This window comes from Streptomyces sp. NBC_00090 (assembly GCF_045160815.1).
Lineage (GTDB): Bacteria > Actinomycetota > Actinomycetes > Streptomycetales > Streptomycetaceae > Streptomyces.
In genome coordinates, this window is the sequence record NZ_CP108224.1 from 4,736,321 (window position 1) to 4,964,791 (window position 228,471).

Sequence of the window (228,471 nt, forward strand, 5' to 3'; positions counted from 1 at the left end):
TCCCGCACCAGACGAAGCCCGCGATCGCCGAGGCGCTCGCCGCGACCCGGCAGCTGCCGATCCCGGAGCGCGCCGCGGCGCTCGTCGATCTGCTGGGCCCGGCCGGGCCGGGGGCCCCCGACCACCCGCTGCTCGGCAAGCTGCGGATGCGTCTGAGCTTCCACGCCGCGATGAACACGTGGCGGCCCACCGGGCAGGTGCCGCGGCTGACGATGTGCCTGCCCGAGGTCGTCACGGCGGGCCACGAGAAGGCCCCCGAGGGCTGGCGTCCGCTGGGCGCCACCGTGACCGTCACCACGATCCCAGGAGACCACGTCAGCATGCTCAGCGCCGGTGAACTCAGCCAGGCCGTCAACCCCCAGCGCGACGGGGAGGGTTCGTGACCACGACACCCGAGGTCCGCGCCCTGCGCCCCGGCATCTGGCCCACGACGGCCGAACAGGGCCCGGACGGGGTGCTGAGCATCGGCGGCGTACCGGTGACGGAACTCGCCGAGCGGTACGGAACACCCGCGTACGTCTTCGACGAGGCCGACTTCCGGGAGCGCTGCACCACCTTCCGTGAGGCGTTCCACGACTTCGACGTCTACTACGCGAGCAAGGCGTTCCTCACCCTCACCAGCGCCCGCGTCGTCGAGGAAACCGGCCTCAGCCTGGACGTCTGCACGGAGGGCGAACTCGCCTACGCCAAGGCCGTGGACTTCCCGGCCGAGCGCATCCTGCTGCACGGCAACAACAAGTCCGAGGCGGACCTGGCCGCGGCCCTCGCGTACGGGGTCGGGCGCATCGTCGTCGACTCCACCGAGGAACTCGACCGGCTCGAGGAACTGGTGCCGCGCTTTCCCGGCAGCAGGCCCGGGGTGCTGCTGCGGGTCACGGTGGGCGTGCAGGCCGACACCCACGCGCACATCGCCACCGCGCACGAGGACCAGAAGTTCGGTTTCTCACTGGTCAGCGGAGAGGCCGAACGGGCGGTGCGCCGGGTGGCCGACAGCGGGCTGCTCGAACTGCGCGGCCTGCACAGCCACATCGGCTCGCAGATCCTCGGCACGGCAGGCTTCGAGGCGGCCGCCAAGCGGCTCGTCGAGCTGCGGGCCAAGCTCGCCGGGGACGGCATCGAGCTGCCCGAGCTGGATCTCGGTGGCGGGTTCGGCATCGCCTACACCGAGCACGACGCCCCCACGCCGGCCAAGGAGATGGCCGACATTCTGCGGACCGTCGTGGAAAAGGAGTGCGCCGCACTCGGGGTTCCGGTGCCCCGCCTGGCGATCGAGCCGGGCCGCGCCATCGCCGGGCCCGCGGGGGTGACGCTCTACCGCGTCGGCGCGGTCAAGCACCGTGAGGGCATCCGTACCTTCGTCGCGGTCGACGGCGGCATGAGCGACAACGTGCGCACCGCGCTGTACGACGCCACGTACTCCGTCCAGCTCGCGGGGCGCGTCTCGGACGCGCCCCCCGCACTGGTCCGCGTCGTCGGCAAGCACTGCGACGCCGGGGACGTGGTGGTGCGTGAGGACCACCTGCCGTCCGACGTCCGGGCCGGCGACCTGCTCGCGGTGCCGGGCACCGGCGCGTACTGCCGCAGCCTCGCGCACAACTACAACCAGATCCCGAGACCGCCCGTGATCGCGGTGGCCGAGGGGCGAGCGCGCGAGATCGTGCGCCGCGAGACGATCGAGGACCTGATGCGCTTCGACGTCGGCTGATCGCCAACCCGCCACGGCGGCCCCCCCGGCCGCCGTGGCGGCAGCCACTGCCCCAGTCGTGCCGGCAAGGAGCCACGATGACCAAACAGCGTCCCCAGGATGCGTACACCAACAGCATCGAGTCGCCGACGTACCAGAGCGCCTCCTACTACTTCAACAACGCGGACCACGTGAAGGACGGCCTGCACGACAGGTCCGTGCCCGCGGGACGCTACGGCCGCTACTCCAACCCCACCTGGGTCGAGGTGGAGAACAAGCTGAGCGAGCTCAGCGGCGCCGAGAGCTCCCTGGTCTTCGCCTCCGGCATGGCCGCGCACGTCACCGCGTTCCTCGCGCTGCTCGAGGCGGGCGACGAAGTGGTGCTGCCGTCCGAGTCGTACCGGCAGGTGCGCAACGTCTTCCACCAGATCCTGCCGAAGTTCGGCGTCGTGGTGCACGAGTTCTCCATCCGGGACCCGGAGGCGTTCATCGAGAACGTCGCGGCGCTGCGCGGCCGGATCAAGCTCGTGCACCTGGAGATGCCGTCCTCGCCGCACATGTACCTGATCGACGTGGCTCGGGTGCGGGCGGCCGTCGGGCCGGACGTGATCCTCACCCTGGACAGCTCGTTCTCGCCGCCGCCGAACTACTACGCGCTGCAGTGGGGCGTGGACCTGGTGCTGTTCAGCGCCACCAAGTACCTCAGCGGGCACGGCGACATCGTGGCCGGGGTGGCCTCGGGCCGCGAGGAGCTGATCGAGAAGCTGCGCTGGTACCGGGACACGACCGGACCGATCATCGACGGCAACTCGGCCTTCCTGCTGCGCCGCAGCCTCTACACGCTGCAACTGCGCATGGAGCGGGTCAATGCCATGGGCCTGGAGGTCGCGCAATTCCTGGAGGGGCACCCGGCCGTCGACCGCGTCTACTACAACGGCCTCGAGTCGCACCCGCATTTCAAGCTGGCGCAGGAGTACCTGAACGGCTTCGGCGGGGTCATCACCTTCGAGCTCAGGATGAGCGAGGAGCAGACCGCGAAGGTCGTCGACCGCCTGCGCGTGCCCTTCATGGCCTCGAACTTCGGCGCTCCGCACACGCTCGTCGAACAGAGCACGTTCTTCACCTACTTCGAGTACTCCGAGGACGAGCTGGTGAGCATCGGGGTCCCGCGCGGCACGGTGCGGCTGGCCCTCGGCTACAGCAACGACGTCGCGGACATCATCAAGGACCTCGACCAGGCGCTCTCCCACGTGCTGTCCCTGGCAGAGGATTCCGTCGACTCCTGAGCCGTCGACCGCCGGCGCCGACCCGTTCCGACGGTCCGCGCCGGCGCGGCGGTCGGTGCCAGCCGCAGGAGGTTCGGGTGCGGGGCAATTCGCCGCCCAGCGGGCGAACGTGTGCAGTGCGGTACCATCTCGTATGGCGTAATGGAAGTCAGCGCCTGTGCAGCACCGTGCAGGTTGGGTCTGTGGTTACCTCGCTGTCGATTCGGCCGCGCGCGAGCACTTGTCACGCCCGGTGTGCCCGCTCTCAGGATTTCCGAAGAGCGCATTCTTCCGACTGTGCGCTACCGGGTGGCGACAATCTGCACTGCCCGCACGAGCCTCGCCAATTTGACCGGTAGTGGTTTGCAGGCTCCTTTCTGGAGACGACGTGAAAATCCTCCCTGAGATCTCTCGCACGCTGAGTGAATACCTCCTCATCCCCGGCCTGACCACAGAGGCCTGCACGCCGGACAATGTGGATCTCGGGGCGCCGCTGGTGCGTCACCGAGTCGGCGAGGAGTCGGCCGTTCGGATCGCCACGCCCATGGTGAGCGCCGTCATGCAGGCGGTGTCGTCGCCGAAGCTGGCGGTGGCCCTGGCGCAGGTCGGCGGGCTGTCGTTCATCCACCAGAACCAGCCGATCGAGGACCAGGCCGCGGACGTGCTGGCGGTCAAGCGGCACAAGGCCGGCTTCCGCACCAGCGAGGTCACCGTGGCGCCGGGGACGCCTCTCGGCGAGGTCGCCCGCCGGCTCTCGAAGGCGGAGCAGGGCGTGGCCGTGGTCACGCAGAGCGGTGAAGCGGACGGCGAGTTCCTCGGCGTCATCAGCCTCGACGACTTCCACCTGGAGCGTCACGGGGCCACGGAGAGCGCCGGCAACCGCATGCGGACCCGCGACAACCTGGTCACCGCTCCCGCCTCCGTCTCGCTGTCCGAGGCCAATGAGCTCATCTGGCAGCACCATCTGGACGTGCTGCCGGTGCTCGAGGACGGCCGGGTGTCCTCCCTGGTCCTCAAGCGGGACTACCAGGCCCACAAGACGTACAACCGTGCGACGGTGGACGGCGAAAAGCGTCTGCGCGTGGGTGCCGGCATCAATTCGCGTGACTTCAAGGACCGTATTCCCGCCCTGGTGGAGGCCGGCGCGGACGTGCTGTGCCTGGACTCCTCCGACGGCTATTCCGTGTACCAGGCGAAGACCCTCGAATTCGCCCGGGAAAAGTACGGGGACGATGTCTTCGTCGGTGCGGGGAACGTCGTCGACGGCCGGGCGTTCCGTTACCTGGCCGACGCGGGCGCGGCGTTCGTGAAGGTGGGAATCGGCGGCGGTGCCATCTGCACCACGCGGGCGCAGAAGGGCATCGGCCGCGGTCAGGCCTCCGCGCTGCTCGCCGTGGTCGAGGCGCGCGACGCCTACGCCCAGGAGACCGGCGTGTACGTGCCGCTGTGCTGCGACGGCGGTCTGCTCAACGACTCGCACATGGCGATGGCCCTGGCGATGGGCACGGACTTCATCATGCTCGGCCGCTACTTCGCCCGGCTCGACGAGAGCCCGTCGCGCAAGCTGCAGATCGGCGGCCAGTGGTACAAGGAGTACTGGGGTGAGGGCTCGCGGCGCGCGCAGAACGCGGACCGCTACGGCCAGCGCGGCCAGATGGTCTTCGAGGAGGGCGTCGACGGCTACGTCCCGTACGCGGGCAGCCTGTACGACAACGTGGAGCGCACCCGCGCGAAGCTGATCTCCACCATGATCAGCTGCGGGTCGACGACCCTGCGGGACTTCCACCGGGACGCGGTACTGGTCCCGGTGTCGGCGGAGTCGTTCAAGCAGACCGGCGCCGAGATCGAGGTACGCCGGCCCGCCATCGACGCCGGGGAGTAAGCCGGTCGACCGGACGGCCCCGCGCCCTCGGCCTCAGTGCCGAAGGCGCGGGGCCGTCCGCCGTCTACTCGGCGGGCCGCAGCAGGCGCGTGGCGTACGCCTGGGCGGCCGGCGGGACGGCGAGGGCGGGATGGAGTGCCGCCGTGCTGGCGTCCCGCCACAGCCGCGACAGCGCGCCGGTGCCGCTGGTGGCGCGTACCCCCGCGCTGTGGAAGAGGGTCTGGACGGCTCCGTTCAGGAGCCCGGCGGCGGTGGCGTGGTCGCGGCGGCAGCGGGCGGCGAGCAGTGCGGTGAGCGCATCGGGCTCGTCGCAGGTACGGGCCGCCCGGCGCAGCAGGAGGTCCGCGGCGTCGATCTTCCCGGAGGCGGTCGCCAGCGCCGCGTCGCTGTCGCGCAGCGAGCCCGCCGACGGGTTCCGGCTCGCGGCGGCGGTCCACGCGGTCAGCGCCGCGCGCGCGGTACCGAGCAGCGGAACGGCGAAGAAGAGGCCGCTGATCGCCTCGTGCGGTACGCGGTAGCAGTCCCCGTCCGCGGGCGGGTCCGCGGCCGTGAACAGCTGCTCGCGGGTGAAGGAGTGGTCCTCGGGGACGAACACCTCGGTGTCGAGGACGAGGGTGTCGCTGCCGGTGCCGCGCAGGCCGACCGCACCGCTCCAGGTCGGCTCGGTGGTCCACGCCGAGCGGGGCACGAGCAGGAACCGCGGGCCGGGGGCCCCCTCGGGCACGGCGGACAGCAGGGCCCACCGGGCATGGTGGACCCCGCTGCAGTAGGGCCACCGCCCGGACAGCAGCCATCCGCCGGGGGTGGGCGTGGCGGTGCCGGCCGGCTGCAGGGTGCCGGCGAGGGACACGTGGGGGCCGTGCGCCCACACGGCCTGCTGCCCGGCGGCGGGCAGGTAGGCGGCCATCCGGCTCATGGAGGCCATGATCGCGGCGCACCATCCGGCGGACGGGTCGGCCTCGGCCAGGCGGAGCAGCGCGGGCAGGCAGTCGTCGAACCGTCCCGCGGCGCCGCCGAAGGCTCGGGGGACGAAGTGGGCGAGCAGACCGGTGCCGGTGAGGGCCTCGGCGACGGCGTCGGGCAGCCGGCCCGCCCTGTCGGTATGGGGGGCGTGCTCGGCGGCGGACAGCGCGGCGGCCTCGACCTCGAGCACGGGCGGGGAGGGCATGAGCGTCATGTGGGCAGGCCTGGAGGGGTTCGGGTGACGGTGCACACGGGGCGAGGTCAGGACTGTGGCCGGAGGATGACGGTCGGGATCGGGCGCCGGGTCGACTGCTGGTACGTGTCGTACGCGGGCCACAGGCCGGTCATCAGCTTCCACAGGAGCACGTGCTCCTCGCCGGTGGCGGTGCGGGCCTGCACGGTGAACTGCTGGTCGCGGACCTGGATGAGGGCCGTGTCGTGCTGCTGGAGGTTGAGGTACCAGTCCGGGTGGTTGTCGGCGCCGAGATTGGAGGCGACGACGACGTAGGCGTCCTCGTGGCGGCCGTAGATGACGACGGTGCGGCGCGACAGACCGCTGCGACGGCCGATGGTGGTCAGCAGCAGGGTCTCGGCGCCCTGCCAGTCGTGGCCCTCGGCTCCGGCAGTGGCGGCGTACTGGCGGGCGTGGTTGGCGATCCCGTTGACGCGGCTGTCGGTGGGGGCGATGGCGAACGGGTCCGGGGCGGTCACGCAGGCACGCTTCCTTCTTCTCTGTGGCTTCAACGCGGCAGGAATCCGGGGCACTTCGGACGATGCCCGCCCCACCGGGTGCGGAAAGTTCGGCGGCCGCACGACCGCCGCAGCCATCGGCCGATGAATTCGCTTCGACGAGTGGCTGATTGACGACGCATCAGGGCATTGCGGCCGACACCGGAATGCACCGGGAAGCGGAATGTAAAGTCAGCCCGTATTGCTCCGCCCGACTGCGGCAAACCATGAGCCTGCACTGCGAGTTGAGCCGATTCCAACCCCGCTCAGCTGTGATGATCATCACAGGTGGGGTATGGCGCTCGCGGGATGATCATGGTGTTAGCTGGCAACCCACTAGACCTATGGCCGTACAAATACCGGGGACTTGAGGGCGAAATCGGGGGATACCCGGGAATGGGGATTCCCGGACGCCGCCGAGGGGCGAGCCTTTCCTCATCCGGGTCGCCGCGCTTCAGCCGCGCCGGGTTCTCATGGCGGGCACTGCCCACACCGGGACCGAATGCTCCGGCGGTGAGCTCGCAACCGGCACCGCCCTGACCAGAGCCCCGTCTTCCGGCCGACGCTGCACTGGAAGGTTCGACATCATGACCTCGCGCCTACGTCCCCTGTTCGTCGGGGTCGACCGCTACGTTCTGCGAGCCTGCGGCATGCGCGGCATCCCCGCAGTCGTCGTCTACGGCCCGTACTGGAGGGACAGCGGGCTCCCGGACCTCCCGGACTGCGTCACTCCCGTCTTCGTGGAGAACGAGTGCAGTGCCGAGGCGGTGCTGACCGCACTCACCCGGGCCGGCCTCGGCGAGGAACGCTTCGCCTCCGTGACCACCACGAACGAGTACGCGCTCATCAACGTCGCCGTCCTCGCGCAGGCTCTCGGCTGTCCGGGGATCTCGCCGGCCGTGGCGGTCCGCTTCCGCGACAAGCACCTTCAGAAGGAGGCCGTGCGGGCCCGGGGCATCCCGACCGCCCGGTCCATCGTCCTGGAGGACATCCACGACGACGAGATCCCCGAGCTGCCGTTCGAGGCGGGCGTCATCAAGCCCGTCACCGGAGCCGCGACACGGCAGACGGCCACGGTGCGCAGTACGGACGAGTTGCGCCAGGCCGTGCGCCGTTTCCGGTCGGAGGGAGGCTCCGCGCGCACCTTCGTGGTGGAGGAGTTCCAGCAGGGGGACGAGTGGCTGGTCGACGGTGTCGTACACGACGGAGAGATCCGCTTCCTGTCCGTCGCGGAGTACACCCACACCTGTCTGAGCGTGGTCGAGTCGCAAGCGACGATGCAGGACCGCCGGTTCGACTCCGCGACGGAGGCGTGGGCGTTCCGGCTGGCGGAGCCCGTGGTCCGCGCGGCGCTGGAGGCGCTCGACCTGACCGACGGCATCTTCCACATGGAGCTGTTCCACCACGAGGGTGAGGTGTCCTTCAGCGAGTGTGCCGCGCGACGAGGCGGTTTCGTGCAGGAGCAGGTCGAGTGCAAGTTCGGCGTCGACCTCGGCGATGCCGCGCTGTCGCTGGCGCTCGGTGAAGCACCGGACGTGACGGTCAGGGAGCGCCCCGGGATCGTGGGTGGCACGTACATCACGTCGCCCCCGGGCGTTCTCTTCGGAGTACCGTCGCAGGACGAGGTCATGAGCCTTCCCAACGTCGAGTACGTGCTGCTCGGCCACCTGGTGGGGGCTTCGCTGCCGGTGTCGACCTCCGACACCACCAAGCGCGTCGGCGAGGTCGTGATCACGACCGAGACGCTCGAGGAGTTCCACAAGCGGTCGGAGGAGGTCCTGGCCTGGTTCGCCGACCGCATCACGGTCATCCCGGCCGGCACGAAGGGCAGGGATCTGCACAGGATGCAGTCCGCCCTCGGGTACGACACCCGGCTCATGTCGACCTACCGGCGCGAGGACGGCTGACGGCCGCACGGCTGACGGCCGCACGGCCGCCGGCCGTCCGGTAGTCGCCGGACGCGGCGGCCGCCGCAGCGGACACGAGAGGTGCCGGGGCGTCGCCCCGCCACCCTCCTGCCGTGCAACGCCCGCGCACGGCCCGGGAAACGACGCGGCCCCGGTCCGACCGAGGCCCGACCCGGCGCCGTGCGGCAGGCCGGTCTCCGTATCGGCCCTGATCGCCGCCCGGTTCGCCGTCGGACGAGTGGGCACCGCGTCCTCTCCGGCAAGGACCTCGGACCGACTGCGCCTCTCCGCCCCCTGTAACCCACTCATCTGCCGCGGAGCAGCGCCCCTGCACCCCGGCGCGCCACTTCGAAGAGCGAGAAGACCCCTTTGTCGACCACCGACACGCCTCAGACCCGGACGGCCACCCCTCGGCGCCTCCTGATGTGCCCGCCGCAGCATTTCCACGTGACGTACTCGATCAACCCGTGGATGGACCCGGCCAAGCCGGTGGACAGTTCGCTCGCCCACGCCCAGTGGTCGGAACTCAAGAACCTCTACGAGAGCCTGGGCCACACCGTCGAGGTGATCGATCCGCTTCCCGGTCTCCCCGACATGGTGTTCGCGGCGAACGGTGCGACCGTGATCGACGGCCGCGTGCTCGCGGCCAGGTTCCGGCACGTGGAGCGCACCGCGGAAGGCCCGGCGTACCTGTCCTGGTTCGTCGAGCACGGCTACGGCGACGTCCACTGGCCCGAGCACATCAACGAAGGCGAAGGCGACTACCTGCTGGTCGGGCGCACGGTGCTGGCCGGCACCGGCTTCCGGACCGACCCCCGCTCGCACGCCGAGGCCCAGGAGTTCTTCGGGCTTCCGGTGATCGGGCTGACCCTGGTGAACCCCGAGTTCTACCACCTGGACACCGCACTGGCCGTTCTCTCCGACACCGAGATCATGTACTACCCCGAGGCGTTCACCCCTGGCAGCCGGAGCGTCCTGCGCGAGCTGTTCCCCGACGCCATCCTCGCCACGGCCGAGGACGCCGCGGTCTTCGGCCTCAACGCGCTTTCCGACGGCCGCCACGTCCTTCTCCCGGACGCCGCCGTGCACCTCAAGCAGCGTCTGAGGGAACGCGGATTCGAGCCGATCGGAGTCGACCTCAGCGAACTCCTCAAGGCCGGCGGCAGCGTCAAGTGCTGCACGCTCGTCCTTCGCTGACCCGAACAGTGCCGGAGCCCCGGGCCGTCGGCTCGGGGCTCCCACACGCGTGTGCGCTCTGACGGGTGCAGGCCAGGCGGCGACTGCCGGCCCTGCTCCCGCTCACAGCGTCGACCACGACATCGGCTACCGGTGGCGGAAGGTTGTCACATGCTCCTGAGGGCGGGTTCGAGGTCGGGCTTGCCGGCCGGCGGCTGGGGGACGTCGTGATGCCTGAACAGTTTGCTGGGCCACCACATCCATCGACCCACGTCCAGGGTCAGCGCGGTGACCAGCACCGAGCGGACGATCATGGTGTCCAGCAGCACGCCGAACGCCACGGCGAACCCGAGCTCGGCCGCGAACACCAGCGGCAGCGAGGCCATCGCCGCGAAGGTGCCGGCCAGCACCAGACCCGCTGAGGTGATCACACCCCCGGTGGTGGACAGGCCCAGCAGCGCGCCGCGCCGGGTGCCGTGCAGCAGCGCCACTTCGCGCACCCGGGTGACCAGGAAGATGTTGTAGTCGATGCCCAGGGCGACCAGGAACACGAACGTCAGGAGCGGGAAGGAGGCTTCTGCGCCGGCGAAGTCGAACACGTGGTTGAACACCAGGCTGCTCACGCCGAGGGCCGCTCCGAACGACAGCACCACCGTTGCCATGAGCAACAGCGGCGCGACGATCGCCCGCATCAGCAGCGCGAGGACGAGGAGTACCACCACCAGCACGATGGGGATGATCACCTCGGAGTCGCGGGCGGCCGCTTCCCGCGTGTCGAGCATGATCGCCGTGCTGCCGCCGACCTGGGCATCCGCGCCCTCGATCTTGTGGACCGCGATTCTGACCTGCTCGACGGTGCGGATCGCGGTCTTGCCGCTGGGGTCGTCCTCGAGTTCCCCGAGCATGATGACCTCGCCGTCCTTGACCATCGGCGTCGAGACACCGACGACTCCCGGTACGCCGGACAGCGCGGTCCTCACCTGCTCCGCCGAAGCGGCCTTGGCCACGACGACGACGGGGTCGCCCGACCCGGCCGGGAAATGCTCGGACTGGATCTTCTCGCCGACGGCCATCTGCGGTGTGCCGGTGAACTGGTCCTTGTTGGACAGTCCGTCGGCCTTGAGCCCGAGCATCCCGATCGCCATGACGCCGAGGACGAGCGTGGTGCCGATCCACACGATCCGCGGCCGGCGGGAGACGGCGGTGCCGACCCGGGTCCAGATGCCTTCCTTGGCCGACTCGGCCGATCCGTACGACGGCTTCACCGGCCAGAAGATCCAGCGGCCGCAGATGACCAGCAGGGCCGGCATCAGGGTGACCATGGCGAGCAGCCCGACGAGGATGCCGACGGCACAGGCCGGCCCGAGCCCCTGGGTGGAGCTGAGAGTGGCCAGCGTCAGCAGCATCAGGCTGACCGCGACGGTCGCGGCGCTGGCGATGATCGCGGGACTGGAGCGGTACAAGGCCTCTGCCATCGCCTCGTGCCGGTCCTCGTGCCGCAGCAACTCTTCCCGGTACCGCGAGATGAGCAGGAGTGCGTAGTCGGTGGCGGCGCCGAACACCAACACTGTCAGGATGAAACTCGTCTGCTTGTTGACGACGAGTCCGGCATTCTTCGCCAACAGGTAGATCACCGCCTCCGACGTGACCAGGGCGACGCCCACGGTCAGCAGTGGCAGCAGTGGCAGCAACGGGCTGCGGTAGGTGAGCAGCAGCATCACGACGACCACCAACGCGGTGATCGTTGTCAGGGCGCCCCCTCCGCTGAATGCCTTGATCGAGTCGGACGCGTAACCGCCCGGTCCGGTGACGTGGAAGCCGAGACCGTCGGCGTTCTCCTCGCCGACCTTGATCATCGCGTCGACGGTCCTGCCGATCCTTTCCCAGCCCGTCTTGTCCTTGTGGAGCTGGACCACGGTCTGGATGGCCCTGCCGTCCTGGGCCTTCAGCGGTCCCTGTGGCTGCCCCACAACGTTTTCCATGCCCTTGAAGGCTTCGGCGTCGGCTTGGGCCTCGGCCATGTCGGCAGCGGTGACGCCCTCGGGCCGGTCGTAGATCACGATCGCGGGCACGGTATCGGCACGTCGGAAGTTCTCGGCCCGGTCCACGACCTTGGTCGACTCCGCGTTACCGGGCAGCCAAGCCGAATTGTCGTTCTCCTCGACGTCGCCGAGCCGGCCGGCCAGCATCAGGACCGGGATCAGCAGGGCCGCCCAGAGCGCGAGGACGACCCACTTCCCCACTCTTCCACCGGGCAACGAAGCCAGTCTTCGCATCATGTTGATTCCTCAGTGCTCAGTGTTCGGTCGACGTGAGAGCTGGCCGGGATGGGCGAAGGTGCAGACCCGAGCGGGGTGGGTCAGGCGGGGTGGGGGACATCGTGGGCTCTCCCGTCGCGGATGCATTCCGCACTACGAGCGATTCAGAGCCCAGGAATGTGAGGCCCGCTCCCCGGAATGTGATCCACGCCTCATCGGCGAGCGCACCGCCACCGGCTGACCGACTGCAGCCACGGAACGCGAAGAGCCCCGCTGTAAGCAGCGGGGCCGGCGAAACGCGGCTGGACGACAGAACGCAGAAGACCCCGGCCGGTTTCCCGGTCGGGGTCTTCAAGTGCCCGGTGAGGCACTGGCGGAGGATACGAGATTCGAACTCGTGAGGGGTTGCCCCCAACACGCTTTCCAAATGTTCGTACGGGGGTCCGGTGGGGGTCGTGGGTGTCCTGACCTGCGGCGGAGCGTTCGGGGTGGGCCCGTCCGGACGGGCCCGGACAGGGGTGAATGAGACCAGGACTGAGACCGTGAAGGTCACTTGCCGACGTCAGGCCCGTACCACTGGAGGGCTTGCCCGGTGACGGCGGCGATGCACTCGAAGTCGCGGTCGCGGTGCAGGAGCGTGAGGCCCTGGAGCTCGGCGGTGGCAGCTACCACCAGGTCGACCGCCCCTGCGCTGCGGTGCTGACCTCTTTTGGTCAGGGCTTCCTGGACCTGCCAGGCCCGGCTGTATGCCCGGTCGTCCACGGGGACCCACCCGAAGAGGGGACGCAGGTTCTCGATTCCCTGCGCGCGGTCGTCGGCGGAGCGGGCGCTGTAGAAGAACTCGAGTTCGGTGATCGGGCAGGTCGCGATGAGACCCGCCGCTGCGGCCTGGTCCCATCCGTACTGCTCGGCGTCACCGCGCAAGAGCCGGGCGAGGGCGCTGGTGTCGATGAGGAACTGGGCCGAGTTCACCGACGGTAGTTTCTCTTGTCTTCGAAGAGCTCAAGATCGAAGGCCCCCTCGCCTGCTGCCGCACGGAGGCGCGTGAGTGCGAGTGCTCTGCGCCGGTTCTCCAGTACCTCGCGCAAGGCGGTGTTGACGGTCTCCTTCTTGGTGCCCGTGCCGAGGGCTCTGGCCACCTCGGCCAGCAGTTCGTCGTCGAGATCGATCACTGTGCGACTCATCGGTGCACCTCGCTGTATATCTATAGGTGCACCTAGTATATCAATGGTGATGCATGAAGGTGGCGGGAAAGGGAACGCCCAACAGCGACGCTCCCACCGAGCGCTACGCGCCCCGGGGCTTCAGCCATGCCCCACTGGCATGACCTCATGGATGCGCGAGAGGGTGAAGGCACGCTCGGCGTCCCGAAGGTGGCACCAGGCTTCGAGGTAGGGCGGGTCGAGGTCGAGGCGGCTGAGGGTACGGACGGTGGGGCTTCCCGAGGCGGCGACGTAGGCGACCCGGATGGCCGTACCGGCATCGATGGCGTGGGCGAGTTGGCGGACATCGGTGTACGTCAACTGCTTCGCGTACCCGGCGACAATCTCTTCGGTGTCCGTATGGAAGGGGCCCCCGGTCCCGAAGGGGTCGGGCTCCGGAGCCGTCAGCGGGGCGGTCAGCAGCCGGGCGGCCATGGCGCACGAGTCGACGGCTGCCGATGCTTCCGCCGCTCGGTGCGCCGTGCGTTCGGGGCCCGTTCGCCCCCTGGTCTTCCGCAGGGCCGGAATGGCGGCGGCCCTTTGGGGCGGGACCTTCTCGATGCGTACGGTTCCGTCAGCGGCCTCGGCGACGGGGGCATAGCCCTGGGCCCGTAGCGCGGCGAGGGTCTGGTCGGGCGGGCTGCCGCTGACGAGCACGGTCGGGGCGAGTTGCCGCAACCCGAGCGCGGCAAGCCCCCGGTGGGCGGCGAGTTCGGCCAGGAGGGCCGGTTCCTCGCCGTGGACGACGCAGGCGGCGGGGGCGATGCGCACGTGGCCGTGTCGGCGAGCCGTGTCGGCGATGAGATAGGACAGAGGCTGCGGCAGGGCCCCGCCGGCGATGGCGGTCAGCTCGGCCGAGATCTCGTCCGCTGTGCGGCCGGCGTCCAGGGCCAGGCGGACGCTGTCCGCGCTGAACCGCCACACGGAAGCTGTTCCGCTGACCTCCCGGTCGGCGGTCGAATCCAGGAGTTCGGCGACACGTACGGACGGCATGCCGGCGATGACGGCCGTGAGGTCGCCGCCGAACCGGGCCGTTCCGGTGGCCTCGGGCAGCAGCCGCCGGCAGGCGGTGGTCAGCCCTTCCGTGTCATCGGCCAGCAGAGCGGCACCGAGGGGAGAGAGTGCGCCTCGGGCGATGACACCGAGCAACTCGGCCTCGCGGATCGCCGCGGCGAACGGTGTCTCGTCCTGGGTGGACGGGTGGGCGAGCGGACGGTGCCATGTCACCAGCGGGACCAGGTCTGTGGCGACCTTCACGCCCTGTCCTTCCGGGAGCATCGCCGCCGCGGCGAGCAGCCCGTGTCGAGCCTGCAGGCAGCCGTCGCAGGGAGGCGTCCCGACCACCGCCGGCAGCGCCTTGTCGTCCTCGTCGCGGGCCTGGGAAGGGGTGAGTCCCAAGCTCCACCATGCCTGAAGCAGCTCCGCGAACCGTTCCGCGGGTTCCTGCGCCGTCCAGGTGTCGTATTCCTCGGTGGGTGCGACGCGGTCGCCGTCGACCGCCAGCAGCCCGGCCGAGTACGCCGTCTCCAGGGTGATGCGTACGACAGCGCCGTCGGCCTGCGCCGCCTTGGCGATTCTGGCCAGTTCACGTGCGCCGATCCCACCGGACTTGAGCTTGGCCGGCGGAGCGGACGAGGAGGCGGACAGGACCGAGGCAGCCTGTGCCGCGAACGCCGCAGCCGCCGCCATCGACTCCCGGTCCACCTCCACGGCGGTGACGGACACCGGCTCCGCGACGGGCGGGAAGGGCTCGAACGGGGCCGACCAGCCGGGCCCGCGCAGCGCGAGTGTCACCTCGGCGGGCATACGGGCCTGCCCGTACCCATGGCGGTTCCGGACCAGGAGTCCCCGGTCCAGGGCCCATCGCTCGCCCGGGGAGTCGGCCCCGGGGGCTCCGAACACGACGAACTCCGTGTGTCGCGGTGCGGACTTCGCCCGGCGCTCAAGCAGCCGGCGGGTGGCCGAAGGAGCCTTGGCGATCACTGCGGCGACGCGTTGCTGATCGCCATGGTGTTCCAGGACGGCGGTCGTGCGCTGTTGCCGCGTGCCGGGCGGCTTGATGCCCAGTGCCACGAGCATGCCGCGCAGCTCCTCGGAGGTCACACCCTCCAGCAGCTCGTCCAATGGAGCGTCAAGACCCAGTGGCGCGTCCCACGCCTGCCGCAGCGGTGCGGCCATGGCGAGCTTCCCATCGCCGTCCGGCCAGACCAGAGCGTGATCGGCCAGAGCCACCAGCACGCCGTCCAGCGCCCGAGCGACGGTGGGCGCCGTCGCTCCCAGCGCCCTCGCCAGGTCGCCGCGCGACAAGGGCGTTCCCAAGGCGGCCAGGGCCTCGGCCACCTGGAGGTACGGCAGGGCCAGCTGCGGCAGGACGAGCGCGACCGAGCCGGGCCGCAGAAGGCGTTCCGCCAGCTCCTCCATGGAACGTGGCTCCGGTGGCGCCACGGCGTCCTTCCGTATCCCGAGTACGCGTGCCAGCCGCGGGGCGTCGAGGCCGGCCAGCCAGGCCGTCAGCGTGGATCGGGACGTCATGGGGAACACCTCGCGAGGCCGGGAACACGGCTCGGGCCGGAGCAGGCCCGGGCGGAGCCAAGGATGGCGCATTCGACGGGTTCTCCGTCGGCACTCGGTGGGGAGTTCACCCACGGAGACCGAGCTGCTGATGAGCCGGATCGCGCATGACCCCGGCACGGTGCGCGAAATGTCGCGAATGCCGGAGATGAACGAGACTGCAAATGAGACCAGGGCATGCCGAAGAACCCGGCCGCTGGAGCGGTCCGGGTTCTTCGTTTCGCCTGTTCAGGCGGCTGCGGAGGATACGAGATTCGAACTCGTGAGGGGTTGCCCCCAACACGCTTTCCAAATGTTCGTACGGGGGTCCGGCGGGGGCCGTAGGCGTCCTGACCTGCGGCGGAGTGCTCAGGGTGGTGCCGTCTGGACGGGGCCGGACGGGGGCGAATGAGACCAGAACTGAGACCGGGCTGGTAGGGGTTCGCCCGGATCCGGCCTGCTTGATGGCCGGCCACTCTGGGCTTGTCCCCAGGTATGGGCCCGCGGACCGCTTCGTGGAGGAGCCGATCATGAGTACTGCCCCGAACATTCCGCTCCCGCCCCGTCGGCCTGAAGATCCACATCCGCTGCGGACGATTCGGGAGATTCGGGAGTCCTTGCCCGAGCAGCAGCTCGGGCATTTCGACGCCGAACTCGCCGACACCGACATCGATGCCCTTCCGGAGATGCTTCATCGCTGGGCCACCCTCGGCAGTGACGGATTCCTTGAGCGGCTTGCGTCAGCCCCGTTCGAGGGTCTGGAGTTCGGGCAGCGCTCGTACGATGACGCGGCGGGTGGCGAGTGATCTATCTTCTCGACACCAACGTGGTCGCCGAGATCACCACTCGGCCGAAGCCCGCTCCAGCCGTTGTCGCCTGGGCCCGTTCGGTCCCGGCCACCGGCCTCTACCTGAGTGTCATCACGATCGCGGAGATCGAGGCGGGCATTGCGCAGACAGCGGACCTGGTGCGGCGTGCCGCTTTCGAGCGGGCGCTCGACGGCATCCGCGATGACTGCAGCGCCCGGATCGCGGCCATCGGAGAACGCGAGGCCCTTGCCCACCTCTCCCTGCATCGGAAGCTGAAGAGCGCCGGGACCAGCATCGATCCACCGGATGCGCTGATCGCCGCCACCGCCTTGGCGAACGGGTGGACTCTGGTGAGCCGGAACATCAAGCACCTGGCCCGGACCGGCGTGCTCTTGCTCAACCCGTGGGAGTTCGGGGGCTGAGCCGAGGCCGGGTGTGCGTGCCCTCTTGAGGTCTGGCTCGGGGAAGATCCGCGCCGGGGCGCGGGGTGCCGCGGAAGACCTGGCTGGTGTGCCAGGAGCGGTGGGCCTTCGCCACGGGGCGGACGCCCCGCTGTGGGCCGATGAGGGGGCGCCCCGCGAGTGCTATGACGTGCTCGCGGGCTACGGGGCTGCGGCCGACGAAGTGCTGCGAGACGAGGATGCGGTGGCCGTCACCTACACCGAGGACACCCCTGTCGAAGAGCTTGTGGTGCAGCGAGCACAGGCAAAGGCCGTTGTCGACGTCATCCGGGCCGCCGAACGCCCACCATCGCACGTGCGCGGCCTCCAGCCCGACCGGCACCGCCCCGATCCGTCCGTCGTAACCGCAGAAGGCGCACTGGTACTCGTAAGCCGTCAGCACCTGCTCCCGCATCCTCCGGTCCCTCTGCCGCTGCACGGACGACAGCCGCCCGGACTCCGCCGGCTCCAGCTCCAGGCCGATCGCCTCGCACAGTTCGCCGTGGAGGGAGGGCGGGAAGTGCAGGTCGAGCAGTACGTGCGCCATCCGCCCCAACAGCGACGGCTCCCGCCGCAGGGCTGCCCGCAGCTCCGGCGCAAGCCGCCCCGAAGCCCCGGCCGCCCGGAGCTCCCGCACCGCGCTTCCGGGACTGCCGGGTCCGCGGTTGGTGCGCACTTCCCACACCCCATCGCTGACCAGGTGGTGGAAAGGGTAGGCGGGCGTCGTCTTGTTGGGTGGACCGTACTCGGCCAGCAGCTGCTTCAGGTCCTCCTCCACCGCGCTGTAGACCAGCTCGCCGTCGCCATCCTGCTGAAACCGGCTGAGGGCGTACAGGAAGAGCAGCGGCTTGTGCGGAGCCCGCGCCCCGCCCTGGGTCCACTGCCTCAACGTTGCGGTCCGCTCCAGCCAGTCCATGACCGGCGATCGTAGTGACCGCTGACCCGGACGTGCGCGCACATGCGCCCGAAGCCTTGCCGACATGGTTGTGGATGATTAGTAAGCGAATGTCCGAAGTAAACGAGACTCCAACTGAGACCACGGAACGCAGAAGACCCCGGCCGGTTTCCCGGTCGGGGTCTTCAAGTGCCCGGTGAGGCACTGGCGGAGGATACGAGATTCGAACTCGTGAGGGGTTGCCCCCAACACGCTTTCCAAGCGTGCGCCCTAGGCCACTAGGCGAATCCTCCGGTCGGAACATTACATGACCGAGGAGGGTGCTCGCGAACTCGCTTCGATCGAGGTCCGGGGGAGGGCCGATCGGGGTCGGAGCGGATGACGGCCCCGAGGGGGAGTGGGTCGAGGGGGTCCCGGCATCGGGTACGCTGGGCGGAGCCCCTCACGCGGCGCTATCTGACTGAACTCCCCCAGGGCCGGAAGGCAGCAAGGGTAGGTTGGCTCTGGCGGGTGCGTGGGGGGCGCTTGCGTTCCCGGGTGGCGTCGCGATGTGCCGCCCTCTCCGGTGGCGCCGCGACGTGCCGCTTCTGCTCGGCCCCGGCCCTCCGGCTTGGCCCCCGGCCGGTCCCGCCGCCTCCGCCCGGCCCGTTCCGGCATCCCCCGGCCCGTTCCGGCTGCGCTTCGGTCCGGTTCGACCCGGCCCCGGTCCGGTTCGACCCGGTCCCGGCCCGGTGGTTTTTCCCGGGTTGTCGGTGGGCGCCTATAACCTCGTATACGTGTCGTCTCTCGCGCTCTACCGCCGCTATCGTCCCGAGTCCTTCGCCGAGGTCATCGGGCAGGAGCATGTCACCGACCCGTTGCAGCAGGCCCTGCGGAACAACCGGGTCAATCACGCGTACCTGTTCAGCGGGCCCCGTGGGTGCGGGAAGACGACCAGCGCGCGGATCCTGGCCCGGTGCCTGAACTGCGAGCAGGGTCCGACCCCGACGCCCTGCGGGGAGTGCCAGTCCTGCCGCGACCTCGCGCGGAACGGGCCGGGTTCGATCGACGTCATCGAGATCGACGCCGCGTCCCACGGTGGTGTGGACGACGCCCGTGACCTGCGGGAGAAGGCCTTCTTCGGGCCCGCCTCCAGCCGGTACAAGATCTACATCATCGACGAGGCCCACATGGTCACCCCGGCGGGCTTCAACGCCCTCCTGAAGGTGGTCGAGGAGCCGCCGGAGCACCTCAAGTTCATCTTCGCCACGACCGAGCCCGAGAAGGTCATCGGGACCATCCGGTCGCGGACCCACCACTACCCCTTCCGGCTCGTGCCGCCCGGCACCCTGCGGGGCTACCTGGGCCAGGTCTGCGGGCAGGAGGGCATCCCCGTCGCGGACGGCGTGCTGCCGCTCGTCGTGCGCGCCGGCGCCGGGTCCGTGCGTGACTCCATGTCCGTCATGGACCAGCTGCTCGCCGGCGCCGCCGACGACGGTGTGACATACGCCATGGCGACGTCCCTTCTCGGTTACACGGACGGGTCCCTGCTCGACTCGGTGGTCGACGCCTTCGCGTCCGGGGACGGCGCGGCCGCGTTCGAGGTCGTCGACCGGGTCATCGAGGGCGGCAACGACCCCCGGCGGTTCGTCGCCGACCTCCTGGAGCGGCTGCGCGACCTGGTGATCCTGGCCGCCGTGCCGGACGCCGCCGAGAAGGGGCTCATCGACGCCCCCGTCGACGTCATCGAGCGCATGCAGGCCCAGGCGTCCGTCTTCGGCGCCGCCGAGCTCAGCCGCGCCGCCGACCTCGTCAACGCCGGCCTGACCGAGATGCGCGGCGCCACCTCGCCCCGGCTCCAGCTGGAGCTGATCTGCGCGCGCGTGCTGCTGCCCGCCGCCTTCGACGACGAGCGTTCGTTCCAGGCGCGCCTCGACCGGCTGGAGCGGGGGGTGGCCGCCGGGTCCGGGCCCGCGCCCGTCTACACGCCCGGACCGCCCGCGCCCGCCCTGGGGTACGTGCCCGGGCCCGAGGCCCACACGCCGATGGCCCCGCCGCCGCCCGCCCCCGCCCCCGTACAGCAGCCCGCTCCGGCACCCGTCCAGCACGCCCCCGCCCCACAGGCCCCGGCGCCCGACTCCGTACAGGCCCAGCCCGCCCCGCAGGCGCCCGCCTCGCCCCGGCCGGGGGCCTGGCCCGGAGCCGCCGCGCCCGGCAGTGGCGCACCCGGCGCCTGGCCCGGTGCGGCCGCCCCGGCGGCCCCGGCCGCGCAGTCCGCTCCGGCCGCCCCCGCGCCCGTACACGCGCAGCCCGCGCCGCAGGCCCCGGCTCCCGCCACCGGTGGCGGGGGTGACACGGCGCAGGTGCGGAACCTGTGGCCGCAGATCCTCGACGCCGTCAAGAACCGGCGCCGCTTCACCTGGATCCTGCTCAGTCAGAACGCGCAGGTGGCGGGCTTCGACGGCACCACCCTCCAGCTCGGCTTCCTCAACGCCGGCGCCCGGGACAACTTCGCGAGCAGCGGCAGCGAGGAGGTCCTGAAGCAGGCCCTCGCCGAGCAGTTCAACGTGCAGTGGAAGGTCGAGGCGATCATCGACCCCTCGGGCGGCGCCTCGCCGCCGCCCGCCGCCGCCAACTTCGGCGGTGGCCGCCCGGCCGCCCCCGCCTTCCAGCAGAGCCCCGCCCCGGCCTTCCAGCAGGCCCCGCCGGCCGGCTCCGCACCGACGCAGTCCGCCCCGCCCCCCGCCTTCCCGCAGGCGTCCGCCCCCGCTCCGGCGCAGGCCCCCGCCCAGGCGTACGCGCCGCCCGCGCCGCAGCCCGTGGCGCCCGAGGACGACGTGCCGGAGGAGGACGATCCCGACCTCGTCGACTCGGCCCTCTCGGGGCACGACCTGATCGTGCGCGAGCTCGGAGCCACCGTTGTGGAGGAATACACGAACGACTAGGGCCGTCTCGCTCGGTGGCCCGCACAAGGGGCATCCCGCCCCGCGGGCTACTCTGGCTGGCGTGAAGGTCCTCGTCATCGGCGGCGGCGCCCGCGAACACGCCCTGTGCCGCTCTCTCTCCCTCGATCCCGACGTCACCGCTCTGCACTGCGCGCCCGGCAACGCCGGAATCGCGGAGGTCGCCGAGCTGCACCCCGTCGACCAGCTGGACGGCGACGCCGTCGCGCGCCTCGCCACCGAGCTCGGCGCCGAACTGGTCGTCGTCGGCCCGGAGGCCCCGCTGGTCGCCGGCGTCGCCGACGCCGTCCGCGCGGTCGGCATCCCCGTCTTCGGCCCGTCGCGGGAAGCGGCGCAGCTGGAGGGCTCCAAGGCGTTCGCGAAGGACGTCATGGCGGGCGCCGGGGTGCCCACCGCCCGCAGCTACGTCTGCACCACCCCCGAGGAGATCGACGAGGCGCTCGACGCCTTCGGCGCTCCGTACGTCGTCAAGGACGACGGCCTCGCCGCCGGCAAGGGCGTCGTGGTCACCGAGGACGTCGAGCAGGCCCGGGCGCACGCCCTCGCCTGCGACCGCGTCGTCATCGAGGAGTACCTCGACGGCCCCGAGGTCTCCCTCTTCGCGATCACCGACGGCGTCACCGTCCTCCCGCTCCGGCCCGCGCAGGACTTCAAGCGCGCGCTCGACGGCGACGAGGGCCCGAACACCGGTGGCATGGGCGCCTACTCGCCGCTGCCCTGGGCCGACCCCAAGCTGGTCGACGAGGTCATGGACACCGTCCTCCAGCCCACGGTCGACGAGCTGCGCCGCCGCGGCACGCCGTTCTCCGGTCTGCTGTACGCGGGTCTGGCGATCACCGGTCGCGGTGTCCGGGTCATCGAGTTCAACGCCCGCTTCGGCGACCCCGAGACCCAGGTGGTCCTGGCCCGTCTCCGGACCCCGCTCGCGGGCGTCCTGCTGAACTCCGCCAACGGCACCCTGGACGACCAGGCGCCGCTGAGCTGGAGCGACGACGCCGCGGTCACCGTGGTCGTCGCCTCGCACAACTACCCGGACACCCCGCGGACCGGCGACCCCATCGAGGGTCTGGACGAGATCGCGGAGCAGGACGCCCCGCACGCGTACGTCCTCCACGCCGGCACGAAGCGGGACGGCGACGCGATCCTGAGCGCGGGCGGCCGCGTCCTCTCGGTCACCGCGACCGGAACGGACCTGGCCGAGGCCCGCGAGCGCGCGTACGCGGCGGTCGGCCGTATCCGCCTCGACGGTTCCCAGCACCGTACGGACATCGCGCGGAAGGCCGCCGAGGCCTGATTCCCCGCGGCGACACGCCGTTCTTCGTGCGGCCGTGCGGTGAACCGTACGGCCGCACGAGCGCCATCACCTTTGCCCAAAGCCATTCCATCGAGTGACGGCTCGGCCATCCGGATGACGGCCGCCACCGCCCCAACTAGGGTGCGGCGGAGGCGTTCCGGCACTTGGCCCACCGGCATTGCGATGTCTGTGGCGGGTGCCACAGTGGGGGAGTGAGCAACACCGCCACAGGCAGTCCCGACGAGGGCAGGAGGGGGTGATGTACGGCGTGTCCGGTACTGGTGCCGTTGTCGGCGAGGAGTGGGGTGCGCGCGCCGCGCGCTCCCGGGCCCTCGCCGTTCTCCGTGTCCGCGGCAGGGCCCTGGGTCTGGCGGTGCTTCCCGCCGCGGTGGCCGTCGTCCTGTACGCGGGCGGGGTCACCGACCACTTCACCGGGTCCGGCTGGGACACCGCCCGCTGGGTGGTGACCGTCCTCGCGGTCCTCGTCCTCCTCGCCGCCGCGGCCGTCGCCCTCGTCGTCGCCCGTGCCCGCCCGGCCGCCACACCCACCGTGGAGCTCTCCGAGACCGCGGCCCCCGATCTGTACCGGCTCGTGCGGGACCTGGCCGACCGCCTCGACGTCCCCGCTCCCTCCGCGATAGCCCTGACGCCGGACTGCGACAGCTGGCTGGAGGACCGCACCCACCGGGCCCACCGCAGGCACGGCGCGCACGGCGTGCACGGCGCCCGCGGCGCCCGCCCGGACTCCGACGAGGGCGGCGCTCCCGTCCTCGTCATAGGCTCGCCCTTCCTGTGGTGGATGCGGGTCGCCGAACTGCGCGCGGTCCTCGCCCCCGTCGTCGCGGGCACGGGACCGGCCGCGCACCCGGACATAGCCGCCGCCCGCCGCTTCGTGCGCGGTCTCGACGCCGCCGTCGCCGTGCCCGAGACGCCCGGCCTCGACCCGCTCCGCCGGCTCGGCGCGCACGGCGTCGGGCAGGTCGCCCGGGTCCTGCTGCGTGCCTGCCGCGGACACGCCGCCGAGATGGAGCGCGGGGTCGCCGTCGCCGGCTCGGAGCGCGCCCAGGCCGTGGACTACGGCGTACGGATCGTCGCCCAAGAGCAGGTCGGCCTGGCCTACGCGGGCTGGGACCGGCTCCTGACCCGGGTCGCGCTGCCCGCCTGGCGCATGGGCCGCTGGCCCGCCAAGCTCGACGCGGGTGTGGTCTCCGCCCTGACCGAGCTCTCCCGCCGCGACCGGCTCGCGGACGCCTTCTCCTCGCGGCTCGGCGAGCGACCGGCCTGCGACCTCCTGGAGGAGCCGGGCGCGGTCGACGAGGCCACCTCGCTGCTCGCCGCCCGCCTCTTCCACGGCGGCCCGGCCGAGCCCGGCCCGGACTGGTCCCCGGTGGAGTGGAGCCAGTACCCGGAGGAGGTCGTCGACCGGAAGTGGCGCACGGACGCGGCCCGTCTCCACGAGGTCCTCGACCGGCTGGGGGTGGCCGAGTCGGCCACCGGCTCCTCGTCCGCCTCCGGGGGCCCGACCCTGACCCGGGTGATCGCCCACCTGTCCGCCGCCCCGACGACCCCCGACGCCGTCCTGCCGGAGGCCCTGGAGTCCCCGGAGTCTCGGGAAGCCCCGGGGGCCCCGGATGCCCCGGAGTCCCTGAACGGCCCGGAGGCGACCGAGCTCCCCGCGGCCCCCGTCGACTTGGACCCCGGTGACGTGGACCCTGCCGACTTGGATCCCGACGACTTGGATCCCGACGACATGGATCCCGACGACGTGGACGCCGTCGGCAATCCCGCCGCCGAGGCCCTGGCCGCCGTGCTCAGTGCCCGGGTCGCTCGCGACGAGGCCGAGCGGGAGGGGCGCGTCGCCGCCGCTGCCGAGAGCGCCCGGGGCCGGAAGGCCGACTCCGCCCCGGACCCGGCCGCCCCGCACGTGGCCGTCAGCGGCCCCGACGGCCCCCTGCCGCTCTTCCCGCTCCAGCCGCCCCGTACCGGCCGCGACCTGCTCGCCGACCACGTGACCGCGATGGTCTGCTGCGCGGCCGTGGACAGCGCCGAGGCCACCCCCGGCCTCGACTGGCTCGACGGCCCCGTCCTGTTCGTCGGCGGAGCGCGCGCGGCGGACCTCGGCCCCGGGGTCCTCGCCCTCGTCGAGGACGGCGACCCGGAGCCCCTGCGCGCCTGGCTCGCCCGCACCGGGGTCCGCCCGGAGAAGCCCGTACGCCTGGTCTGAACGAGCCCGGAACCGTCGCGGAACCCGCCCAGGAACCGTCGCGGAACCCGCCCAAGAACCGCTCCCGAACCCACCCCGGAACGGCCCCGGAACCGCCCCGTCCCGGAGCCCCGGCTTCCACTCTCGCCAATTCACGACGAACGGTGACGGAGTGAGTGCGTTATGTGATGTGCTGGAGACCGTCACTGACAAAGGCAAGAACCAGAGGCACCGAGCCAGCCGACCGGGGGAGTCGAGGGAGGGGCGCAGCATGGGGGCCGAGCAGATCAGACGGTGGGAGTCCGGCGCGCTGGCGCACGCCGTGAGCGATCCCTTCGGTCAGGGCCCGCTGCCCTGGCTCCGCGGCTCGGAGAACTACTTCGACGACACGGGGCAGGTGGTCCCCTGGTACGCCGACGAGGTCCTGGCCCGCGGCGGCAGCGGCGGCCCGCGCACGGCCGACGACGTCCGCCGTCAGATCAAGGGCTTCGCCTCTGCCGGGGCCGTCGCACCGGGCGAGTCGATCGACTTCCACATCACCGTGGACCCGCCGCAGCAGTTCCTGGTCGACGTCTACCGGATCGGCCACTACGGCGGCGACGGCGCCGCGAAGATCACCACGAGCCCGCGGCTCTCGGGGATCGTCCAGCCCGCCCCGCTCACCGCCGACCGCACGGTCTCCTGTCACCACTGGTGGCAGTCCTGGCGCCTGCAGGTCCCGTCGTACTGGTCGATCGGCGCGTACGTCGCCGTCCTCACCACCGCCGACGGCTACCGCTCCCACATCCCCTTCACGGTCCGCGACGGTCACCCGGCGGACCTCCTCCTCGTCCTCCCGGACGTGACCTGGCAGGCGTACAACCTCTACCCGGAGGACGGCCGCACCGGCGCCAGCCTCTACCACGCATGGGACGAGGAGGGCCGGCTGCTGGGCGAGGAGGACGCGGCCGTCACCGTCTCCTTCGACCGCCCCTACGCGGGCGCGGGGCTGCCCCTGCACGTCGGCCACGCCTACGACTTCATCCGCTGGGCCGAGCGGTACGGCTACGACCTGGCCTACGCGGAGACCCGCGACCTGCACGCGGGCCGGGTCGACCCGAGCCGCTACCGGGGCCTGGTCTTCCCGGGGCACGACGAGTACTGGTCGGCGCCGATGCGGCGGACCGCCGAGCTCGCCCGCGACCAGGGCACGTCCCTCGTCTTCCTCTCCGCCAACACCATGTACTGGCAGGTGGAGTTGGGCCCGTCCCCGTCCGGGGTGCCGGACCGCCTCCTCACCTGCCGCAAGCGGCGCGGCCCCGGCCGCCCCGCCCTCTGGCGCGAGGTCGACCGGCCCGAGCAGCGCCTCCTCGGCATCCAGTACGCGGGCCGGGTGCCCGAACCGCACCCGCTGGTCGTGCGGAACGCCGAGCACTGGCTGTGGGAGGCCACCGGAGCCGGCGACGGCGACGAGCTCCCGGGTCTGGTCGCGGGCGAGGCCGACCGCTACTTCCCGCGCACGGCGCTCCCCGAGCACGAGGGCCGCATCCTGCTCGCCCACTCGCCCTACCGGGACGGCGACGGGGTGGTGCGCCACCAGGAGACCTCGCTCTACAGGGCGCCGTCCGGGGCCTGGGTCTTCGCCTCCGGCACCTTCGCCTGGTCTCCGGCGCTGGACCGGCCGGGCCATGTCGACGCCAGGGTCCAGCGCGCCACCGCGAACCTCCTCGACCGGATCTGTAAGAGGGACTAGGGGCGTCTTACCCCCAAGGGCAAGACACCCGAGGCAAGACACCCTGAGGGCCGCCGCGGGGCCCGGCGTCGAACCCGTGTCCCCGTGCGAGAGAATCGGACACGCTCCTGGATCAACCTACGCGGAGGAACCGTGTCCGGATTCGTAGAAAAGCCCGAGCCTGTCCAGGTCCCGGGCCTCACCCATCTCCACACGGGCAAGGTCCGCGACCTGTACCGGAACGAGGACGGGGACCTCGTCATGGTGGCGAGCGACCGCATGTCCGCGTACGACTGGGTCCTGCCGACCGAGATCCCCGACAAGGGCCGGGTCCTCACCCAGCTCTCCCTGTGGTGGTTCGACCGGCTCTCCGACCTGGTCCCGCACCACGTCCTCTCCACCGAGCTCCCGGCCGGCGCCCCCGCCGACTGGGCCGGCCGCACCCTCGTCTGCAAGTCGCTGAACATGGTCCCGGTCGAGTGCGTCGCCCGCGGCTACCTCACGGGCTCCGGCCTCGTCGAGTACGACGAGTCCCGCACGGTCTGCGGCCTCGCGCTCCCCGAGGGGCTCAGCGACGGCTCCGAGCTGCCCGCCCCGATCTTCACCCCGGCCACCAAGGCCGCCGTCGGCGACCACGACGAGAACGTCTCGTACGAGGAGGTCGCCCGCCAGGTCGGCGCCGAGACGGCGGCGCTGCTGCGCCAGACGACTCTCGCCGTGTACGGCCGGGCCCGTGACATCGCCCGCGACCGCGGGATCATCCTGGCCGACACGAAGTTCGAGTTCGGCTTCGAGAGCACCCCGGACGGCGACCGTCTCGTCCTCGCCGACGAGGTCCTCACCCCGGACTCCTCGCGCTTCTGGCCGGCCGACCAGTGGCAGCCGGGCCGCGCCCAGCCCTCGTACGACAAGCAGTTCGTCCGGAACTGGCTGACCTCCCCGGCCTCGGGCTGGGACCGCAAGAGCGAGACGCCGCCGCCGCTGCTCCCGCAGGAGATCGTCGAAGCGACGCGCGCCAAGTACCTGGAGGCGTACGAGCTGCTGACCGGCAGGACCTGGTCCGACAGCTTCTAGGGCACGAGAAAGCCCCCCGGTCGGATCGACCGGGGGGCTTCTTCATGGAGCGGACGACGAGATTCGAACTCGCGACCCTCACCTTGGCAAGGTGATGCTCTACCAACTGAGCCACGTCCGCATGCGCCGTAGCGCGGGGCCAACTATACCCAACCTTTCGCCTGTGCGAGACGCACCGCCGTGTGACGGTTCTCGGCGCCGAGTTTCGCGGCGGCCGAGGAGAGGTAGTTCCGGACCGTCCCGGGGGAGAGCGAGGCGCGCCGGGCGATCTCCGCGACCGGCGCCCCGTCGGCGGAGAGTTCGAGGACCTCGGCCTCCCGGGCGGTCAGCGGGGAGTCCCCCGCGGCGATCGCGTCGGACGCCAACTCCGGGTCCACGTAACGGTTTCCGGCGTGCACGGTACGGATGATCTCGGCGAGCCGCTGGGCGCTGACGGTCTTCGGGACGAAGCCGCGGACGCCGGCGGAGAGGGCCCGCTTGAGGTGCCCCGGCCGGCCGTGACCGGTCACGATCATGGTGCGGCAGTCGGGCAGTTCGTCCCGCAGGAGCGTGGCGACCGTCACACCGTCCGCGCCCGGCATCTGCAGATCGAGCACCGCGACGTCGGGGCGGTGGGCCCGGGCCATGGCGAGCGCCTCGGGTCCGGTCGCGGCCTCGGCGACGACGACGAGGTCGTCCTCCAGGCCGAGCAGCGCGGCGAGCGCGCCGCGGATCAGATGCTCGTCGTCGGCGAGCAGGACGCGTACGCGGACGGGCACGGTCACCGGTTCGCCTCCGTACGGGAGGCGGGGGAGGCGGGGGACACGGGGGAAGCGAGGGACACGGGGGAAACGAGGGACGTACGGGGCATGGCGGACGTACGGGACCCGGGGACCCGGGCCGTCACCCGGAACGTACCGCCGTCACCCGGCCCCGCCTCCAGCGTCCCGCCGACGGCCGCGAGCCGCTCCCGAAGCCCGGCCAGCCCCGACCCGGGCGCGCCGCCGGGTCCGGAAGGGCTCCCCACCCCGTCGTTCTCCACGGTCAGCAGCACCGCACCCTCCTCCTCGCGTACGGCGATCGCGCAGCTCCGCGCGTCCCCGTGCCTCAGTACGTTCGTCGTGGTCTCCCGAACCACCCATCCAAGCGCCGACTGCACCTCGTCGGGCAGTACGAGCCCGGGGGAGCCGAAGGGGGAGTCGACGGCGCAGTCGATCCCGGCCGCGTCGAGGACACCCCGCGCGCCTTCCAGCTCCACCCGCAGGTCCGCCTCGCGGTAGCCGCGTACGACGTCCCGTACTTCTCGCTGGGACTCCCGGGCGATGCGCTGCACCTCGATCATCTGGTCGACGGCCTCCGGGCGTTCGCGCCGGGCGAGCTGCACGGCGAGCTCGCTCTTGAGGGCGATCACCGAGAGGTTGCGGCCCATGACGTCGTGCAGGTCGCGGCCGAAGCGGAGCCTTTCCTCGGCGACCGCGAGCCGGGCCTTCAGGTCGCGGGAGCGCTCCAGCTCCCAGACGATCTTCATCAGCCAGGCGGAGAAGCCGCAGGCGGCGGCGAGGCCACCACCACTCAGGGTGATCCCGATCGCGTAGCCGAGGCCTTCGCCCGGGTGGAGGCCCATCGCCACGACGGCGCCGCCGGTCGCGAGCCCGGCGGCCGGGACGACGTACAGCATGCGCCGGGGCCTGCTCGCGCAGAGCACGAGGCCGCCCATGGCGAAGGTGACCAGGCCGGTGACGACGGCGGCGGCGATCGAGGGGTCGTCCAGCACGCCCGTGGCCCGCAGCGCGAGCACCGTCAGCGAACCGCTCGCGGTCAGGAGGATCATCGCGGTCGCGAGCCTGACCGGCCGGTCACGCCGGTCCAGGGCCCAGTCCAGGGCGCGTGAGGAGAGCACGGCGTTCAGCACGGCGTGCGCGCAGACCAGCAGCGTCAGCGCGAGCCCGAGGGGGGTGGCGAGCGGGTTGTACCGGGAGTTCGAGACCGGTACCAGGCCGATGGCGGCGATCTCGATCACCATGAAGAGGTGGAAGCTCCACCGGGTGTACAGCTCGACCTTGGCCGCACTGTCGCGCCGGCTCCACCACCCCGTCAGCCTGGACACGCGCCCGGACTCCCTTCCGTCCCTCATTCACCTGCGGGGTTCCCAGCGGAACCACTTGCGGACAGCAAACACGGTGAGGACGCCCCAGGCCAGAGTGGTGAGCGCGGCGGTCATGAGGTCCCTGGTGTCGCCGGCGCCGAGCCACCCGGCCCGGACGAACTCCATGACTCCGCTGAGCGGCAGCAGTCGGGCGATGTTCGCGACCGGGTCCGGAAGGACGTCGAGCGGGACCATCAGCCCCGAGCCGATGGCCGAGATCAGGAAGAACGGCAGGGTGGTGAGGCCCGCGCTCTCGACGTTCCGCGTGATGGCGGTGGTCGCGGCGGCCAGTCCGGCGAGCAGGATGATCGCGGCGAGCAGGCCGAGTACGAGCAGGTCCGGCCGCTGCGGCGCGGGGACGTCGAGGACGAGGGAGCCGCCGACGGTGAGGACGGCGCACTGGATGAGCGCGATGGCGGCGGAGGGGAGTGCGGCGCCGCCGAGGATCTCCAGGTCGGTCGCCTCGCCCGTGCGCAGCCGCTTGAGGACGAGTTCCTCGCGCCGGGCCACGAGGGCGGAGACGAGGCCCATGTAGACGACGAGGACGAGGACCAGCCCCGTCCCGCCGATGAGGGTGGTTCCCGCCATGCCGCCGGGCAGCTCGTCCGCACCCATCTGTCCGAGCGAGGACCGCAGCGCGAAGATCATCATCAGCGGCATCAGGAGGGCGATGAAGAGATTGTTCTTGTTCCGCCCGAGGAGGGTGAGCTCGGCCCGTCCGAGCGAGGTCATCCGGCGTGCGGTCGCGTTCATCGGGCGGTCTCCAGGTCCACGTTCCGGTCCGTGTCCAGGTCCGGGGTGTCGTCGGTGCGGGAGGCGATCTCCAGGAAGGCCTCTTCGAGGGAGGCGGACCGGGCGTCGAGCCCGTCGAGCCGTACGTCGTTCTCCCGCGCCCAGCCGAGGAGCGCGGTGAGGTCGTCCTGGAGGGATTCGGTACGGATCTCCACCCGCCCGGAGTCCTCGGCGGCCCGCAGGTGGAGCGGGAGGCGCCCGGCGGGGACGCCCGCGGGGAGGGTGAAGCGGATGCGGGCGGGCCGGGCGGCGGTGACCTGGGCCGGGGTGCCGGAGAGGACGATCCGGCCGGCGTGCATGATCGCGAGCCGGTCGGCGAGCGTCTCGGCCTCCTCCAGGTAGTGCGTGGTGAGCAGCACGGTGGTGCCGCCGTCGCGGAGGGCCCGGACGAGTTCCCAGGTGTCGCGGCGGCCCTCGGCGTCGAGGCCGGTGGTCGGTTCGTCGAGGAAGAGGACCTCGGGGCGGCCGAGGAGGGCGAGCGCGAGGTCGAGCCGGCGCCGTTCGCCGCCGGACAGCTGCTTGACCCGTACCCGTTCGCGGCCGGTGAGGCCGGTGGCGGCGAGGGCTTCTCCGGCGGGGCGGGCGTTGCTGGTGCAGCCCGCCCACATCCGTACGGTTTCGGCCACGGTCAGATCGCCGGCGAAGCCGCCCTCCTGGAGCATCACACCGATGCGGGGGCGGACGGCGGACCGTTCGCGGTACGGGTCGTGGCCGAGGACGCGGGCGGTTCCGGAGCTGGGGGCGGCGAGACCCTCCAGGAGTTCGACGGTGGAGGTCTTGCCGGCGCCGTTGGTGCCGAGCAGGGCGAAGATCTCGCCGCGGGGGACGGTGAAGGAGATGCCGCGCACGGCCTCGAAGCCGCCGGAGTAGTCGCGGCGCAGGCCTTCCGCTTCGATCGCGTTGGTCATGTGTCCAGGCTTCCGCCGGACCGGGCGGTCCGGCAGTGCGCGCTGTCATCGCCGCGTCTGACAAATGTCATGGGCGCGGGCCCCGGGCGGGTCTGCGCGGACAAGGGCCTGCGCGGACACGGGTGTACGGGAACACGACGAAGGCCCCGGTTCCAGAGAACCGGGGCCTTCGACTTCCTGAGCGGACGACGAGATTCGAACTCGCGACCCTCACCTTGGCAAGGTGATGCTCTACCAACTGAGCCACGTCCGCATGCTGCCGACCGACTTTCATCGGGCGGTGCGAGCACCACTCTACCTGATGCACCGGAGTGCTCGGTAATGCGATGCAGAGCGGGTGACAGGAATTGCACACTGCGCCTTCCCCCTGGAAGGGGGATGTTCTACTACTGAACTACACCCGCACGCTGCGTGAGGTTCGGCCCTGCGGCCTCGCCCCTCGGCGTGTTCCAGACTCTATCGGATCATGGGGGGTGGAATGCAAATCGGCTCAGCTCGCGGCGCGGAAGGCCTCGTAGACCCGCTTCGGGATGCGGCCCCGGGCGGGCACGTCCATCTTGTTGGACTGGGCCCAGGCGCGGACCGCCGCCGGGTCGGGTGCGAGCGAGGTGTGGGTGTACGTCGCGGCCGAGGGGCGCCGGGCCGACCCGATGCCCGACCCGATCGAGGCCCCGCCTCCGGTCGCCGCTCCGCCCCTGGCTCCGGCCGACCGCTTGCGGCCGGCGGCGAGGTAGGGGGCGAGGGCCTTGCGGAGTTTCTTTGCATTGGCAGCATTCAGGTCGATCTCGTACATCTTCCCGTCGAGACCGAACGCCACCGTTTCAGCCGCTACTCCGCCGTCGATGTCGTCGGAGAGGGTGACCACCACACGCTGAGCCACGGATATCGGTCCTTTCCTGCGGCCGCCGGGGTCGTGAGGGCGCTTGTGACGCCTCTGACGTGCGACGATGCCGAACTTACGGCTGTGTCGGGGCAATGCTGTTTTCCTCTGCATTCCTTTGTACAGCGATAGGCGCCGCATTGTGAAGCCCCGGCAATTGTTTCAGCGTGTCCCGGCGGATTGGGCGCCGCAATATTTCGCTGGAATTTTGTCCTCACGTGTGCGTGTGGGGTGGTTGCGGTGTTCGCGGCCCGTTCGTGGTCCGTTCACGGGTCTTTGGAGGATCCTTCAGATCTCTACCCGCGTAGAATTTGGAGGCAGGTACGCTGAGGGGACCGCCCACGCAACACACCACCGGGAGTGCCAGTGGCACGCGTCGTAGTCGACGTCATGCTCAAGCCGGAGATCCTCGACCCTCAGGGGCAGGCGGTGCAGCGTGCACTGCCCCGCCTGGGATTCGCCGGAATCGCCGACGTCCGTCAGGGGAAGCGCTTCGAGCTGGAGGTGGAGGGGCCGGTCGACGACGCCGCCCTCGCCCGCATCCACGAGATGGCCGAAACCTTCCTTGCAAACACCGTGATCGAAGACTTCGTCGTGAAGGTGGAGTCGTGACCGCACGCATCGGCGTCGTCACGTTCCCCGGAACGCTCGACGACCAGGACGCGCTGCGCGCAGCCCGCCTCGCGGGCGCCGAGCCCGTATCTCTCTGGCACCGCGACAAGGACCTCAAGCAGGTCGACGCCGTGGTCCTGGCCGGTGGCTTCTCCTACGGCGACTACCTGCGGGCCGGAGCCATCTCCCGCTTCTCGCCGGTGATGGAGACGATCATCGAGCAGGCGAAGGCGGGCATGCCCGTCCTCGGCATCTGCAACGGCTTCCAGATCCTCACCGAGGCCCATCTGCTGCCGGGCGCGATGCTGCGCAACAACCACCTCCACTTCATCTGCCGCGACCAGAAGCTGCGGGTGGAGAACGCGGAGACCGCCTGGACCTCCGACTACGAGCGGGGCCAGGAGATCGAGGTCCCGCTCAAGAACATGGACGGCCGGTACGTCGCCGACGAGCACACGCTCGACGAGCTCGAGGCCGAGGGGCGGGTGGCCTTCCGCTACCTGGACGTCAACCCCAACGGCTCGCTGCGCGACATCGCGGGCATCACCAACGCCGCGGGCAACGTGGTCGGCCTCATGCCGCACCCGGAGCACGCCGTCGAGCCGCTGATCGGCACCGGCAAGACGGACGGCCTCGGTTTCTTCACCTCGATCCTCAAGAAGCTGGTCAACGCCTGATGAGCCTCGACACCGTCAAGCACGCGAGCGAGACGCCGGACAGCGAGCAGCCCTGGAAGGAGCTCGGCCTCAAGGAGGACGAGTACGCGCGCATCCGCGAGATCCTGGGCCGCCGTCCCACCGGCGCCGAGCTCGCCATGTACTCCGTCATGTGGTCCGAGCACTGCTCCTACAAGAGCAGCAAGGTCCACCTGAAGCAGTTCGGCGAGAAGGTCCCGGAGAACGACGCCATGCTCGTCGGCATCGGCGAGAACGCCGGCGTCGTCGACGTGGGCCAGGGGTACGCGGTCACCTTCAAGGTCGAGTCGCACAACCACCCCTCGTACATCGAGCCCTACCAGGGCGCGGCCACCGGCGTCGGCGGCATCGTCCGCGACATCCTCGCCATGGGTGCCCGCCCCGTCGCGGTCGTCGACCCGCTGCGCTTCGGCGCCGCCGACCACCCCGACACCAAGCGCGTGCTGCCCGGTGTCGTCGCCGGCATCGGCGGCTACGGCAACTGCCTCGGCCTGCCGAACATCGGCGGCGAGGTCGTCTTCGACTCCTGCTACCAGGGCAACCCCCTCGTCAACGCCGGCTGTATCGGCGTGATGAAGCACGAGGACATCCACCTCGCCAAGGCCTCCGGCCCGGGCAACAAGGTCATCCTCTACGGCGCCCGCACGGGTGGCGACGGCATCGGCGGCGTCTCGGTCCTCGCGTCCGAGACCTTCGACGACACCAAGCCCACCAAGCGCCCCGCCGTGCAGGTCGGTGACCCCTTCCAGGAGAAGCTCCTCATCGAGTGCACCCTGGAGATCTTCAAGGAGAAGCTGGTCGCGGGCATCCAGGACCTCGGCGGCGCCGGGCTCTCCTGCGCCACGTCCGAGCTCGCCTCCGCGGGCTCCGGCGGCATGCACGTCGACCTCGAGAAGGTCCACCTGCGCGACGCCACGCTCTCGCCCGAGGAAATCCTCATGAGCGAGTCGCAGGAGCGCATGTGCGCGATCGTCGAGCCGCAGCACGTCGACCGCTTCCTGGAGATCTGCGAGAAGTGGGACGTCATCGCCACCGTCATCGGTGAGGTGACCGAGGGCGAGCGCCTGGAGATCTTCTGGCACGGCGAGCAGATCGTCGACGTGCCGCCGCGCTCCGTCGCCCACGAGGGCCCGACCTACCACCGGCCGTACGCCCGCCCGGAGTGGCAGGACGCGCTCCAGGCCGACGACGCCGGCAAGCTGCCCCGGCCGCAGGACGGCGCCGAGCTGAAGGACCAGGTCCTGAAGCTGGTCTCGTCCCCGAACCAGGCCTCGAAGTCCTGGATCACGGACCAGTACGACCGGTTCGTGCAGGGCAACACGGTCCTGGCGCAGCCCGAGGACGCGGGCATGGTCCGGATCGACGCGGAGACCAACCTCGGCGTGGCCATGGCGACCGACGGCAACGGCCGGTACGCGAAGCTCGACCCGTACACGGGTGCGCAGCTCGCGCTGGCGGAGGCGTACCGCAACGTCGCCGCCTCCGGTGCCAAGCCGCTCGCCATCTCGGACTGCCTGAACTTCGGTTCGCCCGAGGACCCGGCCGTGATGTGGCAGTTCGCCGAGGCCACCCGTGGTCTCGCGGACGGCTGCCTCCAGCTGGGCACCCCGGTCACCGGCGGCAACGTCTCGCTGTACAACCAGACGGGCGAGACCGCGATCCACCCGACGCCGGTCGTGGCCGTGCTCGGTGTGATCGACGACGTCAACCGCCGTACGCCGATCGCCTTCGCGGAAGAGGGCCAGCTCCTCTACCTGCTCGGCGACACGCGTGAGGAGTTCGGCGGCTCGGCCTGGTCCGAGGTGATCCACCAGCACCTCGGTGGCATGCCGCCGGCCGTGGACCTCGACCGGGAGAAGCTGCTCGGCGACATCCTGATCTCGGCCTCCCGCGACGGCATGATCGACGCGGCGCACGACCTGTCCGACGGCGGTCTCGTCCAGGCGGTCGTCGAGTCCTGCCTGCGCGGCGGGAACGGCGCGCGCCTGGTCGTCCCGGAGGGTCTGGACGCCTTCACCTTCCTCTTCAGCGAGTCGGCCGGCCGTGCGGTCGTCGCCGTCCCGCGCAGCGAGGAGCTCCGCTTCACCGACATGTGCGGTGCGCGGGGTCTGCCGGCGGCCCGGATCGGTGTCGTCGACGGTGACGCGGTCGACGTCCAGGGCGAGTTCGCGCTCTCCCTCGAGGAGCTGCGCACGGCCCACGAGGCGACGATCCCGGCCCTGCTGGCCTGATCCGACGTTCTCCGGGAAAGCCCCCGCCCCTTCCGGGCGGGGGCTTTCCCGTTTCCTGCTTGCACGAGATCGGCCCCTGGCTCGCCGTGACGCGGCAACCGGCACTACCGGCGAACGGCGAGAGGTTCACCGCGTGCGGTCACCCGGCCTGACCCCAGAAGGCGTCGGACTGTTCGATGTCCTCGACGCACTCGTCGATGTCGGTGATCTTGCCGCCCATGATCGTGAAGATCAGCGCACCCTTCATCTCGATGCCCCGGTCTCCCCGCTCGGCGTAGAACTTGTTCGCCGCCACGGCGTGCCCGCGGCCGTCGACGGAGACGCTGTCGAGTTCCACCCGCATCTTGCCGCCGGTGAGTTCGAACATCTTGCCGTACATGGCGATGATGTTGTCCCGGCCCTTGAAGTGCCCGGATATCTGGCTGCTGCCGGGCGAGTGGTGCGTACAGTCCGCCGTCATCAGAGAGCCGACTGTCTCCATGTCTCCGCTGGTCCAAGCCTCGAAACCGCGGCGGACCAAGGCGATGTCAGGGTGTTCGGCCATGGCTGCTCGACCCCTCTCGTACGCGTCGGGTTGTGTGCGGGAAGCCCTCCCCCTCCAGTCTCCGGCTACCCTCGCCCCCATGCCACCGGCCAAGAAGCGCGCCCGCAGTTACGACTCCGCCAGGACCCGGGCAGCCGTGCTCGCGCAGTTCCGGAACGTACGGGACGGGGTGGCCGCGCTCACGCCCGAGCAGCTCGACGGGCCGACCCGGCTGGGGCCGTGGACCGTGCGGGAGCTGGCGGCCCACGTGACCATGGCCGTCGGGGCCGTCGCGCGGTACCTCGACGAGCCCGAGCCGGCGAAGCAGGAGGTCGGCCTCCTCGACTGGCCGTCGGCCACCGCCACGGCCTCGGCGCGGATCGACGAGGACACCCGCGCGATCGACGCGGCCGACCTGCCGGGACTGTACGAGCGGACGGCCGCCGGGTACGAGGAACGGGTCGCGGGCGCCGCCGACGGCCGGCTGGTCCCGACCCGCTTCGGCGCCATGACCCTCGCCGACTTCCTGGTGACCCGGACCGTCGAACTCGTCGTCCACACCGACGACCTGAACGCGGCGACCGGCGCCGACATCCCGTACGACCGGCAGGCCCTCGCCGCCTGCACCCGGCTGCTCGCCGACGCCCTCGCGGCGAAGGCCCCCGGCGGCGCCGTCGAGCTGCGGATCCCGCCGTTCGCGGTCGTGCAGTGCGTGGAGGGCCCCCGGCACACCCGGGGCACTCCGCCCAACGTCGTCGAGACGGACCCGCTGACCTGGATCAGGCTCGCGACCGGGCGCGCGGAGTGGGCGGCGGAGCGGGAGGCGGCCCGGGTCGGCGCGAGCGGCGAGCGCGCGGACCTGGAGGCCCTGCTGCCGGTCCTCTCCTAGGCCTCTTCTCAAGCCCTCTTCTCAAGGCCTCTCACAGGCCTCGCGGAACCGGACGGCGGGCCCGCCCGTCCCACCTCCATGCCGAAGCCACGCGTCCTCGCCGCCCTGGTCCCGCTCCTTCTCCTCACCGCCACCGCCTGCGGCACCGAGCAGGGTCCCGGCGCCGCGCCGGCCGGGACCGTCGACCCCGGCCTGCCCGTCAGCGGTACGCACTGGTCGATCAAGGCGGTGACGGTCGACGGGCGCAGGTCCACCGCCCCCACCGACGCGCGCGTGGAGTTCAAGGAGAACGGCCGCGCCCAGGGGAACACCGGCTGCAACCACTTCGGCGCCACCGTCGCGGTGAAGGGCGACACCCTCACCGTCACCCCGCAGGAGATCACCGAGATCGGCTGTCCCGCCGACCGGCAGCGCTTCGAGAAGGAGCTGATCAAGGCCTTCTCGGGTCCGCTCAAGGGAACGATCAAGGGGGAGCGGTTCACCCTCGCCTCGACCGACGGCCGGAACGGCCTCGAACTGACCTCGGAGCCGGGCGCCCCGCTGCGCGGCACCACCTGGAAGGTCGACTCCCTCGTCTCCGGCGGGACGGCCGCCTCGCTGCCCGCCGGCAGCGGGGGCAAGGCGCGCTTCGTCCTCGGCGAGGACGGCAAGGTCACGGGGAACCTCGGCTGCAACAACTTCGCCGCCACCGCCAGGACCGAAGGAACCACCCTTACGGTCGAAGGCCCGGCGGCGACCACCCGCATGATGTGCACGAGCCCGCAGATGGAGCTGGAGACGAAGCTCTACGAGCTCCTCGACGGCCCGCTCACCTACCGCCTCGACCACCGCACCCTCACCCTCACCGACCCCTCGGGCGAGGGCCTCACCGCGACGGCGGAGCGGTAGCGCGGGAGCCTTCACCCCCGGGCCCGGCGAGTGAGCCGAAGGGGCGCGCCGGGGGAGCGGGGACGAGCGCGCGGAGCCTCCCGAGGAACGAGGGAGGCGAGCACGGTCGGCCCCGCGAGCCCGGCTGGAGCGCCCCGGAGGTGAACCGAGCCTGGAAAAGAGGTGCACTCCGTCACATCGCGGAGCTCGTCCGGGCCTGGTACGAGCGTCCGCTCGCCGGGGTCCCGTGGCCGGAATCCCTTCCCCCGTCTGCCTTGTAGGCCTCTCCAAGCCAGAGATGATCATTTCGTGCGATCGCACGAGTGGCAGGGGTCCCGCTTTTCTTCAATTCGGACCAGTGGTCGAGCCCGTCTACACTCGGAAACGTGCCACGTGGTGACGGTCGACTCAATCACGACTTGCTCCCCGGAGAGAAAGGCCCCCAGGACGCTTGTGGCGTCTTCGGTGTCTGGGCTCCGGGTGAAGAGGTCGCAAAGCTCACGTACTTCGGGCTCTACGCCCTCCAGCATCGGGGCCAGGAATCCGCGGGTATCGCGGTAAGCAACGGCTCCCAGATCCTCGTCTTCAAGGACATGGGCCTCGTGTCCCAGGTCTTCGACGAGACCTCTCTCGGATCCCTCCAAGGTCATATCGCGGTCGGTCACGCCCGCTACTCGACCACCGGTGCCTCCGTGTGGGAGAACGCGCAGCCGACGTTCCGGGCAACCGCCCACGGCTCGATCGCGCTCGGCCACAACGGCAACCTGGTGAACACGGCGCAGCTCGCCGAGATGGTCGCCGACCTGCCCAAGAAGGAAGGCCGTACCACTCGCGTGGCGGCCACCAACGACACCGACCTCCTCACGGCGCTCCTCGCCGCGCAGGTCGACGAGGACGGTACGCCGCTCACCATCGAGCAGGCCGCCGCGAAGGTCCTCCCCGATGTCCGGGGCGCCTTCTCCCTCGTCTTCATGGACGAGCACACGCTCTACGCGGCCCGTGACCCGCAGGGCATCCGCCCGCTGGTCCTCGGCCGTCTGGAGCGCGGCTGGGTGGTCGCGTCCGAGTCCGCCGCCCTCGACATCTGCGGCGCCAGCTACGTCCGCGAGGTCGAGCCGGGCGAGCTGATCGCGATCGACGAGAACGGCATCCGTACCTCGCGATTCGCGGAAGCGAAGCCCAAGGGCTGTGTCTTCGAGTACGTGTACCTGGCTCGCCCCGACACCGACATCGCCGGGCGGAACGTGTACCTCTCCCGCGTGGAGATGGGCCGCCGCCTCGCGAAGGAGGCGCCGGTCGAGGCCGACCTGGTGATAGCGACTCCGGAGTCCGGTACCCCGGCCGCCATCGGCTACGCCGAGGCCTCGGGGATCCCCTTCGGCGCGGGGCTGGTGAAGAACGCCTACGTCGGGCGCACCTTCATCCAGCCCTCCCAGACCATTCGCCAGCTGGGCATCCGGCTGAAGCTGAACCCGCTCAAGGAAGTCATCAAGGGCAAGCGCCTGGTGGTCGTCGACGACTCGATCGTCCGCGGCAACACCCAGCGCGCGCTGGTCAGGATGCTCCGCGAGGCCGGCGCGGCCGAGATCCACATCCGGATCTCCTCGCCGCCGGTGAAGTGGCCCTGCTTCTTCGGCATCGACTTCGCCACTCGCGCGGAGCTGATCGCCAACGGCATGTCGATCGACGAGATCGGCAAGTCGCTCGGTGCGGACTCGCTCTCGTACATCTCCCTGGAGGGGATGATCGAGGCGACCACGATCCAGAAGCCGAACCTCTGCCGTGCCTGCTTCGACGGCGAGTACCCGATGGAGCTCCCGGACCCCGAGCTCCTCGGCAAGCAGCTCCTGGAGACCGAGCTGGCCGCCGGCCCGGCCGCCACCGCGGCTTCCGACGCCCTGCGTCGCCCGTAAGACCCCGCTGCAAACCCCGCAGTACGACACGAAAGTTCTTCAGCATGTCTGAGTCCACCAGTGCCGGAAGCGGCGCCAGCTACGCGAGCGCGGGCGTCGACATCGAGGCGGGCGACCGCGCCGTCGAGCTCATGAAGGAGTGGGTGAAGAAGACGCAGCGCCCCGAGGTCCTCGGCGGCCTGGGCGGTTTCGCCGGTCTCTTCGACGCCTCCGCCCTCAAGCGCTACGAGCGTCCGCTGCTCGCCTCCGCGACCGACGGTGTCGGCACGAAGGTCGACATCGCCCGCCAGATGGGCGTGTACGACACGATCGGCCACGACCTGGTCGCGATGGTCATGGACGACATCGTCGTCTGCGGCGCCGAGCCGCTCTTCATGACCGACTACATCTGCGTCGGCAAGGTCCACCCGGAGCGGGTCGCCGCCATCGTCAAGGGCATCGCCGAGGGCTGCGTCCTGGCCGGCTGCGCCCTGGTCGGCGGCGAGACCGCGGAGCACCCGGGCCTCCTCGGCCCGGACGACTTCGACGTCGCCGGCGCGGGCACGGGTGTCGTGGAGCACGACCGGCTGCTCGGCGCCGATCGCATCCGTACGGGGGACGTGGTCATCGCCATGGCGTCCTCGGGTCTTCACTCGAACGGGTACTCGCTCGTCCGGCACGTGGTCTTCGACCGCGCCGGCATGACCCTGGACCAGCGGGTCGAGGAGCTCGGCCGGACCCTCGGCGAGGAGCTCCTGGAGCCCACCAAGATCTACTCGCTGGACTGCCTGGCCCTCACCCGGACCACGGACGTCCACGCGTACAGCCACATCACGGGCGGCGGCCTCGCCGCCAACCTGGCCCGGGTGATCCCGGACGGCCTGCACGCCACGGTCGACCGCTCCACCTGGACCCCGGGCGCGATCTTCGACCTCGTCGGCAAGGCCGGCCAGGTGGAGCGCCTGGAGCTGGAGAAGACCCTGAACATGGGTGTCGGCATGATGGCCGTCGTCCCGGCCGAGTCCGTGGACGTGGCCCTGACGACCCTCGCGGACCGCGGGGTCGAGTCCTGGGTCGCGGGCGAGATCACCGAGCGCGGCGCGCACACGACCGGCGCGGAGCTGGTCGGCGACTACGCGAACTGAGCAGACGTACGGAAGCGGCCCGGCAGCGCCCCTCAGGGGTGTGCTGCCGGGCCGCTCCCCTATGTCCGTATGTCCGTATGTCCGTACGGACCGGGACAGCACAGAAACCCGGCCGGGTGTACCGGACCGGGTTTCGGTGATTCAGAAGGTCAAGCGCGACGCGGGGACGACGCGGGACCGGACTCGTCGTCCTCGTCCTCGTCATCGTCGTTGTAGAGATCCGCGTACTGCGCGTACGGGTCGTCTTCCTCGTCGTCGTCTTCGAACGGCTCGCCATTCGGCGGCTGGTTCGAAGTCGAAGCGCCCAGCTCATTGGCCAGACGCGACAGGTCAGTCCCGCCGCTGCTGTACTTCAGCTGGCGGGCGACCTTGGTCTGCTTGGCCTTTGCCCGGCCGCGCCCCATGGCTCGACCCCCTCGGTGACGGGGCTCGATGGCCCCAGAGTCTTGACACGCGTTCATGATTCGGAACGGACTCTCGACAGAGAGACCGGCCCGTAGGGCTTCAACGGTACCTGTTTCCTCGGGTCTACGGTACGCCGTGCGCATCACATACCTCGGTACAGAACCTTCGAGGCGCCCTCTCCTCGCTGGTCAATCGCGATTTTAACCTCTTCTGGAGGTACGACCCGCCGAGGGGGGTGAGCGAAGTCTCCCGGGTGTCCCCCCGGTGCCCCTCCGATCTCCCCCGTGACGGGTCGATCCTCCGTACGGCCGTGCCCGGCCTCGGGCGCGCCGGACCGGCCGCGCCCGGGCTTCGGCGGCGTCGGCTCAGCCGCGCCGGGCCTCCGACATCCGCTGCTCGGCGATCCGGTCGGCCGCGGCGGCCGGCGGAATTCCATCCGCCTTCGCACGTGCGAATATGGCCAGCGTGGTGTCGAAGATCTTCGTGGCCTTCGCCTTGCACCGGTCGAAGTCGAAGCCGTGCAGCTCGTCGGCGACCTGGATCACGCCACCGGCGTTGATCACGTAGTCGGGCGCGTAGAGGATCCCGCGGTCCGACAGGTCCTTCTCGACACCGGGGTGCGCGAGCTGGTTGTTGGCCGCACCGCAGACGATCTTCGCGGTGAGGACCGGCACGGTCTCGTCGTTCAGGGCGCCGCCGAGCGCGCAGGGCGCGTAGATGTCCAGGCCCTCGACGCGGATCAGCGCGTCCGTGTCGGCGACGACGGTGACCTGCGGGTGCTTGTCGGTGATCCGGCGCACCGACTCCTCGCGCACATCGGTGATCACGACCTCGGCGCCGTCCTTCAGGAGGTGCTCGACGAGGTAGTGGCCGACCTTGCCGACTCCCGCGACGCCGACCTTGCGGCCGCGCAGGGTCGGGTCGCCCCACAGGGTCTGCGCGGAGGCGCGCATGCCCTGGAAGACGCCGAAGGCGGTGAGGACCGAGGAGTCGCCGGCGCCGCCGTTCTCGGGGGAGCGGCCGGTGGTCCACGTGTTCTCGCGGGCGACGACGTCCATGTCGGCGACGTAGGTGCCGACGTCGCAGGCCGTCACGTAGCGGCCGCCGAGGGAGGCCACCATGCGCCCGTAGGCGAGCAGCAGCTCGTCCGTCTTGATCTTCTCCGGGTCCCCGATGATGACGGCCTTGCCGCCGCCGTGGTCGAGGCCGGCCATGGCGTTCTTGTACGACATGCCGCGCGAGAGGTTGAGCGCGTCGGCGATCGCCTCGGCCTCGGTGGCGTAGGGGTAGAAGCGGGTCCCGCCGAGGGCCGGGCCCAGGGCGGTGGAGTGGATGGCGATGACGGCCTTGAGGCCGGTGGCGCGGTCCTGGCAGAGCACGACTTGCTCGTGGCCACCCTGCTCCGAGTGGAACAAGGTGTGCAGCACGTCTGCGGGAACGACAGGAACGCCGGTCACATCGGTCACGGTGGTGACTCCCAAGTACGAAGCGGCGGTTTCGGCCCTCCCTGCGGGTGGGGGAGGACCAGTTCGGCAAGAGAGTAAGTCCTACCTGGGCGTAGATCAGCCGCAGTGCTCAGGATCACCCCCTCTCGTTCGGGAACACCCCCTCCCGGAGTACCCCCGTGGAAGGATTCGCGGCATGACGGTCGCCTCCTCGGTCCTCGTCCCCTACGCGTCCTACCTGCGGGTGTACGAGCCGCTGGCCGCGTTCCCCGAGCCGGAGCGGAGCCACTGGGCCAGGTACGCCCGCCGGCCCCGTACGCCCGGCGCGCAGGAGGAACTGCGGCGCTCGCTCGCCGACCTGCTGCCCACGCCGCCGGTGCCGGTGCCGGTCCACGAGAGCGGGGAGGCCTTCGTCGCGCACCTGGACGGGGTGGTGGTGATCTGCCCGTGGCGCACCCGGCTGCGGGGGTGGCTGGCCCTGGAGGAGCTGGTGGCCGGCCCGTACCCGGAGCCGGTGCTCGACGCGATGCTGCCGCCCGTCGTGCGTGAGCAGGTGGCCGGCGACTACGAGCGGTGGCTGGCGCGGAACCCGGACGCGCGGCCGTGGATCCGGACGGCGCTCTGGCAGGTGCCGCTGCGCTGGTTCGCGCTCTTCGGGGACGAGGACCGGCGGTACGAGCCGGGGGAGCCGGCGGGCGAGGGGGGCACGGGGCCGGGCCGGGCGCCGGTGCTGCGCTACCGGACGACGATGGCGCAGGCGCGGCGGCGGCTCGCGCGGGCGCTGCGGGCCCTGCGGGAGTCGATCGAGGAGGGCCCGATGACGGAGGGCCTGGTCGACGTGGGCCGCTGGCTGGAGGAGTTCCATCCGCGGGCGCTCGTGGAGCTGGACTTCGGCGGCCTGGTGCACGCGGTCCCGGCGGAGTGGCTGGCCTCGGAGCGGTCGGCGGCGGACATGGCGGAGGGGATCGCCGCGCTGCGTGCGGGGGACGGTGAGCTGGCGAGCGAGGTGTACGGGCGTCTCGCGGAGCGCTGGCGGCGCGTCAGGGACCTGCAGGGCGCGAATTGACATCAGTCGGGCATCTTCGTCAGGTCGCCATCGACAAGACATGTCCGGCTGGGGTAAATGATCTTCATGCATCCGGACCGCTGGGCTCCGGGTCAACAGGCGTCACTTCCGCGACGGGGTCTTTCGGCTCTCGTCCGGTGGGGACGTTGGTCCCGATCCGGGCCTTTGGCTCAAGCGTGACGGACAGCACTTAATGCACCCTTGCGCCCATCACCCACCCTCGTGCCAAAATAGGACAAGGAGTCCGGGGAGGGTTCCTTCCGTCCAAGTATGGGCGGAACGCTCAGCATTGCACTCTATGGGGGGTCTGAGGACTCCTGATCGCTCTGTGACTGATCGTTACAGGCGCGTGACTGTCCGTTATGGCATGGTCCATCGACTTCCGCCGCTGATGAACACCTGCGAGGGCAATTCCATCGGTTTGGCCGACGTGGCTGGACGGATGGTGTAGTTGTAGTGCCGAGGACAAGCCGTTCGTCCTATAACCGACTCGGCCCGCTTCTGCCATTTCGGGCAACGCGGGTCAAGGTGCAGAATTTAGAGGAAAGAACCGAGATGGTTCGGTTCTCCCGAGGAGGCCGCTCATGACCGCTCGCACCCCTGATGCCGAGCCGCTGCTGACCCCCGCCGAGGTTGCCACGATGTTCCGTGTGGACCCGAAGACGGTTACCCGTTGGGCGAAGGCCGGCAAGCTCACGTCCATCCGCACGCTGGGTGGACACCGCCGGTACCGCGAGGCCGAGGTTCGCGCACTGCTTGCGGGTATTCCGCAGCAGCGCAGCGAAGCCTGAGGCTCGCTCAACACCCCGCAACACCCTGTAACACCGGGCCCGTCCGGATCCCCCAATCCGGTCGCCCACCTCTAGTACTGCCGACGGAAACCTGCCCCAACAGGACTTCGTCAACGATCGCGCTGGACTCCGCCGGGTCTGGCGCGATCTTTTTTGTGCCCTGCGCCACTCTGCGGAGGGCGGTGCAATTGCACATATTAAATCGGGCCGGTGTAGGCAGGGTGTAAGTGAAGCGGTTTCTGAAACTGGTTCAGTGACTCCCGTCACACTGGCGAACTCTTGCCAATCAACAGCCTCCCACTTCCGGGATCGCCCTCAACCCGCCGTTGGTCATGGGCCGGTGGGACTTTCGTCCTCCGTTGCCGAGGACGTCGCCGGCTCGCGCTCCGGCTCCTGCTCCTCGTGCTCGGGGAGCTCCATGACGAGCCGCAGGAGGCGATGGCAGACCACGCAGTGGCGAGTGAGGTGTCCGTAGCGGGAAGCGGCCGCCAGATGGGCACGCAGCAGCGCCCGTGTGTCGTGTCGTGCAGCCGAAGCCGAGGCCATGCGCGACCACCTCCGGTGTGGGCCCCCGATTCCCTGACTCCGGGGTACCGGCGGCACGTGGCCCCGTCAATACACGGGAACACAACGAAGGCCCGCATCTCACGATGCGGGCCTTCGGTAAAGCGAACCTGACGGGACTTGAACCCGCGACCTCCACCTTGACAGGGTGGCGAGCTAACCAACTGCTCCACAGGTCCTTGGCTGCAGCCCCTCGTAAGTGGCTGCGAGGAACACTGTACAGCAGGTCAGCGGTCCGGTCGAACGCGCCGGCGCCCGGGGCACAGCGACGCCGCTCAGGGCGCCGCCGCGTCGATCGCCTTCACGATCCGCTTGTCCGAGACCGGGTACGCCGTGCCCAGCGCGTGCGCGAAGTAGCTCACCCGCAGCTCCTCGATCATCCAGCGGATGTCGGTGACCTCGGTCGGCACCGGGCGGCCCTTCGGGAGCTGTTCGAGCAGCCACGCGTACTCGTCCAGCATCTCGTGGACCTTCTCCATCCGGGTGGTGTCCCGCTGGACCCCGGTCGCCATCTGCTGGAGTCGCCGGTCCACCGCCACCAGATAGCGCATCAGGTCCGGGAGCCGCTTGAGGCCCGTACGGGTGACGAAGCCCGCCGGCACCAGCCAGGCCAGCTGCTCGCGCACGTCCGTCAGGTTGTTGATCAGGGCCAGGCTGTTGGTGGACTTGAGCCGGCGCTGGCAGGCCTGCCAGGCCGCCAGGATCTGCTGGACCTGCCCCACCGTCCGCACCGTCGTGTCCACGAGGTCCGCGCGGACCTTGTCGTACAGCTTCCGGAAGGACTCCTCGTCCCAGGCCGGGCCGCCGTGGTCCGCGATCAGCCTGTCGGCCGCGGCGGTGGCGCAGTCGTCGAAGAGGGCCTGGATCGAGCCGTGCGGGTTCGAGGACAGGGCCAGCTTCTGCTGGTTGGTCAGCTTGTCCGAGGCGAACTTCGCCGGGTTCACCGGGATGTTCAGCATGATCAGCTTCCGGGTGCCCCGCCACATCGCCTGGGCCTGCTCGGCCTCCGTGTCGAAGAGCCGTACGGCGACGGTCGCGCCCTCGTCCACGAGCGCCGGGTACGCCTTGACCGGCTGGCCGGCCCGCCGGGTCTCGAAGACCTTCGTGAGGGTGCCGATCGTCCATCCCGTGAGCCCTGTGCGCTCCAGGGACGGGCCGGAGCCGTCCGGGCCGCCCGTGGCCGCCGCGGCGGCCTGGGAGAGCGCCTGACGGGCCTTGGGGCGCAGCTTCAGCCGCAGCGTCTCCAGGTCCTTGTCCTCGGCCAGCTTGCGGCGCCGCTCGTCGACGATCCGGAAGGTGACCTTGAGGTGGTCGGGGACCTTCGCCCAGTCGAAGTCCTCGGCCGTGACCGGGACGCCGACCATCCGCTGGAGCTCGCGGGCGAGCGCGCCCGCCAGCGGCTCCTGCACGGGGACGACGGCGTCGAGGAAGCGGGTCGAGAAGTTCGGCGCGGGCACGTAGTGGCGGCGGATCGGCTTCGGCAGGGAGCGGATCAGCTCCGTCACGACCTCCCCGCGCAGACCCGGGATCTGCCACTCGAAGCCCTCGTCCGTCACCTGGTTGAGCACCTGGAGCGGGATGTGGACGGTCACGCCGTCCGCGTCCGCGCCCGGCTCGAACTGGTACGTCACCCGGAACTTCAGCGGGCCCTGCCGCCAGGAGTCCGGATAGTCGTCCTTGGTGACCGCCCCCGCCTTCTCGTTGATGAGCATCTCGCGCTCGAAGTCGAGGAACTCCGCCGCAGCGCCTCCTTCGTGGAGCTTGTGCTTCCACCAGGAGTCGAAGTGGGCGCCGGACACGACGTGCTCGGGGACGCGCTTGTCGTAGAAGTCGAAGAGCGTCTCGTCGTCGACGAGGATGTCCCGGCGCCGGGCGCGGTGCTCCAGCTCCTCGACCTCGGTGAGGAGCTTGCGGTTGTCGGCGAAGAACTTGTGGTGGGTGCGCCAGTCGCCCTCGACCAGGGCGTTCCGGATGAACAGGTCCCGGGAGACCTCCGGGTCGATCCGGCCGTAGTTCACCTTGCGGTCGGCGACGATCGGCACGCCGTACAGCGTCACCTTCTCGAAGGCCATCACGGCCGCCTGGTCCTTCTCCCAGTGCGGTTCGCTGTACGTCTTCTTCGTCAGGTGCTCGGCGAGCGGCTCGATCCACTCGGGCTCGATCCGGGCGTTCACCCGGGCCCAGAGGCGCGAGGTCTCCACGAGCTCCGCCGACATGACGAAGCGCGGGGGCTTCTTGAAGAGCGCGGAGCCGGGGAAGATCGCGAACTTGGCGCTGCGGGCGCCGAGGTAGTCGTTCTTCGCGCCGTCCTTCACGTCCTTGAGACCGATGTGGCTCAGGAGACCCGCAAGGAGGGAGACGTGCACGGACTGCTCCGGCGCGTCCTCCTCGCTCAGGTGGATTCCCATCTGCTTGGCGACCGTCCGCAGCTGGGCGTAGATGTCCTGCCACTCGCGGATGCGCAGGAAGTTCAGGTACTCCTGCTTGCACATCCGGCGGAAGGAGCTGGATCCCCGCTCCTTCTGCTGCTCGCGGACGTACCGCCAGAGGTTCAGGTAGGCGAGGAAGTCGCTCGTCTCGTCCTTGAAGCGGGCGTGCTGCTGATCGGCCTGCGTCTGCTTCTCGGCCGGCCGCTCGCGCGGGTCCTGGATGGAGAGCGCCGCCGCGATCACCATGACCTCGCGGACACAGCCGTTCTTGTCCGCCTCCAGGACCATGCGGGCGAGCCGCGGGTCCACGGGCAGCTGGGAGAGCTTCCGGCCCTGCGGGGTGAGGCGCTTCTTCGGGTCCTTCTCCGCCGGGTCGATCGCCCCGAGCTCCTGGAGGAGCTGCACGCCGTCCCGGATGTTGCGGTGGTCCGGCGGGTCGATGAAGGGGAACTTCTCGATGTCGCCGAGGCCGGCCGCGGTCATCTGGAGGATGACGGAGGCGAGGTTCGTACGGAGGATCTCCGGGTCCGTGAACTCCGGCCGCGACAGGAAGTCGTCCTCCGAGTACAGCCGGATGCAGATGCCGTCGGACGTACGGCCGCAACGGCCCTTGCGCTGGTTGGCGCTGGCCTGGCTGACCGGCTCGATCGGCAGGCGCTGGACCTTGGTCCGGTGCGAGTAGCGCGAGATGCGGGCGGTGCCCGGATCGATCACGTACTTGATGCCGGGGACGGTGAGGGAGGTCTCGGCGACGTTCGTGGAGAGCACGATCCGGCGGCCGGAGTGCGCCTGGAAGACGCGGTGCTGCTCGGCGTGGCTCAGGCGGGCGTAGAGGGGGAGGACCTCGGTGTTGCGGAGGTTCCGCTTGAGGAGCGCGTCCGCGGTGTCCCGGATCTCGCGCTCGCCGGAGAGGAAGACGAGGACGTCGCCGGGGCCCTCGGCCTTGAGCTCGTCCACGGCGTCGCAGATCGCGGTGATCTGGTCCCGGTCCGACTCTTCGCTGTCCTCTTCGAGGAGCGGGCGGTACCGGACCTCGACCGGGTACGTACGGCCGCTGACCTCGACGATCGGGGCGTCGCGGAAGTGGCGGGAGAAGCGCTCCGGGTCGATCGTCGCGGAGGTGATGACGACCTTGAGGTCGGGGCGCTTCGGCAGCAGCTGGGCCAGGTAGCCGAGCAGGAAGTCGATGTTGAGGGACCGCTCGTGGGCCTCGTCGATGATGATCGTGTCGTAGGCGCGCAGCTCGCGGTCGGTCTGGATCTCGGCGAGCAGGATGCCGTCCGTCATCAGCTTCACGAAGGTCGCGTCGGGGTTCACCTGGTCGGTGAAGCGGACCTTCCAGCCGACGGCCTCGCCCAGCGGGGTCCGCAGCTCCTCGGCGACCCGCTCGGCGACCGTGCGGGCGGCGATCCTGCGGGGCTGCGTGTGCCCGATCATGCCCCGGACGCCCCGGCCGAGCTCCAGGCAGATCTTCGGGATCTGGGTGGTCTTTCCGGAACCCGTCTCACCGGCGACGATCACGACCTGGTGGTCGCGTATCGCCTCGAGGATCTCGCCCTTCTTCTGTGAGACGGGCAGCTGCTCGGGGTACGTGACCGGGGGCACGCGAGAGGCGCGCCCGTCGACGCGCTCCTTGGCCTTGGCCGCCTCGGCGGCGATCTCGTCCAGGACGGCCTCGCGGGCCTCGGGCTTGCGGATGCGGCGGGCGCCTTCGAGACGGCGGCCGAGCCGGTGGGAGTCCCGCAGCGAGACCTCGGCCAGGACGGACTGGAGGGCGGCGAAGGAAGTAGACATACGGATCCCAGGATCGCACCTGCGGCCGAGAAGCGGCGAACCCATTTACGAGCGGGACGTTCCCCGGGGGTGCGTACTATTTCGGGCACGTCGACCGGACCCGAGAGGTTTCGCATGATCCGCACCACCCGCGCCCCGGCGGCCCTCGCCGTGCTGACGGCGCTGGTGCTGGGTCTCCTGGTGTGCGGGGCGACGGTGAGTACGCCTCCGGGTGCGCCGGTGGCCGCCCCGGTCGCCGCCTCCCCGATGGCCGTCGTGGGCGCCGCCGTGCCGGGGTGCGACCCGGGTCACGGGCCCGACGCGGGCGCCTCGCGTCCCGTCGTACCGCCGCGCTCCGGCGGCTTCGCGGAGCTGCTGCCCGCGCTCGCCGCCGACCGGACGCCGTGCGCGGTCCGGCACGGGGAGCCGGACGGGCGGGGGACGGCGCCGGGACGGGAGCCGCCCGAGCGCGTACCGCCGTCTCCGGTGGAGTTGTCGATCCTGATGAGGGTGTAGGCGGACGGCCGCCCTCCGCCGTCCTCTCTTCCCTCTTTCCTCCGCAGGAGCGCTTCCGCATGTCCAAGTCCAGGCCGATCATGATCGTCTCCGGGGTGGCGGCCGCCGCCGTGCTGCTCGGCGTCGTCTCGTACACCGCCACCAGGCCGTCCTCCGGCGACGGCGGCGCGGGCGGCTCGTCCGCCGTCGCCGAGGTCTCCGCCGATCCCTCCGCCGGCGTCTACCCCGAGCTGGAGGCGTACGCCCGCCGCGACGCCTCCGACAAGCTGGCCCTCGGCCGGGCCGACGCGCCCGTCGTCCTCATCGAGTACGCCGACTTCAAGTGCGGCTACTGCGGGAAGTTCGCCCGGGACACCGAGCCGGTCCTCGTGAAGAAGTACGTGGACGAGGGCACCCTGCGCATCGAGTGGCGGAACTTCCCGATCTTCGGCGAGGAGTCGGAGGCCGTCGCCCGCGCCTCCTGGGCGGCCGGGCAGCAGGGCCGGTTCTGGGAGTTCCACAAGGCCGCCTACGCCGAGGGGGCCAAGGAGAAGGGCTTCGGCAAGGACCGGCTCGCGGCCCTCGCGAAGGAGGCGGGCGTCCCCGACGCGGCCCGGTTCGCGAAGGACACCGACGGGGCGGCGGCCCGCGAGGCCGTCCGCGAGGACCAGGAGCAGGGGTACGCGCTCGGCGCGACCTCCACCCCGTCCTTCCTCGTCAACGGCCGCCCGATCGCGGGCGCGCAGCCCCTGGAGACCTTCACCGAGGCCATCGAGGCGGCGGCGAAGGCCGCGAAGTCCGAGAAGCCGGCGAGGTCGGAGAAGACGCCGGGCGCCGCACGGTGACCTCCGGCATCGGCTACTTCGCGGCCTTCCTCGGCGGCCTGCTCGCCCTCCTCAGCCCGTGCAGCGCCCTGCTCCTGCCCGCCTTCTTCGCGTACTCGATCGACACGCGCGCGAAGCTGGTGGCCAGGACCGGGATCCTCTACGCGGGTCTGGCCACCACCCTCGTCCCGCTCGGCGCGGCCGGCTCCTTCGCGGGCCGGTTCTTCTACGGCAACCGGGACCTCCTGGTCACCGTCGGCGGCTGGCTGATCGTCGGGCTCGGCGTCCTCCAGCTCCTCGGCCTGGGCTTCGCCTCCCGCCGCATCGCCGAGGCGAGCGGCCGCATCCGGCCCACGTCGGCGCTCTCCGTCTACGCCCTGGGCCTCGTCTACGGCCTCGCGGGCTTCTGCGCGGGCCCGATCCTGGGCAGCGTCCTGACGGTGGCGGCGCTGAGCGGCAGCCCGGCGTACGGAGGCCTGCTCCTCGCCGTGTACGCGCTGGGCATGGCGGTCCCGCTCTTCGTCCTCGCCCTGCTCTGGGAGCGGTACGACCTGGGCCGGCGGCGCTGGCTGCGCGGCCGGCCGCTCCGGGTCGGCCCGCTCACGCTCCACTCGACCTCGCTGCTCTCGGGCCTGTTCTTCATCGCCCTCGGCACGCTCTTCCTGGTCTTCGACGGGACGACCGCGCTGCCGGGGCTGCTCTCGGTGGACGAGTCGTTCGCGGTGGAGGAGCGGGTGGCGGAGCTGGGCCGGTCGGTGCCGGACTGGGCGCTGCTCGTCGCGGTGGTGGCCGTGGTGGCGGTGGTGCTCGCGGTCCGGGGCCGGCGGGGGAGCCGGACGCGGGAGCGCGAGGAGGCGTGACCGCACGCGGGGAAGGGGCGCGGGCCCCTTCCCCGTACGGGCTTTCCGGGTGCTTCGGGGAAACGAAGAAGGCCCCGTTCTTTCGAACGGGGCCTTCTGTTTGTGGCTGGGGCCGGGGTCGAACCGGCGACCTATCGCTTTTCAGGCGATCGCTCGTACCAACTGAGCTACCCAGCCACGAGACTGTTTCCAGCCTCAGCGACTCTGACGGGACTTGAACCCGCGACCTCCACCTTGACAGGGTGGCGAGCTAACCAACTGCTCCACAGAGCCTTGCAATGTGCGAGACAAGTCTCGCACACGTTAATGCGTACCCCCAACGGGATTCGAACCCGTGCTACCGCCTTGAAAGGGCGGCGTCCTGGGCCACTAGACGATGAGGGCTAAGGGCCCGCCGGGGCGCTTCTCAGCGCGTCGGGGACGTGAGAAGCATATGGGATGTCGGCCGGGATCGCCAAAACGGTTTCCGCCGACCCGCGGAGAGTCCCTCCGGCAGGGGGACAATGGGCGCGTGCTGGAGATGACGCGCGAGGAGTTCGAGGAACTTGTCGCCGAGGCCCTGGACCGGATCCCACCGGAACTCGCCCGGCTGATGGACAACGTCGCGGTGTTCGTGGAGGACGAGCCCGCCCCGGACGATCCCGAGCTGCTCGGGCTGTACGAGGGGACGCCGCTGACCGAGCGCGGCGAGTGGTACGCCGGCGTGCTGCCGGACCGGATCACGATCTACCGGGGCCCGACGCTGCGGATGTGCGAGTCGCGCGAGGACGTGGTCGCGGAGACCGAGATCACGGTGGTGCACGAGATCGCCCATCACTTCGGGATCGACGACGAGCGGCTGCACGCGCTGGGCTACGGCTGAGCCGGGTCGTGCCGTGAGGCGGCCGGGTCGTGCGGTGAGGCACGTGTGAGGCGCACGCCCGCGGTGTCCCGGGCGTGTCCCTTGTGGCGCAAAGGGAGTTGGGCAGGGTGACGCGTTCCTTCCCTGCCTGTTGTGTCCTGGAGGTGCCCCCGTGCGCCATTTGCCCACCCGTGTGCGATGGGCCGCCGCCGCGCTGGCCGTCGCGGCCTGCGCCGGCCTGAGCGGCTGTATGAGTGTGAGTGACGAGGGGGCGAAGCCGGCGCCCGGTGCGTCCGGGGGGAAGCGCGGAGTGGCGGCCGAGTCCGACGGCGGGACCGGTCTCCCGGGCGGGGGCGGCGGCTCCTGGAACGGCCGGCCGGAGAAGGGCGGGCCGGACGTGGCCGGCGGGGGCGCGAAGTCCCTGGTGCCGAGCGGCTCGCCCACGGCGTCCGCGGAGCCCTCGACGGGTGTCCTGCTGCCGGTGGAGGGTTCGCCAGGACCCGGCGGCTCCCCGAAGCCCCGGCCGACGGGCGGCAACGGCGGTGCCGCCGGCGGCGGCGAGGGGCCGGGCGGGGGCCCCGTGGACGGCGGGAGCGGCGGGAGCGGCGGCGGGAACAGTGGCGGCAACGGCGACGGCGGTGGCGGCGCGGGCAGCGGCGACAACGGGGGAGGGGCCGGGGGTCCGGGTGGCGGCGGGGTGACGCCGTCGCCGGAGCCGACCGTACCGACCCCGGAACCGACGCCGGAGCCGACCGTGCCCACCCCGGAACCGACGCCGGAGCCGACCTCGAATCCGACCGATCCGCCGTCCTCCGGACCCGAGCCCCAGCTGGGTGCGATGCGGGCGGCGGACGGGCCGGGGGCGCCTCCGGAGCCGGTGGCATCACCGCAGGTCGGACCGGTGTGACGGAGTCCGGTTTGCCATAGGTGGGGGAGAGTGCGTATGGTGGTAGATCGTTTGATCCCATTGCCCGGCGCCGACACAGAAGAGCGCCGTGTGGCGCGTACTCTCCCTAGCCGTGACTGACCGCATTGAGGCGGTCGATTTGCGAATTCACGGAGTTGACGGGCGCGTGCCGAGACTCCGGAAGGTTTCGCATTTCGCATGTCCATTTTCAGTTCTGACCACGCCGTCATGCCCGAGAACGACGAGATCGTCGAGGCCGTAGAGGCCACCGAAACCGTCGTCACCGAGGCTGCGGCCCCCGCCGAGACTCTCGCCGAGGCCGTCATCGACACCACCGACTCCGACGAGGCCATCGAGGCCTTCGAGGCCGACATCGAGGCCGACGAGGAGCCCGCCGAGCCCGGCATCACCTTCGGCGACCTCGGTCTGCCCGAGGGCGTCGTGCGCAAGCTCGCGCAGAACGGCGTCACGAGCCCCTTCCCGATCCAGGCGGCGACCATCCCGGACGCCCTGGCCGGCAAGGACATCCTCGGCCGTGGCCGTACCGGCTCCGGCAAGACCCTCTCCTTCGGTCTCCCGCTGCTCGCCACGCTGGCCGGCGGTCACACCGAGAAGAAGAAGCCCCGCGGCATCATCCTCACGCCGACCCGTGAGCTCGCGATGCAGGTCGCGGACGCCCTCCAGCCGTACGGCGACGTGCTCGGCCTCAAGATGAAGGTCGTCTGCGGCGGTACGTCCATGAGCAACCAGATCTACGCCCTGGAGCGCGGTGTCGACATCCTCGTCGCCACCCCGGGCCGTCTGCGCGACATCATCAACCGCGGCGCCTGCTCCCTGGAGCAGGTCGCGATCGCGGTCCTCGACGAGGCCGACCAGATGGCCGACCTGGGCTTCCTGCCCGAGGTCACCGAGCTGCTCGACCAGATCCCCGGCGGCGGCCAGCGCATGCTCTTCTCCGCCACCATGGAGAACGAGATCGGCACCCTGGTCAAGCGCTACCTGACCGACCCCGTCACGCACGAGGTCGACAGCGCGCAGGGCAACGTCACGACCATGACCCACCACGTCCTCGTCGTGAAGCCGAAGGACAAGGCCCCGGTCACCGCGGCGATCGCCGCCCGCAAGGGCCGCACGATCATCTTCGTCCGCACCCAGCTGGGCGCCGACCGCATCGCCGAGCAGCTGCAGGACACCGGCGTCAAGGCCGACGCCCTGCACGGTGGCATGACGCAGGGCGCCCGTACGCGCGTCCTCGACGACTTCAAGAAGGGCTACGTCAACGCGCTCGTCGCGACCGACGTCGCCGCCCGAGGCATCCACGTCGACGGCATCGACCTGGTCCTGAACGTGGACCCGGCCGGCGACCACAAGGACTACCTGCACCGCTCGGGCCGTACCGCCCGTGCCGGCCGCTCCGGTGTCGTGGTCTCCCTGGCCCTGCCGCACCAGCGCCGTCAGATCTTCCGCCTGATGGAGGACGCGGGCGTCGACGCCTCGCGCCACATCGTCGGCGGTGCCGGCGCCTTCGACCCCGAGGTCGCCGAGATCACCGGCGCCCGTTCGCTGACCGAGGTCCAGGCCGACTCGGCGAACAACTCGGCCAAGCAGGCCGAGCGCGAGGTCGTCGACCTGGCCAAGCAGCTTGAGCGCCTGCAGCGCCGTGCCGTCGAGCTCCGCGAGGAGGCCGACCGCCTGGTGGCCCGTGCCGCCCGTGAGCGCGGCGAGGACCCGGAGGCCGCTGTCGCCGAGGTGACCGAGGCCGCCGAGGCCGAGGTCGCTGCGGCTGCCGTGGAGGCCGAGCGTGCCGCGCGCGCCGAGGAGCAGCGTCGTGAGGAGCGCCCGGCGTTCCGCGACGACCGGGGCAACTACGAGCGCCGTGACCGCGGTGGCGACCGTGGCGGCGACCGCGGTGGTGACCGTGGTGGCTTCCGTCGGGACAACGACCGTCCGTCCGGTGGCTTCCGCCGGGACAACGACCGTCCGTCCGGTGGCTTCCGCCGCGATGACCGTCCGTCGGGTGGCTTCAACCGTGACGACCGCGGTGGCGACCGTGGTGGCTTCCGTCGCGACAACGACCGTCCGTCCGGTGGCTTCCGTCGTGATGACCGTCCGTCGGGTGGCTTCAACCGTGACGACCGCGGTGGCGACCGTGGTGGCTTCCGTCGCGACAACGACCGTCCGTCCGGTGGCTTCCGTCGTGACGACCGTCCGTCGGGTGGCTTCAACCGTGACGACCGCGGTGGCGACCGTGGTGGCTTCCGTCGCGACAACGACCGTCCGTCCGGTGGCTTCCGTCGTGACGACCGTCCGTCCGGTGGCTTCAACCGTGACGACCGTCCGTCGGGCGGCTTCAACCGCGACGACCGCGGCGGCCGTCCCTTCGAGCGTCGCGACAACGACCGTCCCGCCGGCGGCCACCGTGGCAGCGACCGTCCGTTCAACCGCGACCGTCGCGACGACCGCCCCTCCGGCGGCTTCCGCTCCGGTGGCGGCGACCGCCCGCACGGCCGTCGTGACGACCACCGCGGCACCGGTTCGACCGGTTCGACCGGCGGCTCCTTCGGCCGTCGCGACGACAAGCCGCGCTGGAAGCGCAACGGCTGACCTGCCGTGATCGGCTGAGCGAGCCCCAGGGCCCGTACGAGCACTTCGGTGCTGGTACGGGCCCTGACTCGTATCGCCGTTCGACCGGATACGCTCAGCCGGTCGACAGGGGTGGGAAGAGCCGCCAGGGGGGCCCGGCGGAGGCTTCTTCCCGCCATCCGCACACCGGGTTTCCTGGGGAGGGACCTTCTTGTCTCGTCACTCACGCGCGCGGCGCCCCCGTGCGCGTATCGCCGTCCTCGCCACCGCGCTCCTCGCCTCCGCGGTCGGCCTCTCGCCCGCCGTGACCGCGCAGGCCTCTCCCGTCGTCGGGATCGACCAGCTGGACATCACGCCGAACTGGCGGGGCGTGCCGCGTCAGGAGACCGTCACCGCGGTCGGCACCACGGGCTACGCGCACGAGACGGAGGACTCCGACGCGTCCTTCGGCGGACAGCTGGAGTGGACCGACTTCGCGAGCGGCGAGAGCGTCCCCGTCGGGTACGACAAGGGGTACCTGCCCTTCGCCGAGTCCGGCACCGGCGGACGGTACCTGTACGTCCAGCGGGGCATCGGCGTCCACGCCCTCCGCGACCTGGAGACCGGCACCGAGCAGCCGCTCGACATGCCGGCGGACGCGAGCTACCGGGGGCTGCTCGGCTCCACACTGCTCTTCCAGCGGTACGCGTCGGCCGAGGACTCCTCCACGACCACCGGCTACTACCTCCGGCGCGCCGACGACCTCGCCGCGGCCCCGATCCCGGTGACCGGCTGGCCCGCGGGGGCGAACCTGCACCTGGCGCGGCTCGCCGCGGGCGACGACTCCGTGGCCGTGGTCCGCTTCGGCCGCTCCGCCGACCCGTACGCGTACGACTACTCCGACCTCGGCGTGATCGATCTGAGCACCGGCCGGATGACGGTCGTCGAGGCGCCCACCCCGACCGGGAGCGTGCTCGTCGCGCCGGTGGCCGTGAGCCCCGACCGGATCGCCTGGGTGGACCGGAACCGCACGGTGCACGTGCGGGAGCGGGCCGCCCTGACCGGCGCCGAGCGGACCCTCGTCCTCCCCGCGGGGCTGAGCACCGCCCGTATCGCCCTGGTCGGCGACTGGGTCCTGGCGCTGGGCGAGGCCTCCGGCACCGACGCCTCGCTGAAGCGGCGGCTCGTGGCGCTGTACCCGGACGGGCGTTCGCAGACGCTCCTGGCGAGCGCCGAGGCGGAGTTGAACCAGATCGGCGGCGGGGGAGCGGCCGTCGTGGGCGGTACGTCCGCCGCCGACTGGTCCCTCCTCAAGGCCGTCCCGGGCAAGGGGGACGGCGCCCCCGTCCTGGAGAAGCTGCGCCGGGTGGAGCCGCTGCCGGCGAGGGTCGACTCGCTCGCGCTCGGCGCGGGCCGGCTGTCCACGCTGGAGCCGGACGCGGGCAAGGGCGGCTTCTACGGGCGCACCCTGCCGGTCGGCCCGATGCACACCGGCCAGTCCGCGCCCGCGTGGGCGGGTGCGGAGACGGGACGCCTGCAGAGCGCCACGCCGCTGTTCGACAGCGGTGACGGGCGCACGGTCTACCTGGCCGGTACCGGCACCGGCGCCCTTGAGGTCGTCGGCCGCCGCTCCTCCGGGCAGACGGTCCGCGTCGCCACGGGGAAGACCGAGGGCCGGCTCGCCGACGCCTTCGGCCGGTGGGCCGTCTTCCAGGAGGGCCGTACGAGCGCCCCCGGCCAGCTGGTGAGCGGCGGCATGTCCGTCGTCGACCTGGACGCCGGGAAGACCGTCCTGACGAGGACGACGCAGGCGGCGGCCGCGCTGTGGGGCGACACGCTGTACGCGGGTACGACCACGGACCTGGTCACGCGGACGGACCTGGCCACCGGCAAGGAGCTCGCCAAGGTCGACACCGATGCCCCCTGCCAGGTGACGGAGCTCCAGACGGCGGGCCGCTGGCTGTACTGGGCCTGTTCGCAGTTCACGAAGCAGGGCGTCGTCGACCTGCGTACGGGCAAGAGGATCGCTCTGCCGGCCGGGGTCGCCACGGGCGCCCTGCTCGGTGACGGCTATCTGATGGAGCGGTCCTTCGACGGCTACCTCCGGCTCACCGACTTCCACGCGGGCACCGTCGAGGCGGCCCGTACGCTCGTCGACTCCACTCCGGTCCCGGGCGCGCGGCGCGAGGCGTGGACGGTGGACCGCTTCGGCGGGGCCGTCGCGTACAAGGACCGCGAGAACCTCGTCCACACGGTGTGGACGGGCGTGCCCACCTCCGATCTGACGGCCGCCTCGGCGAGCGCTCCGACGACCATGCGGTCGAAGGACGGCTGGAAGGGCTCCTGGGCGCTCTCGAAGCCGGCGTCGAACTGGGAGCTGACGATCCGGCACTACTACTCCTGGTCCCTGATCCGCTCCTACGGGGGCGGCGAGACCCGGGGCCGGGTCAATGCGGCCTGGGACGGCCGGACGGCGGCGGGGAAGGCGGTTCCGAACGGGCCGTACGCCTGGGACCTGACGGTGCGCTCGGCGGACGGGCAGGGCCAGGACCTGGTGATCTCCGGGATGATCGCGGTCTCCGGCGGCCGGCCGGCGTGGCGCGACCTCGCGGGGACCGACGGCCAGGGCGATCTGCTGGTGATGGACACGGCGGGCCTGGTGTCGATGTACCGGGGCAACGGCTGGGGCGGCCTGTCGGCGCGGATCGCGGGCACGGGCGCCAAGTTCGCGACGACGTCCGTCCCGGTGCCGTTCGGCGACGTGAACGCCGACGGGTGCCTGGACGTGCTCGTGCGCGTCGGGGACCAGTTGCGGGCGTACCGGCCGGGGTGCGGGAAGGTCGTGTCGGCCTCGTCGCCGTACACGCCGATCGGTTCGGGCTGGGGACAGTACGACGTGCTGACGTCCCCGGGCGACGTGAACAACGACGGGTTCGACGACCTGGTCGCACGTCAGACGACGACGGGCGACATGTACTTCTACGCGGGGACGGCGGACCACCGGCTGAAGTCCCGGGTCCGGATCGGCACGAACTGGAAGCTGTACAAGAGGATCACCGGCGCCGGTGACCTGAACGGCGACGGACGGGCCGACCTGGTGGCCGTGGACGCGTCGGGCGGGCTGTGGCGGTACTACGGCACGGCGACCGGCGGGGTGACCACGCGCGCGCAGATCGGCCACGGCTGGGGCGTGTACTCCACGCTGACGGGCATCGGCGACATCTCGGGCGACGGATGCGCGGACCTCGCCGCGCGCGACACGGCGGGCAGGCTCTACGCCTACAACGGCACCTGCACCGGCGGGTACGGCTCCCGCGTGCTGATCGGCACGGGCGGGTGGAACGCCTTCAAGGGTCTCTACTGAGCCCTGTCGGAGTCCGTCCGACCCCCGCGGCCCCCTGAGGGGCCCGGCCACCACCGGCCGGGCCCCTCTACGCGTTCGTCAGGGACGGCGCCAGGGACGGCGTCACGTGCCGCGCCACGTGCCGCGCCCCGTGCAGCGCCACGTGCCACGCCTCGTGTCGGATACCCGATCGGTTCCGGGGATCTCTAGGGCTATGCTGCATGGGTGTGCTTGTCCATGGGCCGTTAGCTCAATTGGCAGAGCAGCGGACTTTTAATCCGTTGGTTGTGGGTTCGAGTCCCACACGGCCTACGTGTGGCGGGGGGAAGGGAAACCTTCAGACCTGCCGGGGAGCGCCCCGATCGGTTCGTCCGGTCGGGGCGCTTCGGCGTTTCGTGAACTCAGCGGGTGGTGTTCAGGAGTTCGCGGCCGGCGAGTTCGTTCACCTCGCGCCAGGCCTGGACGCGGCGCGGGGTGATGCGGAACCAGCGGTACGGAGTGGTCAGCGTGCGCGGGTCGAAGCCGGTGCGTTCGGCGAAGCGGTCTCCCCGGTCCCTCGGCAGCGCCTCGATCTCCAGGACCTCGACGTCGCCGTCGATCATGGACACGTCGCGGGTGTGGCCGAGGCCCAGCCGGGCGAGCCGGGTGGCGGCCAGGTTCCGGCCGGTCGGGCTGTTCGCCGGGGTGGCCACGAGGAGGGCCTCGCCGTCCCAGTCGAAGGAGAGCGGCACCAGGTACGGCGCGCCGTCCGGCGAGGCGGTGGCCACCCAGACGTCGACGTCATGGGCGAGCCGGTGCTCGGTGTCGCGGCGGCGCTGGGCGCGGGAGCGGGGTGCGGCGGTCATCGGTCGCTCAGTTGTCCTGCAGCAGGCCGATGAGGTTCCCGTCGGGGTCGACGACCGTGGCCACCAGGCGGCCGCCGCCGACGTCGTGCGCGGCGTCCTTCACGGTGGCGCCCGCGGCGGTCACCTCGGCGACCTTCGCCTCGATGTCCGGCACGTGCCAGTAGGCGAGCGACGAGGTCAGACCCTGCGGGCCGCCGCCCGGCAGCAGGCCGATGTGCTGGCCGCCGGCCTCGAAGCCCACGTAGTAGGACTCGTCGGTCTGCGGCTCGACGCCGAGCAGCGCGGCGTACACGGCCTTGGCCTTCGCCAGGTCGGACACGGGGTGCAGCACCGTCTTGATTCCCTGGGTGGAGGTGGAGGCGGAGGTGGCGGTCATGGTGGGTCACTCCTGTGGTCGTTCGGTGGTTTCCGTCCGGCTCGTTCGCCGTGGTCACAGCTTGCTCCGGCGGGGGTACGGGGCGCCTCCGTGCTCACCACGGAAAGGACCACGGAGCGGGCTGCGGATCGGACCACGGAACGGGCTGGGGATCCGACCACGGAACGGACTGCTCAAGTCGGTTGGAGCGAACGGATAATGAGGTGGTGTCCACTCCAGTGATCTCGTCCAGGGAAGCCGACGTGCTCGCGCTCCTCGGGGAACACCTCAGCAACGCGGAGATCGCCGCGCGGCTGTTCATCTCCGTACGGACGGTCGAGTCGCACGTCTCCTCGCTGCTGCGCAAGCTGGAGTCGCCGGACCGGCGGGCGCTCTCCCGGCGCGCGGCCGAGCACGCTCCCGCCGAACCGTCGGGCTCGGCCCCCGTCCTCCCCGCATCGCCCCTCCCCGCCCCGCTGACGGCGTTCGTCGGCCGTGTGCGCGAGCGCGGGGAGCTGGCCGATGCCGTGAAGACACACCGGCAGGTGACCGCGGTCGGTCCCGGCGGCGTGGGGAAGACGCGGCTCGCGCTGGCGGTCGCGGCGGAGCTGGCAGGCGACTTCGCCGACGGGGTGTGGTTCGTCGACCTCGCCCCGGTCACCGACCCCGGGCGATTGGGGGCGGCGGTCGCGGCGGCCGTCGGCGTGGGCGAGCAGCCCGGGCGGGACATCGACGACGCGGTCCTCGCCGTGCTGGCGGACCGTCAGGCGCTGCTGGTGTGGGACAACTGCGAGCAGGTACGCGACGGAGTGGCGCTGTTCCTGGAGCGGCTGCTCGCGGCCTGCCCTCGCCTGCGGGTGCTCGTCACCAGCCGGGCGCGGCTGATGGTGCCCTTCGAGCGGGTCTACCCGGTGCCGCCGCTGTCGCGGGCCGGGGGCGGCGATTCGGATGCCGTGGCGCTCTTCCTCGACCGGGCCGCGGCGGTCGGACCGGCGCCGGATCCGGCGGTACGCGACACGGTCGTGGCCCTCTGCGAACGCCTCGACGGCATGGCGCTGGCCATCGAGCTCGCGGCGGCGCGCTGGCCCACGCTCGGTCTCGACGGCCTCGTGGCCGGTCTCTCCGACCAGTTGAGGATCCTGGCCGGCGGACCCCGCGCCGCCGACCGGCACCGGTCGGTACGGGCGGTCCTCGACTGGAGCCACGACCTGCTGGAGCCGGAGGACCGGGCGCTGCTGCGCCGGGTCTCGGTGTTCGTGGTGCCCTTCACGGCCGAGGCGGCCGCCGAGGTCGCCGGGTTCGCCCCGCTGGAGCCCGGCGCGGTCGCCGACGGGCTCGGCAGACTGGCCGAGCAGAGCCTCCTCGCCGTGACACCGTCCGCCGGCGGCACCCGCTACCGGGCCCTGGAGACCATCCGCCAGTACGGGACCGAGCGGCTCGCCGCCGCCGACGAGCTGACGGCCGTCCGTACACGTCACCTGGGGTGGTGCCTGGCCGGTGCGGAGGTCCTCGCCGACTCGGGCGGGGCGGACTGGCGCGCCCGGTTCGACGCCGTGGCGGAGGACCTCAGGGCCGCCCTCGCCTGGGCCGCCGAGCAGCCGGAACTGCGCGCGGACGCCTGCCGCCTCGCCCTCGCCCTCGCCGGACCGGCCTTCACCCGCAACCTGCTCGGCGAGGCCCAACAGCGGTACGAGCAGGCGGCCGTGCTCACCGAATCCGCCGCGGAGGCCGGGGAGGCGCTGCGGCACGCCGCCGCGGTGGCCGGGTGCCGGCGGCTCGGCGACGACATGTACCGCCTGCACCGCGCCGCGGGGGAGGCCGCCCGCCGGGCCGGGGACCTCGCCGGTGCGGGCCGCGACCTGGCGGCCGCAGCCACCGTCGCGTACCGCTTCTCCAGTGAGTTCACGCGGATTCCCCCGGTGGAGGAGGTGACGGTTCTGCTGGCGTCGGCCCGGGAGCTGTCGGGGGTCGGCCCTGGCCTTGGCCCCGGTGTGGGCGGGGGCGTGATCCCCGGTGGTCCCGCCGATCCGTCCGCCGATCCGTCCGCAGTCGCGGCCGTCGCGCTGGCCGAGGCGGCGGTGGTCGCGGACGCGTTCGGCGCGGTCCAGGGCGCCACGGACAACACCGTGGAGGAGACGGTCGCCCTCGCCGCGCGGGCCGTCGAGCTCGCGCGGCGCGCCGGTGACCCGGTGGCGGAGTCGGCCGCCCTCGACGCGCTCTCCGGTGCCCGCAGCTGGGCCGGCGACGCCTTCGGCGCCGTTGCCGCCGCGCGCCGCCGGATCGACCTCCTGGCCGTCGTACCGCGTACCCCCGCCGGTACCCACGAGCTCCTGGACGCCCTCGCCATGGCCGCCGGAACCGCCCTCGGCGTGGGCGCGCTGCCGGAGGCCCGCCGGTGGGGCCGGCAGCTCTCCGACCATCCGCTCCTCGCCGAGGTGGGCCACCACGCCTCCTCCTGGCTCCTGGTCGCGGACGCGTTCGCCGGCCGGGTCGACGAGGTGCTGACCGGCAGCGGGAGGTTCCTCGACGCGTGGGAGCGGACCGGCCGTCAGCAGTCGTTCTCCCTCGGTCCCGCCGCCGCGTCCGTCGCCATGGTCCACGGCCTGCGCGGCGACGACGGGGCGCGGGCGGAGTGGCTCGCGATCGTCGACCGGGCGGGCACCGCGGAGGAGTACCGCCACGGCTACGGCGCGATCCTCGACGCCGTGGTCCTGCTCCACCGCGGGGACGCGGACGCGGCCCTCGACCGGGTCGCACCGGAGCCGGAACGGGTGTGGAAGTGGGTCACCTGGATCTGGCTCCACTGGTACGTGGCCCTCAGGGCGGAGGCGTCGGTGCTCGCCGGGCACCCGGACGCCCGGGCCCGGATCGCCGGAGCCAGGACCGTGATCACCGGCAACCCGGTCGCCACCGCGCAGGTGGACCGGGCGGAGGCGCTGCTCGACGGCGACCTGCCGCGACTCCTCGCCGCCGCCGGGGCGTTCGAAGCGGCCGGCTGCCCCTACCAGGCGGCGCGCACGCTGCTGCTCGCCGGGGGCGAGCACGTCGCCCCCGGCACGGCCGCCCTCGCCGCACTGGGTGTGCGCCCGGGGGCGTGGGCATGAGGACAGGCCCTCCGGGATTCTCCCCGCCCGAAGATCTTTTTCCTCCGAACGGGTCTTCCCGGGGAGCGTGGTGGGGGACCGTGGAGGAATGTGGATCCGGACGTGGAGGTGGGGTCGGTGACGGCAAGCGGTTCGGGTGATCCTGGGAGGGGGGCCCAGCGGCTGGCCCGGTGCGCGCTGCTGGCCGCGGCGGCCGCGGTGGTGGCGCTCCTGACGGCCCTGGCCAGTGGGTTGTTGATCCTGCTGATCGGGCTCGCGGGGCTCGTCGGCTCGGCCATGGGCATCTGGTGGTTCCTCGCCCATCGCGGGCCGCTGCGGGTACTCGGCGGGATGCTCGCCGTGGGCGGGCCGATCGCGGTCCTGGTCCTGTACGTCATCGGCGGCGTCTGGGGCAACGCGCTCGTCGCCCTCGCGCTGTGGGGTGTCGCGCTCGCCTGCGCGCGGACCGCCCTGCGCCGCCCGGACCGGGAATGGAACGCGGTGATGCGCGGCGCGCCCGCGTCCCGCCCCCGACGGCCCGTCCTGATCATGAACCCGAAGTCCGGGGGCGGGAAGGTCGGCCGCTTCCGGCTCGTCGAGCGCGCGGAGGCGCTGGGCGCGCGGGTGATCCTGCTCGACCTGTCCGCCCAGACCGATGTCGGCGCGCTCGCCCGGAAGGCCGTGGCCGACGGCGCCGACCTCCTCGGCGTGGCCGGCGGCGACGGCACCCAGGCGCTGGTCGCCGAGGTGGCCGCTGAGCACGACCTGCCGTTCCTCGTCATCTCGGCCGGCACCCGCAACCACTTCGCGATGGACCTGGGCCTCGACCGCACCGACCCGGCGACCTGCCTGGACGCGCTGACCGACGGCGAGGAGCTCCGGGTCGACCTGGGATCGGTCGCCGGGCGGCCCTTCGTCAACACCGTCTCCTTCGGGGTGTACGCGGACGTCGTCCAGCGCCCCGAGTACCGCGACGCGAAGGCGGGCACCGCGGTCGACGTCCTGCCCGACCTGCTCCAGGGCGGCGAGGGAGCGCGTCTCGACGCGACGGTCGGGACCGTCAAGACCCGCCGGCTTCCCGCGCAGCAGGCGCTCCTCGTCAGCAACAACCCCTATGCCGCGCCCGATCCCTTCGGGGTCGCCACCGCCCACCGGCCGCGCCTCGACCGGGGGGAGCTCGGGGTGATCGGCATCCGGGTGGACGGCGCCGCACAGGCCGCGGAGCTGGCGGTACTGGGAACCCAGGCGACCGGTCTGAACGTTCTGACGGCTCGTAGGGTCGAGGTCGTGGAGAACCCCGACAACGGAAACAACGGGCACAACGGAAACAACGGGAACGGGAACGGAGGGAACTGGGGGAGTGAGCACCGGACCATCTCCGTCGCCGTGGACGGCGAGGCGCTGACCCTGCCCACCCCGGTCGTCTGCACCCTCCGCCCCGGCGCCCTGAGGGTCCTCGTCCCCCGTGACCGGCCGGGCTCCGTGCCTCCTCTGCCGCCTCTCGACTGGCGGCGGATCACGGAGCTCGCCTTCCACACCCCGCACACCTCCCACGACTCCCACACCCGCACACCTCTCACACCCCCTGAACCTCCAAGGAGCGGCGCATGACGGACATGACAGCGGAGACGGCGGAGACGGGGACCCTCCCCGCGGTCCTGCACGACCTCCGGGCCGTCGACGGCGCCGTGTACGCCGCCGTGGCCGCCACCCCCACGCCCACCCTCGACACGGGGCTGCGCCGGCTCTCCACGGCGGCGAACCACTCCAAGATCTCGCTCGCCGTCGCGGCCGCGCTCGCCCTCGTACCGGGCCGTCCCCGCCGGGCCGCGCTCGCGGGCGCCGGGGCGATCGCCATCGCCTCGGCCTCGTCCAATCTGCTGGGCAAGCGGCTGGTCCGCCGGGCGAGGCCGGACCGGGAGGCTGCCCGCGTGGTGGTGGGCCGTCACGTCCCCATGCCCGACTCGGCCTCGTTCCCCTCCGGGCACACCGCGTCGGCCGTCGCCTTCGCGACCGCCGTGGGGGTCGTTCTGCCCGTCGCCGCCGTGCCCCTGGGGGCGCTGGCGGTGGCCGTGGGCTACTCCCGCGTGCACACCGGGGTGCACTACCCGGGTGACGTCGCCGCGGGCGCCGTCCTCGGCGTCGCGAGCGCCGCCGTCTCCCTGGCGGCCGTGACCTGGGTGGCCACCGGGGAGCGGTGACCCGGGAGGGGCGGTCCCCGTCACTTGGCGAAGGTGAGGAGCGGTCCTCCGTCAGTCGGCGACAGCGAGGAGGTGTCCCCCGTCAGTCGGCGACGGTGAGGGGCGGGAGCCGCCAGCTGCCGTCGAGGACGGAGGGTTCGGGTCCGTACATCCGGACGACGACGGTGAAGGGACCGTCGGGGGCCGGCAGCCAGTTCGACGCCTGCTTCGGGTCGGCCGGGCGGTCCTTCCGTACGTACAGGGTGAGGCCGCCGTCGTCGTCGTACACGAGCCCCGGGGTGCGGTCGCCGATCGAGTACCGGTCGAGCTCGTTGTCGACGAGCAGCCGCTCGGGCAGCCGGTAGGGGGTGGCCGACCAGAAGTAGCGGGCCGGGGGCAGTTGGCCGGCGGGGAAGTGGACGACGTGGTCGTGGTCGGCGGCGTTCGGCGGGTGGTTGCCGCGGTCGTCCGCCCCCCAGCCGCCGTACCAGGCCTCGGCCGAGGGGAGTCCGTACAGCCCCATCGACGCGGCGATGGACCGGCCGAGGTGGTCGGCGCCCAGCTCGGCGCGGGTGCCGAAGAGACGGGTGGAGTCCGTCGTGGTGGCCTCGGCCTCCTCCAACCGGGCGCGGCCGTCGGCGATGCCCTGCTCGACGGCCGTACGGAGCTCGGGGCTCAGCGCGGACGGCTCGAACTCGCCCGAGCCGGAGACGCCGAGCGTCGCGAGCCGGTCGCGCAGCCCGCGGTCCTCCTCCAGGGCCGGGAAGAACTGGAGCAGGAAGTCGAGGAGCGTGAAGAACTCGACGTTCTCCAGGTCCTCCTCGCGCCAGACCGGCCAGACCGGTTCGTCGGCGGGGTGCGGCGCGGCCGTGTCCGTGTACGTGGAGAGGGGGCGCAGCAGGTACTGCTCCTGGATCGCGCGCAGGGCGGGTACGTCCTCGGGCCCGGCCAGATAGGTGCGGCCGACGACGCCGACGAGGAAGGTGTCGGCGCGCAGCACGCCCGTGACGCCCTCCGGGACGGTGCCGCTCCAGCCGGGGCCCGCCAGCAGGTAGTGGCCCGGGCCCTGGCCGGTCGTCCGGGCGCCGATGTAGCCGACGTACGCGGTGTCGAGGTCGTGGAACGGCAGCACGTAGTAGCGGTCGACGGCCGGGACGGAGACCACGACGGGCTCGGCGCGCAGATCGAGCCAGGCCCAGGAGTACGGGGTGTCGTTGTTCGGGGTCACGACATCGGTGTTGGCGGCGGTGAACGGCTCCGAGTAGTGCCGGAAGCACCCGAATCCGCCCACGTACCGCGGGTCGTCGGCGTCGATCGCCTGCGGGTACATCGTGCGGTAGTTCTCGAGGAGCGGGTAGCCCCAGATCCAGGCGTCGGCCGCCGTACGGCGGGCCTCCTCGGGGGTCAGCTGCACAGCGGCCACCTTTGCGGGTTCGCGGGCGGGAGGGGACCTTTCGTACAAAATCGCACGAAAGGTCCCCTCCCGCATGCGGTGCGCCGGGTGGGACGGAGCCTCAGAAGGCCGCGCGGGCCAGGTCCTCCTCCGAGAGGTCGAGCGCGGCGAGCCGCTCCGGGTCGGCCAGGACCTGGAGCCCGACGATCCGGTCCCCGGCGATCGTGAACGCCATGAGCACGGACGGGCGGCCGTCGGCGACCGCCAGGTACGCGGGCGCGCCGTTGACCACGACGGGCAGGGACGCCTGGCGGAACTTCGCGTACATGAGGGCCTGCGAGATGACGGCCTCGGCGCCCCGCACCACCTTGGAGGCGGCCGCGAGGACCCTGCCGCCGTCCGCCCGGAGCACGACGTCGGGGTCGAGGACCGCGAGCAGGCCCTCGAAGTCGCCGCCGTTCGCGGCGGCGAGGAACGCTTCGGCGATCTCCCGCTGGCGGCGCGCGTCCGGCCCCGCGGCGGGGGTGGAGTCCTGCACGCGGCGGCGCGCCCGGCTGGCGAGCTGACGGGTCGCGGCCGGGGTGCGGTCCACGATCCGCGCGATCTCGTCGAAGGAGACGGCGAACATGTCGTGCAGCACGAACGCGAGCCGCTCGGCAGGGGACAGGGTCTCCAGGACGACGAGGAGCGCGAGGCCGACGGACTCGGTCAGCTCCGCCGCCTGCTCCGGGTCGGTGGTGTCGGGGAGGCGGACGACCGGGTCGGGGACGTAGTACTCGAGCGGGTCCTCGCGGCGCGAGCCGCGGGAGCGCAGCATGTCGAGGCAGACGCGGCCGACGACCGTGGTCAGCCAGCCGCTGAGGTTCTCCACCGCGCTGACATCGGTGCGGCTGAGCTTGAACCAGGCCTCCTGGACGGCGTCCTCCGCCTCGCTGAGCGAGCCCAGCATCCGGTAGGCCACGGCCCGCAGGTGGCCCCGGTCGGCCTCGAAGCGCCGGGCCAGAAGCTCCTTGTCGCCGTTCGGGCCGCCGGCTCCGCGCCCGTTCAGGTCGCCGCCCCCGCTCCCGCCCCCGCTCCCGTTCACGTCACCGTTCGCGTCGCCGATCACGTCGCCGTCCACTCGTCGATCTCCCCCTTCGCGTCCCGTCATGCCCTCATGACGGATGGAACCCTGCCGATGTGACACGAGCGGCGGCGGTCGAGCGGCCCGAACGGTCCCGTTGCGTGAGATCCCCGCCGCCCCACGGCGAACGCCCGGGATTCCCCGGCCGAAGCCCCCGACCGCCGTGAATCCTCACTTCAGCGGGACGATCACCCTCCGTAGATTGATCACCATGACGACGACAACGACGCAGGTCAACCCCGTACTCCGCACCCCGCCGGCCTCTCCCGCCGCCGCTGCCGCGTACTTCTCCGCCAGCCTCGCCTTCCACGCCGACGTCTCCGACGTGGCCTCCGTGCTGGCCACCGCGACCGCCGAGGGCACGGACCCCGGCTTCGTCGTGATCGACTCGCGCTCCACCGCCTCCTGGGACCAGGGGCACGTCCCCGGCGCGCTCCACCTCCCGACCGCGCTCATCCCCGAGCAGGCCGAGCAGCTGCTCGACAAGTCCGTCCCGGTCGTCACGTACTGCTGGGGGCCGGGCTGCAACGGCGCCACGCGCGCCGCGCTGGCCCTCGCGGAGCTGGGCTTCCAGGTGAAGGAGATGCTGGGCGGCTTCGAGTACTGGGTGCGCGAGGGCTTCGCGTACGAGACGTGGGAGGGGCCCGCGGAGAAGGCCGCGGACCCGCTCACGGCGCCGGTGGATTCCGACGATTGCGGCTGCTGAGAAACCGATTTCACGATTGCCCCGGTCATGACGTAGAGTCGTGTTTACCGACGCGGGGTGGAGCAGCTCGGTAGCTCGCTGGGCTCATAACCCAGAGGTCGCAGGTTCAAATCCTGTCCCCGCTACTCAGTAGCAAACGAAGACCCGGATCCTCATGGATCCGGGTCTTCGTCGTTTCCCGCAGGGTCGCGGCGAAGTCCGCTTGACCTTGACGCGACGTCAAGATTTAGCGTTGTCGGCATGGAGTGGTCGATCCAGGAGATCGCCAGGAAGGCCGGCACCACCAGCCGCACGCTCCGCCACTACGGCGAGCGGGGACTGCTGGAGCCGAGCCGGATCGGCGCGAACGGTTACCGGTACTACGACCAGGCGGCGCTCGTACGTCTGCAGCGCATCCTGCTGCTGCGCGAGCTGGGGCTCTCGCTGCCCGCGATCGCCGAGGTCCTGAAGGGGCAGCGCGACCCGTCCGCCGCGCTCCGCACCCATCTGCTCCTCCTGGAGCAGGAGCGGGAGCGCATCGGCCGGCAGATCGAGGCCGTCCGCACCACTCTCCACAAGACCGAGAAGGGAGAAGAGCTCATGGCAGAGGAAGTCTTCGACGGCTTCGACCACACGCGGTACGAGGAGGAGGTCACCGAGCGCTGGGGCCGCGCGGCGTACGAGAAGGGCGACCGCTGGTGGCGCTCGCTCGACGCGGAGGGGAAGAAGGCGTTCCTGGACGAGCAGGCCGGCATCGCCCGCGACTTCGGGCAGGCGGTACGGGACGGCCTGGCCGCCGACAGCGACGAGGTGCAGGCGATCACGCGGCGCCAGATCGCGTGGCTGTCGGCCACCACGACCCCGACCAAGGAGTACGTGATCGGCCTCGGCCGCATGTACGTCGACGACCCGCGCTTCACCGTGAACTACGACAAGCACGGCGAGGGCACCGCGCTCCTCGTCCGGGACGCGATGGCGGTCTACGCGGAGCGGAACCTGTAGTCACCGCCGCCGGAAGCGCACGGAAGTAGTCGGAAGTAAACGGTGGCCAAAACCGCGCCCGTCGCTTTGCCGGTGCGTGACACCCCACCGTAGTCTCACGCGCACCATGGGTGACGATTACGTGCGGGTGAGTGATGTGCGACGGCGGGCGCCCGCCGTCCTCGTCCTGCTCGCGCTCCTCGCCCTCCTGGCGAGCGTCTGCCACGGAGCGCACGGGCACCTGCTGCCCTCCTCCGGCACCACGACGACCGTCTCCGCCCCCGCGCTGCCGCACGGCTGCGAGCGGTCGGGGGAGGCATGGTCCTTCGACGCCCACCTCCCCGCGCAGGGCGCCGCCTCACAGCTCGCCGCACCGGACGCCGGCGGGGCCGTGACCCTGTCGTCGTACGCGGCGGACCTCCGCACCGATCCCCGCGCGCGCTGCGTCCGGGGCAGGGCGGGACCCGGCCCCGAGCCGGGCCGCCTGCTGATCGCCCTCGGAGTGGACCGGAACTGAGCCGGGTCCAGGGCTGCTCCAGCCCTCCCCGACCAGGCTCCTTTCGGCGTACCACCTCAAGGACGTATCTCCCATGAACAGTCTCCTGTTCGGCAAGACGCTGCCCGGCGACGGGCGGCAGACCGTCGGCAACACCCCCGTCCTCTGGACGGACGACGGCTACTGGGCCAAGCTCGAAGGCTTCAACTTCGGCGGCATCAAGGACCGCGCCGCCCTCTACATGGTCGAGCAGGCCCGCCGCCGCGGTGAGCTGCGGCCCGGCGCGCCGATCGTCGAGTCGACCTCCGGGACGCTCGGTCTCGGGCTCGCCCTCGCGGGCGTGCTCCACGGCCACCCGGTCCACGTCGTCACCGACCCCGGTCTCGAACCGATCGTCGAGCGGATGCTCGTCGCCCACGGCGCGCGCGTCCACGTCGCCGCCGAGCCCAGCCCGCGGGGCGGCTGGCAGCAGGCCAGGATGGACCTGGTCGCCGAGCTGCTGGTGGATCTCGACGGGGCCTGGTGGCCCAACCAGTACGGGAACCCCGACAACTGCGACGCCTACACCGGGCTCGCCGCCGAGCTGTCCGAACAGCTCGACCGGATCGACGTCCTCGTCTGCGCGGTCGGCACCGGAGGGCACTCGGCCGGGATCTCCCGCGCGCTGCGCGCCACCGGCAGCCCCGCCCTGGAGCTGGTCGGCGTCGACTCGGTCAACTCCACCGTCTTCGGCCTGCCGGCGGGGGAGCGGCTGATGCGCGGGCTCGGCTCCTCCATCCACCCGGCCAACGTGGACCACGGCGCCTTCGACGAGGTGCACTGGGTCGGCCCCGCGGAGGCGGTACGGGCGGCACGCCGCCTGGCCTCGCGTCAGTTCGCCACCGGTGGCTGGAGCGTGGGCGCGGTCGCGCTGGTCGCCGGGTGGCTGGCCCGCACCCGGCCGCGCGGGACCAGGATCGCGGCCGTCTTCCCCGACGGGCCGCAGCGGTACTTCGACACGGTCTTCAACGACGAGTTCTGCGCGGCCCACGGGCTCCTCGACGGGCCGGTGCGCGAGGACCCGGCCGCGTACGAGGAGGACACACCGGTCGTCGGCTGGACCCGCAGGGTCCTGGACCGCGAGCCGGGGTACGGCGAGCCCGGGTACGTCGGGCCTGGGTACGGCGCGCCTGGGTACGGCGGGCCTGGGTATGGGCCTGGGTATGGCGGTCCCGGGTACGGCCGCCCCGGGGCCCGGGCGGAGCGGGTGCGTTGAGCGCCACGGCGGCGCCTCCCGCGGGAGGCGTCTGGAAGCAGAGCCGTACCTTCGACCCGGCCGTCCGGCTGCTCTTCCTCAACCAGCTCACCATCAACCTCGGCTTCTACATGCTGATGCCGTACCTGGCCGCGCACCTCGCGGACGGGCTCGGGATGGCGGCCTGGTCGGTCGGTCTCGTCCTCGGCGCCCGCAACCTCTCCCAGCAGGGCCTGTTCCTGGTCGGCGGGGCGCTCGCCGACCGGCTCGGCTTCAAGCCGCTGATCGTGGCCGGCTGCGCGCTGCGGACCGTCGGCTTCGGGGCGCTCGCCTTCGCGCAGTCGCTGCCGATGCTGATCGCCGCCTCGCTCGCGACCGGGCTCGCGGGGGCGCTGTTCAACCCTGCCGTGCGGGCCTGCCTCGCGGCGGAGGCCGGGGAGGAACGGCGGGTGCAGGCCTTCGCGCTGTTCAACGCGTACTACCAGGCGGGCATCCTGCTCGGGCCGCTCGTGGGGGTGGCGCTCACCGGGGTGTCGTTCCGGCTCACGTGCGTGGTGGCGGCCGTCCTGTTCGCCGGTCTGACCCTTGTACAGCTCCGGCATCTGCCCGTAAGGGGCGGGGCGGCCCCCTCGGTGGGGAAGGGCGAGCGGGGGCAGTTCCGTACGGTCCTCTCCCACCGCACCTTCTGGCTCTTCTCGCTCGCGATGACCGGCTCGTACGTGCTGTCCTTCCAGGTCTACCTGGCGCTGCCGCTCGCGGCGGAGGGCACGGGGCTCACGACGGCGCTGTTCGTCGTCTCGGCGCTGGTCGCGCTCGCCGGGCAGCTGCGGATCACGGCCTGGTGCCGGCGCCGCCTCGACCGCGAGCGGTGCCTGGTCCTCGGGCTCGCGCTGATGGGCGGGGCCTTCCTGGTCCCGGCGGCCCTGGGCCGGGGCGTGGCGGGGCTGCTGCTCTGCGCGGCTGTCCTGGCCGTGGCGAACGCGGTGCTCTACCCGTACGAGATGGACACCGTCGTCGCCCTGTCCCGGGGGCGGTGGGTGGCCACCCACTACGGGCTCTACAACACGGTCTGCGGGATCGGGATCACCCTCGGGAACCTGGGGACGGGCGCGCTGCTCGACGTCACGGGGTGGTCGGCGGTGCCGTGGCTGGCGCTGTGCGCGGTGGGCCTGGTGTGCGCGGCGGCCGTGGCCCTCCTCGCCCGCGGCGGACGCCTCGCGACGGCGGCTCCGGAGACGGAGGCGGAGACGGAGACGGAGAGGACGACGGGCTGAGCGTCCTTCCGGCCGACTGGCGTACGCCGTGCGGGCGTCCGCCAGTCGGCCCCGTGGGGGTCGCCGCCGGGTGCGGTCGCGGCGACCCTGGGAGGGCGCGGTACGGACACCGTGGCCGCTACGGACCGGGGCAGGAGAGCACAGGTGGGGCACCCCTTAGGAGCAGCGGGCGGTGGGCGGCGGGGCGGTGACGGCCGCCGCCCGTACGGAGGAGCCCGGAGCTTTCTCCGTGTGCTGCCTCCGCTGATCATCGTGGGCGGTGTCGCCTTCGACGTGTCGACACCGCCCTCGTACACCGCCGCGCCGCTCTTCTCCGCCGCTCCGCTGATCGCCGCGCCGTTCTTCTCCACCCTCACGACCCTGCTCACGGGGATCGCCGCAGTCCTCGCCGCCGTCGGGTTGCGCCTCTACAACGGCACCTTGGCGGAGGTCCCCTCCCTCACCGAGATGCTGACCATCGTGACCGTCGCCGCGCTGGCGCTGCTCGTCAACCGGGTCGTACGGCGCAGCGGGGAGCGGCTGGCCTCGGCGCGGGTCATCGCGGAGACCGCGCAGAAGGCGGTACTGCCGACGCCCGCCGAGCGGATCGGCGGTCTGCAGTGCGCGGCGCGGTACGAGGCGGCGCAGGCGGACGCGTTCATCGGCGGCGACCTGTTCGCCGTACAGGACACCCCGTACGGGGTGCGGCTCGTCGTCGGGGACGTCCGGGGCAAGGGGATGGAGGCGGTCGAGGCCGTCGCCGTCGTGATCGGGGCGTTCCGGGAGGCGGCCGAGCAGGAGCGGAGTCTGGAGGGCGTGGCGCAGCGGCTGGAGCGGGCGCTGGCCCGGGAGGGCACCCGCCGGGACGGGCTCGACGCCTTCGAGGGGTTCACCACGGCGGTCCTGGCCGAGATCCCGCGCGCCGGATCGGGGGAGCCGTCGGGCGGCGGACCGGGCACGGGACCGGGTGCGGGACAGGGTGCGGGACAGGGCGTGGGACTGGGCGCCGGGAGCGTACGGGTCGTCAACCGAGGTCATCCGCCCCCGCTGCTGCTGTACGCGGACGGGCGCCTGGAGGTGCTGGATCCGGCGGAGCCGGCGCTGCCGCTCGGCATGGGCGAGCTGGCGGCGTGGCCGGACCGGGCGGAGGAGCGGCCGTACCCGCCGGGCGCGACGCTCCTCTTCTACACCGACGGCCTCTCGGAGGCGCGGAACGCGGAGGGCGCCTTCTACGACCCGGCGTCACGCCTCGCCGGGCGGATCTTCCCGGGACCCGAGGAACTGCTCGACGTGCTGGTGGACGACGTACGGCTGCACACGGGTGGCGGGGCGACGGACGACATGGCGCTGCTCGCGGTGAGCAGGCCGGCGGCGGGGCAGCCGGACCGGCGCCGGACGATGCCCGTGGTGCCCCCGGGCGAGCCCGGTCACCAGGCGTAGTCGAGGGGTGTCACTGCGATAACAATTGACATAACGTCAGATCTCGAGGGTTTGACCAGTCCTTGCTGAAGGGGGGTCAACTCGGGCGATTCTCCACCAATTCAATGAATGATCAAGAGGAACGGCTTGGAATCGGGACCCCCTGTCTATTAACGTTCGATAACGCAGCGCGGTCGTTTCAGCCGCCGCAAGAGGCGGCACCGTGCGCACGCGCCGAATCCTGAAAAGGAACCGGGGAACCACCAATTGGGGTGAATCGGGCCCTTCGCACTCGTGCGACCGTGCCCGTAGGAGACCTTCCTGCTCCGAACCCGTCAGCTAACCCGGTAGGCGAGAAGGAAGGAAAGGAGCGCGCCTCCGTGGCGTCCAACACCCCCGCACCCGAAGCCCCCTTCGATGCCTTCGGTGGCGGTGCGGGTCCTGCCGCCCCGGACACCGAGTGGAACCCCACCGAGGGCTCCCTCCGCGCCGAGAGCCGCTCCGGCGGCCGGCATCGGGTCGTCAAGCAGCGCTCCAACTTCGCCCGCTCCTCCACCGTCCTCGGCGTCGGCGTCATCGCGGCCGTCGGCGCGGGCGGCCTCGCCACCGCGCAGGAGAAGCCGCCGGTGGCGATCTCGCTCCCCGACCTCCCGGACCTCGACCTCCCCGAGGCCAAGGACCTCCCCGGCGTGGGCGAGTTCTTCGCCGACGACAGCGACCAGCAGGACCGGGGCACGGTCGAGGCGACCGGCGGCAACCCGAACCCGCTCACCGCCGCCACCTACGCCACCGCCGACCGGACGACCGGCGGCGCCACCCGGGCCGCTCAGGCCGGCTACACGCAGCAGACCGCGACCGCCGAGCGGACCGAGGCCCGCGCCGTCGACGCGGGCGAGGTCCTGCGCGCCCGCATCCTCCAGCAGGCCGAGCAGCAGCAGGCCTCCGCGGACGCCGCCGAGATGGCCGCCGCGGAGAAGGCGGCGGCGGAGAAGGCGGCCGCCGAGGCGGAGGCCAAGGCCGAAGCCGCGGAGGCGGCGGCGGAGAAGGCGGCCGCCGAGGCGAAGGCGAAGGCCGAGGCGGAAGCCAAGGCGGAGGCCGAGCGGGTGGCCGCGGAGAAGGCGGAGGCCGAGCGCCTCGCCCAGCTCGCCGCCAGCTACTCGATGCCCCTCTCCTCGTACAGCATCAGCGCCACCTACATGCAGTCCGGCTCGATGTGGTCCTCCGGCTACCACACCGGTCTCGACTTCGCCGCCCCCACGGGCACCCCGCTCAAGGCGGTCCACAGCGGCACCGTCAAGTCGGCGGGCTGGTCCGGCTCGTACGGCTACCGGGTCGTCCTGGAGATGGAGGACGGCACCGAGATCTGGTACGCCCACCTCTCCTCCATGACCGTCAGCGCCGGCCAGACCGTGACCACCGGCGAGACGATCGGCCGCGTCGGCGCCACCGGCAACGTCACGGGCGCCCACCTCCACATGGAGGTCCACACCGCGGGCGGCGACGGCATCGACCCGGCGGCCTGGCTCCGCTCCAAGGGCCTGTCGATCTGATCCCCCCGGGTCCGGCTCCGCACGGAGCCGGTTCCCACGGAACGGAATAGGCCCGGCGGCGCGGAGGGTTGATCAGCCCATGACTTCTCTCCGCACGCTGGGCTCTTCCGACCTGCACGTCTTCCCGCTCGCCCTGGGCGGCAACGTCTTCGGCTGGACCGCCGACGAGGCGCAGTCCTTCGCCGTCCTCGACGCCTACGCCGCCGCCGGCGGCAACTTCGTCGACACCGCGGACATGTACTCCGCCTGGGCCGAGGGCAACGAGGGCGGCGAGTCCGAGACCGTCATCGGCCGCTGGCTCGCCTCCCGCGGCAACCGCGCCGACATCGTCGTCGCCACCAAGGTCGGCGCCCACCCCCACTTCAAGGGGCTCTCCGCCACCACCATCAAGGCCGCCGTGGAGGAGTCGCTGCGCCGCCTCGGCACCGACCACATCGACCTGTACTACACGCACTTCGACGACGAGTCGGTCCCGGTCGAGGAGATCGTCACCGCGCTCGACCAGCTCGTGAAGGACGGAAAGGTGCGGGCCGTCGCCGCCTCCAACATCTCCCCGGAGCGGCTGCGCGCCTCCCTCGACTTCGCCGAGTCCGAGGGCCTCGCCCGGTACGTCGCCCTCCAGCCGCACTACAACCTGGTCTCGCGCGAGACCTACGAGGGCCCGCTCCTGGAGACCGTCGAGAGCGCCGGGCTCGCCGCCCTCCCGTACTTCGGGCTCGCCTCCGGCTTCCTCACCGGCAAGTACCGCCCCGGCACCACCGTCGACAGCGTCCGCGCCTCCGGAGCCGGCGGGCACCTGGACACCGAGCGGGGGCGGGCCGTGCTCTCCGCGCTCGACGCGGTCGCCGAGGCCCACGAGGCCGAGCTCGCCACCGTCGCCCTCGCCTGGCTCGCCGCCCGGCCGACCGTCGCCGCGCCGATCGCCTCGGCCCGTACGGTCGAACAGCTCCCGGCCCTGGTCGCGTCCGCGGACCTCACCCTCACCGAGGCCGAGCTGACCCTCCTGACGGAGGCGTCGGCCGTCTGAGGCGGGCGGGAGCGTGGCCCGGTCCGGGCATGCGGCGCGCTGGAGACGGGCCCGGTCCGGGCCTGGGCAGGGACGGAGACGCCCCCGGACCGGCGGGTGCCGGGCCGGTGCTGCTCAGCTTCGGTACGGGTTGTAGCCGCCGTAGTCCAGGTACTGGGGCGGCGCCCACACCCGGCCCGTCGCCCGCGCCGCGTACGTGAGCGCGGGCGAGGCGACCTCCCGGCGCTGCCAGAGGTGGTGCAGCAGCTCCTGCTCCCGGGCCGGGAAGTCCGGCCCGGCCGTGCCGCGCCGGGCCCGGTCGCGGAGGAACGCGAGGGTCGTCGCGAAGGACTCGTACTCGCCGACCGCCCGGGCCGCGGGAGCACCGTACGTCCGGGCGGCGAAGGCGCGGGCCAGTTGGCGGGCGCGCATCGAGGAGAGGGCGAGCGGCTCGGCGGGGGAGAGCCAGCCGGCCGCCGCGTATGCCGGGAGCTCCCCGGATATCGTGCGCAGCTCGCGCTGCCGACTCCACACCGCGAGCCAGGTCAGCAGGCCGAAGGCGGGGACCATGAAGCAGCCGTACACCGCGTAGAAGGCCAGGGGGCCGCCGAAGGTGGCGGCGCCGTTCCAGGCGGCGTGCATGCCCATGGCGAGCAGCAGTCCGGCGATCGGCAGCAGCACCCGCCGGATCCGCTTCCCGCGCGGCGCGAGCGCGGCGAAGCCGAAGCCGATGCCGGTCAGCACGGTGAAGAGCGGATGCGCGAACGGCGACATCACGACCCGTACGAAGAAGGTTCCGGCGGTCACCGAGCCGATGCCGGCGGAGCCGAACGCCTGGTCCTCGCCGAAGGCGTTGCCGAGGTAGAGGATGTTCTCGGTGAAGGCGAAGCCGGTCGCGGTGAAACCGGCGATGACGACCCCGTCGACGAGTCCGCCGAAGTGCCGTCGGCGGAAGAGGAAGAGCAGCAGGATCGCGGCGGCCTTCGCGCTCTCCTCCACGACCGGCGCGATCACCGTGGCGCCGAGGGTGTCGGCCGAATCGGGGTCGGCGGTGGCCGTCGCGATCCAGCGGACCGCGAAGGAGTTCGCCAGGATCGCGACCAGCGCGGCGGCGAAGGCACCCCACGCGAAGGCGAAGAGCAGGTTCTTCCAGGGGCCTGGCTCGACCCGGTCGAGCCAGCGGAACGCGGCCATGAGCAGCGGTACGGGAAGCACCGCGAGGCCCAGGCCGACGAGGAAGCCCTCTGTGCCGGTCTGCTCGCGGACCAGCGCCAGGATGACCAGGGCGCAGAGCGCGAGCAGGGTGATCACGGCGACCGCCCGGACCAGCCGGCTGCGCCAGAAGGCGCGGCGGGGCCGGTAGCGCCACTGGGACCGGTCGGCGGCGGCGGGAAAGGCCGGCTCCTCGGTGTCCCGGTGCGGGACGGGAGCGGTCGCGCCGTGGACTTCGGCGCCGACACGGACTTCGGCTCGGGCCTGGGCGTCCGCTCGGGCCTGGGCTTCGGCTCGGGCGTCGGCTTCGGCTCGGGCGTCGGCGTCGGCTTCGGCTTGGGCTTCGGCGGGGACGGGGTTCGACACGTGAGCGACCCTAACGACCCCCACCGACACCGGGCGACGGAGTTACGTACTCCGTGTCACGTTCCCCGTGCCACGCCCCCCGTGCCACGCCCCCCGTGTCGCCTTCCCGTGTCACCTTCTCCGGAAGAGGAGATCGTGCACGACGTGACCCTTGTCGAGGCCCTGCCCCTCGAAGCGGGTGACGGGCCGGAAGTCCGGGCGGGGCGAGAAGCCGCCGTCGGCACGGGTGTTCTCGAAGTCCGGATGCGCGGAGAGCACCTCCAGCATCTGCTCGGCGTACGACTCCCAGTCGGTGGCGCAGTGCAGCACGCCGCCGGGCTTGAGCCGGGTCGCGAGCAGGCTGAGGAACTCGGGCTGGATGAGGCGCCGCTTGTGGTGGCGGGCCTTGGGCCACGGGTCCGGGAAGTAGACGCGGCAGCCGTCGAGGGAGTCCTTCTCCAGCATCTCGCGGAGCAGGATGATCGCGTCGCCGTTGGCGACCCGGACGTTGGTGAGGCCGTTGCGGTCGGCGAGACCGAGCAGATTGCCCTGGCCGGGGGTGTGGACGTCCACGGCGAGGATGCCGGTGCCGGGATCGGCGGCGGCCATCTGCGCGGTCGCCTCGCCCATGCCGAAGCCGATCTCCAGGACGACCGGAAGCCCGTCGAACATCTCGCCCAGGTCGAGGACCCGCTTGCCGTCGATGTCGAGCCCCCAGTCGGGCCACCGCTTCAGCATGGCCTCGGCCTGCCCGTAGGTGACGCGGCTGCGGCGCGGCTGGAAGCTCCGGATCCGCCGCTCGTGATGGGCCCCGGCGGGATCGGGGAGGGGCCCCTCACCGGGGGCGAACATCCGACTGCCCCGCCGCGCGACGGGCTGGGGGGCGGGGTCGGCGACGGGCTGCACGGTGTTCTCAGGCTGCTCAGACACAATGCCCCCGATTCTACGGCGGCCCACGCCCACCCGACTTCCGAGCCCGGAGAGCCGGAGCCGGCGCGGTGCCGCCGCCATGGGGGTCCGGGGCGAAGCCCCCCCGGCTACAACCGGGGAGCTCCTCCCACCGGCTACAACCGCGCCAGCGCCCGTCGCGCCACCTCGCGCCCGATCGGCAGCGACGCCGTCGCCGCCGGCGAAGGCGCGTTCAGCACGTGGACCGTCCGCGTCGCCTCCCGGATCAGGAAGTCGTCGACCAGCGTCCCGTCCCGCAGCACCGCCTGCGCCCGCACCCCCGGCGCCGCGCGCCGCAGGTCGGACTCCTCCACCACCGGCAGCAGTCTCCGTACCGCCTCGGTGAAGGCCCGCTTGGACAGCGAGCGGTGCAGCTCGCCCGCCCCGTACCGCCAGTGGGCGCGCGCGATGGACCAGGAGCCGGGCCAGGCCAGGGTGGAGGCCAGCTCGCGCGGGCGGACGACGGACCAGCCGTACCCCTCCCGGGCGAGCGCCGGTACCGCGTTGGGTCCGATGTGGACGCCGCCGTCGATGCCCCGGGTCAGGTGCACCCCGAGGAACGGGAACGCCGGGTCGGGGACCGGATAGACCAGGCCCCGCACCAGCGAAGGGTCGGCCAGCTCGTAGTACTCCCCGCGGAAGGGGACGATCCGCATGCCCGGGTCGTCGCCCGCGAGCCGCGCGATCCGGTCGCAGTACAGCCCGGCGCAGTTCACCAGGACCCGCGCCCGCACGACCCGCCCGTCCGCCGTCCGCACGGCGACGCCCCACGGGCGCCGGTCGATCACGGTGACTTCCGCCCCGTAGAGGATCCGCGCCCCCGAGGCCTCGGCGAGCCGTCCGGCGACGGCCGTGTAGTCGCAGATGCCGGTCGTGCCGACGTGGATCGCGGCCAGTCCCCGCACCCGCGGCTCGTACTCGCTGATCTGTGCCGGGCCGAGCTCCCGCACCGGGATGCCGTTCTCCCTGCCGCGCTGTACGAGCGCGTGCAGCCGGGGCAGCTCCTCGCGCGAGGTGGCGACGACGAGCTTGCCCGTCACCTCGTACGGAATGTCCCACTCCGCGCAGAACTTGACCATCTCGGCCGCGCCCTCGACCGCGAACCGCGCCTTGAGCGAACCGGGCCGGTAGTAGATCCCGCTGTGGATCACCCCGCTGTTGCGTCCGGTCTGGTGCCGCGCGTGGGCGTGCTCCTTCTCCAGGACCGTGACCCGGGTGCCGGGGGCGGCGCGCGTCAGCGCGTACGCCGTCGACAGACCGACGATCCCACCGCCGATCACGAGCACGTCACAGTCAAACACCAGCGCCACCTCCCACCCCCGATAGTGCACTGGCCCACTGACAATCCCGCGAAACCTCGCGCGAGCTCACGAGACACAGGTCACGCGGATCCGGCGGGTCACGGCGGGTCCGGAGACCCCGGAGACCCCGGAGACCCCGGAGACCCCGGCGGGCCCGCCGGGTCACGCCGTGGACAGGTCTCACACCGGCGCGGACGGGCCTCACACCGGCGCGGACCATCTCACGCCCGCGCCGACAGGTCTCACACCGGCGCGACGAGCAGCGGCCGGGCCCGCTCCCGCAGCTCCATGACGCGCGGCTCGTCCCCGTACGGTTCGAGCCGGTGCAGCAGGTCCCGTACGTACTCGGTCGTCCGCGCCGAGGAGATCCGCCCCGCCACCTCCACCGCGCGCGTGCCCGCCGCGCAGGCCGCGTCGAGGTTGCCCGACTCCAGCTCGGCGACGGCTGAGACGACGAGCCGCAGCCCGTGCGAGCGGACGAACTCCTCGGTCGGCCGGGACAGCGCCTGCTCGGTGAAGCGGCGCACCTCGCGGGGCGCCTTCAGGTCCCGGTAGCACTCGGCGGCGTCGGCACAGAACCGGTCGTACGAGTAGAAGCCCAGCCAGGTCGGGTCCGCGTCGCCCGCCCGGGAGCGCTCCAGCCACCCCTCGGCGGCCTTCAGCGCGGCCGCGGCGGCGACGCCGTCCCCGGCCTTGGCGTGCGCGCGGGCCTCGACGAGCCGGAAGAAGGACATGGTGCGGGCGGTGGCGAGCCCCCGGTTCCGTTCGAGGGCGGCCTGGGCGAGGTCGACGCCCTCGTCGGCGAAGCCCCGGTAGGTGGCCTGGAGGGACATGGAGGCGAGGACGTACCCGCCGAGGGGCACGTCCGCGGCGGCGCGGGCGAGCCGCAGGGCCTGGATGTAGTAGCGCTGGGCGGCCTCCTGCTGCCCGGTGTCGAAGGCCATCCAGCCGGCCAGGCGGGTGAGTTCGGCGGTCGCCCCGAAGAGGGCGCGGCCGACCTCGTCCGAGTACGAGCCGAGCAGCAGCGGCGCGGCGTCCACACGTAAGCACTCGGGGACCATCGACGAACGCCAGTCCCCGCCGCCGTACTTGGAGTCCCAGCGGCGCGCGTCCTCGGCGGCCTCGCGGAGCTTGGCGACATCGCTGTGACCCACGCGCGCGTGCTCCGCGGCCGCCGCGACGGCAGCACCCACGCCCTCCCCCGGGCGGGGTGCCTCGCGCTCCACCGACGGGTCGGCGGGGGTTATCAGCCAGCGGGAGGCGGGGGTCGCGTACGCGCTCACGGCGAAGGATCCGGCCAGCGACTGCCAGATGCCGCCGCCACCGGCCCGCCGCCCGGCGAGATCCAGCCGGTACAGGTCGGTGGCCGAGCGGACCGCCTCGCCCACGTCGCGCGGGAAGGCGAGCCCCACCTCGGGCGCCGGGTCGGCGTCCGCGAGCCCGATCTCGTGCAGCGGCACGGGCCGGCCGAGCTTCTGTCCGATCGCGGCGGCGATCAGATGCGGGGCGGCGCCCTGCGGCACCATGCCCTTCGACACCCAGCGGGCCACCGACGTCTTGTCGTAACGTAGCGTCAGACCCCGTTGCGCACCGAGGTCGTTGACGCGCCGGGCGAGCCCGGCGTTGCTGATTCCCGCGAGGGCGAGAACCGTGCCGAGCTTTTCGTTCGGCCCGCGTTGCTCCCTGGACATGACGCCACCCCTCGACAACCCAGACGGCCGCCACGACGCCGGGCATAGGCGTGCGGCATTCGTAAACACAGCGTAGTTCGCCGCATCCCTACCGTTAAGGGGCGGTGTTCCGTATGGCGAGATTGTTGTGTGAACAGTCCGCGGGAGGGGGCGCCGGTTCGGCTCGTGCTCCCGCCGTGTGGCCGTGCGCCCGGCCGTGCGCTCTCGTCCGGCCGGCGGGGGGAGCGCTTCCATGGGTGGTGCGTGGGTCGGCCCGCTCGGCCGGGAACGGTGTCCCGGACCAGTGGGCTGGGGGACACCGCCGCCCCATTCCCCGCGGGCGGCGGACGGCGCCGGGAGGCGGGAGCGCCTCCCGGGCTGCCGGAGACGTATGAGGGCCGGGGGTGGGCCGGGCCGTGCCCCGGACGCCTTCGGGACCCTCCGGGGAGGGTCGATATTTGGCCGAATGACGCCGGTGTCCAACTGGCCCATGCCAGGGGCGCATTCGGCTTTCGTACGCGTGCACCCGGACTCCGCCCCGTGCGCCGTTGTCGTGGCAGCATGTCTCCCACCGAAACGGACGTGGAGGCGCCGATGCGATGGCTGGTGGGCTGGAGCAGTGTCGCCGCGAGCTTCGCAACGACCGCCGGAGCGCGGGCGGGAGCGGTGTACGGCGGATACGACTCCACCGCGGGATACGGCTCGGGCGGGAGCGGCTACGCATCCGGTACGAGCGGATATACGTCCGGCGGGAGCGGCTACACGCCCGGCCACCAGTCCGGCTACACGTCCGGCCACCAGTCCGGCTACACGTCCGCCGGCGGGAGCGGCTACACCTCCGGCGCCGCGCACTCCGGCCCGGCGGCCGAGGGGCGCACGGTGCAACCGGTGGGCGCACAACTCCTCTGGGGCGACCCCGATCCCCTGTGGGCGGTCGGCGACTGGCGCCCCGACGAGGTGCGCGTGGTGGCCGTCGACGACCACACCCGCCTCGCCGTGCTCGGCTGCTGCGCCGCCACCGACGAGGAGCTGCGCGTCGGCCTGCTCACCGCGCGCGGGGGCGCACTGAGGCACCTGACGGCGTGGCCCGGCAGCTACACCGTCGTCGTCAAGGCCGGCCGCCGCGTCACCGTCACCGGTGATCTCGCGGGCGCCCGGCCGGTGTTCCACACCCCGTGGGCCGGCGGCACCGCCTTCGCGACCGCCGCCCTGCCGCTCGCCGACCTCGTCGAGGCCCAGCTCGACATCGGCCACCTGGCCGCCCTGCTCGCCTGCCCCGAGACCCCGGAGGCGCTGCGCGACTCCACCCCGTACGAAGGGGTGCGGCGGGTGCCGCCCGGCCACGCGCTGATCCTGCGGGAGGGCTCGCGCGAGATCACCGGGTACGAGCAGGTGGCCTCGCTCGCGGTCGCGGCGCCCGAGGCCGACGCCCGGCAGTCCGTGGAGGGGGTGCGGGACGCCCTGGTCGAGGCCGTGCGCGCCCGGCTCACCGCGCCCCGGCACGCGCCCGAGGCCCCGCTGCCCGACCCGGGCCCGGTCCCCGGGATGGGGCCCGCCGACCGGCGCGCGGCCCGCGGCGGCGGCCCGACGCCCGGGATCGGCGCCGACCTGTCCGGCGGCAGCGCCTCCGGCACGCTCGCGCTCCTGGCGGCGGGGCTGCCGGGGGTGCCGGGCACGATCCTCGGACACGGCGCGGGCGCGGGGGAGCGGCTGCTCGCGGTCACCTTCAACGACCTGGCGACCCGGGCCGGTTCGGGCCGTGAGGACGAGCTGAAGCGGGCCGGGGAGATCGCGGCCGACCCGCGCCTGCACCACGTGGTCGTCGCGGCGGGCGAGGAGGCGCTCCCGTACGCCGCCCTGGACGGGCCGCTCACGGACGAGCCGGGACCCTCGCTCGTCACCGCCGAGCGCCATCGGAGGCGGCTCGCGGGCGGCAGCGCCGACCACTTCACGGGCATGGGCGCCAAGCAGGTCCTGGACGCGCACCCGGCGCGCCTCGCCGACCTCCTGATGGACCGCAGGCGCCGCTCCCTGGTGCGCCCGGTGACGGCGCTCGCCAAGGCCTCGGGCCCGTCGGCGGGGGCGCTCCTGGTGCCGCTGACCGTGTACCGGGCGGCGCGGAAGCTGGCCCGTACCCCGTACCGGACGGGTCTGGAGGCGGCGGCGCGGCGGGTCCTGGAGGCGAACCGCACGGCCCCGGACGGCTTCGGTCCCCTGGAGGCCTCGCTCTCGGCCCTGACCTGGTCGAGGCCGGGGCCCGCGGCGCGCTGGCTGACGGGGGAGGCATTGGCTGAAGTATCGGTTCGCCTGAACCGTGCGGCGACGCTTCCCACCTCCGTACAGCGCCCCGGCGAGGCACGCGCGCGTGCCGCCCTGGCCCGGGCCGCGGCCGACCACCGGGTCCTGGAGCAGGCGGCGGAGATCCGCGGCCAGCGGCTGCACGCCCCCTTCCTCGACAACCAGGTGGTACGGGCCTGCCGCGCGCTCCCCGAATCGCTCCGGGTCCAGCCGGACGCCCGGGCCGGCGTCCTGCGCACGGTCCTCTCGGGCGCCGGCATCCACGACCTCCCCGCGGGCTGGGGCGCACCCCACCCGGCGGTCCCGGCCGCCGCCACGCGCGCGGGGCTGCGCGCCGCGCTCCCCCACCTCCTGGCCCTCTTCGACGCCCCGCTCCTCGCGGACGCGGGCCTGATCGAGGCCCGCGTCGTGCGGGAGGCCCTGCGCGCGGCCGCCGACGGCGAACCCGTCCCCCTGGACGGCCTCGCCGACCTCGTCTCCACGGAACTCTGGCTCCGCCGCCTCCTCGCCCGCCGCGGCTCCTGCTGGACGAACACCACGGAGCCGCGCGCCCACCGGGCGGTCCAGGGCCCCCTGATCCCGGCGTCGAGGTCACTGCCCGCGTGAGGTCGGGCGGCGGCCTTCGGGTGAAACGTCACAGCACGCTCGTTCGAGTGAAGCGTTCCGGACCCCGCCGAGATGACCGGCCTAAGCTGAGAGCGTCGCACCGATCGAAGGAGGTCCGGCATGGCGATGCCGGTTCCGGAGAACGTGTTCTCCGAGGAGCTGCCCGACCGTGAGGGTGCGAGTGTGCAGGAGACCTTCGAGCTGTTCAGCGCCATGGCCCCCAAGGGCTGGCGCGTGGAGCTGATCGAAGGGGAGATCTGCGTGGTACCTCCGGCCAACGGCGAGCACGGGGAGATCGTCTCGGAGCTGAACGGTCAGGTCCGAGATCACGACAAGGGCGTCGGGCGCTACACGGGCATCGGCCTCAGCCTCCCCGGTGCCACCGACACCGTGCGTGTCATCCCCGACCTCGTCATCGCTCCCAAGGGCAGCTTCGACGACCAGCAGGAGTGGCACGCCCCCGACCCGGTCCTTCTCGTCGCCGAAGTCACCTCCTCCTCCACCGCGAGCCGCGACCGCGTCCAGAAGATCAGGGCCTACGCCCGCGCCGGAATCCCGCTCTACCTGCTGATCGACCGGGAGGCGGACGAGGCCGTCGTCTGCTCCGATCCGTCCGGCGACGACTACGCCCACAAATCCGTCCACAAGCTGGGGAAACTCGTTCCGCTCCCCGCCCCCCTCGGCTTCACCCTGGACACGGCCGCGTTCTGAGCCCGGTCCGGCTCCGGGTCCCACCCGGGTAAACCCCGAGGCGTACCCCGAGGCCACCGGCCACAATGAGCCGGTGCGGTATCTCATCCTCGGCACCACCGAGGCCCTCGACCCCCGCGGCACCCCCCTCCCCCTCGGCGGCGCCCGGTTGCGCGCGCTCCTCGCCGCGCTCGCGCTGCGCGGCGGACGGGCCGCCTCCGCCACCGAGCTCGCCGACGACGTGTACGGGGACGACCCGCCGCAGGACGCTCCCGCCGCCCTCCAGGCCCTGGTCGGCCGCCTCCGCCGGGTCCTCGGCGCGGAGGCCGTCGTCTCCACCGCCGGCCCCGGCTACCGGCTCGTCGCCGGTCCCGACGACATCGACCTGTACGTCTTCGAGCGCCGGGTCAGGGACGCGGGCGCCCGTCTCGACGCCGACGACCCCGACACCGCCGCCGCCCTCCTCCGGGACGCCCTGGCCCTCTTCCGAGGCCCCGCCCTCGCCGACCTGCCCGACCCGGCGGGCGTTCGGACCGAGGCCCAGCGGCTCGCGGCCCTGCGCCGGCGCGTCGAGGCCGACCTGCGCCGGGGCGCCACCGACGGACTCGTCCCGGAGCTGACCGAGCTCACCACCACGTACCCGTACGACGAGGCCTTCCACGCCCACCTCATCCGCGCCCTGCGGGCCGAGGGCCGCCACGCCGACGCCCTCGCGGCCTACGAGTCGGCGCGCCGCACCCTCGCGGACGCCCTCGGCGCCGACCCGGGGCCCGAACTCGCCGCGCTCCACCACGTACTCCTCACGGGCGGTGCGGGTGGTGTGGGTGGTGCAGGCAGTACGAGCGGTACGAGCGGTACGGCCGGACCGCCCCCGGCGGGCGGCGCGACGGCGGCCCGGCCCGCCACCCGGCAGCACCCGGAAACGGACCGCCGCTCCCGGTCACAGCACCCGGACCCACATCCCGAGCCGCGCCCTCGGCCGAAGCAGCACCAGGCATCCGCCACCCCCACAGACCCCACCGGCCCCGCCCCCGCCCCCACCGGCCCCGCCCCCGGCAACATCCGCCCCCGTCTCACCTCCTTCGTCGGGCGCGAGCCCGAGATCGCCGCCCTCCAGGACGACCTGGCCCGCTCCCGACTCGTGACCCTCACCGGGCCCGGCGGCTCCGGGAAGACCCGGCTCGCCGAGGTGGCCGCGGTGCGCGCCGTCGGCCCCGCCGCCTGGATCGCCGAGCTCGCACCCCTCGACGACCCCGAGGCGCTCCCCGGCGCCGTGCTCAACGCGCTCCGCCTCCGCGAGATCAACCTCCTCAACCGCGAAGGCCTGCCCCTCCAGGACCCCACCGCCCACCTCGTGGAGCACCTCGCCGGCCGCCCCTTCCTCCTCGTCCTCGACAACTGCGAGCACGTGATCGGCGCGGCCGCCGCCCTCGCCGAGACCCTCCTCACCCACTGCCCGCAGCTCCGCATCCTCGCCACCAGCCGCGAACCCCTCGGCGTCCCCGGCGAATCGGTCCGCCCCGTCGAGCCGCTGCCGCCCGACCCCGCCCACCGCCTCTTCGCCGAACGCGCCCGCGCCGTACGCCCCTCCTTCGACCCGGCCGGGGACGCCGGCGCCGTCGACGAGATCTGCCGCCGACTCGACGGCCTGCCGCTCGCCATCGAACTGGCCGCCGCCCGGCTCCGGCTGCTCACCCCGCGCCAGATCGCCGACCGCCTCGACGACCGGTTCCGGCTGCTCACCTCCGGCTCGCGCACGGTCCTGCCCCGTCAGCAGACCCTCCGCGCGGTCGTCGACTGGTCCTGGGACCTGCTCGAACCCGCCGAACGGAGCCTGCTCCGCCAGGTCTCCGTCTTCGCCGGCGGTTGGGACCTCGCCGCCGCCGAGGCCCTGACACCGGGCGCGGCCGACACCCTCGGCGCGCTCGTCGACAAGTCCCTGGTCGTGGCCACCCCCACGGACGAGGGCGAGATGCGCTACCGCCTCCTGGAGACCATCCACGAGTACGCCGCCGAGCGGGCCGCCGAGACCCCCGCGCTCCGCGCCGCCGCCGAGGCCGCCCACACCGCCCACTTCACGGCCCTCGCCGAGGAGGCCGAGCCCAAGCTGCGCTCGCACGAGCAGCTTCCCTGGATCGAGCGGATCGAGCGGGACCTCGACAACATCCGCGCCGCCCTCCACCGGGTCGGCCTCGCCGCCCCCGACGAGGCCGCCGCCCACCGGCTCGTCTTCGCCATGGGCTGGTTCTGGTGGCTGCGCAACTACCGTCCCGAGGGCCTGGCCTGGGCGGAGCGGGCCATCGCTCTCGGCGAGGACCCGGCCGACCCGGCCGACCCCCGCTACTGGCCGCGTATGCATCTGCGGATGCTCCACTTCTTCCTCGCCGTCGAGAACCACACCGCCGCTCACCTCCGCGACGACCCCGAGACCGTCGCCCTGGTCGGCCGGGTGCGTGCCGCGTTCGGTACGGACCCCGGCCCCGAGGCCGCCCGTTTCCCCGGTCTGCTCTGGCCGTTCACCGCGTACCTCACCGAGGAACCGCTGCGGATCCGTGCCCTGCTCGACGTGGCCGTCGCCAACTGCCGTCGCCACGGCGGCGACTGGGAGGTCGGCGTCAGCCTGATGTTCCGTACGCACCTGGTCGTCGACATGCCCGGCGGCATGGCCGGAGTCGACGAGGACCTGACCGAACTCCGCGTCCTCTCCCGCCGCGTCGGGGACCGGTGGATGGGGGCCCAGATCGCGAGCGCCGCCGCCGAGGCCAACATGATGCGCGGCCGCTACGCGGAGGCCGGCGAGGCCTACGAGGAGGCCCTCGGCCTCGCCCGCGAAGTCGGCGCCCACGCCGAGAGCCCCTTCCTCCTCGCCCGCCTCGCCGAACTCTCCTACCGCTCCGGCGACATGGAGGCCGCCGGGAAGGGGCTCGAAGAGGCCTCGGCGGAGGCCGAGCGCTACCACGTGCAGGACACCCTGACGTTCGTGTGCTTCCTGCGCGCCTCCATCGCCATCCACCTGGGCGAGGTCGAGGAGGCCCGCGCCCAGCTGGAGGTGGCGGGTCGTCTGGTCGCGACCGGAACCCCGCCACCGCACTTCCTGGCCGTGGTGACCGGGCTCACCGCCCGCGTCGACGCCTACGGGGGCGGGGGAGCCGCGGCCGTGGCCTCCGCCGCGTTCGCGCTGCGCACCGCGCGGGACTCCCAGTGCGCGGACCCCATCTCCACGGCTCTCGGCCAGGGCCTCGCGGTCACCCTGTCCAAGGCGGGCGAACCCGCGCTCGCCGTCATGGTCCTCGCCGCCGTCGACGTCTGGCGCCACGAGATGCCCCGCTCGGTCCCGGAGCTGCACGAGGCCGAGTCGGTGACGGCGGAGGCGCTCGCCGCGCTCGGCGCGTCCGGCCTCGCCGCCGCCCGCGCGGCCGGCACGGGCCTCGGCCTCGACGACGTCCTGGCGCTCGCCGAGACCTACGCCGCCACGTCGGCGGACGGGGTCAGGAGCAGCTGATCCGGGAATCCGCCCAGTCGGCGACCGCGGCACGGCCGAAGGGCGTGTGCTCCTCCACCACGAGCCGGAGCGTGGAGCGGCCCGTGATGTCGACGTGCACCGGGAGCGGCGGGTCGCCCGCCCGGACCACGTCGGAGCGCCAGAGCCGCTCCCCGTCGCCGTAGACGGAGAAGCGGACGCCGCCGGAGCCGAGCAGGGCGCTCAGGTCGTCGATGCCGACGATCGCGTCGTAGTTCCCGCACTGCCGGTTGAGGTGGACGAGCAGCGAGGACGGCGCGTGCACGCTCACCCCGTACGCGTACCGGGTGCCACCGATCGACAGGCCGTTCCGCGGCCACATCCAGCTGCTGTCGGAGAGCGAGAGCTCGGGCTTGGTGCCGTCGCCGAAGATGCCGTACTCCAGCTCGTTGACCCGGTAGACGGTGGGCGGCGCGGGCGGAGCCGGCTTCGGCGAGGTCGTCTCCGGGCTCGGCGTCGGGGTCGGAGCGGGCGTCGGTGTCGGCTTCGGGCCGGGCGGCGGAGTGGGGGTGGGGGTCGGCTTCGGCGTGGGGCTCGGCTTCGGGGACGGCTTCTCCGGGCTCGGGGTCGGGCTCGGAGTCGGCGTGGGCGTGGGCGTCGGCGTCGGAGCTTCGGCCGTTACGGGTGGGGGCGGGGGTACGGGCTTCGGCGTCGGCTTCGCCGGGGGAGCGGGCTCCGGCGGTACGACGGGGGTGACGACCGGCTGGGTGGGCCGGGGCGTCGCCGCGGGCTGCGGGTCCCCGGCCATGGCCCAGACGAGCCCGGCGGCAGCGGCGACGGCCATGGCGGCCGCGAGTCCGGCCTTCGCGGGCATGCCGAGGCCCTCGGCGGCGGCACCGCCCGAGGCCGTGCCGCCGGCGGCCCCGCCGGACGCACCGGAGGCCGCGGCCGCCGCGCCCGCTCCGGCGGCGCCGACGGCACCGCCCGCGACGACACCGGCCGCCTTGAGCGAGTACCCGGCGGCGAACCAGCCGATGACGGCGACCGGCAGCAGCGCGGGGATCCCGGCGTTGACATGGGCCAGTTCGCCGGCGGCGAGCCGACACTTGGCGCACTCGTCCAGGTGCTTGCGCAGCCCGCGCTCGGCCCGGATCCGCAGCCCGCCGCGCGCGTAGGCGCCGAGCCGGTCCGCGTACCGGGCGCAGTCGCCGCCCGAGGTCAGGGACTGGCTGACGTGGGCCTGGAGATAGGCCTGCTTGAGCCCTTCGCGGGCCCGGCTGGCGAGCACGGCCGTGGCGTTGGCGGTCAGTCCGAAGAGCGGGGCGACCTCGCTCGGCGACTCCTCCTCGACGGTGGTGTGCCACAGCACGGCCTGCCAGCGCTCGGGCAGCGACCGGAAGGCCTGCATGGCGAGCGACTGCTCGGCCTCGTGCATGGCCCGGACGTCCGCGCCCAGGTCGAGCGTGTCCTGGTCGGAGACCTCGGAGGAGCGGGACGCCTCCGCCGCGAACACGGCGAAGTCCTCGACGAGGTGCTCCCGCTTCTGGGTCCTGGCCCAGTTCGCCGCGACCCGTCGGACGGTGGTCATCAGATAGGCGCGCACGGCCTGTTCGGGCCCGGCCCCGCCCCGTACCGCCTGGAGGGTGCGGGCGAAGACCTCGGCGGTGAGGTCGTCGGCGGTGTGCGCGTCCCGGCAGCAGGTCCTGGCGTATCGCCGCACGGCCTCGGAGTGGCGCCGGAACAGCTCCTCGTACGCGGAGTCGTCGCCGTCCCGCATGAGCTGGACGAGATCGGCGTCGGAGGGCGGCAGATCCACGGGCGGCGGAAGGACGCCGTCGGACTCGTCTCCGTCATCGGCACCGACGCCGGTGAGCCCGTCCCCGCGCGCGTCCGTCCCGGCGGTCGCCCCCGCGGCGCCCCCGACACGCGACCCGGGTCCGGTACCCGACCCGGGCGCGGCCTTGCCCTCGCGCTGCTGCGGGACGCTCGGATCGACCGTCTGCGGGCCGCTCGGCGGTGAGCTCACGGGTGTACCGGAGACGCCTCCCGGGCCGCCCTGGCTCGGCACCTGCTGTGGGGGTAGTCCTCCGGTCTCCGCGGCGCCGCCGTTGCCCAGCGGATCGTCCCGACCGTCACCGCTCATCGCGGAAGCCCCCGTACGCACGCCCAGACCAGAACACCGGCCAAGACTGCCACAGAGCGCGGGTACGCCGAAGCGCCGCGTCCACTTACCACTCGTCCGGGGCGACTTCCCGTATCCGGGCGTAACCGCTCACACGTTCGTGCGAAGCCCGTTGACCCGCCCGGAGGACACCGGAGCACCCGGGAGCACACCGGAGCCCACCGCAACAGCCCACAACGAGGACACCGGAGCCCGCCGCCACACCCCACAACACGGCAGTACTCCGGAGCGCGGACGCGGACGCGCACGAGCCCCGGAGCCGGATCGCGGAAGCGCCGTCCCCCGCCGTCCTACCGGGAGCGCAGGCCCTCGAGCAGGATGTCCAGGAGCCGCGTCGAGGCCGCGGCCTGCTGCGCCGCGTCCGGCAGGGCCGGGGCCGCGGTGGCTATCACGAGCAGGACGTCGGCCACGGTCACGTCGGCCCGCAGCTCACCCGCCTCACGCGCCCGCTCGACGAGCCGGCCGACGACGTCGAGCAGCTCGGCCGCCCCCGCGTCGTCCCGCTCCTCGGCCGGCACCACGCGCGGCGCGACCACCCGAGCGTCGGACTCGACGATGCCTCGCTGGCTCGGCACACGGGCAGCGTCGTCACCGGCTTCGGCGCCGACCGACCCCGAGGGGTCGTCCACGCCCACCCGCAGGATCTGCGGCGGCAGCAGCCGCCCCGCGCCCGAGGCCACCGAGGTCCGCAGGAACCGGGAGAGCGCCGACCACGGCTCCTCCTCCTGGCCCAGCGCGGCCCGCGCCTGCTCGGTCAGCCGGGAGGTCTCCTCCTCGGCTATCCGCCGCACCAGCACGTCCTTGCTGGGGAAGCGCCGGTAGACCGTGCCGACCCCGACACGGGCGCGGCGCGCCACGTCCTCCATCGGAGCCCCGTAGCCGAGCTCGCCGAAGACCTCGCGCGCGGCGCGCAGCACGTGCTCCAGATTGCGCTGGGCGTCCACTCGGAGCGGAGCGGACCTGCTGCCCCCCATCGGAGCCACCGTCCCGTTGCGCAGCTCGCCGGCACCGCCCTGGGACATCGTCCCGAGGCCCTGGCCCTGGCCGTCGTCGGCGGTCGCCGTCCCGACGACCGACTGCCACCGTGAATCCTGAATCTGCATAAGCGTTCCCCCGCTCATGATGTCTCCCCCCGGAGACTCCCCGCCCTGACACGGGGCTCCCGGTCGACGAGCGCTTCGGTCCACGCGCTCCCATCCGACACCCCGACGAAGTACGAACATAGTTGAGTCCGGGTCAATTCAGAAGGGGGAGTTCCGTACGGTGCGCCCCCCGATCGGAGCAAGGCCCGGAACACTCCCGATTCCAACCCCCCACCCCACCCGTCACGCCCGCTGTGACCTGCGACTTTTCCCCCGTACCCCCCTCGCGCGCCACCCCACGCCTCCGTACCCCTCCGGTCACACAATTTGTCGAGCCTGTGGACAAACCACGGACGGCGTTGCGTCATGGGACAGTGACCGAACCTGCGCGCATTCTCGTGGTCGGCGGTGGCTACGTCGGCATGTACACCGCGCTGCGCCTTCAGCGGCAGCTCAGGGCCGAGCTCAGAGCCGGCGCCGTCGAGATCGTCGTGGTCACCCCCGAGCCGTACATGACGTACCAGCCGTTCCTGCCCGAGGCGGCCGCCGGCTCCATCTCACCGCGCCATGTCGTCGTCCCGCTCCGCCGGGTCCTCGACCGCTGCCGGGTGCTCATCGGCGAGGTCCGCTCCATCGACCACGCCAAGCGGACCGCGGCCCTGTCCACCCTCGCCTCCGAGGAGGAGGGCACCGGCGGCATGGAGCTGACCTACGACGAGCTGGTCCTCGCCCCGGGCTCGGTCTCCCGGACCCTCCCGGTCCCCGGCCTCGCCGACCACGGCATCGGCTTCAAGACCGTCGAGGAGGCCATCGGCCTGCGCAACCACGTCATCGAGCAGATGGACATCGCCTCCTCCACCCGTGACCCCGGGCTCCGCGACGCCGCCCTCACCTTCGTCTTCGTCGGCGGTGGCTACGCGGGCGTGGAGGCCCTCGCCGAGCTGGAGGACATGGCCCGCTACACCGCGCGGTACTACCACAACGTCAAGCCCGAGGACCTGAGATGGGTCCTCGTCGAGGCCTCGGACCGGATCCTCCCCGAGGTGGGCGGGGCGATGGGCAAGTACGCCATCCGCGAGCTCCGCGGCCGCAACATCGACGTCCGCCTGGGGACCCGCCTCGAATCCTGCGAGGACCGGGTCGCCGTCCTCAGCGACGGCACCCGCCTGCCCACCCGTACCGTCGTCTGGACCGCGGGCGTCAAGCCCGCCCCCGTCCTCGCCGCCACCGACCTGCCGCTGAACGAGCGGGGCCGGCTCCGCTGCACCGCGCACCTCGCGGTCGAAGGCGTCGCGCACGCCTGGGCGGCGGGCGACGCCGCAGCCGTCCCCGACGTCACCTCCGGGGCACCCGGCAGGGAGTGCGCCCCCAACGCCCAGCACGCCGTCCGCCAGGCCAAGGTCCTCGCGGAGAACATCGCCGCCTCCCTGAACGGCCGCCCGCTCAAGCAGTACGCGCACGCGTACACGGGGTCCGTCGCCTCCCTCGGGCTGCACAAGGGAGTGGCCCACGTCTACGGACGTAAAATCAAGGGCTATCCGGCCTGGTTCATGCACCGCGCCTATCACCTCAGCCGGGTCCCCACCTTCAACCGCAAGGCCCGCGTCCTCGCCGAATGGACCCTGTCAGGCCTGTTCAAGCGGGAAATCGTCTCCCTCGGCTCGCTGGAACACCCGCGTGCCGAATTCGAACTCGCCGCCGCACCGCCACCCGACCATGGCGACAAGCCGTCGTCCTGACATCACTGTCAGTGCACTCGTCCACACTGGACGTGTGACCATAGGTGGGCTCACACCTGCACAGCGTGACTCTGCACGGCACCGACACCACGAGGCATACAGATCCGTGAACTTCACCCGTTGGAGCGCCCGGCTCCCCGGCACGCAGCGCCGAGCGGCGCGGGGGCCAGAAGGCTCCGTGCCCGCCGCCCGCGGTGAGTACGGGCAGCAGCTGGAGCAGCTCGGCACCGCCGCCGACACCGCCGCCGACGTCCCCGCCCTGGAGGACTTCTCCGTACGGGAGCTCCTCGGCCGTCTCCCCGGCCTGGTCGCGCTCGTGTACGGCCCGGAGCACCGCATCGCGTACGTCAACGACGCCTACGCCGCCGCGTTCGGCCCCCGCCCCGCGGGCGCCACCGTCGCCGACACCTGCCCGGAGGCCGAGGACCTCGGCCTGCTGCCCCTCATGGACCAGGTGCTGCGCAGCGGCAAGCCCCGTACGGTCAAGTCCCGCCGCACCCAGGACGGCGGCTCGTACACGGTCACCTGCCTGCCCGTCGACAGCCACCACCTCGACGGCGGTGGGGTCCTCGTCCACGCCGCCGACGTCACCGACCACGCCGAGGCCGCCGAGCGGCTCCGCGCCAGCGAGCGCCGGCACCGCGAGACCGCCGTCACCCTCCAGCGCTCCCTGCTCCCGCAGGAGCTGGAGCAGCCCGACGACCTGCGGATCGCCGCCACCTACCAGCCCGGCGGCACGGACGCGGCCGTCGGCGGCGACTGGTACGACGTGATCACCCTCGGGGCCGGACGCACCGCGCTCGTCATCGGCGACGTGATGGGCCGCGGCGTGCGCGCCGCCGCCGTCATGGGCCAGCTCCGCACCGCGGTCAGGGCGTACGCGCGCCTGGACCTGCCCCCGCACGAGGTGCTCCAGCTCCTCGACGGCCTCGCCGCCGAGATCGACGCCAGCCAGATCGCCACCTGCGTCTACGCGATCCACGACCCGAACGAGGGCAAGCTCGTCTACGCCTCCGCCGGCCACCTCCCGATCCTCGTACGGGACGAGGACGGCACCGTCCGGCGCGCCGAGGACCCCACGGGCCCGCCGCTCGGCACCGGCGGCTGGCTGCACACCTCGGGCTCCATCGCCCTCCCGCCCGGTTCCACCGCCGTCCTCTACACCGACGGCCTGGTCGAGCGCCGCCGCGAGGACATCGACGAGGGCGTCGCCGCCCTGGCCCGCGCCCTCTCCGGCGCGAGCGGCACCCCGCAGGTCGTCTGCGACCGGCTGCTCCGCGCCCTGGGGGTCACCGCCGAGCACGACGACGACGTGGCCGTCCTCGTCGTCCAGCACCCCTCCCGCAAGGGAGCCAACGCCGAGCTCTTCCACAACGCGGCCCTGGAGCTCCTCGGCGGAGTGGAGGCCGCTCCCCGCGCGCGTGCCTTCGCCTCCGGGGTCCTGGCGTCCTGGCGCTTCCCGATCGAGCTGCGGGACCTGGGCGTCCTCGCCACCAGCGAGCTGGTGGCGAACTCCCTCCAGCACGGCACCCCGCCCATGCGGCTGCGCCTCCGCCGCACGGACCGGCGACTGATCATCGAGGTGACGGACGGAGACGACCACCTGCCGCGCCGCCGCAGGGCGGAAACGGAGGACGAGGCGGGTCGCGGGATCTCGATCATCGCGACGATCGCCTCGTCCTGGGGCAGCCGCCGCACGCCGGGCGGCGGCAAAGCGGTCTGGTGCGAGTTCGCCCTGCCGGACCGCGCGGACTAGGTCCGACCGGGTCCGTTCTAGGCGGAGGCCTCGACCCGCTGCTCCGCCTGCTCGGGCCGGTGGCTCGCGACCACCTTCGAGGGCTTGGCGGCGAGCGAGGGCTGGTTCTGCTCGGGGGTGAGCTGCCGGCCGAGCCGGACCGCGAGGAACGTGATGCCGAGCGAGAAGAGCACGAAGGTCACGATGTACGGACCGTGCAGCGCGGCCCCCATGGGCCCGCCCACGGCCGGACCGACCGCCAGCGCGAGCTGCTTGACCAGCGCGAAGGCCGAGTTGTACTGACCGACCATCGACTCCGGCGCCAGATCGGCCACCAGCGGCGCCACGGTCGGCGACAGCATCGCCTCGCCGAGCCCGAAGAGGGCGTACGTGGAGACGAACGCCGCGGTCGCCATGGCCTGGCTGCCGTGCCCGAGCCCCGCGTACCCGGCGATGAGCCACGCCACGGTCCAGATCAGACCGACGGCCGCGATCACCCGGGTCCGCTTGCGGCGCTCGACGAACTTCAGCACCAGGAACTGGGCGGCCACGATGACCGCCGTGTTGGCGGCCAGCGCCATCCCGAGCGTCGACGGCTGGATCCCGGCGGCCTCCGTGCCGTACGCGGCGAGGCCCGACTCGAACTGTCCGTAGCAGGCGAAGAAGAGGACGAAGCCGAGGACGCACAGCTGCACCATCGCCTTGTGCCCGAGCAGCGCGCGGACACCGCCACCCTTCCCGCCCTCGGAGGGACGGGTGTCCCGGAGCGCGGGGGAGCCCGGCATCCGGACGGTCCCCACGACCGCGGCGAGCACCAGGAACATCGCCGCCTCGATCGAGAACAGCAGGATGAAGCTGCCCGGCCGGCTCGTGTCGACCAGCAGGCCACCGATCAGACCACCGACACCGAGGCCGAGGTTCTGCAGGAAGAACTGCATGGCGAACGCACGGGTGCGGCCCACCGGCGTCGAGCACCAGACGATCATCGTGGCGAGCGCCGGCTGGAGCACCGCCGTACCGGCGCCGAGCAGCGCCGCGGCCCCCACGGCCGCCGGCACGCTGGACGCGAAGCCCATGCCCACGGCGCCCATGGCCGCCACGACGGAGGCCACGAGGAGCACGGGCACCGGCCCGCGCCGGTCGATGGCCCGCCCGCTGAAGGGCAGCACCACGAGCGCGGCCATGGCGAAGACGGCGAGAACGATGCCCGCGGTCGCCGCGCCCAGATCCCGCACCTGAGCGACGTACACATAGAGGTACGGCACGGTGAAGCCGAGTCCGAACGCGCTCAGCGCGCTGCCTGCCTGAATCCGGCGCATCGCAGCGCCCCTCGCCTTGGTCACACTCACCCACTTCGGTCGCAGGTTCAGAGATGTAGCCCTGAGCCTTGAAGACTTAAACCCTAAAGTTAACGCCTTAACAGTACACACCGAAGGACTTCAACGCCAACGAGGCCCGTGGAATACTTTCGGCATGTCCGACACCCCCGAGCGACCCGGCCCGCAGCCCCTCCAGGAGCCGAGCCTCGACGAGCAGATCGCCGCCTATCAGCGCGAGTACCGCGACCTCGACCCCCAGGTGGAGAAGGTCGTCTCCGCCCTCGGCCGGCTGAACCGCCGGATGAACGTGGCGTACGGCCGCCAGCTCGCCGACCTCGGCATCAGCAACGCGGAGTGGGAGGTCCTCAAGACCCTCGTACTCGCGGGAGCGCCCTACCGGCTCGGCCCGGGCGAGCTGGCCAAGCGGCTGGGCCTCACCCCGGCCGCCATGACCCACCGCATCGACCGCATGGCGGGCGAGGGCCTGGTCACCCGCGACCGCGACGAGAACAACCGGGTCCGCGTGATCGTCGAACTCACTGACGAGGGTCGTTCGAAGTGGCTGGAGGCCATGCGCATGGCCACGGACTTCGAGGAGGAGCTCCTCCAGGACCTCACGACGGAGGAGAGGGGAGTCCTCGGCGAGGTGCTCATCCGCCTCCTGCGCCGCGTGGAGCTCACCCAGCCGGACGCCGGCGGCCGCCTGAAGGACCTGGACTGAGGCCACCGCCGCCGCCACCGGCCGGGGGTTGACACGCCCCCGCCGGATGCGTAATGTTCTCCGAGTTGTCACGGAGCCGGAACGGTTCTTCGACAGCCACTCCCGCCGCTGATGCGGCACCTCTACTCAGCACGATCTCCCCACCGGGAAGAATTTCGGCATGCCGAAATTCAATTCGAAAGACTCGATTATGAGTTGACGGGGGAATCCGCTAGAGTTTGAGACGTCGGAACGGCCCAACAGCCGGAAAGACAAACCCCCCTGACTGGGAATCAGACGCCGAAAGGATCTGATAGAGTCGGAACCGCCGGAAGGGCCCGGAGCGAAAGCGAACGGGACCGGAAAGCACCGAGGAAATCGGATCGGAAAGATCTGATAGAGTCGGAAACGCAAGAACGAAGGGAAGCCCGGAGGAAAGCCCGAGAGGGTGAGTACAAAGGAAGCGTCCGTTCCTTGAGAACTCAACAGCGTGCCAAAAATCAACGCCAGATTAGTTGATACCCCGTCCATCTTCGGATGGTCGAGGTTCCTTTGAAAAAGTCCACCCCTAGCCGGGTGGCACACAGCGAGGACGCTGTGAACGATCGGTCTTATTCCGACTCGATCGTTCCGCTCTCGTGGTGTCGACCCGATTACGGGTAAACATTCACGGAGAGTTTGATCCTGGCTCAGGACGAACGCTGGCGGCGTGCTTAACACATGCAAGTCGAACGATGAAGCCCTTCGGGGTGGATTAGTGGCGAACGGGTGAGTAACACGTGGGCAATCTGCCCTTCACTCTGGGACAAGCCCTGGAAACGGGGTCTAATACCGGATAACACCGGCCTCTGCATGGAGGCTGGTTAAAAGCTCCGGCGGTGAAGGATGAGCCCGCGGCCTATCAGCTTGTTGGTGGGGTAATGGCCTACCAAGGCGACGACGGGTAGCCGGCCTGAGAGGGCGACCGGCCACACTGGGACTGAGACACGGCCCAGACTCCTACGGGAGGCAGCAGTGGGGAATATTGCACAATGGGCGAAAGCCTGATGCAGCGACGCCGCGTGAGGGATGACGGCCTTCGGGTTGTAAACCTCTTTCAGCAGGGAAGAAGCGAAAGTGACGGTACCTGCAGAAGAAGCGCCGGCTAACTACGTGCCAGCAGCCGCGGTAATACGTAGGGCGCAAGCGTTGTCCGGAATTATTGGGCGTAAAGAGCTCGTAGGCGGCTTGTCACGTCGGGTGTGAAAGCCCGGGGCTTAACCCCGGGTCTGCATCCGATACGGGCAGGCTAGAGTGTGGTAGGGGAGATCGGAATTCCTGGTGTAGCGGTGAAATGCGCAGATATCAGGAGGAACACCGGTGGCGAAGGCGGATCTCTGGGCCATTACTGACGCTGAGGAGCGAAAGCGTGGGGAGCGAACAGGATTAGATACCCTGGTAGTCCACGCCGTAAACGTTGGGAACTAGGTGTTGGCGACATTCCACGTCGTCGGTGCCGCAGCTAACGCATTAAGTTCCCCGCCTGGGGAGTACGGCCGCAAGGCTAAAACTCAAAGGAATTGACGGGGGCCCGCACAAGCAGCGGAGCATGTGGCTTAATTCGACGCAACGCGAAGAACCTTACCAAGGCTTGACATATACCGGAAAGCATTAGAGATAGTGCCCCCCTTGTGGTCGGTATACAGGTGGTGCATGGCTGTCGTCAGCTCGTGTCGTGAGATGTTGGGTTAAGTCCCGCAACGAGCGCAACCCTTGTCCTGTGTTGCCAGCATGCCCTTCGGGGTGATGGGGACTCACAGGAGACCGCCGGGGTCAACTCGGAGGAAGGTGGGGACGACGTCAAGTCATCATGCCCCTTATGTCTTGGGCTGCACACGTGCTACAATGGCCGGTACAAAGAGCTGCGATGCCGTGAGGCGGAGCGAATCTCAAAAAGCCGGTCTCAGTTCGGATTGGGGTCTGCAACTCGACCCCATGAAGTCGGAGTTGCTAGTAATCGCAGATCAGCATTGCTGCGGTGAATACGTTCCCGGGCCTTGTACACACCGCCCGTCACGTCACGAAAGTCGGTAACACCCGAAGCCGGTGGCCCAACCCCTTGTGGGAGGGAGCTGTCGAAGGTGGGACTGGCGATTGGGACGAAGTCGTAACAAGGTAGCCGTACCGGAAGGTGCGGCTGGATCACCTCCTTTCTAAGGAGCACAGTACCGATTGCAGGCAAATGTTCTGCACGGTCAGCTCATGGGTGGAACGTTGATTAGTTGGCGTGAGTGAACCTGATGGTTCTTCGAGTACTGCTTCGGCGTGGAAAGAAGAGTCCGGTGGGTGGCTCACGCTTGGCACGTTGTTGGGTATCTGAGGGTGCGGCCGTATGGTCGTTGCCTTCGTGATGCCGGCCCCAGTGAACTCATCGGCTTGTCCGGTGGGGTGATGGGTGGCTGGTCGTTGTTTGAGAACTACACAGTGGACGCGAGCATCTGTGGCCAAGTTTTTAAGGGCGCACGGTGGATGCCTTGGCACCAGGAACCGATGAAGGACGTGGGAGGCCACGATAGTCCCCGGGGAGCCGTCAACCAGGCTTTGATCCGGGGGTTTCCGAATGGGGAAACCCGGCAGTCGTCATGGGCTGTCACCCATGCCTGAACACATAGGGCATGTGGAGGGAACGAGGGGAAGTGAAACATCTCAGTACCCTCAGGAAGAGAAAACAACCGTGATTCCGGGAGTAGTGGCGAGCGAAACCGGATGAGGCCAAACCGTATGCGTGTGATACCCGGCAGGGGTTGCGCATGCGGGGTTGTGGGATCTCTCTTTCACAGTCTGCCGGCTGTGAGACGAGTCAGAAACCGTATGGATAGGCGAAGGACATGCGAAAGGTCCGGCGTAGAGGGTAAGACCCCCGTAGCTGAAATTCATGCGGCTCGTTTGAGAGACACCCAAGTAGCACGGGGCCCGAGAAATCCCGTGTGAATCTGGCGGGACCACCCGCTAAGCCTAAATATTCCCTGGTGACCGATAGCGGATAGTACCGTGAGGGAATGGTGAAAAGTACCGCGGGAGCGGAGTGAAATAGTACCTGAAACCGTGTGCCTACAAGCCGTGGGAGCGTCGCTCATTGGGTTTACCCAATGGGTCGTGACTGCGTGCCTTTTGAAGAATGAGCCTGCGAGTTTGCGGTGTGTTGCGAGGTTAACCCGTGTGGGGAAGCCGTAGCGAAAGCGAGTCCGAATAGGGCGATTCAGTAGCACGCTCAAGACCCGAAGCGGAGTGATCTAGCCATGGGCAGGTTGAAGCGGAGGTAAGACTTCGTGGAGGACCGAACCCACCAGGGTTGAAAACCTGGGGGATGACCTGTGGTTAGGGGTGAAAGGCCAATCAAACTCCGTGATAGCTGGTTCTCCCCGAAATGCATTTAGGTGCAGCGTCGTGTGTTTCTTGCCGGAGGTAGAGCACTGGATAGGCGATGGGCCCTACCGGGTTACTGACCTTAGCCAAACTCCGAATGCCGGTAAGTGAGAGCACGGCAGTGAGACTGTGGGGGATAAGCTCCATGGTCGAGAGGGAAACAGCCCAGAGCATCGACTAAGGCCCCTAAGCGTACGCTAAGTGGGAAAGGATGTGGAGTCGCAGAGACAACCAGGAGGTTGGCTTAGAAGCAGCCACCCTTGAAAGAGTGCGTAATAGCTCACTGGTCAAGTGATTCCGCGCCGACAATGTAGCGGGGCTCAAGCGTACCGCCGAAGTCGTGTCATTGCAGCGTATAGCCCCAACGGGTGTTGTGATGGGTAGGGGAGCGTCGTGTGCCGGGTGAAGCAGCCGCGGAAGCGAGTTGTGGACGGTTCACGAGTGAGAATGCAGGCATGAGTAGCGATACACACGTGAGAAACGTGTGCGCCGATTGACTAAGGGTTCCTGGGTCAAGCTGATCTGCCCAGGGTAAGTCGGGACCTAAGGCGAGGCCGACAGGCGTAGTCGATGGACAACCGGTTGATATTCCGGTACCCGCTTTGAAACGCCCAATATCGAGCCCATTAATGCTAAGGCCGTGAAGCCGTTCCGGACCCTTCGGGGAAAGGAAAGTGGTGGAGCCGTCGATCCAAGGTGGTAGTAGGTAAGCGATGGGGTGACGCAGGAAGGTAGTCCAGCCCGGGCGGTGGTAGTCCCGGGGTAAGGGTGTAGGGCGTGTGATAGGCAAATCCGTCACGCATTAAGCCTGAGACCTGATGCCGAGCCGATTGTGGTGAAGTGGATGATCCTATGCTGTCGAGAAAAGCCTCTAGCGAGTTTCATGGCGGCCCGTACCCTAAACCGACTCAGGTGGTCAGGTAGAGAATACCGAGGCGTTCGGGTGAACTATGGTTAAGGAACTCGGCAAAATGCCCCCGTAACTTCGGGAGAAGGGGGGCCATCACTGGTGATCGGATTTACTCCGTGAGCTGGGGGTGGCCGCAGAGACCAGCGAGAAGCGACTGTTTACTAAAAACACAGGTCCGTGCGAAGCCGTAAGGCGATGTATACGGACTGACGCCTGCCCGGTGCTGGAACGTTAAGGGGACCGGTTAGTCACATTTCGGTGTGGCGAAGCTGAGAACTTAAGCGCCAGTAAACGGCGGTGGTAACTATAACCATCCTAAGGTAGCGAAATTCCTTGTCGGGTAAGTTCCGACCTGCACGAATGGCGTAACGACTTCTCGACTGTCTCAACCATAGGCCCGGTGAAATTGCACTACGAGTAAAGATGCTCGTTTCGCGCAGCAGGACGGAAAGACCCCGGGACCTTTACTACAGTTTGATATTGGTGTTCGGTTCGGCTTGTGTAGGATAGGTGGGAGACTTTGAAGCCGTGACGCCAGTCATGGTGGAGTCGCCGTTGAAATACCACTCTGGTCGTGCTGGATGTCTAACCTCGGTCCGTGATCCGGATCAGGGACAGTGTCTGATGGGTAGTTTAACTGGGGCGGTTGCCTCCCAAAGGGTAACGGAGGCGCCCAAAGGTTCCCTCAGCCTGGTTGGCAATCAGGTGTTGAGTGTAAGTGCACAAGGGAGCTTGACTGTGAGACCGACGGGTCGAGCAGGGACGAAAGTCGGGACTAGTGATCCGGCGGTGGCTTGTGGAAGCGCCGTCGCTCAACGGATAAAAGGTACCCCGGGGATAACAGGCTGATCTTCCCCAAGAGTCCATATCGACGGGATGGTTTGGCACCTCGATGTCGGCTCGTCGCATCCTGGGGCTGGAGTCGGTCCCAAGGGTTGGGCTGTTCGCCCATTAAAGCGGTACGCGAGCTGGGTTTAGAACGTCGTGAGACAGTTCGGTCCCTATCCGCTGCGCGCGCAGGAATATTGAGAAGGGCTGTCCCTAGTACGAGAGGACCGGGACGGACGAACCTCTGGTGTGCCAGTTGTCCTGCCAAGGGCATGGCTGGTTGGCTACGTTCGGGAGGGATAACCGCTGAAAGCATCTAAGCGGGAAGCCTGCTTCGAGATGAGTATTCCCACCTCCTTGAGAGGGTAAGGCTCCCAGTAGACGACTGGGTTGATAGGCCGGATGTGGAAGCCCAGTAATGGGTGGAGCTGACCGGTACTAATAGGCCGAGGGCTTGTCCTCAGTTGCTCGCGTCCACTGTGTTAGTTCTGAAGTAACGAACACGCCCCCCTCTTGTGGGTGGTGCGGCGGTTCATATCTTCATAGTGTTTCGGTGGTCATAGCGTTAGGGAAACGCCCGGTTACATTCCGAACCCGGAAGCTAAGCCTTTCAGCGCCGATGGTACTGCAGGGGGGACCCTGTGGGAGAGTAGGACGCCGCCGAACAATCATTGTGGGAAAGCCCCGCACCTTATGGTGCGGGGCTTTTCTGCGTTCCGGGGCCGGAATCTTTCGCGGGCCTCGCGGCCCGCTGGTTCGTCGCCGTCCGTCCGTCAGTCAGTCCGTCAGTCCGTCGGCCGGTCAGGCCGGCGAGACCAGGCCCGTGTCGTAGGCCAGGATGACCGCCTGGACGCGGTCGCGGGCGCCCGTCTTCGCCAGCACGTGGCCGACGTGGGTCTTCACCGTCGATTCCGCGAGGTGGAGCCGTTCGGCGATCTCCGTGTTCGTCCAGCCCTGGCCGACGACCGTGAGGATCTCGCGCTCCCGTTCCGTGAGGGAGGAGAGACGCGGGTCCTCCTCGGGCGGGGCGGCCGCCGCGGCCGGCTGCGGCAGGTGGTGGATGTAGGCGTCCAGGAGGCGCCGGGTCAGGCTCGGGGCGACGACCGCGTCGCCGCTCGCGACCGCGCGGATGCCCGCGAGGAGCTCCTCCGGCTGGGCGTCCTTCACCAGGAAGCCGCTCGCGCCGGCGCGCAGGCCCTCGTACGCGTACTCGTCGAGGTCGAAGGTCGTGACGATCAGGATCCGGGTGCGGTCGCCGTTCGCGACGATACGACGGGTGGCCTCGATGCCGTCCAGGCCCGGCATCCGGATGTCCATCAGGACGACGTCGGGGCGGTGGCGGTCGACCAGGCGGATCGCCTCGGTGCCGTTCGAGGCCTCGCCGACGACCGTCATGTCGTCCTGGCTCTCCAGCAGCATGCGGAAGCCGAAGCGCTGCATCGGCTGGTCGTCCACGATGAGTACGGTCGTCACGAGGGGGAGTCCTCCAGGGGGAGTCGGAGACGGACGCGCCAGCCGCCGGCCGGCAGGGGGCCGCAGGAGACGTGGCCGTCGTAGAGTGCCGCGCGTTCGCGCATGCCGGTGAGGCCCTGGCCCTGGCCCCGGTGGGGTTCGGCGGTCGTCGGAGTGCCCGTGTCGACCACCTCCACCAGGAGTTGCTTCGGGGAGTAGGCCAGGAGAACGGTGGTCCGCGCCGAGGGGCCCGCGTGCTTGAGGGTGTTCGTCAGGGCTTCCTGGATCACCCGGTAGACCGTCAGCTGGGCGCCCGGCGCGAGCGGTTGCGTCGTCGGCTCGTCGCGGAGGTCGAGCCGTACCGCGAGGCCCGCCTTCCGTACGCCGGCGAGGAGGGTGTCGAGGTCGGCCAGGGTGGGCTGGGGATCACGGACCGCCTCCTGCTCGTCGTCGCGCAGGACGCCGAGGAGGCGGCGCAGGTCGTCGAGGGCCTGACGGCTCGTCGTACCGATGGCGTCGAGGGCCTGGGCGGCGCGCTCCGGGCTCTTGGCCGCCGCGTAACGGCCGCCGTCCGCGAGGCCGGTGATGACCGAGAGGTTGTGGCCGATGATGTCGTGCATCTCGCGGGCGATCCTGGTGCGTTCGGCCGCGGCGGCGAGCCGTATCTCCTGGTCGCGTTCGATCTCCAGGCGGCGGGCCCGGTCGACGAGTCCGGCGGTGTGGTCCCGGCGGGAGCGGACCACGATGCCGAGGAGGGCGACGAGGGCGTACGCCCACAGGATGGGGACGACGCGCTGGTCCCAGGTCTCCTGCGGGAAGCGGACCGCGCCCGTCACGAGCGGCGGAAGGATGAGGGCGAAGGACCACAGGAGCGCTCGGGGCGGGCGGGTGAGCGCGATGTGGAAGACCGGGATCGTCTGGAGGTATCCGGCCTGGAGGAAGGCCCCGGAGGCGTCGCTGACGAGCGCGGCGCAGGCCATCACGGCGAGCGCCGTCATGGGCCGGCGGCGGCGCCAGTAGAGCGGCAGGGTGAGGGCCAGACTGAGGACGACCACGAGCCCGACCGGTACCGACGGGTCCCGGGCGGTGTTCCGCCAGCCGCCGGCCGCGTCCACGAGGGCCGCCGCGGTCCAGGAGAGGGTCAGCGTGGCGTCCCACACCCAGGGGTGCCGGGCGTCGAAGGCCCGCGTCCGGGTCAGCAGGCGCTGGATGTGCCTGCTGAGACCCGTCGCCCCGACCGTGGGTGGTGTCTCCTCCGTGATCATCCGGTCATCATCCTCATACGTCCCGGCGCTTGAGCAACAGGGCGGGGACGGCGAGTGCCGCGGCCGCCCACAGGAACAGGGCGAGGAGTGCGGCGCCGGGGGAGGCCGCGCCGGGCATCGGGGTGGCGGAGCCGAGGGCTCCGGCCGCCTGGGTGGGGAAGTACCGGACGGCCGTGTCCATCGCCTCGTACGGGAGCATCCCGAGGATCTCGGGCACGATCAGGACGCCTCCGACGAAGGCGCCGATGGCGCCCGGCACCGAGCGGAGGGCGGCGCCGAGACCGAGGGCGATGACGCCGAGGAGGGTGACGCCGGCGGCGTTGCCCGCGAGGGCGGCGAGGACGCCGTCGTCGGTGAGGGAGGCGGCCTGGTCGGTGTCGGAGAGGAAGACCTGGGCGGTGAGGAAGGTGAGGACGGCGGTGACGAGGGAGAGCGTGGAGACGACGGCGGTGTAGACGGCGGCCTTCGCCCACAGGACGGGGAGGCGGCGCGGGACGGCGGTGAGGGAGGCGCGGACCATGCCCGTCGGGTACTCGCCCGCGGTGACGAGGATGCCGAGGACGGCGAGGGCGATGCCGCCGAGCTGGGAGCCGTAGAGGCTGAGGACGACGGTGTCGACGTCGGAGTCGCCGCCGTCCGAGGTGTACGTGGCGCCCATGAGGATGCCGACGCCGAGGAGGAACGCCGCGGCGGCGCCGACGGTGATCCAGGTGGAGCGGACCGTCCGGAGCTTGTGCCATTCGGAGCGGATGATCCGGAGGGGGGTGAGGCCGTAGGGGGTGGTGGGGACCGTGGTGTTGGGGACGTGAGCGGTGGGGACGTTGGCGGTGGTGGTCATGCGGGGGCTCCCTGGTACTCGACGGCGTCGCGGGTGAGGTGCATGAAGGCCTGCTCCAGGGAGGGGGCCTGCGGGGTGAGTTCGTGGAGGGGGAGGCCGTGGGCGGCTGCCGCGCGGCCGATCTCCGGGGCGTCGAGGCCGGTGACGAGGAGGGTGTCGGGGGCCTCCGCGGTGAACCGTGCGCCGGGGAGGAGCCCGCGCAGGCGGTCCGCCTCCGGGGTGACGACCTTGATGGAGGCGCCGCCGGAGGTCCGTACGAGCTCGTCGACGGTGGTGTCGGCGAGGAGCCGGCCCTTGCCGATGACGATCAGGTGGTCGGCGGTGAGGGCCATCTCGCTCATCAGGTGGGAGGAGACGAGGACGGTACGGCCCTCGGCTGCCAGGGACTTGAGGAGGGTGCGGATCCAGAGCACGCCCTCGGGGTCGAGGCCGTTGACCGGTTCGTCGAGGACGACGGTGGCCGGGTCGCCGAGGAGCGCGGCGGCGATGCCGAGGCGCTGTCCCATGCCCAGCGAGAAGCCCTTCACGCGCTTGCGGGCGACGTGGGTGAGGCCGGTGAGGGCGAGGACCCGCTCCACGCGCGCGTGGGGGATGCCGTGGGTGTGGGCGAGGGCCATCAGGTGGTGGTAGGCGGAGCGGCCCGGGTGGAGGGAGCGGGCTTCGAGGAGGGCGCCGACCCGGGTGAGCGGGGCGCGGTGGTCGGCGTAGGGGCGGCCGTCGACGGTGGCGTGGCCGCGGGTGGGGGCGTCGAGGCCGAGGATCATGCGGAGCGTGGTGGACTTGCCGGCGCCGTTGGGGCCGAGGAAGCCGGTGACTGCGCCGGGGCGGACGGTGAAACTGAGGTCCTGGACGACGGTCGTGTCCCCGTACCGCTTGGTGAGGTTCTCTGCTCGGATCATGGCGTCGACGCTACGGAGGGGGTGGCGGTCGGACGTCGGACCGCGGGAGTGGACCGGGCCACGGGCGTAGTACCGGGGTACGACGGTGGAAAAGACCTTGTCAGGGGCGTGGAGCGATGGCGAGGATCGTCGTCATGGACTATTCGATACGTACGATCCGCGCCGACGAGTGGGAGCGGACTCGCGAGATCCGGCTGGCCGCGCTCCAGGACCCGGTCGCGCACCTCGCGTTCCTCGACACCTACGAGGCCGCCGTGGAGCGCCCGGACGCCTTCTGGCAGGAGCGGGCCGAGGGGGCTTCCGAGAGCGGCGGCGGGAGCGTGCGGCAGTTCGTGGCCGAGGCGCCGGACGGGAGCTGGGCGGGCACGATCACGCTGCTCGTGGAGCGGCCCTCGGACGAGGTGCGCTTCGGCGAGGCGGCGAAGGTCGAGCAGACGCACATCGTCGGGGTGTACGTACGCCCCGGGGCGCGGGGGAGCGGTGTGATCGACGCGCTGTTCCGGGCGGGTGTGGAGTGGTCGTGGACGCTGTCGGAGCCGCCGGTCGCGCGGGTGCGGCTGTACGTCCACGAGGAGAACGCGCGGGCCGCCGCCTTCTACCGCCGCTTCGGGTTCGTGGCGACGGGTGAGCGGGTGCCGGTGCCGGGGAGCGAGACGGCGCAGGAGCTGGAGTACGAGCTGCTGCGGCCCGCCGCCGGCTAGGGGCGGCCGTTCAGGGGGGGCGGGTGTGTCGCTCGGGGCGGAGGTTGTGGCTCGGGGCGGCGGGCGTGCGCTCAGAGGCTGAGGGAGCTCTCCGGCCAGGTCTCGGGCCAGTTCTCCGGCCAGCGGGCGCGGGCCTGTTCGCGGGAGCGGAGGAGCGCCAGGGTCGGGAGGCCCTGGTCGTGGCCGGTGGCGAGGAGCTCCGGGAGGTGCGGGAGCGGGGCCACGGCGGCGACGTCGTCGAGGACGAGCGTCAGTGGTGGGTCGAGCCGACCGTCGGATGACCGTGCGGCCATGCGGCGGCCGTGCTCGACCACGCTTGCGGCGAGGGCCGTGCGGAGCGGCATCGCGCCGGGGTGGGTCCGGGGGTCCTCGATCGGTTCGCCCACCAGGTAGAGGGTGCCCCCCTCGGGGAGGAAAGATGCGAGCGCCAGCGAATCCGTTCGATTCGGTACGCAGGCCTCGCGGATGTGGATCGAGGACAGGGCGGCGAGCGCACGGGCCGTCAGTTCCTGGGCGAGGCGGCGGCTTTCCGGGTGGGCGGTGAGCGCCGATTCGAGGAGGCCGGCGAGGCCGGAGGCGGCCTTGGGGTGGCTGCGGAGGATGCGTACCGGCTCGTGGGCGCCGGCGCCCTGGGCCCAGCGGTGGACCTGGCGGAAGGGGCGGCCGTCGACGGCCGCGGCGTGCAGCCAGCAGCGCAGGAGCGTTTCGGCGGTGTCGGCGGTGGCCGCGTCGAGGCGGGAGTGCGGGCGTACGGGGGCGAGCAGGGAGACCGCCCGTTGCTGGGCGACGGCCGGGTCCTCGCAGTGCTCGGACGGCGACCAGTGGAGCCGGGCGGGGGTGTCGCAGAGGTGGCCGGGGTCGTGGACGAGGACCGGGCCGAGCTTTCCGCGCGCGTCCTTCGTCGACGACCAGACGGTGGGGTCGGAGGTGATGACCAGTACGGGTCCCTCGGCGTCCCTGATCGCCTGGACGGCAACGGGGCCGCGGGCCTCCGGAGGGCCGTAGAGGATGCGGGGGTTGGCCGAGTGTGCGGGCGAGGGGGTGGCCGGCGGGAGCGGTTCCGTCGGGCGCGTGTCCGTCGGGTGCGTGTCCGTCGGGCGGCGCGGGGCGGGCGGGGCGGGGGCGGGCTCCCGGAGGGGCGCGGGCTCGTCCCGTACGGGCAGGGGCTCGTCCCGTACGGGTTCCCCCAGCGGGTCCCGTACCGGCTCCCGTACGGGTGGGGACTTGCGGGCTGCTGCCGGAGCCGTAGCCGTGTCGTACGCGCCGGTCCTGCGGTTGGCGCGGACCGCGCGCCAGCGGGCGATCGTGCCGAGCGCGAAGACGGCGAGGACCATCAGGATCATCGCCTCCCCGATCAGCAGGCCCCAGAACAGCCCGTACCCCGAGAGCTGACCCGCGGGGGTGCCCGGCCAGGCCGACGCGAGGTCGGTCGGGGCGGCCGCCAGGGAGCGCAGGGCCGCGGGGGTCCGCGTCAGGGCGACCCCCTCCGGCCAGGCGCCGTGGGCGAGGAGACCGCCCAGACCGGTGGCCGTCCAGACCAGGCCCGTGAGACAGAGGAGGAGGGCGAACAGGCTGAGCAGCAGCCCGTCGGAGATCCCCCCTCCCTTCCGTGCGTTCTCCATCTACGCCACCGTCGACTGCGAGGAGCCGTTCATCTGCTGCTCGATGAGGACCGCCCGCTGCTCCGCCTCCCACTCGGCGGCCCGGAGGTCCTCCGGCAGGTCGTCCGGGAGATCGTCCGGGAGGGAGGCCTCGGTCATGGCGCGGTCGGTGTAGACGAGGGGGCGTTCGCGTTCGGTGATGAGGTGTTTGACCACCTGCACGTTGCCGTTGACGTCCCAGACCGCGATGCCGGGGGTGAGGGTCGGGATGATCTCGACCGCCCAGCGTGGCAGGCCGAGGACCCGGCCCGTGTTGCGTGCCTCGTCGGCCTTCTGGGCGTAGATGGTCCGGGTGGAGGCCATCTTGAGGATCGCCGCGGCCTCCTTGGCCGCCGCTCCGTCGACGACGTCGGAGAGGTGGTGGACGACGGCGACGAAGCTCAGACCCAGACGGCGGCCGAACTTGAGCAGGCGCTGGAACAGCTGGGCCACGAAGGGGCTGTTGATGATGTGCCAGGCCTCCTCGACGAGGAAGATGCGCTTCTTCCGGTCGGGGCGGATCCAGGTGTGCTCCAGCCAGACGCCGACGATCGCCATGAGGATCGGCATGGCGATGGAGTTGCGGTCGATGTGGGAGAGGTCGAAGACGATGAGGGGTGCGTCGAGGTCGATGCCGACGGTCGTCGGGCCGTCGAACATGCCCCGGAGGTCACCGTCGACCAGCCGGTCCAGGACGAGGGCGACGTCCAGGCCCCAGGCCCGTACGTCGTCTATGTCGACGTTCATCGCCTCCGCCGATTCGGCCTCGGGGTGGCGGAGCCGCTCGACGATGTCGGTGAGGATCGGCTGGCGGTCGGTGGTGTGGTCGGTGACGTAGGCGTGGGCGACCTTGAGCGCGAAGCCGGCGCGCTCGTCGAGGCCGTGGCCCATCGCCACCTCGATGATCGTGCGGAGCAGGGCGAGCTGTCCCGTGGTGGTGATCGAGGGGTCGAGGGGGTTGAGGCGGATGCCGGAGTCGTTGGCGACCATTGGGTCGAGCCGGATGGGAGTTATTCCCAGCTCCTGCGCGATGAGGTTCCATTCGCCGACGCCGTCCTCGCCCTGGGCGTCGAGGACGACGACCTGACGGTCGCGGAAGCGGAGCTGGCGGAGCACGTACGTCTTCTCGAGCGCCGACTTGCCGTTTCCGGACTCGCCGAGGACCAGCCAGTGCGGGGCGGGGAGCTGCTGCCCGTACAGCTGGAAGGGGTCGTAGATGTATCCCTTGCCGCTGTAGACCTCCCGGCCGATGATCACGCCGGAGTCGCCGAGGCCGGGGGCGGCGGTCGGCAGGTAGACGGCCTGGGCCTGTCCGGTGGAGGTGCGGACGGGCAGGCGGGTCGTCTCCACCTTGCCGAGGACGAAGGAGGTGAAGGCGTCGGTCAGGACGGACAGCGGATCTCGCATCGGTCGGTGCCCCTTCGGCCTTAGCGGCGGATGCCGGTCGCGAACGGCAGGGTGTTCACAAAGGCCCTGTGGTGCTCGCGGTCGCACCACTCCAGCTTCAGGTACGACTTGCCGGCGGAGGCCCTGATCGTGCGCTTGTCCCGGGCGAGGGCTTCGGGTGAACGCGACGACACCGTGATGTACCCGACGAGGTTCACTCCTGCCGCGCCACTGGCGAGATCTTCACCCCGCTGGTCGAGCCGGCCGTGGGCGGCGATGTCGCGCGGGTCGACGGTGCGGTTCATCTTGGCGGCGCGGCTGGCGTCGGCCTCGTCGTTGGTCTTCTCGGTGAGCATGCGCTCGATGGCGACCTCGGTGGGCTCCAGGTCCATGGTGACGGCGACCGTGCGGATCACGTCCGGGGTGTGGACGAGGAGCGGGGCGAGGAAGTTGACGCCGACCGGGGTCATGGGCCACTCCTTCACCCAGGCGGTGGCGTGGCACCAGGGGGCGCGGGTGGAGGACTCGCGGGTCTTGGCCTGGAGGTACGTCGGTTCCATCGCGTCCAGTTCCGCGGGCCAAGCGTTTCGTTTCGTCATGGCCTGGATGTGGTCGATGGGGTGGTCAGGGTCGTACATGGAGTGGACGAGCGAGGCCAGCCGGGACTGGCCGAGGGGCTGGCGTACGCGGATGTCGGCCTCGGCGAGGCGGGCGCAGATGTCGGTGAGCTCGCGGGCCATGACGACGGCGAGGCCGGCGTCGCGGTCGAGCTTGCGGGCGCCGGAGGCGTGGCGGGCGGCGCGGGCCATGGCGTTGGCCTCGGCGGCGAGTTCGCGCGTGTAGTGCATGCAGGCGACGAGGTAGGCGCGGTGCTGCTCGCTGGAGGTGGAGACCATCGACTGGAGCTGCTCGTACGACTCCTTGAGCCAGGCGGGCGCGGCCGAGTCGCCGCGCTGGCCGACGTCCTTGGCGTGCGCGTCGGGGTCGGCGGGGAGGGTGCGGGCCAGCATCTGGAGGCGGGTCACGAAGCCGTCGCCGTTGGCGACGTGCTTCAGGAGGGTGCCGAACCGGTCGACCAGGGCCTCCTGGTCCTCGCTGTCGCGCAGGCCGACGCCGGGGCCCTCGATCTCGATGGCGGCGGTGACGGTGCGGCGGTCGGCGTGGAGGAGGACGGCGATCTCGTCGGGGCCGAAGGGGGCGGCGAGCCAGCCGACGCGGCCGATGCCGGGGGGCGGGCCGACCTCGACCTCGCGGCCGTCGAGGCGGGTGCCGGACTCGGCGGCGACGGAGCGGTAGGCCGTACCGCGCTTGAGCATGCGCTTGTAGCTGCGGTTGATCTCGAACCACTTGTAGAACGTGCGGTGCTTGTACGGGAGGTACACGGCGGCGATCGCGAGCATGGGCAGGCCGGCGAGGAGCGCGATCCGGAGGGGGAGGAGGGGGACGAGGAGTCCGCTCATCATGCCGAAGAAGGCGCCGACGATGATCAGGGCGATCTCGCCCGTCTCACGGTTCTTGCCGACGATCGCGTTGGGCCGGGCTCGGCCGACGAGATACGTGCGGCGGGGCGCGACCGGCTGGGACTGGGTCGTCAACGCCCTCCACCTCCAGAGTGCTTGCGGTTGCTGTGCGGGGTTCCCGCGGTGGGACTGCTGCTACGGGGTGCGGGTGGAGGCGTGGCTCCGCCCCGGCTGTCGCCACCGCGGCTGCTGTGGGCGGCGACGCCGCCGGCGAGGGGGTTGGCGGGGCGGGCCTGGGAGCCCTGGCCGCCGCCTCCGCCGCTGTCGCGGGTGCTGTGGGTCTTGATGCCCTGGGAGACGAGGGAGGCGGGGGAGGAGATGACGGCTGCGGCCGTGTTCTCGCCGGCGCGGTGGAGGCGGTTGTTGCGGGAGGCGACGATCTCGTCGCCGAAGCCGGGGACGAAGCGGTAGATCATCGCGGAGGCGAAGATGGCGAGCAGGATGATCGCGAGTCCGGAGACGACGGCGGAGAACGAGTTCGGGCCGGTGCCGGAGGAGAGCGCCCCGGCCAGGCCGAGGACGATGACGATGACCGGCTTGACCAGGATCACCGCGATCATGATGCCGGCCCAGCGGCGGACGTGGCCCCACATGTTCTTGTCGACGAGACCGGAGTAGACGACGACGCCGAGGAGGGCGCCGACGTAGAGCATGACGGCGCGGAGGAACAGCTCCAGGAAGAGCACGCCGGCGGCGAGCACGGTCACCAGCGACACGATGATCAGCATGATGGGGCCGCCACCGATGCTGTCGCCCTTCTGGAGGGCCTGTTTGAAGCTGCCGAAGAAGATGTCGGTCTGCTGGCCGGTGCCGGAGGCGATGACCTCGGTGACGGCGTCGGTGGCGTTGACGACGGTGTAGAGGATGAGCGGGGTGAAGGCGGAGGCGAGGACCGTCAGCCAGAGGAAGCCGATGGCCTCGGAGAGGGCGGTGGTGAGGGGGACGCCTCGCATGGCGCGCTTGGCGACGGCGAGGAGCCAGAGGAGGAGGGTGAGGAAGGTGGCGGCGGCGAAGACGATGGCGTAGCGGCCGAGGAAGGCCATGTTGGTGAAGTCGACGTCGGCGGTCGTCTTGACGGCCTGGGAGAGCTCGTCGATGACCTTGATGGCGGCGTCGGCGCAGCCGCGGGCGAGGGCGGCGAGGGGGTCGAGGGCGGCGGTGGGGTCGGTGAGGGGGGTTTTGCTCGTGCCGCCACCGCTGGGGCGACCGTTCTCGCAGTAGTCCCTGGCGGGGCCACGAATGAGGTCGCAGGGGTTGTTGCTGCCGCTGGGGCTCGGGGTGGGTGTGGGTGCCGCGAAGGCACGGCCGGCGAAGAGCATGATGGCTGTCTGCGCCGCGCCGAGTGCCGCAGCGATCTTCACGCCGCGAGGGAGGCGCTTACCGGGCATAGGTGAAGCCTCCGAACTGGCCGACGGCGTCCGCCATCTCCTGCGCCGTGGACGCCCTCTGGTCACGCCCGACGGGTACCGGGCCGTCCTTCTGGCTGAAGTCGGTGACCTTCCAGTCACCGTTGACCCACTGCAGCTCGTACGAGCTGGTGTACCAGGCTTCGGAAACGGGGTTCTTGGAGCCCTCACCGGCCAGCCCGAACAGTGACGAGTACCAGACGGACACGGTGGCCCTGTCGTCGGCGTAGCTCTCGACCTTCGATCCCACCGGAATGACGCGGGAGATGAACGTCAGCCCTTGCGGCGTGGTGCCGTCCTCCTGGAGACCGATCCGGCTCAGGAAGCCCTTGTCGGCGTACACCTTGTTGAGATCGCCCTGACGGGCAGTGACCGCGGCCGGTGTATAGACCGCCTGAACGATCTCGTTCCGCGTAGAGGTCTGGAACATCTCGGCCGAGCCGAGCGCCACCGCGTAGTTCGTCGCCGCGCTCTGGGCGCCCTGGTCCGTGTGGGCGAAGCCTGTGGGGAGTTGGCCGTTCTTGCCGGTGACCGGGCGGATGCCCGTCGCCGCCGTGGGGGCCGTCTTGCCCGGGGTGCCCGAGGAGGGTGCCGCCGCGTCCGCCGGGTCGCCCTCGCCGCGGTTGGCGAAGGCGATGGCCGCGATGAGGAGGACCACCACGCCCACGACCGTGATCAGGGAGCGGGAGCTGCGCACGGGGCGGCGGGCGCCGCCGTAGACGTCGCCGCTGTTGCCCTCGGGCAGGCGGGTCCGGGTCTGGCCCGAGCCGCCCACGCCGCCGAAGCCGTCGTGCTCGTCGCCGAGACTCATGCCGGGTACGCCCCCTCACTCGTTCGCGGGTACGACAGTGCTGCAACATGACTGGGCATCAGGGAACGCAACATCAGCAGGCCTCAGGAGGATGGAGTCCGACGGGGAATCAGACGGCCATCCCGTACACGATGGTGAACAGCGTCCCCAGCGATCCGATGATGAAGACACCGGTGAGGCCGGCCACGATGAGGCCCTTGCCCTGTTCCGCGCTGAACGTGTCGCGGAGCGCGGTCGCGCCGATGCGCTGCTTGGCCGCTCCCCAGATGGCGATGCCGAGGCAGAGCAGGATGGCTACGGCCATCACGACCTCGATCATGATCTTGGCCTCGGCGCCCAGGCTGCCGAAAGGGCCCCAGTTCGGGGCGATTCCACCGATGATGGTGGTGATGTCGCCCTTTTCTGCCGCCAGGTACATGTAACTCACCGCCCCTGTTGGGTAGTTAACTGCCCCTGCCGGACGGCATGGGTCATCGCCCTATCTTCGCTGATGAAACCGCTCGCGTGTGACGCCTTGACGGGTCTCTTTACCCGATCACCGCACACTTGACCGGTCTGACCGTCTTGACCTGCGGTGGTGTGGCCGGTTTCTATGCGAAGAAGCGTATGGTCACTCTGTGTATCACGGAGGGTGACTCCGGGCAATGATTGTCGTTGTTCCACTCTTGGGGCGCCGTCGCGCGGCGGTCAGACGTACGAGGCGACCAGCCGCGACAGATGACGGCCCGCCAGGAGGAGCGGGTCCTCGCTGCGGGTGACCTGGGCGGTCACTTCCGCGCCTTCGAGCGTGTTGATGACGGTGGCGGCCAGTTCGCGGGCCTCGGGGGAGGGGAGTCCGCAGCCGAGGAGCTTGTCGGCGACCAGGTTCTGCCAGGCGTGCAGGGCGTCGGCGCAGGCCTGCTGGATGGGGCTGTCGGGGCCGAGGGTCTCCAGGGCGGCGGCGGTGACGGGGCAGCCGTCGATCCAGTCGGAGGCGCGGAGTTCGCGGGCCAGTAGGCGCGCGCAGGCGTCGACGGCCTCGGCGGGGTCGTCCGCGCCGTCCAGGGCGGTGCGCAGGACGTCGGCGAACTCGTCGCGGCCGTGCGCGATCGCCGCGACCGCGACGGCTTCCTTCCCGCCGGGGAAGAAGTGGTAGACGGAGCCGAGGGTGGCCTCCGCCTCCTTCGCGATCTGCTTGATGCCCGTTCCGACGTAGCCCTGGCGCTGGATGAGGCGTGCGGCGGCGACGACGATCCGGTCGCGGGTGTTGCTGGTCTGCATGGGGCGAGTCTAGTCGGTGGAGTGAGTAGAGCGTTCGTTTTAGAGCGTGCTACGGTCAGGCCCAGTCGCTGAATAGAGCGTTCGTTTTAGCTCGCCCAACGATGGGGGACACCTGTGAAGAACGACCTTTCCGTCACCGTCATCGGCCTCGGCCCCATGGGCCGCGCCATGGCCGGCGCCTATCTCGACCGGGGGTACGAGGTCACCCTCTGGAACCGCACCCCGAGCCGCGCCGCCGAGCTCGTGCGGCGCGGGGCCGTCCTCGCCGCGAGCCCCGACGAGGCCGTCGCCGCCAACGGGCTCGTCGTCCTCAGCCTCACCGACTACGACGCCTTCTACGCCGTCCTCGACGCGGTCGACCCCGCCACCCTGGCCGGCCGGGTCCTGGTCAACCTCAGTTCCGACACCCCGCAACGGGCCCGGGAGGCCGCCGCCTGGGCGGCGGAGCGCGGCGCCGTCCAGCTCACCGGCGGCATCCTCGTACCGCCGTCCGGCGTGGGCGACCCGGCCGCCACCGCCTTCTACAGCGGACCCCGGGACGTCTTCGACGCCCACCGGGCCACCCTCTCCGTGCTCACCGGCACCGACTACCGCGGCGAGGACCCGGGGCTCGCCGCGCTCTTCTACCAGCTCAACATGGTCATGTTCTGGACGGCGCTCACCAGTTACTGGCAGGCCGTCGCCCTTGCGGGCGCGCACGGCATCACGGCCGGCGAACTCCTGCCGTACGCACGGAACGCGCTCGACCTCGGCCAGTTCCTCGACTTCTACACGCCCCGGATCGACGCCGGACACCACGGCGGTGACGTCGACCGCCTCACCATGGGACTCGCCAGCGCGGAACACGTCCTGCACACCGTCACCGACGCCGGCGTGGACGGCGCCCTGCCGGCCGCGATCGTCGACCTCTTCCGGCGCGGCGTGGAGGCCGGACGCGGGGACGACAGCGCCTCCAGCCTCGTGGAGGTGCTCAAGAAGGGCTGAGGGGTGAGGGGTGAGGGGGATGGGGGGAGTGGGGCCGGTGGGAGCGGTTCGGTCGGACCTGACGGGCTATTGGTCCGTGTCGAGCCCCATCCGACCCCTCGCCGCCTAGACTGGCCCGGGGCGTACTGCCATGAACCGAGGGGTGGTTGACGGTGCGTAGGGCTGGCAAGGCGTGGCTGGTGGCCGGCGGGGCCCTCGGGGTCTGCCTCAGCTTCGTCGCACTGGTCGTCGTCGGTACGTACTCCGCCGCCGCCGGACTCATCGGCGGCGCGGGCAGCTCCAAGAACGGCACCGTCGCCCTGGCCAAGGGCTCCGTCCCCGCCCTCTACCAGGGGCTCGTACAGCGGTGGGGCAATCTCTGCCCCGCGATCAACCCCGCCCTGCTCGCCGCCCAGCTCTACCAGGAGAGCGGCTGGAACCCGCGGGCCGTCTCCTCCGCCGACGCCCGGGGCATCGCCCAGTTCATCCCCAGCACCTGGGCCGGTCACGGCGTCGACGGCGACGGGGACGGCGACCGGGACATCTGGGACCCCCAGGACGCGATCCCCTCGGCCGCCTCGTACGACTGCGAGCTCGCCGGCTACGTGAAGAACGTGCCCGGGGACCCGGCGAACAACATGCTGGCCGCCTACAACGCGGGCGCGTACCGGGTGATCAAGCACGGCGGGGTGCCGCCCATCAGCGAGACCCGGAACTACGTGCGGATCATCCGCTCCCTGGAGAAGAGCTTCGCCCGGCCCGTGGGCCGCGTCGAGCCCTCCAAGCAGGCCGCGGGCGCCATCTACTACGCGCAGCAGAAGCTCGGCACCCCCTACCTCTGGGGCGGTACGGGCACGGCGGCGCAGAATGGCCGGTTCGACTGCTCCGGGCTGACCCAGGCCGCGTACGAGAGCGTCGGCATCGAGCTGCCGCGCGTCGCCAACGACCAGTACAACGCCGGGCCGCACCCCTCGCGCGACGAGCTGCTCCCCGGGGACCTCGTCTTCTTCTCCGACGACCTGACCAACTCGCGGGCCATCCGTCACGTCGGCATCTACGTCGGCGGCGGGTACATGATCGACGCCCCGCGCACCGGGGCCGTGATCCGCTTCGACAGGATCGACACCCCGGACTACTTCGGCGCGACCCGGGTCACCGCGGAGGGCGCGGCGGCGCTGCCCACCCATCTCCCGCAGACGTAGGTACAGGAGACGGACCGTCGGGTCGTATGGGACATGGCCGGAACTCTCCGTCATGCGCTGGCCCTGAGCTGCGGGGCGCCATCACTCTTCGATAACGTCGTCATGATCCACCGGAGAGAGCGGAACGCGCGCCTCAGGCAGTTCGTTCCCTGATCCGAACGCTCTGACCACGGGGGTGGGAAGACAGACACGAGAAGCAAGGGGCCGCAGCAGATGGCTGGACTCGCATCGGACGGTTCCAACCCCGATGTCAGCCTGCTCTACGACATCAACGGGCTGGCGAAGGCCGCTCCGCCGTGGTTCGACCGCGTCATGGAGTTCGTCGGCGAGTACGGGATCATGCTCGGGATGGTCCTGGTCGTGCTCTGGTGCTGGTGGAGCGTCCGTCGCGCCGGCACCCTCGGTGACTCCGTCTCCGCCGTCGCCGGGATCGTCTGGGCCCCCCTGGCCGCCGGTATCGCGCTCCTGGTCAACATCCCCATCCGGGGCTTCGTCGAGCGCCCCAGGCCCTTCAACGACCACCAGGGTCTCGACGTCCTCGTCGAGGGGAAGACCGACTTCTCCTTCGTCAGCGACCACGCGACCATGGCGATGGCCCTCGGCGTCGGCCTCTTCGTCGCCCACCGGAAGTTCGGCCTCGCCGCCATCGGCCTCGCCCTCGCCGAGGGCTTCGCGCGGGTCTACATGGGCGTGCACTACCCGACCGACGTGATCGGCGGCTTCGCCCTCGGGACGGCGGTGGCGCTGCTCCTCGCGCCCGTCGCGCTCGCCCTGCTGACGCCCGTCGTCTCCGCCGTCGCCCGCTCCCGCCGCGGCGCCCGTCTCGTCCGCTCGCGGCGCGTCGAGGGACCGCGACGCCCGGAGGCCGTCGACATCCCCGAGCCCCGGCTCGGCGGCCCGGCCACCGGGACCGACCAGAACGACCTCGCCGCTTAGGGCCCGTCCGGCGTCCTCAACCCGTCGACGCGGACGTCGACGTACGCAGGTGTTCCGAGGCGTCCGTACGTGCTCTCTCCCGCGATCTGCGGGCCGGGCCCGCCCAGCCGCAGCTGCAGCGTGCCAGCGCGAACGAGCCGCGCTCCGTCATGGTGGTCGTGTGGGGGGAGGACTCCGCGTGCACACAACCACCGTACTGCGCGTGACGGCTCGCCTGGGCCGTCGTTATGCGGATCGGGTGTCCCCTGGACCCGCGGGGACCGGGGGACGTGCGGTCCCGGGCAAACAGCGGTGAGGCGTTGGGGGTTGGCAGGCGATGGTGGTGCAGCGGTACGGGCGGCCGCACGGTCGCGGGAGCGGGGCGGTCGCCGTCACCGCAGCCCTCTTCGGCTCCCTCGTGGGGGTCCCGGCGGTCGCGGGGTGCGCCGCCCCCGAGGACCCCAAGCCCGCGGTGGACCCGCTCCTGGCCGTGCGGAACGCCGCCGACGCGCTGACGAGGGCCGGCACCTCCAAGGCGAGCACCTCCATGGAGATGGCCGCCGGCGGGACCCGGGTCACCATCCGGGGCGAGGGCGGCTACGACTTCCGCCGCCGCACCGGCCGGCTCCAGGTGCTGCTGCCCAAGGACGCGGCGGGGGCCGACGAGCACCGGCCCATCACCGAGCTCCTCACCCCCGGCGCGCTCTACATGAAGAACCGGGGCGCCGGAGTGCCCGCCGACAAGTGGGTCCGCGTCGACACCACCACCCTCGACGACGGGAACCTCGTCACGGGCGGGGCCACCGACCCGGCCGCCGCGGCGGAGCTGCTGCGGGGCGCCCGGCAGGTCACGTACCTCGGCCAGGTCGATCTGGCCGGGGTGAAGGTGGCCCACTACCGGGGCGTCGCCGACATCGCCCACGCCGCCCGGGTCGCCTCGCCGCAGGTGCGGGGGGCGCTCGCCGCGGCGGCGAAAGGGTTCGCCAGGGACACCGTGCCCTTCGACGCGTATCTGGACGGGGAAGGCAGGCTGCGGAAGGTCCGCCACCAGTTCAGCTTCAGCAACCAGGGCCGTACGGTCGCGGTCGCGTCGACGACCCTGCTCTACGGCTTCGGGGTCCGCGTCCAGGTGGTGCTGCCGGACCGGCGGGACATCTACGCCGGGAAGATCAAGGCCTGAGCGGGGGCGGGCCCCGGGCTCCGGTCCCGGTCCTGCCCCGGCCCCCGGGCCCGGGTGGTTTGGACCATCGCCAAATGGTCCGGACGTGTCATGCGCGCTGCGTGGCGTCCTCCCTACGCTGGGAGACCGCTGGGATTCAGACACCGGCAGGAAGAGGTGACCGCACGTGGCTCCGCCCGGTACAGCGACCGTGCCCGCAGACCTGGACTGTGTCGCCCTCGCCGAGATCGAACTGTGCGGCGAACTGATCATCGCGGCCTCCGCCGCCGACGGGGAGCGCCTCAGCGCCGACCGGATCGACGAGGTGCTGAGAGTGGCCGCCGAGCGGGCCGTACGGGAACGCTGACCGTACGGCCCTCCGCCCCGGGCATGGGGCGCATGGTGAACGGGGAGTACGCGGAGTGCGGGGATCCGGCTCAGGTGCGCATCATGCGGGCGATGGCCTTCGTGGCCTCCTCGACCTTGGCGTCGATGCCCTCCCCGCCCTTGGCGGCCGCGTCCGCGACGCAGTGCCGCAGGTGCTCCTCCAGGAGCTGGAGGGCGAAGGACTGCAGCGCCTTCGTCGACGCCGAGACCTGCGTGAGTATGTCGATGCAGTAGACGTCCTCGTCGACCATCCGCTGGAGGCCGCGGATCTGGCCCTCGATCCGGCGGAGTCGCTTGAGGTGCTCGTCCTTCTGCTTGTGGTAGCCGTGCACGCCGTGGTCGTGACCGGCAGGCTCGACGCCCTCGACAGCCTCGACGGTCGCGGGGGTGACCTGGTCCGCCTCGGTGGTCGTCATCGCGTCCTCCCGTTGTCCAGAAAGGGGGTGTATACCCCTCGTGGGTATATGGTACCGACCCCTGCCGATCCGGGCGGGGGCCCGTGCAGTTCACTGTGCCTGATGGGCGACACTGAGAGGACGCCGGTTAGCCGTGGCCGGATGATGCGCCTAGCATCAGCCTGACCGAAACCCAGCACCCCGAGGACCTCACGTGCGATTTCGTCTGACCCCCAGGGAGACGAGCTTCTACGACATGTTCGCCGCGTCCGCGGACAACATCGTCACGGGCTCCAAGCTCCTGATGGAACTGCTCGGGGCGGAACCTTCCGCCCGGGCCGAGATCGCGGAGCGGATGCGGGCAGCGGAGCACGCCGGCGATGACGCTACCCACGCGATCTTCCATCAGCTGAACTCCTCTTTCATCACGCCCTTCGACCGCGAGGACATCTACAACCTCGCTTCCTCCCTCGACGACATCATGGACTTCATGGAGGAGGCCGTCGACCTGGTCGTCCTCTACAACGTCGAGGAGCTCCCCAAGGGTGTCGAGCAGCAGATCGAGGTCCTCGCCCGGGCTGCCGAGCTGACCGCCGAGGCCATGCCGAACCTGCGGACGATGGCCAACCTCACCGAGTACTGGATCGAGGTCAACCGGCTGGAGAACCAGGCCGACCAGATCCACCGCAAGCTGCTCGCGCAGCTCTTCAACGGCAAGTACGACGCCATCGAGGTGCTCAAGCTCAAGCAGATCGTCGACGTGCTGGAAGAGGCGGCCGACGCCTTCGAGCACGTGGCCAACACGGTGGAGACCATCGCGGTCAAGGAGTCCTGAGGCTTCGTGGACACCTTCGCTCTGATCGTGACCATCGGTGTCGCGCTCGGCTTCACGTATACGAACGGATTCCACGACTCCGCCAACGCCATCGCCACCTCGGTGTCGACCCGGGCGCTGACCCCCCGGGCGGCGCTGGCGATGGCGGCGGTCATGAACCTCGCGGGTGCCTTCATGGGCAGCGGGGTCGCCAAGACCGTCAGTGAGGGGATCATCGAGACCCCGACCGGCGACCAGGGGATGGGCATCCTCTTCGCCGCGCTGGTGGGCGCGATCATCTGGAACCTGGTCACCTGGTACTTCGGTCTGCCGTCCTCCTCCTCGCACGCGCTGTTCGGCGGCATGGTGGGCGCGGCGCTGGCCGGTGGCACCGAGGTGCTCTGGGGCGGCGTCCTCGACAAGGTCGTCATCCCGATGTTCATCTCGCCGGTCGTCGGTCTGGTCGCCGGTTACCTGGTCATGTGCGCGATCATGTGGATGTTCCGCAAGGCCAACCCGCACAAGGCCAAGCGCGGCTTCCGTATCGCGCAGACGGTGTCGGCGGCCGGCATGGCGCTCGGCCACGGTCTGCAGGACGCCCAGAAGACGATGGGCATCGTGGTGATGGCCCTGGTCATCGCAGATGTGCAGCAGTCCGGCGACGACATTCCGGTGTGGGTGAAGATCGCCTGTGCCGTGATGCTCTCGCTGGGTACGTACGCGGGTGGCTGGCGCATCATGCGGACGCTCGGACGCAAGATCATCGAGCTGGACCCGCCGCAGGGTTTCGCGGCGGAGACGACGGGTGCGTCGATCATGTTCGGCTCGGCGTTCCTGTTCCACGCGCCGATCTCGACGACGCACGTCATCACCTCCGCGATCATGGGTGTCGGCGCGACGAAGCGCGTCAACGCGGTGCGGTGGGGTGTCGCCAAGAACATCATCCTGGGCTGGTTCATCACCATGCCCGCGGCGGCGATCGTGGCGGCCGCGAGCTACTACGTGGTGAAACTGTTCTTCGGCTGACGGCCGGCCGTTCGATCGGTGGCCGGAAATGGTTGGGCCCGGCTCCCCTGTGGGGGAGCCGGGCCCTTCGTCTTGCGGTGGCACCGCCATGCAGCACCGCAGACGTACTTGCCCCGCACGTGGTCACCCTGGGCCGGGGGCGTTGTCGCTGCCCCCGGTGGTGGGTTCACACGGGCTGGACGTCTTATCCGAAGCGGCCGGAGATGTAGTCCTCGGTCGCCTGGACGCTCGGGTTGGAGAAGATGCGCTCGGTGTCGTCCAGCTCGATCAGCTTGCCGGGCTGGCCGACGGCCGCCAGGTTGAAGAAGGCCGTGCGGTCCGAGACGCGGGCGGCCTGCTGCATGTTGTGCGTCACGATGACGATCGTGAAGCGCTCCTTCAGCTCGCCGATCAGGTCCTCGATGGCGAGGGTGGAGATCGGGTCGAGCGCGGAGCACGGCTCGTCCATGAGGAGGACGTCCGGCTCGACGGCGATGGCCCGCGCGATGCACAGACGCTGCTGCTGACCGCCGGAGAGGCCGGAGCCCGGCTTGTTGAGGCGGTCCTTGACCTCGTTCCAGAGGTTCGCGCCCTTGAGGGACTTCTCGACGATGTCGTTGAGCGCGGACTTCTTGTACTTGCCGTTGAGGCGCAGGCCCGCCGCCACGTTGTCGAAGATCGACATGGTGGGGAAGGGGTTGGGGCGCTGGAAGACCATGCCGACCGTGCGGCGCACGGCGACCGGGTCGACGTTCGAGCCGTAGAGGTTCTCGTCGTCCAGCATCACCTTGCCCTCGACGCGGCCACCGGGGGTGACCTCGTGCATGCGGTTCAGGGTGCGCAGGAAGGTGGACTTGCCGCAGCCGGAGGGGCCGATGAAGGCCGTCACCGAGCGGGGTTCGACGGTCATCGAGATGTCGTCGATCGCCTTGTGGGCGCCGTAGTAGGCGGAGAGGCCGCTGACGTCGATTCGCTTGGCCATGTGAATCACTTCCAATGAGCCGCGGTTAGCGGCCGGTCTTCGGGGCCTTCCAGCGGGCGATGCCGCGGGCCACCAGATTGAGGATCATGACGAAGGCGATCAGGACGAGCGCGGCGGCCCAGGCGCGGGCCACGGCGGCGTCGGTGCCGACCGCGTACTGCTCGTACACGTAGAGCGGCAGCGAGGACTGGGCGCCTTCGAAGGGGTTCGGGTTGATGAGCTTCGTACCGAACACGAGGAGCAGGACGGGGGCCGTCTCACCGGTGATGCGGGCGACCGCGAGCATGACGCCCGTGGTGATGCCGCCGATCGCGGTGGGCAGGACCACCTTCAGGATCGTGCGCCACTTGGGGATGCCGAGGGCGAGGGAGGCCTCGCGGAGCTCGTTCGGGACGAGCTTGAGCATCTCCTCGGTGGAGCGGACGACGACCGGCATCATCAGGATGGCGAGGGCCATCGCGCCGGCGAAACCGGAGGGGCCGAAGCCCAGCATCAGGTTCCAGGTGGCGAGGATGAAGAGGCCGGCGACGATCGACGGGATGCCCGTCATGACGTCGACGAAGAAGGTGACGGCCTGGGCGAGCTTCCCGCCGCCGTACTCGACGAGGTAGACCGCCGTCAGCAGACCGATCGGCGCGGCGATCAGGGTCGCGATGCCGACCTGCTCGATGGTGCCGAGCAGCGCGTGGTAGACGCCGCCGCCGGCCTCGACGTCGAGGACGCCGTTCATCGAGTGGGTCAGGAAGTAGCCGTCGAGGACTTCCATGCCCTTGCTGATCGTGACCCAGGCGAGGGAGAGCAGCGGGACGACGGCGAGGACGAAGCAGACCCAGACGAGGCTGGTGGCGACGCGGTCCTTGGCCTGGCGGCTGCCTTCGACCTTGGTGGTGACGGCGTACGTCAGGAGGACGAAGAGCAGGGCGGCGAGCATGCCCCACTGCACCTTGCTGTGCCAGCCGGCGGCGAGGCCGATGCCGATGCCGGCGGCGATGGAGGCGGCGGCGACGGCCGCCGGGGTCCAGCGCGGGAGGCGGGCGTGGGAGAGGGATCCGCGGGGCGGTGCCACCGAGACCGGACGTTCCTGTATGGCGTGGCTCATGCCGCGGCCCCCGAGTACTCCTTGCGGCGGCCGATGATCCAGCGGGCGGCGCCGTTGACCAGCAGGGTGATGACGAAGAGGACGAGACCGGAGGCGATCAGGGCGTCCCGGCCGAACTCGTTGGCCTCGTTGAACTTGGCGGCGATGTTCTGGGCGAAGGTGCCGCCGCCCGGGTCGAGGAGGTGGCCCGAGATGAGGAAGCTGGGGGAGAGGACCACGGCGACGGCCATGGTCTCGCCGAGTGCGCGGCCGAGGCCCAGCATGGAGGCGGAGATGATGCCGGAGCGGCCGAAGGGCAGCACCGACATGCGGATGACCTCCCAGCGCGTGGCGCCGAGGGCGAGGGCGGCCTCTTCGTGCATCTTCGGGGCCTGGAGGAAGACCTCGCGGGTGACGTTGGTGATGATCGGCAGGATCATGATCGCCAGCAGGATGCCCACGGTGAAGAGGTTGCGGGCGACGCCGTCGCTGGACTTGTCGAAGATGTACGTCCAGCCCAGGTACTCGTCGAGCCACTGGTTGAGGCCGTCCAGGTACGGGACGAGGAAGATCGCGCCCCAGAGGCCGTAGATGATGCTGGGCACGGCGGCGAGCAGGTCGACGACGTACGCGAGCGGCTTGGCCAGCTTGCGCGGCGCGTAGTGCGAGATGAAGAGCGCGATGCCGATCGCGACGGGCACGGCGATGAGCATCGCGATGATCGAGGAGACGATCGTGCCGAAGGCGAGGACGGCGATGCCGAAGACCGGCGGGTTGCCGGCCGGGTTCCACTCGAAGGTGGTGAAGAAGTTCGTGCTGTCCTTCGAGATCGCGAGGACGGCGCGGTAGGTGAGGAAGCCGGCGATCGCGGCCATGATCACGAGCAGGGTGATGCCGGAGCCTCGGGACAGACCGCTGAAGATGCGGTCCCCGGGGCGGGACGCGTTCTTGGCGCGCCGGCTCCTCTGTATGTCTGGTGTGGTGGTAGCCATCTGCTTCTCCGGTCTGCGGCGCCCGTACGGGTGTGCGGGCTCCTGGCGGCGGTGCACCGGATGCCGGGTCCGGCCCCCCAAGGGAGGGGCCGGACCCGGCCGGGGGTCAGGACAGGGTGGGGACGATCGCGCGGACCTTGGCCGCGATCTCCGCCGGGAGCGGGGCGTAGCCGGCCTCGGCGAGGACCTTCTGGCCCTCCTCGCTCACGGTGTAGTTGAGGAATGCCTTCAGGGTAGGCAGGGTCTCCGGCTTGTTGCCCTTGTCGCAGGCGATCTCGTACGTGACGAGGACGATCGGGTAGGCGCCCTCGGCCTTGGTCGCGTAGTCGAGGGAGAGGGCGACGTCGTTGCCCGTGCCCTTGATCTTGGCGGCGGCGATGGCCTTGGAGGCGTTCTCCGAGGTGGCGGCGACCGGGGCGGCGGCGCCGGTGTTGATGCTGACCGTGGAGATCTTGTTCGCGGAGGCGTACGAGAGCTCGAAGTAGCTGATGGAGCCCTCGGTGTCCTTGACCGCGGTGGCGACGCCGGAGGAGCCGTTGGCGGCCTGGCCGCCCTGGGCGGGCCACGACTTCGCCTTCGGGTCGTGCTTCCAGTCGGCCGCGGCGGCGGTCGAGAGGTACTTGCCCAGGTTCTGGGTGGTGCCCGACTCGTCGGAGCGGTGGAAGGCCTGGATGGTGGAGTCGGGAAGCTTGGCGCCCGGGTTCAGCTTGGCGATCGCCGGGTCGTTCCACTTGGTGATCTTGTTGTCGAAGATCTTGGCGATGGTGGAGGCGTCCAGGACGAGGTTGTCCACGCCGTCCAGCTTGTAGCCGATGGCGATGGGGCCGCCGACCATCGGGAGGTTGACGCCCTTGCCGGTCTTGCAGATCTTCTGCGACTCGGCGACTTCCTCTTCCTTCAGGGCGGAGTCGGAGCCCGCGAAGGCGACCTGGCCCTGGTTGAACTTGGTGATGCCGCCACCGGAGCCGATGCCCTGGTAGTTGATCTCGACGCCCTCACAGGCGGCCTGGAAGTTCTTGACCCACAGGTCCATCGCGTTCCTCTGCGCGCTGGAACCGGCGGCGAGCAGCTTGCCCTTGGCACCCTCGCACGCGATGTCCGACGCGGCGGCGGACGTCTGGGAGGCGCCGCCCTCCTTCGCCGGGGTCTCCGTGTTGTTGTCCGAGCCACACGCCGAGAGGACCAGGGCGCCGGAGACGACGAGGGCACCGATCGCGGAGGCGCGAAGCCCGTTCTTGCGCGAAAGCTTCACTTTCGGGTGTTCCTTCCAGAAGCCGCCTTGTCGCGGACCCGTTGTCCTGACCGTTCTACGGCGGCGTGTGTCGGTTGGTGGGTGCATCGCTGTGCTCCGTGCACCGTCACGTCCGAAATTAGGCAGAACAGGTGAAGCGGTCGACCGAAGAGAGTGAACGGGAAGTGAACCGTGCCGTAAGCCCGGGTGCGGACCCCCCGGTCGTGGACAGCGGGTGCCGGACCTCGAGCGCGGCCCCGGGCGCTGACCCCGCGGGCCGGGGACTCAGGTGCGGGAGGCCGCCACGGCCGCGTCCAGGAGCTCGCGGTCCCGCAGCTGGGTGAGGCGGGTGCGGGCCGCGGCCGGGGGGAGCCAGAGCAGGGCGTCGACCTCGCGGCTCGCGGTGAAGGTGCCGCCGAGGGCTCGGCCCACCCAGTAGTCGACCTCCTTGGGGCGGCCGTCCACCGCGTAGCGGACCGTCGGCAGCCGGGGGCCGAGCGAGCAGCTCTGGCCCGTCTCCTCCAGGACCTCGCGGAGCGCGCAGGCCTCGGCCGACTCGGCGCGCTTCCGCTTGCCCTTCGGGTGGGACCAGTCGTTCCACTTCGGCCGGTGGACGAGGGCGATCTCGATGCCGTGGCCGGAAAGTGCCGGGCGCCAGAGCACGCACCCGGCGGCACGGATCGGATCCTGTGCGGGACCGTGCGCCGGGTCCTGTGCGGGACCGTGCTCCGGGCCCCGCGCCGGACCGTGCGCAGGGCCCCGCGTCGGGTCCCGCGCCGGGTCCTTGGCGGTCAGGCCGTTCATGCCGTTCATGGCACCGGGGCCGTCGCTCTCCGCCAGGCGTGCTGGAAGGCGAAGCGGGCCGCCTCGACCTCGTGGCGCTGGTCGGCGTGGAGGACCCCGAGGGCGTACGCCGTCGCCGGGGCGATCCGCGGGGTGCGGGCGGCGGTGGCGGCGGCCGTCGCGGCCTCGGCCGCGTCCCGGTGCCGGTCCAGGGCCCGGGCGGACTCGAACAGCACCGGGTCGGGTTCGCCGCCGGTGTGCAGGACCTCGGAGGCGTACCGGTGCAGGCGCAGCAGGTGCCGGGTCCGGTGCCAGGGCGCGTCCTGGGCCTCGCCGGCGGCGAGGGCCAGCGCGTCGGCGTTGTACGGGTGGGCGGCCCGGGCCAGCGGGAGCGCGGCCACCGATTCGAGGAGGCGGCGCTCGGCGACCGCGGCGGGCGCGTCCACGACCTCGACGGCGGGGGCGCCGCCCGCCGGGCCGAGCGGCACGTCGGAGGCGAGGAGGGCGACCGCGTCGGCGACCGCGTGGAAGCGGGAGGAGCCGAGGGCCTGGAGGGCCGCCGAATGGGCTCGCGTACGGGCCAGGGTCAGCTGGCGTTCCAGGAGGGCGCCGGCCCGGGCGGCGCCCACGGTGAGCCCCGCCCCCTCGCCGCCGCGGGCGGCCGGCACCGGACCGCTGCCGCTCGACAGGCGGGACAGCGAGTCCACCAGCCGGACGAGCCGGGAGGTGCAGGCGTGCTCCAGGGCCAGCGTGCCGGAGAGCCAGGCGAGCTCGGTGCGCAGCTGGTCGGCCCAGGCCGGGTCGAGCAGCGGCCGGAAGGTGTGGAGGGTGCCGCTGATCCGGCGGGCCGCGCTCCGCAGCGTACGGGCGGCCTCCTCCGCCCCGGCCGAGTCCGAGCCGCTCTCGCCGTGGATCCGCAGGCCGCGGAGGAAGTCCGCGGCCCGGGCGTGGAGATAGGGGGCCACGACCTCCCCCGCCGTGACGTCCCGCAGGGGGTCAAGGTTGTGCACGCCGGCGCCTCCGCGCGTCGATGAGCATCTCCTGGACGTGCCGCAGGGGGCGGCCCTCGGGGTCGGTCGCGTGCCGCGTCCAGTTCCCGTCGGGGCCGAGGTGCCAGGAGGAGGTGGTGTCGGACATCCCGGTCTCCAGGAGCCGGGTCAGCGCAGCCCGGTGGGCCGGGTCGGAGACCCGTACGAGGGCCTCGATCCGGCGGTCCAGGTTGCGGTGCATCATGTCGGCGCTGCCGAACCAGACCTCGGGCTCGCCGCCGTTGCCGAAGGCGAAGACCCGGGAGTGCTCCAGGAAGCGGCCGAGGATCGAGCGGACCCGGATGTTCTCGGAGAGGCCGGTGACCCCGGGGCGCACGGCGCAGATGCCGCGGACCCAGATGTCGACCGGCACCCCGGCCCGGGAGGCCTGGTAGCAGGCGTCGATGATCGCCTCGTCGACCATCGAGTTGACCTTGATCCGCACGTACGCGGGCCGGCCGGCCCGGTGGTGGGCGATCTCCTTGGTGATCCGGGAGACCAGACCGTCCCGCAGCGACTTCGGGGCCGTCAGCAGGCGCCGGTACGTCTCGCGGCGCGAGTAGCCGGAGAGCCGGTTGAACAGGTCGGAGAGGTCCGCGCCGACCTGCGGGTCCGCGGTGAGCAGACCGAGGTCCTCGTAGAGGCGGGCCGTCTTGGGGTGGTAGTTGCCGGTGCCGACGTGCGAGTAGCGGCGCAGCAGCTCGCCCTCCTGACGGACGACCAGCGACAGCTTGCAGTGGGTCTTCAGGCCGACGAGGCCGTAGACGACGTGGCAGCCGGACTCCTCCAGCTTCCGCGCCCACTTGATGTTGGCCTGCTCGTCGAAGCGGGCCTTGATCTCGACGAGGACGAGGACCTGCTTGCCGGACTCGGCGGCGTCGATGAGGGCGTCCACTATCGGCGAGTCGCCGGAGGTCCGGTACAGCGTCTGCTTGATCGCGAGGACGTCCGGGTCGGCCGCCGCCTGCTCCAGGAACGCCTGGACGGAGGTGGAGAACGAGTCGTACGGGTGGTGCAGCAGCACGTCCCGCTCGCGCAGCGCCGCGAAGATGTCCGGCGCGGACGCCGACTCGACCTCGGCCAGGTCCCGGTGCGTGCCCGCGACGAACTTCGGGAACTTCAGCTCCGGCCGGTCCTGCCCGGCGATCCCGAAGAGACCCGTCAGGTCGAGCGGGCCGGGCAGCGGGTACACCTCGGCGTCGGAGACCTTCAACTCGCGCACGAGGAGGTCGAGGACGTACGGGTCGATGGACTCCTCGACCTCCAGGCGGACCGGCGGGCCGAAGCGGCGCCGCATGAGCTCCTTCTCCAGGGCCTGGAGCAGGTTCTCGGCGTCGTCCTCCTCGACCTCCAGGTCCTCGTTCCGCGTCACCCGGAACATGTGGTGCGCCAGCACCTCCATGCCGGGGAACAGCTCCTCCAGGTGCGCCGCGATCACGTCCTCCAGGGGCACGTACCGCTGCGGGGAGGCCTCCAGGAAGCGGGAGAGCAGCGGCGGCACCTTCACGCGCGCGAAGTGGCGGTGGCCGCTGACCGGATTGCGTACGACGACGGCGAGGTTGAGCGAGAGCCCCGAGATGTACGGGAAGGGGTGCGCCGGGTCCACGGCCAGCGGGGTCAGGACCGGGAAGATCTGCTGCCGGAACAGGGTGAAGAGGCGCGCCTGCTCCTTCTCCGTGAGCTCGGGCCAGCGGATCAGGTGGATGCCCTCGTCGGCCAGGGCCGGCGCCACGTCCTGCTGGTAGCAGGCGGCGTGCCGGGCCATGAGCTCGCGGGAGCGGGTCCAGATGAGGTCGAGGACCTCGCGGGGCTGGAGGCCGGAGGCGGAGCGGGTGGCGACGCCGGTGGCGATGCGGCGCTTGAGGCCGGCGACCCGGACCATGAAGAACTCGTCGAGGTTCGAGGCGAAGATCGCGAGGAAGTTCGCCCGTTCGAGGAGGGGGGTGGTCGAGTCCTCGGCGAGTTCGAGGACCCGTTCGTTGAACGCGAGCCAGCTCCGCTCCCGGTCGAGGAAGCGGCCCTGGGGCAGGTCGTCGCCGAGCGCGCCGTCGTCCTCGTAGGTGTCGGGGTCGGCGTCCACGTCGGGCTCGAGGTCGGACACCCTGCCGCCGTCGGTGACGAGCTGGCGGTGTGGGGCTATGGACCCGAGGGACGACGGGGCGGACGTCCTGGCGGACTCGGACGTCTGGGCGGACGGCGTGGCGGAGGACTGGACCGGGACCTCGGCGGGCTGCTGGCTCATGGCCCCATTCTTCCGCGCGAAGGGGTGGTCGGGCGCGTCGGAGCGGGCCGTGGGGGAGGGAAGTCTCCCCTTGGGGAGGGCCGCCCTGCCGGGCGGGGTCACGGAGCGCTTCATTCAGTGAGCGTCGCAAGCGCGTCTGAATGGCCGGTAACGACGACATGTCGTTCGGGAATCGGGGGCTGATCGGGGGCTTGTCGGGGGGCTGAACGGGCTGCTGATCGGGGGCGGGGCCGTGTGCGGGCCCCGCCCCCGGGCGGTTGCTACGCGTGGTGGGCGGTCGCTACGCGTGCCGGGCGCGGAGGACGCGGAAGGCGGCGAAGAGGGCGAGGGCGGCGAGGGCGAGGACGATTCCGGTTTCGATGAGCTGAATGGGCCAGTAGTGGGATGAGGGGTGGTGGTCCCAGTACTGGCCGGCGATGCTCATGTCGGCCGGGCAGACGTCCCACAGCTTGGTCCGCTCCCAGCAGGCCTGCAGGGGGAGCCGTTCCCCGGTGGTCGTGATCAGCCCGGAGCCGGTCTCCCGGGAGGAGGCGGGCAGGACGGTGGTGATGCCTTCGGTGAGCGGCCCGGTCATGCTCTTCACCGGCAACAGCGACCAGCGGAACTGGCTGACGACCAGCAGGACGAGGCCGGTGACGAGGCCGGTGAGGGCCATGGCCGTCACGGTGCGGCGGATCAGCTGGCCGATGAGGGCGCCGAGGCCTAGGGCGAGCAGGGCCTGGGCGACGACGACGGGGCCGGTGGCCGTGTACGTGCCCGGCTCGTACCAGCGGAGCGACCAGCTGTCGGTGAAGTTCGCCCAGCCGAGGCGGTAGACGCCGATCAGCGCGACGGTGGCCCCGACGGTCACTGCGCCGGCGACCAAGAGCTTCGAGCCGAGCCAGCGGGCCGGGCTGACGGACTGGGTGAGGGCGAGTTTGTACGTGCCCGATTCGAACTCTCGGCCGACCAGCGGTCCCGCGACGAAGGCGCCGACGAGGAGCGGCAGGGAGATCATGGCAGTGGAGGCCCATTCCAGGGCGATCCACAGGACGGCGTGGCCGTTGTCCTGCTGGTAGGTGCCGGTCGTCTGGCCGTCCCAGTACCGGAGCCAGGCCATCATCGCGAGGCTCAGCAGGACTCCGGCCGCCACCACCCGGATTGAGCGCCGGTACTGCCGGACCGTCACCCAGTAGGGGCCCTTCAGGGTGAGCGTGCTCATGCCGGGGCTCCTTCGGGGGCGGTGCGGAGGTGGGCGAGGAGGAGGTCCTCCAGGGAGGGTTCCGTGGTCTCCCAGGGGCCTTCGACCGGGCCCTCGCGGCGTATCAGGGCCGTGAGTTGACGGCCCGTCGTGCGGGACTCGACGACCGTGTGCGGGGTGAGGTCGCCGACCGGGCCGGTGAGCAGGGTGTGGGCGGAGAGGAGCTCGTCCACGGGGCCGTCGAGGCGGACCCGGCCGCCGTGGAGCAGGAGGAGGTGGTCGCAGGAGCCCTCCAGCTCGGTGAGGATGTGCGAGGACATGACGACGGTCGTGCCGTGTTCGGCGGCGTCGGCCATGAGCAGGCCCATCAGCTGGTGCCGGGCGAGCGGGTCGAGGTCGGCCATCGGCTCGTCGAGGAGGAGCAGTTCGGCCCGTTTGCCGAGGGCGAGCGCGAGCGCGACGCGGGTGCGCTGGCCGCCGGAGAGGTCGCGGACGAGGGCGTGCGGGTCGAGTTCGTCGGCCATCACCCGTTGGGCGGCGTTCTCGTCCCAGCGGCCCGGGTTGAGCTCGCGGCCCATGCGCAGGGTGTCGGCGACGCTGAGCCGGGGGTGGAGCGGCTTGTCCTGGGCGACGTAGGCCAGGTGCTCGCGGGCCGGGGCGTGGATCGTTCCCTCGGTGGGGCGCAGCAGTCCGGCGGCGAGGGCGAGGAGGGTGGACTTGCCGGCGCCGTTGGGGCCGACGAGGGCGCAGATCCGGCCGGCGGGGAGGGCGAAGTCGCACTCCCGTAGGGCCCAGCCCCTTCCTCCGTACCGTTTGCCCAGGAGGCCGGCCTCCAGTGCGATGCCGTCTCTCGTCATGCGTCGTCCCCCTCGAAGTGTTCCTTCAGTACGGATGTGAAGAGCGCGGACACGTCCTCGCGGTCCAGTCCGGCGGCGCGGGCGCGGCGGGCCCAGTCGGCGAGTTCGCCGCGCAGGGGCGAGTCGGCGGGGCCCGTGCCGAGCGTGGCGCGGACGAAGGTGCCGAGGCCTCGGCGGGCCTCGACGAGGCCCTCGCGTTCGAGCTCGCGGTAGGCCTTGAGGACCGTGTTCGGGTTGATGGCCGTCGCTTCGACGACCTCGCGTGCGGTGGGCAGTCGGTCGCCGGGCTCCAGGAGGCCCATCCGGAGGGCCTGCTTCGTCTGCTGGACGATCTGGAGGTAGGTGGCGACGCCACTGCGCCGGTCGATGCGGTACTCGACCACGATCGCTTCCACCACCCTTTCACTAATCAAGTAGTGAAAGGGTGGTGGAAAGAAGGGGGCGGTGTCAACCGCCCCCTGCGTCACAGGCGTTACGGAGTGCCGGTGCGCCTCACGACTCCGTGCGGTACATCAGGTCCACCTCGTGCGTGGCGAAGCCGAGCCGCTCGTAGACCGTGACCGCCGCCGTGTTGTCCGCGTCCACGTACAGCATCGCCGTCGGCAGCCCCTGCGCCGCCAGGTGCCGCAGGCCGATCGCGGTGAGCGCCTTGCCGAGCCCGCCGCCCTGGGCGTCGGGCAGGATGCCGACCACGTACACCTCGCCGAGCTGCTCCTCGGCGTGCGTCTTCGTCCAGTGGAAGCCGATCAGCTTCCCGTCCTTCTCCGCGAGGAAGAAGCCCTTCGGGTCGAACCACGGCTCGGCGATCCGGTCGTCCAGGTCCCGCTGCGTGAGCGAGCCCTGCTCCGGGTGGTGCGCGAAGGCGGCCGCGTTGACGGCGAGCCAGGCCGTGTCGTCCTGGCCGGGGAGGAACGTACGGACGGTGACGCCCTCGGGCAGGACCGGCTCCGGGATGTCGAGCGGCGTCAGGGGTCGCCGCAGCTGGCGCAGTTCGCGGAAGAGGGTCAGGCCGAGGACCTGCGCGAGGTGCCTGGCCGCCGACTTCCCGCCGTGCGCCCACACGCGCAGCCGCTTGCCGGAGGCGGCGAGCAGGGCGGCGCCGAGCGCCCGGCCGTGGCCGCGACCGCGATGGGACGGGTGGACGACCAGCTCGGCGGCCGGGGCCTCGATCGGGTCGGTCTCCTCCATCTGGGCGTAGCCGAAGAGCTGCGGGCCGACGCTGAGCAGGAAGTGGCGCACGCCCTCGCGGCGGCCGTGCCGCAGGTAGAGCCGTCCCTGCTCGGACACGGCGTGCAGACCGTCGGCCCGGTCGGCGGCCTCGAGGAGCTCCAGTACGTCCTGGACCTGCTCGGGGGAGAGCTCGTCATACGTGTGGATCTGCCGTCCGGGTTCGAGGGCCGGCGCCGCGTCGGGAGTCATGGGTACGAGCCTACGGCGACGTGCCGCCGCCCCGGCGAAAGGCAGGGGCAACTGTCTTGTAACCAGCTACCCCCTGTTGCGCTACGCGCGTTGACTCTAGGCTGCACCGGCAGACGGGGGAGTCGATCAAGGCCGCAAAAGGGGCAAGGGGCAAGGGGAGAGATGGCAGCGACACCGAGGAAGAACAAGACCGGACGGCGAATTCTGGCCGCCGGGGCCGGACTTGCGACCGTTGGGGCGCTCGTCGCCGCGATGCCGTCGTCGGCGGGTGCCGCCGGGGACCAGTTCGCCGACGGGTACGGGAACGGCAAGGGATGGGGCCGGATGGTCGACGTCCAGCTGCTGTCCTTCAACGACCTGCACGGCAATCTGGAGCCGCCGACCGGCTCGTCGGGCCGGCTTACCCGCCTCAAGGAGGACGGCACGCCCGAGACCGTCAATGACGTCGGCGGCGTCGAGTACCTCGCCACGCACCTGCGGCAGGCCCGCCAGGGCAACCGGTACTCCGTCACCGCCGCCGCGGGCGACATGATCGGTGCCTCGCCGCTGGTCTCCGGGCTGTTCCACGACGAGCCGACCATCGAGGCGCTGAACAAGCTGAAGCTCGACGTGAGCTCGGTCGGCAACCACGAGTTCGACGAGGGCGCGCGCGAGCTGGCCCGCATACAGAACGGCGGCTGCCACCCGACCGCGGGCTGCTTCGAGGAGGGCAAGACCTTCGAGGGGGCGAACTTCCCCTACCTCGCGGCCAACGTGACGGACGAGAAGAGCGGCAAGCCGCTGCTCGACCCGTACTTCGTCTGGGAGCGCGACGGCGTCAAGATCGGCTTCATCGGCGTCACCCTCGAAGGCACGGCGAACATCGTGTCCGCCGAGGGCATCAAGGGCCTGAAGTTCGGCGACGAGGTCGAGACGATCAACAAGTACGCCAAGGTGCTGGAGCGCAAGGGTGTGAAGTCGATCGTCGCCCTGCTCCACGAGGGCGGCCTGCCGGCCTCGGGCGCGTACAACTACGACTGCGACAGCCCGGGTCCCGGCAACGGCATCTCCGGCCCGATCGTCGACATCGCCAAGAACGTCAGCCCGCAGGTCGACGCCCTGGTCACCGGCCACACCCACCAGGCGTACGCGTGCACGATCGCGGACCCGGCGGGCAAGCCGCGCACGGTCACCTCGGCGGCCTCCTTCGGCAGGCTCTACACCGACACGACGCTCACCTACGACCGTCGTACGAAGGACATCGTCCGCACCGCCGTCGCCTCCGCGAACCACGTCGTCACCCGTGACGTGCTCCCGGCCGACGACATGAGCAAGCTGATCAAGCGCTGGAAGGACCTGGCCGCGCCGATCGCCGGCCGTCCCGTCGGTCACATCTCCGCCGACATCGACAACCCCCTCGATGTGACGGTGTACGAGAAGCCGCTGGGCAACCTGATCGCGGACGCGCAGCTGGAGGGCATGGCCCCGGCGGACAAGGGCGGCGCCCAGCTCGCCCTGATGAACCCGGGCGGCATCCGCGCGCCGCTGACCCACAAGGCCGCCGGCGCCGAGGGCGACGGGGTCGTGACCTACGGCGAGGCGTACACCGTCCAGCCGTTCACCAACATGATGACGGCGGTCGACCTGACCGGCACCCAGCTCATCACCACGCTCCAGCAGCAGGTCAGCGGCCTCAACCTGGCGTCCCCGAAGATCCTCCAGGTGTCGAAGGGCTTCACCTACACCCTGGACATGACGAAGACCGGCGCCGACCGGATCGTGGTCGACTCGGTGCGGCTGAACGGCCAGGCGATCGACCCGGCGAAGACCTACCGGGTCGCGATGAACGAGTTCCTGGCCGGTGGCGGTGACGGCTTCGCCGTCCTGAAGGAGCACAAGAACAAGCTGGTCGGCGCGTCCGACCTGGACATGTTCACGGCTTACCTGGGCGCGCACTCCTCGGCCGCCGCGCCGCTGCCGGCGCCGGCGACGGACCGCATCACGGTCGTCAAGTAGCCCTTCCGGGCCCCTTGAGCGAGGGGGCGGCGGTCCGATCCGACGGGCCGCCGCCCCCTTTCGCGTACGTCCGGAAGACCCCTGGCATGATTGTCGTGGCCCTGTCATTATCCGGGGCATGGAGCGACGACGCTTTCTCGTGGGGGCCCTCGCGGCCGGGGCCGGAGTGATGCTCGGGGCGCCCGCCGCCTCCGCCGTGGACGTACGGGCCTGGATGGCGGCGCACGGCGACGGGACCGACCTGCGGCGACTCACCATCCCCGGCACGCACGACTCCGGCGCGCGGTACGGCGGCGCCTGGTCCGAATGCCAGAACACCACCATCGCCCAGCAGCTGGACAGCGGTATCCGGTTCCTGGACATCCGGTGCCGGGTGACCGGCGGGTCCTTCGCGATCCACCACGGGGCCTCGTACCAGAACATGATGTTCGGGGACGTCCTCGTCGCCTGCCGGAACTTCCTCGCCGCGCACCCCTCCGAGACCGTCCTCATGCGGGTCAAGCAGGAGTACTCGGAGGAGTCCGACGCCACCTTCCGCGCGGTCTTCGACGACTACCTCGACGCGCGCGGCTGGCGCTCCCTCTTCCGGATCGGCGACGGACTGCCGCTCCTCGGCGAGGCCCGCGGCCGGGTCGTCCTGCTCGCCGACAACGGCGGGCTGCCGGGGCTCAGGTGGGGAAACAGCTCCGTCTTCGCCATCCAGGACGACTGGAACGCGCTGCCCGACGCCAAGTACCCCAAGATCGAGGCCCACTTCCGCACGGCCGTCGCACAGCCCGGCCGGCTCTACGTGAACTTCGTCAGCACCTCCGCCTACCTCCCGCCCCGCTGGAACTCCGACCGCCTCAACCCCCGCGTCCACTCCTGGCTCGACGGCGCCGAGGCCGCCGGACGGACCGGGCTCGGGATCGTCCCCATGGACTACCCGAACACCCGGTCAGGCCTCGTCGAGGCCCTGCTCCGGCACAACTGACCCCGGCGCGACCGGCCCCGGTACACCCGGCCCCGATACACCCGACCCCGGCACACCCGACCCCGGTACACCCGGATCCGGCACGACCGACGAGCCCGGCGGCGGTGTCGGCGCCCCCGGCAGACGGACGGTCGCCACCGTGCCGCCGCCCGGGGCCGGGGAGAGGCTCGCCGCGCCGCCCGCCTGGTGGACCGTACGGGCGACGATCGAGAGGCCGAGGCCCGAGCCCGGCAGGCTGCGGGCCGAGGGGGAGCGCCAGAAACGGTCGAAGACGTGCGGCAGCTCGTCCGGCGGGATGCCGGGACCGTGGTCCCGGACCGTCAGCTCGCCCCGCATCAGGGTCACCTCGACCGTGCCCCGGGGCGGCGAGAACTTCACCGCGTTGTCCAGGACGTTGACGAGCGCCCGCTCGATCGCCGCCGGCTCGGCCCGTACGTACCAGGGCGCGAGCTCCGTGACGAAGGTCAGCTCGGGGCCGCGCAGCCGGGCCCGGTCCAGGGCAGAGCGCAGGATCGTGTGGAGCGGGACGACCTCCAGCGGCCCCGGCCGCACCGTGTCCGGGCGGGCCAGCTCCTGGAGGTCGCCGATCAGCGCCGCCAGCTCCGTCATCTGGGCCTTCACCGAGGCCATCAGGGCCCGCCGGTCGTCCGGCGGGATCGCCCGGCCGGTCTCCTCGCTGCGCGCGAGCAGTTCGACGTTCGTCCGGAGGGAGGTGAGGGGCGTCCGCAGCTCGTGGCCGGCGTCCGCGATCAGCTGCGCCTGCCGGTCCCGGGAGGTCGCGAGCGCCGCCGTCATCGCGTTGAACGAGCGGGACAGCCGGGCGATCTCGTCCTCGCCCTCCACCGGGATGCGGACGGTCAGGTCCTCGGTCGCGGCCACGTGCTCGACCGCCCCGGTCAGCCGGTTCACCGGCTCCAGGCCGGTCCGCGCCACCCACAGGCCGGCCGCGCCCGCGCCGACGACGCCGATCCCGGAGACCAGGAGCAGCACCCAGCGCAGCGTGGACATCGAGTTGTCGATCTCGGAGAGGGGGCGGGCGACGGAGACCGCGAGCCCGGGCGGGCCCTCCTGCGGGTAGGTGTAGACCCGCATCTCCCGGCCGTCGTCGTCCTTCACCGTGTGCAGCGCGTACGACAGCTGCCCGCGCGCCACGGCGAGGTCGGCGGGCCCGGCGGGGATCGCGGCCTTGCCGGAGGTGCAGACGCTGCCGTTGGCGAGGATCACCTGCACGGTGTACGACCCGGCCGCCGGCGGCGGTGTCGTGCCCTGGCGGCACAGGGTGAGCAGGCTCTGCACCGAGGCGCCGTCCAGCCTGCTGTTCCGCAGCGAGGAGTCGAGCTCCGCCTCCAGCTGGGCCCGTGTCACGAACCAGCAGGCCAGCGAGACCGCCGCGACCGCGACGGCCACCGCGAACGCGGTCAGCAGCGCGAGCCGCGACCGCAGGGGCCGCGAGCGGAACCAGGCCAGCGGCCGGAAGCGGGACCCGGGCCGTGGCGTCTCGGGTCCGGTCACTCGGTTCCTCCTCCGCGCAGGACGTAGCCGACGCCCCGCACCGTGTGCACGAGGCGCGGCTCGCCGCCCGCCTCCGTCTTGCGCCGCAGGTACATCACGTACACGTCGAGCGAGTTCGAACTCGGCTCGAAGTCGAAGCCCCACACCGCCTTGAGGATCTGCTCCCGGGTCAGCACCTGCCGCGGATGCGCCAGGAACATCTCCAGGAGCGTGTACTCGGTGCGCGTCAGCTCCACCGTCCGCCCGTTCCGGGTCACCTCGCGCGTCGCCAGGTCCATCCGCAGGTCCTCGAAGGACAGCACGTCGTCGTCGGCCGGCGCGGCGGCGGCCGAGGCGTACGAGCTGCGCCGGAGCAGGGCCCGGATCCGGGCGAAGAGCTCGTCCAGCTCGAAGGGCTTCACGAGGTAGTCGTCCGCGCCCGCGTCGAGCCCGGTGACCCGGTCGCCGACCGTGTCGCGGGCGGTGAGCATCAGGATCGGCACGGTCGAGCCGGACGCCCTGATCCGCCGGGCCGCCGTCAGCCCGTCCATGCGGGGCATCTGGACGTCGAGGACGACGAGATCGGGGGCGTACGCCTCGATCCGGGCGAGCGCGTCGAGCCCGTCGACGGCGTCCTGCGTGTCGTACCCCTCGAAGGCGAGGCTGCGGCGCAGGGCCTCCCGCACGGCGGGCTCGTCCTCGACGATCAGGATGCGCTCGCGGGCGCCTTCGTTCACCTGGCCAGTCATGTCACCAGCCTCGCACGCGCTCTGTTCACCAGGTGGTTCGCCGTTCAGTTGTCGCCGCCGGAGCGGAGTCCGTCGAGGTCGGCCTTGACCGTGTCGATCGGAATCGCGAATCCGAGGCCGACACTTCCGGCCGTGGAACCGCTCGAAGAACTGGGCGAATACATGGCCGAATTGATTCCGATGATCTCGCCCTTCATATTGATCAACGCGCCGCCGGAATTCCCCGGGTTGAGCGAGGCGTCGGTCTGGATCGCCTTGTACGTCGTCTTCGACGAGCCCGTGTCGCCGTTGAACTGCTGCCCGCCGAACTCGAACGGCCAGCCCTGCCGCGGGTCGTACTGCTGCCCCTGCCCCTGCTGCTGGTCCTGGCCGGCGCTGTCGTCGTCCTTGGCGACCGTCACGTCCCGGTCGAGCGCGGAGACGATGCCGCTGGTGACGGTGCCGGTCAGGCCCTCGGGGGAGCCGATCGCCACGACCTCCTCGCCGACCTTCACCTTGGACGAGTCGCCGAGCGTGGCGGCCTTGAGGCCGGAGGCGCCCTGGAGCTTGATCAGCGCCAGGTCCTTGTCGGGGTCGGTGCCGACGACCTCGGCCCGGTACGACTTGCCGTCGCTGAGCTGCACGCTGATCTGGGAGGCGCCGGAGATCACGTGGTTGTTGGTGACGATCTCGCCGTCGGAGGTGATGATCACGCCCGAGCCGGTGGACTTGCCGGAGTTCGAGGTCGCGGAGATCTCGACGATGGAGGGGGAGACGGCCTGCGCGACCCCGGCGACCGTGCCCACGCTGCTCGCGGAGACGTTCGTGCCGCTCACGGCCGAGGAGGCGGTGGCGGGGGTGTCGGAGGTGAGCTGCTGGACGAGCGTCGCCGTGCCGCCGCCGACCGCCGCGGCCGCGATGGCCACGGCCGCCAGGAGGCCGACCCCGCGCTTGGCGCGGCGCCCGGCCCCCGGAGCGGGGGCCGCCGCGACGGCGACCGGCGGGTCCACGGGCGGCGGGACGTGCCCGCCGGACGGCCAGATCGTGGTTCCCGGCTCGGTGGTGATCGGCCGGGTGGCGTCGTACGGCCGGGTGGCCTCGTGCGGCTGGGGTGACCCGTGCGGGGTGGCGTCGTGCGGCTGGGGCCACCCGTACGGCTGGGTGGCCTCGTACGGCTGCGTCGATCCGTGCGGCTGGGGCGACCCGGGCGGCGGGGTCGCCTCGTACGGCTGCGCCGGGGGGTACGGCGGCCTCGGTGGATGCGGCGGGTAGTACGGCTGCTGCGGCGGCTGCTGCTCCTGGAAGTCCGTCATGGCTACGACTCTCGGAGCCGTACATGAGAGCCGTCTGAGGAGCGGCTGAGAAGCCCGACAGAACCCTGTATGCCCTATATAAAGAGCCTTCAGGGTTCAGGGGTGGAGGGCTACTCGCCGCAGCCGCAGGAGCGGCGGACCACCAGGGCCGACGGGAAGAGCTTGACCCGCTCGCGGCGCGAACCCGCGACCCGCAGCGAGTCGTCCAGGACCAGGTCCACCGCCGCCCGGGCCATCGCCGGGCGGTCCGAGGAGATCGTGGTCAGCGGCGGGTCGGTGAGCGCCGCCTCCTTCACGTCGTCGAAGCCCGCGACCGCCAGCTCCGACGGCACCTCGATGCGCAGCTCGCGCGCGGCTCGCAGCACACCGAAGGCCTGGTCGTCGGTGGAGCAGAAGATCGCCGGCGGCCTGTCCGGGCCCGCGAGCAGCTTGAGCGCCACCTGGTAGGCGTCGTAGCGGTTGTACGGGGCCTCGAAGAGCCGGCCCTCGGTCGAGTGGCCGGCCTCGACCATGGCCCGCCGCCAGCCCTCGACGTGGTCGGCGACCGGGTCGCCGACGGCCGGGGTGTTCGGGATGCCGCCCAGGCAGGCCACGTACGCGTGGCCGTGCTCCAGGAGGTGCCGGGTGGCGAGCTGGGCGCCGCCGATGTCGTCCGTCACGACGGCGACGTCGTCGATCGCCTCGGGGCGCTCGTGCAGCAGCACCACGCGCGCGTCCCAGGCCTCGATCTCGCTCGCGGCCTGCTCGCTCATGCCCTGGCTGACGAGGATCAGCCCGGAGACGCGCATACCGAGGAAGGCGCGCAGGTAGTGGACCTCGCGCTCGGTGCGGTAGTCGGAGTTCCCGACGAGCACCATCTTTCCGCGCTCGGCGGCGGCCTGCTCGACCGCGTGCGCCATCTCCGCGAAGAAGGGCTGCCGGGCGTCCGGGACGATCATGCCTATGAGGTCCGTACGCCGGGACGCCATCGCCTGGGCCACCCGGTCGGGGCGGTAGCCCAGCTCCTTGATGGCGGCGAGGACACGCTCGCGCGTGGCCGGGGCGACCGGCCGGGGTCCGTTGTTGATGACGTAGCTCACGACCGCGGTCGAAGTGCCTGCCAGTCGAGCTACGTCATCCCTCGTCACCTTGGCCACGCGCGGCAGTCTACGCGGGGTGACCTACCTACCGGCGGGTCGCACTGTGGCATCCGCCACGTTCCTGTCCTCCACCGGAGTGACCTCCCGGTCGGCCTCCTTGACACCGGAGTCGCCGCCGCCGGTGCCGCCGCCGGTGGTACCGGAGCCGCGGGAGGCCTCCTTGGCCCGGGCCTCCTCGGCCGCGCGCTCGACCTTCTCCGGGGTGACGAAGCGGTAGCCCACGTTCCGGACGGTGCCGATGAGCGACTCGTGCTCGGGGCCCAGCTTCGCCCGCAGCCGCCGTACGTGGACGTCGACCGTTCGGGTGCCGCCGAAGTAGTCGTACCCCCACACCTCCTGGAGGAGCTGGGCACGGGTGAAGACCCGGCCCGGGTGCTGGGCCAGATACTTGAGGAGCTCGAACTCCTTGAAGGTCAGGTCCAGGACCCGGCCCTTGAGCTTCGCGCTGTACGTCGCCTCGTCGACCGACAGGTCGCCGTTGCGGATCTCCATCGGGGAGTCGTCGGAGACGATCTGCTGGCGGCCCATCGCGAGCCGCAGCCGGGCCTCGACCTCGGCCGGGCCGGCGGTGTCGAGAAGGACGTCGTCGATGCCCCAGTCGGCGGTGACGGCCGCGAGGCCGCCCTCCGTGACGACCAGGATCAGCGGACAGCCGGGCCCCGTGGAGCGCAGCAGCTGACAGAGCGAGCGGACCTGCGGGAGGTCGCGCCGGCCGTCGACGAGGATCACGTCCGCGCCGGGGGTGTCCACGAGGGCGGGGCCCTCGGCCGGAGCCACCCGGACGTTGTGCAGCAGCAGACCGAGTGCGGGCAGCACCTCGGTCGACGGCTGGAGGGCGTTGGTCAGGAGCAGCAGAGAGCTCATCGCGCCCCACCTGCCATTGCTGCCATCGGTCGGTCGTGCTTCGTTCGCTCGCTCATAACGTCGGTTCCTCCTCGGTCCCTGCGAGGACGTGGCACTGCTTCGTACGCAGATCACTGCCGGCTCTCGCGCCCTGAGAGCTTGTGTTCACCTATCCGTAACAACGGTCGGAAAACGCAAAAGGACCCGGGGGCTGCGTCGCCCGGATCCTCTGCCCAGCAGAATAGCCCACATGAGTTCAGAGGGAGAGAGGCGATTTCACATGGTGGATGTCTCGTCGCTCACTTCCGTCCATCACCGTGCTCCTCGCCGTGCGATGTTGCGTACGGATGACGGTGTCCGTATCGAGGCGGTTTACGAACCCTCTGCCGCAAGTGTCACCGAAACAGCGGTCACCGGTACGGCCGCCACCGGCAGGGCGGTCACCGGCCGGGCGGGCGCCGGTACGGCCGTCGTCGTCGCCCATGGCTTCACCGGGGCGGCCGACCGGCCCGCCGTCCGGCGCGCCGCCCGTGCCTTCGCGGAGCGCGGCGCGGCCGTCGTGACCTTCTCCTTCCGCGGGCACGGCGGTTCCGGCGGCCGCTCCACGGTCGGCGACCGGGAGGTGCTCGACCTGTCCGCCGCCGTCCGCTGGGCCCGTGAGCTCGGCCACGCGCGCGTGGCGACGGTCGGTTTCTCCATGGGCGGGTCGGTGGTCCTGCGCCACGCGGCCCTGGAGCGGGGCACGGAGGAACGGGTGGACGCGGTGGCCGCCGTCTCCGCCCCCGCACGCTGGTACTACCGGGGTACGGCTCCGATGCGCCGCCTCCACTGGGTGGTCACCCGCCCCGCGGGCCGCCTGGTCGGCCGTTACGGGCTCCGCACCCGGATCGACGCCCGCGCCTGGGACCCCGTACCCCTCTCGCCCGTGGATGCGGTGCCGCTGATCGCGCCGGTCCCGCTGCTGATCGTGCACGGCGACCGGGACGCGTACTTCCCGCTCGACCACCCGCGCACGCTGGCCGCCGCCGGCGACGCGGAGCTCTGGCTGGAGCGGGGGATGGGCCACGCCGAGAACGCGGCCGACGAGGAGCTGCTCGCCCGGCTGGGGGACTGGCTCACGCGCCGATAGCCCATCATGGGGGGCGGCGCGCACACGAACGAAGGGAGCGCCGCTATGGCAGCGGGAACCATCCGCTACTGGGCCGCGGCCAAGGCCGCCGCCGGTGTCGCCGAGGAGCCGTACACCGCCGAGACCCTGGCGGAGGCGCTGGAAGCGGCCCGCGCGAAGCACCCGGGCGAGCTCGTCCGGGTCCTCCAGCGGTGTTCTTTCCTCATCGACGGCGACCCCGTCGGGACCCGGAGCCATGAGACCGTACGGCTTGCCGAGGGCGGCACGGTCGAGGTGCTCCCCCCGTTCGCAGGAGGGTGAACCCCAGAGCATGAGCAACGACCAGCAGTACGACCCGTACGCGAACGGGCACGGCCAGGACCAGGGCCACGGGCACCAGAGCCCCGACGTCACGCAGACGTGGGAGGGCCAGACCTGGGACACCCAGTACCAGCCCGTGGTGCAGCAGCAGCCCCCCGTGACGTACGAGGCTCCGCAGTCGCAGCCCGCGTACGGGGCCTCCTACGACAGCACCGCCTACCTGCCGCCGCAGGAGGCGACGTACGAGCCGCAGTACGGGCAGCAGCCGCCGTACGAACAGCAGCATCAGTACGGGCAGCCGCAACCGCAGCAGTACGGGCAGTCGCAGCGGCAGTCGCAGCAGCAGTACGGGCAGCCGCAGTCACAGCCGCAGCCGCAGCACTACGCGGCGGCCCCGGCGGCTCCCGTGGCGTACGACACGCCCGAGCCGGCCGCACCCGCCCCCTCGGCCGCCCCCGCCGCCGAGGCCCAGGGGCCCGGCTGGTCCTCGCCCACCACCTCCGGGAACACCCGGATCACCGACGCCCAGCGCGCGCGTGCCGAGGGCCGCTCGCCCGTGATCGAGCCCGGGCTCCAGCCGGCGGCCCTGACCGCCGTCCTCGGCCTGCTGCTCGCCGGCGGCGCCTCCCTCGGCCCGTACGGGCTGCTCGTCCCGCTCGTCCTGCTCCAGGGCCTCACCGCCGCCGGCTGGTTCCGGCTCAACGGCATGTGGCCCGCCCGGCAGGGCATCGCCCTCGCCTTCGCCGGCGGCCTCGTCGCCGACGCCGCCCTGCTCGCCGTCGGCCGGGAGCACGCGGCCGCCGCGATCCTGGGCACGCTCGGCGTGTGGGTGCTGCTCTGCCTCGTCCTCCAGCTGCGCAGCCACGCCGACCCGGACGAGCGCATGTACGGCCTGATGGCCGGCGTCGCCTCGGCCGCGCTGACGGTCGTCGCCGCCGGGCACCTCGGCGCCGCCCCCGACGCGGTGGTCGTCGGCGGGATCGCGGTCGCCGCCACCGTCGTCGCCCGGGCGCTCCCGCTGCCCGGTCCGGTCTCCCTGGTCGTCGCGCTGCTCGCGGGGGCGGGGGCCGGGATCGCGGCCGGCGGGCTGAACGAGCTGGGGAGCTCCGGGGCGCTGATCGGCCTCGCGGCCGGGGTCTGCGCGCTGGTCGGTCTGCGGGTCGCCAGTTACGACTACCCGTCGCGCTTCGTCCACATGACCGCCGGGATCGCGCTGCCGCTGACGGCAGCCGCGCCCGCCGTCTACCTGCTGGGCCGAGCCCTGGCCTGAGTCTGCCGGGACCTCGGCCGGGAACCTGTCGGGGGCCGGCCGGGGAACCGCTCGGGGAACCAACCGGCCCCTCGACACGTCGATCTTCGTGTCGGGGGGCCGAACGCCTGTCCGGACGCACTTTCGCCTACCAGGGGGACGCACAGCCCATGCGAGCACTGCGGATTCTGTTGATCGTGGCCGTCGTGCTGGGCGGCGTCCTCGTCGGGATCGACCGGCTCGCCGTGGCGTACGCCGAGTCGGAGGCGGCGAGCCGGGTGAAGCTCTCCGCCGCGAGCAGCGAGTCGATCGAGATCGACATCAAGGGCTTCCCCTTCCTCACCCAGGTCGCGGACAAGCGGTTCGACGAGGTCGACGTGAAGGCGACCGGCGTCGAGGCGACGGCGGGCAGCCGGCGCATCCGGGTCGAGGAGCTGACGGCCGCGCTCCGGGACGTGACCGTGACCGGTGACTGGGCGGGCGCGCGGGCGGGCTCCGCGACCGGCACCGCCCTCATCTCGTACGCGGACCTCACGGCCGCCGCGGACCCCGGGGTCACGGTGGCGTACGGGGGCGACGGGAAGGTGAAGGTCACCGGTGGCGTGGAGTTCATGGGCCGCACCCTGACGCGGTCGGTGCTCTCCACGGTGACCGTCGTGAACGGCGACACGATCAAGGTCCACGCGGACGAGGTGCCGGGCGAGGGCATTCCGGGCGTGGAGGAACTGGTGCGCAAGCGCACCGACTTCGAGCGGCCGATCGGGATGATCGCCGGCATGAAGGTGGAGAAGGTCGAGGCCCGTCCGGACGGTCTGGCCGTCGCCGTGACGGGCAAGGACGTCGTCCTGGCGGGCTGACGCCGTCGCCGTGACGGGCGAGGACGTCGTCCTGGCGGGCTGACGCCACCAGGACGGGACGCCGGGCAAGACCCCGTACGGCATCCCTCTCCCCGGCCCGTACGTGAGAGTCCCCGTACGGCGTCTCTGTCCCGGGCCCGTACGTGAGAGCCCCGTACGGCATCCCTGTCCGGGTCCGTACGTGAGGCCGGTGAGTGAGCCCCTACGGGCACCCGTGCGCCCCTGTGCACCCCCATGCACCCCCGTACACCCCCTCTGGCCACATGCTGAGACGCCGCCGTCCGATCCGCAGAAAGAGAACCGGACGCCCCGGCGCGGAGCCGTCCGAAGGCCGCCCGCGCGGTGATCGCGTCTCGCATCTCGGACGATCGCGTCTCAAAATACGACACGCCGGTGACACGGCCGCCTGTCCGTCCCTACGATCGTGGGCATGAAGCGACAGGCGGATCTCACGAAGCGGCGGGCAGTAGACCTGTGCCGCGTCGCCGCCATGCTCTGTCGCTCCGTCTGAGCGGGACCACCGTCTCCCGTATTCCTCAGGCCCTTCGACCGCGGTCGGGGCCGACCTGTGCAGAGCCGTACGCACGTCCGTACGCCACGCGACGACGCGTACCGCACCACACACCCGCACCACGGCACCACCGCACCACACCGCCGCACACTGCCCCGGAGGAGAACAGCATGGCTCGCAGCGACGTACTGGTCGACGCGGACTGGGTCGAGGCCAACCTCGACAACCCGCAGGTCGCCCTTGTCGAGGTCGACGAGGACACCTCGGCCTACGAGAAGAACCACATCCGCAACGCCATCCGGATCGACTGGACCCAGGACCTTCAGGACCCGGTCCGCCGTGACTTCATCGACCAGGAGGGCTTCGAGAAGCTCCTCTCGGCCAAGGGCATCGGGAACGACACCACGGTCGTCCTCTACGGCGGCAACAACAACTGGTTCGCCTCCTACGCCTACTGGTACTTCAAGCTCTACGGCCACCAGGACGTGAAGCTCCTCGACGGCGGCCGCAAGAAGTGGGAGCTCGACTCCCGCGACCTCGTCGACGGCTCCGAGATCCCGGCCCGCCCGGCCACCGAGTACAAGGCCAAGGCCCAGGACGCCTCGATCCGCGCCTTCCGCGACGACGTCGTGGCCGCGATCGGCTCCGAGAACCTGGTCGACGTCCGCTCGCCCGACGAGTTCTCCGGCAAGCTGCTCGCCCCGGCGCACCTCCCGCAGGAGCAGTCGCAGCGCCCCGGCCACGTGCCGAGCGCCCGCAACATCCCGTGGTCGAAGAACGCCAACGACGACGGCACCTTCAAGTCGGACGACGAGCTCAAGGCCCTCTACGAGGACGAGCAGGTCGATCTGGCGAAGGACACCATCGCCTACTGCCGCATCGGTGAGCGCTCCGCGCTCACCTGGTTCGTCCTGCACGAGCTGCTCGAGGTCACGAACGTCAAGAACTACGACGGCTCGTGGACCGAGTACGGCTCCCTCGTCGGCGTGCCGATCGAGCTCGGCGCCAACAAGTAAGACCCGGACCTCCTCCCCTCCGGCACCCCTCGACCGTAAGGACAGAACATCATGTGTGGAGCGCAGCCCGGCGGCCCCGACGCCTCGACGATCAAGCCCGGTGAGACCACCATCCAGGGCTTCGTGACCAAGGACGGCGAGCCCGTCACCGGTTACGTCCGCCTCCTGGACTCGACCGGCGAGTTCACGGCCGAGGTCCCGACCTCCGCCACCGGACAGTTCCGTTTCTACGCGGCCGAGGGCACCTGGACCGTCCGCGCCCTGGTTCCGGGCGGCACCGCCGACCGTCAGGTCGTGGCGCAGAAGGGTGGCCTCGCGGAGGTCGCCATCGCGGTCTGACCGACCGCGACACCGAACGGCCGGAGGGCCGTGCCTCCTGGGGGGTTGGACGCCATTTCCAGGACTTGAGGCACGGCCCTTCGGTCTCCTTCTTTCCGCACCCCTCGCACCGCTCGGCGCCAGGGCGCCTCCCGGGCATCGAGGCGCTGCGCCGGCCTCCGGCCGTCGGTGCCGGGTGGCCCGCCCGGACGTACGCTGAAGGTGTGTACGCACGCCGTCGCCACGTCTACTTCTGGATGATGGGCGCCTGCCTGGTCCTCTTCGTGGGCGCCTGGGCCGTCGTGCGGCTCTTCTCCATGCCGGTGGCGGTCGGTATGTGCGTGATCGCCATGGTCATCCCGCCGGTCGCCGCGATGGTCGCGAACCGCCGGGGCCCGGAGGACCGCTGGTGGGACGACCCTTCGGGGGACCCGAAGTCGGACGAGTGGTGGGACGAGCTCGACGGCAAGAAGCGCCGGAGCTAGGGCCGGTCCGTCCTCAGTAGACGAGCGCCTGCGTCTCGTCGGCCATGGCCTCCTGGACGAAGACCTGCGCGCCGGCGATGCGGACGCCGTCCAGGACGTCCTTCTCCGTGATCTCGCGCCGGGCGGCGCACTGGGTGCAGAGCGTCACGCGGCCGGCGGCCAGGATCGAGTCGATCAGATCCGGCAGGGGCGCGGCGTGCGGCAGCTCGAACCCGGCCGCGCGGCCGGGGAGGGCGAACCACGAGGACTCGCCGGTCAGCCAGAGCGAAACCTCGACGCCGCTGGCGACGGCGACGGCGGCCACCGTGAAGGCCTGCGAGCAGCGTTCGGGGGCGTCGGCCCCTGCGGTCACCTTGATCACGAGCTTCTTCGCCATATGCCGAACTGTAATGCGCGGCACTGCAACCTCATGCGCCCCTCGCGTGTCAGCTGGGTGCGCGGATGATCGGAATCCGCGATTCAGGTCTCGTGGGGGACTCTTGAGTATCGAAGAAAGTATCCAAAATGCGGATACGGCACCGCCGCCGGACCGGGACCCGGAGCCGGTGACGAACCCGGACTCGGATCCGGTGACGAACCCGGAGCCGGAGCCGGTGGCGAACCCGGACCCGGAGCCGGTGGCGGAAGCCGCGCCTGCCGTCGTACGGCCGCGCCGCCGCGTCCTCCGCACCGTCGGGCTGATCGCCGTCGCCGCCGTCCTGGGCCTCGTCGGCGGCACCGCCGTCGGCTACGGCATCCAGGCCGACCGCGAACCGACCCCGCTCCCGCCGCTGAACCAGCCGGGCCTCGCGTACCCGGCGAAGCCGCTCCCGAAGGGCCAGGAGCCCGAGCCGCTGTCGGCGGCGGAGGACCACCAGGCGAAGTCGCAGGGCGACCTGCGGAAGCTGCTGCTGCCGAAGCCGGCGTCGGCGCGGGCCGACGGCGAGGACGGGTGGCAGTCGCTCGACGCGTACGCCGACGGATTCACCCGGCCCGCAGGGGCGCTGGAGTCCGAGCTCGACTCGGGGATCCGGCGGATCGCCACGCGCGCATGGCTGACGGGCGAGTACAAGAGGGTCCAGATCAACCTCGTGCAGTACCGCTCCACCTCCACGCTCGGCGCCTGGGAGCACGTGATGCAGCAGCAGCGCATCGCCATCAGCGAGGCGAAGTCCGGCTCCCTCGGAGTGGCGGTGAAGGGTTCCTCGGACGGCCGCTACTTCGTCTATCCGGTGCACCGCGAGGCGGGATACCTGGACCTTTACGAGGCCCGCGCCTTCATCCGGCGCGGTGACATCGCGATCACGATCCTCATGTCCGACACGCACAAGATCGCCGAGAGCGAGATCCGTTCTCTGGCCGAACGGCAGCTGGGGCGCCTGTGAGTGAGAAGTCAGGGAGCCGCACACGCCGGATCCTGAAGAACGCGCTGATCTCCGTGCTCGTGCTCGGGGCCGTCGGCGGCGGTGTCGCGTACACCGCCGTCACCGTCGACCGCGCCGACCGCACCGCCCCCACGGTGGCGTGGGCGGACCCCACCGCGACCGCGACCCCTCAGGACCCGGCGGCCGCCGGCGTCCTCCGGGGCCGGGCGTCCACCCCGATGAGCAAGCTCCTCCTGCCCGTGCCGGAGGGCTACGCGCTCGGGGCGGACATCAAGGGGTACGGCAACGACGACGAGCTGCCGGCGAACAAGGCCAATGCCCTCCTCAAGCAGACGGGCCAGGGCTTCTACGGCAAGAAGCGCCGCGCGTACGAGAAGGAGGTCGACCGGCTCGGCATCCAGGGCATGGCGATGCGCTCGTACGCCAAGGAGGACAGCACCCTCCAGGCCGAGGTGCTCATCCTGCGGATGAAGGACAAGAAGATGGTCCGCGAGTTCTTCGAGGTCCGGAAGGAGCTGTCCGAGCTCCTGGAGCTCCGGAAGGGGCCGAAGATCAAGGCGTACGCGAAGAGCTCCGCCTGCTACCTGGGGCCCAAGCCCGAGAAGCCCAGGCAGCGCGGCGACGACGTGCGCACCCCTGATCTCCAGGACATGATCTGCTCGGCCTACGACGGCGAGGTCATGGTCACCGTGACGGCGTTCGGTGCTTCGCCCTTCGACGAGAAGGCCGTGGCCGGCCTCGTCGAGAAGCAGCTCCGTCACATCGAGTCCCCGGGAGAGTACGTATGACCGTGACCGAGCAGCCGACCGAGGCCGTGGCGCCCGCCGCGGAGCCGACGGCTCCGGCCGCCGCCCACGGCCCCCGGCGGACCCGTCGTGTTCTGTGGGCCGTCGCCCGCTGGACGGCCGCCGTCGTCGTCTGCGGTGGCGTGGGCGCGGGCACCGCCATGGGGATCACCGCGCTCGACAGGAACGAGGTGCCCGGGCTCGCGACCGAGAGCGACGGCCGCTGGGAGTACCCGGCGCTCAGCCTCCCGGCGCTCCCGGCCGACCGTCCCCGCCCGTTCACCGAGGGCAACGACGGCGAGGTCCACCACGCCGACGTACGGCGGCTTCTGCTGCCCGCGCCGGCCGGTGCGACCGTCGACGCGAAGCTGAACGGCGGATTCGTGTCCACGGACGCGTACCTCTCGCTCTACGGGAAGGAGTTCCGTGGCGAGCTGAAGCGGACCCTGGCGGACTCCACCCTGCGGCACATCGCAGCCCGGGGCTGGACGACTCAGGACGGCACCCGGACCAGCATCCACCTGCTCCGGTTCAGCTCCGTGGCGTACGCCGAGTCGTACAAGGACACGGCCCTCCAGGCGGACGGCGCGGACGGCCCGAAGGCGCTGCCGGACGGGGTGGAGGGCACCGTGATGGAGAACTTCGCCGACGACGTCCACGTACCGGACACGAGCCTGTACGCCTTCCGGGAGAAGAAGCCGTACGGCCCCGAGCAGACCCGCTGGGCCTACGTCCAAGCCGGTGACACCCTCGCGCTGATCACCCAGACCCGTAAGGGCGAGCCGCTCGCCGTGCCGTTCCAGCAGACCGTCACCCTGCAGAACCAGCTTCTCGGCTAGTCACAGCGCGCTAGACCCACCTCACAGAGTGGGCCGGGCCCCCGCCCACTAAGCTGGGGTCCGGCCCGTTCCGCCTTCACCGCTCAGCCGAGGAGCACCCTGTGATCATTTTCTTCGAAACTCTGCTGGTCCTGGTCGCCGTCGGCGTGCTCGCCTTCACCGGTCTGGCCGTGAAGAAGCTGTACCAGGGCCAGCGCTAACCCACCTCTAGAGAACGCCAGAGCTGCTCATGATCGAGATCCCGTCCGACCTCAATCCGGACCTCGTCCCCCTCGCGTTCCTGCTCGGTACGTGGGAGGGCGCGGGTGTCTCCGACTTCCCCGGCGCCGAGAAGTGCAACTTCGGCCAGTCCGTGACGTTCAGCCACGACGGCCGGGACTTCATCGAGTACCACTCGCACTCCTGGGTCCTCGACGGCGACGGCAACAAGGTCCGTCCGCTGGAGAGCGAGAGCGGCTACTGGCGTATCGACAAGAACCGCAAGGTCGAGATCGTCATGGTCCGCGACCAGGGCATCGTCGAGATCTGGTACGGCGAGCTCGCCGACCAGAAGCCGCAGATCGACCTCGCGACGGACGCCGTCGCCCGGACGGCGGCCTCGGGCCCGTACAGCGGTGGCAAGCGCCTCTACGGCTACGTCAAGAGCGACCTCATGTGGGTGGGCGAGAAGGCGACCCCCGAGGTCCCGCTGCGGCCGTACATGTCGGCGCACCTGAAGAAGGTCGTGACGCCCGAGGAGGTCGCGGAGATGGCCCGCAACCTCGGCGACCTGCCGGACGACGGCATCGCCTTCTTCCGCTAGACATCTGGGGGTGGCGCGCCGCGCCCTCCTACACTGGAGGGCGTGGTGACCACCGACTGGAAGAGCGACCTGCGGCAGCGCGGCTATCGGCTGACGCCGCAGCGCCAGCTTGTCCTGGAGGCCGTCGACGCGCTGGAGCACGCGACGCCCGACGACATCCTGGTCGAGGTCCGCAGGACCGCGTCCGGGGTGAACATCTCCACCGTGTACCGGACCCTGGAGCTCCTGGAGGAGCTCGGGCTCGTGAGCCACGCGCATCTGGGTCACGGGGCCCCGACGTACCACCTCGCCGACCGGCACCACCATCTGCACCTGGTGTGCCGGGACTGCGCGGAGGTGATCGAGGCGGACGTCGAGGTGGCCGCCGAGTTCACCGGGAAGCTCCGTGAGACCTTCGGCTTCGAGACGGACATGAAGCACTTCGCGATCTTCGGCCGGTGCGCGGCCTGTACGCGGAAGGCGGCCGACGCCGCAGCTGCCGCCGCGGACGTCGCTGCCGCAGCTGATGCCACCTAGCGTCCCGTGCCGCCAGGGCGAGTCCTGGACGGTCTTCCGGTGAGTCGTAGGCTTTCCCCTATGAAGAGCCCTCTGCTGTCCCTGCCCGGCGCCGTCGCCGCCGAAGGCCGCGACGAAGGCGTCGCCGCCCACTACGGCGACCTGTTCCGCGAGCAGCGCTCCCTCGCCGACGGCTCCGGTTTCGTCGACCTCTCCCACCGCGGTGTCGTCGCCGTCACCGGCGACGACCGGCTGAGCTGGCTGCACCTGCTCGTCACCCAGCACATGACCGACCTGCCGCCGGGGCGGGCGACGGAGGCGCTCGTCCTCTCCGCGAACGGGCACATCGAGCACGCCCTGTACCTCGTCGACGACGGCGAGACGGTGTGGGCGCACGTCGAGCCGGGGACGCGGGAGGAGCTCGTCGCGTACCTGGAGTCGATGAAGTTCTTCTACCGGGTCGAGGTCGCCGACCGTACGGAGGACATCGCGGTCGTCCACCTCCCGGCCGGCTCGATCGCCGAGGTGCCCGAGTCCGCCGTCGTACGCGAGACCTCGCACGGCCGGGACCTCTTCCTGCCCCGCGCCGACCTGGAGTCCTTCGCGGCCTCGCACGGGCCGGCCGCCGGGATGCTCGCGTACGAGGCGCTGCGCGTCGAGGCGCACCGGCCGCGGCTCGGTTTCGAGACCGACCACCGGACCATTCCGCACGAGGTCGGCCTCATCGGCAGCGCCGTCCACCTGCAGAAGGGCTGCTACCGGGGGCAGGAGACCGTCGCCCGGGTGCAGAACCTGGGGAAGCCGCCGCGCCGGCTGGTCTTCCTCCACCTGGACGGCAGCGAGGTGCTGCTGCCCGGGCACGGCGCCCCGGTCCGGCTGGCCGCCGACGGCGAGGAGGGCCGGCAGCTCGGCTTCGTGACGAGCGCGGTCCGCCACTACGAGCTGGGGCCGATCGCCCTGGCCCTGGTGAAGCGGAACGTGCCGGTGGACGCGCCGCTGCTCGTCGGGAACACGGCGGCCGCGCAGGAGACGGTCGTCGAGCCGTAGGGCTCGTCCCCCCACCCGGCCCGCTCTGCCTCTACGTCCTATACGTCGATCAGGACCGTGAACGGGCCGTGATTCGTGAGCGAGACGCGCATGTCCGCTCCGAACCGGCCCGTCTCCACGCGCGCGCCCAGTTTCCGCAGCTGCGCGACGACCTCGTCGACGAGGGGTTCGGCGACGGGGCCGGGGGCGGCGGCGTTCCAGGTGGGGCGGCGGCCCTTGCGGGCGTCTCCGTAGAGGGTGAACTGGGAGATCACCAGGAGCGGCGCGTTCACGTCCGAGCACGACTTCTCGCCGTCCAGTACCCGGACGGACCAGAGCTTTCTGGCCAATTGGGCGGCCTTCTCCGGGGTGTCGTCGTGGGTCACCCCGACCAGGACGCACAGCCCCTCGCCGACGATCTCTCCGACGGTCTCCCCTGCGACGACGACGCTCGCGCCGTCGACTCTCTGCACCACTGCACGCATGCGTACCAACCTACCGAGCGGACCGCAGGCCGACGGATGAGGGGCCGAACGGGTGCAGAGCGCCTGCACGTGCACGGGTGGGAGTGGCACGATGCCTTTCAGGCGGTGCGGCTCCGCACCGGTCGAGGGGACGATTCTCATGAGTGCACCTGGCACCGGGCCGACACCGTCCGGTCCCGTACCGCTGTTCCGCGCCGGAAGCCCGGGTGGAAACCCGGGAGGAAGCTTGAGCGGTGGCCTGAGCGGAAGCCTGAGCGCAGGCCTGAGTGGAAGCCTGAACGGAGGCATCGGCGGAGACCTGGGCAGAGGTCTCGGCGGGAGCCTGGGCGGAGGTCCGGGCGGAGGTCGGGGCGGCGGTCCGGGCGGCAGCCCGATCGTGCGCCCGCCCGTGCAGCGGACCAACGAGCCCTCCCTGCCCGAACGGGCGCAGCCGGAGCTCGCCGCGCTGCGGCTGCCCGAACTGCGCGCGCTGCGCCGCGAGGCGCAGAGCGACGAGGCCGACCTGAGCTACGTACGGCGGATGCTCCAGGGCCGGATCGACATCCTGCGGGCCGAGCTGGCGCGGCGGACGGATCCGGAGGCCCCGGTCCTCGACCGGCTCTCCGAGATCCTCGCCGACGTGCCCTCGCGGCACCGCAGCTCGGCCCGGCACGTGACGCTGTCGACTCCGCGCGGCGAGGAGTACCGGCGACTGGCGGCCGAGATGCTGTCGGAGGTCGAGCTGTCGGACCTGACGGCCCGTACGGACGAGGAGCTGCACGCGGCGATGGGGCGGCTCGCGGGGTACGAGCAGCAGATCTCGCGGCGGCGGCAGCACCTCCAGCGGACCGCCGACGACTGCAGCGGGGAGATCGCCCGCCGCTACCGGGAGGGCGAGGCGCAGGTCGACGACCTGCTGGCCTGAGGTCTCGCGGAGGCGCGGACGGCGCCCGGGGAAACTCGGGTGCGGTCGCCGCGCGGCCGTGCGTAGGGTCGGAGGATGAGTGTCGACGTGCGTACGGTGACGGAGTCCGACTTCCCGGGCTGGCTACGGGCCCTCCAGACGGGTTTCCTCCGACCGCCCCGCGTCCCCGACGAGCTGGTCGCCGACCGGCTGGCCAACTCGGACCTCGCGCGGACACAGGGGGCCTTCGACCGGGACCGGATCGTCGCCACCTTCCGGTCGTTCCGGCAGGAGGTCAGCACGGTCGGCGGCGGCAGCCTCACCGCCGACGCCATCACCCAGGTCACCGTCTCCCCGACGCACCGGCGCCAGGGGCTGCTCAGCCGCATGATGGCCACCGACCTCGCCGCGGCGAAGGAGCGGGGCGACGCGATCGCCACGCTGATCGCCGCCGAGTACCCGATCTACGGGCGGTTCGGCTTCGGCCCGGCGAGCTGGTCCACCGAGTGGAGCGTGGACGTACGGCGTGCCGGGCTCGACCCGCGGCGCTCGGGGCGGCCGGAGGGCGGCGGCCGGATCGACCTGACCGACGCCGGGGAGATCCGCAAGATCGGGCCCGAGGCGCACCGCCGGCTCGCCGGGGTCCGTGCCGGGGTCACCGACCGGACCACGCGCGGCTGGGAGCTCGGCACCGGCCTCGGCTACCAGATCGACTCCTGGACGGAGCCGTTCTACGCGGTGTACCGCTCGGAGTCCGGTGAGGTGGAGGGGTTCGTCGCCTACACCGCCGACGACAAGTGGGACGACGCCAAGCAGCCGGTGAACACGGCGACCGTGCGGGACCTGATAGCCGTCACCCCGTCCGCCGAGCGCGCCCTGTGGCACTACCTCTGCTCGGTCGACTGGATCACCACGGTCCGCTCCGGCTACCGGGCGCCCGACGATCCGCTGCCGCTGCTGCTGCCGGACCCGCGGGCGGCGAAGACGCTGACGTACGTGGACATGCTGTGGGTGCGGGTCCTGGACGTCGTCCGGGTCCTGGAGAGCCGGACGTATCCGGTGGAGGGGAGCCTCGTCCTCGACCTGCGGGACGCGGACGGTCTCGCGGGCGGCCGCTACCGGCTCGACGCCTCCCCGGCGGGCGCGAGCTGCGTCCGTACCACCGAGTCCGCCGATCTCGCCTTCGACATCGCGGAGTTGGGGACGCTGGCGTTCGGTGACGAGTCGGCGGTGCGGCTCGCCCGCCTCGGTCGCGCGGAGGAGCTCACGCCGGGCGCGGGTGTCCGCGCCGACCTGCTGTTCCGTACGCCGCTGCGGCCCTTCTCGCCTGACATCTTCTGAACCCTCCGGATCCGCTGAAAGAGAGAGGCCCATGACATCGGACGCTCCGGTGCCTGCGCCGTCCGGGCTGCGCGAACGGAAGAAGGAGCGCACCCGGCAGGCGCTGTCGGACGCCGCCGTCGCGCTCTTCCTTGAGAAGGGCTTCGACGCGGTCTCCGTCGCGGAGGTGGCCGCCGCCGCCGAGGTGTCGAAGCCGACCCTCTTCCGGTACTTCCCGGCCAAGGAGGACCTCGTCCTCCACCGGTTCGCGGACCACGAGGACGAGGCCGCCCGGGTGGTGGCGGCGGGGCGCCTCGCCGGCACCGCGCCGCTCGACGCGCTGTACGCGCACCTGCTCGACGGGCTCGGCCGGCAGGACCCGGTGACCGGGCTGTGCGATCACCCGGCCGTGCTCGCGTACCACCGGCTGCTGTACGGCACGCCGGCCCTGGTCGCCCGCCTCCACGGGTACCGGGGGAGGTCCGAGGCGGCCCTCGCGGAGGCGCTCGGCGGCGATCCGCTGGACGCGCGGATCGCGGCCGGGCAGATCGTGGCCGTGCTGCGGATCCTCGCCGAGGAGAACACGGCCCGGATCGCGGGCGGCGAGACGGCCGGGGAGGTGGCGGCGGACGCGGTGGCCGCGGCCGGGCGGGCGTTCCGGGCGCTGCGGGAAGGGCTTCCGTACTGAGCCCTTTCTTACTGAGCCCCTCCCTTTCTGGGGGTGAGTAAAAATGTAACCGAGTAACGTTTTCCGTTAGCCTTGGCGGAATGACGTCACTCGACCTTGAGCTCGCCCGTGAACGCGCCCACCACGACTCCTGCCGCGCCGCCCTGATCCGGATGGCCGAGGACGTCGCCGAACAGGTCGTGACCGGCGAGGACGTCGCCGCGTCGGGCGCCGACGCCGAGGCCCTCGGCTTCCACCTCCGCAGCCGCGCCAAGGAGATGGGGGAACAGCCGCCTGGCCCGCTGTTCTTCGGACGCCTCGACCGCGAGGACGGCCAGATCCATCACATCGGCCGCCGCCGGATCGCCGAGGACCCCGCCGCCCCGCCGCTCGTCGTCGACTGGCGCGCCCCCGTCTCCCGCGACTACTACCAGGCCGGCGCCCACGACCCGCAGGGCGTCCTCCGGCGCCGCCGCTTCGGCTGGGCCCCGAACAGCCGGGGCGCAACGGAGGACCTCACCGCCCTGGAGGACGAACGCCTCGCGGACGAACGCCTTGTGGACGGCGGGGCGGAGACGGTGAGCGCGCTCGTCACCGGGGAGATCGAGCGCCCCCGGGTCGGCCCCATGCGGGACATCGCCGCCACCATCCAGCCCGAACAGGACGACCTCGTACGCTCCGACCCGGCCGCCTCGCTGTGCGTGCAGGGCGCGCCCGGCACCGGCAAGACCGCCGTGGGCCTGCACCGGGCCGCGTACCTCCTCTACTCCCATCCGCAGCGGATCCGCCGCTCCGGCCTCCTCGTCCTCGGCCCGCACCGGGCGTTCCTGTCGTACATCGCCGAGGTGCTGCCCGCGCTCGGTGAGACCGGCGTCCGGCAGGCCACCCTCGACGAGGAGCTCGCCCGCCACCCGGTCCGGGCGGAGGACGGGGAGGCGGCGGCCCGGGTCAAGCACGACGCCCGGATGGCGGGGGTGCTGCACCGCGCGCTGTACGGCAGGGTCGTCCCGGTCCCGCCGGGCGACCTGGCCGTCCCCGACGGCTCGTACCACTGGCGGCTGCCGGCCGCCGAGCTCGCCGCGATCGTCACGGCGGTACGGGAGGAGGCGCCGCCCTACGCCACCGGGCGGGAGCGGGTCCGCGCCCGGGTCGTCCGGGCCCTCCAGCTCCGGGCCGAACGCCGGTCGGGGGCGGTGGGCGCGGCCTGGGTGCGGCGGGTCGAGCGGGCGCGGGCGGTCACCGCGTTCCTCGACGCGTGCTGGCCGAGGACGACCCCGGAGGAGGTGCTCGCGGGGGTCCTGACGGACCCGGACCCTGTGGGGACTTCGGTATCCGGCGGCGGGCTGACGGAGGGCGAGTCGGCGGCGATCCGTTGGGCGCGGCCGCCGCGTTCGTACCGGTCGGCGCGGTGGACCGCCGCCGATCTCGTGCTCCTCGACGAGCTGGCCGGCCTGATCGAGCGCCCCGAGAGCTACGGCCATGTCGTCGTCGACGAGGCCCAGGACCTCTCGCCCATGCAGTGCCGGGCGATCGCCCGCCGCACCGCCTTCGGCTCGCTCACCGTCCTCGGGGACCTCGCCCAGGGCACCACCCCGTGGGCGGCCCGCGACTGGCGCGAGCAACTGGCCCACCTGGGCAGGCCCGGGGCGCCGGTGGTGCCGCTGACTCTCGGCTACCGGGTGCCGGCGGCGATCGTGGAGCTCGCCAACCGGCTCCTGCCGCACCTGGGCGCGGACGTGCCGGCGGGCCGGTCGGTCCGTACGGACGGCGAGGTGACCGTCCACCGGACCTCGGACCTGGCCGCGGGGACCCGCGAGGCCGTGTCCGCGGCGCTCGCGGCGGAGGGCTCGGTGGGGGTGATCACGGCCGACGGTCTCGTCGGTCCGGTGGCGGAGGCGGTACGCGGCTGCGGGGCGGGGGAGCGGGTGACCGTGCTGCCCGCGACGGCCGTCAAGGGCCTGGAGTTCGACCATGCCGTCGTGGTCGAACCGGCCGCGATCGTGGCGGCCGAGGCGCGCGGGCCGAACCGTCTGTACGTGGTGCTCACCCGGGCCGTGTCACGGCTGGCGCTGGTGCACGCGGAGGAGCTTCCGGAGTGTCTGGGGCCGGTTCCGCGGGGTCCGGGGGCGGTTCGGAAGGAGTCGGGGACAGTTCGGGACGAGCCGGGGGCGGTTCGGAGGGAGTCGGGGTCCGGTCCGCGTACAGCGCGGTGAGTTCGGCGCCGACGCGGGCCAGGGCGGCGCGGGCCTCGGGTGGGGCGAGGAGCTCCACGCGGGCCCCCAGGCCCGCGAGTTGCGCGGCGACGACCTCGGGTGACGGGCCGTCGATCTCGACGGGCGCCCAGCCGTCCTGGGCCCGTTCCCCGTACCGTATCCGCCCGCCGAAGAGGCCTTCGAGGACGGACTCCGTGCCGGGCGTCACCCGGCCCCGGACCGTCGTGGCGACCATGCGGTCCTCCATGCGGGCGGCGAGCGTACGCCAGGCGGTGGCGAGGTCGAAGCCCTCCGGGCGGACGGCGGGGGCGCCCGTCTCGGTCACGGAGGTGACCCGGCCGACCCGGAAGGTGCGCAGTCCGTGCTCCGTACCGGCGACGAGGTAGCGGACGCCGGTCTTCGTGGCGATCCCGAGCGGGTGGACCGTCCGCTCGCGGGGCTCACGGCCCGGGCGGGCGTATCCGATCCTGAGCTCGCGCTCCTCGACCACGGCCCGCTGGAGAGCGGCCAGTCGGGGTTCCTCCGTGACCGAGACGGGCGCGCCCGCCCAGTCGGTGCCGTCGGCGGTCCCGGCGCGGGCGGCGGCCTCGGCGCCCGCGCGGAGGGGTGCGGGGAGGGCCCGTACGAGCTTGCGCAGGGCGGTCCTGGTCCGCGGGCTGGGGCTCGCGGTGGCGTCCGGGCCGGTCAGGAGGAAGAGCTCGTGGATCTCGGGGGCGGTGAGGCCGGTCAGGTCGGTGCGGGCGCCGCCGACCAACGACCAACCGCCGCCCTTGCCCGCCTGCGAGAAGACCGGGACCCCGGCGCTCGCGAGCGCTTCGAGGTCCCGGCGGGCGGTCCGTTCGGACACGTCCAGTTCTGCGGCGAGTTGGGCGGCGGTGACGCGTTGCCTGGTCTGGAGGAAGAGCAGGGCGGCGACGAGGCGGTCGGCTCTCATGGCGCCATTGTCACAGCGCGGTGAGGGCGGGCTCCGACTTCTTCGGGGCGTCCGACGTCTTCGGGGCTTCCGGCTGCTGCGCTTCCGTCTGCGGGGCTTCCGTCTGCTGGGCGTCCTGCTCGCCGGTCCCCGGCTGCTGGGCCGGGCGGCGCAGGACGGTGAAGGCGACGGCCAGGGCGGCGACGACGAGCGCGGTGCCGACGGCGAAGGCCAGGTGGTAGCCGCCGGTCAGGGCCTCGGCGGTGGGCCGGCCGGCCGCCGTGAGGGACTCGGTGCGGGAGGCGGCCAGGGTGGAGAGGACCGCGATGCCGAGGGCCATGCCGATCTGCTGGGTGGTGTTGAAGAGACCGGAGGCCAGGCCCGCGTCCTGCTCCTCGGCGCCCGACATGGCGAGCGAGGTGAGGGCGGGGAGGGCGAGGCCGAAGCCGGCGGCGAGCAGCATCACGGGGAGCAGGTCGGTGACGTAGTCGGCGTCGACGGGGAGGCGGGTCAGCAGCCCGAGGACGCCGACGAGCAGGAGGAGGCCGGCGAGCAGGATGTTCCGCTCACCGAAGCGGGCGATGAGGCGGGCCGAGACACCGAGCGAGACGACACCGATGACGGCGGCGGCGGGCAGCATCGCGAGACCGGTCTCGGCGGCTCCGTAGCCGAGGACCTTCTGCAGGTACAGCGCGACGAGGATCTGGAAGGAGAAGAGCGCGGCGACCATCAGCATCTGGACCAGGTTGGCGCCGGCGACGCTGCGCGAGCGGAGGATCCGCAGCGGCATGAGCGGGTTGGCGGCCTTCGCCTGGCGGACGAGGAAGCCGGCCAGGAGCGCGACGGTGAGGGCGCCGAAGCCGAGGGTGTGCGCCGAACCGACCCCGTACTCCTCGATGGTGACGACGGCGTAGATCCCGGTCATCAGGCCCGAGGTGACGAGCAGCGCGCCGATGACGTCCGCGCCGGCCCTGAGCCCGAGCCCGCGGTCGGAGGGCAGGGCCGGGAGGGCGACGAGGAGGGCGGCGATGCCGATGGGGAGGTTGATGAAGAAGATCCAGTTCCAGGCGAGGGCGTCGGTGAGGACTCCGCCGAGGACCTGGCCGAGGGAGGCGCCGGCGGCGCCCGTGAAGCTGAACACGGCGATGGCCCTGGCGCGTTCGCGGGGTTCGGTGAAGAGGGTGACGAGGATGCCGAGGCCGACCGCCGCGGACATCGCGCTGCCGACGCCCTGGAGGAAGCGGGCGGCGATCAGGACCCCGGGGGAGGCGGCGACACCGGCGAGGAGCGAGGCGGCGGTGAAGACGCCCGTGCCGAGGAGGAACATCCGCTTGCGGCCGATCAGGTCGCCGAGGCGGCCGGCGAGGAGGAGGAGCGAGCCGAAGGCGATGAGGTAGGCGTTGACGACCCAGCTGAGACCGACGGGGGTGAAGCCGAGGTCGCTCTGGATGGCGGGCATCGCGACGGTGACGATGCTGCCGTCGAGGACCGTCATCAGCATGCTGGTGGCGAGGACGCCGAGGGCGAGCTGGCGTGAGGTGCTGGCAGGCGCGGACATGAGCTCTCTCTCCTGTTCGGTGGAGCGACTGTTCGGTGGAGCGACAGGAGAGACGTTAGCAGATGGTTTTGTTGCGGACTATTTTTTACGGGAGGAGTTCGGGGGGTGGCCGGTCGGAGTCTCGGCGCCCCCCGGCCTCACCCGCGCTGCCGGGCCCGGCGGGCGGCCTTCGGGCCCTCGACGGGGGTCTCCAGGTGGCCCGTGACCAGGCGGTTCAGTGCGCGCAGCAGGACTTCGCGCTCCTCGTCGGGGAGTGAGGCGAGAGCCTTCTCGTGCACCCCGTCGACGATTTTCTGGCTCTGCTGGGCGACCTTCGCCCCCTCCTCGGTGACGGCGATGATCCGCGCCCGCCGGTCGGTGCTCGACGGCTGCCGCTCCGCGAGCCCGGCCTTCTCCAGGGCGTCGACGGTCACCACCATGGTGGTCTTGTCCATGTCCCCGATCTCGGCGAGCTGCGCCTGAGTGCGCTCCTCCTCCAGGGCGTGGACGAGGACGCAGTGCATACGGGGGGTGAGTCCGATCTCGCCGAGCTCCGCCGTCATGCGGGTCCGCAGGACGTGACTGGTGTGGTCGAGGAGGTAGGAGAGGTCGGGCTCGGTGCGGGTGGGCGCCATGGCTGTCATGTCTGCCAGGGTAACGAAAGTCGATCCGTGGCGGATCTTCTAGAAGTGGACGAGTGTTTCTCCGGGGCGCCGGCCGGCCTCGCCCCGGCACCATGAGGGCATGACGGCACCGCTGAGAGCACCGCTGACGGCACAGCCGGGGGCGCCACTGCTCTTCCTGGACGTGGACGGGCCGCTGATCCCGTTCGGCGCGCGCGACGGGGCGTACCCGACGTACCCGCCCGTGCCGCCCGCGTCCGTGAGCCCGCTCCTCGCGCGACTCGACCCGGCGCACGGGGCGCGGCTCGCGGCGCTGCCGTACGAGCTGGTGTGGGCGACGACCTGGGAGGCGGACGCGAACGCCTGGGTCGCCCCGCGCCTCGGCCTGCCCGACCTGCCGCTGGTGTCCTGGCCGGACGGCCCGGAGGAGCCGGGTCCGCCCGCGCTCCCCGGTCTTCACTGGAAGACCCCGGCCCTCGTGGCGTGGGCCGGGGGGCGGCCGTTCGCCTGGGTGGACGACGAGATCGGGGCCGCCGACCGGGAGTGGGTCGCCGCCCGCCATCCCGGCCGGGCGCTCCTCCACCGCGTCGATCCCCGGCGCGGGCTGGGCGACGGGGACTACGCGCTGCTCGCCGCCTGGGTGCGGTGAGCGGGGGCGGGGGCGGTGAGCGGGGGCCGGGGCGGGGGCGGTGAGCCGGGGCGGGTGCGGAGAGCGGGGGCGGGTCGCGTTCCTACAGGCCCGTCGTGCCGTCGATGCGTTCGCGGAGGAGGTCGGCGTGGCCGTTGTGGCGGGCGTACTCCTCGATCATGTGGATGAGGACCCACCGCAGGGAGACCGTTCCGCGCCAGTCGTCGTGGCCCGAGACGTCGAGGTCGGGGGCCTCGGCCGTGAACCGTTCCGCGAAGTCCACCGCCGCGTGCCAGGCCGCCCAGGCCTCCGCGACGGTCGCCGGGTCGGCTGTCGCGCCCTCGAAGTCCCCATCGGGGTCGGCGGGGGAGGAGAAGAGCGGGGTCGCGTCGGCCTGGTCGGCCAGGACCTGGCGGAACCAGCGGCGTTCGACGTCGGCCAGGTGGCGTACCAGGCCGAGCAGGGAGAGTGTCGACGGTTCGACGGCGCGGTGGGCCACGTCCTCCGTGAGGCCCGCGCACTTCAGTGTCAGGGTCGTGCGCTGGTCCGCCAGGAACCCGGCCAGCATCTGCCGCTCGTCCCCGGTGGCGGGGCCCGCGAAGCGGCGCTGTCCCGGGTTGGCCGTCTCGTCGATGACGTCCGCGCGCCGCCGCGGGCTCACCACGACCGCTCACCCGCCTGGCGGGGCAGCGTCTCCCCGGCGACCCGGGCGCGCTCGCCCGCCCCGGGCGGCGGGGCGAGGGCGATGCCCGCCCCCGTGAGGATCCCGAGGTCCAGCTCCCAGTCGTACCGGGAGCGGTGCTCCCAGACGGCGAAGGCGGACCGGACGTGCTCCCGGGCCGCCGCCGCGCTCAGTCCGGTGACCTTCGTCAGATGGGCGAAGGCCCGGTCCTCGACACCGCGCACCTGCGCGAGGCCGAAGTGCGTGACCTCGTGGCAGTCGGTGCACAGGCAGATGAGCCGCTTCAGGGTCTGGAGCCGCGCGGCCTCGTCGAAGGTCCACCGCTCGTGGGCCTCCAGCCACCGCCCGGCCGCGCGGTCCTCGCCCGCGCCGCAGGCCTCGCAGCGCCGTCCGGCCCGGCGTGTGATCATCCGGCGCAGCCGCTCCCAGTCGGCCTGTGCCACGCAGGACCGGACGTTCGTGAACCAGCAGGTCCGCGGTACGAGGTCGACGAAGAGGCCGTCGCCGAGCCCGCGGTCCTCCCCGGGCAGCAGATCGGGTACGTCGGCGCCGGCGGTCCAGCGCGTCAGCTCCGTCATCCCCTCCCGGGGTGCGTACCACCGCCTGGCCCCCGGATCCCAGCGTGCCCCGCCCCGCTTCGCCTCGTCCTTCTCGGCGTACGGAACGTCCAGCCAGATGCGCTCAACTGCCATGTCCGCCCTCCCTGTTGACCTCGGACCTCCCGACATGCTGGCACGGCGGGCGGCCCCGGGTCAGGGGGAGGGCGGACAGGGAGGTGGACGGGGGCGGACAGGCTGGACAGGGGCGGACGGGGCCCAGGAGTGGACAGGGGTCAGGGGCGAAGGGGAGAGCGTCAGGGTGTGCGAGGCTGCGAGAACCTGAGCATGTTGCCCGCCGGGTCGCGGAAGGCGCAGTCGCGGACGCCGTACGGCTGGTCGACCGGTTCCTGGAGCACCTCGCCGCCGGCGGCCCGGATGTGCTCGAACGTGGCGTCGACGTCGTCGGTGGCGAAGATCACGCCGCGCAGCATGCCCTTGGCCAGCAGCTCCGCCATGGCCTGGCGGTCGGCCGCCGAGGCGTTGGGGTCGGCGAGCGGGGGTTCGAGGACGATCTCCACGTCCGGCTGCGCGGGCGAACCGACGGTGACCCAGCGCATCCCCTCGAACCCGACGTCGTTGCGGACCTCGAGCCCGAGGGCGTCGCGGTAGAAGCCGAGCGCCTTGTCGTGGTCGTCGACGGCGATGAAGCACTGCGAGAGTTTGACGTTCATGGCTTCGACGCTACGGCGGAGGGCCGCTGTCCGCTTCTCCGATCCTGACCGGTTCGCCGGAACGGCGCAGGGGGCACTCCGCTGGGCCCTAGGCCCTGTCGTCAAAGTCCCGCCTGGGACGCGGCGTCCGGCACGCACGCTCGCCGCGTTGCCGAAATGCCCTAGTAGCTCCGCTACGAGGGCACCCCGGCGCCTTGCGATCGCACGCACCGGACGCCGCGTCCCCTGCCCTCCGGGCAGACGGCGCTACTTTGACGACAGGGCCTAGCCGTTCCTGTTCGGGCGCGTCAGGACCTTCGCCACGCACGCCGGGATCGCGGCGCCCGCCTCGTGGCACCGGGCCCGGTAGGTGCTCGGGGTCTCGCCCACCAGCTCGGTGAAGCGCGAGCTGAACGATCCGAGCGAGGTGCACCCGACCGCGAAGCAGACCTCGGTCACGCTCATGTCGCCCCGCCGCAGCAGCGCCTTCGCCCGCTCGACGCGGCGGGTCATCAGGTAGTTGTACGGCGTCTCGCCGTAGGCAGCGCGGAAGCTGCGGGAGAAGTGCCCGGCCGACATGAGGGCGACCCGGGCGAGGGCCGGTACGTCCAGCGGCAGCGCGTAGTCGCGATCCATCACGTCCCGCGCGCGGCGCAGCCGTACCAGGTCTTCCAGGGTCACGTTCCCCAGCATGGCACGGCGGAGGTCGCCGGGGCCGGGGAGAAGGGCGACACCTGCAAGCACCTGCTTGCAATAGTTAGCAAGTGCTGGCATGGTCGGAGCATGGCATCGCTCAACGTCGGCAATCTCGGTGAGTACCTCCGCGAGCAGCGGCGGACCGCGCAGTTGTCCCTGCGCCAGCTCGCCGACGCCGCCGGCGTGTCGAACCCGTACCTGAGTCAGATCGAGCGGGGGCTGCGGAAGCCCAGCGCCGAGGTGCTGCAACAGGTCGCCAAGGCGCTGCGGATCTCGGCCGAGACGCTCTACGTGCGGGCCGGGATCCTCGACGAGAAGGAGCGGGAGGAGCTGGAGACGCGCGCCGTCATCCTGGCCGATCCCTCGATCAACGAGCGGCAGAAGCAGGTGCTGCTCCAGATCTACGACTCGTTCCGCAAGGAGAACGCCGCGGAGAACGCCGAGCGCGCCGCCGAGGCCGCTGAGGCTGACAAGGCCGCAGAGGCTGACGAGGCGGCCGCGCGGGACACCGCCGCGCCCGATGCCGAATCTCCGTCATCGCCGTCATCACCGACATCGCCGTCATCGACTTCGAGCTAGCACGCCACACGTACACCACACGTACGTCACACCCGGGAGGACCACCAGCATGGCCATCATCGACGAACTGCGTACCCCTCTCTACTTCGCCGCCGGCACCGCCGACCTCGCCGTGCAGCAGGCCAAGAAGGTCCCCGGCCTGATCGAGCAGATCGCCGCCGAGGCCCCCGCCCGTATCGAGGCCGTGCGCAAGACCGACCCGAAGGCCGTACAGGAGAAGGTGACCGCGCAGGCCAAGGAGGCCCAGGTCACCGTGCAGTCGAAGTTCGCCGAGGTCGTCGGCGTCCTCGACACGGACCTCAAGAAGTTCGGCGAGACCGCCCAGGACCTCGCCCTGCGCGGGGTCGGCGTGGCCGCCGAGTACGCGGTCAAGGCGCGCGAGAAGTACGAGGAGGTCGCCGCCCACGGCGAGGAGGCCGTCAGGGCGTGGCGTGGCGAGGCGGCCGAGGAGATCACCGAGATCGCCGTCGTCGTCGAGCCCGAGCCGAAGACCGAGGAGAAGCCGGCGAAGGCGGAGAAGTCGGAGCCGACGGTCGTCGCGGCCGAGACCGAGCCGCAGGCCGAGGCCGCGCCCGAGAAGGCACCGGCGGCCAAGAAGGCCACCACCCGGAAGGCCCCCGCCAAGAAGACGACGGTCGCCGCCGCCGAGACGGAGTAGTGGCGGGCCGGGAAGTGGCGGCGAAGGAGCAGGGCCGGGCACCAAAACGGGTACTCGGCGCGTTGTACCGGGTACCTTGACCGCGAGGTGCTCTCTCCACATCACCACTAGGCGGTGCTCAGCATGTTGCGCGCGGGATTCGACTCCCTTCTCACTCTGGTGATCTTCCTGGTCTTCACCGGCTTCGCCGTCGCCGCGCTCGTCTTCGCCGCCATGGCACGCGAGGACGCCTACCGCGCAGCCGAGAAGCAGACGAAGAAGTTCTGGCTGATCATCCTGGGCATCAACCTCGCCCTGAACCTGCTGCTGCCGATGCTGTTCCTGCAGATCGCCGGGCTGATCGCCGCCATCGTCTTCATGGTGGACGTGCGCCCCGCGCTCGCGCAGGTCTCCGGCGGAGGCCGGGGCCGCCGTGGCGGCGGCTCCAGCAGCGACGGACCGTACGGCCCCTACAACGGCGGCCGATAGCCGAGCAACGGCGGCCGATAGCCGAGCGGAAGCAGTGACGGAACCACAGCAGAGAGACAGGGCCCGGGCGCTAACCCCGGGTCCTCTCCCTTTCCAGGGCCAGGACGGCGACGTCGTCCGTCAGCTCGCCGCCGTTCAGCGACCGCACCTCCGTCACCGCCGCCTCCAGGAGCTCCTCGCCCCGCAGGCCCTCGGCCAGCTGCCGGTTGATCATCTGGACCATCCCGTCCTGCCCGAGCCGCGGCGAACCGGGACCGGCCGAGCGGCCCTCGATCAGCCCGTCCGTGTACATGAGCAGGCTCCACGCCCCGCCCAGCTCCACCTGGCGGCGCGGCCAGCGGGCGCGCGGCAGGAGTCCCAGGGCCGGACCGCCGTCCTCGTACGGGAGCAGATGGGCCGCCCGTCCCTGCCGGGCGATCAGGGGGGACGGGTGGCCGGCGAGGCAGAGGCCCGCCCGGCGTCCGTCGGGCGCGATGTCGACGGTGCAGAGGGTCGCGAAGATCTCGTCGCTCTCCCGCTCGTGCTCCAGGACCTCCTGCATCGTCGACAGCAGCTCGTCCCCGCACAGGCCCGCGAAGGTCAGGGCCCGCCACGCGATCCGCAGCTCGACCCCGAGGGCCGCCTCGTCGGGGCCGTGGCCGCACACGTCGCCGATCATGGCGTGGACGGTGCCGTCGGGGGTGCGCACGGTGTCGTAGAAGTCGCCGCCGAGCAGCGCGCGGGAGCGGCCGGGCCGGTAGCGGGCCGCGAACCGCAGGTCGGAGCCCTCCAGGAGGGGGGTCGGGAGCAGTCCGCGCTCCAGGCGGGCGTTCTCCTGGGCCCGCAGCCGGGACTCGGCCAGCTTCACCTGGACGGCGTCGGCGCGCTTGCGCTCGACGGCGTACCGGATGGCCCGGCTGAGCAGCCGTCCGTCGAGCTCCTCGCGGAAGAGGTGGTCCTGGGCCCCGACCCGTACGGCCTCGGCCGCGAGCTCGGCGTCCGCCGAGGCCGCGAGGGCGAGGACGGCGTGGCGCGGGGCGAGGCGCAGGATGTGGCGCAGCGGGGCGAGCGGGTCGTCCCCGGCGGCCGCGCGGGGGCCGGGCAGGGAGAGGTCGACGAGGACGCAGTGGACGTCGTCGGTGAGGAGCCGCTCGGCCTCGGTGAGGTTGCGGGCGGTCCGGATGCGTACACGGGTGCCGGCGGCGTCGGCCGCGTCGAGCAGTTCGGGTACGGCGAGGGCACCCGCTGGGTCGTCCTCGACGACCAGGAGGGTGAGATCGTTGCGATCGCGGTCGGTTCCTGTGCCTGTGCCAGTCATAGCGGTGCCAGTCATAGCGGTGGCGTCCATAGCGGTGGCGTCGCCGGGTCCCACATCAGCAGAGACGATTCTCTGACGCGGTACGGATACGGGCATCGGTCCGGGTTTCCTTCCCTCCCCCCGAGGGTGCGCAGGGCGCCGGGTGGCGCCCCGCCCGTCCCGGACCCTAGCGGTAGGTCGGTACGCAGCGGAATGGTGATCAGCGCGTGGCCGGTCTTTCCTGCGTTGGCATATGCCGCGGAAGGGGAGGTAGTTGCCGCGGGGAGGTCCGCGGCGACCTGCGGGACGCTCCCGCGGCAATGAGAAAGGTCACGCCGCCGGGGTGGCTTCCGTCCGGTTTGGCACCCCGGGAGGCGTGGACGCGCCGCGCCCATGAAGGGCGCAGACGCGGTGGGATGGTCGCGTGGCCGCGTCGGCCCGGGCGGTCGCGTGGCCTTGTCAGCCCGGGCGGTGGCGTGCCCGCATCAGCCCGGGCGGACGACGCCCAGGATCTCCATCGAGCCGGCCCCCGCGATGGTCACGTTCCGGCCGGGGCGCGGCGCGTGCACCATCGCGCCCTTGCCGATGTACATCCCGATGTGGCTCGCGTCCTTGAAGTAGACGATCAGGTCGCCCGGCCGCATGTCCTTGATGTCCACGCGCGGCAGCAGTCGCCACTGCTCCTGCGAGGTGCGCGGGATCGGGAGGCCCGCCTTGCCCCAGGCGAGCTGGGTGAGTCCGGAGCAGTCGAACGAGTCCGGTCCCTCCGCCCCCCACACGTACGGCTTGCCGATCTGCGCCGTCGCGAACTCGACCGCCTTCGTGCCCTGCGGGGTCGCCCCGGTCTTGAGGTCGCCGAGGATGCCGGTGTCGAGCCAGGACGTCTGGGCCCGGTACTGCGCCTGCTCCTCCAGGCGGCGCAGTCGCTCCCGCTCCTCGGCGGCGAGCTCGGACTCCAGCTTCTTGGCGGCGGCGATCTTGTCGTTGATCTCCTTCTTCGCCTGGGCCTGCTTGACCCGGTGGGCCTCCAGCTTGGTCCAGTTGGCGCCGGCGTCCTTGGCGTAGACGCCCAACTCGGCCTGGGTGCGGGCCATCTCGCCGAGGAGGTCGGTGGTGGCCTTCGCGCCGGCCTTGAGCCGTCCCGCGTTGTCGAGGAAGAGCTGGGGGTCGTTGGTGAGGACGAGCTGCGCGCTGTCCGGGAGTCCGCCGTTGCGGTACTGGGCGCGGGCGGCGGCACCGGCCTTGGCCTTGAGGTCCTCGATCTTCTCGCGGCCCTCCACGATCATCCGGGCGAGCCGGACGAGCTCGGCGGACTGCTCCTTGGTCTTCCCCTCGGCGAGGTTGTACGCGTCGGTGGCGACGGCGGCCTGCCGGTACAGGCCGTCTATCTCCTTGCGTACCTCCTCCAGGCTCTTCTTCGGCGGGGGAGGGGGGAGCGGCGCGGCGGCGGCCTGGAGGGTCAGTGCGGGTGAGGCCAGCACCGCCAGGGCGCAGATCACGGTGATCGCGGCGGTGGTGTGGCGACGTCGGTTCACAAGCTCCCCCTCGTAAACGGCCCGCGTCTACTTCTGCATCTCTGCATCTCTACATCTGATTTACCGTCAGTAACTTAGCGGTGACCTTGGCGATAGTGCCATGCGAAACCGGAAAGCAACAGGGGAAACCGGGGCCTGTCGGGCCGACCCTCCCCTGAGGGGACGAGTGATGTGCGAGTGGCGTTCCCGACGTACGAGAAATTCAGCGCGAGTTGGGGGAAGGACAGGGGAAGGACAGGGGAAGGACAGGGGAAGGACGGGGGAGGACAGGGGAGGCAGGGCAGCGGCAGGGAAGGACAGGGGGAGGGCGGGGGAAGGGGGTCCCGAGGGCTTCCGGGCCGTCAGAGCCGCGGCGCCAGCGCCTCCCACCGCACCGTCACCTCGCCCTGCCGCCACCGCCGCGGACCGTCCGTCAGCGGCCAGTCCGCCGCCAGTTCTCGTACGGAGCGGATCCACCGCTGCCGCGCGCCCAGCGAGGCGTACGGGGCGGCCGCCGCCCAGGCCCGGTCGAAGTCCCGCAGGAAGGCGTGGACCGGTTCGCCCGGAACGTTCCGGTGGATGAGCGCCTTCGGCAGCCGCTCCGCCAGGTCGGAGGGCCGCTCCAGCGAACCGAGCCGGGTGGCGAAGGTGACCGTGCGCGGCCCGTTCCGGTCGAGGGCCACCCATACGTGCCGCCGCCCGATCTCGTCGCAGGTGCCCTCGACGAGCAGCCCCTCGGGCGCGAGTCGCCCGCACAGCCGCGCCCAGACGGCCGCGACCTGCTCCTCGTCGTACTGGCGCAGCACGTTCGCCGCCCGGATGAGGGCGACGGTGCCGGGCACCGGCACCTCGAAGCCGCCGTGCAGGAAGGAGAGGCCCTCGTGCTCGTACGGCTTCGCCGCCTCGACCCGGGCGGGCTCGATCTCGATGCCGTGGAGCCGGGTGCGGGGCTCGGCGGTGCGCAGCCGGGCCAGGAGCTCGACGGCGGTCCAGGGGGCGGCCCCGTAACCGAGGTCGACGGCGACGGGAGGCTCGGCGGAGCGGCGCAGGGCGGGCCCGTGGACGGCGGCGATCCAGCGGTCCATGCGGCGCAGACGGTTGGGGTTGGTGGTCCCGCGGGTCGGTGTGCCGACGGGGCGGGTGGTGCGCGGGGCCATGACATGAGCGTAAGGGGTGGAGTGCGGCGGACCGGCTGTGACCAGGTGTGACCGTTCCTCGGTCGTTCTCGACCGGTAATGAATTGGCAAAGCGCCCGGGCCGCCGGAAATGAAAGGGAGCATTCCGCTGTTGTCGGGGCTGAAGGGCCTTACCCGCCCTTCAGCCGTCATGCCCTACGCAGTGCAGTTCCACAGTGTTCAGCTCAGTGTTCAGCTCAGCCCCCGAGCGGAAGGACCGCCGACGTGAGCCAGTACGTGTCCCGGTTCGCCGGTACCCGGCACCGGCATCAGGCGCCGACCCGGCTCCGGCTCCCCGGCCGGAACCGCGTCCCGCGCCGGGTGGCCATGCTCAGCGTCCACACCTCCCCGCTGCACCAGCCGGGCACCGGCGACGCGGGCGGCATGAACGTCTACATCGTCGAGCTGGCCAAGCGCCTCGCCGCCATCGACATCGAGGTGGAGATCTTCACCCGGGCCACCACCGGCGGCCTCCCGCCGGTCGTCGAGCTCACCCCGGGCGTCCTCGTGCGGCACGTCGACGCCGGCCCCTACGAGGGCCTGGCCAAGGAGGAGCTGCCGGCCCAGCTCTGCGCCTTCACGCACGGCGTGATGCAGGCGTGGGCGGGCCACCGCCCCGGCCACTACGACCTCGTGCACTCCCACTACTGGCTCTCGGGCCACGTCGGCTGGCTCGCCGCCGAGCGCTGGGGCGTGCCGCTGGTCCACGCGATGCACACCATGGCGAAGGTCAAGAACGCGGCGCTCGCCGAGGGCGACACCCCCGAGCCCGCCGCCCGGGTCATCGGCGAGACCCAGATCGTCTCCGCCGCCGACCGGCTGATCGCCAACACGGCCGAGGAGGCCGACGAGCTCGCCCGCTTCTACGAGGCCGACCCCGGCAAGATCGCGGTCGTCCACCCGGGCGTCAACCTCGACCACTTCCGCCCCGCCGACGGCCGCGCCGCCGCCCGCGCCCGCCTCGGGCTCCCGCAGGACGCCTTCATCCCCGTCTTCGCCGGCCGCATACAGCCGCTGAAGGCCCCGGACATCCTGCTGCGCGCCGCCGCCGTGCTCCTGGACCGGGACCCCTCGCTGCGCTCGCGCATGATCGTCCCGGTGGTCGGCGGCCCGAGCGGCAGCGGCCTCGCCAAGCCGGAGGGCCTCCAGAAGCTCGCCGCCCGGCTCGGCATCGCGGACGTCGTGCGCTTCCACCCGCCGGTGGGGCAGGACCGGCTCGCCGACTGGTTCCGCGCGGCCAGCGTCCTCGTCATGCCCTCGTACAGCGAGTCCTTCGGCCTGGTCGCCATCGAGGCGCAGGCGGCCGGCACCCCGGTCGTCGCAGCGGCGGTGGGCGGTCTGCCCGTCGCCGTACGGGACGACGTGACCGGCTTCCTCGTCCCGGGGCACGACCCGGCGGACTACGCCCGCGCGCTCGGCCGCTTCGTGGCCGATCCGTCCCTGTCGGACCGGATGGGCGCGGCGGCGGCCCTGCACGCCGGGTCGTTCGGCTGGGACACGGCGGCCTCCGGCACGGCGGACGTGTACACGGCCGCCATGCACGACCATCGGGTCCGCGAGAACCGCCGTCGCGTACGCTCCCACCATGGCTGAGGACGTGACGGGGGACGTACGGCGGATCATCGAGTCCACCTTCGACGACGCGGAACTGGAGTGGGAGTCCCCCGAGGCCGGTTCGTACGTGGTCAAGCTCCCGGGCACGCGCAAGCTCTTCACGACGCTGTCGCTGCGCGCCGGCCGCCACTCGCTCTCCCTCAACGCCTTCGTCATCCGGCACCCGGACGAGAACGAGCCGGGCGTCCACCGCTGGCTGCTCGAACGCAACCTCAGGCTGTACGGGGTGAGTTACGCGGTCGACGGCCTCGGTGACGTCTACCTCGCGGGGAAGCTCCCGCTCTCCGCCGTCACGCCCGAGGAACTGGACCGGCTGCTCGGCTCGGTCCTGGAGGCGGCGGACGGCGATTTCAACACGCTCCTGGAGCTGGGGTTCGCGTCGGCGATCCGGCGCGAGTACGAGTGGCGGGTCTCGCGCGGGGAGTCGACCCGCAACCTCGACGCGTTCAAGAACCTGACCCAGAAACCCACCCGCTGACCTACGGGGCCGCCCCCGACGCCCGTCGCGGAGCGACCGATGTGCACGGCATCGACTCCGCCCCCGCGATCAACCGCGCCCTCGTGGCGGCGGGGGAGCGGGGCGGCGGCACGGTGCTGCTGCCGCCGGGCACGTACCGGATCGACGACTACCTCCGCATCGGCCACAGCGGGGTCGTCCTGCGCGGTGCGGGCTCCGGCCGTACGACCCTGCTCGCGACCCGGAACCTCACCGAGCTGATCGGCCCGTACGGCTCCCGCTACGGCGGCGACAAGTCAGATCGACGTCCCGGACTTCGCGGGCGAGCTCCACGCGCGCGTGGAGGCGTACGGAAGCCCGGAGTCGGTGCGTCCGCGGAACCTGTACGAGGCGCAGCGGGCGCTCAGGGGGAGGTAGCGATGCCCTGGCCGCTCCGGTACTGGCCCGGCGTCGTGCCGAACTCCCGGCGGAAGGCGTGCGAGAGGGCGTACGGAGAGCCGTAGCCGACGCGGCGGGCGACCGTGGCCAGCGGGTCCGGGGTGTCACGGAGCAGGGTGGCGGCGTGCGTCAGCCGCCACCAGGTCAGGTACGCCATCGGGGGCCGGCCGACGAGCGCGGTGAAGCGGCGGGCCAGGGTGGGCCGGGAGACGCCGGCTTCGGCGGCCAGCAGCTCGTTGGTCCAGGGGGCGGCCGGGTCGGAGTGCAGCGCCCGCAGGGCGGCGGCGGCCACCGGGTCGCCGAGGACGGCAGGCCAGGCGCCGCCGGTGCTCTCGGCCAGCCAGGAACGGATCATGTAGACGAGCAGCAGGTCGAGCAGGCTGGGCAGGGCGATGCAGGAGCCGGGTCGCCGCTCGTCGAGCTCGCCGCCGAGGAGGTCGATGGCGGCGCGGAGTTCGGGGTGGCGGCCGACGTGGTTCGGCAGATGGACGAGCGGGGGGAGCTCGACCAGGAGCGGGTGGGCGTGGCCGCGGTCGAGCCGGTACTTGCCGCAGACCATCTCGACCTCGCGCTCGGGCGCGTGCAAGGCGGGCGGCGGCGGTGGTGGCGGCTTCCGGTCGGCCCACCGGGCGAACGACACCGCGCGCGCCACGGTCGCCGCGTCGGCGGGCGAGTCGGCGATGACGTGCCCCGTGCCGTGCGGGAGCAGCACGGCGTCCCCCGCGCCGAGCGCGATCGGGTCGCCGCCGTCGGGCAGCAGCCAGCAACTGCCCTTCAGGACGACGTGGAAGCCCGCCCCGTCGTACGGGTCCAGCCGGGCGCACCAGTCGCCGCCGACCCGTACGCGGTCGGAGGAGGGCCGCCCGACGCGTACGGCCGAGATCGCGTCGCTCACCACGTCCATGACGACAGCGTACGTCTCGCAGCCCTCAAGTATGAGACGCACGCGTATCCAGAGGAGCAGAACGGGCATTGAGAGGCTCATTGGAGGCTCCCTAGGGTCGACCACATGAACAACACGGAGAACGAGAACGCGCAGAGCATCGTGCTGGGAGACGTCGAGATCATCCGGGTCGTCGAGTGGCAGGGCCCGTTCGGTCCGGCCCGCGGCATCGTTCCGGGGGTCGGGGCAGATGTGTGGAAGGACAACGAGGAGTGGCTGGCGCCGGACCACTGGGCGCCGGACGGCGACAGCGCGGTCATGGCGCTGCAGAGCTGGGTGCTGCGCAGCGGCGGCCGGACCGTCCTGGTCGACACCGGTGTGGGCGACGGGCGCGAGCGGCCGCACTCGCCGCACTTCCACCGGCGGCAGGGGGACTTCCTGGGCCGGCTGGAGCGGGCCGGCGTCCGCCCGGAGGACGTCGACGTCGTCGTCAACACCCACCTGCACGCCGACCACGTCGGCTGGAACACGCAGGACGTCCAGGGGGAATGGGTGCCGACCTTCCCGAACGCCGAGTACCTCGTACCGGCCGCCGACGACTTCCACTACGGCCCGGAGAACGGGTACGGCAACGGCCTCCAGGAGGACGACCGGCTCGTCTACGAGGACAGCGTCGCGCCGGTCCACCGTGCCGGGCAGGTCCGGCTGTGGGACGGCGAGCACCGCGTCGACGGGAACCTGACCCTGGAGTCGGCGCCCGGCCACACGCCCGGTTCGGCCGTGCTGCGGCTCGCGTCCGGGGGAGAGAGGGCCGTCTTCGTCGGAGACCTGCTGCACAGCCCCGTACAGCTTCTCGAACCGTCCTGCGCCAGCTGCTACTGCCTCGACGCGGGCCGGGCGGCGGCCAGCCGTCGTCGGATCCTCGAACGGGCCGCCGACGAACGGGAGCTGGTCGTGCCTGCGCACTTCGGCGGGGCCGGAGCCGTCGAAGTGCGCAGGGAGGGGGAGGGGTTCGGCCTCGTACGGTGGGCGGCGTACGGGACGGAGTGAGCTCAGGCGCTGACGGAAGCCTGCCCGGTGGCACCGGCACCGGCACCGGCACCCGCATCAGCACGGGCACTGGTATCGGCATCGGCATAGGGGCTCTGTCCCTTAAGGACCTCAGGGGCGCTGTCCCGCGGGGAGGTGTCGTCGGCCAGGGCCTTCCGGAGCCGGGTGTAGTAGCCGACGGCGGCGAGGACGCCGATGGCGGTGGTCGCCATCCACAGGACGTCGGGGCCGGGCCCGCCGACGATCACGCCGGCCGCGATCGGGGCGACGAAGCCGGCGACCGCCCAGGACATGCCCATCACGCCCTGGTAGCGGCCGCGGGCGTGCTCGGGGGCGAGGCGGGCGGTGGCGGCGGCGTTGGTCGGGACGTGGATCATCTCGCCGACGGTCCAGACGACCACGGTCGCGGCGAAGGCCACGGGGGAGCCGGCGAGGGCGGTGGCGCCGGTGCCGAAGGCGAAGAGGAGGGCGGAGAGGCTCAGCAGGAGGACGGGGGAGCGCTTGTCGGTGAGCTTGTTGACGAGCAGCTGGAAGCCGACGATCACGATGCCGTTGACGGCGATGACCATGCCGTAGGAGGAGGGGGCGAGGCCCTGGCCGGCCATGGTCAGCGGGAGGCCGATCCAGGGGGCCGTGAAGACGAGGCAGACGAAGAGGTTGAGCAGGACGAGGGTGCGGAAGGGGGCGTCGCGGAGGACGGTCAGCATGCTGACCTTCTCCTCGGCGACGGGCTCGCCCCGCTGGTCGACGGCGGCCTCGGGGCGGGTCTCGGGGAGCCGCAGGAAGACGATCACGGCGCACAGGACGGTGGCGACGGCTTCGACCACAAAGAGGGTGCGGTAACCGAGGAAGGCCGCGGCGCCGCCGCCGATGGAGGCGATGGCGAAGCCGAGGTTGAGGGCCCAGTAGTTGAGGGCGTACGCCCGGCGCACGTCGTGGGCGGGGACGATGTCGGCGATCGTGGCGTTGATGGACGGCCGGACGGCCTGCATGGCGACGCCCATGAGGAGGACGACGGTGGCGATCGCCCAGGGGCTGGTGACGACGGCGAGGGCGGCGGCGCAGGCGGCGGCGGCCAGGTGCATCGTGACCATGGTGGGGCGCCGGCCCCAGCGGTCGGCGAGCGTGCCGCCGAGCGGCGAGCCGGCGACGCCTCCGAGGCCGTGGAGGGCGACGACGAGTCCGGCGAACCAGGCGGAGTGCCCGAGCTCCTGGGTCAGGTACAGGGAGAGGAAAGTCAGGACGAAGGCCCCGGTCCTGTTGACCAAGGTCGACAGCCAGAGCCACCAGAAGCCCCTGGGGAAGCCGGAAACCGTCGCGTGAGCTGATCGTCTGAGCGAGTCGATGGACATGTGTGGCCGGCCCCTTGTGTGTGTAAGCCCCTATCGCGGCTCCCGTAACTTACGCATCTCTCATGCCGGACACCAGCGAATTGACGACGCGCGTCAATCGTCGGCGGTCGATTAGGCTCGTACGCATGGCCGACGCACCGTACAAGTTGATCCTCCTCCGTCACGGCGAGAGCGAGTGGAACGAGAAGAATCTGTTCACCGGTTGGGTGGACGTGAACCTCACCGCGAAGGGCGAGAAGGAGGCGACGCGCGGCGGTGAGCTGCTCAAGGACGCCGGCCTGCTGCCCGACGTACTGCACACCTCCCTCCAGAAGCGCGCCATCCGCACGGCGCAGCTCGCGCTGGAGTCCGCGGACCGTCACTGGATCCCGGTCCACCGCTCGTGGCGTCTGAACGAGCGCCACTACGGCGCCCTCCAGGGCAAGGACAAGGCCCAGACGCTCGCCGAGTTCGGCGAGGAGCAGTTCATGCTGTGGCGCCGCTCGTACGACACCCCGCCGCCGGCGCTCGCCGACGACAACGAGTACTCGCAGGCGCACGACGCGCGCTACGCGACGATCCCGCCGGAGCTGCGCCCGCAGACCGAGTGCCTCAAGGACGTCGTCGACCGGATGCTCCCGTACTGGTACGACGCGATCGTCCCGGACCTCCTGACCGGCCGCACGGTCCTGGTCGCGGCCCACGGCAACAGCCTCCGCGCCCTGGTCAAGCACCTGGACGGCGTCTCGGACGCGGACATCGCGGGCCTCAACATCCCGACGGGCATCCCCCTGTCCTACGAGCTCGACGAGAACTTCAAGCCCCTCAACCCGGGCGGCACCTACCTCGACCCGGACGCCGCGGCGGCGGCGATCGAGGCCGTGAAGAACCAGGGCAAGAAGTAACCCTTCAGCCCTGACCCACGACAGAGCCCCCTCCCTGCCGGTCTCCCGGCGGGAAGGGGGCTTCTTCATGCCGTGGGGCCGTCCGTGGGCCGGCACGACGACGGGTCCACGCGATGGTTGATGGGGCTCTTTGAGAACGGCCCCCGGTTCCTCGGTTCCCCGGTTCCTCGGTTCCTCGGTGACGGGGAGCGTATGCGCCCTGAAGACGGCAGCCACGGCTTTCGGGTGCGCTCCCGGCTGCTCGGCATGAGGTGGGCGTACACCCGCAGGGTGCGGGGGAACGCCGGCGATACGATCGGCGGATGTCTCCAGAGGAACCCGGAGTCGTCTGGTCCCTGCAAGGGTTCAGCAAGGCGGACGAATTCCTGCGTACCGAATTTCCCATCAGCCGCGAGCAGATTCTGCGGCTTCGGGAAGTGATCAAGCCGGATGCAGACGACCCCTGGATGTTCCTCGGCTACGACGTACCCCGTCGAGATGTGGCCGTCACCGCGGCGAGTGGTCCTCCTACGAGGTGCAGAAGCGCCAGGCGAAGAAGAAGCAGAAGTAGTCCGGCCTCCGAGCCGGAAGAGGGGTGAGTTGCTCTCGATTCCGGACCGATCCCTGACGCACCATGAGGCCCTCTGTTCCCGGGCGTCCCTGGGTGTTCCGGGGTGTCCTGGGGGTGTTCTGGCGGTGTACCGGGTCTGTGACATCGCGGCCCTCGGTACTGCGTCGCGGGCGCGGCCGTTGCTACGTTCCGGTCGGGGGCGGCCCGGTGGGTCGCCCGGAACAGGGGGAGTCCCGGATGAACGTCGATCGCCTCAGACCCGCCGTCCTCGCGCTGGCCGCCGTCGCCCTCGCCGCCGCGCTCACCGGCTGCCAGGAGGGCGGTTCCGCCGCCGGGGCCGCCGCGCCGAGCACGGACGCCGCGACCGTCGAGCCGGGCTCGCCCGGGGCCGCCGGGTCCACCACCGAGCCGGCCGGGGAGCCCACGGCCGAGCCTTCCGCCGAGCCGCCGGCCGCGTCCTCCACCGCACCGGCCGTCAAGCCTTCGGTCAAGCCCACCGCCAAGCCCACCTCCAAGCCCACCGGGAAGAAGTCCGGCGCGTCCGAGACGGCTCCGGCCGGCTGCGTCGACGCGCCGCCGAGTCCCGATGACGTCGACCCCGACGAGATCGCCCTGTACCGCATCGAGGAACTCGACGGCAGCACCGGGAAGGTCAACCTCGTCCTGCAGCACGGGGCCTGGGGCTGCGGCGCGAAGGACACCGACGGCGCCCCCTTCGTCGGCACCGGCGAGGAGAGCCGCTGGGCCCTCGACCAGGCGGCGTACGTCACCGTCACCACCCCGATCGTCGAGAGCACCGAGAACCAGCGGATCGGCGTGCAGGAGCTGATCGACTGGATCGACGCGCATCCGGACTCGGGCCTGGTCTTCCGGTACACGACCGGTGACGACGGGGCGATCCACCGGCTGGAGCAGGTCTTCACCCCGTGAGCCGCCCCGCTTGTCAGCCCCCTCGCCCGCCCGCTCGTCCGCCGCGCTCGTCCGCCGCGCTCGTCCGCCCCGCTCGGCCGGACGAGTCGGCCGGACGGGTGAGGGCGAAACCTTACGGCTCGGGGGTGGCGCATACGGGGCGGGTGGCGCGGTAGATGTGCCGGTGACCCCCTCCGTACTCACGAAACGAGAGTCCTCGTGCGTCTCCGGCACTCCGTCGCCGCCGCTTGCGGCGCCCTTGCCCTCACCGCCGCCCTGGCCACGCCCGCCCACGCCGCCACCGGCGACTTCGGCTACCGGTTCGTCGGTGTGAGCGGGGATCCGCAGGCCGTCACCCTGCACGATCCGGCGAGCGGTGAGTGCGTCACGCTCGCGGAGGCCGCCGACCCGAACGCATCCGAGCCCGCCTTCGCTCCGCACAACGACACGGACGCGTTCGCGATCGTCTTCACCGAGCCCGACTGCACGGGCGACTCGTGGACCCTCCGCCCCCACGGCCGTCCCGCCACGGACCTCCTCAAGCTCCGCTCGGTGGTCTTCCTCCGCTAGCGGCGGTGTGAATTCCGGCCCCCTGACCCGTTGTCGACCGGCGGGCGGGGGGCCGTCGCACTGTCCGCCTGTCCGCCTGTCCGCCGGTCCGTCTGCCCGTCAGAAGTCGTCGCAGGCGTGGGCACGGAAGTCGGCGAGGGTCGTCGTGCGGACCTCGTCGCCATACGTGTAACTGACCTGGTCCGGGGTGAGTTTCTTCAGGTCCGCCAGGGTGAAGGAGTGGCTTTCCGTCGCCCAGGAGTTGTCGTTCGTCGCGCCCGACACGGTGTAGAGCTGACCGGGCTTCAGGGGGTGCGGGGGCGCGTCGGGGGTCCAGAAGTTGGTGGCGGTGTCGAAGCCGGGCGGGGTGGTCAGGGGCCAGGTCGAGAAGCCGGTGACGGGTGTGGCCGATGTCCAGTAGTCCGTGTACTCCGGTTCCTCGGCGTCCTCCGTGACGTCCGCGTCCGGGTCGGTGACCGGTTCGTCCGGGTAGAGCACCGCCGCGTCGATCTGGTCGTGGCACACCATGATCACGCCCAGCGGTTCCCCCTGTGCCGTCACCGTGACGCCCGCGACTCCCGCCAAAGGGACGCCGCAGCCGGCGAGTACGGGCACGGCGGGGAGCGTGACGGCGATGAGGATCACGCGGCGGAGCCAGGTCGTCATGGGGGCCATCGTGACCCGGACGGATATTCGGGGGCGTGGATCACGCGGAATCGTTACCGTCCAGGCCATGAGCACGTCACTCCGCCTGGAGAAGATCACCCCCGAGAACGTCGACGCCGCCCTCGACCTTCGAGTCCACCCCCATCAGGAGCACAACGTCGCCCCCGTCGTGCGCTCCCTCGCCGAGGCGTACGCCTTCGGGGAGGCCGCCTGGCCGCGGCTGATCTTCGACGGGGAGGAGCTGGTCGGCTTCCTGATGGCCTTCCTCGACATCCCGTGGAACGAGGAGAAGGACCCCGCCGACAGGCGCAGCGGACTCTGGCGCCTCAACATCGCCGCCGCGGGGCAGGGCAAGGGGTACGGGCGCTTCGCCGTCGAGGCGGTACGCGACGAGCTCCGGCGGCGCGGAGCCCGGCAGCTGTACGTCACCTGGGAGCCCGGCGAGAACGGGCCCGGCGAGTTCTACCGCCGGCTCGGCTTCCGTACGACCGGCGAGGTCAGCGGCGCCCAGACCGTCGGCGTACTCGACATATGAGGGCGTGACGAGGGCGTGATCAGGGACAGGGAGTAGGGAGTAGGGGAGTAGGGGTGGGGGTTCGCACCCGCCACCCCCCTGTCACCTGTCAGCTCACCTGTCAGCCCGAGCAGCCCCCGCACTGGCACGGTCCGCCCGACTGGCACCCGCAGCCGCAGCCCGAGCCGCAGCCGCAGGCACCGAGGACGGGCAGCAGCACCGGCCCGCTCGGGGCCTCCTGCCGGGGGTCGGTCGTCATAGGGGATTCGGCCATGAGGGTCCCTCCCTTTCGAGGCGCGCGTCGCCTCCCCTCATTGCATGCCCACTCGGACCGGCGCATCAACGGCGCATCGGTGCCCGTGCGCCCCGGGCCCGTCCTGCACCTGCCCTGCACTGCCCCGGGCCCGACCTGCCCGTCCAGCCCCCCTGCCCTGCCCTGTCAGGCCCCGTACGACGCCGATCCGCCGACGAATCCCTACGCGCCTTCCACCGGGGCGTCCGCCGCCTGCAGCTCGTCCGCGTGCTCACCCGTCACCAGGTACACGACACGCTTCGCCACCGACACCGCGTGGTCCGCGAACCGCTCGTAGTACCGGCCGAGCAGCGTCACGTCCACCGCCGTCTCGATGCCGTGCTTCCAGCGGTCGTCCATCAGGTGCTGGAACAGCGTCCGGTGCAGCAGGTCCATCTCGTCGTCGTCCTGCTCCAGCTGGAGCGCCAGGTCGACGTCCTTCGTGATGATGACCTCCGCGGCCTTCGCCATCAGGCGCTGCGCCAGCTGACCCATCTCCAGGATCGTGGCGTGCAGGTCCCGCGGCACCGCCGTGTCCGGGAACCGCAGCCGCGCCAGCTTCGCCACGTGCTGCGCCAGGTCGCCCGAGCGCTCCAGGTCCGCGCTCATGCGCAGCGAGGTCACCACGATCCGCAGATCCGTCGCCACCGGCTGCTGCCGGGCGAGCAGTGCTATCGCCCGCGCCTCCAGGTCGTGCTGGAGGTCGTCGACCTTCTGGTCCGCCGCGATCACGCTCTCCGCGAGCTTCAGGTCGGCGTCGAGCATCGCCGTGGTGGCGCGCCCGATCGCCGACCCGACGAGTCGGGCCATCTCGACCAGGCTCTCGCCGATCGAGTCCAGTTCCTCGTGGTACGCGTCCCGCATGGATGTCCCTCTCTACGCAAAGCTCCGGGGTCCGGGTGGGGCTTCGAACCCCCACGCTCCCACGTTCGGCCCCCTACGCGTCCGGCTCCACCCCCTCAAATGAACCGGCACTTTCCCCTAGGTGAACTCTGGGCGACTCACGCCACCGCGGCCGTCGGGGCAAATGAACCACCACCGTCTCCACGGTGAACTCTGGGCGACGACTGTTCGAGGAGCCACTCGGACGGCTGGGAGAGTGTCCGTGACCCCGCATAACCTTGAGGGCATGGACGTGAACGCGGCGGTTGCCGCATTGGCTGCGATCGCCGGCGTGTGCACCGGCGTGATCGCCATGCTGGCGTTCCGCTGGAGCGAGCGCGACCAGGCGCGGCCCACCCGAACCTCCCTGCACACCGACGCCGTGCTCCCGCCCGGCGTCGACACCGTGCTGTCCGTACTGCGTTCCTCCGCGGTCGTGCTCGACGAGAGCGACTCCGTGGTCAAGGCCAGTTCGGCGGCGTACGCCCTCGGCCTGGTCCGGGGCGGCAAGCTGGCGGTCGAGCCCATGCTCAACATGGCCCGCGACACGCGCCGCGACGGGGAGATACGGCAGGTCGAACTGGACCTGGCCCGGCGCGGCACCGGACGCGGCGAGGCCCTCGCCGTCTCCGCCCGGGTCGCCCCGCTGGGCTCGCGGCTCGTACTGCTCCTGGTCGAGGACCTCACCGAGGCCCGCCGTATCGAAGCGGTCCGGCGCGACTTCGTCGCCAACGTGAGCCATGAGCTCAAGACACCGACCGGAGCGCTCTCCCTGCTCTCCGAGGCGGTCATGGACGCCTCGGACGACCCCGAGGCGGTCACCCGCTTCGCCGGCCGCATGCAGATCGAGGCGACCCGCCTCACCAACCTCGTACAGGAGCTCATCGACCTCTCCCGCGTGCAGAACGACGATCCGCTGGAGGACTCCGAGCCGGTGTCCGTGGACGAGCTCGTCGCCGAGGCGATCGACCGCTCCCGGCACACCGCCTCCACCAAGCAGATCACCATGGTTTCCGGCGGAGCGGCCGACCTGCGAGTCTGGGGGAGCCGCGGCCAGCTCGCCGCGGCCCTCGGCAACCTCGTCGAGAACGCCGTCAACTACTCACCCGCCCACACCCGCGTCGGCATCGCGGCCCGCAAGATCGCCGCGCCCGGCGGCGACCTGATCGAGATAGCCGTCACCGACCAGGGCATCGGCATCCCCGACAAGGACAAGGAGCGCGTCTTCGAGCGCTTCTACAGGGTCGACCCGGCCCGCTCCCGTGCCACTGGCGGTACGGGTCTCGGCCTGGCCATCGTGAAGCACGTGGCCGCCTCGCACGGCGGGGAGGTCACCGTCTGGAGCACCGAGGGTCAGGGCTCCACCTTCACCCTGCGGCTGCCCGAGGCGGGCTCCGCACGGGACCGCCGACCCGTCTCCTCCCCCACCCCAGATCTCATGACCGAACCGCTCCCCGCCCCGGAGGTCCTTCCGTGACCCGAGTGCTTGTCGTCGAGGATGAGGAATCCTTCAGCGACGCCCTGTCGTACATGCTCCGCAAGGAGGGCTTCGAGGTCGCCGTGGCGGCGACCGGGCCCGACGGTCTCGACGAGTTCGAGCGCAACGGAGCCGACCTCGTTCTCCTCGACCTGATGCTTCCGGGGCTGCCCGGTACCGAGGTGTGCCGCCAGCTGCGCGGCCGCTCGAACGTCCCGGTGATCATGGTGACCGCCAAGGACAGCGAGATCGACAAGGTCGTCGGCCTGGAAATAGGAGCCGACGACTACGTGACGAAGCCCTTCTCCTCGCGGGAGCTGGTAGCCCGCATCCGCGCGGTGCTCCGCCGCCGCGGCGAGCCGGAGGAGGTCACGCCGGCGGCCCTGGAGGCCGGCCCGGTCCGCATGGACGTCGACCGCCACGTGGTGACGGTCTCGGGCGGCAAGGTCGACCTGCCGCTGAAGGAGTTCGACCTCCTGGAGATGCTGCTGCGCAACGCGGGCCGTGTGCTGACCCGTATGCAGCTCATCGACCGGGTCTGGGGCGCGGACTACGTCGGCGACACCAAGACCCTCGACGTCCACGTGAAGCGCCTCCGCGCCAAGATCGAGCCGGACCCGGGCGCGCCGCGCTACCTGGTGACGGTCCGCGGCCTGGGCTACAAGTTCGAGCCGTAGGCCGTGGGCCGTGGGCCGTGGGCCGTGAGCCATGAGCCATGAGTGAGCCACGAGCCGTAAGGCGTGAGCCGTGAACAGCACGCGGTACGCGTGAAGGGGCGCCCCCGAGTGGGGGCGCCCCTTCACGTGTGTTCCGGCCGCGGTCAGTGACCGGCGGTCGTCGCCTCGCCCGAGGGCTCGGCGCCGTGCTCGGCCGTGCCTTCGCCGCCGTGCTCGCCCTCGGCCGACGCCGAGGCCGTCGGAGTGGCCTCCGGGGGCGCCGGGACGATCGACGGGCCGAAGTCCTTGAAGTAGCTCGACGCCGGGACGACGAAGGCGGCAAGGCCCACGTCGCCGGTCTTGCTGAGCTTGAAGACGAGCTCCTGCGCGTCGCCCGTCTTGGTGGCCTCGGTGCCGTTCTCGATGACAGCGCTGGCGTTGCCCGCGCCGCCGATCACGACGGAGCCGAGCGCCGGGATGGTGATCGGGCCGGTGCCCTCGGCCGCCGCCAGCTTCACCGTCGCGGTCGTGCCCGGGAGGGTGATCGCGTCGAGGGTCTGCGACGTGCTGGCGTTGTTGAAGACGGTGGCCGAGACGACGGCCGGACCCTTCACGCCCTGGTGGGGCTGAGTGATGACGAGCGCGTTCTGGATCTTGACGTCGTCCACGGTGACGGCCGCGTTGTCGGGCCGGACGCCGAGCGTCTGCGCGTCGTTGCCCGCAGCACAGGCGGACAGCGCGGCGATCGAGAACACGATGGCAGTGGCGGCGAGGGCGCCGCGTCGAAGGCTGCGGCTCACGGCGGCGGCATCTCCTAGGACGAACGGACAGGCTTGAGGACTGAGGACCGGGTACTGAGGACTGGGCACTGGGGGCTGGGTACTAAGGACCAGCTAAAGGTGCGTCAGCGCGCTTAGGTTACCGAGCCGCACTCTCCGTCCCGCACCCGACCCGCCCCTAACCGGCCTCGCCCTTCCGGGGGTGGCCCCGGCATGACCTTCCGGGGTGGCCCCGGCATGACCTCCGGGGTGGTCCCCGGATGACCTCCGGGCCGGCCCCGGAGGGACCCACCGGCGACCTTCCGGGTGGAGCCGGAGTGACCGTCGAGCCGACCGTCGAGCCGGCCATCGCGGCGACCGCCACGGTGACCGTCCGTGTGACCTTCGGGCGCGCCCCGCCCACCGTCTCGATCGAGTCGGCATGGCTGGAACACGACTCATTGACCTGTTGTTCACATAAGCGCCTTGATCAATTCGGTGGCCGCCCCGCATTCCCCGGAGCCCGCCCCGGGAAATCCCGCACCGCCGTCGGCCTGATCAATTCGGGAATCACCTCGGCATGCATCCGTACGGGTGACCGATCCTCGAACGGAGTACGTGGAGAAGGCCGCTCCGAACCCGACAAACCGGGACATCGGCCCACTGTGGAGGGGGTCCAGGTAGGTGTAACGTGCGCGTTTCTCTCCGTCCGTACAGCCGCTCCGACCTGCGAATACCGCCTTCCGGAAGCCCTCCGCAGCACGTTCGTGATGCTGTTGTCAAGCCCCGAGATATGCTCTGACCTGCGAAAACGCCATTCAGAAGAAGCCGTATCCGTGTTACCCTGGATAGCCACGGAAGGGGTACCTGTCACATGACGTTCAAGGTTGGCGACACCGTGGTCTATCCCCATCACGGGGCCGCGCTGATCGAGGCCATCGAAACTCGCCAGATCAAAGGCGTGGACAAGACCTACTTGGTGCTCAAGGTCGCGCAGGGTGACCTGACGGTTCGCGTACCGGCGGACAATGCGGAGTTCGTCGGAGTTCGCGACGTAGTCGGTCAGGACGGGCTGGACCGGGTCTTCGAGGTGCTGCGCGCGCCGTACGCCGAAGAGCCGACGAACTGGTCTCGTCGCTACAAGGCAAATCTCGAGAAGCTCGCCTCCGGCGATGTCATCAAGGTCGCCGAAGTAGTCCGCGACCTGTGGCGCCGGGAGCGCGAGCGCGGGCTCTCCGCAGGTGAGAAGCGGATGCTTGCCAAGGCTCGGCAGATCCTGGTGAGCGAGCTGGCCCTCGCGGAGAACACGAACGAGGACAAGGCCGAGGCTCTCCTCGACGAGGTCCTCGCGTCCTGAGCGAGCGCGCTCTGAATCGTTCCGAGCGAACCGTTCCGATCTTTCTGGACGGTTCGTTTCGAACGATTCGTCATGAGCGTGTCTCCAAGTGAAGCGATGCCGCGGTGCCCGCTGGCGCGCTGTGAACCACACAGCGCTGTCGTCGGGCGCTGCGGCATGTTCGCGTACGTATGCGGAGCGTACGCGCGACCGCACGCACACGGCCGACGAGCCTGTGTGCACCGCTGAAGAAACCCGCACCCCCTAGTACGCACCAGTACGTTCGAACCCCTGTGCTTACGCGGCAACGCCTCGACCGTCGTCACGGAAAGGGCCCGGTCAAGGCGTCGCGTCCGGCACGGTGAGGCCATACCCATGTCGGCCGCGGAAACAAACCTGCCGGAGTGCAACCGATGTCAGACGAAGCGCGTCCTCCTCGTACCGCTGTGGTGATCCCGGCGGCCGGACGGGGCGTACGCCTCGGCCCGGGCGCCCCCAAGGCGCTGCGCGCGCTGAGCGGCACCCCCATGCTCATCCACGCCGTCCGCGCCATGGCCGCCTCCCGCGCGGTCTCGCTCGTCGTCGTGGTCGCACCCCCCGACGGCGCCGCCGAGGTCAAGAACCTCCTCGACGCCCATGCCCTCCCCGAGCGGACGGACTACCTCGTCGTCCCCGGCGGCGAGACGCGTCAGGAGTCCGTGCACCTCGGGCTTCAGGCGCTGCCCGAGGGCATCACCACCGTCCTCGTCCACGACGCGGCCCGCCCCCTGGTCCCCGTCGACACCGTGGACGCCGTCATCGAGGCCGTACGGGACGGGGCCGTCGCCGTCGTTCCCGCGCTGCCCGTCGCGGACACCGTCAAGGAGGTCGAGCCGGCCGAGAAGCCCGGCGACCCCGAGCAGGTCGTCGCCACGCCGGTCCGCTCCCGCCTCCGCGCCGTCCAGACGCCGCAGGGCTTCGACCACGACACCCTGGTCAACGCCCACGCCACCATCGCCCTCACCGGCGAGGGCGCCACCGACGACGCCGGCATGGTCGAGAGGCTCGGCGCGCCCGTCGTCGTCGTGCCCGGCCACGAGGAGGCGTTCAAGGTGACCCGTCCGCTCGACCTCGTCCTCGCCGAGGCCGTACTCGCCCGCAGGAGGGCCAACGATGGCTTCTGAGCCGCTGCATCTTCCCCGTACCGGCATCGGCACGGACGTCCACGCCTTCGAGAAGGGCCGCGAGCTCTGGTGCGCGGGCCTCCTCTGGGAGGGCTCCGACAGCGACGGGTACGGCCTCGCCGGGCACTCCGACGGTGACGTCGCCGCCCACGCCGCCTGCGACGCCCTCTTCTCCGCCGCCGGCGTCGGCGACCTCGGCGCCCACTTCGGCACCTCGCGCCCCGAGTGGTCCGGCGCCTCCGGCGTCACCCTCCTCGCCGAGGCCGCCCGGATCGTCCGTGCCGAGGGGTACGAGATCGGCAACATCGCCGTACAGGTCGTCGGCGTCCGCCCCAAGATCGGCAAGCGCCGAGACGAGGCGCAGAAGGCGCTCAGCGAGGCGGCCGGCGCACCCGTCTCCGTCTCCGGAACGACCACCGACGGGCTCGGACTCACCGGCCGTGCCGAAGGTCTCGCCGCCCTCGCGACCGCCCTCGTCTACCCGGTGGACGGCAGGTAGGCGCCGGTCTCGGGCCGGGTAAGCACCGGTACCGGTGAAAAACGGCCTCCGCGACCGGGAATAGGTCGCGGGGCACTACCACACGCCCACTACCCTGGAGTGGTGACTATTCGCCTGTACGACACCAGCGCCCGGCAGATCCGTGACTTCACCCCGATCACACCGGGCTGTGTCTCGATCTACCTCTGTGGCGCGACCGTGCAGGCCGCCCCGCACATCGGCCACATCCGGTCGGGGCTGAACTTCGACATCATGCGCCGCTGGTTCGCGTACCGCGGCTACGACGTCACGTTCATCCGCAACGTCACCGACATCGACGACAAGATCATCGCCAAGGGCGCGGACCAGGGCCGCGCCTGGTGGTCGATCGGGTACGAGAACGAGCGCGCGTTCAACGCCGGTTACGACGCGCTCGGCTGCCTGCCGCCCACCTACGAGCCCCGCGCCACCGGGCACGTCCCCGAGATGATCGAGATGATGCGCGGCCTCATCGAGCGCGGTCACGCGTACGAGGCCGACGGCAGCGTCTACTTCGACGTGCGCTCGTTCCCGGGCTACCTGGAGCTGTCGAACCAGGACATCGACGACCTCCGGCAGCCCAGCGAGGACGGCATCACCGGCAAGCGCGACCCGCGCGACTTCGCGATGTGGAAGGCGACCAAGCCGGGCGAGCCCGACTGGGAGACCCCGTGGGGCCGCGGCCGTCCCGGCTGGCACCTGGAGTGCTCGGCCATGGCCCACAAGTACCTGGGCTCCGCCTTCGACATCCACGGCGGCGGCCTCGACCTGATCTTCCCGCACCACGAGAACGAGATCGCCCAGGCCAAGGCCTTCGGCGACGACTTCGCGCGGTACTGGGTGCACAACGCCTGGGTCACCATGGCCGGCGAGAAGATGTCGAAGTCGCTCGGCAACAGCGTGCTGGTGTCGGAGATGGTCAAGAACTGGCGTCCCATCGTCCTCCGCTACTACCTGGGCACCCCGCACTACCGCTCGATGATCGAGTACAGCGAGGAGTCCCTGCGCGAGGCCGAGTCGGCGTTCGCCCGTATCGAGGGCTTCGTCCAGCGCGCCACCGAGAAGGCCGGGGCGCCCGTCGCCCCCGCCGCCGAGGTGCCGCCGGCCTTCGCCGAGGCCATGGACGACGACCTGGGCGTGCCGCACGCGCTCGCGATCATCCACACCACCGTCCGCCAGGGCAACAGCGCCCTCGCCGCGGACGACAAGGACGAGGCCATCGCCCGCCTCGCCGAGGTCCGCGCCATGCTCGGCGTCCTCGGCCTGGACCCGCTCGACCCGCACTGGGCCGAGGAGTCCGGTGGCGGCGAAGAGCTCCACGGCGTCGTCGACACCCTCGTACGGCTCGTGCTCCAGCAGCGCGAGTCGGCCCGCGAGCGGAAGGACTGGGCGACCGCGGACGCGATCCGCGATCAGCTGAGCCAGTCCGGCCTCGCCATCGAGGACAGCCCCGACGGCCCCCGCTGGACGCTGGGCAACCGTTAGAAGACGTGCCGCTCGGACGACCGGGCGGCACACTTCAGTTACAGACTTACGCGCTCACGCACGTACGCAGCAGAGGAAACAGGTAGTCATGGCCGGGAACAGCCAGCGCAGGAACCGTCGCACGTCCAACAAGAAGGGTGCGACGGTCGGCAGCGGTGGCCAGCGGCGCAAGGGCCTCGAAGGCAAGGGCCCGACGCCCAAGGCCGAGAACCGCAAGGGCCACAAGGCGTTCCGCGTCACCAACGCGATGGCCCGGCAGGCGGCCAAGCGCAAGCCCGTCGCGCGCCGCGGCGGCAAGGGGACGTCCGAGATGGTCGTCGGCCGCAACCCGGTCTTCGAGGCCCTGCGCGACGGGGTGCCCGCCACGACCCTGTACGTGCAGCAGTTCATCGACAACGACGAGCGCGTGCGCGAGGCCCTGAACCTCGCCACCGGCCGCGGCAACATCCACATCATGGAGGCGCCGCGCCCCGAGCTCGACCGGATGACGAACGGCCTGAACCACCAGGGCCTCGTCCTCCAGGTCCCGCCGTACGAGTACGCGCACCCCGAGGACCTCGCCGCGACCGCGTACGACCACCACGAGGACCCGCTGATCGTCGCCCTCGACGGCATCACCGACCCGCGCAACCTCGGCGCCGTCGTCCGCTCCGTCGCGGCCTTCGGCGGTCACGGTGTGGTCGTGCCCGAGCGGCGCGCCGCCGGCATGACCGCCGGTGCGTGGAAGACCTCGGCCGGCACCGCCGCCCGTACCCCGGTCGCCCGCGCCACCAACCTGACGCGCTGCCTGGAGCAGTACCAGAAGGCCGGTGTCACGGTCGTCGGCCTCGCCGCCGACGGTGACCGAGACGTCCACGAGCTGGAGGAGCTGGGCGGCCCGGTCGTCATCGTCGTCGGCTCCGAGGGCAAGGGCCTGTCCCGCCTGGTCGGCGAGACCTGCGACTTCCTCGTCCGCATCCCGATGCCGGGCGGCGCCGAGTCGCTCAACGCCGGTGTCGCCGCCGGTGTCGTGCTGTACGAGGCGGCCCGCCGCCGCATGGCGTAACGCCCCACGGCGTCAGCCGACCCGCTGTACCCCGCGCCCGCCTCAGGCCGTCAGGCCTGCCAGGCGGGCGCGGGTCATGGCGGCGATGGTGAAACCGTCCGTGATCCGCCCGTCGGCGATCATGGACTCGGCCTCCGCGAACGGCAGCGTCAGCACGCCGCGGATGCCCTCGGCGACCTCAAGGCTCCCCACCGAGTCGATCCGGGCCGCGAACAGCAGCACCCGGTCGCCGGTCAGCCCCGAATCGGGGTGCAGGGAACCGAGCGGGAGCAGTTCCCGGACCCGCGCCCCGATCTCCTCCTCCAGCTCCTTGGCCGCGTTCGCCTCGCCCGTGAGCCCCGCCGTGCCGAAGCCGCGGGGGATCTCCCAGTGCCAGGACCGCGTGGCATGCCGGTAGTGCTCGATCAGCACGATCCGGTCGCCCAGGAGCGGCAGGATCGCACTCCCCGGGGCGCCGGCCGCGCTCACCGAGCGGATGTACGTACCGGTACGGCCGTCGGGGAAGCGCACCGCGTCCCGTACGAGCAGCATGTACGGGTCCTGGTACACCACCCCGCCGGCGGCCTCGACGGAGGCCGGGTCCGTCAGGATCTCGATCCCGCCCGGCTCGTTGCGGAACAACTCCGGCCGCTCGCCGCGCAGCAGGTCGTACCGCCGCACCGGGTCCCCGTTCATGGTCTTTCCCCTTCGGATCCTGCGGGCGCGCCGGACACGTGCTTGCCGCTAGCTGTTCCGGGCCTGCTGGTCGGCCTGACCACCCTGACGGGGAGCCTGCCCGGTCTCGACGACGGGACCGCCGTACACGGCCAGGATGGTCTCCCAGTCCTTCTTCAGGTTGCCCAGCCGGAGCGTCGGCAATGTCAGCGAGTGTCCGAGGCCGGAGCGCCGGTTCCGGGCGGCCTTGTCCCAGAACTCCAGGCGGACGCTCAGCGCCCCGCCCACCGCCGTCAGCATCTGCACCGTGCCCGAGATCAGGGACACCTCCTCGCCGCTCGCGATCTGGAGCGCCACCCCACCCGACTCGAGCACCAGCATCGTGGTGATCTCCCGGGCGAAGCCCTGGCCCGAGCGGCTGGCCCGGCGCGCCGTCCTCAGCATGCGGGCGTGGTCCCGGGCGATCGTGGCCGTGCGCTCCGAGAACTCGTCCGGATCCGGGATGCGTCCGCCCCGGAAGCTGTCGTGGAGGAACGCGTCCAGCGATGCCACGTACGCGTTCCACTCGCCGGTCTCCCGCAGGGTGATGATGTCGGCGAGCGACAGACCGGCGTACGAGTTGGGGCCGTCGACCGCCCGGTGCAGGGAATCGGCGACCAGGTTCCGGATCAGCAGGCCGACCGCCTCCGGGTCCTGCGTCCGGGGCGAGACGTCTTCCTGGAGCGTGCGGCGCGGGGGCGAGCCCGGCGGCGTCAGTGCGACGAGCCCGCTCGCATCGGGCAGCCCCACGTTGTACATGAGGTCGATCAGCTGCTTCGTCGGCACGATCTCGGCGCCGTCCCGCAGCAGGCCGAGGTGAGGATCGGTGCCAGGGCGCGTGAGGAACTCCTGGTAGACCGCGTCTCGGGTGATGTTGGCCGTGTGGTCCTGGGAGCCCGCCCAGGTGAGGATGGACTGCAGGATGCCGCTGCCCATGGAGGTGGCCAGCTCCACCGGAATCCCGAGGTCGTTCGCGAGCTCCTGGGGGTTCAGCCACTTCAGCCCGGGCAGCTGCCGGGTGAAGCGCCGGCCCATGCGCTCGGTGACCGCCCGGTTCGCCTCCTCGTCCCAGTCCAGACGCACGAGACCCGGGTCGGACTCCTCCGTGATCAGCCGCCGCCAGGCACGCCCGGCGACCACGTCGTGCGCGAAGGCGAAGTCCTCGGTGCCGTCCCGCTCCCTGAGCAGGTACGGGACGATCGCACGGTCGTTCAGGAGCTGCGCGAACGCCTTGCGGTCGGCCGGCTCCGCCTGCGGGACGAAGTTCGCGTACAGGGCCTCGTTGTTGACGAAGAAGGCCCGGTTGACCACCAGGGTCCCGCTGTTGACGAGTGAGCGGCGCAGCTCGGCGGAGGCGGCGGCGACGGCTCCGGGCGCCTTCCTCGGAGCGTTCGTCTCCTGCCGGCCCTCGGCCAGCTCCGTCGGGAGCCACTTGTTGTCGAGGGCCTGGGCCATGACCGGGTAATGGGTCAGGTCCGAGAAGACGAGCTGGTTGTCCCGCCGCACCGGCTGCGGAGCCGGTCCCGGAGCCGGTCCCGCTGGTCCCGGAGCCTGTCCCGCCGGTTCCGGATCCGCTCTCGTCGGCCTCGCCGGTTCCAGGTCCCGCTGCCGCGGGACCTGTTCCGGAGTCGCCGGATCGGTGTGACCGTCCGGGCCGTGCTGAATAGGGCTGGCCATGCTGTCGCTCCCCTCGACTCGCATCACGCGGCCCTCAAAGTAAACTGACGGCCCGCCAGCGAACAAACGTTCCTCCGGGCGCCGCCTCCCCGGCGTCGTTGATCTTGACGGGTCTCGGACATTTGCGAGCTGTCAAGGCAGTGTCCTAAACCCAGATCACTCGGTTAGATGAGTGTGGACACCAGAACGCCCCGGCCGGGGTTCGACGATCAGCCCTCGCTGAGCATGGTCAAGGTGGATTCCGATCCCGCCCAGGTGATCGTGAACCACGCCAGCTTCCGTGTGCGGCTCGCGCCCGTCCAGACGCCGGCGTTCGCCGGAGGCCCGCGCGTCGCCGCCTTCTCCGGAGCGGGCGCGGCAGCCGGAGCGGGAGCCGTGGCGGGGGCGGGTGCCCCGCGCCGTCGCCCCGTCGTGTGGACCGGAAAGTCCGCACCGGGGGCGACCGGCCTCCTCCAGGCCGTACGCGAATCCTCCGTCTCCACGCTCGAACCGTCCGTGGGACACGCCGGACGCGCCGCACATGGTGGAGCGCTCGGCGGAAACGACGGCCACGGTGGCCTCGACGCGGGCGCCACCCAGGCCATCCCGCGCGTCGACGACACCATGCCCACCCCCGTCGTGCCCGCCGAGGCCGCCGGACCGCTGCTGCCGCCGATGCGCCGCGCCGAGGGCGCGTACGACGACGTGTACGAGCTCCGGCCGGAGACCCCCGGACCGTACGAGGGCGGCACCGCCGAAGGCCGCGCGGGCCGGCGCCAGGCGCACGACTCCGTCCGGCACGCCTACTACCCCGGCCGCCGGATGAACCTCGGCGTCGTCCTCCTCCCGCTCCGCGTCTTCCTCGGCTTCATCTCCATCTACGCGGGCATGGGCAAGCTCTGCGACCCCGTCTACTTCGACGGCGGCGAACGCGGCTCCATGGTGAAGTGGCTCAACTCGCTCCACCCGTGGGCCCTCGCCGAACCGCTCCGCGACTTCGCACTCCAGCACCCCGTCGGCGCCGGACTCACCGTCGCCTTCCTCCAGGTCGTCGTCGGCGTCCTCACCGTCCTCGGACTCTGGCAGCGCGTGGCCGCCGTCGTCGGCGCCCTGCTCTCCGCCGCGCTGATCCTCACCGTCAGCTGGAAGACCGTCCCGGTCTACGACTCCGCCGACATCATCTACCTGGCCGCCTGGTCCCCGCTGATCATCGCCGGCGCCCCCGTCTACTCCCTCGACGGCCGCCTCGCCGGAGAAGCCTGGCGCACCCTCGGCCCCCGCGCCGACCTCTGGGACCTCCGCCGCCGCGTCACCCGCCGCAGCACCCTCCTCGCCTCCGTCGTCGTCGGCCTCACCCTCCTCATCGGCTCCGTCCTCGGCGGCGCCGTCCGCTCCACCGAGATGGTCACCGTCCCCGGCCCCAACGACGACCCGATCAACCACCTCCCCGGCCGGCCGCTCCCCACCGAGCCGCCGCGCCGCGCCCCGTCCAGGAGCGCCTCCAGCGAGCCCGAGCCCGCCGCGACCTCCGCGACGACCGAGGCCGCCGCGGAGCGCAAGGAGACCGAGGAGGCGACCCGGCCGACCGAGACGACCCAGGAGTCGACCCGTACGCAGGAGCAGCGCCCGACGGCCACGCAGGGCAGCAGCACCGGCTCCACCACCAGCCGCCCGCCGACGCAGTCGAAGCCGGCGCCCCCGCCGTCCACCAGCGACGCCCCGACGAGCACCGGCGGCACGTCGAGCGGCGGCTCGACCGGGTCCACGGGCTCGACGGGCGGCAGCACCCCGACGGAGAGCGGCTCGACGACGGGCGGCGCGCGGAACCCGATCGGCGGCCTGCTGGGCTGAGGCCGAGGGGCGCGACACGTACGAGGAGGGCGGCACCGCACGGAAGCGGCGCCGCCCTCCTCGTACGTGCACGAGTTCCCGTCCCCGTACTCGGGCTCGTACTCCCCGGGGTCAGGCCCGCTGGGCGGCAAGCTCCTTGGCGGCCTCGGTGAGGTCCTTGGCCGTGTCGATGGCCCGCCAGTACGCCCCCTGGGGCAGCGGGAAGCCCGCCAGGCGCCGCTCACGGGCCAGCCGGGGGAAGGTGGTCCGCTCGTGGTCGCCGAGGTCCGGGAGGAGCTCGGTGAAGGCGGCGGAGAAGACGTACACGCCGGCGTTGATGAGGTACGGCGACGGCGGCGACTCGATGAAGTCGGTGATGTGCCCGAAGGTGTCGGTCTCGACGGCGCCCCAGGGGATGCGGGGGCGGGCGAGGGCCAGCGTCGCGACGGCGTCCCGCTCGTCGTGGAACGCGGCCATCTCGCGCAGCGAGAAGCGGGTCCAGATGTCGCCGTTGGTCGCGTACCAGGACCGGTCCGGCGCGGGCAGATGCGCGGCGGCGTACTTGAGGCCGCCACCGCGGCCCAGGGGCTCGGACTCGACGACCGTGGTCACCTTGAGGGGGAGGTCGGCGCTTTCGAGCCACTCCTGGAGGACCTCGGCGAGGTGGCCGCAGGAGACGACGGCGTCGGTCACGCCCTCGGCGGCGAGCCAGGAGAGCTGATGGCCGATGATCGGGGTCCCGGTGCCCGGGATCTCGACCATCGGCTTGGGGCGGTCGTCGGTGTAGGGGCGCAGCCGCGAGCCCTGGCCGCCCGCCAGGACCACGGCCTGCGTCGGATAGGTGTGCATACGGGGAACGATAGGCGCCCCGTACGCCCGAAGGCCGGATACGCGACGGTGCTCAGCTCGCGCGCATGACGCCGGTCGCGTACGAGGTGTCGCAGACCGGGCGGGAGAAGGACTGGGCGCGGGAGGGGCCGTAGTGCTCGACGGCGGCGCGGCCGAGGGCGCGGGCGATGGAGATGCAGTGCTTGGCGATCGAGGGCCGGTTCTCCACCTCGCGCTGGAGGTGCGTCAGGGCCGTGCCGGGGTCCTTCTCCTGAAGCTCTGCGAGGAGCTGGTCGCGGAGAATATCCTGCGGGGCACGGGACTTGGCGCGGACGGAGACCTCGGAGGAGGAGGCCGTCAGCTGGGTGGTGGAGTCCTGGCCGGCCCACGGAACGGCGGACACCGCGAGCGTTCCCGAGAGCACCAGGACGACGGGCAGGACGAGGGCGAGAGAGCGGCCGATTCGGCGGGCAGTGTGGGTCACGCAGGCGAGCGTAGCGGCCGGTAGTGATATGGCGACATTTAGTCACTCTCGCGGGGGATGGTTCGAGGCGGCTTTTCGAATTCCGTGTTGACGCGGGGCCTGGGGGCGGGCCCTGAATGCCGGGGTTTTCCGCGGTAAACCACGACTTGGACGTCTTAGGCGAACGGCCCCGCATCTGCAAGAGATGCGGGGCCGTTCTGCGAGGCTCTTCGAGTCAGGCTCTTCGCGCCAGGCTCTTCGCGCCAGGCTCTTCGCGCCAGGCTCTTCGAGTCAGACTCCTCGGGCCAGGCTCCTCGGGTCAGTCGCTGAGGCGCGCGCCCGTGGAGGTGGAGAAGACGTGCAGCTCGGCCGCGCGCGGGACGACGTGCAGCGTGGAGCCCTTGGAGGGCACGTCACGGCCGCCGACGCGGACGACCACGTCCTTGTCCTCGCCGCCGACGCGGGTGGAGCCGTAGATGAAGCCGTCCGAGCCGAGCTCCTCGACGACGTTGACCGTCACGGCCAGGCCCTGGTCGCTCTCCGAGCCCTGCACGTCGAAGTGCTCGGGGCGGATGCCGACGGTCACCGTGGTGTCGCCGTTGGCGGAGGCGGCGGCGATGGCGTCGCGGGAGACCGGGACGATGCTGTTGCCGAACTTCACGCCGCCGTCGGTGATCGGGACCTCGACCAGGTTCATGGCCGGGGAGCCGATGAAGCCGGCGACGAAGAGGTTGGCGGGACGGTCGTACATGTTGCGCGGGGAGTCGACCTGCTGGAGCAGACCGTCCTTCAGCACGGCGACGCGGTCGCCCATGGTGAGGGCCTCGGTCTGGTCGTGGGTGACGTAGACCGTGGTGATGCCCAGACGGCGCTGGAGACCGGCGATCTGCGTACGGGTCGAGACACGGAGCTTCGCGTCGAGGTTCGACAGCGGCTCGTCCATGAGGAAGACCTGCGGCTCACGCACGATGGCGCGACCCATGGCGACACGCTGACGCTGACCACCGGAGAGCGCCTTCGGCTTCCGGTCCAGGTACTCGGTGAGGTCGAGGATCTTCGCGGCCTCTTCGACCTTGGCGCGGATCTCGGCCTTGTTGACGCCGGCGATCTTGAGCGCGAAGCCCATGTTGTCGGCGACGGTCATGTGCGGGTACAGCGCGTAGTTCTGGAACACCATCGCGATGTCCCGGTCCTTCGGCGGCAGGTGCGTGACGTCGCGGTCACCGATGCGGATGGAGCCGGCGTTGACGTCCTCGAGACCCGCGAGCATGCGGAGGGAGGTCGACTTGCCACAGCCGGAGGGGCCGACGAGGACGAGGAACTCGCCGTCGGCGATCTCGATCTCGAGCTGGTCGACGGAGGGCTTGGTGGCACCGGGGTAGATCCGGGTCGCCTTGTCGAAAGTGACGGAAGCCATGGTGATGTGTCCCTTCACCGGCAGGAACGTGCCGGACGATCCGAGTAAAGGAAGGATTGAGGTCTAGTCCACCTGGGTGAACTGCAAGTGACGCTACCTGGCCGTGCCCGATCTGTCAGTACTCCAGAGGCCGTGAGATTTCCGACCGTCGTCCGGGCGGCGTTGGATACACTGCACTCGCTGCCTCCTTAGCTCAGCTGGCCAGAGCACCGCTCTTGTAAAGCGGGGGTCGTCGGTTCGAACCCGACAGGGGGCTCTGCGCTAGGCGTCGCTGACGTGGGATTTCTTCCCCAGGAGGCGCCCTGCACGGCCTCGGACTCCTCGTCCGGGGCCGTTTGCGTGCGCGGTGCGTGAGCGGACGGCGTGGCAGCACCCGGCGTTTCCTCCGAGAGACCGGCACGATCCGGCACGGCGGCGTGTGGGGTGTACGAGGTGCGTGCGCGCGGGACGAGGCGGGCGGTGGCCTCCGCGATCGCAAGATCCGCTTCGGGAAGCAGGCTCGTGTAGGTGTCCGCCGTGACGGCGATCGAGGAGTGGCCGAGCATCTCCTGGATGGCCTTGAGGTCGGCGCCGGCCGCGTGGGCGAGGGTGGCCGCTCCGTGGCGGAGGTCGTGGAGCCGGACCGGCGGGAGGCCGATCTCCTCGTACAGCTCGATGAAGCGGCGGGTGACGTTCGCGGGGTGGAGGAGTTCGCCGTTCTCTCGGGTGAAGACGCGGCCGGTCTCCACCCAGGCGGTGTCCCACTTCTCGCGGTCCGCGTCCTGCTGGGCGCGGTGGCGGCGCAGGACCTCGACCGTGTCGGAGTCCAGGGCGATGGTCCGCGCGCCCGCGTCGGTCTTGGGGTCGTCCTCGTAGACCTCCCAGCCGTCGACGACGAGCTGTGTGGCGACGGTGATGAGGCCGGCGTCGAGGTGGGTGCGGTCCACTTCTGCCCGCACGCCTCGCCGCGCCGGAGCCCGCGGAACGCGATCAGGTGGAAGAGGGCGTACAGCCGGTCGTCGGCGGCGTGGTCGAGGAAGAGGCCGGTGTGCTCCGGAGTCCAGACCATGACGGGCGACGGCCGCTCGCCGGTCCGCTGCCACTCCAGGACGCGCTCCACTGTCCATACGAGCGCCTTGGGACGCTTGCCCGCTTCCAGCTCGACGTGGGCGGCCGGGTTGAAGGTGATCAGCTGCTGGGCGATCGCGGAGTTCAGCGCGGCACGCAGGGTGGAGCGGACGCGATGGCGAGTGGCGGGACCAACGATCCGGCGGTACGGCTCCATCTCGGCGATGGCCGCCTTCATCGCCTTGCGGCGGGCGCGGTGATCGCGGCCCTTCCACGGAATCCGGGAGAGCTCCTCGATCGCCTTGCGGCGGGCGAGGTTCGCCTCGGCTATCTCGACGTTGGCCTCGGCGATGGCCTCGAACATCTCCGAGAGGTGGGAGACGCGGAGGCGGTCAAGCCGCATGTGGCCGATGCGCGGCTTCAGGTGGACGCGGATGTTGCTCTCGTCGCGGCTGATGGCGCTCTGGCGGCCCTTCTTAGCGGCCAGCCACATGTCCAGCCAGTCGCCGATGGTGAGCCTGCTCGCCAGGTCGATCCCGTGGCTGAGGCGACGCCGGGTGGTCTCGATGTCTGGCAGGGGCGCCTTCTCGGCCGCGATGGTCTCCAGGAGCGTGGCGATGGAGGCCAGCCCCTCCGGATCGTCGGATTCGGCGAGGCCGAGGAGGGCGCGGACGTGGTCGAGGTCGCTCTGGGCGTCCTTGAGCGTGTCGTAGCCGGCGCGGCTGAAGGAGCGGCGGGTGCCATCCTTGCGCGGCGGGAGTTCCTGGCGGATGGAGTAGGAGCCGTGCTTGCGGGTGGAGAGCTTCGGGCAGTTCTTGCCGAGCGGCTTGCCGGTCTTGGGGTCGCGGCAGTAGCAGCGGCGGTGGGTGGAGCCTTTCAAAGGCGTTCCTCCGGGGTGGTGTCGGTTTCGGGTTCGGGTGGGTCGACGTCGCTCAGGGCGGCGGGCAGGTCGGGTGGGGTGGCGCCGTCTTCGCGGAGTTCGCGGCGAAGGTGGCGGAGTCTGTACTTGGCGGAGATGGCCTGGTCGGCGTAGGCGGTCCGCTTGCGTTCGGCTTCCTCGCGTTGGGCGCGGCTGGTGGCCTGTTTGGCCGCGAAGCGGGCGTGCTCTTCCTCTTCGAGGGAGGCGAGGGCGGTGCGGACGAGGCTGGCGTGGCGTTCGAAGTCGGGGACGAGGCCGGCGTCATGCCCGGGTACTTCTGTCTCGCCGGTGAAGCGCCGCAGGGCGTCCCAGGTCGGAACGAGTCTCTGGAAGGGGAGTTCCTGGGTCTCCTCGACGTAGCCGACCGGGAAGATCAGGTGGGCCGGGTAGGTCTCCAGGGCGGCGGCCAGGACGATGACGTCCACCAGGGGGAGGACCGCGCGGCGGCCGGACTCCATGTTGGCGATCACGTTGCGCGGGATGGGGTGCCCCAGCTCCTCGCAGCGGTCCGCCAGGTCCTGTGCGCTCCATCCCATCTCCTTCCGTCTTCTCCGGACTTCGCCGGCCACGTTGGCCTTGACCCGGTCCACCCACTCGGGGAAGTCGTCCGCCTCATCGTCCATATCGCTCTGTGTCATGCAGACACAGTAGCTTCCCCATCATGGTTCTTGCTGGCCTGGAGCCGGACGCGAGAGTCGTGTTCGCCGTGGGCTGTGACGAGAGGGGGTGCCGCGTGCGCGACGACATCGCGGAAGCCGGTCCGAAGGGCATGAGCCGGGAGGAGCTTCTGGCCCTGCCGGTGGCCGTTGACCTGGATACAGGCAACCGTGCGCTGGGTCTCGGGCGGAGCAAGGGGTATGAGCTGGCGAAGCGGGGCGAGTATCCGTGCAAGGTCCTGCGGCTGGGGAACGCGTACCGCGTGGTGACGGCCGACCTGCTCGGCCTGTTGGGGCTGGCCGCTTGAGGGCGGAAGAAGCTAGCAGACGGTTCTGCGCTGAGCTGACACAGATTCGCTGGACTGCTGCCCGGCGTGGACGTACCGTCCGTGTTCCCTCGCCGGGCCTGCTGCCCGCGAGAAGGAGAAGGGCCCCCGGCGGTGAGATACCGGAGGCCCGAGCAACCCCGAACGGCCCTGGAAGAACCAACCCGGCGGCACGGGCGTGCGAGCCCGCCACCACCAGACGAGGAGCTGCCCCGTGGAACATCGCGAAACCCCATTCCATTCCGCCCCCGACCAGCCGGAGTGGCCGCCGATCGCCGTCCGGGGCAAGCCCGGCGAGTACGCAGGCCGACCTCCCGCCGCCGACGGCACCGAGGGCGCCCGGGTGAACGAGCCCGTGGGGGAGGAGGCCCCCGAGCTGACCGTCGGATCGATGTTCCTGGACGAACTCCGACGGCAGATAGCGAAGTTCGTGATCCTGCCCTCGCCGGAGGCGCTGGACGCCGTCACCCTGTGGGTGGCGGCCACGCACCTGCAGACCGCCTGGCAGCACGCCCCGCGTCTCGCGGTCGTCGGCCCCGCGAAGCGGTGCGGCAAGTCCCGCCTCCTGGACGTGGTCACCGAGACCGTCCACGACCCGCTGATCACGGTCAACGCCTCAGCTGCCGCCGTGTTCCGGTCGATCACCGACACCCCGCCGACACTCCTGGTCGACGAGGCCGACACCCTCTTCGGCTCGGCCAAGGTCGCGGAGAAGAACGAGGAAATGCGCGGCCTGCTCAACGCCGGCCACCAGCGCAACCGTCCGACCCTGCGGGTCTCCGGCCCGAACCACGAGGTGGCGAAGTTCCCGACCTTCGCGATGGCCGCCCTCGCCGGGATCGGGGACCTGCCCGACACGATCATGGACCGGTCGGTCGTGATCCGGATGCGGCGCCGGGGGCCGGGCGAGAGGGTCGCCGAGTTCCGCACCGTGCGGGACACCCCCGCCTTGCACGCCGTACGGGACCGGCTCGTGGCCTGGCTCGGACCGCTCCACGACACGGCGATGGACCTCACCCCGGCGATGCCGGTGGAGGACCGGGCCGCCGACACCTGGCAGCCGCTGGTCGCGGTCGCCGACCTCGCCGGCGGCACCTGGCCCGTAGCCGCCCGCGCCGCGTGCCTGGCCATGACGAAGCACGAGGCCGAGCAGGATCAGGACAACAGCGCCCTGAACATCCGCCTCCTCAGCGACATCCGCCGCGCCTTCGCCTCCGAAGGAAACCCGGCCCTGCTCCGTACCGGCCGCCTGCTCGGCATCCTCAACGACGACAGCGAGTCGCCCTGGCCGGAGTACAAGGACAAGGGCCTGACCGCGCGCGGCATGCAGATCCTGCTGAAGGACTACGGCATCAGCGCGGCCAGCCACCGCTTCCCCGACGGCTTCCAGGCCAGGGGCTTCGCCCGCGAGCAGTTCACCGACGCCTGGGCGCGCTACTGCCCCAAACCCACCGCACCGGCCACCGCCGAACCGCTGCTCCTGCCGGGTCCCACGACCGGCGCCTGACCCGCCGCGACCCGTCCCGACCTGTCCCCTCGCAGGTCAGGACCGGGACGGGTCGCCCCGTGTGTGACGGGTCGACCCGATGTCACCCACCTGACCCGTACCTGATCTGACCAGGCATGCGACGGGTGGCGACAGGTCACCGCCGCCACGGCCGAACCCACCTTCCACCTGCCTCATGGAGCTCCCTCCCCTTGCTTTCGTTCAGCACCCTCACACGGCTCTTCTCCCTTTCCTTCCTGATCCGCGCGGGCGTGGCCCTCCTCGCAGCGGCCGCTTTCGCGCTCTCGTACGACGCCCTTCGCCAAATGGCCGCCGCCAGCCACATCCACCCGGCGCTCACCTACGCCTTCCCCCTCGTGATCGACGGCTTCATCGCCATCGGCATCGGCGCCCTCCTCGTCCTGCACGCCGCGTCCCTGTGGTCCCGCCTGTACGTCTGGGGCCTGGTCGGCGCCGCCACCATCACCAGCATCTGGGCCAACGTCCTGCACGCCGTCCGCCTCAACCAGCAGAACCCCCACGGCCGCCTCGCCCTCGACGACATCACCGTCGGCGCCATCTCCGCCATCGCCCCACTCGCCCTCGCCGGCGCCGTCCACCTCTACCTCCTCGTCCAACGCCGCCCCACGCACACGGAGCCGACTGACGAGGGCCGCCATGACGTGGCGGCCACGGCTCCGGAAGGTGGCGCAGCAGTCACAAGCGAACCGACGGCCGACAAGTACGCGGCCCAGCTCCCCGCCGAGCAAGTGGCTCAACCCCCAATGCCGCCCGCCACAGATCGCGGGCAGAAACCGAGCGCCACCTTCGAGCAGGCGGTCGAGATCGGACGCACAGCACCCCTGGGACGTGGTGGCCGGGTATCCCGCCGCAACGTCGAGAAGGCCATCCGCGACAAGCGACTCGGCGTCGGCCGTGAACGCCTCGACCAGGTCAAGGACTTCCTCCAGGCCGAACTCGACCGCCCCCAAGCCGACGCCGCATAGGCCCGAGCCCGTCCGCAACTTGCCGCTCGCCCCGGAAATACCCCAGGGCGAGCACCACTTCCCTCCCCGCCAGCCGCACCGCACGAAGGCCCGCACATGCACGAACAGTCCGTTCCCACTCCCCTCGAAACCGCCCACCGCTCGACGACCACCCCAGCCCCGGGCGGAGCAAGGTATGGCGTTGGACCGTCCAAGGGCCGGTCCAACGCAGAAGCCTCCACCCCGGGGGTGGCGGAGGCGGGTCCCCGGCGCGAGGGCGCACCGGGGACAGGGCGTGTGCGCGCGGCCGACGAAGCCGCGCTGCACCGTGTCGCCCGCCGCCGCGCCCGCCAGGACGTCCAGCGCAAAGAGCGTGTCGACGTCCGCTACAGCGTCGACGAGAAGCAGGCGATCCTCGCCGAGGCCCACCGCCACAACCTGGCCGGCGCGCACCTCGTCGGCGCCATCGTCATGGCCCACCTGAACGGCGACCTCGCCCTGCCCGAGCAACGCACCGCCACCGACGACCTGATCGACGAGTACGCCGCCCTACGCGAGCAGGTCTCCCGCATCGGCAGGAACGTGAACCAGATCGCCAAGCGCCTCAACGAAGGCGGCGCCACACACCCTGTGGACACAGCCGTGCTCGCCGAAGCCGGACGGCTCGTGGCCTTGGTGCAGGACGCGGTCAAAACCGTCGACGCTGCCGCCGATGTGGCGGCCATGAACCGTTGGGCGGCCTGATTGATCGCGAACATCGTCAAGCCCGGCCACAAGACCCGAGGGGTCCTGAACTACCTCTACGGGCCCGGCCGCGCCAACGAGCACACCGACCCCCACCTCGTCGTCGCCTTCGAGGACTTCGTCCCTGACCCCGGCCGCGACCCCGACGCCACCCTCGCCCAGCTCACCGCCGTCCTCGACCTGCGGGTCAAGCAGGCCGGCCACAAGGCGCCGAAGAACCACGTCTGGCACTGCTCGATCCGCGCCGCCCCCGAAGACCGCCACCTGACCGACGACGAGTGGGCCACCATCGCCCGCCGCGTCCTCGACGCCACCGGCATCGCCCCGGTCGGCGACCCCGACGCCTGCCGCTGGGTCGCTGTCCGCCACGCCGACGACCACATCCACATCGTCGCCACCAAGGTCCGGGGCGACCTCCGCCCACCTCGCCACTGGAACGACTTCCTGCGCGCCGACAAGGAACTCGTCGCCATCGAGAAGGAGTACGGACTCCGCCAGGTCCCGCGCGGCGACCGCACCGCCGCCAAACGCCCCACCCGCGCCGAGCAGGAGAAGGCGAGCCGTACCGGCAACACCCGGACCGCCCGCGAACGCCTGCGCACCATCGCCCGCACCGCGGTCTCGGCGGCCACGAACACCGAGGAGTTCTTCCGAATCCTGGAGGGCGCCGGCGCCCTCGTCGACGTCCAGCACTTCCCTTCCGGGGACGTCCGCGGCTACAAGGTCGCCCTCGCCGACGACACCAACGCCCAGGGCGAGCCCGTATGGTTCTCCGGCTCCACCCTCGCCCCCGACCTCTCCTACCCCAAGATCGCCGAACGCCTGACACCGACCGTTACCAGCCTGACAGTCCCGCCCGAGGCCACCGCCTGGCGCCCACTCGCCGAGGCCATCGACGCGCTGCCCGACCGACTCTCCAGCAGTGCGGACGAAGCCGGGCAGGCCCACATCACGGTCCTCGCCGAAGCCCTCGACGCCCTGCCGATGATCGCGCCCGCCGACCTCCGCCCCCAGCTCGGACAGGCCGCCGCCACGTTCGAGCGAGCCAGCCGCTCCCACATCCGCGCCCGCCACGAGCAGGCCCACGCCACCCGCCGAGCAGTGAAAGCCATCCTGCGCGAACCCACCCCGAAGGACGGAGCCCTCCTCGCGACCGTCCTCGACGCCCTCCTCCTGGCGGTCATCGCCGCACAGCACTGGCACCGCGCCCGCGACCACCACCAACAGGACGAAGCCGCCCGCCAGACCGCCGCCCACCTCCGCGTCGCCTACCGGGCCGCAGCCACCGAACCCCTCGCCGCGCTCCACCACCAGGGCCGGCAACTCGCCCAGTGGCAACTGAACCGACAGGCCGCCGCGGTACGCCAAGCTTTGCCCGACCTGGCCGAGCGAATCCTCGCCGAACCCGGCTGGCCAGCCCTTGCCGCCACCCTCAACGACGCCACCACCCCCGGCCACAACCCCGCCAAGATCCTCGCCCGAGCCGCCCGCCACCGGGAACTCGACACCGCCACGGAGCTCAGCGAAGTCCTCACCTGGCGCCTGAAACGCCTGCCGGAACGGGCAGCGGAGAAGCCCTCGCGCAGCAAGGCGGCCAGGCCGGACCAAGCTGTCTACGTCCCAGCCACGCCACGAGCCGCGCAGCCGACGTCCCCGTCGAGGCGCCGGTGATGCGGGGACATCCCGGGGTACGCATCCTCGTGTTCACGCAGTGAACAGCCGGGGTGGTCACTCGGTGAACGCCCTCCTCGTTCACCGAGTGAACACAACAACCGGCTCTTTGGAGGCAGGTGTTTCGGTCAGCCGTTGGGGTGGTCCAGGACATTGCCGTTGACGCAGTGATTGACGTGGTTGCCGGTCCAGGTACCCCCGACAGGAACGACCGCCAGCTCCTGGAAACAGACGGCGGCAGCGCTGAAGTTCCAGTTGTTGGCGGCGTTGATGCCGGGCCCGAAGTTGCTGTCGTTGTCGTTGTCGTTGTCGTTGTCGTTGTCGTTGTCGTCGGCGTGGGCGGGCGCGGCCAGCGCGAGGCTCGCAAGGGTCAGGGCAGCCACAGAGATGATCTTCTTCATGGCGTGCCAAACGGGCAGCCGGTGGCCGGGGTTACCGGGTCCCAGCAAGAATCCGCCTGACGCCTCTCGCGCCCGGGTCCATCTGGGTACCGTGCCGTGACGAACCGGCAGCAGACACGCCGAACACCAAAGTAGTTGTGCAAATTCTCTGACACCAACTAAAGTCAGGGCCGCACTGGAATGCTTCGATGCGTAGTCCGACCCGAGGAGTCGTCCGCATGAGTATGCCTTCGTCGTCGTGGACGACCGACGTGTTCGGCGAGCACGCAGCAGATGCCCGCCGCCGCGTCGGGCAGGGCCTTCGCAACATGCAGGCCAACGCGCAGGCCGCACAGGAACAAGCCTCATCCCGCACCACCCGCGTCTACGGGACCAGCCGATACGAGAACCAGTACGAGCGGCTTCAGGACGAGCTCAAGAAGGTGCCTGGCGCCCGTGCAGTTAAGCCGTTCCAGTTCTCTTACGAGCTGATGCTCATCGGCAACGGGCTGATTTACCCGTTCCGGTACTCCAAGACCAAGTCAGACGTCCGTAGCGCGCGCATCCCCAGTGAGTCCCGGTTGGTGCAGGAGCTCTTCACGTTCGCGCCGGCGCCGAAGCACATCCAGGATCCGTTCGATCTCGACTTCGGGCCGACCGTCCCGACCGCCGAGCCGCGCGGCGCTCTGGCGACGGTCCCGCAGGGCACCCAGCTGATTCTTGTGCCCTTCGCCTGCAACGCCTCCGAGCTCCTTGAGGCGTACTGGGGCATTGCGGCGCTCGGGATGAACCGGCGGTTGGAGTGGGCCACCGATCCCGAGCCGCTTCACCTGCCTCAGGAGGTCACCTCGTACACGCTGCGACCGATCAGCATGCCGAACCAGGTCACGGCACACACCAGCTTCGCCGACGGAATCCAACCCACCCTTACGCTGTCCTCTCGTACCGCCTCGGACCAGGCTCTGCACGTCCCCGTGCAGACCGAGGCAGAACCTGTCGAGGACCAGACCAGCGAAGACGATGCGACCCACTAAGCAAGACCTCATCCCCGGTACGGAAGAACGAGGCACCACGCCGCGTGCTATCTCCGACGGCTTCGATCCCACCCGGCTGACCCAAGCTCGTCGTCTGGCTGAGATGACGAAGAAGGACGTGGCTGTCCAGCTCGGGGTGACGCCTGCCGCTGTGGGTCAGTACGAGACGGGGGTGTCGAAACCGCGTCCTGACTTGATCCCCCGGCTCGCGGAGATCCTCGGGGTTCCGGTGACGTTCTTCCTGCTGGGAAGGCCGGCCAATCGGCTCGACGCGTCCATGGCCCATTTCCGGAGCCTGCGCAGCACGCCGAAGTCTCAGCGAGAGCGTGCGCTCGCCTTCGCGGAGCAGATTTGGGAGCTCACGTACGCGCTGGAACAGCGGATCCAGTTGCCTCTCGTCGATCTGCCCGGCTTCGCTGGTGGGGAGGTCCATCCCGGCGAGGAGCTGTCCACCGACCCCGTGTCCGCAGCCCGCGAGCTTCGCAGGCGCTGGGGTCTCGGCGACGGCCCTGTCACGCATCTGGTGAGGCGGATGGAGTCCCACGGGATCGTGGTGGTCATGCCGCCTGCCAGTGATCCCTCCGCTGCGAGCGTGGACGCTTTCTCCACCCGGGCAGCACGGCCGCTCGTCGTTCTAACCGCCAACCGGGCCGACGACATCTACCGGCACCGGTTCACGGCGGCCCATGAGCTGGGCCACCTTGTGCTTCACGGTGATGCCACTGGTGACAGCCGTCAAGAGAAGGAGGCTGACGCCTTCGCAGCCGAGTTCCTGACCCCCCAGGACAGCATCCTTCCGTTCCTGCCGCGGCGAATGGATTTTGCACGCCTGGCCGAGCTCAGGGGGGTCTGGGGGGTCTCCCTCCATTCGCTCGTCTACCGATGCCGCGAGCTGGGGCTGATCTCCGACGCGACTGCCAGCAGGACGTACCAGCGCCTACGCGCTCTCGACGGCCAGCCGGGCTTCATCGCTGAATCCGTCTCGAACTTCCCCGGTGAACAGCCTTCGCTGCTGGGACAAGCCTTCGAGCTGGCTGCCAAGGAAGCGGGCCTATCGGTTTCCCAACTGGCTCATGAGTTGGCGTGGACAAGCAAGAGGGTACGAGACCTTCTGGGCGTTCAAGAGCAGCGGCCGGTGCTCCGGCTGGTCCAGTAGCAGCGCCGCTCGACTCCAGCAGCCGCAGGCGCGGTTCGTTCCCCGACACTGCCCCGAGAGCTTTGGGCGCCAAGCCGGTAGCACGTAGCGACGCCATCAAGGCCGCCTCATCTGAGACTCGACCCTGATGGCGCGTTGACGTACTCGAAAGCTCAGGATGCCTCGACTCCGAGAGTTCCGGCGCTGATGGCTCCCCGCAGGACGTGGGCGATCTCCTCGGGCTTGAGGTCGATGCCGTCGAGCCCCTCCAGGGTCAGCGGGACCTCCTCCAGCGCGTACTCGCCGCGGCCCTCGGCACTGAACTCGGGACCAGTGCGGTCCTCGAAGGACCAGGTCGCGATGTGGGCGAGGTAGAAGAGCTGGCGCTCGTCGTCGGACTCCATCGTGTGGAGGAGGCGGACGATGGCGGCCTTCCCCGCGATCTCCTCGTGGATCTCCCGGTGGAGTGCGGCCTCCCGGGAGGCGTCGCTGGGCTCGACACCGCCACCGGGCAGGACCCAGTACTCGGGGATGCCGGGCCGGGTGCGGCGGATGACCAGCATCGTGTCGTCTGCGGTGACGAGGACGGCGCGGACTCGTTCGATCATTTCGGTTCGTCTCCTTGCTTGTTGACGGTCTCAGTGCAGCAGCCAGCCGCCGTCGACGTGAACGGACTGCCCCGTGATGAACGAGGCGGAGGGGCCCACGAGGAACGCCACCAGGGCCGCGACGTCCTCGGGCCGGCCACGGCGCGGGATGCACTGGCGCTTGATCTGGTCCTCGGGCCGCGCGCGGTGCTGGGCGGGGAGGGCGTTCTCGGCCTCGACCTGGATGGCCCCGGGCAGGACCGTGTTGGCGCAGATCCCGTACGGGCCCAGCTCGCGGGCGAGCGAGCGGGTCAGGCCCAGCAGTCCGGCCTTCGCGGTGCTGTACGCGACGAGGTTCGTCCGGCCGGCGCGGGCGTTGACGCTGCCGATGTTCACGATCCGGCCCCAGCGGCGTTCGACCATGCCGGGGGTGAACGCGTGGCAGGTGCGGTAGTGGGCGGTGAGGTTCACGCCGAGGGAGTAGTTCCAGGCGGTCTCGTCGGTGTCCTGCCAGGCGACGCGGGGGTAGGAGCCGGCGTTGTTCACCAGGATGTCGACCGGTCCGATCTCGGCGCGGACGAGGTCGGCCATGGACTGGACGGCGCCAGGGTCAGTCAAGTCGGCGTTCACCGCGATCCCCGGGCTGCCTGCTCGTTCGAAAGCGGCGAGAAGGGCGTGGACGTCGGGGGACTGGCCGAGGTGGTTGACCGCGACGGTCGCGCCGGCGGCGGCGAGCGCTCGGCCGATCTCGGCTCCGATGCCGGTGGCGCCGCCGGTGACGAGGGCGTTGCGGCCCTGGAGCGGCCGGGTCTGGAGAGGTGGCTCAAGCAGGGGCAGGGACATTGCTGCTCCGATCACCAGGGTGGGGGTGCGAGGCCGGTGTGGTGGTGAAGAAGGTGCCGAGCGTTGTGTGCGGGTCCTGGCACTCGGCGAGCTTGATCAGGACGAGCAAGAGGTCGTGTCCGGTCAGCCGGGTGGGCGGGATGACGCCGAGGATGCGCAGGGCGAGGAAGGCGCGGATCTCCTCCAGACCGTTGCCGTTCTGCCCGCAGAGACCGTCCAGGGCGCGGGTGAGGGCCGCGGTACGGCCGGGGCCGGTGTTCCAGGAGTACCGGACGTCGATGTGCCGACTGCTCCTGTGCAGCTCCAGGTGCTCGATGCGCGGGCGGGTCACGGGCGGCAGGGCGAGGCGGAGAGTGCGGGCGTACACGTCGGGCTGGTAGCGGGGGACGAGCCAGCCGCCCAGAGCCATCAGGTACCAGAGCAGGTTGGCGGCCTCGCCCGCGACAGTGTTGCGGCCGGCGAACTCGAAGTCGAGCCAGCACAGCGGGTCGGCGATGTTCGGTTCCGTGGGGTCGCCTTGCGACAGACCGGCGAGCCGGCCACGGTCGGGAGCCAGGGCGTGACGGAGGCTGTCGATGATGGCGGCGACGTTCAGCGTCAGCCGCCTGCTGTTGGCCGTGAGGGTGAAGTCGGCGAGCTCGCGGAGGGTCAGGGTCGTACCGGCATGAGGCAAGGCGAGTGGCAGGTCACGGCGCAGGTACCAGCGGTCCAGGCGGCCACCGGGACGGATGCGGTCGAGGTAGAGGTCCGGGACGCACTCGGCCAGCGGCACGGTCTTCCCGGTCTCTTCGGCCGCCGCCCGCAGGTCCGCGCACACGCCGTTCATGAGGCGGTCCAAGCGGGGACGCGCGGCCGGATCGCGGTCGGCGAGGGCGATCACGTCGCCCATGAGCAGCTCGCACCGGCCGTTGGCGAAGACGTCCTCGTAGGCGAGGAGCTGCCTGTCCGGTAACGCGATCTGCCCGTGGAGGGCCGGGACCGCGATACGGGAGGCGAGCCGCGCCCATCCCCTCGCCTCGGCTTCGGCCTGCTCGCGGCTCGCCACCGGCTTGTGGAAGGCGCCCGTTGTCGGCACAAGCCGTGGGGCGCTCACTGTGTCTCCCCGGGAAGGGTGTCCAGCCACGCCTGGAGGACGATGCGGGCGAGCGCTTCGGCGGCGGATCGGTCCGTACGGGCGCTGATCGCCATCGTCGTGTCCTGCCGTCCGGCGTCGAGGAGGACGGTGAGGGCGTCGCTGTCCGAGGGGCACTCGATCCCGCTGAAGCGGAGCTGGATCTTCGCGAGCAGCGCGGTGACCTTGTAGAGGGCGCGGAGGTCGGGGGTTCCCTTGAGGAGCTGACGGCGGATCTCGATGGCGGCCTGGATTCCGTCGCGCAGGCTGGCCGTGACGTCGGTGGCCGCGTCCGGAGCGGGCAGGGCCAGCCCGGGGGTGGACCACAGGGGGACCAGTGCCCCGCTGCCGATGAGCGCGAGGACGTGGAGGAGCCGGGAGGTGACGGCGCCGGCCCGGCACTCGGCCCGGGTCAGTACGGTCATGCCCAGTTTCACCCCGCCGAGTTCGGCTTCCAGTTCCGCGAGGATCTCGCGCATCTCGTCGAGGGTGGAGGCGTCGGCCACGACCAGGATGTCGAGGTCGCTCCAGCCATGCTGATACTTGCCCCGGGCACCGCTTCCGGTGACGGCCAGCAGGTCGATCAGCGGGCGCATGCCGGTGGTGCGGTCGAGGAACTCGGCCAGGTAGGACTCCAGGTGCACGGGGAGTCCGAGGGCGTTGACCGGCATGGTGGACGGCTCGTGCTCGGGCCAGCGGCGCTCGAGGGCGATGCGGTCCAGCCGGCGTTCAAGCCTCAGGCGCGGCCCGTCGTTGCCGATGACCTCGTGGGCGATGGAGGCGATCTTGTCCGCACCTCGTGCGCTCTTGACGAGGTCGCGGTCGATGACGTCCTGGGCCCCGGCGGTGCCCCGCCGCGTGCGGGTGGCCTGGGAGGCGTCCAGGTAGGCGATGGTGAGCTGGGGTCCGAGCATCTGGGCGAGTTCGGCGGTCGAGTCGAAGTCGTGCAGCGACTCGATGCTGACGGAGTCGAGGAAGTGGTGGGCCTGGCAGAAGCGGTCGAGCGCGTCCACGATCAACTCGGCCTGCACGATCGACCCCAGCTTGTACGGGTCGTGAATCCCGGCCCGGCCGGCGGCCTCCTCGATGAGGTACCCGATCTTGAGGCGGGCGTGGCCGTGCTGCGTACGCAGGTACTCGCCGGCCGTGCTCTTGCCGCTCTCCGACATGCCGCCCAGCGCGGTGACGTGCACTCCGGCCAGAGCCCTGCCGGGCACCTCCGGGTGCAGGGGCGCCAGGAGCCGGCGCACCTCGTCCTGGATGGCGACGGTCGGCCGGTCGCCGATGCGGATCCCCATCGGGAAGCGGCCCTCGTCGACGAGCCGGTTGATCTGCTCGTGGAGGTGGCGCTGGAACGCGGCGTAGGTGTCGGTGACGGTGGCCTCGTGGGCCAGGCTGCGGCGGGTGCCTTCCTCCGGGTCGTCGCAGTGCAGGAGGACGAGGGCGCGCTCGCCCTCCTCGACAGTCCGCACGTCGGTCTCGTACGGGGCCAGCAGGGTTCGCGCCCGGTCTGCCGCCTGCTCGGCGCCCAGGTCCTCCCGTACAGCGACCGTGGCGGCGACGGACGCCTCCAGCATGGGGATGCCCCGGTCCAATAGGCGCACGGGCGCGGAGAAGGGGTGCCGGGAGCGTTCGAGGTAGGAAGTGGCGAGGACGTCGGCGACCTCCTCGACCGGGCCGGTCTCGAACCACCAGCTGGCCATGCCGCCGGCCTTGATGGCGGCCCAGCGCGGGTCGTGATGGTCGAGCGGGCCCGCGGAGGTCGCGGCCCGGCCCATGCGCCGGGCGAGGATTCCGATCTGTTTGGTCTTCCCGGTGTTGTCGGGGCCGCTGAACGCGACCGACACGGGGGCGGGGTGCGCGTCGGTGCTGGACGGACTGGACATCGGCTTCCCTTCACTGCTGAGGCGGGGCGTACACGTCGGCGAGATGCGGGTCATGGCCGGAGTGCCTATCCGGGGCCGTCGGCCAGCAGGACGTCCTCGGCGCTGAGCGCCGGGCTCGCCAGCGGGAGCTGGTCGGAGGAGTGCTCGGTGTGGACCAGGAGGCCGACGACGGTGAGGCCGGCGGCCGTGCCGAGGCCCCACACCCAGCTCAGGGCCGTCTGCAGCGGGTCGGATAACGGGGAACGGCTCACCGTTCGGGTCCTCTCACGTGTCCGGGCAGGCGCCAACAGGCCCTGGACTGGGCCTGTTCGAGCCATTCGGAGATCTGCGGGGTGATGTTCAGTGAACGGCGGGCCGCGCTCCCGGGACAGGGCCCAGGATGTAGTCCTGCGTAATCCCGCGTAATCCAGGTGGGGAGGATGACGGGGTGCCGAGGAACCCGGCCGTTGCGGAACTGATCAAGAAGGCCTGCCAAGAACGCGGCTGGGGGCCTTCGGAGTTGGCGCGCGCTCTCGGCCTCGCCGAATGCGGTGACCCGCGCCGCCTGCAGCGCCAGCACGCCCGGCGGTGGATCGAGGGCGAGAGGACCCCCGGCCACTGGTGGCCTTACATCGCAAGGGTGTTAGGGCTGGATCCCGAGGCGATCAACCTCCCGGAGCCCATGTCTGCGGCACTCCACACCGATACCGTGGCATCAGTCCTGGACCTGGGAAGGAGCGACGTGGAACGTCGGGAGTTCATCCTCGCCTCCAGCGGATACGCGCTGTCCGCACTCGGCCTGCCCGACATGGACAGCATCACCCGCCGGACCAAGACCGCTCTGCCCGGAGCCGTACGCGTCGGCCAGGGCGAGGTGACCGCCGTACGCCACATGGTGAAGGCCCTCGGCGACTCAGCCTCCGAACTCGGCGGCGGCCACGCCCGCCACCTGGCCGTCCGCTACCTCACCCAGGACGTCGCCCCCTGGCTGGAAGGCCGCTTCACCGAAGCCACCGGCCGCGACCTGTTCGCCGCCACCTCCCAGCTCGTCCACCTCGCCGGCTGGATGGCCCAGGACGAAGGCGACACCCCCGAACTGCGCGGCCTCGCCCAGCGCTACTACGCCCACTCCTACCGTCTGGCCGCCGAAGCCGGCGACCCGGAACTGTCGGCGACGGCTCTCCGCGGCCTCGCCGTGCAGTGCGTCGACCTGGGCTACCGGGCCGAAGCGGTCCAGCTGGGCGAAGCCTGCGTGGAGCACGGCCGCAACCTCGACAACCCCCGAGCCGTCGCCTACTACGAGGCCACCCTCGCCAACGCCGCCGCCCAGGACGACGACCGCCGCACGGCCACCAAGCACCTCGCCATGTCCGAGACAGCCATCGGCAAGCCGGCCGCCACACCCGGCGACTCCTGGGCCGCCCACTACTCCCCCGGCCGCTGGGCCCACGAATCCGGCATGATCCTCTCCCGCCTCGGCGACCTCGACGCCGCCGAGGAACACCTCCACCTCGCCCTCGACATCCACGGCCTCGACCGCCGCCGCACCCGCGCCATCGTCCTCGCCGATCTCGGCGGCGTCCGCCTCCGCCAAGGCGACGTCGACGGCGCCATGGCCACCTGGCGCGATTTCCTCGACTGCGCCGACGGCATCCGCTCCGTAAAGGTCCAGGCCGCCTTGCAGGACATGCGTGTTCGCCTGCGTCGATACAGAGGGGTTCCAGAGGCCCAAGAGCTCCGCGAGCGGGCGACGCGGTTTGCTGCCTGACCCCCCGCCGAAGCGCCACACTTTCTGCAAATAATCCGCGACACATTGCCATACATGTTCCGCTACTACAAGGCATCCATAGGCGAGAAGGTGCCGCGTTTGCGCATCGCTAGCCAAACTCTCGCGATAAAAGGAAAGATGCGAATATCCGCAACGCTGACCATCTTCCGGCAGGCGACCCAGGCAGGCTGAAGCGATGGATCTTCCGGACCATGGACCGCCAGAAAGAGGATCAAGAATCGTCGACCCGACGGGTTGCATCAGCCAGCAGGCCATCCGTAAGCTCGATGATTCCTGAACTGTCGACCACCATTCCACCTCTTCCCGTTATCACCCATCAGTTGGGAAATTTACCTTATGCGCGTGCTGAAAAGTTTTCAGCAGGAAGAAGTTTCCGACGCCGTCATGGCGAAGTTCGCGATGGTGGCACCAGTCCTTGAAGCCACTCTCCATTCGGTCGCCATGGATCGCATCGATCGGCTCGGCGGATATCCGGAGTGGACACTGCAGGATCTCGCAAGGGAATTTCGGGAAGGTTCCGGGGATGCCGGAATCTGCTTCGAACTGGCGGTACACGAGGCTATCGCAAATCGCAACAGCCTGATCTGGCCTCTCGCGAGTGAGATCCTGGAAGAATTCTGTGGCATTTCAGGTGGTGCGAGTTCTATTCTGTTCGGACCGGAAAAGGAAGGACGGATCCCTATCCTTGAGTCGATTCAGGACTCGCTGACCGACGAGTCGCGAGTTTACGTTGGCAACCGAGGACAGCCTCCGAAGCTGAAGCGCTACATCCCCCAAATTTTCCGAGCGTTCCACCGGCATGAGGAAAGGAACACGCTGCCACGTTCCATCAACGGTCTTTGGAAGGCTGACCTTTTCATCGGTAACCCCTCAGTGGACAGGTGGGTAGGGACGACTGTGAAAGTCAAGCCAGCCGCACTGGAGGGCGCACAAGGCTTGCGGGTAGGGATTTACCCGAAAGCCAACGCGCGTGACACCCCAAGGGTGGACGGCAAGCTAAATCTCATCCGACTCCCCTTGCCATACGACTCCGCCTTCATGGAGCTCTACTACAAGAGCTTCTTTCTCGTGCGAGCATTCTTGAAGAGCGATGCCAAGGTTCCGTCACCTGCGCAACTTCCTGACGCAGAGGATCGATTTATCGTAAAGGAACTTGAGAGCCGACGGGCGTATCCGATTCTCGACGTTCTGGACGCGATTCGAGATATGGCTCAACCGTTTCTTCTTCACTCTGAACCCATCGAAATCCTGGCGCCGACCGCCTCCCTTTCGGAGGGGGGCGGACTTACCGAATCTCCAGGAGTTGATTTCGACTCAGAGGCCATTTCTATTGCACCGGCCGCAATAAGCGACTAGACGCCGGCATTCGTAATGCCTCCGGCTGGCAATGCTGTAAGCGGTCCAGTAAATTTGCACTCCCGGCGCCAGTGCCTCGGCGCGGAGGGCCTGGCGCCCGTGTTCCCGCTCGGTTTCCCCGGACACCTGAGTCTTTCGCCACGTGGCTGACGCCCGCGGGGGAGCCACAGCACCTCGCTGGCGGGGTCGGTGACGACCTGGAGTTCACGCAGTGCTGGCGGTGCTTGGCCGAGTAGTCGGCCCGGCTGTCGCCGACGCGGTGGCACTCGGCGAGGGGCCCGCCCAGCAGGACGAAGTCCGGATCGTGCTCGCGCAGCGTCTTGAGCAGGCCGGTCACGGCGGTGATATACGCGTGGGCGGTGCCGACGGATATACCCGAAGCCGGCGGCACTCCACGTCAAGCCCAGGCTACTTCTTCAACCGAAAGCCTGTGAGCTCGCGCATTTTTACTATCAACTCTTCTGTAGCGGCACGGGCCCCTGGCCTGTCGAATCCTTCATCGCGAAACCTCTTACGCAATGCGGATCGCAGGATTTTCTCCCAAACCGCACCGAAGTCCCCCCTGGGAACCTCAATGAGTACACGAGGGTCATTTTGTCTTGTCGTGAGTCTGTCGCCGGGACGCCCGGGCAGCAAATAGAGCGCTTGAGTCATCAGTATTGAATCAATCAGAATTCCCCGAGCGGCCACATCAATGCAAAGTGTTACGGTCATCGGGGTCGGCCGAATGAACTCAAGTTGAAGCAAAACCTGGCTTTCGCCACTCAAAGTTGTGCCCCATTGAGATTTGCAGTCCCCGGATGAAACGTACTGATGCACCCTCACCAGTTCATCCAAGTCAGGACGCGTACTTGTATCTACGATGAGCAGGGGTATCAACCGGCCATCGCCGACCAGATGAGAAGCTATCGCCGCATCTCCGACCACCTCGAGAGGACTTGGAGTGCGAACCTTCTTTTTTGCGAACTTCCGCTCATTAGATCTTTTGATCACGCCGCAGCACCTCGTTGCGTGGAATTTGCTTTTAAATATCCGCCGGGATTATCGATTCTATCGAGAGCGGGCCGCCGTGCCCCATTTCCAGAGTGACGGCGAACCTGTCCACGTCATTTCCGGCCATCAGATTGCTCGCGAACCGGAAATGAACCCACCCTTCAATAGCCGCACGCGCCGACACGTTCGCGGGAATTTCCAGGGTGGGTTCATTGCCGAGATACTTTACATCCTCCCCTTGTACCCTCTCCGTCGGGATCCTTACGGCGGTCACAACGCCGTCCCGGGTGCGGTAATCTATTTCCATTTCGGCGCGCGCGACAAAATTTCCAGAATCTGCAGAATTTCCAATGTGGACTAGGAAGGAATACCGTTCGGCGTCACCGAACAGCCTGTGCTTACTCTGCAAAAGCCGAACCTGCGGCTCGATAGCCTTTCGCTCTTCTTGCTGCATCGCAATGCGCAAGTTCTTTTTGGCTGTACGGCTAGTGCTCCAGGTTCGAGTAAGAGCCGTCAAAGCCGTAACCAAAGCCCCAAGGGATACCAAATTGGACCCTTTTGTGAACCACTCGAGAATTATCAAGCCGTACCCCTCTCCTCCTGCCTCACGGTGGACTGACTCTGTGAGGGCAGACTCCACATACATGGTCAACTGTATGCGTCCTACGGCCTTCGTGGTTCGCGATTGAGCGAACCTCTTTCATTCTGAATAGCCGCAGGTCAGGAGTGTGTGGACGGCCTGGACGATCGCGCTGATGCGGCGTGTTCTCCCGGAGCCCTCAGTCGGACATGGTCGCCGTTGAACTGCTGGTGGTGCGCGGGTTGTTCGCGTGGTGGTAGTGCGGGGTGCGGAACGTGGCGCCGGCGCCCTGATAGGCACGGTCCTCGAGAACAAGGATCTGCCGGGTCAGGCAGGCCTGGACGATGCCGTGGTGCCCGGGCAGCGGTCAGGTCGTGGATTCGACCCGGCGTCGCGCGGGAGAACCACAGTGGTGCGGTGGATTGATGGGTTGCGCATCGATCGCTTGTGGGCAGAGCTTCTGCTCCGTGTCAGGCGATGCTCGCGCGCAGCCTGATCCCAGGAGAGCGACCGCTGCCAGCACGCCTGCCCGCACCTTGCCCCCAACGTTTTGGCCTGCTGTCTCGGCACTTACGATTCGACGCAGCCGCCGGGCTGGCGTTACGCAGCCTATCGAGCGACAGGGTGCGTCGTGGGCGGAGCGATGCATTCACGGGCAGCACTTTGTTCCGGCGACTGCAGCGTCGTCCATGCGTGAGCGATGCGTGAGCGGATGTTCCGGCACAGCCCGGTTTCGCCTGGATCACTTGGCACCAGCCAGCCGCTCTGGCCAGGCCGTCCTGGACGGAGCAACACCGTCCGGCATTACCCACCCGGCCCTGGCCAGGACTTGTAAAGCGGGGGTCGTCGGTTCGAACCCGACAGGGGGCTCAAGGCGAAGGGCCAGCGCAGGGGCATGTTTCCCCGGCGCTGGCCCTTTCGCATGATCACGGCCGTGCCACCTACGTGCCAGAAGGCCCTGGTACACGCCATCGGAGACACCATCGGAGACGCCGGCGGCGGCGCGGGCGGCGGGTCCAGTCGTCCCGGAAGTTGCTGCGCCGAAGGAGGCCGCCGCGGGGACCCTGGAACAGGTGACCGTCCTGACCGGCACCGGCGAAGTGCGCCAGGTGGTGAGCCAGCTCGGGGACGAGCTCGTCCGGAAAGGCGACCGACCGGACGCCGGCGGCGGACTTCGGTGCCTTGTCGGCCAGCGTGCCGTTCTGCAGCTCGGACTGGGCACGGCGGACCAGGACCACGGAACGGGTCAGATCGAGGTCCCGGCGACGCAGCGAGGCCAGCTCACCGAAGCGGAGCGTGGTGAAGGCTGCGAGGAGGACGAGCGCGCGGTGGTGCGGCTGAATGGCGTCGGCCACGGCGTACACCTCGGCCACGGTGAGGACGGGCCGCTCCGGGACGTCGTAGCGGTCGGCGCCCTTGATGCGGCACGGGTTGCGCCGGATCAGCTCGTCGTCGACGGCCGTGTTCAGGATCGCGCGGAGGAGTTGGTACGCCTTGACGACGGTCGGCTCTCCCACGCCGTCTTCCAGGAGGGCGGTGCGCCAGGCTCGTACGCGGGGTGTGGTGATGGCGGTGAGCGTCCCGGCGCCGAAGGTCGGATTGATGTGCAGCCGGATCACGCTCTTGCTCCGCTCGCGGGTGCGGTCCTCCAGCTTGCGGTGCTTCAACCAGTCGTCCGCGTACGGCCCGAGGGCGACCTTTCCGGCGTCGGGCGCCTGGTAGGTGGCGCGGATGATTTCCGCCTCGATGGTCGTCAGCCAGATGTCGGCGTCCGTCTTTGTGTCGAAGGTGTGAGGCGCGGACTTCATCTCGCCCGACAGCGGGTCGCGGTAGCGGGCCTGCCAGCGGCCGGACGCGAGCTGTCGCACAGTGCCGAACCGGCGGCGCTGGCCCTTGCGGTTCGCCATCAGGCCACCTTCCCGTAGCGACGCTCGATGGGCAGCACGGTGTGGGTCTCGATGTACGCCTGGACGGCGGGCTCAGGGATGCGGACGTGACGGCCGACCTTGACGAAGGTGATGCGCCGTTCCTCGATCAGCCGCCGAGGGAACCGGACGGTGGTGCCGAGGAGTTCGGCGACCTGGTCGACGGTGAGCAGACGGGCGGACATGGTCACCACTCCTCTTCGGCTGACACTTCGAGCTGGGCGCGGATCTCGCCGGCGTGTTCGCGGTTGTGCCGGATGTCGCGGCGGATGTTGGCGGCGAGCCAGGACTCACCGGGTGTCGCGCCGTGGCCGGCGTAGGCCCAGTGGGTGACGACGAGGAGGGTGGACTCGGGGTGTTCGTCGGGGTCGGGGAGGCCGAGGGCGGTGCGTTGCTGTTGGGCGCGGTAGTCGGCGCGGACCTGGCGTAAGGCGCCGAGGGTGGTGGAGTAGCGGCGGGATTTGGTGGAGAAATGGCCGCGGAAGCCGAGCATGTGCGCCCAGGCGCGGAGCCGTCGGTCCGGGTAGGCGGCGTCGAGGTCCATGCAGGCTTCCATGAGCCGCCGGGGGTGGTCGGGGACGTCGAGCAGGATGAGGGCCTCCTTGTTGCCCACCGGCTGGCCCACGGAGCCGGTCGTCTCGGCGGCCTTCGTGGCGTACTTGGCGACGTAGGCGGCGACGGCCTGTTCGGTGAGGTCTTCGCCCTGGCCGAAGGCGCCGATGGGCTGGACGTCGATCTGCTCGCCCCACTGGAGCACCCAGTCGTTGATGAAGCCGCAGTCCTCATTGGCCGGGACGACGACGCGGACGCGGGCGGCGGCGGCGCGGATGGCGCCGGTGAGCAGGTCGAGGGTGGCCCAGGCCGGGGCGGGGTGTCGGGCCCGGTGGGGCCGTCGAAGCGGATGACGGCGTGGAAGTGGACGGCTCCGCGCTATGGCCTGCCGTACAGCAGCGTTGTACCGAAACCCAGCGACTAACCCCGTCCGGTAGCGTCCTTCGAGGCCCCGTAGAGGCCGGAATGGCCGTACCCGACCGATCCGGCTAGAGCTACGGATCAAATGTGGGCCTGGCGTCCAACCAGGCCCACAGTCAGTCCAGCCAGATGATGATGGCGTGTCCGTCTCGGGCAGCCGCCTTGAAGTACTCGGTCAGGCCGGCGAACCAGTGCCTGCCCCACTCCAGTGAGGCTTGGTCCTTCCAGCTCAGTGGGTAGACCTCCGCCTTGGTGAGCTCTGCAGGGTCGACTCCGTCGAGAAGCTGGTCATACGTCAAGCCGCTCAGAGCCTCGGCGCCAAAGCGAACCCGATCTGCGCTGAGGTAGCGCGGCGGGCCGTACCCCCAGTCGTCGGCCTCCTCGAAGGCCTCTTCCCCATGGATGACGTCGACTGGAAAGCCGGAGCGCTTCAGGAGGAAGTCCAAGAGGTGCCATGTCTTGTACGTGGAGAAATGACGGGCCGTGGCCGACGAGGGTTCAGCCTCCTCTTCAACGTCGCGGATCTCATCGATGTAGTCGAGGGCCCAGTCCGAGTCCTCCATCGAGCGCTCCAGCTCGGCCGCTGTCACACGGAAGTACTCACCGATCATGCTCATGGCCGGATGCTAGGCACAGCCACTGACACCCGGCTGCTCAGGCGCCTCAGTTCCCTTCTCGTTCATCGATGTTCGGCACCGTTCAGTCGCAGCCAGCCACAGAGCGCCATCAGCCTGGCGCCCCCGCACGAACGCAGGCGAACACCCGTGAACCATCCTTCTGTCAGCGCCAACAGACCTGGAAAGCGTGCGCTTGCCCTCGGCGTACGGTGGTGATGATGCGCGGCCGGCGCTGGCGGGTCTCGCCCTAATCGTTTAGTCCGGCTCTGGCCTTGACCGACTCCGCGCGGGGTGAGGACGGCGGCAGCAGCGGTCCAGCCTTCGCGCCAGAACGGGACTGCTGCTCATCGGGCGGTGCGTGCGTGACAACGCAGGGCATGCGCCCGACGGGGTTAGGGGAAGTCGTCCCCGGTCGGGACCACCCGAAGGTCCTTGCCGCCACTGTCCGAAACGGTATGGCGGTGGGTCTCCTCCCCGTCCCACCAGGTGATCGTGGCTCGCCAGTGGCAGTCGTAGTGCTTGGTGCGGCCGACCAGGAAAAGGGAGTAGAAATCGTCCGCCGCGACGGTATGGGGCAGGCTGAGCGACTGCCCCATATCTTCCTCCAGTTGCCGGGCCGCCTTCTGCTGCGGGCTGCGCAACAGGTACGTGGCGGGGACAGGGCGGTTCAGCGGCAGTGTGTCAAGGTCGACCACCAGGTATGCGGGCTCCTCAGGACCAGCCCCGCAGCCTGGCGGAGGGGTGACGGTGCCCGGCGCGAGCTTCTCGCGACGCGTCACCGTGACCGAGATATCGCGGATCTCGACGGACGAACCGGCATTGCCATGCACACTCAGGGCCGCTTCCAGCGCACCCGCGTGAGCGATTCGTCCCTCCCGCCGCCATGGCGCCAATTGCTCAGGGGTAGCCCCCCTCAGGCTGGGGCGTAACGCGGCTTCCGTGTCGGGGACGTACCAACGGTTTAGGCAGGCTTGGTCGTTAGGTTCGACCAGCAGCGTGGCCGGATTCGAGGGAAATAACGTTTGCCAAGCCGATACAGCGATGGGGACGGCGAAGGCAAGCGCGGCGATGGCCGCGCTCCACAGGGCTAGCTTGTTGGAGGTGGAGAGGGTGCGGTAGCGGCGGCCCATGCGTCGCAGGTAGTTGTCGGTCGGAACCGCGGGGCGCGTCACCGGGTCCGGGGCAGGGGCGCGCGTCGATCCAGACGCAGGGGACAGCGGTGGGGCTCCGTCGCCTGTATCGCCCCGTCGTGGATTCCCCTCATGAGTTGCCAAGGAATGCCCTCCCCAGATGATGGTCCCGGAGCCGTCGCCTACCCGGTCGCCTCGCCCAGCCCTGCCGCAGTCTATTAGCCGTCGGCCATCCGGCTGCCCTGTCTCGCAGCAACGTTGGCCACCAGCGAGTTGCTTGCACTGGGCGCCCGGCGCACCGTCCGGTGGTCCGCCCAGAGATCCGAACGCAGCCGCCTAGGTCCCGGTGTGCATGCTCCCAAGTTCAGTGCGGGGTCTGTGGGCCATGTGTGGGCCATCGCGTCGGAAGATCGCACCAACTGACTCATCGGTGCAGGTCAGGGAAGGAATCAACCATGACATCGCAACGTTCTTGAAAGCCGTCGTGGCAGCGATGCCACACGTGCCCCGCTTCCCTGAACCCCCCTCCCCTCCACACTGTGAGGCGATGGGGAGGGGGTGAGCACATGGCATCAAGATCCGCTGAACACGGGGTCGGGCCAGACAGGCATCCGGCGCACTCAGCCACAGTCGGGGTGGCCCCCAGGGCGCTTTCGCTTGAGGAGCCGATCCACCGAGTGAGCTCAGCGGTTGTGCCGTGGTTCGTTCACTCCGCGATCCGGGAGGCGGCCATCTCCCACGGGGTCGGCTCTGCCACGTCGTCGTCCTCATCGGCGTCTTCCCGGTACCACCCTGTTCCGGCAAGCCAGGTTTCGAGCCATTCGGCCAGGCTCTCGGCGTCGACGAACCAGGCGGCGGCTCCGTCGTCCACGATGGCGTTCGGCTCGAAGAGGAGGACTGTGGCGGTCTCGCTGCGGCAGTCCACCGCGGCGTACATGGCGCAGCCCCAGTCGAGGATCGGCAGCACGCCCGCCGGCCAGTACGGTGTCTCCTCCTCGGCTGAGGCGGATCGTTCGGACTGGTACTCGCTCAGTACTGTGCGCCCTGTTCCCACCAGCGGAAGGAGTTGGTAATCGGGGCCGTAGCCACCGTTGGCCACCTCCCGATACAGGCTCGCCAGCAGGGGCGGGAGTGCGAAGTCGAGAACTGCCTCTGCCTCGGCAACCTCTTCGGCGCTGGCGGCGGGAGGCAAGGCCGTAGATGTGGCCTTGGCCTTCGCCGCTACGCGGGGAACGAGATCTTCGACGGCTATCACGTGCGCGATCCTGTCAGGCGCCTACGACAGAGAGAGCCGTACACATAGGCGCCATGCCCACGGGAACACGGTGATCGACGGAGCGGACCCGGAGCGGCCCCGGACCGCGAGATCGTCTACGAGGTCCCATCGATACGCAGCAGGGGTCGGGCATCTCAGGCGGGCCGTCGGTACACGGTCAGTCTCGTCCGTGTCGGTCACGCGCCCCCGCTCGCGTTCCCCACTTCGTACGGGCTGCTGCTCTGTCGTCAGTCGAGCACCACACGAAGCACAGTGACAGATCGTCACCGAAAGACTGGCTACCGGGTTTACCTGGCTCAGAGCAACGATTTTTGAGCAAGCGTGACGAACCACGGCGCAGCCACGGCAGGTGGGTGCGGCGCGCGTCAGGACAATGCCTCCGGCGGGAGCTCAGGATCCGGGATGGAGGGGGGCCCGTGCGCGGGTGCCGACCAGGGGTTGTAGCGGTGGGGACGAGTGGTGGGCAGGGCCGACGATCCACTGACCCACGGCAGCCTCAGCCCAAGGCCGGTCCACCAACCGCCGCTGTACAGTGCGGACGAGGGGGACTCATGACCAGTCAAGACCCGATGCGGGATGCACTCGCCGAGGCAGGAACGAGCCTCATGCGGACTCTCGGAATCATCCTGCTGATCATCGTCGTGCCTATCGTGCTCCTGGCAGCCCTGGGCATGTTGTTCTTCGTGCTGGGCGGCACGGTGGATCACTGATCGGCCTCCCGCCGTACAGCACCTGATACCGCAACCTCAGCAACCGGCCCTGTCCAGTAGCACCCCTCACGGGCCCCGTAGCGGCAGGTATGACCGTCGCTGACCGGTCTGACCAGAGCTATGGATCGGAAGGTGGCCGTGCCACTTCCGCGCCAGAAGTGGCGGGAAGTCGCGGGGAATCGGGAGCAACGGCGGTGCGTGTTCGGGGTGTTTCCCAGGCGGCGAGTTTGCAGGTCACGCCGGTGATCGCCCTGCCTTTCTTGTAATGCGGGGGTCGTCGGTTGTAACCCGGCAGGGGGCTCCAGGGCGAAGGGTCGGCGCAGGGGGCGTTTCCCCGGCACCGGCCCTTTCGCATGATCACGGTCGTGGCCGACAGCGAGGGCGCGTCTTCGGATGCCACCCGATCCGCCCCCCGTGCGATCGCTGTCCAGGGTGAGACGATCGAGATCCACGACCCTCTTCGACTTCGACGGGCCGTCACCGAGGAGATGCAGGCCATCGCCGACGTGCTCACCACGGCCCCACCGAGGAGCCGGGTCCGGCGGCGGTCGACGCGTGAGTGCGGCGACTGGGCGATTTCTTACCTGCGCGTGGGGTTACTTACGTGCGCGCATAGTTGAAAAGGGTTCCGAATCCGCGTGCAGGCGAGGCCCTTTCACCTCCGGGTCTACTGGGGAGTTCGCCACTTTTTGTCACAATTACCCGAATTGCTTGACAATGCGTGGCCAGTCCGAGAAGGGTTGATCAATGCGACAGTCCGGATCGCTCTGCCGCACAGCGAGAAATTCCGGAGGCTGAGTCCCTATGACCAGCATGACAGTGAAGAGGGTCGGTGCGGCGATCGCCGCAACGGCCGCAGCATTCGCACTCGGGGTTGGCGGAGCAAGCGTCGCCCAAGCCAAGATCGCGCCCGCCGACGTTTCCTGTACCAACGGCGGCGGCCAGCAGCCAGGCGGCCAGCAGCCCAGCTGCACCGGTGGCGGTCTGACGCAGGACACCGAGAACCAGAACCCCGCAGGCCACGCCCCTGGCGGACACAACTGACACCCGACCCGAACTCGCCAACGAGCAAGAGCCCCCTAGCCGCAGAATTCGCAGGCAGGGGGCTCCTACGCGCCTGGGGCTACTTCTTGCCCCGAGTCCGGCGGATTGCCGCGACACTCGGATGTCTCAGCCTGCCCCTGACTGATCAGTAACGATCCGTCAACACCCCGGCCCCGCCACGGAGACACCCATCGAACGGAGTCACCGACGTCGACCGGTTTCCGTGTCGCCGGTCAGCTCCGTCCGGGACACTTGTGCGTTACGGGGGTGTACAGGTGGCGCGGGGTCTTGGGGAGGGGTGCGCGGATGGGTCGGCGTTCCGGTGGGCTGATCGGGATCTGGGCCGAGCAGCAGCGGGTCGCGCAGCGGCAGCGGGAAGGGCAGCAGCAGGCGGTGCTGCGGCAGCAGCGGGACGCCGAGGGGGCGCAGCGGGCCTACGAGCGGGATGTCGCCCGAATGCAGAAGGAGCAGAAGGCCGCCTACCGGCGGCATCGGGACGATGACGCTCTGCGGCGGACCCATGAGCTGGACGCGCGGGTCGCCGTGCTCGAGGGGCTGCTTGTCTCCGGGTGTCGCGCTCCGGCCTTCGGGGTGGAGGGGCTGCGGCGGAGCGAGGAGGTCGAGCCGTTCGCGCCCGGGCCGTTGGGGGTGCCCGTAGCCATGCCCGATCAGCGGTACTACCAGGAGCACGGCGGGCGGGCGCGGTTCGAGCGGGACTGGTACGCGGCGCAGGCCGCCGAGGCGCGGCGCCTTGAGCAGTTGGCCGCCTACCGGCGGGAGTACGACGCCTGGGCCGCGGCTCGGCTGGCCGAGATCCGGCGGCACAACGACGGGCTCGCCGGGACCGCCGACGCCTTGCGGTCGGGCGAGCCGGAGACCGTCGTCGACTATTTCTCGGCCGTGCTCTTCGCCTCGACCGCCTGGCCCGAGGGCTTTCCGCGCGAGGTGGCCGCCGCGTACGACCGCGTCGGGCGGACGTTCGTCCTCGACTGGGACCTGCCCGGGTACGAGGTCGTGCCGGCCGCCAGGGGCGTCAAGTACCTGCCGAGCACCGACCAGGACAAGGAGGTGCCCCGGCCGGTGACGCAGCGGCGCGCCCTCTACCGGGACGTCCTCGCGCAGAGCGTTCTGCTCGCCGTGCGGGAGCTGTTCGCCGCGGATCGGGGCGGGGCGCTGGAGAGCGTCGCCCTCAACGGGTACGTCGGGGGTGTCGATCCCGCCACCGGGCTTGCCGGGCGGGTGTGTGTGGCCTCCGTCGTCGTGGGGCGGCAGGACTTCGACCGGCTGAACCTGGAGCTGGTCGGGGCCGTGGAGTGTCTGACCGGGGCCCTCGCCGGGCGCCTGTCGGCCAAGCCCGAGGAGCGCGTCGCCGTGGCGCCGCTGCGGATGCCCGACCAGGTGGGGTCCGATGTCGTGGTGCAGGGGGACGGGGAAGAGCCCGACCTGCTCGCGATGGATCCCATCGCCTTCGAGGGGCTCGTGGCCGAGCTGTTCCGGGCCCGCGGGCTCCAGGCCGTGACCACGCGCCGGTCCAACGACGGCGGCGTGGACGTCGAGGCGCTGGATTCCGATCCGATCAGCGGCGGTTCGATCGTCGTGCAGGTCAAGCGGTACCGGAACACCGTCCCGCCGACCGCCGTGCGCGATCTGTACGGGACGGTGCAGGACGCCGGGGCGAACAAGGGCGTGCTCGTCACGACCTCGAAGTTCGGGCCCGGCTCGTACACCTTCGCCAACGGGAAGCCGTTGACGCTGATCTCCGGGACCGAGCTCGTCGATCTGCTCCACCAGCACGGGCTGCGGGGGCGGTTGGGGCCGGGGGACACGCCCTCGTCCGCTCCCGTCGAGGCCGCCGTGACCGCGCCCCCGGCCGAGGCCGCCGACGACTTCAACCTGCTCGGCATGGTGTGGTCCGGGTCCGCCGCCCTCGACGTCTGCGCGCTCGTCTGCGCGGGCAACCGGGTCCTCGGCGACGAGTGGTTCGTCTTCTTCAACAACCCCGCCACCCCCGACGGTTCGGTGGCCATGGTGGCGGCCGCCCCCGGCGACCGGGCCGCCGTACGGGTCGGCTTCGACGCCCTGCCCGCCCGCGCCGACCGTCTGGTGCTGGTGGCCGCGGTGGATCCGGAGGTGAACCCCGACGCCGATCTCGGCGGGTTCACCGACGCGGGGATCCGGCTGCGGGACGACTCCGGGGGCGAGCTCGACCGCCTTGAGGTGTCCGACGGGCGGCCGGGGGAGACCGCGCTCGTCCTCGGGTCGTTCCGGCGGCGCGCCGGCGGCAACTGGGACTTCGTCCTCGGGGGGAAGGGGTACCGGGGCGGCCTTGAGGAGTTGGTGGGGGACTTCGGGATCGACGTGGAGTGAGTGGAGTGAAGTCGCGTTAGTGGAGTGGGTGGAGTGAAGTCGCGTTAGTGGAGTGGGTGGAGTGAAGGGGAGTTAGTGGAGTGACAGGGGAGTGATGCTGTGGGCCCGGGTCGGCGTGCGGTGGTTCGGGCCCCTTCGCTCTCAGTGGCGGCCCGCCACCTTGTCCGCCAGCGTCGCCACCCGGTCCGTCTCCGCGCTGTGGCCCGTGAGTTCGCGGCGGTCCGCGCCGCGGAAGGCCGCGTACATCGTCTGCACCGCGAGCCAGCGCAGCGGTTCCGGCTCCCACTTGCGGACCTTGTGGTTCACCCACGGCAGTGCCGTGAGGTCCGTCGGGCCCGACTGGCCCGAGTCCTGCTGGATCAGGTCGCGGAGGGTGCGGGCCGCCAGGTTCGCGGTCGCCACGCCCGAGCCGACGTAGCCGCCCGCCCAGCCCAGGCCCGTCGAGCGGTCGAGGGTGACGGTGGCGCACCAGTCGCGGGGGACGCCGAGCACGCCGGACCAGGCGTGGTCGACCCGTACGCCCGCGAGCTGCGGGAAGAAGCGGACCAGGATCTCCCGGAGGGCTTCGACCGTCCGGGGCTGTGTGCGGCCGTCGTTGTCGGTCTTCGAGCCGTAGCGGTACGGGACTCCCCGGCCGCCCAGC

199 protein-coding genes, 11 tRNA genes, 3 rRNA genes, 1 other RNA gene, 6 pseudogenes and 1 riboswitch (2 of these 221 only partly in view) are annotated in these 228,471 nt (G+C 71.1%); of the genes and pseudogenes, 114 read left to right on the top strand and 106 right to left on the bottom strand.

All coding sequences use genetic code 11. From position 1 onward, the window contains the following. The 4 genes and pseudogenes from OG361_RS21130 to OG361_RS21145 all read left to right on the top strand — a co-directional run. Window positions 1–383, top strand: partial view of an amino acid adenylation domain-containing protein gene (locus OG361_RS21130; protein WP_405855760.1) — the 3' end only. The gene continues 6,793 nt to the left of window position 1, outside the view; the window shows 383 of its 7,176 coding nt (coding positions 6,794–7,176); the start codon falls outside the window, past its left edge; it ends in the stop codon at window positions 381–383. Beyond that, window positions 371–1,705: pseudogene (gene lysA, locus OG361_RS21135) on the top strand (diaminopimelate decarboxylase); the annotation flags it as partial. The gene OG361_RS21130 and the pseudogene lysA, both read left to right, overlap by 13 nt. Before the next feature lie 77 nt (window positions 1,706–1,782). Further along, entirely contained in the window at window positions 1,783–2,970 is a 1,188-nt protein-coding gene (locus OG361_RS21140) for a PLP-dependent transferase (protein ID WP_405855762.1), read from the top strand. Between the two features lie 367 nt (window positions 2,971–3,337). Then, a complete protein-coding gene (locus tag OG361_RS21145) occupies window positions 3,338–4,831 on the top strand; it encodes an IMP dehydrogenase (RefSeq protein WP_405855764.1) in 1,494 nt (497 codons plus the stop codon). 64 nt (window positions 4,832–4,895) lie between these two features. Here OG361_RS21145 and OG361_RS21150 read toward each other — a convergent pair whose 3' ends face one another. Further along, entirely contained in the window at window positions 4,896–6,008 is a 1,113-nt protein-coding gene (locus tag OG361_RS21150; RefSeq protein WP_405855766.1) for a hydrolase, read from the bottom strand. 47 nt (window positions 6,009–6,055) lie between these two features. Beyond that, window positions 6,056–6,505, bottom strand: coding sequence for a nitroreductase family deazaflavin-dependent oxidoreductase (locus tag OG361_RS21155; RefSeq protein WP_405855768.1), 450 nt, complete (start codon window positions 6,503–6,505; stop codon window positions 6,056–6,058). Between the two features lie 605 nt (window positions 6,506–7,110). Between OG361_RS21155 and OG361_RS21160 the strand changes: the two genes are divergently transcribed. Together OG361_RS21160 and ddaH are read left to right on the top strand one after the other, a co-directional pair. Further along, window positions 7,111–8,430 carry an acetyl-CoA carboxylase biotin carboxylase subunit family protein gene (locus tag OG361_RS21160; protein ID WP_405855770.1) on the top strand — a complete coding sequence of 440 codons (1,320 nt, stop codon included), beginning with the start codon at window positions 7,111–7,113 and terminating at the stop codon, window positions 8,428–8,430. Window positions 8,431–8,799: 369 nt separating this feature from the next. Further along, window positions 8,800–9,627, top strand: coding sequence for a dimethylargininase (ddaH, locus tag OG361_RS21165; RefSeq protein WP_405855772.1), 828 nt, complete (start codon window positions 8,800–8,802; stop codon window positions 9,625–9,627). A gap of 146 nt (window positions 9,628–9,773) precedes the next feature. Here the strand turns inward: ddaH and OG361_RS21170 are convergent, their stop codons facing one another. From OG361_RS21170 to OG361_RS21185, 4 genes are all read right to left on the bottom strand, one after another. After that, on the bottom strand, window positions 9,774–11,885 hold the full coding sequence (locus tag OG361_RS21170; protein WP_405855774.1) for an MMPL family transporter: 2,112 nt from the start codon (window positions 11,883–11,885) through the stop codon (window positions 9,774–9,776). A 528-nt stretch (window positions 11,886–12,413) separates the two neighbouring features. After that, entirely contained in the window at window positions 12,414–12,836 is a 423-nt protein-coding gene (locus OG361_RS21175) for a PIN domain nuclease (RefSeq protein ID WP_405855776.1), read from the bottom strand. Beyond that, on the bottom strand, window positions 12,833–13,048 hold the full coding sequence (locus OG361_RS21180; RefSeq protein ID WP_405855778.1) for a type II toxin-antitoxin system VapB family antitoxin: 216 nt from the start codon (window positions 13,046–13,048) through the stop codon (window positions 12,833–12,835). The genes OG361_RS21175 and OG361_RS21180 overlap by 4 nt, the downstream gene beginning before the upstream one ends. Window positions 13,049–13,168: 120 nt before the next feature. Further along, entirely contained in the window at window positions 13,169–15,598 is a 2,430-nt protein-coding gene (locus OG361_RS21185; RefSeq protein WP_405855780.1) for a helicase-associated domain-containing protein, read from the bottom strand. A 548-nt stretch (window positions 15,599–16,146) separates the two neighbouring features. On the opposite strand from OG361_RS21185, the gene OG361_RS21190 reads away from it, so the two are divergent. Together OG361_RS21190 and OG361_RS21195 are read left to right on the top strand one after the other, a co-directional pair. Beyond that, complete coding sequence (locus OG361_RS21190; protein ID WP_405855782.1) at window positions 16,147–16,422, top strand: hypothetical protein; 276 nt, start codon at window positions 16,147–16,149, stop codon at window positions 16,420–16,422. Beyond that, window positions 16,419–16,847 carry a type II toxin-antitoxin system VapC family toxin gene (locus tag OG361_RS21195; RefSeq protein ID WP_405855784.1) on the top strand — a complete coding sequence of 143 codons (429 nt, stop codon included), beginning with the start codon at window positions 16,419–16,421 and terminating at the stop codon, window positions 16,845–16,847. The genes OG361_RS21190 and OG361_RS21195 overlap by 4 nt, the downstream gene beginning before the upstream one ends. On the opposite strand, the gene OG361_RS21200 is transcribed toward OG361_RS21195, so the two are convergent. After that, entirely contained in the window at window positions 16,822–17,781 is a 960-nt protein-coding gene (locus OG361_RS21200) for a phosphorothioated DNA-binding restriction endonuclease (RefSeq protein WP_405855786.1), read from the bottom strand. The two genes, OG361_RS21195 and OG361_RS21200, sit on opposite strands and share 26 nt — an antisense overlap. Window positions 17,782–17,965: 184 nt before the next feature. After that, a tRNA-Ser gene (locus tag OG361_RS21205) sits at window positions 17,966–18,053 on the bottom strand. 140 nt (window positions 18,054–18,193) lie between these two features. Here OG361_RS21205 and ffs point away from each other — a divergent pair. The 6 genes from ffs (at window position 18,194) to OG361_RS21235 (ending at window position 26,984) form a co-directional block, all read left to right on the top strand. Continuing rightward, window positions 18,194–18,292: signal recognition particle sRNA small type (gene ffs / locus OG361_RS21210), an RNA gene on the top strand. 244 nt (window positions 18,293–18,536) lie between these two features. After that, window positions 18,537–20,684, top strand: coding sequence for a DNA polymerase III subunit gamma and tau (locus tag OG361_RS21215; RefSeq protein WP_405855788.1), 2,148 nt, complete (start codon window positions 18,537–18,539; stop codon window positions 20,682–20,684). Window positions 20,685–20,745: 61 nt separating this feature from the next. Next, window positions 20,746–21,996 carry a phosphoribosylamine--glycine ligase gene (gene purD / locus OG361_RS21220; protein WP_405855790.1) on the top strand — a complete coding sequence of 417 codons (1,251 nt, stop codon included), beginning with the start codon at window positions 20,746–20,748 and terminating at the stop codon, window positions 21,994–21,996. 259 nt (window positions 21,997–22,255) lie between these two features. Continuing rightward, complete coding sequence (locus OG361_RS21225; RefSeq protein ID WP_405855792.1) at window positions 22,256–24,220, top strand: hypothetical protein; 1,965 nt, start codon at window positions 22,256–22,258, stop codon at window positions 24,218–24,220. A gap of 250 nt (window positions 24,221–24,470) precedes the next feature. Further along, window positions 24,471–25,931 carry a N,N-dimethylformamidase beta subunit family domain-containing protein gene (locus tag OG361_RS21230; RefSeq protein ID WP_384571647.1) on the top strand — a complete coding sequence of 487 codons (1,461 nt, stop codon included), beginning with the start codon at window positions 24,471–24,473 and terminating at the stop codon, window positions 25,929–25,931. A gap of 132 nt (window positions 25,932–26,063) precedes the next feature. After that, window positions 26,064–26,984, top strand: coding sequence for a phosphoribosylaminoimidazolesuccinocarboxamide synthase (locus OG361_RS21235; protein WP_384576231.1), 921 nt, complete (start codon window positions 26,064–26,066; stop codon window positions 26,982–26,984). A gap of 45 nt (window positions 26,985–27,029) precedes the next feature. On the opposite strand, the gene OG361_RS21240 is transcribed toward OG361_RS21235, so the two are convergent. The 8 genes from OG361_RS21240 to OG361_RS21275 all read right to left on the bottom strand — a co-directional run bounded on the left by OG361_RS21240 (window position 27,030) and on the right by OG361_RS21275 (window position 31,689). Continuing rightward, window positions 27,030–27,105, bottom strand: a tRNA-Gly gene (locus OG361_RS21240). A gap of 22 nt (window positions 27,106–27,127) precedes the next feature. Then, window positions 27,128–27,748 carry a response regulator gene (locus tag OG361_RS21245; protein ID WP_405855795.1) on the bottom strand — a complete coding sequence of 207 codons (621 nt, stop codon included), beginning with the start codon at window positions 27,746–27,748 and terminating at the stop codon, window positions 27,128–27,130. Further along, on the bottom strand, window positions 27,745–29,070 hold the full coding sequence (locus OG361_RS21250) for a sensor histidine kinase (protein ID WP_405855797.1): 1,326 nt from the start codon (window positions 29,068–29,070) through the stop codon (window positions 27,745–27,747). The genes OG361_RS21245 and OG361_RS21250 overlap by 4 nt, the downstream gene beginning before the upstream one ends. A 27-nt stretch (window positions 29,071–29,097) precedes the next feature. Next, window positions 29,098–29,862 carry an ABC transporter permease gene (locus OG361_RS21255; RefSeq protein WP_405855799.1) on the bottom strand — a complete coding sequence of 255 codons (765 nt, stop codon included), beginning with the start codon at window positions 29,860–29,862 and terminating at the stop codon, window positions 29,098–29,100. Then, window positions 29,859–30,809 carry an ABC transporter ATP-binding protein gene (locus OG361_RS21260; RefSeq protein ID WP_405855801.1) on the bottom strand — a complete coding sequence of 317 codons (951 nt, stop codon included), beginning with the start codon at window positions 30,807–30,809 and terminating at the stop codon, window positions 29,859–29,861. The genes OG361_RS21255 and OG361_RS21260 overlap by 4 nt, the downstream gene beginning before the upstream one ends. A gap of 180 nt (window positions 30,810–30,989) precedes the next feature. Beyond that, window positions 30,990–31,062 (bottom strand) — tRNA-Gly (locus OG361_RS21265). A gap of 79 nt (window positions 31,063–31,141) precedes the next feature. Further along, window positions 31,142–31,213: transfer RNA gene (locus tag OG361_RS21270), tRNA-Gly, on the bottom strand. An 86-nt stretch (window positions 31,214–31,299) separates the two neighbouring features. Beyond that, window positions 31,300–31,689 (bottom strand): Lsr2 family protein, encoded by a 390-nt coding sequence (locus tag OG361_RS21275; RefSeq protein WP_405855803.1) that lies wholly within the window; start codon window positions 31,687–31,689, stop codon window positions 31,300–31,302. Window positions 31,690–32,055: 366 nt separating this feature from the next. Between OG361_RS21275 and purS the strand changes: the two genes are divergently transcribed. The 3 genes from purS to purL are packed head-to-tail and all read left to right on the top strand — an operon-like array spanning window position 32,056 to window position 35,227. Beyond that, window positions 32,056–32,301: a phosphoribosylformylglycinamidine synthase subunit PurS gene (gene purS, locus OG361_RS21280; RefSeq protein ID WP_015035032.1), complete on the top strand. Its 246-nt coding sequence runs from the start codon at window positions 32,056–32,058 to the stop codon at window positions 32,299–32,301. Next, entirely contained in the window at window positions 32,298–32,978 is a 681-nt protein-coding gene (purQ, locus tag OG361_RS21285; RefSeq protein ID WP_405855806.1) for a phosphoribosylformylglycinamidine synthase subunit PurQ, read from the top strand. Before purS ends, purQ begins: the two co-directional genes overlap by 4 nt. Beyond that, window positions 32,978–35,227 (top strand): phosphoribosylformylglycinamidine synthase subunit PurL, encoded by a 2,250-nt coding sequence (gene purL, locus OG361_RS21290; protein WP_405855808.1) that lies wholly within the window; start codon window positions 32,978–32,980, stop codon window positions 35,225–35,227. The genes purQ and purL overlap by 1 nt, the downstream gene beginning before the upstream one ends. Before the next feature lie 139 nt (window positions 35,228–35,366). On the opposite strand, the gene OG361_RS21295 is transcribed toward purL, so the two are convergent. Continuing rightward, the gene (locus OG361_RS21295; protein WP_405862370.1) at window positions 35,367–35,852 is read right to left on the bottom strand and encodes a nuclear transport factor 2 family protein; all 486 of its coding nucleotides are present in this window, start codon (window positions 35,850–35,852) and stop codon (window positions 35,367–35,369) included. On the opposite strand from OG361_RS21295, the gene OG361_RS21300 reads away from it, so the two are divergent. The 4 genes from OG361_RS21300 (at window position 35,851) to purM (ending at window position 40,543) form a co-directional block, all read left to right on the top strand. Then, complete coding sequence (locus tag OG361_RS21300; RefSeq protein WP_405855810.1) at window positions 35,851–36,639, top strand: sterol carrier family protein; 789 nt, start codon at window positions 35,851–35,853, stop codon at window positions 36,637–36,639. The two genes, OG361_RS21295 and OG361_RS21300, sit on opposite strands and share 2 nt — an antisense overlap. A gap of 78 nt (window positions 36,640–36,717) precedes the next feature. After that, window positions 36,718–37,527: an META domain-containing protein gene (locus tag OG361_RS21305; RefSeq protein ID WP_405855812.1), complete on the top strand. Its 810-nt coding sequence runs from the start codon at window positions 36,718–36,720 to the stop codon at window positions 37,525–37,527. 365 nt (window positions 37,528–37,892) lie between these two features. Continuing rightward, complete coding sequence (purF, locus tag OG361_RS21310) at window positions 37,893–39,419, top strand: amidophosphoribosyltransferase (protein WP_384576262.1); 1,527 nt, start codon at window positions 37,893–37,895, stop codon at window positions 39,417–39,419. A gap of 44 nt (window positions 39,420–39,463) precedes the next feature. Then, window positions 39,464–40,543 carry a phosphoribosylformylglycinamidine cyclo-ligase gene (gene purM, locus OG361_RS21315; protein WP_405855814.1) on the top strand — a complete coding sequence of 360 codons (1,080 nt, stop codon included), beginning with the start codon at window positions 39,464–39,466 and terminating at the stop codon, window positions 40,541–40,543. Window positions 40,544–40,692: 149 nt separating this feature from the next. On the opposite strand, the gene OG361_RS21320 is transcribed toward purM, so the two are convergent. Next, entirely contained in the window at window positions 40,693–40,947 is a 255-nt protein-coding gene (locus tag OG361_RS21320; RefSeq protein ID WP_384576268.1) for a DUF3073 domain-containing protein, read from the bottom strand. Window positions 40,948–41,313: 366 nt separating this feature from the next. Then, window positions 41,314–42,414: a Leu/Phe/Val dehydrogenase gene (locus OG361_RS21325; RefSeq protein WP_405855816.1), complete on the bottom strand. Its 1,101-nt coding sequence runs from the start codon at window positions 42,412–42,414 to the stop codon at window positions 41,314–41,316. A gap of 175 nt (window positions 42,415–42,589) precedes the next feature. Here OG361_RS21325 and OG361_RS21330 point away from each other — a divergent pair, with 175 nt between their 5' ends. Next, the gene (locus OG361_RS21330; RefSeq protein ID WP_384576274.1) at window positions 42,590–43,459 is read left to right on the top strand and encodes a hypothetical protein; all 870 of its coding nucleotides are present in this window, start codon (window positions 42,590–42,592) and stop codon (window positions 43,457–43,459) included. A gap of 584 nt (window positions 43,460–44,043) precedes the next feature. Continuing rightward, a complete protein-coding gene (gene bldC, locus OG361_RS21335; protein ID WP_003949541.1) occupies window positions 44,044–44,250 on the top strand; it encodes a developmental transcriptional regulator BldC in 207 nt (68 codons plus the stop codon). A gap of 330 nt (window positions 44,251–44,580) precedes the next feature. Here bldC and OG361_RS21340 read toward each other — a convergent pair whose 3' ends face one another. From OG361_RS21340 to hrpA, 3 genes are all read right to left on the bottom strand, one after another. After that, window positions 44,581–44,796 carry a DUF6274 family protein gene (locus OG361_RS21340; protein ID WP_405855818.1) on the bottom strand — a complete coding sequence of 72 codons (216 nt, stop codon included), beginning with the start codon at window positions 44,794–44,796 and terminating at the stop codon, window positions 44,581–44,583. A 123-nt stretch (window positions 44,797–44,919) separates the two neighbouring features. Next, a tRNA-Asp gene (locus OG361_RS21345) sits at window positions 44,920–44,993 on the bottom strand. A 96-nt stretch (window positions 44,994–45,089) separates the two neighbouring features. Beyond that, window positions 45,090–49,037, bottom strand: coding sequence for an ATP-dependent RNA helicase HrpA (hrpA, locus tag OG361_RS21350; protein ID WP_405855820.1), 3,948 nt, complete (start codon window positions 49,035–49,037; stop codon window positions 45,090–45,092). 114 nt (window positions 49,038–49,151) lie between these two features. Between hrpA and OG361_RS21355 the strand changes: the two genes are divergently transcribed. From OG361_RS21355 to OG361_RS21365, 3 genes are read left to right on the top strand one after another with little or no spacing between them, the layout of a single operon-like run. Further along, window positions 49,152–49,532 carry a hypothetical protein gene (locus tag OG361_RS21355; protein WP_405855822.1) on the top strand — a complete coding sequence of 127 codons (381 nt, stop codon included), beginning with the start codon at window positions 49,152–49,154 and terminating at the stop codon, window positions 49,530–49,532. 59 nt (window positions 49,533–49,591) lie between these two features. Further along, window positions 49,592–50,356, top strand: a complete 765-nt coding sequence (locus OG361_RS21360; protein ID WP_405855824.1) for a DsbA family protein — start codon at window positions 49,592–49,594, stop codon at window positions 50,354–50,356. Next, window positions 50,353–51,195: a cytochrome c biogenesis CcdA family protein gene (locus OG361_RS21365; RefSeq protein WP_405855826.1), complete on the top strand. Its 843-nt coding sequence runs from the start codon at window positions 50,353–50,355 to the stop codon at window positions 51,193–51,195. The genes OG361_RS21360 and OG361_RS21365 overlap by 4 nt, the downstream gene beginning before the upstream one ends. Window positions 51,196–51,298: 103 nt before the next feature. On the opposite strand, the gene OG361_RS21370 is transcribed toward OG361_RS21365, so the two are convergent. The 3 genes from OG361_RS21370 to OG361_RS21380 all read right to left on the bottom strand — a co-directional run bounded on the left by OG361_RS21370 (window position 51,299) and on the right by OG361_RS21380 (window position 51,579). Then, window positions 51,299–51,372, bottom strand: a tRNA-Phe gene (locus tag OG361_RS21370). A 22-nt stretch (window positions 51,373–51,394) separates the two neighbouring features. Next, window positions 51,395–51,468, bottom strand: a tRNA-Asp gene (locus OG361_RS21375). Window positions 51,469–51,506: 38 nt separating this feature from the next. Then, window positions 51,507–51,579, bottom strand: a tRNA-Glu gene (locus OG361_RS21380). A 127-nt stretch (window positions 51,580–51,706) separates the two neighbouring features. On the opposite strand from OG361_RS21380, the gene OG361_RS21385 reads away from it, so the two are divergent. The 5 genes from OG361_RS21385 to OG361_RS21405 all read left to right on the top strand — a co-directional run bounded on the left by OG361_RS21385 (window position 51,707) and on the right by OG361_RS21405 (window position 59,160). Beyond that, window positions 51,707–52,057 (top strand): metallopeptidase family protein, encoded by a 351-nt coding sequence (locus OG361_RS21385; protein WP_055642303.1) that lies wholly within the window; start codon window positions 51,707–51,709, stop codon window positions 52,055–52,057. Between the two features lie 151 nt (window positions 52,058–52,208). Then, window positions 52,209–52,943 (top strand): hypothetical protein, encoded by a 735-nt coding sequence (locus OG361_RS21390; RefSeq protein WP_405855828.1) that lies wholly within the window; start codon window positions 52,209–52,211, stop codon window positions 52,941–52,943. A 198-nt stretch (window positions 52,944–53,141) separates the two neighbouring features. Continuing rightward, window positions 53,142–55,547, top strand: coding sequence for a DEAD/DEAH box helicase (locus OG361_RS21395; RefSeq protein WP_405855830.1), 2,406 nt, complete (start codon window positions 53,142–53,144; stop codon window positions 55,545–55,547). Window positions 55,548–55,737: 190 nt separating this feature from the next. Beyond that, on the top strand, window positions 55,738–58,869 hold the full coding sequence (locus OG361_RS21400) for an FG-GAP repeat domain-containing protein (protein WP_405855832.1): 3,132 nt from the start codon (window positions 55,738–55,740) through the stop codon (window positions 58,867–58,869). A 218-nt stretch (window positions 58,870–59,087) separates the two neighbouring features. After that, a tRNA-Lys gene (locus tag OG361_RS21405) sits at window positions 59,088–59,160 on the top strand. Between the two features lie 89 nt (window positions 59,161–59,249). Here OG361_RS21405 and OG361_RS21410 read toward each other — a convergent pair. Together OG361_RS21410 and OG361_RS21415 are read right to left on the bottom strand one after the other, a co-directional pair. Further along, complete coding sequence (locus tag OG361_RS21410) at window positions 59,250–59,693, bottom strand: pyridoxamine 5'-phosphate oxidase family protein (RefSeq protein ID WP_405855834.1); 444 nt, start codon at window positions 59,691–59,693, stop codon at window positions 59,250–59,252. Between the two features lie 7 nt (window positions 59,694–59,700). Beyond that, window positions 59,701–60,069, bottom strand: coding sequence for a VOC family protein (locus OG361_RS21415; protein ID WP_405855836.1), 369 nt, complete (start codon window positions 60,067–60,069; stop codon window positions 59,701–59,703). 206 nt (window positions 60,070–60,275) lie between these two features. Here OG361_RS21415 and OG361_RS21420 point away from each other — a divergent pair, with 206 nt between their 5' ends. From OG361_RS21420 to OG361_RS21430, 3 genes are all read left to right on the top strand, one after another. Then, complete coding sequence (locus OG361_RS21420; protein ID WP_405855838.1) at window positions 60,276–63,152, top strand: ATP-binding protein; 2,877 nt, start codon at window positions 60,276–60,278, stop codon at window positions 63,150–63,152. 117 nt (window positions 63,153–63,269) lie between these two features. After that, window positions 63,270–64,742 carry a diacylglycerol/lipid kinase family protein gene (locus tag OG361_RS21425; protein ID WP_405855840.1) on the top strand — a complete coding sequence of 491 codons (1,473 nt, stop codon included), beginning with the start codon at window positions 63,270–63,272 and terminating at the stop codon, window positions 64,740–64,742. Continuing rightward, the gene (locus tag OG361_RS21430; protein ID WP_405855842.1) at window positions 64,739–65,332 is read left to right on the top strand and encodes a phosphatase PAP2 family protein; all 594 of its coding nucleotides are present in this window, start codon (window positions 64,739–64,741) and stop codon (window positions 65,330–65,332) included. Before OG361_RS21425 ends, OG361_RS21430 begins: the two co-directional genes overlap by 4 nt. Window positions 65,333–65,414: 82 nt before the next feature. Here OG361_RS21430 and OG361_RS21435 read toward each other — a convergent pair whose 3' ends face one another. After that, the gene (locus tag OG361_RS21435; RefSeq protein ID WP_405855844.1) at window positions 65,415–66,725 is read right to left on the bottom strand and encodes a DUF1254 domain-containing protein; all 1,311 of its coding nucleotides are present in this window, start codon (window positions 66,723–66,725) and stop codon (window positions 65,415–65,417) included. A gap of 100 nt (window positions 66,726–66,825) precedes the next feature. Beyond that, a complete protein-coding gene (sigJ, locus tag OG361_RS21440; RefSeq protein WP_405862372.1) occupies window positions 66,826–67,752 on the bottom strand; it encodes an RNA polymerase sigma factor SigJ in 927 nt (308 codons plus the stop codon). A 286-nt stretch (window positions 67,753–68,038) separates the two neighbouring features. Between sigJ and OG361_RS21445 the strand changes: the two genes are divergently transcribed. The 9 genes from OG361_RS21445 to OG361_RS21485 all read left to right on the top strand — a co-directional run bounded on the left by OG361_RS21445 (window position 68,039) and on the right by OG361_RS21485 (window position 76,472). Continuing rightward, window positions 68,039–68,533, top strand: a complete 495-nt coding sequence (locus OG361_RS21445; protein WP_405855846.1) for a rhodanese-like domain-containing protein — start codon at window positions 68,039–68,041, stop codon at window positions 68,531–68,533. A 51-nt stretch (window positions 68,534–68,584) separates the two neighbouring features. Beyond that, a tRNA-Met gene (locus tag OG361_RS21450) sits at window positions 68,585–68,658 on the top strand. A 115-nt stretch (window positions 68,659–68,773) separates the two neighbouring features. Continuing rightward, on the top strand, window positions 68,774–69,514 hold the full coding sequence (locus tag OG361_RS21455; RefSeq protein WP_405855848.1) for a MerR family transcriptional regulator: 741 nt from the start codon (window positions 68,774–68,776) through the stop codon (window positions 69,512–69,514). Window positions 69,515–69,641: 127 nt separating this feature from the next. After that, the gene (locus OG361_RS21460) at window positions 69,642–70,010 is read left to right on the top strand and encodes a hypothetical protein (RefSeq protein WP_405855850.1); all 369 of its coding nucleotides are present in this window, start codon (window positions 69,642–69,644) and stop codon (window positions 70,008–70,010) included. 73 nt (window positions 70,011–70,083) lie between these two features. Then, entirely contained in the window at window positions 70,084–71,244 is a 1,161-nt protein-coding gene (locus OG361_RS21465; protein WP_405855852.1) for a PLP-dependent cysteine synthase family protein, read from the top strand. Then, a complete protein-coding gene (locus OG361_RS21470) occupies window positions 71,241–72,497 on the top strand; it encodes an MFS transporter (RefSeq protein WP_405855854.1) in 1,257 nt (418 codons plus the stop codon). Before OG361_RS21465 ends, OG361_RS21470 begins: the two co-directional genes overlap by 4 nt. A gap of 144 nt (window positions 72,498–72,641) precedes the next feature. Further along, window positions 72,642–73,916: a PP2C family protein-serine/threonine phosphatase gene (locus OG361_RS21475; RefSeq protein ID WP_405855856.1), complete on the top strand. Its 1,275-nt coding sequence runs from the start codon at window positions 72,642–72,644 to the stop codon at window positions 73,914–73,916. A 201-nt stretch (window positions 73,917–74,117) separates the two neighbouring features. After that, window positions 74,118–74,264: riboswitch (cyclic di-AMP (ydaO/yuaA leader) on the top strand. Between the two features lie 11 nt (window positions 74,265–74,275). Further along, entirely contained in the window at window positions 74,276–75,445 is a 1,170-nt protein-coding gene (locus tag OG361_RS21480) for a M23 family metallopeptidase (protein ID WP_405855858.1), read from the top strand. Between the two features lie 79 nt (window positions 75,446–75,524). Continuing rightward, window positions 75,525–76,472 (top strand): aldo/keto reductase, encoded by a 948-nt coding sequence (locus tag OG361_RS21485; protein WP_405855860.1) that lies wholly within the window; start codon window positions 75,525–75,527, stop codon window positions 76,470–76,472. 114 nt (window positions 76,473–76,586) lie between these two features. Here OG361_RS21485 and OG361_RS21490 read toward each other — a convergent pair whose 3' ends face one another. The 4 genes from OG361_RS21490 to OG361_RS21505 all read right to left on the bottom strand — a co-directional run bounded on the left by OG361_RS21490 (window position 76,587) and on the right by OG361_RS21505 (window position 81,948). Further along, complete coding sequence (locus OG361_RS21490; protein ID WP_405855862.1) at window positions 76,587–78,029, bottom strand: PrsW family intramembrane metalloprotease; 1,443 nt, start codon at window positions 78,027–78,029, stop codon at window positions 76,587–76,589. 111 nt (window positions 78,030–78,140) lie between these two features. Then, complete coding sequence (gene trmB, locus OG361_RS21495; protein ID WP_384572284.1) at window positions 78,141–78,860, bottom strand: tRNA (guanosine(46)-N7)-methyltransferase TrmB; 720 nt, start codon at window positions 78,858–78,860, stop codon at window positions 78,141–78,143. Window positions 78,861–79,072: 212 nt separating this feature from the next. Then, window positions 79,073–80,257 carry an L-2-hydroxyglutarate oxidase gene (gene lhgO, locus OG361_RS21500; protein ID WP_405855864.1) on the bottom strand — a complete coding sequence of 395 codons (1,185 nt, stop codon included), beginning with the start codon at window positions 80,255–80,257 and terminating at the stop codon, window positions 79,073–79,075. 242 nt (window positions 80,258–80,499) lie between these two features. Next, window positions 80,500–81,948, bottom strand: coding sequence for an MFS transporter (locus OG361_RS21505; RefSeq protein WP_384572100.1), 1,449 nt, complete (start codon window positions 81,946–81,948; stop codon window positions 80,500–80,502). Between the two features lie 540 nt (window positions 81,949–82,488). On the opposite strand from OG361_RS21505, the gene OG361_RS21510 reads away from it, so the two are divergent. From OG361_RS21510 to OG361_RS21520, 3 genes are all read left to right on the top strand, one after another. Continuing rightward, window positions 82,489–84,831 (top strand): asparagine synthase-related protein, encoded by a 2,343-nt coding sequence (locus tag OG361_RS21510; RefSeq protein ID WP_405855866.1) that lies wholly within the window; start codon window positions 82,489–82,491, stop codon window positions 84,829–84,831. A gap of 120 nt (window positions 84,832–84,951) precedes the next feature. Next, window positions 84,952–85,542 (top strand): Uma2 family endonuclease, encoded by a 591-nt coding sequence (locus OG361_RS21515; protein ID WP_405855868.1) that lies wholly within the window; start codon window positions 84,952–84,954, stop codon window positions 85,540–85,542. Between the two features lie 73 nt (window positions 85,543–85,615). After that, complete coding sequence (locus OG361_RS21520; protein WP_405855870.1) at window positions 85,616–89,023, top strand: AfsR/SARP family transcriptional regulator; 3,408 nt, start codon at window positions 85,616–85,618, stop codon at window positions 89,021–89,023. On the opposite strand, the gene OG361_RS21525 is transcribed toward OG361_RS21520, so the two are convergent. Together OG361_RS21525 and OG361_RS21530 are read right to left on the bottom strand one after the other, a co-directional pair. Further along, entirely contained in the window at window positions 89,010–91,124 is a 2,115-nt protein-coding gene (locus OG361_RS21525; RefSeq protein WP_405855872.1) for a sigma-70 family RNA polymerase sigma factor, read from the bottom strand. The genes OG361_RS21520 and OG361_RS21525 overlap by 14 nt on opposite strands. A 329-nt stretch (window positions 91,125–91,453) precedes the next feature. Beyond that, the gene (locus OG361_RS21530) at window positions 91,454–92,266 is read right to left on the bottom strand and encodes a TetR/AcrR family transcriptional regulator (protein ID WP_405855874.1); all 813 of its coding nucleotides are present in this window, start codon (window positions 92,264–92,266) and stop codon (window positions 91,454–91,456) included. A 353-nt stretch (window positions 92,267–92,619) separates the two neighbouring features. On the opposite strand from OG361_RS21530, the gene OG361_RS21535 reads away from it, so the two are divergent. Together OG361_RS21535 and OG361_RS21540 are read left to right on the top strand one after the other, a co-directional pair. After that, complete coding sequence (locus OG361_RS21535) at window positions 92,620–93,984, top strand: NAD(P)/FAD-dependent oxidoreductase (protein WP_405855876.1); 1,365 nt, start codon at window positions 92,620–92,622, stop codon at window positions 93,982–93,984. Between the two features lie 106 nt (window positions 93,985–94,090). Further along, window positions 94,091–95,740 carry a SpoIIE family protein phosphatase gene (locus OG361_RS21540; protein WP_405855878.1) on the top strand — a complete coding sequence of 550 codons (1,650 nt, stop codon included), beginning with the start codon at window positions 94,091–94,093 and terminating at the stop codon, window positions 95,738–95,740. A gap of 17 nt (window positions 95,741–95,757) precedes the next feature. Here the strand turns inward: OG361_RS21540 and OG361_RS21545 are convergent, their stop codons facing one another. Then, a complete protein-coding gene (locus OG361_RS21545; protein WP_405855880.1) occupies window positions 95,758–97,038 on the bottom strand; it encodes an MFS transporter in 1,281 nt (426 codons plus the stop codon). A gap of 154 nt (window positions 97,039–97,192) precedes the next feature. Between OG361_RS21545 and OG361_RS21550 the strand changes: the two genes are divergently transcribed. The 4 genes from OG361_RS21550 (at window position 97,193) to rrf (ending at window position 103,547) form a co-directional block, all read left to right on the top strand. Beyond that, window positions 97,193–97,759: a MarR family winged helix-turn-helix transcriptional regulator gene (locus OG361_RS21550; protein ID WP_384572076.1), complete on the top strand. Its 567-nt coding sequence runs from the start codon at window positions 97,193–97,195 to the stop codon at window positions 97,757–97,759. 645 nt (window positions 97,760–98,404) lie between these two features. Continuing rightward, a 16S ribosomal RNA gene (locus tag OG361_RS21555) occupies window positions 98,405–99,930 on the top strand. Between the two features lie 289 nt (window positions 99,931–100,219). Next, a 23S ribosomal RNA gene (locus OG361_RS21560) occupies window positions 100,220–103,343 on the top strand. 87 nt (window positions 103,344–103,430) lie between these two features. Next, a 5S ribosomal RNA gene (gene rrf / locus OG361_RS21565) occupies window positions 103,431–103,547 on the top strand. The 16S, 23S and 5S rRNA genes sit together here, the layout of an rRNA operon. A 135-nt stretch (window positions 103,548–103,682) precedes the next feature. On the opposite strand, the gene OG361_RS21570 is transcribed toward rrf, so the two are convergent. The 4 genes from OG361_RS21570 to OG361_RS21585 are packed head-to-tail and all read right to left on the bottom strand — an operon-like array spanning window position 103,683 to window position 107,335. Beyond that, window positions 103,683–104,354: a response regulator gene (locus OG361_RS21570; protein ID WP_405855882.1), complete on the bottom strand. Its 672-nt coding sequence runs from the start codon at window positions 104,352–104,354 to the stop codon at window positions 103,683–103,685. Continuing rightward, a complete protein-coding gene (locus OG361_RS21575) occupies window positions 104,351–105,598 on the bottom strand; it encodes a sensor histidine kinase (RefSeq protein WP_405855884.1) in 1,248 nt (415 codons plus the stop codon). The genes OG361_RS21570 and OG361_RS21575 overlap by 4 nt, the downstream gene beginning before the upstream one ends. Window positions 105,599–105,611: 13 nt before the next feature. Continuing rightward, window positions 105,612–106,436, bottom strand: coding sequence for an ABC transporter permease (locus tag OG361_RS21580; RefSeq protein ID WP_405855886.1), 825 nt, complete (start codon window positions 106,434–106,436; stop codon window positions 105,612–105,614). Beyond that, the gene (locus OG361_RS21585; RefSeq protein WP_405855888.1) at window positions 106,433–107,335 is read right to left on the bottom strand and encodes an ABC transporter ATP-binding protein; all 903 of its coding nucleotides are present in this window, start codon (window positions 107,333–107,335) and stop codon (window positions 106,433–106,435) included. The genes OG361_RS21580 and OG361_RS21585 overlap by 4 nt, the downstream gene beginning before the upstream one ends. Before the next feature lie 134 nt (window positions 107,336–107,469). On the opposite strand from OG361_RS21585, the gene OG361_RS21590 reads away from it, so the two are divergent. Beyond that, entirely contained in the window at window positions 107,470–108,036 is a 567-nt protein-coding gene (locus OG361_RS21590) for a GNAT family N-acetyltransferase (RefSeq protein WP_405855890.1), read from the top strand. Window positions 108,037–108,107: 71 nt separating this feature from the next. On the opposite strand, the gene OG361_RS21595 is transcribed toward OG361_RS21590, so the two are convergent. The 7 genes from OG361_RS21595 to OG361_RS21625 all read right to left on the bottom strand — a co-directional run bounded on the left by OG361_RS21595 (window position 108,108) and on the right by OG361_RS21625 (window position 116,059). Next, entirely contained in the window at window positions 108,108–109,658 is a 1,551-nt protein-coding gene (locus OG361_RS21595) for a type IV secretory system conjugative DNA transfer family protein (protein WP_405855892.1), read from the bottom strand. Then, the gene (locus OG361_RS21600) at window positions 109,659–111,083 is read right to left on the bottom strand and encodes an ATP-binding protein (RefSeq protein ID WP_384570084.1); all 1,425 of its coding nucleotides are present in this window, start codon (window positions 111,081–111,083) and stop codon (window positions 109,659–109,661) included. A gap of 20 nt (window positions 111,084–111,103) precedes the next feature. Next, a complete protein-coding gene (locus OG361_RS21605) occupies window positions 111,104–112,657 on the bottom strand; it encodes an SCO6880 family protein (protein ID WP_405855894.1) in 1,554 nt (517 codons plus the stop codon). Continuing rightward, on the bottom strand, window positions 112,654–113,970 hold the full coding sequence (locus OG361_RS21610) for a hypothetical protein (protein ID WP_405855896.1): 1,317 nt from the start codon (window positions 113,968–113,970) through the stop codon (window positions 112,654–112,656). Before OG361_RS21610 ends, OG361_RS21605 begins: the two co-directional genes overlap by 4 nt. Further along, window positions 113,960–114,799 (bottom strand): hypothetical protein, encoded by an 840-nt coding sequence (locus OG361_RS21615; protein ID WP_405855898.1) that lies wholly within the window; start codon window positions 114,797–114,799, stop codon window positions 113,960–113,962. Before OG361_RS21615 ends, OG361_RS21610 begins: the two co-directional genes overlap by 11 nt. Window positions 114,800–114,908: 109 nt before the next feature. After that, a complete protein-coding gene (locus tag OG361_RS21620; RefSeq protein WP_017242359.1) occupies window positions 114,909–115,217 on the bottom strand; it encodes a hypothetical protein in 309 nt (102 codons plus the stop codon). Window positions 115,218–115,486: 269 nt separating this feature from the next. Beyond that, window positions 115,487–116,059: a TetR/AcrR family transcriptional regulator gene (locus tag OG361_RS21625; RefSeq protein WP_405855900.1), complete on the bottom strand. Its 573-nt coding sequence runs from the start codon at window positions 116,057–116,059 to the stop codon at window positions 115,487–115,489. A 114-nt stretch (window positions 116,060–116,173) separates the two neighbouring features. On the opposite strand from OG361_RS21625, the gene OG361_RS21630 reads away from it, so the two are divergent. The 5 genes from OG361_RS21630 (at window position 116,174) to OG361_RS21650 (ending at window position 120,665) form a co-directional block, all read left to right on the top strand. Continuing rightward, entirely contained in the window at window positions 116,174–117,043 is an 870-nt protein-coding gene (locus OG361_RS21630; protein WP_405855902.1) for an NAD(P)-dependent oxidoreductase, read from the top strand. 152 nt (window positions 117,044–117,195) lie between these two features. After that, window positions 117,196–118,224: an NlpC/P60 family protein gene (locus OG361_RS21635; RefSeq protein ID WP_405855904.1), complete on the top strand. Its 1,029-nt coding sequence runs from the start codon at window positions 117,196–117,198 to the stop codon at window positions 118,222–118,224. A gap of 213 nt (window positions 118,225–118,437) precedes the next feature. Further along, entirely contained in the window at window positions 118,438–119,160 is a 723-nt protein-coding gene (locus tag OG361_RS21640) for a phosphatase PAP2 family protein (protein WP_405855906.1), read from the top strand. Window positions 119,161–119,476: 316 nt separating this feature from the next. Next, window positions 119,477–120,319: a hypothetical protein gene (locus OG361_RS21645; RefSeq protein WP_405855908.1), complete on the top strand. Its 843-nt coding sequence runs from the start codon at window positions 119,477–119,479 to the stop codon at window positions 120,317–120,319. A gap of 166 nt (window positions 120,320–120,485) precedes the next feature. Further along, window positions 120,486–120,665: a hypothetical protein gene (locus OG361_RS21650; protein ID WP_384570060.1), complete on the top strand. Its 180-nt coding sequence runs from the start codon at window positions 120,486–120,488 to the stop codon at window positions 120,663–120,665. Window positions 120,666–120,735: 70 nt separating this feature from the next. On the opposite strand, the gene OG361_RS21655 is transcribed toward OG361_RS21650, so the two are convergent. Then, complete coding sequence (locus OG361_RS21655; protein WP_384570057.1) at window positions 120,736–121,101, bottom strand: metal-sensitive transcriptional regulator; 366 nt, start codon at window positions 121,099–121,101, stop codon at window positions 120,736–120,738. Window positions 121,102–121,294: 193 nt separating this feature from the next. Between OG361_RS21655 and OG361_RS21660 the strand changes: the two genes are divergently transcribed. After that, the gene (locus OG361_RS21660) at window positions 121,295–121,915 is read left to right on the top strand and encodes a DUF47 family protein (RefSeq protein ID WP_327163361.1); all 621 of its coding nucleotides are present in this window, start codon (window positions 121,295–121,297) and stop codon (window positions 121,913–121,915) included. Between the two features lie 6 nt (window positions 121,916–121,921). After that, a complete protein-coding gene (locus OG361_RS21665; protein ID WP_405855911.1) occupies window positions 121,922–122,920 on the top strand; it encodes an anion permease in 999 nt (332 codons plus the stop codon). Between the two features lie 184 nt (window positions 122,921–123,104). On the opposite strand, the gene pstB is transcribed toward OG361_RS21665, so the two are convergent. From pstB to mshD, 11 genes are all read right to left on the bottom strand, one after another. Beyond that, complete coding sequence (pstB, locus tag OG361_RS21670; RefSeq protein WP_384570052.1) at window positions 123,105–123,881, bottom strand: phosphate ABC transporter ATP-binding protein PstB; 777 nt, start codon at window positions 123,879–123,881, stop codon at window positions 123,105–123,107. Between the two features lie 25 nt (window positions 123,882–123,906). Then, window positions 123,907–124,980, bottom strand: a complete 1,074-nt coding sequence (gene pstA, locus OG361_RS21675) for a phosphate ABC transporter permease PstA (protein ID WP_384570048.1) — start codon at window positions 124,978–124,980, stop codon at window positions 123,907–123,909. Beyond that, window positions 124,977–125,951, bottom strand: coding sequence for a phosphate ABC transporter permease subunit PstC (gene pstC, locus OG361_RS21680; RefSeq protein WP_405855913.1), 975 nt, complete (start codon window positions 125,949–125,951; stop codon window positions 124,977–124,979). The genes pstA and pstC overlap by 4 nt, the downstream gene beginning before the upstream one ends. A 106-nt stretch (window positions 125,952–126,057) precedes the next feature. Continuing rightward, complete coding sequence (gene pstS, locus OG361_RS21685) at window positions 126,058–127,203, bottom strand: phosphate ABC transporter substrate-binding protein PstS (protein WP_405855915.1); 1,146 nt, start codon at window positions 127,201–127,203, stop codon at window positions 126,058–126,060. 264 nt (window positions 127,204–127,467) lie between these two features. Next, on the bottom strand, window positions 127,468–127,986 hold the full coding sequence (locus tag OG361_RS21690) for an NUDIX hydrolase (RefSeq protein WP_405855917.1): 519 nt from the start codon (window positions 127,984–127,986) through the stop codon (window positions 127,468–127,470). Between the two features lie 5 nt (window positions 127,987–127,991). Further along, entirely contained in the window at window positions 127,992–128,975 is a 984-nt protein-coding gene (locus OG361_RS21695) for a CHAD domain-containing protein (protein WP_405855919.1), read from the bottom strand. Continuing rightward, a complete protein-coding gene (locus OG361_RS21700) occupies window positions 128,962–131,235 on the bottom strand; it encodes an RNA degradosome polyphosphate kinase (RefSeq protein ID WP_405855921.1) in 2,274 nt (757 codons plus the stop codon). The genes OG361_RS21695 and OG361_RS21700 overlap by 14 nt, the downstream gene beginning before the upstream one ends. Window positions 131,236–131,515: 280 nt before the next feature. Beyond that, the gene (locus OG361_RS21705; RefSeq protein WP_405855923.1) at window positions 131,516–132,436 is read right to left on the bottom strand and encodes an ABC transporter permease; all 921 of its coding nucleotides are present in this window, start codon (window positions 132,434–132,436) and stop codon (window positions 131,516–131,518) included. Next, window positions 132,433–133,272 (bottom strand): ABC transporter ATP-binding protein, encoded by an 840-nt coding sequence (locus OG361_RS21710; protein WP_405855925.1) that lies wholly within the window; start codon window positions 133,270–133,272, stop codon window positions 132,433–132,435. Before OG361_RS21710 ends, OG361_RS21705 begins: the two co-directional genes overlap by 4 nt. Further along, window positions 133,269–133,655, bottom strand: a complete 387-nt coding sequence (locus OG361_RS21715; RefSeq protein ID WP_384570028.1) for a GntR family transcriptional regulator — start codon at window positions 133,653–133,655, stop codon at window positions 133,269–133,271. Before OG361_RS21715 ends, OG361_RS21710 begins: the two co-directional genes overlap by 4 nt. 109 nt (window positions 133,656–133,764) lie before the next feature. Beyond that, the gene (gene mshD, locus OG361_RS21720; RefSeq protein ID WP_405855927.1) at window positions 133,765–134,691 is read right to left on the bottom strand and encodes a mycothiol synthase; all 927 of its coding nucleotides are present in this window, start codon (window positions 134,689–134,691) and stop codon (window positions 133,765–133,767) included. A gap of 162 nt (window positions 134,692–134,853) precedes the next feature. On the opposite strand from mshD, the gene OG361_RS21725 reads away from it, so the two are divergent. Then, on the top strand, window positions 134,854–136,686 hold the full coding sequence (locus OG361_RS21725; protein WP_405855929.1) for a bifunctional metallophosphatase/5'-nucleotidase: 1,833 nt from the start codon (window positions 134,854–134,856) through the stop codon (window positions 136,684–136,686). 118 nt (window positions 136,687–136,804) lie between these two features. Then, window positions 136,805–137,659 (top strand): phosphatidylinositol-specific phospholipase C, encoded by an 855-nt coding sequence (locus OG361_RS21730; RefSeq protein WP_384570020.1) that lies wholly within the window; start codon window positions 136,805–136,807, stop codon window positions 137,657–137,659. Here the strand turns inward: OG361_RS21730 and OG361_RS21735 are convergent. The 5 genes from OG361_RS21735 to OG361_RS21755 form a co-directional block, all read right to left on the bottom strand. Continuing rightward, the gene (locus OG361_RS21735) at window positions 137,624–139,171 is read right to left on the bottom strand and encodes a sensor histidine kinase (protein WP_405855931.1); all 1,548 of its coding nucleotides are present in this window, start codon (window positions 139,169–139,171) and stop codon (window positions 137,624–137,626) included. The two genes, OG361_RS21730 and OG361_RS21735, sit on opposite strands and share 36 nt — an antisense overlap. Next, window positions 139,168–139,899, bottom strand: coding sequence for a response regulator transcription factor (locus OG361_RS21740; protein WP_405855933.1), 732 nt, complete (start codon window positions 139,897–139,899; stop codon window positions 139,168–139,170). The genes OG361_RS21735 and OG361_RS21740 overlap by 4 nt, the downstream gene beginning before the upstream one ends. 44 nt (window positions 139,900–139,943) lie before the next feature. Then, window positions 139,944–141,191, bottom strand: a complete 1,248-nt coding sequence (locus tag OG361_RS21745; RefSeq protein ID WP_405855935.1) for a S1C family serine protease — start codon at window positions 141,189–141,191, stop codon at window positions 139,944–139,946. Window positions 141,192–141,301: 110 nt separating this feature from the next. After that, window positions 141,302–142,327 carry a LacI family DNA-binding transcriptional regulator gene (locus OG361_RS21750; RefSeq protein ID WP_384570008.1) on the bottom strand — a complete coding sequence of 342 codons (1,026 nt, stop codon included), beginning with the start codon at window positions 142,325–142,327 and terminating at the stop codon, window positions 141,302–141,304. Between the two features lie 24 nt (window positions 142,328–142,351). Beyond that, window positions 142,352–143,194, bottom strand: coding sequence for a response regulator transcription factor (locus tag OG361_RS21755; RefSeq protein WP_405855938.1), 843 nt, complete (start codon window positions 143,192–143,194; stop codon window positions 142,352–142,354). Between the two features lie 229 nt (window positions 143,195–143,423). Between OG361_RS21755 and OG361_RS21760 the strand changes: the two genes are divergently transcribed. The 8 genes from OG361_RS21760 to OG361_RS21795 all read left to right on the top strand — a co-directional run bounded on the left by OG361_RS21760 (window position 143,424) and on the right by OG361_RS21795 (window position 149,038). Further along, window positions 143,424–144,302 (top strand): alpha/beta fold hydrolase, encoded by an 879-nt coding sequence (locus tag OG361_RS21760; protein WP_405855940.1) that lies wholly within the window; start codon window positions 143,424–143,426, stop codon window positions 144,300–144,302. A 45-nt stretch (window positions 144,303–144,347) separates the two neighbouring features. Further along, a complete protein-coding gene (locus tag OG361_RS21765; RefSeq protein ID WP_405855942.1) occupies window positions 144,348–144,602 on the top strand; it encodes a MoaD/ThiS family protein in 255 nt (84 codons plus the stop codon). A 10-nt stretch (window positions 144,603–144,612) separates the two neighbouring features. Then, entirely contained in the window at window positions 144,613–145,872 is a 1,260-nt protein-coding gene (locus OG361_RS21770; protein WP_405855944.1) for a hypothetical protein, read from the top strand. A gap of 149 nt (window positions 145,873–146,021) precedes the next feature. After that, window positions 146,022–146,708, top strand: coding sequence for a DUF2993 domain-containing protein (locus OG361_RS21775; RefSeq protein WP_405855945.1), 687 nt, complete (start codon window positions 146,022–146,024; stop codon window positions 146,706–146,708). A gap of 430 nt (window positions 146,709–147,138) precedes the next feature. Then, the gene (locus OG361_RS21780) at window positions 147,139–147,219 is read left to right on the top strand and encodes a putative leader peptide (protein WP_350497993.1); all 81 of its coding nucleotides are present in this window, start codon (window positions 147,139–147,141) and stop codon (window positions 147,217–147,219) included. A 170-nt stretch (window positions 147,220–147,389) separates the two neighbouring features. Beyond that, window positions 147,390–148,235, top strand: coding sequence for a sulfurtransferase (locus OG361_RS21785; protein WP_267044926.1), 846 nt, complete (start codon window positions 147,390–147,392; stop codon window positions 148,233–148,235). A gap of 51 nt (window positions 148,236–148,286) precedes the next feature. Continuing rightward, window positions 148,287–148,574 (top strand): DUF1416 domain-containing protein, encoded by a 288-nt coding sequence (locus OG361_RS21790; RefSeq protein WP_017242395.1) that lies wholly within the window; start codon window positions 148,287–148,289, stop codon window positions 148,572–148,574. A gap of 203 nt (window positions 148,575–148,777) precedes the next feature. Further along, a complete protein-coding gene (locus tag OG361_RS21795) occupies window positions 148,778–149,038 on the top strand; it encodes a DUF3099 domain-containing protein (RefSeq protein WP_384569987.1) in 261 nt (86 codons plus the stop codon). Window positions 149,039–149,051: 13 nt separating this feature from the next. Here OG361_RS21795 and OG361_RS21800 read toward each other — a convergent pair whose 3' ends face one another. Next, a complete protein-coding gene (locus tag OG361_RS21800) occupies window positions 149,052–149,414 on the bottom strand; it encodes a DsrE family protein (protein ID WP_405855949.1) in 363 nt (120 codons plus the stop codon). 169 nt (window positions 149,415–149,583) lie between these two features. Here OG361_RS21800 and OG361_RS21805 point away from each other — a divergent pair, with 169 nt between their 5' ends. The 6 genes from OG361_RS21805 to OG361_RS21830 all read left to right on the top strand — a co-directional run bounded on the left by OG361_RS21805 (window position 149,584) and on the right by OG361_RS21830 (window position 154,370). Continuing rightward, a complete protein-coding gene (locus OG361_RS21805; RefSeq protein WP_405855951.1) occupies window positions 149,584–150,402 on the top strand; it encodes a hypothetical protein in 819 nt (272 codons plus the stop codon). Further along, the gene (locus OG361_RS21810) at window positions 150,399–151,190 is read left to right on the top strand and encodes a hypothetical protein (RefSeq protein ID WP_405855953.1); all 792 of its coding nucleotides are present in this window, start codon (window positions 150,399–150,401) and stop codon (window positions 151,188–151,190) included. The genes OG361_RS21805 and OG361_RS21810 overlap by 4 nt, the downstream gene beginning before the upstream one ends. A gap of 2 nt (window positions 151,191–151,192) precedes the next feature. Further along, entirely contained in the window at window positions 151,193–152,026 is an 834-nt protein-coding gene (locus OG361_RS21815) for a hypothetical protein (RefSeq protein WP_405862375.1), read from the top strand. A 229-nt stretch (window positions 152,027–152,255) separates the two neighbouring features. After that, entirely contained in the window at window positions 152,256–152,828 is a 573-nt protein-coding gene (locus OG361_RS21820) for an FABP family protein (RefSeq protein ID WP_405855955.1), read from the top strand. A 42-nt stretch (window positions 152,829–152,870) separates the two neighbouring features. Continuing rightward, on the top strand, window positions 152,871–153,344 hold the full coding sequence (locus OG361_RS21825) for a Fur family transcriptional regulator (protein WP_405855957.1): 474 nt from the start codon (window positions 152,871–152,873) through the stop codon (window positions 153,342–153,344). Window positions 153,345–153,404: 60 nt separating this feature from the next. Continuing rightward, window positions 153,405–154,370: a YgfZ/GcvT domain-containing protein gene (locus OG361_RS21830; protein WP_405855959.1), complete on the top strand. Its 966-nt coding sequence runs from the start codon at window positions 153,405–153,407 to the stop codon at window positions 154,368–154,370. Window positions 154,371–154,408: 38 nt separating this feature from the next. Here OG361_RS21830 and dtd read toward each other — a convergent pair whose 3' ends face one another. Then, a complete protein-coding gene (gene dtd, locus OG361_RS21835; protein ID WP_405855961.1) occupies window positions 154,409–154,834 on the bottom strand; it encodes a D-aminoacyl-tRNA deacylase in 426 nt (141 codons plus the stop codon). Window positions 154,835–155,156: 322 nt separating this feature from the next. On the opposite strand from dtd, the gene OG361_RS21840 reads away from it, so the two are divergent. The 4 genes from OG361_RS21840 (at window position 155,157) to OG361_RS21855 (ending at window position 159,917) form a co-directional block, all read left to right on the top strand. After that, window positions 155,157–155,738, top strand: coding sequence for an ABC transporter substrate-binding protein (locus OG361_RS21840; RefSeq protein ID WP_405862377.1), 582 nt, complete (start codon window positions 155,157–155,159; stop codon window positions 155,736–155,738). Between the two features lie 75 nt (window positions 155,739–155,813). Further along, the gene (locus tag OG361_RS21845) at window positions 155,814–157,058 is read left to right on the top strand and encodes a GNAT family N-acetyltransferase (protein WP_405855963.1); all 1,245 of its coding nucleotides are present in this window, start codon (window positions 155,814–155,816) and stop codon (window positions 157,056–157,058) included. 31 nt (window positions 157,059–157,089) lie between these two features. Further along, window positions 157,090–157,725, top strand: coding sequence for a TetR/AcrR family transcriptional regulator (locus OG361_RS21850; protein ID WP_405855965.1), 636 nt, complete (start codon window positions 157,090–157,092; stop codon window positions 157,723–157,725). Between the two features lie 80 nt (window positions 157,726–157,805). Next, window positions 157,806–159,917: a HelD family protein gene (locus OG361_RS21855; protein WP_405855967.1), complete on the top strand. Its 2,112-nt coding sequence runs from the start codon at window positions 157,806–157,808 to the stop codon at window positions 159,915–159,917. Between the two features lie 16 nt (window positions 159,918–159,933). Here OG361_RS21855 and OG361_RS21860 read toward each other — a convergent pair. The 3 genes and pseudogenes from OG361_RS21860 to OG361_RS21870 all read right to left on the bottom strand — a co-directional run. After that, window positions 159,934–160,851 (bottom strand): annotated as a pseudogene (locus OG361_RS21860) (helix-turn-helix transcriptional regulator); the annotation flags it as partial. A 10-nt stretch (window positions 160,852–160,861) separates the two neighbouring features. Then, window positions 160,862–162,388, bottom strand: a complete 1,527-nt coding sequence (locus OG361_RS21865; RefSeq protein WP_405855969.1) for an MFS transporter — start codon at window positions 162,386–162,388, stop codon at window positions 160,862–160,864. A gap of 137 nt (window positions 162,389–162,525) precedes the next feature. Next, window positions 162,526–163,011 (bottom strand): MarR family winged helix-turn-helix transcriptional regulator, encoded by a 486-nt coding sequence (locus OG361_RS21870; protein WP_405855971.1) that lies wholly within the window; start codon window positions 163,009–163,011, stop codon window positions 162,526–162,528. Between the two features lie 124 nt (window positions 163,012–163,135). Between OG361_RS21870 and OG361_RS21875 the strand changes: the two genes are divergently transcribed. Then, the gene (locus OG361_RS21875) at window positions 163,136–163,639 is read left to right on the top strand and encodes a hypothetical protein (RefSeq protein ID WP_405862379.1); all 504 of its coding nucleotides are present in this window, start codon (window positions 163,136–163,138) and stop codon (window positions 163,637–163,639) included. 82 nt (window positions 163,640–163,721) lie between these two features. Here OG361_RS21875 and OG361_RS21880 read toward each other — a convergent pair whose 3' ends face one another. From OG361_RS21880 to OG361_RS21895, 4 genes are all read right to left on the bottom strand, one after another. After that, on the bottom strand, window positions 163,722–164,282 hold the full coding sequence (locus OG361_RS21880; RefSeq protein ID WP_405855973.1) for a DinB family protein: 561 nt from the start codon (window positions 164,280–164,282) through the stop codon (window positions 163,722–163,724). Next, complete coding sequence (locus tag OG361_RS21885; RefSeq protein WP_405855975.1) at window positions 164,276–164,992, bottom strand: DUF5710 domain-containing protein; 717 nt, start codon at window positions 164,990–164,992, stop codon at window positions 164,276–164,278. Before OG361_RS21885 ends, OG361_RS21880 begins: the two co-directional genes overlap by 7 nt. A 161-nt stretch (window positions 164,993–165,153) precedes the next feature. Further along, complete coding sequence (locus OG361_RS21890; protein WP_384569939.1) at window positions 165,154–165,570, bottom strand: VOC family protein; 417 nt, start codon at window positions 165,568–165,570, stop codon at window positions 165,154–165,156. Window positions 165,571–165,834: 264 nt separating this feature from the next. Then, on the bottom strand, window positions 165,835–166,242 hold the full coding sequence (locus OG361_RS21895; RefSeq protein ID WP_405862381.1) for a helix-turn-helix transcriptional regulator: 408 nt from the start codon (window positions 166,240–166,242) through the stop codon (window positions 165,835–165,837). Window positions 166,243–166,332: 90 nt separating this feature from the next. On the opposite strand from OG361_RS21895, the gene OG361_RS21900 reads away from it, so the two are divergent. The 3 genes from OG361_RS21900 to OG361_RS21910 all read left to right on the top strand — a co-directional run bounded on the left by OG361_RS21900 (window position 166,333) and on the right by OG361_RS21910 (window position 167,950). After that, complete coding sequence (locus tag OG361_RS21900) at window positions 166,333–166,824, top strand: helix-turn-helix domain-containing protein (RefSeq protein ID WP_405855977.1); 492 nt, start codon at window positions 166,333–166,335, stop codon at window positions 166,822–166,824. A 49-nt stretch (window positions 166,825–166,873) separates the two neighbouring features. Continuing rightward, window positions 166,874–167,482 carry a hypothetical protein gene (locus OG361_RS21905; protein ID WP_405855979.1) on the top strand — a complete coding sequence of 203 codons (609 nt, stop codon included), beginning with the start codon at window positions 166,874–166,876 and terminating at the stop codon, window positions 167,480–167,482. Between the two features lie 123 nt (window positions 167,483–167,605). After that, window positions 167,606–167,950, top strand: a complete 345-nt coding sequence (locus tag OG361_RS21910) for a DUF2516 family protein (RefSeq protein ID WP_405855981.1) — start codon at window positions 167,606–167,608, stop codon at window positions 167,948–167,950. Window positions 167,951–168,020: 70 nt separating this feature from the next. On the opposite strand, the gene OG361_RS21915 is transcribed toward OG361_RS21910, so the two are convergent. From OG361_RS21915 to OG361_RS21925, 3 genes are all read right to left on the bottom strand, one after another. Then, on the bottom strand, window positions 168,021–169,247 hold the full coding sequence (locus OG361_RS21915; protein ID WP_405855983.1) for a PP2C family protein-serine/threonine phosphatase: 1,227 nt from the start codon (window positions 169,245–169,247) through the stop codon (window positions 168,021–168,023). A 464-nt stretch (window positions 169,248–169,711) separates the two neighbouring features. Next, the gene (locus tag OG361_RS21920) at window positions 169,712–170,761 is read right to left on the bottom strand and encodes an NlpC/P60 family protein (RefSeq protein ID WP_405855985.1); all 1,050 of its coding nucleotides are present in this window, start codon (window positions 170,759–170,761) and stop codon (window positions 169,712–169,714) included. Between the two features lie 341 nt (window positions 170,762–171,102). Continuing rightward, complete coding sequence (locus tag OG361_RS21925) at window positions 171,103–171,897, bottom strand: class I SAM-dependent methyltransferase (RefSeq protein ID WP_405855987.1); 795 nt, start codon at window positions 171,895–171,897, stop codon at window positions 171,103–171,105. A gap of 243 nt (window positions 171,898–172,140) precedes the next feature. Here OG361_RS21925 and mshA point away from each other — a divergent pair, with 243 nt between their 5' ends. From mshA to OG361_RS21940, 3 genes are read left to right on the top strand one after another with little or no spacing between them, the layout of a single operon-like run. Next, window positions 172,141–173,508 (top strand): D-inositol-3-phosphate glycosyltransferase, encoded by a 1,368-nt coding sequence (mshA, locus tag OG361_RS21930; protein ID WP_405855989.1) that lies wholly within the window; start codon window positions 172,141–172,143, stop codon window positions 173,506–173,508. Further along, window positions 173,501–174,007, top strand: coding sequence for a YbjN domain-containing protein (locus tag OG361_RS21935; protein ID WP_405855991.1), 507 nt, complete (start codon window positions 173,501–173,503; stop codon window positions 174,005–174,007). Before mshA ends, OG361_RS21935 begins: the two co-directional genes overlap by 8 nt. A 41-nt stretch (window positions 174,008–174,048) precedes the next feature. Next, entirely contained in the window at window positions 174,049–174,489 is a 441-nt protein-coding gene (locus OG361_RS21940; protein WP_405855993.1) for a glycosyl hydrolase family 28-related protein, read from the top strand. On the opposite strand, the gene OG361_RS21945 is transcribed toward OG361_RS21940, so the two are convergent. Continuing rightward, entirely contained in the window at window positions 174,390–175,328 is a 939-nt protein-coding gene (locus tag OG361_RS21945; protein ID WP_405855995.1) for an AraC family transcriptional regulator, read from the bottom strand. The genes OG361_RS21940 and OG361_RS21945 overlap by 100 nt on opposite strands. A 105-nt stretch (window positions 175,329–175,433) precedes the next feature. Between OG361_RS21945 and OG361_RS21950 the strand changes: the two genes are divergently transcribed. Then, window positions 175,434–176,357 carry an MBL fold metallo-hydrolase gene (locus OG361_RS21950; protein ID WP_405855997.1) on the top strand — a complete coding sequence of 308 codons (924 nt, stop codon included), beginning with the start codon at window positions 175,434–175,436 and terminating at the stop codon, window positions 176,355–176,357. Window positions 176,358–176,359: 2 nt separating this feature from the next. On the opposite strand, the gene OG361_RS21955 is transcribed toward OG361_RS21950, so the two are convergent. Further along, on the bottom strand, window positions 176,360–177,709 hold the full coding sequence (locus tag OG361_RS21955) for an MDR family MFS transporter (protein ID WP_405855999.1): 1,350 nt from the start codon (window positions 177,707–177,709) through the stop codon (window positions 176,360–176,362). A 125-nt stretch (window positions 177,710–177,834) separates the two neighbouring features. On the opposite strand from OG361_RS21955, the gene OG361_RS21960 reads away from it, so the two are divergent. From OG361_RS21960 to OG361_RS21970, 3 genes are all read left to right on the top strand, one after another. Next, complete coding sequence (locus OG361_RS21960) at window positions 177,835–178,593, top strand: phosphoglyceromutase (RefSeq protein WP_405856001.1); 759 nt, start codon at window positions 177,835–177,837, stop codon at window positions 178,591–178,593. A 787-nt stretch (window positions 178,594–179,380) separates the two neighbouring features. After that, the gene (locus OG361_RS21965; RefSeq protein ID WP_405856003.1) at window positions 179,381–180,073 is read left to right on the top strand and encodes a hypothetical protein; all 693 of its coding nucleotides are present in this window, start codon (window positions 179,381–179,383) and stop codon (window positions 180,071–180,073) included. A gap of 198 nt (window positions 180,074–180,271) precedes the next feature. Beyond that, window positions 180,272–180,622 carry a hypothetical protein gene (locus tag OG361_RS21970; RefSeq protein WP_405856005.1) on the top strand — a complete coding sequence of 117 codons (351 nt, stop codon included), beginning with the start codon at window positions 180,272–180,274 and terminating at the stop codon, window positions 180,620–180,622. Window positions 180,623–180,721: 99 nt separating this feature from the next. Here OG361_RS21970 and OG361_RS21975 read toward each other — a convergent pair whose 3' ends face one another. Further along, complete coding sequence (locus tag OG361_RS21975) at window positions 180,722–181,267, bottom strand: hypothetical protein (RefSeq protein WP_405856007.1); 546 nt, start codon at window positions 181,265–181,267, stop codon at window positions 180,722–180,724. 67 nt (window positions 181,268–181,334) lie between these two features. On the opposite strand from OG361_RS21975, the gene OG361_RS21980 reads away from it, so the two are divergent. Beyond that, entirely contained in the window at window positions 181,335–181,802 is a 468-nt protein-coding gene (locus OG361_RS21980) for a GNAT family N-acetyltransferase (protein WP_405856009.1), read from the top strand. 100 nt (window positions 181,803–181,902) lie between these two features. On the opposite strand, the gene OG361_RS21985 is transcribed toward OG361_RS21980, so the two are convergent. Then, the gene (locus OG361_RS21985; RefSeq protein WP_384569892.1) at window positions 181,903–182,055 is read right to left on the bottom strand and encodes a hypothetical protein; all 153 of its coding nucleotides are present in this window, start codon (window positions 182,053–182,055) and stop codon (window positions 181,903–181,905) included. 201 nt (window positions 182,056–182,256) lie between these two features. Next, on the bottom strand, window positions 182,257–182,937 hold the full coding sequence (gene phoU, locus OG361_RS21990; RefSeq protein ID WP_033203724.1) for a phosphate signaling complex protein PhoU: 681 nt from the start codon (window positions 182,935–182,937) through the stop codon (window positions 182,257–182,259). Window positions 182,938–183,202: 265 nt separating this feature from the next. On the opposite strand from phoU, the gene OG361_RS21995 reads away from it, so the two are divergent. Beyond that, window positions 183,203–184,432, top strand: a complete 1,230-nt coding sequence (locus tag OG361_RS21995) for a sensor histidine kinase (RefSeq protein ID WP_405856011.1) — start codon at window positions 183,203–183,205, stop codon at window positions 184,430–184,432. Further along, window positions 184,429–185,109 carry a response regulator transcription factor gene (locus tag OG361_RS22000; protein WP_017242433.1) on the top strand — a complete coding sequence of 227 codons (681 nt, stop codon included), beginning with the start codon at window positions 184,429–184,431 and terminating at the stop codon, window positions 185,107–185,109. Before OG361_RS21995 ends, OG361_RS22000 begins: the two co-directional genes overlap by 4 nt. A gap of 143 nt (window positions 185,110–185,252) precedes the next feature. Here OG361_RS22000 and OG361_RS22005 read toward each other — a convergent pair whose 3' ends face one another. Then, a complete protein-coding gene (locus OG361_RS22005; RefSeq protein WP_405856014.1) occupies window positions 185,253–185,888 on the bottom strand; it encodes a DUF461 domain-containing protein in 636 nt (211 codons plus the stop codon). An 832-nt stretch (window positions 185,889–186,720) separates the two neighbouring features. Here OG361_RS22005 and OG361_RS22010 point away from each other — a divergent pair. The 5 genes from OG361_RS22010 to rlmB all read left to right on the top strand — a co-directional run bounded on the left by OG361_RS22010 (window position 186,721) and on the right by rlmB (window position 191,392). Then, entirely contained in the window at window positions 186,721–187,203 is a 483-nt protein-coding gene (locus tag OG361_RS22010) for a CarD family transcriptional regulator (protein WP_003953493.1), read from the top strand. A gap of 392 nt (window positions 187,204–187,595) precedes the next feature. Beyond that, window positions 187,596–188,345, top strand: coding sequence for a 2-C-methyl-D-erythritol 4-phosphate cytidylyltransferase (ispD, locus tag OG361_RS22015; protein WP_405856016.1), 750 nt, complete (start codon window positions 187,596–187,598; stop codon window positions 188,343–188,345). Then, window positions 188,335–188,844: a 2-C-methyl-D-erythritol 2,4-cyclodiphosphate synthase gene (gene ispF, locus OG361_RS22020; RefSeq protein WP_384569880.1), complete on the top strand. Its 510-nt coding sequence runs from the start codon at window positions 188,335–188,337 to the stop codon at window positions 188,842–188,844. Before ispD ends, ispF begins: the two co-directional genes overlap by 11 nt. A gap of 102 nt (window positions 188,845–188,946) precedes the next feature. Next, the gene (gene cysS, locus OG361_RS22025) at window positions 188,947–190,347 is read left to right on the top strand and encodes a cysteine--tRNA ligase (RefSeq protein ID WP_405856018.1); all 1,401 of its coding nucleotides are present in this window, start codon (window positions 188,947–188,949) and stop codon (window positions 190,345–190,347) included. 88 nt (window positions 190,348–190,435) lie between these two features. Then, a complete protein-coding gene (gene rlmB / locus OG361_RS22030; protein WP_405856020.1) occupies window positions 190,436–191,392 on the top strand; it encodes a 23S rRNA (guanosine(2251)-2'-O)-methyltransferase RlmB in 957 nt (318 codons plus the stop codon). A gap of 42 nt (window positions 191,393–191,434) precedes the next feature. On the opposite strand, the gene OG361_RS22035 is transcribed toward rlmB, so the two are convergent. Then, on the bottom strand, window positions 191,435–192,067 hold the full coding sequence (locus OG361_RS22035; RefSeq protein ID WP_405856022.1) for an NUDIX hydrolase: 633 nt from the start codon (window positions 192,065–192,067) through the stop codon (window positions 191,435–191,437). A 48-nt stretch (window positions 192,068–192,115) separates the two neighbouring features. Next, window positions 192,116–193,762, bottom strand: coding sequence for a hypothetical protein (locus OG361_RS22040; RefSeq protein WP_405856024.1), 1,647 nt, complete (start codon window positions 193,760–193,762; stop codon window positions 192,116–192,118). A 168-nt stretch (window positions 193,763–193,930) separates the two neighbouring features. Here OG361_RS22040 and OG361_RS22045 point away from each other — a divergent pair, with 168 nt between their 5' ends. Beyond that, a complete protein-coding gene (locus tag OG361_RS22045) occupies window positions 193,931–195,592 on the top strand; it encodes a DoxX family membrane protein (protein ID WP_405856026.1) in 1,662 nt (553 codons plus the stop codon). 111 nt (window positions 195,593–195,703) lie between these two features. Here the strand turns inward: OG361_RS22045 and OG361_RS22050 are convergent, their stop codons facing one another. The 3 genes from OG361_RS22050 to OG361_RS22060 form a co-directional block, all read right to left on the bottom strand. Beyond that, the gene (locus OG361_RS22050) at window positions 195,704–196,420 is read right to left on the bottom strand and encodes an NDP-sugar synthase (RefSeq protein WP_405856028.1); all 717 of its coding nucleotides are present in this window, start codon (window positions 196,418–196,420) and stop codon (window positions 195,704–195,706) included. A 52-nt stretch (window positions 196,421–196,472) separates the two neighbouring features. After that, window positions 196,473–196,883, bottom strand: a complete 411-nt coding sequence (locus OG361_RS22055) for a hypothetical protein (RefSeq protein ID WP_384569858.1) — start codon at window positions 196,881–196,883, stop codon at window positions 196,473–196,475. A 298-nt stretch (window positions 196,884–197,181) separates the two neighbouring features. Then, entirely contained in the window at window positions 197,182–198,279 is a 1,098-nt protein-coding gene (locus tag OG361_RS22060; RefSeq protein ID WP_405856030.1) for an ABC transporter ATP-binding protein, read from the bottom strand. A 182-nt stretch (window positions 198,280–198,461) separates the two neighbouring features. Between OG361_RS22060 and OG361_RS22065 the strand changes: the two genes are divergently transcribed. Beyond that, window positions 198,462–198,535, top strand: a tRNA-Thr gene (locus tag OG361_RS22065). A gap of 178 nt (window positions 198,536–198,713) precedes the next feature. Here the strand turns inward: OG361_RS22065 and xerC are convergent. Together xerC and OG361_RS22075 are read right to left on the bottom strand one after the other, a co-directional pair. Further along, window positions 198,714–200,206 (bottom strand): annotated as a pseudogene (gene xerC / locus OG361_RS22070) (tyrosine recombinase XerC); the annotation flags it as partial. After that, a complete protein-coding gene (locus OG361_RS22075; protein ID WP_405862383.1) occupies window positions 200,203–200,868 on the bottom strand; it encodes a helix-turn-helix domain-containing protein in 666 nt (221 codons plus the stop codon). The pseudogene xerC and the gene OG361_RS22075, both read right to left, overlap by 4 nt. Before the next feature lie 146 nt (window positions 200,869–201,014). On the opposite strand from OG361_RS22075, the gene OG361_RS22080 reads away from it, so the two are divergent. The 5 genes from OG361_RS22080 (at window position 201,015) to OG361_RS22100 (ending at window position 206,114) form a co-directional block, all read left to right on the top strand. Further along, entirely contained in the window at window positions 201,015–201,209 is a 195-nt protein-coding gene (locus OG361_RS22080) for a hypothetical protein (protein WP_405862385.1), read from the top strand. Between the two features lie 232 nt (window positions 201,210–201,441). Then, entirely contained in the window at window positions 201,442–202,734 is a 1,293-nt protein-coding gene (locus OG361_RS22085) for a DUF3631 domain-containing protein (protein ID WP_405856032.1), read from the top strand. 191 nt (window positions 202,735–202,925) lie between these two features. Further along, the gene (locus OG361_RS22090) at window positions 202,926–203,720 is read left to right on the top strand and encodes a DUF2637 domain-containing protein (protein WP_405856034.1); all 795 of its coding nucleotides are present in this window, start codon (window positions 202,926–202,928) and stop codon (window positions 203,718–203,720) included. Between the two features lie 276 nt (window positions 203,721–203,996). Next, window positions 203,997–204,443: a plasmid mobilization relaxosome protein MobC gene (gene mobC / locus OG361_RS22095; RefSeq protein ID WP_405856036.1), complete on the top strand. Its 447-nt coding sequence runs from the start codon at window positions 203,997–203,999 to the stop codon at window positions 204,441–204,443. Further along, window positions 204,444–206,114 (top strand): relaxase/mobilization nuclease domain-containing protein, encoded by a 1,671-nt coding sequence (locus OG361_RS22100; RefSeq protein WP_405856038.1) that lies wholly within the window; start codon window positions 204,444–204,446, stop codon window positions 206,112–206,114. Between the two features lie 128 nt (window positions 206,115–206,242). On the opposite strand, the gene OG361_RS22105 is transcribed toward OG361_RS22100, so the two are convergent. Next, window positions 206,243–206,515, bottom strand: a complete 273-nt coding sequence (locus OG361_RS22105) for a hypothetical protein (RefSeq protein WP_405862387.1) — start codon at window positions 206,513–206,515, stop codon at window positions 206,243–206,245. A gap of 218 nt (window positions 206,516–206,733) precedes the next feature. On the opposite strand from OG361_RS22105, the gene OG361_RS22110 reads away from it, so the two are divergent. Together OG361_RS22110 and OG361_RS22115 are read left to right on the top strand one after the other, a co-directional pair. Continuing rightward, complete coding sequence (locus tag OG361_RS22110) at window positions 206,734–207,528, top strand: hypothetical protein (protein WP_405856040.1); 795 nt, start codon at window positions 206,734–206,736, stop codon at window positions 207,526–207,528. Further along, window positions 207,515–208,684, top strand: coding sequence for a helix-turn-helix domain-containing protein (locus tag OG361_RS22115; RefSeq protein WP_405856042.1), 1,170 nt, complete (start codon window positions 207,515–207,517; stop codon window positions 208,682–208,684). Before OG361_RS22110 ends, OG361_RS22115 begins: the two co-directional genes overlap by 14 nt. A gap of 152 nt (window positions 208,685–208,836) precedes the next feature. On the opposite strand, the gene OG361_RS22120 is transcribed toward OG361_RS22115, so the two are convergent. From OG361_RS22120 to OG361_RS22140, 5 genes are all read right to left on the bottom strand, one after another. After that, entirely contained in the window at window positions 208,837–209,271 is a 435-nt protein-coding gene (locus tag OG361_RS22120) for an NUDIX domain-containing protein (protein ID WP_405856044.1), read from the bottom strand. 30 nt (window positions 209,272–209,301) lie between these two features. After that, on the bottom strand, window positions 209,302–210,093 hold the full coding sequence (locus OG361_RS22125; RefSeq protein ID WP_405856046.1) for an SDR family NAD(P)-dependent oxidoreductase: 792 nt from the start codon (window positions 210,091–210,093) through the stop codon (window positions 209,302–209,304). Next, a complete protein-coding gene (locus OG361_RS22130) occupies window positions 210,074–211,186 on the bottom strand; it encodes a hypothetical protein (RefSeq protein ID WP_405856048.1) in 1,113 nt (370 codons plus the stop codon). Before OG361_RS22130 ends, OG361_RS22125 begins: the two co-directional genes overlap by 20 nt. Beyond that, entirely contained in the window at window positions 211,183–213,090 is a 1,908-nt protein-coding gene (locus OG361_RS22135; RefSeq protein WP_405856050.1) for a nucleotidyltransferase domain-containing protein, read from the bottom strand. The genes OG361_RS22130 and OG361_RS22135 overlap by 4 nt, the downstream gene beginning before the upstream one ends. Window positions 213,091–213,155: 65 nt before the next feature. Further along, complete coding sequence (locus OG361_RS22140; RefSeq protein WP_405856052.1) at window positions 213,156–213,341, bottom strand: hypothetical protein; 186 nt, start codon at window positions 213,339–213,341, stop codon at window positions 213,156–213,158. A gap of 470 nt (window positions 213,342–213,811) precedes the next feature. On the opposite strand from OG361_RS22140, the gene OG361_RS22145 reads away from it, so the two are divergent. The 3 genes from OG361_RS22145 to OG361_RS22155 all read left to right on the top strand — a co-directional run bounded on the left by OG361_RS22145 (window position 213,812) and on the right by OG361_RS22155 (window position 216,214). After that, window positions 213,812–214,837 (top strand): tetratricopeptide repeat protein, encoded by a 1,026-nt coding sequence (locus OG361_RS22145; protein WP_405856054.1) that lies wholly within the window; start codon window positions 213,812–213,814, stop codon window positions 214,835–214,837. A gap of 54 nt (window positions 214,838–214,891) precedes the next feature. Further along, window positions 214,892–215,029, top strand: coding sequence for a hypothetical protein (locus tag OG361_RS22150; protein ID WP_405856055.1), 138 nt, complete (start codon window positions 214,892–214,894; stop codon window positions 215,027–215,029). Window positions 215,030–215,194: 165 nt separating this feature from the next. Beyond that, window positions 215,195–216,214 carry a hypothetical protein gene (locus tag OG361_RS22155; RefSeq protein WP_405856057.1) on the top strand — a complete coding sequence of 340 codons (1,020 nt, stop codon included), beginning with the start codon at window positions 215,195–215,197 and terminating at the stop codon, window positions 216,212–216,214. 161 nt (window positions 216,215–216,375) lie between these two features. Here the strand turns inward: OG361_RS22155 and OG361_RS22160 are convergent. The 10 genes and pseudogenes from OG361_RS22160 to OG361_RS22205 all read right to left on the bottom strand — a co-directional run. Further along, window positions 216,376–216,590: pseudogene (locus OG361_RS22160) on the bottom strand (IS5/IS1182 family transposase); the annotation flags it as partial. 32 nt (window positions 216,591–216,622) lie between these two features. Next, the gene (locus OG361_RS22165) at window positions 216,623–217,207 is read right to left on the bottom strand and encodes a hypothetical protein (RefSeq protein WP_405856059.1); all 585 of its coding nucleotides are present in this window, start codon (window positions 217,205–217,207) and stop codon (window positions 216,623–216,625) included. 31 nt (window positions 217,208–217,238) lie between these two features. Next, the gene (locus tag OG361_RS22170) at window positions 217,239–217,859 is read right to left on the bottom strand and encodes a hypothetical protein (protein ID WP_405856061.1); all 621 of its coding nucleotides are present in this window, start codon (window positions 217,857–217,859) and stop codon (window positions 217,239–217,241) included. A gap of 48 nt (window positions 217,860–217,907) precedes the next feature. Next, window positions 217,908–218,200, bottom strand: a pseudogene (locus OG361_RS22175) (transposase family protein); the annotation flags it as partial. 528 nt (window positions 218,201–218,728) lie between these two features. Continuing rightward, a complete protein-coding gene (locus OG361_RS22180; protein WP_405856063.1) occupies window positions 218,729–219,694 on the bottom strand; it encodes a tyrosine-type recombinase/integrase in 966 nt (321 codons plus the stop codon). Continuing rightward, window positions 219,694–219,897 carry a helix-turn-helix domain-containing protein gene (locus tag OG361_RS22185; protein WP_405854347.1) on the bottom strand — a complete coding sequence of 68 codons (204 nt, stop codon included), beginning with the start codon at window positions 219,895–219,897 and terminating at the stop codon, window positions 219,694–219,696. Before OG361_RS22185 ends, OG361_RS22180 begins: the two co-directional genes overlap by 1 nt. 2 nt (window positions 219,898–219,899) lie before the next feature. Further along, window positions 219,900–220,642, bottom strand: a pseudogene (locus OG361_RS22190) (replication initiator); the annotation flags it as partial. Window positions 220,643–220,800: 158 nt separating this feature from the next. After that, entirely contained in the window at window positions 220,801–221,301 is a 501-nt protein-coding gene (locus OG361_RS22195) for a YfbM family protein (RefSeq protein WP_405856065.1), read from the bottom strand. Between the two features lie 392 nt (window positions 221,302–221,693). Next, window positions 221,694–222,473: a hypothetical protein gene (locus OG361_RS22200; protein WP_405856067.1), complete on the bottom strand. Its 780-nt coding sequence runs from the start codon at window positions 222,471–222,473 to the stop codon at window positions 221,694–221,696. Window positions 222,474–223,137: 664 nt separating this feature from the next. After that, window positions 223,138–223,686 (bottom strand): SMI1/KNR4 family protein, encoded by a 549-nt coding sequence (locus tag OG361_RS22205; protein ID WP_405856069.1) that lies wholly within the window; start codon window positions 223,684–223,686, stop codon window positions 223,138–223,140. Window positions 223,687–224,258: 572 nt separating this feature from the next. Here OG361_RS22205 and OG361_RS22210 point away from each other — a divergent pair. The 3 genes from OG361_RS22210 (at window position 224,259) to OG361_RS22220 (ending at window position 227,828) form a co-directional block, all read left to right on the top strand. Further along, on the top strand, window positions 224,259–224,417 hold the full coding sequence (locus OG361_RS22210; protein ID WP_405856071.1) for a hypothetical protein: 159 nt from the start codon (window positions 224,259–224,261) through the stop codon (window positions 224,415–224,417). 804 nt (window positions 224,418–225,221) lie between these two features. After that, window positions 225,222–225,461 carry a hypothetical protein gene (locus tag OG361_RS22215; protein WP_405856073.1) on the top strand — a complete coding sequence of 80 codons (240 nt, stop codon included), beginning with the start codon at window positions 225,222–225,224 and terminating at the stop codon, window positions 225,459–225,461. Between the two features lie 306 nt (window positions 225,462–225,767). Continuing rightward, on the top strand, window positions 225,768–227,828 hold the full coding sequence (locus OG361_RS22220) for a restriction endonuclease (protein ID WP_405856075.1): 2,061 nt from the start codon (window positions 225,768–225,770) through the stop codon (window positions 227,826–227,828). Between the two features lie 141 nt (window positions 227,829–227,969). Here the strand turns inward: OG361_RS22220 and OG361_RS22225 are convergent, their stop codons facing one another. Then, window positions 227,970–228,471, bottom strand: partial view of an NAD(P)/FAD-dependent oxidoreductase gene (locus tag OG361_RS22225; RefSeq protein ID WP_405856077.1) — the 3' portion only. It continues 890 nt past the right edge of the window; the window shows 502 of its 1,392 coding nt (coding positions 891–1,392); the start codon falls outside the window, past its right edge; its stop codon occupies window positions 227,970–227,972.

Coding starts and splice junctions, on each gene's coding strand:
- OG361_RS21770 (WP_405855944.1), top strand. CDS start 144,613: ATGAGCAACGACCAGCAGTACGACCCGTACGCGAACGGGCACGGCCAG.
- OG361_RS21590 (WP_405855890.1), top strand. CDS start 107,470: ATGGACTATTCGATACGTACGATCCGCGCCGACGAGTGGGAGCGGACT.
- pstC (WP_405855913.1), bottom strand. CDS start 125,951: ATGGCTACCACCACACCAGACATACAGAGGAGCCGGCGCGCCAAGAAC.
- OG361_RS21690 (WP_405855917.1), bottom strand. CDS start 127,986: ATGAACGGCCTGACCGCCAAGGACCCGGCGCGGGACCCGACGCGGGGC.
- OG361_RS22220 (WP_405856075.1), top strand. CDS start 225,768: ATGGGTCGGCGTTCCGGTGGGCTGATCGGGATCTGGGCCGAGCAGCAG.
- OG361_RS21935 (WP_405855991.1), top strand. CDS start 173,501: ATGGCTGAGGACGTGACGGGGGACGTACGGCGGATCATCGAGTCCACC.
- OG361_RS21950 (WP_405855997.1), top strand. CDS start 175,434: ATGAACAACACGGAGAACGAGAACGCGCAGAGCATCGTGCTGGGAGAC.
- OG361_RS21755 (WP_405855938.1), bottom strand. CDS start 143,194: ATGAGCTCTCTGCTGCTCCTGACCAACGCCCTCCAGCCGTCGACCGAG.
- OG361_RS21945 (WP_405855995.1), bottom strand. CDS start 175,328: ATGGACGTGGTGAGCGACGCGATCTCGGCCGTACGCGTCGGGCGGCCC.
- OG361_RS22180 (WP_405856063.1), bottom strand. CDS start 219,694: ATGGCGAACCGCAAGGGCCAGCGCCGCCGGTTCGGCACTGTGCGACAG.
- OG361_RS21910 (WP_405855981.1), top strand. CDS start 167,606: ATGTTGCGCGCGGGATTCGACTCCCTTCTCACTCTGGTGATCTTCCTG.
- OG361_RS21395 (WP_405855830.1), top strand. CDS start 53,142: ATGTCCATTTTCAGTTCTGACCACGCCGTCATGCCCGAGAACGACGAG.
- OG361_RS21515 (WP_405855868.1), top strand. CDS start 84,952: ATGGCGATGCCGGTTCCGGAGAACGTGTTCTCCGAGGAGCTGCCCGAC.
- purM (WP_405855814.1), top strand. CDS start 39,464: ATGTCTGAGTCCACCAGTGCCGGAAGCGGCGCCAGCTACGCGAGCGCG.
- OG361_RS22045 (WP_405856026.1), top strand. CDS start 193,931: ATGAGTGTGGACACCAGAACGCCCCGGCCGGGGTTCGACGATCAGCCC.
- OG361_RS21585 (WP_405855888.1), bottom strand. CDS start 107,335: ATGATCCGAGCAGAGAACCTCACCAAGCGGTACGGGGACACGACCGTC.
- OG361_RS21185 (WP_405855780.1), bottom strand. CDS start 15,598: ATGACGTCCCGATCCACGCTGACGGCCTGGCTGGCCGGCCTCGACGCC.
- OG361_RS21730 (WP_384570020.1), top strand. CDS start 136,805: ATGGAGCGACGACGCTTTCTCGTGGGGGCCCTCGCGGCCGGGGCCGGA.
- OG361_RS21305 (WP_405855812.1), top strand. CDS start 36,718: ATGCCGAAGCCACGCGTCCTCGCCGCCCTGGTCCCGCTCCTTCTCCTC.
- OG361_RS22050 (WP_405856028.1), bottom strand. CDS start 196,420: ATGCACACCTATCCGACGCAGGCCGTGGTCCTGGCGGGCGGCCAGGGC.
- OG361_RS21745 (WP_405855935.1), bottom strand. CDS start 141,191: ATGACGGACTTCCAGGAGCAGCAGCCGCCGCAGCAGCCGTACTACCCG.
- OG361_RS21870 (WP_405855971.1), bottom strand. CDS start 163,011: ATGACAGCCATGGCGCCCACCCGCACCGAGCCCGACCTCTCCTACCTC.
- phoU (WP_033203724.1), bottom strand. CDS start 182,937: ATGCGGGACGCGTACCACGAGGAACTGGACTCGATCGGCGAGAGCCTG.
- OG361_RS22105 (WP_405862387.1), bottom strand. CDS start 206,515: ATGAAGAAGATCATCTCTGTGGCTGCCCTGACCCTTGCGAGCCTCGCG.
- OG361_RS22080 (WP_405862385.1), top strand. CDS start 201,015: ATGAGCCGGGAGGAGCTTCTGGCCCTGCCGGTGGCCGTTGACCTGGAT.
- OG361_RS21300 (WP_405855810.1), top strand. CDS start 35,851: ATGCCACCGGCCAAGAAGCGCGCCCGCAGTTACGACTCCGCCAGGACC.
- trmB (WP_384572284.1), bottom strand. CDS start 78,860: ATGTTCGCCCCCGGTGAGGGGCCCCTCCCCGATCCCGCCGGGGCCCAT.
- OG361_RS21765 (WP_405855942.1), top strand. CDS start 144,348: ATGGCAGCGGGAACCATCCGCTACTGGGCCGCGGCCAAGGCCGCCGCC.
- OG361_RS21830 (WP_405855959.1), top strand. CDS start 153,405: ATGAAGAGCCCTCTGCTGTCCCTGCCCGGCGCCGTCGCCGCCGAAGGC.
- OG361_RS21330 (WP_384576274.1), top strand. CDS start 42,590: ATGACGGTCGCCTCCTCGGTCCTCGTCCCCTACGCGTCCTACCTGCGG.
- OG361_RS21530 (WP_405855874.1), bottom strand. CDS start 92,266: ATGCAGATTCAGGATTCACGGTGGCAGTCGGTCGTCGGGACGGCGACC.
- OG361_RS21855 (WP_405855967.1), top strand. CDS start 157,806: ATGACGTCACTCGACCTTGAGCTCGCCCGTGAACGCGCCCACCACGAC.
- OG361_RS21960 (WP_405856001.1), top strand. CDS start 177,835: ATGGCCGACGCACCGTACAAGTTGATCCTCCTCCGTCACGGCGAGAGC.
- bldC (WP_003949541.1), top strand. CDS start 44,044: ATGACCGCTCGCACCCCTGATGCCGAGCCGCTGCTGACCCCCGCCGAG.
- ispD (WP_405856016.1), top strand. CDS start 187,596: ATGTCAGACGAAGCGCGTCCTCCTCGTACCGCTGTGGTGATCCCGGCG.
- OG361_RS22125 (WP_405856046.1), bottom strand. CDS start 210,093: ATGTCCCTGCCCCTGCTTGAGCCACCTCTCCAGACCCGGCCGCTCCAG.
- OG361_RS21260 (WP_405855801.1), bottom strand. CDS start 30,809: ATGACCAACGCGATCGAAGCGGAAGGCCTGCGCCGCGACTACTCCGGC.
- hrpA (WP_405855820.1), bottom strand. CDS start 49,037: ATGTCTACTTCCTTCGCCGCCCTCCAGTCCGTCCTGGCCGAGGTCTCG.
- pstB (WP_384570052.1), bottom strand. CDS start 123,881: ATGGCCAAGCGAATCGACGTCAGCGGCCTCTCCGCCTACTACGGCGCC.
- OG361_RS21485 (WP_405855860.1), top strand. CDS start 75,525: ATGACTTCTCTCCGCACGCTGGGCTCTTCCGACCTGCACGTCTTCCCG.
- OG361_RS21150 (WP_405855766.1), bottom strand. CDS start 6,008: ATGACGCTCATGCCCTCCCCGCCCGTGCTCGAGGTCGAGGCCGCCGCG.
- OG361_RS22195 (WP_405856065.1), bottom strand. CDS start 221,301: ATGAGCATGATCGGTGAGTACTTCCGTGTGACAGCGGCCGAGCTGGAG.
- OG361_RS21775 (WP_405855945.1), top strand. CDS start 146,022: ATGCGAGCACTGCGGATTCTGTTGATCGTGGCCGTCGTGCTGGGCGGC.
- mshD (WP_405855927.1), bottom strand. CDS start 134,691: ATGACTCCCGACGCGGCGCCGGCCCTCGAACCCGGACGGCAGATCCAC.
- OG361_RS21985 (WP_384569892.1), bottom strand. CDS start 182,055: ATGGCCGAATCCCCTATGACGACCGACCCCCGGCAGGAGGCCCCGAGC.
- OG361_RS21255 (WP_405855799.1), bottom strand. CDS start 29,862: ATGAACGCGACCGCACGCCGGATGACCTCGCTCGGACGGGCCGAGCTC.
- OG361_RS21545 (WP_405855880.1), bottom strand. CDS start 97,038: ATGCGCCGGATTCAGGCAGGCAGCGCGCTGAGCGCGTTCGGACTCGGC.
- OG361_RS21785 (WP_267044926.1), top strand. CDS start 147,390: ATGGCTCGCAGCGACGTACTGGTCGACGCGGACTGGGTCGAGGCCAAC.
- OG361_RS21600 (WP_384570084.1), bottom strand. CDS start 111,083: ATGCGAGATCCGCTGTCCGTCCTGACCGACGCCTTCACCTCCTTCGTC.
- OG361_RS21415 (WP_405855836.1), bottom strand. CDS start 60,069: ATGACCGCCACCTCCGCCTCCACCTCCACCCAGGGAATCAAGACGGTG.
- OG361_RS21780 (WP_350497993.1), top strand. CDS start 147,139: ATGAAGCGACAGGCGGATCTCACGAAGCGGCGGGCAGTAGACCTGTGC.
- OG361_RS21820 (WP_405855955.1), top strand. CDS start 152,256: ATGATCGAGATCCCGTCCGACCTCAATCCGGACCTCGTCCCCCTCGCG.
- OG361_RS21640 (WP_405855906.1), top strand. CDS start 118,438: ATGGCTGGACTCGCATCGGACGGTTCCAACCCCGATGTCAGCCTGCTC.
- OG361_RS22215 (WP_405856073.1), top strand. CDS start 225,222: ATGACCAGCATGACAGTGAAGAGGGTCGGTGCGGCGATCGCCGCAACG.
- OG361_RS21790 (WP_017242395.1), top strand. CDS start 148,287: ATGTGTGGAGCGCAGCCCGGCGGCCCCGACGCCTCGACGATCAAGCCC.
- OG361_RS22185 (WP_405854347.1), bottom strand. CDS start 219,897: ATGTCCGCCCGTCTGCTCACCGTCGACCAGGTCGCCGAACTCCTCGGC.
- OG361_RS21320 (WP_384576268.1), bottom strand. CDS start 40,947: ATGGGGCGCGGCCGGGCAAAGGCCAAGCAGACCAAGGTCGCCCGCCAG.
- OG361_RS21955 (WP_405855999.1), bottom strand. CDS start 177,709: ATGTCCATCGACTCGCTCAGACGATCAGCTCACGCGACGGTTTCCGGC.
- OG361_RS21915 (WP_405855983.1), bottom strand. CDS start 169,247: ATGACTGGCACAGGCACAGGAACCGACCGCGATCGCAACGATCTCACC.
- OG361_RS21615 (WP_405855898.1), bottom strand. CDS start 114,799: ATGAGTCTCGGCGACGAGCACGACGGCTTCGGCGGCGTGGGCGGCTCG.
- OG361_RS22135 (WP_405856050.1), bottom strand. CDS start 213,090: ATGTCCAGTCCGTCCAGCACCGACGCGCACCCCGCCCCCGTGTCGGTC.
- OG361_RS21465 (WP_405855852.1), top strand. CDS start 70,084: ATGAACAGTCTCCTGTTCGGCAAGACGCTGCCCGGCGACGGGCGGCAG.
- OG361_RS21355 (WP_405855822.1), top strand. CDS start 49,152: ATGATCCGCACCACCCGCGCCCCGGCGGCCCTCGCCGTGCTGACGGCG.
- OG361_RS21655 (WP_384570057.1), bottom strand. CDS start 121,101: ATGACGACCACCGAGGCGGACCAGGTCACCCCCGCGACCGTCGAGGCT.
- OG361_RS21410 (WP_405855834.1), bottom strand. CDS start 59,693: ATGACCGCCGCACCCCGCTCCCGCGCCCAGCGCCGCCGCGACACCGAG.
- dtd (WP_405855961.1), bottom strand. CDS start 154,834: ATGCGTGCAGTGGTGCAGAGAGTCGACGGCGCGAGCGTCGTCGTCGCA.
- OG361_RS21160 (WP_405855770.1), top strand. CDS start 7,111: ATGACCTCGCGCCTACGTCCCCTGTTCGTCGGGGTCGACCGCTACGTT.
- OG361_RS21225 (WP_405855792.1), top strand. CDS start 22,256: ATGTACGGCGTGTCCGGTACTGGTGCCGTTGTCGGCGAGGAGTGGGGT.
- OG361_RS21575 (WP_405855884.1), bottom strand. CDS start 105,598: ATGATCACGGAGGAGACACCACCCACGGTCGGGGCGACGGGTCTCAGC.
- OG361_RS21710 (WP_405855925.1), bottom strand. CDS start 133,272: ATGACGAGAGACGGCATCGCACTGGAGGCCGGCCTCCTGGGCAAACGG.
- OG361_RS21895 (WP_405862381.1), bottom strand. CDS start 166,242: ATGCTGGGGAACGTGACCCTGGAAGACCTGGTACGGCTGCGCCGCGCG.
- OG361_RS22150 (WP_405856055.1), top strand. CDS start 214,892: ATGTTCCGCTACTACAAGGCATCCATAGGCGAGAAGGTGCCGCGTTTG.
- OG361_RS21595 (WP_405855892.1), bottom strand. CDS start 109,658: ATGGAGAACGCACGGAAGGGAGGGGGGATCTCCGACGGGCTGCTGCTC.
- OG361_RS21865 (WP_405855969.1), bottom strand. CDS start 162,388: ATGTCCGCGCCTGCCAGCACCTCACGCCAGCTCGCCCTCGGCGTCCTC.
- OG361_RS21800 (WP_405855949.1), bottom strand. CDS start 149,414: ATGGCGAAGAAGCTCGTGATCAAGGTGACCGCAGGGGCCGACGCCCCC.
- OG361_RS21455 (WP_405855848.1), top strand. CDS start 68,774: ATGGAGTGGTCGATCCAGGAGATCGCCAGGAAGGCCGGCACCACCAGC.
- OG361_RS21295 (WP_405862370.1), bottom strand. CDS start 35,852: ATGGGGGCGAGGGTAGCCGGAGACTGGAGGGGGAGGGCTTCCCGCACA.
- pstA (WP_384570048.1), bottom strand. CDS start 124,980: ATGAGCCACGCCATACAGGAACGTCCGGTCTCGGTGGCACCGCCCCGC.
- OG361_RS22155 (WP_405856057.1), top strand. CDS start 215,195: ATGCGCGTGCTGAAAAGTTTTCAGCAGGAAGAAGTTTCCGACGCCGTC.
- OG361_RS21885 (WP_405855975.1), bottom strand. CDS start 164,992: ATGGCAGTTGAGCGCATCTGGCTGGACGTTCCGTACGCCGAGAAGGAC.
- OG361_RS21645 (WP_405855908.1), top strand. CDS start 119,477: ATGGTGGTGCAGCGGTACGGGCGGCCGCACGGTCGCGGGAGCGGGGCG.
- OG361_RS21505 (WP_384572100.1), bottom strand. CDS start 81,948: ATGTCCAGGGAGCAACGCGGGCCGAACGAAAAGCTCGGCACGGTTCTC.
- OG361_RS21980 (WP_405856009.1), top strand. CDS start 181,335: ATGAGCACGTCACTCCGCCTGGAGAAGATCACCCCCGAGAACGTCGAC.
- OG361_RS21190 (WP_405855782.1), top strand. CDS start 16,147: ATGAGTACTGCCCCGAACATTCCGCTCCCGCCCCGTCGGCCTGAAGAT.
- OG361_RS21180 (WP_405855778.1), bottom strand. CDS start 13,048: ATGAGTCGCACAGTGATCGATCTCGACGACGAACTGCTGGCCGAGGTG.
- OG361_RS21760 (WP_405855940.1), top strand. CDS start 143,424: ATGAGTTCAGAGGGAGAGAGGCGATTTCACATGGTGGATGTCTCGTCG.
- OG361_RS22210 (WP_405856071.1), top strand. CDS start 224,259: ATGACCAGTCAAGACCCGATGCGGGATGCACTCGCCGAGGCAGGAACG.
- OG361_RS21995 (WP_405856011.1), top strand. CDS start 183,203: ATGGACGTGAACGCGGCGGTTGCCGCATTGGCTGCGATCGCCGGCGTG.
- OG361_RS21740 (WP_405855933.1), bottom strand. CDS start 139,899: ATGACTGGCCAGGTGAACGAAGGCGCCCGCGAGCGCATCCTGATCGTC.
- OG361_RS21445 (WP_405855846.1), top strand. CDS start 68,039: ATGACGACGACAACGACGCAGGTCAACCCCGTACTCCGCACCCCGCCG.
- OG361_RS21620 (WP_017242359.1), bottom strand. CDS start 115,217: ATGTACCTGGCGGCAGAAAAGGGCGACATCACCACCATCATCGGTGGA.
- purL (WP_405855808.1), top strand. CDS start 32,978: ATGAGCCTCGACACCGTCAAGCACGCGAGCGAGACGCCGGACAGCGAG.
- rlmB (WP_405856020.1), top strand. CDS start 190,436: ATGGCCGGGAACAGCCAGCGCAGGAACCGTCGCACGTCCAACAAGAAG.
- OG361_RS21580 (WP_405855886.1), bottom strand. CDS start 106,436: ATGACCACCACCGCCAACGTCCCCACCGCTCACGTCCCCAACACCACG.
- OG361_RS21625 (WP_405855900.1), bottom strand. CDS start 116,059: ATGCAGACCAGCAACACCCGCGACCGGATCGTCGTCGCCGCCGCACGC.
- OG361_RS22075 (WP_405862383.1), bottom strand. CDS start 200,868: ATGGACGATGAGGCGGACGACTTCCCCGAGTGGGTGGACCGGGTCAAG.
- OG361_RS21925 (WP_405855987.1), bottom strand. CDS start 171,897: ATGGCCCCGCGCACCACCCGCCCCGTCGGCACACCGACCCGCGGGACC.
- OG361_RS21890 (WP_384569939.1), bottom strand. CDS start 165,570: ATGAACGTCAAACTCTCGCAGTGCTTCATCGCCGTCGACGACCACGAC.
- OG361_RS21170 (WP_405855774.1), bottom strand. CDS start 11,885: ATGATGCGAAGACTGGCTTCGTTGCCCGGTGGAAGAGTGGGGAAGTGG.
- OG361_RS21700 (WP_405855921.1), bottom strand. CDS start 131,235: ATGAGCCAGCAGCCCGCCGAGGTCCCGGTCCAGTCCTCCGCCACGCCG.
- OG361_RS21900 (WP_405855977.1), top strand. CDS start 166,333: ATGGCATCGCTCAACGTCGGCAATCTCGGTGAGTACCTCCGCGAGCAG.
- OG361_RS21140 (WP_405855762.1), top strand. CDS start 1,783: ATGACCAAACAGCGTCCCCAGGATGCGTACACCAACAGCATCGAGTCG.
- OG361_RS21965 (WP_405856003.1), top strand. CDS start 179,381: ATGAACGTCGATCGCCTCAGACCCGCCGTCCTCGCGCTGGCCGCCGTC.
- OG361_RS21725 (WP_405855929.1), top strand. CDS start 134,854: ATGGCAGCGACACCGAGGAAGAACAAGACCGGACGGCGAATTCTGGCC.
- OG361_RS21360 (WP_405855824.1), top strand. CDS start 49,592: ATGTCCAAGTCCAGGCCGATCATGATCGTCTCCGGGGTGGCGGCCGCC.
- OG361_RS21975 (WP_405856007.1), bottom strand. CDS start 181,267: ATGACGACCTGGCTCCGCCGCGTGATCCTCATCGCCGTCACGCTCCCC.
- OG361_RS22120 (WP_405856044.1), bottom strand. CDS start 209,271: ATGATCGAACGAGTCCGCGCCGTCCTCGTCACCGCAGACGACACGATG.
- OG361_RS21845 (WP_405855963.1), top strand. CDS start 155,814: ATGAGTGTCGACGTGCGTACGGTGACGGAGTCCGACTTCCCGGGCTGG.
- OG361_RS22110 (WP_405856040.1), top strand. CDS start 206,734: ATGAGTATGCCTTCGTCGTCGTGGACGACCGACGTGTTCGGCGAGCAC.
- OG361_RS21340 (WP_405855818.1), bottom strand. CDS start 44,796: ATGGCCTCGGCTTCGGCTGCACGACACGACACACGGGCGCTGCTGCGT.
- OG361_RS21230 (WP_384571647.1), top strand. CDS start 24,471: ATGGGGGCCGAGCAGATCAGACGGTGGGAGTCCGGCGCGCTGGCGCAC.
- OG361_RS22010 (WP_003953493.1), top strand. CDS start 186,721: ATGACGTTCAAGGTTGGCGACACCGTGGTCTATCCCCATCACGGGGCC.
- OG361_RS21550 (WP_384572076.1), top strand. CDS start 97,193: ATGTCCGACACCCCCGAGCGACCCGGCCCGCAGCCCCTCCAGGAGCCG.
- OG361_RS22115 (WP_405856042.1), top strand. CDS start 207,515: ATGCGACCCACTAAGCAAGACCTCATCCCCGGTACGGAAGAACGAGGC.
- OG361_RS21850 (WP_405855965.1), top strand. CDS start 157,090: ATGACATCGGACGCTCCGGTGCCTGCGCCGTCCGGGCTGCGCGAACGG.
- OG361_RS21610 (WP_405855896.1), bottom strand. CDS start 113,970: ATGCCCGGTAAGCGCCTCCCTCGCGGCGTGAAGATCGCTGCGGCACTC.
- ispF (WP_384569880.1), top strand. CDS start 188,335: ATGGCTTCTGAGCCGCTGCATCTTCCCCGTACCGGCATCGGCACGGAC.
- OG361_RS21525 (WP_405855872.1), bottom strand. CDS start 91,124: ATGAGCGGTGACGGTCGGGACGATCCGCTGGGCAACGGCGGCGCCGCG.
- OG361_RS22040 (WP_405856024.1), bottom strand. CDS start 193,762: ATGGCCAGCCCTATTCAGCACGGCCCGGACGGTCACACCGATCCGGCG.
- OG361_RS21905 (WP_405855979.1), top strand. CDS start 166,874: ATGGCCATCATCGACGAACTGCGTACCCCTCTCTACTTCGCCGCCGGC.
- OG361_RS22060 (WP_405856030.1), bottom strand. CDS start 198,279: ATGGCTTCCGTCACTTTCGACAAGGCGACCCGGATCTACCCCGGTGCC.
- OG361_RS21510 (WP_405855866.1), top strand. CDS start 82,489: ATGTCTCCCACCGAAACGGACGTGGAGGCGCCGATGCGATGGCTGGTG.
- OG361_RS21430 (WP_405855842.1), top strand. CDS start 64,739: ATGACGGACATGACAGCGGAGACGGCGGAGACGGGGACCCTCCCCGCG.
- OG361_RS21200 (WP_405855786.1), bottom strand. CDS start 17,781: ATGGACTGGCTGGAGCGGACCGCAACGTTGAGGCAGTGGACCCAGGGC.
- OG361_RS21705 (WP_405855923.1), bottom strand. CDS start 132,436: ATGAGCACGCTCACCCTGAAGGGCCCCTACTGGGTGACGGTCCGGCAG.
- OG361_RS22035 (WP_405856022.1), bottom strand. CDS start 192,067: ATGAACGGGGACCCGGTGCGGCGGTACGACCTGCTGCGCGGCGAGCGG.